Here is a 224,169-nt window from a genome sequence, read left to right as displayed (position 1 = left end):
CGGGCCGGCGTCCGGCCGAGGCCGCCGCGCCGTACGGGAGCGACCTGCGCCTGTACGCGGCCGGCGGCATCCCGACCCTGCACTACGGCCCCGGCGACGTGCGGTTCGCGCACGCCCCCAGGGAACAGGTGGAGCTGGCCGAGCTGCGCGAGGTCACCCGCGCGCTGGCGCTGCTCGCGGTACGCCGCTGCGGCGCCCTCTGAGCGGCGTCCGTCACAGGGACGACTCGACCGGCAGCCCGGCCCCGACCCAGTCCTCGATGCCCTCGACGTACCGGCGGACGTCGGTGTAGCCGAGCGCGGTCAGCCGGTTGGCGACGGCCTTGCTGTTGCCGCAGGCCGGGTTGGAGCAGTAGGTGACGATGGGCGCGTCCTTGTCGGGCAGCAGCTCGGCGGCGCGCTCGGCGACCTCGCTCTCGACCAGGGCGACGGCGCCGGGCAGGTGCTGCTGGGCGTAGTAGGAGCCGCCGAGCGTGTCGAGCACGGTCAGGCCGCCCAGGTTGGCGTGCAGCTCCTCGCGGGTGATGGTCATTGTGGCCTCCGTACGAAATGGACTAAAGTCCGGATGTGTGGATGGCCAGGAAGTTAACGGACCACGGTCCGGTTCGTCAAGTGAGCCGCTGGAGCTGCTGACCGGCAAACCGGTGCGCGAACGTGCCGACGCGGCGCGCAACAGGGAGAAGGTGCTCGCGGCCGCCGCGCGGCTGCTGGCCGAGGAGGGCGTGGAGGCCGTGTCGATGGACGCGGTCGCCGCCGAGGCCGGGGTCGGCAAGGGCACGCTGTTCCGCCGGTTCGGCGACAAGTCGGGCCTGGCGGTGGCGCTGCTCGACGCCCGCGAACGTGACCTGCAACAGCGCGTGTTGTCCGGGCCGCCGCCCGTCGGGCCCGGCGCCCCCGCCGCCGAGCGCCTGACCGCGTTCACGGCCGCCTATCTCGACTACCTCTTCGCCCACCTCGACCTGGTACGCATGTCCGAGACGGCCAGCCCCGGCGCCCGCTACCGCATCGGCGCCTACCGTTTCTGGCACCGCCACGTGGCGATCCTGCTGGCCGAGGCCCGTCCGGACGCCGACGCCGACGTGCTCGCCCACACCCTGCTGGCCGCGATGGGCGCGGAGGCGGCCGGCGTGCTGCGCGAGCAGTACGGCCGCGAGCGCGCCGCCGCGGGCATCACCGCCCTGGCCGCCGCCCTCGCGCACCCGGCCTGACCCGGGCCGGGGTCGTCACGAGCCCGGCTCAGGCCGGGGCCGACACCCGCCGGCGTGCCTCCGGCACGATCATCGGCGTGCCCGTCTGCGGGTCCTGGATGATCTCGCAGCGCAGGTCGAACACCCGCAGGACCAGCTCGGGGGTGACGATCTCGGCCGGCACGCCCTCGGCGACGACCTCGCCGGCCCGCATGACGATCAGGTGCGTGGCGTACCGGCAGGCCTGGTTGAGGTCGTGCAGCACGGCCACCATGGTCCGTCCGGCCTCGTGCAGGTCGGCGCAGAGGTCGAGCACCTCGATCTGGTGGGAGATGTCCAGGAACGTGGTGGGCTCGTCCAGGAGCAGGATCGGCGTCTCCTGCGCCAGCGCCATGGCCAGCCACACCCGCTGCCGCTGCCCGCCGGACAGCTCGTCCACGATCCGGTCGGCCAGTTCGGCGACGTCGGTCGCGCGCATGGCCTCGGCCACGGCCGCCTCGTCGGCCTTCGACCACTGCCGCATGAGCCGCTGATGCGGGTACCGGCCGCGGGCCACCAGGTCGGCCACGCTGATCCCGTCGGGCACGATCGAGCTCTGCGGCAGCAGGCCGAGCCGCCGCGCGACCTCCTTGGACGGCAGCGAGGTGATCACGCTCCCGTCCAGGTGCACGGCGCCCTTCCTGGGCTTGAGCATCCTGGCCAGCGCGCGCAGCAGGGTGGACTTGCCGCACGCGTTCGGGCCGATGATCACGGTGAAGGACTCGTCCGGGATCGCCACGCCGAGGCCGGTGGCCACGACGCGCTGGTCGTAGGCGAGGGTCAGGTCGGTTCCGGTGAGGCGGGCAGCCCCGGGTGACGCGGCCATCAGTGGCGGTCCTTTCGCAGGAGCAGGGCGAGGTACGTGCCGCCGTCGGCGGCGGTCACGACGCCGACGGGAAGCTGCGTCGGCGCGAGCAGCCGCTGGGCGACCAGGTCGGAGGCGGTCAGCAGTACGGCCCCCATGAGCGCCGAGGCGCCCATCGTGACGCCGGGGGAGCGGGTCAGGCGGCGGGCGATCTGCGGGGCGGCCAGCGCGACGAAGACGACGGGCCCGGCCGCCGCTGTGGCCACGCCGGTCAGCAGCACCCCGGCGGTGATCGCGGCGGCCCGTACGGCCTCGACCCTGACGCCCATGGCCTTGGCCGCGTCGTCGCCCATCTCGATCATCCGCATCGGCCGGGCCACCGCCGCGCACACCGGCAGCAGCACGGCCAGCGCCACCGCGACCGGGATCGCGTGGTCCCATCCGCGCCCGCTGAGACTGCCGGTCAGCCAGGCGCCAGCGGTGGCCGCGTCGTTGATGTTCGCCCTGGTCAGCAGGTAGTTGTTGACCGCCAGCAGCAGCGTGTTGGCGCCGATGCCGACCAGCACCAGCCGGTAGCCCTGCACGCCGCGCCGGAAGGCCAGCGCGTAGACCAGGACGGCGGTGACCACGCAGCCGGCCAGCGCGCCGCCCGCGATCGTCATGGCCGACCCGCCCGCGACCACCGCGACGATGCCGCCGGTCGAGGCCCCGGCGGTGAAGCCGATGAAGTCGGGACTGCCCAGGGGGTTCTTGGTGAGGCTCTGGAAGATCGCGCCACCCGCCCCGAACGCCGCCCCGACCAGCAGCCCGGTGACCACCCGCGGAGCCCGCAGCCTGTTCACGATCAGCTCGGCGACCGGCGTGCCCTGGCCGAACAGGGCGTCCAGGATGTCGGGTACGGACACGGTGAACTCGCCGGTCGCGACGGCCGCCACGCCCACCCCGCAGCCGACCGCCAGGAGGGTGGCGCAGACGAGCAGGGACCTGGGCGCGAGCCGTACGGACCAGGGGCCGAGACGTACGGTCACAGCGCCGCCACCCGCCTGCGCCGGGCCAGCAGGATGAAGATCGGCGCGCCGATCACCGCCCACACGATGCCCACCTGCACCTCTCCCGGACGTGCGATCAGCCGTCCGATCACGTCGGCTCCCAGCAGCAGCACCGGCGCGGCCAGCGCCGAGTACGGCAGCACCCACCGCTGGTCGCCGCCCACCAGCGCGCGCACGGCATGCGGCACGACCAGCCCGACGAACCACAGCGGCCCGGCGGCGGCGGTCGCGGCCCCGCACAGCAGCGTGACGGCCACGCCCGTCAGGACGCGCGTCCTGCCGACCGCGACCCCCAGCGAGCGCCCGGCGTCGTCGCCGAGCGAGAGCATGTTGAGCGGCCTGGCCAGCGACAACCCGAGCACCAGCCCCGCCACCATGAACGGCGCCAGCCGCGCCAGCGTGTCCGAGCTCTGCCCGGCCAGCGAGCCGGTCAGCCAGAACCGCATCCGGTCGAAGGTCTGCGCGTCCATGCGCAGGATCGCCGAGGCCACCGCCGTGAAGACCATGCCGAGCGCGACACCGGCCAGCGCGAGGCGTACCGGGCCGGCGCCCGAGCGGCTCTCGGAGGCCAGCGCGTAGACGACGACGGAGGCCAGCGCGGCGCCGCCGAAGGCGAACCAGACGTACACGGCGGGGTCGGAGAGGCCGAACAGGCCCAGCGCGAGCGTGACGCCGAGCGCGGCGCCCTCGTTGATGCCGAGCAGCCCGGGGTCGGCCAGCGGGTTCCTGGTCAGGCTCTGGATGAGCGCCCCCGCCAGGCCCAGCGTCGCGCCGACGCCGATGCCGAGCAGCGTACGCGGGACGCGCAGCTCGCGGATGACGACGTGGTCGCTGGAGCCGTCGGGGGCCGACAGCGCGTCGATCACCGTGGAGAACGGCACCGACCGCGCGCCGAGCGCCACGCTGGCCATCGCCACCAACGCCAGCACCCCCGCGGTCACGACCAGGCCGGTCACCAGCAGGGAGATCGGCCGGCGCGGTCGCGGCCCCTCCGCGGGCGCGGCGGGTCGCCCGGCCGTCCGCCCAGCCGATGGATCAGCCGTCTGCTCAGCCGGGCGCACCCGACCCCCCTCTCGTCGTGGTCAAACTTAGGTAAGGCTAATCTAATGGCCTTGTACGAAGGCAAGCCTAACCTTAGGAGATGGACATGTCGGGACCGGCACTCGCGCGCAGAGGCTTCCTGGCCGCCACGGCAGGGCTCGCGGCGGCCCTGACGCTGTCGGCCTGCGGCGGCGGCACCGAGGCGGCGGGCAGCGGTACGTCCACCGCGCCCGCCGCCTCCGCCGCGGCCGCCCAGAGCTGGACGTTCACCGACGACCGGGACAAGAAGATCGACCTGCCCAAGGCCCCGTCCAGGATCGTCGCCCAGGTCGGCGCCGCTGCCGCGCTGTGGGACTTCGGCGTGCGCCCGGTCGCCGTCTTCGGCCCCCACAAGCTCGCCGACGGATCCAGCGACCCGCAGGTCGGCAATGTCGACATCACCAAGGTCGAGGGCCTCGGCAACGTCTGGGACGAGTTCAACGTCGAGAAGTACATCTCCCTCCAGCCCGAGCTGCTGGTCAGCAGCATGTACGTCAAGGGCGCCCTCTGGTACGTGCCGGAGAAGTCGAAGGAGACCATCGAACAGGTCGCCCCCACCGCCGGCGTCATGCTCACCGGCCGCAGCGCCACCCAGGTGATCGGCAAGTACGAGGAGCTGGCCAAGTCGCTCGGCGCCGACCTCCAGGGTGTGCCGGAGGCCAAGGCCCGCATGGAGGCCGCGACCAAGGAGCTGGCCGCCTTCAAGGACCTGAAGATCCTCATGATGTCCGGCGGCGCCGACGCCATGTGGGTCGTCAACCCGCCCGAGTACCCCGACATCGTGCACCTGACGGAGAACGGCCTCAACGTCGTCAAGCCCTCGAAGGTGGACGACGGCGGCTTCTTCCAGACCCTGAGCTGGGAGAACGCCGACACCTACGACGCCGACGTGATCCTCTACGACACACGCACCCAGTCGCTCAAGCCCGAGGAGATGCTGAAGAAGCCCACCTTCGCCAAGCTCCCCGCGGTCAAGGCGGGCCAGCTCTACCCGTGGCGCGCCGAGGCCCCCTTCAGCTACCAGGGCTACGCGACGTTCCTGGAGGAGCTGGTGTCGAACCTGAAGAAGGCGAAGCCGCTTCAGTAGGCCCCGCGCACCTCGGTGATCTCGGCGAGGGGGAACTCCAGGTAGTCGCCCGCCTCCTCGCACCAGGCGTCGAGGGTGCCGGACCGCAGCTCGCCGTGGCTGATCGTGGCCGTCAGGCCGTCGGCCAGCGTGATGGCCGCCCGTACCCCGCGGTCGACGACGAAGCCGAGCAGCGACTGCTGGGCGGTCGGCAGCCTGGTCGCCATCCGGCCGATGACCGCCCAGGTACGGCCGTGCTTGTCGGTCTCCTCCCGGCCGGCCGCGACCAGGCGGCGGGCGTGCTCGTGCGGGTCGGGCGCGGGCTCGGCGAGCACGTACGGCGCCTGCGGATCGGCGCCGGCCGCGAACTCCGACAACTCGGCCACCTGCCCGCCGGGCAGCAGGATCAGCTTGCCGTGGTGCGGCTCCTCGGCCCTGGCCCGGTGGATGGTGATCTCGCCGGTGTCGGAGACGGGCACGGGGGAGTAGCCGTGCTCGCGCAGCGCGGCCAGCGTGCGTTCGGCCGGGGCCGCGCTGACCAGCACCGTGGGCGCCAGCAGCCGCAGGCCCAGCCGGGCCAGCCGCCGGTGACCGGCGATCTCGGCGAGCAGCCCGGTGTCGCCGGCCTGCACGACGCAGCCGACCGTGGTGACCGTCACCTCGCCGTGGCGGCGCGCGGTGTCGCGGACCAGGTACTCCAGCGGCTGCGGGATCGTGCCGACCGCGGCCAGCTCGTCGAGGAGTTCGTCGGCGTCGTAGCCGTGGTCGAGCGCGCCGCGCAGGCTCTCGGTGGTGAACCGCCACACCGAGGCCGCGCCGCGCGACTCCCGCTCGGCCACCCGGTCGAGCAGCGCCGCCAGCTCGGCCGACGGCGGCCCGGTGACGACCGCGGTCAGGTCGGGGCCGAACAGGGCGCTCCTGCGTACGCTGGCCAGCGCCCTCGTGGACGCCTCGGCCAGCACCGGATCGTGCTCGACCTGCGGCACGGCGTCGTCGTTCTCGTCGCCGGGGCTCGCGCCCAGCCCGGCCAGGGCACGCCCGAGGTCGGTGAGCGCGCCGTTGGCCAGCAGGCCGAGCAGCGTGGCCTCGTCCAGCACGGCCGGCGCGCACTCGGCCAGCAGCGCCTGGTCGAGCAGCGGCGCGTGCCAGTGGACGTTGCGCACCAGGCTGTCGCGGCCGGCCACGGCGGTGCCCGCGGGCAGGTCGGCGAGCGCCGCCAGCACCGCCCTGCGCACCCTGGCCACCGCGCTGCCCGAGGGGTCGTCGCCGAGCACGGTGGCGTACTTGCCGTCGATCTTGCGCAGGGACGAACGTTCCATGCGCCACCAGGCCGACAGCAACACGCGCAGCCGGGCCGAGCCCTCGTCGAGGCGCCAGCGGTCGAACCGCTCGGTGGGGATCATGCCGGCCGACTTCTCGTCCCAGGCCAGCAGCCTGGCCACGGCGCAGACCTCCAGCAGCAGGCGGGTCTCGTCCTCGTCGCAGCCGGTCTCCTTGGCCACCCTGCGGACCTCGCGTACGCCCACGCCGCCGGTCTTGAGCAGCGGCAGCGGCGTCTTGGAGGTGTTGTCGAGCAGGGCCGCGCAGCGCTCCACGACGTGCGGCGCGGCCAGCGTCATCAGGTGGTCGACCTCCTCGGGGTCGACCGGGATCGCCGCCATCTCGGGCGCCTCGGGCTGGAACGGCGGATGGTAGCCGGGGCCGCGCAGGCACAGCGCGACCTCGCGGGAGACCTCGGCGACGTGCCAGCTCGGGCGGAACAGCAGGCCGTGGTCGGCGCACCACTTCTCGGGTGTGCCGTGCATGACGAACCGGCCGCCGTCGACGTCGCGCGAGGGGCCGTCCCAGGCGAAGCGGCCCAGCAGCGCGAGCGTGCCCTCGGGGGCGGTGGCCGTCAGCCGGTCGAGGCGTACGGGGTCGGACAGCACCTCGATGACGCGGGCGATCGTTCGCCGTTTGTTGCCGTGGGAGGGCAGGCCGAGCGAGGCGGCCAGGGCGCGCAGGGCGTCGTTGCTGATCGTCCAGGAGTTGAGGTAGTGCTCAAGCGGCTCGCCCAGGCCGAGCGGGGCCGCCCACCACCGCGCCACGCCCTCGGCCAGATGGATCACGCCGTCGTCGTCGGGCCAGGCCAGCGCATGGTCGCACAGATGGTCGAGCCAGGGGGCCAGCGCCTCGCCCGGTACGCCGAGGAAGGCGGCCAGCCCCTCGGCCGTCGGCCGGCTCATGGTCAGGCCCGCCTCGGCCAGTTGCAGGGCGGGCAGCGGCAACCCGCGCATGGCCTCCATGACGGCGAAGCCGTTGCCCAGGCGCTGGGCCAGCGTGTCCAGCCGCCGCGGCCAGGGCGGCGCGATGGCGTCGGGCCTGTTGGCCAGGATGCGGGCAAGCCTGTTTTCGTCTACTGTTCGCAGCCAGCCGAGCAGGTGATCTTCCATCTGTCAGCACTCTCATGGGGTCGCTTGGGACTCACCGTGAGCCATGACCATCCACGGTAATGCAGAGCACCCCTCGTCAGGAGAGGACTGCCCAGACGATCTTTCCGTGGGGCGCGAGTGCCGACCACCCCCAGCGGAGGCTGAGCGATTCGACGATGTGGAGACCCAGGCCGCCGGTGTCAAGGGGGCCAGGGTATCGCAGCACGGGCACCGAGGTGCCTGGATCGGTGAACGCGCTGGTGACGAGCGACCCCCGGCGTACGAGTGACATGTGGACCGGGCGCTGGCAGCGGGGCTCGTCGAGGCGCAGGCCGTGGCGCAGGGCGTTGGTCGCGAGCTCGGAGACCACGAGTTCCATGTTCTCGACCAGCTCGCCCAGGCCCCAGCCCGAAAGGGTGCCGGTGGTGAAGCTGCGCGCGGAATGGACCGAGGACGCGGTGGGCGGGAGCACGTACGTGGCGCTCGCGGACGGTCCGGTGACCAGGAGATCGCGAGCCGCCTCCGGCCACCAGCCGACGGGCGGCCACCAGTCGAACGTGGTCCACTGGCCGGGCGCCGTGGTGAATTGCACGTGATCATTCTGCGGCAATCTCTCGTGCAGGTGCAAGAGCGAATGCACGTGCAGACATGTCGTGCAGGCGCTACGGTTCTCCCCAAGTGGTCAATATGGGGGAAAGGGGATCTTGTCCGCGGCCCATGATCTTTCGGCCGCTAAGTGACAGACTGTGTCTTCAAGGAAACGACACAAGGAGCAGCACGTGTCCATTGATCCGCCCGGCTCCGGCTCGACCGTTCGGCGCATCATGCTGGGTGCGAGCCTCAGGCGTCTGCGCGAGGCCTGTGGACTCGACCGCGGCCAGGCCGGATTCCACATCCGGGCGTCCGAATCCAAGATCAGCCGCATGGAGCTCGGGCGTGTCGGATTCAAGACACGGGACGTGGAAGACCTGCTCACCCTGTACGGCGTCGTCGACGATGCCGAACGCCGTGCCCTGCTGGAGATGGTCCGCGAGGCCAACACCCCCGGGTGGTGGCACAAGTACTCCGCCGAGCTGCCCTCGTGGTTCACGACGTACGTGGGCCTGGAGGAGGCCGCGAGCGTGATCCGCACTTATGAGGTGCAGTTCGTACCCGGCCTGCTGCAGACGGCCTCGTACGCGCGATCGGTCTTCCAGCTCGGCAACCCCGACGCGAGTCCGGACAAGATCGAGCGCCGCGTGCACATGCGCATGCAGCGCCAGGAGCGCTTCACCCAGAAGGACGGCCCCAAGCTGTGGGCCGTCATCGACGAGGCGGCGCTCAAGCGGACCATCGGCGGGCGAGAGGTCATGTCCGAGCAGCTTCAGCATCTGCTGGAAGTCGCCGCCCTTCCCAACATCACCCTCCAGGTGATGCCCTTCAGGTTCGGCAAGCACGCCGCCGAGGGGGGCGCGTTCAGCATCTTGCGGTTTCCCGAGTCCGACTTGTCGGACGTTGTCTACGTCGAGCAGCTCTGGGGTGCCCTGTACCTGGACAAGCGTGAGGACGTCGACCCGTACCTCACGGCCATGGAGCAACTGTGCGTGGAAAGCACCACGCCAGGGGGCACCGTCGAGCTCATCGGCGGTCTTCTCAGAAAGATGTAGATGAACCACACCTACAACGGCATGCCCGCGGCCGGCCTGACCCAGGTCGCCTGGCGCAAGAGCCGCTACAGCAACTCGCAGGGCAACTGCGTGGAGCTCGCGAAGCTTCCCGACGGTGGGATCGCGGTCCGCAACTCGCGTTTCCCCGACGGCCCTGCTCTCATCTATACCCGGGACGAGATCCGGGCCCTGGTGCTCGGGGCCAAGGACGGCGAGTTCGACGGCCTTCTCGTGTAACAGCCCGTTCACCTCCGGCGCGCTTCCTTAACGGGGGCGCGCCGGAGGCGTAACCGGCGTGGTCCTTCCGCCGGTCAGGATGTGGCACATGCTCGACCAGATGACTCTGTACCCGATCGCCGACGACGTGCTGTTCGCGCCGGGCGGCAAGGTCGTGATCCGCACGTACGGCGTCGCGCCCGCGGGCGCCTCCGTCTCCTACCGCACCTGGGTGACCGGCCTGCGCGACCAGCCGCGCTACTGGCACTGGGGCCACTTCGAGGACGCCGCCTCGGGGCACCGCCGGGTGCTGGAATGGCTCACCGGCAGGGGGCCGCAGCCTTCCCAGGCGGTGGCCTGATCGCTATCCTCGTGCCAAGCAAATGCTTGGTAGAGGAGGCGTGGTGCGGCGCGCGATCCACCTGCTCGAAGAGGTCGACTTCCGGCCGATGAACTCCAGACGCCCGCTGGAGTACCTGACCTGGCTGACCCGCTACAAACGCGAGGACGAGAGCCGCGACGCCCCCGCCCTGACCTCCGGCATGTCCATCAGGTCCCGCGAGATCGACCTCGTCGGCGCCTTCTACGCCGTCGGCATCACCGGACATCCCCAGTTCAAGGCCGTCACGCTGTGGGACTGCCACGGCGGGTGGGACGGCGGCTGGCGGCAGATGATGGGCATCTACCAGGGCGTCGACGAGCGCCTGTTCCTGTCCGACATCGACGACCTGCGCTTCTCCGCCTTCTCCAGGCCGCTCGGCGCCGCGCCGGGCTGCCCGCCGCTCGGCCGGGCGCCCGCCGCCGAGTTCTACCTCTTCGAGAGCGCCCGCGTACGCCCCGGCGCCGCGCTCGACTACCTGGAGGCCGTACGCACCGAGCGCGCCCCCCTGCTGGCCGAGCACGGCCACACCCTGACCGGCCTGTACGAGGTGCTGTTCTGCGACACCGAGGCCGTCACCATGTGGGCCGTCTCCCTGGACGACCACCTCGCCACCCAGCGGGCCCGCGACGCCGCCCTCGGGCTCGACGACGAGGTCCGGCCCGACCCCCGCCTGCTCGACTGGGGCAAACGGGCCCGCCGCTACCTCGAAGGCCCCTGGCGCGAGACGCTGCTCGCGCCGTTTCCCGGCAGCCGTCTGGCGTACGGGCCCCCGCCGGGTTAGCGTCGGCTGCGGAGGCAGCCATGACGGACTCGTACCTCTACGACGGGCCGGGCGAGGCCGACCACCTCGCCGCGTGCCCGGAGTGCAGCGCGGCCCTCGCGCTGGTGGGCCTGCCGGAGACGGCGGCCGAGCCGCCGCCGACGCTGCGCGAAGCGGTGTTGTCGGGAGCCCGCCGCCGGCGCGCGCCCGCGGCGCTCGGCGTGGCGTCCGTGACGGTGCCGTACGCCGAGCAGGTCGCGCTCATGGACGACCTGCTCGCCGAGCTGAGCCTGCCCCAGTGGGACGCGCCGATCGCCCGGCACGGAACCGTCCGCGACCTGGTCGGGCACCTGGCGGCCAACGACGCCACCGTGGCGGCGTTCATGGGCCTGCCCGGCGCGGGGACGGCCAGGGAGCACCGGCGCTGGCGCGACCAGGCCGGCTCGCTGCTCGAACGGGTCTCGCGGGCCGGCGAGGTGCTGCTCGGCGTCGAGGTGGCGCTGGCCGGGGTGCGTCCGGCCCGCGCGCCGCTGCGCCAGGCCATGATCCAGCGCACCTTCGAGACCTGGACGCACGCCGACGACATCAGGGCCGCCACCGGCCGCCCGCCCGCGCCGCCGCGCGACGAGCACGTGCACCTGATCGCCGAGTTCGGCCTGGCACTGCTGCCGCGGGCGCTGAAGGGGGCGCGCCGGGACGTCTCGGTCACCGTCGTGCTGACCGGGCCCGGGGGCGGCACGTGGACCGTCCCGCTCTCGCGCGCCGCCGGCCGGGTCGCCACGCTCGTCTCGGCCGACGCGGTCGGCTTCTGCCGTCTGCTGGCCGGCCGAAGACCGCCGGACACCTTCCCGTACGCGGCCGAAGGCGACCCCGCCCTCGCCCGCGACCTCATCCACGCCGCCGCCACCCTGGGCTGCGACTGATGGGCCCGGCGAGGGAGTGCCGCCGATGAACACCGACGGGGAGATCCGCGCCCGGCTGGTCGCGGGGGAGATCGGGGCGCTCGCCGACGCGTACGACCGCCACGGCGCGTACGTCTACGGGGTCGCCGTACGGGTGACCGGGAGCCGGGCGACCGCCGAGGAGATCACCCAGAACCTGTTCGCCGACCTGTGGGCGCGACCGCAGTCCTACGACCCCGCCCTCGGCTCCCTGCGGGGCTGGCTGGTCAGCCGGGCCCTGCACGAGTCGGCGATGCGCGCCAGGGTCAGCTGACCGGCGAGTTCCAGCTCACCAGCACCGGCTCGGAGTGCTCGAACCCGAGCCGCGAGTAGGTGCCGGTGTCGAGCTTCAGCAGGCGGCCGTCCCGCGCGTCCAGGCGCAGCCAGCGGGCGGCCAGCACACGCAGGAAATGGCCGTGCGCCACCAGCACGACCCGGCCCTCGGCCCGCCTGGCCCGTTCGATCACCCGGTCGGCCCGCGCGGCCACCTGCGCGGCGCTCTCGCCGGGATGCTCGGCGTCACCGGGGATCACGCCGTCACGCCACAGGTACCAGCCGGGCCGGGTCTTCCTGATCTCCGGCGTGGTGATGCCCTCGTAGCCGCCGTAGTCCCACTCCCACAGATCCGGGTCGACCTCGTAGTCCGTCAATCCGGCCAGCTCCGCCGTACGGCGGGCCCGCTGCGCGGGGGAGACCAGCGTCAACCCGAACGTATTGCCCTTGACCAGCGGCGCCAGCGCCCTCGCCTGATCCTCCCCCTCCGACGTCAACGGCAGGTCGGTACGGCCGGTGTGCTTGCCGGCCGTGCTCCATTCGGTGGCTCCGTGCCTCAACAACAACAACTCATCCATGTGCCCCATCATCCGGCAGGTCCGCCAGCTCCTCGACGACGGGGGTGAAGGCGGGCAGGTCACGCTCGTGGTGCAGCACGAAGTAGGTGACGCCGTGCTCGTCGCGCCAGTGGCGCAACTTGTCGGCGATGTCGCGGCGGGTGCCGAGCAGCACCTGCGGTGTGCCGCCCAGCCCGGAGCTGTCGGCGGCGCTCCACGACTCCTCCGGCTTGCGTTCGCCCACCTGGACCACGCTCGTGCCGACCTCCAGCCGGTCGTGGCGGGGGCTGTCGCGCAGCAGCGCCAGCTTGGCGAGGAACGCCGCCGGCCCGGCGTCGAGCGGGTCGGGGCCGCTGCCGTCGGCCCTGACGCGGGTGCCGAGGTTGACGATGTCGGCGTGCTCGGCGGCCAGGCGCAACATGCGGGGGCCGCCGCCGCCCAGCAGGATCGGCGGGTGGGGGCGCTGGACCGGTCGTGGCTGCTGCTCCAGCCCGGCGAGCCGGTAGTGCGCGCCGTCGTACGTCAGCGGGCCGCCGCGCCACAGGCCCTTGATCACCTCCAGGGCCTCGCGCAGCCGGTCGAGGCGGGTCCCGGGCGGGTCCAGGCGCAGCCCGGCGCCCGCGTACTCGCCGGCCATCCAGCCGGTGCCGAGGCCGAGCTCCAGTCGTCCGCCGGACAGGACGTCCAGGGTGGCGGCCTCCTTGGCCAGCACGGCCGGGTGCCGGAAGTCGTTGGCGAACACCAGCGTGCCGACGCGCAGCCGGGTGGTGGCGCACGCCGCCGCCGTTAGCGCCGCGATCGGCGCGAACCTGGGGCCGACCAGGTGGTCGGGGACCAGCAGCACGTCGAAGCCGGCCCCCTCCAGCCGCCTGGCCTTCTCGGCCCACGCCTTGCCGGACTCCGCCTCGCGTATGACCGCGCCGAACCTGAACCGCCGCACGGCATCCTCCTCGCCCGGCATCTTACCAAGCGCTTGCTTGGAGTGGCAGACTGGTCGCCATGGAGATCCCGGTACGCCAGGCGACGGACGACGAGGTGGCGTTCTTCGGCGAGCACGGCTGGGTCCGCCTGGACCGGCTGGTCGATCCCGGCGCGGTGGCCGCGCTGCGCGAACGGGCGCGCGAGCGCCTGCGGGCCCGGAGCCGGGCCAGGGAGACACTGGTCGACCAGGCGTTCGGCCAGTCACGCGACATCGCCGCCGAGGACGCGCTGTTCGGCGCGCTCAGCACCAGCCCGGCCATGGGCCGCAACGCCGTACGGCTGCTGGGCGGGGTGCGGGCCGTGCGCGTGCAGGTCACCAACCTGCTGGTCAAGGAGCCGGGCGAGCACGGCGCCACCGAGTTCCACCAGGACTTCCCGTGGATGCCCATGGACCGCTCGGCCATGCTGACCGTGTGGCTGGCGCTGGCCGACGTGCCCGCCGACATGGGGGCGCTGCGCTTCTACAGCGGCTCCCACCGCTGCGGCCTGCTCGGGCGCAGCTTCACCCGCGCCGGGGACGACCAGCTCAGCCAGCATCCCTGGATCGAACGGCTGGAGTTGTCGCCGCCCCTGGACCTCAAGGCCGGGGACGCGACCGTGCACCACGCGCTCACCGTGCACGGCGCGCCCGCCAACCGCCGCGACGGCGACCGCCTGTCGTTCACCGTCACCTACTTCGACGCCGACGCCCTCTACACCGGGCTGCCGTACCGGCAGACCGACGGGCTCGGGCTGGAGGTCAACCGGCCCTTCGAGCACGAGAGGTTCCCGTGCCTGAGACCGTGAGGGGACCGGTCGCCGACCTCGGGGCGACGCTGATGCACGAGCACGTGTTCGGGCTCAGCCCGGAGATCCTGTGGAACTGGCCGGACGTGCCGGAGGGCTGGGACCTGGACAGGCGGGCGCGGGAGGCGGCGGCCAAGCTCGACGCGCTCAAGGCCGAGGGCGTGGACACCGTCGTCGATCTCACCGTCGTGGGTCTCGGCCGGTACGTCCCCGCCGTCCAGCGGGTGGCCGAGCTGACCGGCGTGAACATCGTGGCCGCCACCGGGCTCTACACCTACGACGCGCTGCCGCCGTACTTCGGCAACCGGGGGCCGGGGTCGCTGTTCGGCGGGCCGGACCGGCTGGCCGAGTTCTTCGTCCGCGACATCGCCGAGGGGATCGGGCGGACCGGCGTGAAGGCGGCCATGCTCAAGTGCGCCTCCGACCACCTGGGGATGACCAAGGGCTGCGAGCGGGTGTTCCGGGCCGTGGCCGAGGCCCACCTGGCCACCGGCGTGCCGATCACCACGCACTCGCACAGCGCGTCCAGGGGTGGGCTGGAGCAGCAGCGGCTGCTCGGCTCGCTCGGCGTGGACCTGGAACGGGTGGTCATCGGGCACGCGGGCGACTCGACGGATCTCGCCTACCTGGAGGAACTGGTGGCGAACGGCTCGTACCTGGGCATGGACCGGTTCGGCATCGAGACGATCAGCCCGTTCGAGGATCGGGTGGCGGTGGTGGCCGCGATGTGCGAACGCGGTCACGCCGGAAAAATGGTGTTAGGTCACGATTCTTACTGTTTTAACGATCGATTTGACTCCGACGTCGTACGGCGGCGGCACCCGAACTACCACCTCCTCCACATCTCCCGCGACGTCGTGCCCGAACTGCGCAGGCGCGGCGTCACCGGCGACCAGCTCCACCAGATGCTCGTCGGCAACCCCCGGAGGATCTTCCGATGACCGAGGACTTCGACGTCGACTCCGACTGGCACGTCGCCGCGCCGTACGACTTCCTGCGCCGGCTGCGCGCCGAGCGGCCGGTGTTCCGCAGCGAGCACCTGGGCGCGTACGGGCTGACCCGCCACGCCGACGTGCGCGCCGCGTACGGCGACCCGGGACGCCTCTCCTCGGAGGGCTCCCTGACGATCTCCCGCAGCCTCACCCCGGAGACCCGCGCCAAGCTGGGCGAGCACGGCTCGTTCCTGTCCAGCTTCGTGGCCAACGTGGACCCGCCCGACCACACCCGCCTGCGCCGCTCGGTCTCCAGGGCCTTCACGCCCCGGGCGGTCGCCGCCATGGAGGAACGCTTCAGGCGGCTGAACGAGGACGTCCTCGACCGGGTCGCCCCCCGGGGCCGGGCCGACTTCGTCGGCGAGATCGGGCACGAGCCGTCGATCAAGCTGACCGCGCGCTTCATCGGCGTGCCCGAGGCCGACGAGGCGTTCGTGCGGGCGCACGTCAAGGACTGGTTCATGTTGTTCCTGTCGCCGCAGCCGCCCGCCCGCCAGCTTGAGCTGGCCGACAGCTTCCTGGCCTACCTCGACTACGTCGACCGCCTGGTGGCCGCCCGCGCCAAGGATCCCCAGGACGACTTCACGTCCCTGATGACCTCGCTGATCGGCGACGAGCTGACCCACCGGGAGGTCGTCGAGCTGATCTCCACGATCCTGCTCGGCGGCAACGACACCGTCCCGAACCAGCTCGGCAACAGCGTCCTGCGGCTGCTGCGCGAGGACGCCTGGCCGGTGCCGCCCGCGCTGGTCCCGGGCGCGGTCGAGGAGTGCATGCGCATCGACGGCGCCTCGCTGGGCTCGTTCCGGCACGCCGTCACGGACGTGTCCCTGCACGGCGTGACGATCCCGGCGGGCTCGCTCGTCCTGCTGTCCACCGACTCCGCCGGGCACGACGAGACCGTCTTCCCCGATCCCGAACGTTTCCGCATCGACCGTCCCAACGCCGCCGACCACCTGGTCTTCGGGTACGGCATCCACTTCTGCGTCGGCGCCGCGCTCGGCCGCCTGCAGTTGCGCACCGCGCTCGACGTACTCGGCCGGCGCCTGCCGGGGCTGCGGCTCGTCCCGGACGCGCCCGTCGCCTACCGCCGGTCGCTCGTGGGACGCGGGCTGAGCGCGCTGGAGGTGGAGTGGTGACGTACGGCACGGCCGCGTCCGGGCGGTCCGACGGGCGGTTCGAGGGACGGCCCGAGGGGCGGTTCGACGGGCGGGTGGCGCTGGTGACGGGGGCGGGGTCCGGGATCGGCGCTGCCTGCGCGGCCCGGCTGGCCGCCGAGGGCGCCTGCGTGGGCGTGCTCGACCTGCGGGCGGCGAGCGCCCGTGCCACGGCCGCCGCCGTCCGGGCCCACGGCGGCACCGCCATGGCACTGACCTGCGACGTATCGGACGAGAAGCAGGTGGAGGAGTCGGTGGCCGAGCTGGTCGCCTCCTTCGGGCGCGTGGACGTGCTGCACTCCAACGCCGCCTGCCTCGACCGCGACGTCTACGGCCGCGACCGCGACCTGGCCGCCATGGACGCGGCCGTCTGGGACCGTACGATGGAGGTCAACCTGCGCGGCGCGATGCTCCTGGTCAAGCACGTGATCCCGGTGATGCCGGACGGGGGCGCGATCGTCCTGACGTCCTCGGTGTCGGGCCTGACCGGGGACGTGGACCACGCCGCGTACGGCACCTCGAAGGCGGCCCTGATCGGCTTCACCCGCTACGTCGCCACGATGTACGGCGCGCGCGGCATCCGCTGCAACGCCGTCGCCCCCGCCCTCGTCATGACCGCCGCCGCCGAGCGCGCCCTCGGCCCGCGGCAACTCGCCGACAAGGCCGCCGAACGCCTCCTGCCCTGGCCGTGCGTCCCCGGCGACGTGGCCGACCTGGTGGCCTTCCTGGCCTCGTCCGAGTCCCGCTGCATCACCGGCCAGACCATCGCCCTCGACAGCGGCACCCTGACCCACCGCCCCGAACACGCCATCCACCGCTCCCGCCCCTGACGGCGCCGCGCGGCCCTTGCGTACGTCTGGGTGTGGGGCGGTGGGGCGCGGGTGGGAGGGGGGATTTAGGGTCGGTGGCAGCAAGCGGACCAAGGGGGATGTATGGAGCCTGTCGCTGTCGGTCTGATCGGGGCGGGGCCCTGGGCGGAGATGGCGCACGCGCCGATGCTGGCCAGAGGCCCCCACACCAGGCTCGCCGGTGTCTGGGCCGGCCGCCCCGAGCAGGCCGCCAGGCTCGGCGCCCCCGTGTACGAGCGCGTCGAGGAGCTGTTCGACGCCTGCGAGGCCGTCGCCTTCTGTGTGCCGCCCGGCGTACAGGCCGAACTGGCCGTCCGCGCCGCCCATGCCGGCAAGGCGCTGCTGCTGGAGAAGCCGCTCGCCGACTCGGTGGCGGGCGCCATGCGGGTGGCCGAGGCCGTCGCGGAGTCGGGCGTGCCCTCGCAGATGATGCTCACCCTGCGCTACGCCACCCCCACCCGCACCTTCCTGGCCCGCTGCGCCGAGATCCAGCCGTTCGGCGGCCACGCCGCCAACATCTCCGGCGCGCTGCTCGGCGACAACCCGTTCGCCACCCCCTGGCGGCTGGAACGCGGCGCGCTGCTCGACGTGGGCCCGCACGTGATCGACCTGCTGGACGCCGCGCTCGGCCGGATCACCGGCGTGCGCGCGCACGGCCACCCGCTCGGCTGGACCGGGCTGCTGCTGGACCACGAGGGCGGCGCGGTCAGTGAGGCGTCCCTGTGCATGGCGGCCGTCGGCGACCTGCCGCCCTCGACCGTCGAGGTGTACGGCCGGACCGGCAACGCCGTCCTGCTGCCCGGCGATGAGGACCCCCTGGAGACGGTGGCGGAGGAGTTCGCGAGGACCGTCCGGCGCGGCGGCGGCCATCCGCTCGACGCGGCGCACGGCCTGCGGCTCCAGGAGATCCTCGCCGAGGCGGAAGCCCAGCTCGCCTCCTGAGGCCCAACTCGCTTTCTGAGGTCTGGCCCCCTTGACGTTGAGGATTTCCGGGGGATTGATAACGTTTGTCCGACGCGCAGTGCTGCAGCGAAGTCCGGTGCGAATCCGGCGCTGTCCCGCAACTGTCATAGCCAGGTCGCCTGCCGCTGCGCCGACGTCATCAACCCTCGTGGAAAAGGGTGATCCGTCGCTCATCGCGGGTCTCTCGGTTCCGACAGTGTGAAAGGACTACTCGTGAGGCCCGTACGCACGGCCTTCGCGGGCGCGCTGCTGGGAACGCTCGTCCTGGCCGGATGTGGCCAGACCGGCGCCAATGTCGCCCCCTCCGAATCCCCCACCCAGACCGCCGCGGCGGCGAGCACCGGGGACTTCCCGGTCACCGTCGAGGCCGGGAACGGCCAGGTCACCCTGGCCAAGAAGCCGGAGCGCATCATCTCGCTCTCGGCCACCCACACCGAGACGCTGTTCGCGATCGGCGCGGGCCCCCAGGTCGTCGCGGTGGACGACCAGTCGAACTACCCGCCCGAGGCCCCCAAGAGCGACCTGTCCGGCTTCAAGCCGAACGTCGAGGCCATCGTCGCCAAGAAGCCCGACCTGGTCATCCTCTCCAACGACCAGGACAAGATCGTGGCCGAGCTGGCCAAGGTGAACGTCCCCGTCCTGCTCGAACCGGCCGCGACCAAGCTGGACGAGGCGTACGAGGAGATCGCCGAGATCGGCGCGGCCACCGGCAACAAGGCCAAGGCCGACGAGGTCGTCTCCGGCATGAAGTCGGCCCTGGACAAACTGGCCGCCGACGCCCCCAAGGACAAGAAGCTCACCTACTACCACGAGCTCGACCAGACGCCGTACGCCGCCACGTCCGGGACGTTCATCGGCCAGGTCTACGCCATGTTCGGCCTGACCAACATCGCCGACAAGGCCCCGGACGCGGCGGGCGGCTACCCCAAGCTGTCGGCCGAGTTCGTCGCCCAGTCCGACCCCGGGCTGATCTTCCTGGCCGACGTCAAGTGTTGTCAGCAGAGCAAGGAGACGCTGGCCAAGCGGCCCGGCTGGAAGAACCTCTCGGCCGTCAAGAACGACCAGGTGATCCAGCTCGACGACGACCTCGCCTCCCGCTGGGGGCCGCGCGTCGTCGACCTGGCCCAGGCGATCGGCGCGGCCGTGGCCAAGGCCGGCGGCGCGGGCTGACGTGACGGGCAAGGCGCAGCCGTCGCGGGCGCGGCCGGTCTGGGTGGCGGGCGCCCTCGTCCTGCTCGCCGTCACGATGGTCGCCGGGCTGCTCGGCGGCGCGGCGGACATCTCGCCGTGGCAGGTGGTCCTCCAGGTGGTGGACTGGCTGCCGTTCGTCTCGGCCGACTCGGGCCTCGCGCCGGTCGAGCAGGGCCTGCTGTACGAGCTGCGCCTGCCCAGAGTGCTCGTCGCCGCGGTCGTGGGCGGGCTGCTGGCCATGGCCGGGGCCGGGTACCAGGGCGTGTTCCGCAACCCGCTGGCCGACCCGTACCTGCTGGGGGCCGCCTCCGGCGCCGGGCTGGCCACGACGCTGGCCATCGTGCTGCTGCCGGGGACGAGCGCGAGCATCCCCGTCGCCGCCTTCGCGGGGGCGGTGGGCGGGGTGTTCCTGGCGTACACGCTGGGCAACGCGGCCGGCCGCTCCGGCGGCGGCACCGCGACGCTGGTGCTGGCCGGGGTCGCGGTCACGTCGTTCCTGACCGCGATCCAGACGTTCGTCCAGCAGCTCAAGGTCGAGCAGCTGGAGCGCATCTACTCCTGGATACTCGGCGACGTCGGCGGCGGGTGGGACCAGCTCACGCTGGTCCTGCCGTACGCCGTGGTCTCGGCCACGCTGCTCCTCCTGCACGGCCGGATGCTGGACGTGCTCAGCGTCGGCGAAGAGGAGGCCGGCAGCCTCGGCGTACGCGCCGGCCGGGTACGCCTGACCGTGCTCGTGGCCGCCTCCCTGGCCACCGCTTCGGCGGTCGCGGTGAGCGGGCTGATCGGGTTCGTCGGCGTGGTCGTGCCGCACGTGGTCCGGCGGCTGGCGGGCGGTTCGTACCGGATCGTGCTGCCGCTGTCGTTGATCGGCGGCGCGGCGTTCCTCGTGCTGGCCGACCTCATCGCCCGTACCGTGATCGCGCCGGCGGAGTTGCCCATCGGCGTCGTGACGATGTTCGTCGGGGCGCCGTTCTTCGTCGGCGTGCTGCGCATGACCCGGCGGGTCGCCACGTGATCGGCGTGCGGGCCCTGTCGGTGCGCCTCGGCGAGCGCGACGTGCTGACCGGCGTCGACCTGCGCGTACGGCGCGGCGAATGGCTGGCGATCATCGGGCCCAACGGCGCGGGCAAGTCCACGCTGCTCAAGACCGTCGTCGGCGCCGTCACCCCGCACCGGGGCGACGTCGTCGTGGACGAGCGGCCCGCCGCCGGGCTCAAGCCCCGCGAGCGCGCCAGGCTGCTGGCCTACGCCCCGCAGGCGCCCGCCCTGCCGCCCGACATGACGGTCTTCGACTACGCGCTGCTGGGGCGCACGCCGTACATCCCCTATCTGGGACGGGAGAGCCGGCACGATCGCGAGGTGACCGCGTCCGTGCTCGACCGGCTGGACCTGACCTCCTTCGCCGGACGCCGCGTCGGCGAGCTGTCCGGCGGCGAGCGCCAGCGCGTCGTGCTGGCCAGGGCGCTGGCCCAGCAGGCCCCCGTGCTGCTGCTCGACGAGCCCACCACCGCGCTCGACCTCGGCCACCAGCAGCAGGTGCTCGAACTCGTCGACCGGCTCAGGCGCGCCGACGGCCTGACCGTCGTCACCACCCTGCACGACCTGACCGTCGCCGGCCTGTACGCCGACTCCCTCATGCTGCTGGCCGACGGCCGCGCCGCCGCCGCGGGCCGTCCCGACCAGGTGCTCACCGAGTCCCTGATCGGACGGCACTTCGACGCCCGTGTCAAGATCGAGCCGGGCCCGGACGGCCGGCCCGTGGTCCACCTGGTACGAGGGGGAACGTGAAACTGACCTATCGCGTGGAGGAGGGCACCCGGTTGGGCTCCCTGCTGTGGGAGTTCGGTCCGGGCTTCCGCATGATCTCCTCGGCCATGCTCGGCGGCGGCATCGGCCCCCGCGAGTGGGTGCTGAACGCCCAGGTGGTCGCCGGTTACGCGCGGATGGACCCGGTCGACCACCTGATCTCGCTGGGCCCGTCCGGACCCGGCGTCGGCATGCTGACCGCCGCCTCGGTCGACCGGTACGTCCGGGCCGCCGACGGGGGAGCCGAGGCCGTGGCCACCGTCGGGCTGCTCGTCCCCACCTGGGCCGCCGCCCCGGAGGGCGCCGCCGACCCCGAGCTCGCCCCCATGAAGGTCGGCACCGTCAACATCGTGACCGTCCTGCCCGTGGCCATGACCGACGCCGCCCTGGTGAACCTGGTCATGACCGTCACGGAGGCCAAGACCCAGGCGCTGCTGGAGGCCGGTTTCCCCGGCACGGGCACGGCCTCGGACGCCGTCTGCGCGGTGGTCCCGGACCACGGGCCCGAGGAGCTCTTCGGCGGCCCGCGCTCGGAGTGGGGAGCCCGCGCGGCCCGCGCCGTCCACGCCGCCGTCCGCCGCGGCGCCGAGGCGTGGCGTCCCGGCGACTACCCGGGCGCCCGTCCCTCCGGCGGGGACGGCCCCGACGGGCTCATCCGGCCGGACTGACCGGCCCCGCGGCCTCGAAGCCGTAGTCCTCGTACGCGCCGCGCGGGGTGACGTGGCCCGACTCCAGGTCGGCCAGGATCGCCGCCGGGTCCCGTTCGGACGGGGGGCCGAGGCCGCCTCCGCCCGTCGTCTCCACGACGAACGCCTCGCCCGCCGCGAACCGTACGTTGTTCACCTTCGAGGCCAGGCGTTCCATCTGCCCGTCCAGATGACGCCGGTGGAAGCCGCCCACCCGGCCGGGCAGGCCGCCGTCCCGGCCCGGGGGCGGCAGGCGGAGGCGGTCGCCGCGGGTGGTGACGTGGCAGTCGGCCAGGAAGCGGTAGACCGTACGCGAGCCGAGCCCGCCCCTGAAGCGGCCGGGGCCGCCGGAGTCGGGGATCGTGCCGATGGACTCCACGATCAGCGGGCAGCGGCTCTCCACCGGCTCGGCCTGCGGCACCGAGTTGCGGCCGATGCCGAAGTGCACGCCCGTCGCGTCGGGACCGTCCAGGCCCGGCCGGGCGCCTACCCCGCCGAAGTCGTAGGACAGATGGATCCAGTACGGCGCCCCCACCGCCGCGATCGAGAACGGCTGCAGGATCCCGCTCGCCGCGATCGCCCGTTCCGGCACCGCGTCACCCAGCGCCTGGAACACGGCCTCCATGGCGGCGTAGATGGGGACGTACCGGCCGCCGCAGGGGTGGGGGGAGCGGGCGTTCAGCAGGGAGCCCTCCGGCAGGACGACCTCGATCGCGCGCAGACAGCCGTCGTTCATCGGGATCGTGGGATCGAGGAAGCAGCGGACCGCGAAGACGGCCGCGGCGAGCGACTGCGACGCCGAGGCGTTGATCGCGGCGGGCACCTGCGGCCCGGTGCCGGTGAAGTCGAGCACGGCCGCGTCGCCGCCGAGCGTCACGGCGACGCGGACGTGGTGGGCCACGCCGGGACGCACGCCGTCGTCGTCGATCGGGTACGACGCCTCGAACCGCCCCCGGGGCAGCTCGGCCAGCGCCGCGCGGGTCCGGGTCTCGGTGTGGTCGAGGTAGTCCTCGACGCCCGCGGCCAGCCCGTCCTCGCCGTGCTCGGCCATCAGGGACTCCAGGCGGGCGGCGGCCACCGCCGTCCCGGCCACCAGCGCCCGTACGTCGCCCATCACCTTGTCGGGTGTACGGCTGTTGGCCCGCAGGATGGCCTCGACGGCCGGTTCGAGTCCGTCCCGGGTTGCCAGGCGGACGGGCGGGAGCTGGAGCCCTTCGAGGAAGACGTCGGTGGCCAGCGGGGCCATGCCGCCGGCCGACAGCCCGCCCAGGTCGGAGACGTGGATCATGGTCGCGGTGAAGTACACCGGGACGCCGCCCGCGAACACCGGCCGGTAGACCAGCAGGTCGTTGGTGTGCACGCCGCCCCGGTAGGCGTCGTTGAGCGCGTACGCCTCGCCGGGCCGCATGGTGTGCGGCGGGAAGTCCTTCAGCAGCTCGGGCAGGGCCACCTTCAGGGCCATGCTGTTCATCAGCGTGGTGGCCATGGACTGCGCGATCAGGCGGCCCCCGGAGTCCAGGACGGCCGCCGAGGCGTCGGAGCCCTCCACGACGAACGTCGACCAGGCCGAGCGCACCACCACGATGCCGGCCTCCTCGGCGGCCACGACCAGCGCGTTCCTGAGCACCTCGGCGGTCAGCGAGTCGTTCACGCGGCGCCGTCCCCGGTCAGGAGCACGGCTCCGGCGGCGCCGGGCGCGGCGTGCCAGCCGGGCGGGACCACGATCGTGGACTCGGCGTCCTCGACGATCGCCGGGCCGCCCACACGATCCAGCGTGGCCCGGGTGTGCACGGGGACGTCGGCGTACCCCCCGGCCTCGGGGAAGTACGCCCTCCTCCGCCCGGGTGTCCCTGCCCGCGCGCCCGTGGCGGGCGGCGGGGTGGCGGGGACGCCGGTCGCGGGGGGGTCGGTGACGCGGACGCGGTAGCTGACCAGCTCGATCTCCCCTTGCTGCGCGATCCCGTACACCTGCGCATATTTCGCGAAGAATCGGGACTCAAGCTCTTCCCGTGACTCCGACCACTCCACCGTCAGCTCGTGCGACTGGCCCCTGAACCGCACGTCCACCGACCGCGCCACCCGCACCTCCGGGACCCCCAGGTCGGCGGCGGCCTCGGCGGCCAGCCCGGCGAAGATCCCCTCCGGGTCGCCCGCGTCCAGCCGCGACAACACCCGGTCCGTCGACAGCGCCCCCGCCAGCAGCCCCGCCGCCGAGGCCACCCCGCAGTACGCCGGCACCACCACCGTCGTGATCCCGAACCGCCGCGCCACCCCGGCCGCGTGCATCGGCCCCGCGCCCCCGAACGCCACCAGCGCGAACCCGCGCGGGTCGATCCCGCGCTGGACCGTCACCACGTGCACCGCCGAGGCCATGGCGGCGCTCACGATCTCGTGCACGGCGTGCGCCGCCGCCTCCCGCGACACCCCGAGCGGCCCGGCGAGCCGGTCCAGGGCCTTGGCCGCGAGCGGCGCGGAGAGCGGGATCGAGGCCGAGGAGAGGTAGCCGAGCACGAGGTTCGCGTCCGTGACGGTGGGGTCGCCGCCGCCGAGCCCGTAGCAGGCGGGGCCGGGGGAGGAGCCCGCCGAGCGCGGGCCCACGCGCAGCGCGCCCGCCGGGTCCAGCCACGCGATGCTGCCCCCGCCCGCGCCGACCTCGGCCAGGTCGATGGCCGGCGTCTTGATCGGCACGCCGGTGCCCGCGCGCCGCCCGCCGAAGCTGCCCTTGCCGCCCACGTGGAACTCGTGGGTGATCTCCGGACGGCCTCCGCGCACCACGCACGCCTTGGCCGTCGTGCCGCCCATGTCGAAGGAGATCACGTCCGGCAGCCCGGTGCCCGCCGCCGCCAGCACCCCGGCGGCCGGTCCCGACTCGATGGCGGCCACGGCGCGTCCGGCGGCCAGCTCGGCCGAGATCACCCCGCCGCCCGACTCCATGACGTGGACGGGGGCGTCGATCCCCATCGCGGCCAGGCATTCGCGCAGGCGCGACAGGTAGGAGGCCATCAGCGGGCCGATGTAGGCCGACATGATGGTCGTGGTGGCGCGCTCGTACTCGCGGATCTCCGGCCAGATCTCGCAGGAGGCCACCACGTGCGGCACGCGTTCGCGCAGGATCGCCGCCGCCTGCCGTTCGTGGGCGGGCTCGGCGTAGGAGTGCAGCAGGCAGACGGCCGCCGAGGTGATGCCGCGCCGGGCGATCTCCGCCGCGGCCCGACGTACCGAGGCGGGGTCGAGGGGGGTCAGGACGTCGCCTCGGGCCGAGACGCGCTCGTCCACCTCGAAGCAGTCGCCGGGCGCGACCGGGGGAGGGGGCGGCGTGAAGCGCAGGTCGTACCGGTCCTCCTCCACGCGGGCGTAGCGGCCGAGCGGTACGACGGCGCGAAAGCCCCGGGTGGTCACGAACGCCACCCGCGCGCCCGTACGTTCGAGCACCGCGTTGGTGGCCAGCGTGGTGGCGTGCACGACGCGGGTGACCCGCGCGGGGTCCACGGATCCGAGCACGCGAGTAACGCCGGTGACTATGCCGGCGATGGGGTCGTCGTGGGTGCTCAAACACTTCGCCACGGCGGCGACGCCGTCCGGGCCGCTCAGGACCACGTCAGTGAAGGTGCCGCCGACATCGACGCCGATCGCGTACCCCATCCCGGTACGTTAAGGCCCCGAGCAAGCGCTTGTCTATGTATCGATCTCTTGACTTACCGCATCTGATTGGGAACCTGGACCTATTCAGTGTTTGGAGCAAAGATGGCGCGCATCACAGCTCTGGCGGGCGGCGTGGCGGCGCTGCTCGTGCTGCTCGCGATCCCCTCGATCCCCGCCGCGGCGCACAACCATCCCAGCGGCATCACCGACCTGGTGACGCCCGCCGTGGTGCGCGTGGAGGCGGTGTCCCACGTCGAGATCACCCTGCTCGACCACATCGGCGAGCTCAAACACGTGGAGCGCTCCTACGACATCCCGTTCGCGTCGGGCACCGGGACGGTCGTCAACCCCGAGGGTGACGTCGTCACGCTCAGACGCAACGCGGTCAACCCCAACGACGTCGCCGTGTACGCCGCCAACAAGATCTTCGCCGAGCACCACAAGGTCAAGATCCCGCTGGACTACGAGAAGCACACGCTCAAGGACGACCAGCTCAACCACCACCTCCAGGAGTGCTACCCGCCGAAGACCAGCACCGCCACCTGCATCATCGACGTCACCACCGACATCACGGTGTTCCCCAACGTCTCGCCGGCCAGCGAGACCGGCCTGAAGTACAAGTGCATCAAGGCCGGCAAGACCCCCGACACCCCCGCCGTGCTGATCCCGCTCACCCCCGCCTCCGGCGGCGTCGGCATGCCCACCGCGCCGCTCGCCGACAAGGTGCCCGATCAGGAGGGCTCGCCGACCAACGTGGCCGGCTTCCTCGGCCGGCCGGGCCCGAACGTCCAGGAGAGCGTGCAGATCGCCCACCTGTCCAAGGGCGGCCAGGCCGGCGCGACCGGCAGGCCGTTCGCCGACCCGGAGAAGAAGGTCGACGAGCCGGTCAAGCTGGGCGCGCTGGCCGACGACGTGCTGGCCGGGGCGCCGGTGATCGGCGACAAGGACGGGCACGTCATCGGCATGCTCATCGGCGGCGGCAAGGAAGCCACCATGCTGGGAGTCAGGGAGATCACCGCCACCCTGGCCGCGGCCAAGGTCGCGCCGCGCAGGGGCGCGATCGACACCGCCTTCGAGGCGGCGCTGACCCGCTACCACACCAAGTACTACACGGAGGCGGCGCCGGGCTTCCAGCGTGTGCTGGAGCTCTATCCCGGCAACGTGGTGGCCGCCAACCTGCTGAAGACGTCGCTGGCCAAGCGCGGCGGGCCCGAGGACCAGGGCACCAAACAGGTGGCGGCGCCCCCGTCGCGGTCCACGCCGTTGTGGCCGTTCCTGCTGGCGGCCGGGGTGTTGTTCCTCGCCGCGGGCGGCGGGGCGTACCTGTTGTGGCGGCGGCGCGCGCCGGAGAAACCGATCGAGCTGCCACAACCCCTTCCGGCGGCCGGGCCGTTCGACGAGGGCGCGAGCCAGACCGTCGTCGTACGGCGCTCGCAGCCGTTCCAGGTGGCCGCCCAGCAGCAGCAGGTGATGACCGCCCCCGACTCCCCGCCGGTCAAGTACTGCACCTCGTGCGGGATGAGGCTCGGCCCGGCCCATCGTTTCTGCGGCTACTGCGGCCATCCCATCGAGACGTGATGCAATTGAACGACAGATCGCTCATCGGCCAGGAGGTGGCCGGGTACTACATCGAGGACATCGTCGGCAAGGGCGGCATGGCCGTCGTCTACCTGGCGCTCGACCCCCGGCTCAGCCGCCGCGTGGCGTTGAAGATCCTCAACCCGGTGCTCTCCGTCGACGACAGGTTCCGGCAGCGGTTCATCCTGGAGTCGAGGACCGTCGCCAGCATCGAGCACCCCAACATCATCCCGATCTACGAGGCCAACGCCGACGCCGACGGCGTCCTGTACATCGCCATGCGCTACGTCGACGGCCTCGACCTGCGCCGGCTCATCTACGACCGGGGGCCGCTGCCGCTCGCCCAGGCCAACCAGATCTTCGCCCAGACGGCCGCCGCGCTCGACGCCGCGCACGCCCACGACCTGATCCACCGCGACGTGAAACCGGCCAACATCCTGCTGGCCGGCGACCACGTCTACCTCACCGACTTCGGCATCACCAAGCACCGCTCGTCGATCTCCGGGCTGACCCAGACCGACCAGTTCATCGGCACGCCGAGGTACATGTCGCCCGAGCAGATCAACAAGGAGCACATCGACGGCCGGTGCGACCAGTACGCGCTGGCCTGCGTGGTCTACGAGGCGCTGAGCGCGCGGCTGCCGTTCCAGCGGGAGAACGACATCGCGCTGCTGTGGGCGCACCTGGCCGAGCACCCCGCGCCGCTGTCGCAGCTACGACCGGAACTGCCGCCGCAGGTGGACGTCGTGATGACGCGGGCGCTGGCCAAGGCGCCCGAGGAGCGCTACGCCACCTGCACCGAGTTCGTGACCGCGCTGCGCGACGCGATCAGCGACCAGGAGGCCGGGCCCGGCGGCGGGCCTTCCTCCGGCCCCCACCTGATCCCGCACGCCGTCCCGCCCACGGGCCCGCACACAGGCCCGCCCACAGGGCCCCGCACCGGGCCTCAGGCGGTCCCTCAGACGGGAGCGCGGCAGATCCCGTACGGAGTGCCCCAGACGGGCCCGCGCGGCCTGGGACAGCCCTCGGGGCCGCACGCGGCACTGGGCCGGCATCCGCAGGGGGCGCCCACCCAGCCCTCGGCGCCGGCCAGACGCCCCGGACGGCTGCCGATCGTGGCCGTCACGCTCGTGGCCGCCGTGGCCGCGCTGGCCCTGGTCGCGATGATCATCTTCAACCACCGCGGCGACACCTGGTCCCGCTACGCCGCCAGCGCCGCCGCGCCGCTCACCTTCGAGTACCCGGGCGACTGGACCGCGCGCACCCACCAGGACCTGTTCGCGCTGGCCTCGCCACACGCCACCGAGTTCGAGTCCCTGTTCGTGGCCGGTCCCGGCGCCGACTGGTCGGCGGTCTCCCAGATCGTCGCCGACGACCCCGACAGCGCCACGGGCGTGTACGTCCAGGTCTCCGACACCCTGGACGCGGGCGGCGACTCCGAGCAGATGAAGAGCAAGATGGACAACCTGCTGCCCGGCCAGGTGGACCTGGGCAAGCCGGTCCAGGACCAGGCGGGCAACAGCCCGGCCACCCGCTTCGACGGCGCGCTGCACGACCCGGCGAGCGGCACCCGCCTCGGTTTCGTCAGCTACGTGATCGACCGGCAGCCCAAGACCATGCTCGTGATGTACTTCTGCGCCAAGAACACCTGCGACGACGCCGTCCAGACGCGCGTGCGGCAGAGCGTGCGGCCCTCGTAGACTTGTAACTGACTTGTGCCCAGCTTGACCTGGGTGTTCAAGCCGGGCATCCGGCGTCTACCCTCCGCGTGTGGGCATTCGAATCGTCATCGCCGACGACCAGGCGATGGTCAGGGCCGGGCTGCGCATGGTCGTCGAGAGCGACCCCGGCATGGAGGTCGTCGGCGAGGCCGGCGACGGGCGCGAGGCCATCGCGGTGGCCCGGCGCACGAGACCGGACATCGTCCTCATGGACATCTCCATGCCCCGGCTCGACGGGCTGGCGGCGGCCAAGGAACTGCTCGACACGCCGTCGCCGCCCAAGGTCATCACGCTGACCACGTTCGACACCGACGAGAACCTCTACGCCGCGCTGCGCGCCGGCACCAGCGGGTTCCTGCTGAAGGTGTCGCCGCCCGAGCAGCTCCTGGAGGCGATCAGGGTGGTGCACGCCGGTGACGCGCTGCTCGACCCGGCCGTGACCAGCCGGGTCATCGCCACCTTCGCCGGGCGCGCCGACCCCACGCCCTCGCCCATGCTGGCCGAGCTGACGCCGCGCGAGCTGGAGGTGCTGCGGCTGCTGGCCCGGGGCCTGACGAACGCCGAGATCGCCAGGGACCTGTACGTCGGCGAGGCCACGGTCAAGACGCACGTGGCCAGAGTGCTGATGAAACTGTGCCTGCGCGACCGGGCCCAGGCGGTCGTCTTCGCCTACGAATCAGGGGTTGTGCGTCCAGGAGCCGCCTGAGGTTTGACGGATAGGGGGGTACCTATGTGTATATTTTCCGTGAAAAGGCGGCAGTAACAGGAGATATTTCATGCCATCGTTCCCCCGGGTGCTGTTCGACGAGGCCCACAGCGAGTCGTGGACCATCCGCCGCGAGGTCGCCGAGACCATCAATCCCGCCCATCCCGACGACAACAGCTACGCGCGCGCCGCCGGCGCGCTGCGCCATCTGGGGCACGAGGTGCTCGCCCACACCGAGGGCGCTCTCACGCGCGAGACGCTGTCCGCTCATGACGTCCTGGTGATCGCCCACCCGTCGGGCGACCGGTGGGAGCGCACCACCGGCCAGGGCAGCCCGGTCTTCGCCGACGCCGAGCTGGACGCGGTCGAGTCGTTCGTGGCCGAGGGCGGCGGGCTCGTGGTGCTGGCCGAGGAGGAGCAGGACAAGTACGGCAACAACCTCGCCGACCTGCTCGCCCGCTTCGGCGTCGGCGTCGGCCACACCACCGTGCGCGACCCGAGGAACGCCCATCGCGAGGTCGCCACCTGGGTGCTCGCCGAGCGCGCCACGGGCGACGGCGTGCTGGCCGGAGTGCAGCGGGCCTGCTTCTACCGCTCCGGCGTGCTGACCGCGCCCGAGCATGGAACGGTCCTGTTCGCCACCTCGGCCACCGCCGACCCGGCGGGCGCGCCGCTGGCCGTCGTGCTGCGGCGCGGCAAGGGCCGGGTCGTCGTGTTCGCCGACTCCGACCTGTTCGGCGACGACTCGATCGAGGACTACGACCACCGCACCCTGTGGGGCAACGTGGTCACCTGGGCCGCCCGCGTCCCCGGCGGCGACGAGGCCGCCGGAACCCGGGACGAGGCCAAGGCCGCCCTGTTCGCCCGGCTCAAGGCGGCCGTGGAGGAGCTGCGGCCGCTGCAGGTCAAGGACGGCTCGGTGCCGGAGGAGAAGGAGCGGGCCAAGGCGCTGGTGGCCGAGATCGGCCGCTGCGTGGGCGAGATTTCGCCCTATTTCGCCCACGACGCCGCGTACCTCCAGGCCGTCCAGGACGACCTGGCCGCGTGGGTCGAGCAGGACCTCGGCGTGCCCGACTTCCTGGACGCCCTGAACCTCTTCCACCCCGACACCCAGCGCGTGGACGGCCTGGAGCACGTCGTCGTGTTCCCCATGTACACCCAGAACGGCAACCTCACCCGCAACATCGAGGCCGTCTGGATCCGGACGATCTGGCCCGACTGGCTGGCCCGGCTGGAGGCGGGCGGCTACGACAACCCGATGTTCGTGCCGATCGCGTTCGAGGACTTCACCTCCGGCTACGAGACCCACTCGGCCGTGCTGTTCCCCGAGACGGTCGCCGTCCGGACGACGCCCGAGCGCTTCACCTGGGGCGGCATCTTCGCCGACCGCGAGTCGGCCAGGTTCCGCCGGGTCTCGGCGGCCGCCGCCGCCACGCTGCGCCTCGACCTGCCGCCGGACGCCGCCCGGCTGCTGGACTCCCAGCAGCTCGCCCAGGACACGTTCGTGTTGTGGGACCTGATCCACGACCGTACGCACAGCCACGGCGACCTGCCGTTCGACCCGTTCATGATCAAGCAGCGGATGCCGTACTGGCTGTACTCGCTGGAGGAGCTGCGCTGCGACCTGACCGCGTTCGGCGAGGCCGTTGAGCTGGAGGGCAAGGGCGTCCCGCACGCCCGGTACGTGCAGCTCGCGATCCTGTTCGACCGGCTGTTCCGGTTCCCGGTCACCGGTGACCGGGTGCGCAACTACGACGGGCTCGGCGGCCAGCTGCTCTTCGCCTACCTGCACCGCAACGACATCGTGCGCTGGACCGACAACCGCCTCACGATCGACTGGCAGCGCGTCGCCGACGGCGTGGCCGACCTGCGGGGCGAGGTCGAGAAGTTGTACCGCGACAGCATCGACCGGTCCAAGCTGGCCCACTGGCTGGCCGCGCACGAGCTGGTCGGCGCGTACGTCCCGCCGGCCCCCGGCTCGGTGTGGGCCAAGGGCGTCCAGGCGCTGCCGGAGGAGCAGAAGGCCAAGGTGGACGCGGTGCTGCCGGACGAGTTCCCGCTCAGCATGTTCTACGAGGCCCTGCGCCGTAAGCTGACGGACGTGGTCGATTCGACTAAGGGGATCCGCGCATGATCATCCTGGTGACGGGGGCCGGCGGCCCCACCGGAGAGGCCGTCTCCGAGCACTTCCGCAAGCAGGGGCACACCGTGATCGGTGTCGACAAGCAGGACGTCGATCTGCTCGACCGGGCGGCCGTACAGGACCTGGCCGCGCGGATCGACGCCGAGCACGGCCGTGTGGACGGTGTGGTCCACCTGGTCGGCGGCTGGCGCGGCTCGCGCACCTTCGCCGAGACCCGCCTGGAGGACTGGGACGACCTGCACGACCTGCTGATCCGTACGCTCCAGCACGTGTCGCTGGCCTTCGAGCCGCTGCTGCGCAAGAGCGACAACGGCCGGTTCGTGATCGTCTCGGCCAAGGCCGCCGAGCGCCCCACCGCGGGCGGCGCGGCCTACGCGGCGGCCAAGGCGGCCTCGGAGGCGTGGACGCTCTCCCTGGCCGACGCGCTGTCGGACACCGACGCGGCGGCGGTCATCCTGGTGGTGAAGGCCCTGGTCAACGACGCGATGCGGGCCGCGAAGCCCGAGGCGAGGTTCGCCGGTTTCACCGACGTCGGCGACCTGGCCGAGGCGATCGCCGGTCTCTACGACCGTCCCGCCGCAGACATCAACGGCACCCGATTGGACCTCACTTCTTGATCCCCCGGCACGACCCCCAGCTCAAGGCGTTCGCCAGCGACAACTACGCCGGCGTGCACCCCGAGATCCTCCAGGCCATCGTCCAGGCCAACGGCGGTCACCAGATCGCCTATGGCGACGACGTCTACACCGAGGCGCTGAGCCAGGTCTTCCAGCGGCACTTCGGCGACTCGGCGCAGGTCTGGCCGGTCTTCAACGGCACGGCGGCGAACGTCGTCTCGCTGCGCTCGATGACCGCCCACTGGGAGGCGGTCATCTGCGCGGAGAGCGCCCACATCCACACCGACGAGGGCGGCGCCCCCGAGGTGGCGGGCGGCATCAAGCTGCTCACCGTGCCCACGCCCGACGGCAAGCTCACCCCCGAGCTGATCGACCGCCAGGCGTGGGGCTTCGGGGACGTGCACCGGGCCCAGCCCAAGGTGGTGTCCATCTCCAACACCACCGAGTGGGGCACCCTCTACACGCCCGAGGAGATCGCGGCGATCTGCGCCCACGCGCACGATCTCGGCCTGCTCGTCCACCTCGACGGTTCGCGCCTGACCAACGCGGCCGCCGCGCTGGACGTCCCCATGCGGGCGCTGACCACCGACGCGGGGGTCGACGTGCTCTCCTTCGGCGGCACCAAGATCGGCCTGCTGTACGGAGAGGCCGTCGTGGTGCTCAACCCGTCGGCGGCCACCGGCGTCGACTACATCCGCAAGACGTTCATGCAGTTGTCGTCCAAGATGCGGTTCGTCTCGGCCCAGTTCGAGGCGCTGCTGTCGGGCGACCTGTGGTTGCGCAACGCGCGGCAGGCCAACGCCATGGGACGGCGGCTGGCCGAGGCCGTGTCGCGCATCCCCGGCGTCACGCTGCCCCGGCCCGTGGAGGCCAACGCGGTCTTCGCGATCCTGCCCAAGGACGTGACCGAGCGGCTGCAGAAACGCTTCCGCTTCTACACCTGGAACGAGGCGACCGGCGAGGTGCGCTGGATGTGCGCCTTCGACACCACCGAGGCGGACGTGGACGCGTTCGCGGCGGCGGTCGCCGAGGAGATGCGGGCCTGACCCCAGGTCAGCGGGCGTGCCGCTCCGCCTGGGTGGCCAGGCGGGCGGCCTGCCAGCCGCCCATCCCGTGCACGGCGGGCCCGGGCGGCGTCGAGGCCGAGCAGAGGAACACCCCCGGCAACGGGGTGCGCCACGGCGCGGGTGACCAGACCGGCCGCCTCAGGAACTGGGCCAGACTGTTGAGCCCGCCGCCGATGTCACCGCCGACCAGGTTGGGGTTGACCGCCTCCAGGTCGGCGGTGGTCATCGTGTGCCTGGCCAGCACCCGGTCACGGAAACCCGGGGCGTGGCGCTCGATCTGGTCCTCGACGGCGTCCGTCATGTCCGCGGTCGAGCCGTTGGGTACGTGGCAGTAGGCCCACAGCGTGTGCCCGCCCCTGGTCGGATCGGCCGCGTACGGCTGCACGGCCAGCACGTACGGGCGCATCGAGTGCCGTCCGGCGGCGACCTCGGCCTCGGCCACGGCGATCTCCTCCAGCGTGCCGCCGAGGTGCACGGTCGCGGCCCGGCCGACCTCCGGGTCACGCCACGGCACCGGCCCGTCGAGCGCCCAGTCCATCTTGAAGACGCCGGGCCCGTAGCGGTAGCGGCTCAGCGCGCGGCGGTACCGGGGAGGCAGGTCGGCCATCGCCAGGAACTGCCGGGGAGTCACGTCGAGCACCACCGTACGGGCGTCGAGCTCGTCGAGCCGCTCCACCCGGTGACCGGTGACCGCCTGGCCGCCCAGCGACCGGAGCTCGGCCACCAGGGCGTCGGCCAGCACCTGGGAGCCGCCTCGTACCAGCGGCCAGCCGACCAGGTGCGCCAGCGCCCCGAGCGCCAGCCCGTAGCCGGCGCTGGTGGGGGAGCGCAGGTCGAGCATCGAGTGCGCGGCCAGCCCGGCGAGCAGCGCCCGGCCCTCCACCGTACGCAGCGCGCCCCGGGCCAGCACCGTGGCCGGCAGCACGGGCCAGGCCCCGAACCTGGCGGCCCGCGCGAACTCGCGCGGCGTGGCCCGCCACGGCCCGAGCGGGCTGAGCAGCAGTTCCATGAGCGGGAACCCGGCCCGCGCCGCCGCCCCGACCGTCGCCTGCCACACCCGGCCGTCCCTGCCCAGCCCCTCGGCCGTACGGGCGGCGTCGCGGTGCAGCAGCACGGCCGGACGGTCGTCGAGCGGATGGGCCAGGGCCACCGGCGGATGGACGAACTCCACCCCTTCGAGGCGGAGCGCCCGGAACGCCGGAGAGGCCAGCGTCATCGCCATCACGGTCGCCCCGAGGTCGTGCACCCGGCCGGGGAGCGTCAGCTCGGCGGAACGCAGCCCGCCGCCGAACCCGGCGCCCGCCTCCAGCAGCAGCACCTCGCGCCCGGCGCGGGCCAGCATGACCGCGGCCATGAGCCCGTTGGGGCCCGATCCCACGACGACGGTCTCGGCCCTTGCGGTGATCACGGCGTCGCGCGGGTCAGGAGGCCAGGATCGACGGGTAGGGCTGCGCGCCGCGCTGCTTGAGCAGGTCGGTCATCAGCTTGATCTCGCCGCTCTGCCCCTGGACGATCTTCTGGGCCATGCTGACCACCTCGTCCCGCTTGGACAGCTTCAGCAGCCCCTCGGCCATCTCCACGCCGCCTTCGTGGTGGCGGATCATGAGCTGGAGGAACAGCACCTCGGCCTGGGCTCCCTGCAGCTCCTTGAGCTTGGCCAGCTCCTGCGGCGAGGCCATGCCCGGCATCGCGCCCGGCGCCGTGGGCGTGGCGCCGTGGCCGTGGCCCGCCATCCACGCCATCGGCCGCTGGTCGGTGGCCTGGTCGAGGTCCCACTGCTGCAACCAGCCCTGGAACATGCCGCGCTGGTTGGACTGCGTGGTGATGATGTCGAAGGCGAGGTTCCTGATCTCTCTCGCCGGGTTCTTGTCGCGGACGACGAACGCCATCTCCACGGCCTGCGCGTGATGCGTGGCCATGTCGCGGGCGAACCCGGCCTCGGGCGAGGAGTCGCCGGGGGTGCCGTCCCTGCCGAACAGCAGGAACGCCGCCGCGACGAGCACCAGCACGGCGCAGACGATCAGAACGGGTTTTCTGGCGGACTTTTCCATGGCCAGTCCAGCGTACCCACCCCCCGCGCAAGCTGTGATCCGACGCTTATGCGCCACTTATTCTCCGCATACGCCCGGAGGGCATAGGGTGACCGGAGTCAGTACGCCGATGGAGGGACGATGACGAAGGAGAAGGCGCAGGCGAGGCGCGAGCATCTGCAGAAGATGCGGGCCGAGCAACAGCGCAAAGCGCGCCGCGCCGCACTGCTCATGTGGGGGACGGGCGGTCTCATCGTCGTGGTCCTCGTCGGCGTGGTCGGCGTCTACCTGGTCAACCAGGCCCGCGTGACCTCTCTCGACGCCGTGACCAGCTACAAGTACGAGGCCGGCCAGCATGTCGCCAAGACGGTGGCGTACAAGGAGAGCCCGCCCGTGGGCGGCGAGCACAACAACTACTGGCAGCAGTGCGCGGTCTACGACAAGCCGATCCACAACGAGCACGCCGTCCACTCGCTGGAGCACGGCGCGGTCTGGATCACCTACCGCGCCGACCTGCCCAAGGCGCAGGTCGACGCGCTGAAGGAAGTGGCGACCTCCACGGGCCAGCAGGACTACATGCTGGTCAGCCCCTACCCCGGGCTGCCCGCGCCGGTGGTCGCCTCCGCGTGGGGCCACCAGCTCAAGCTGCAGGACCCGTCCGACCCGAAGCTGCCGGCCTTCATCAAGAAGTACCAGAACGGCTCCGACACCCCTGAGCCGGGCGCCATCTGCGGCGGCCCGGACGCGATCACCACCACGGCCGACCAGGCCCCGTTGCCGCCCGAGCCGACGGGCAACACGCCGATGGAGACGCTCGCTCCCTCGCCCACCCAGTCCAAGTGATCCCGTAGCACGTCCGAAGGGCCCGGCTCCGGCCGGGCCCTTCGGCGTTCACGTCGTGTTCCGGGCTCAGGCGAGCACCTCCTCCAGCGGCGTCCACTCCAGGTCGTGCGCCTCGGCCACCGGACGGCTGGTCAGGCGTCCCTCGTGGGTGCTCACGCCCGCCGCGAGCGCCGGGTCCGTACGGACCGCCTCCCGCCACCCCTTGGCGGCGACGGCCAGCGCGTACGGCAGCGTCACGTTGGTCAGCGCGAACGTCGAGGTGTGCGGCACCGCCCCCGGCATGTTGGCCACGCAGTAGAAGACCGACTCGTGCACCCGGTACGTCGGCGCGGCGTGCGTGGTCGGCCGGGAGCCCTCGAAGCAGCCGCCCTGGTCGATCGAGATGTCCACCAGCACCGACCCCGGCTTCATCCGCCGGATCAGGTCGTCGGTGACCAGCCTGGGCGCCTTGGCCCCCGGCACCAGGACCGCGCCGATCACCAGGTCGGCCTCCAGCACGGCCTTCTCGATCTCCAGGGTGTTCGACGCGACCGTCTGGCAGTGGCCCTGGTAGATCATGTCGGCCTGGCGGAGCTTGTCGATGTTGCGGTCGAGCAGCAGCACCTCGGCCTGCATGCCGAGCGCGATGGCGGCGGCGTTCATGCCGGACACCCCGGCGCCGATCACGACGACGTTCGCCGCGCGCACCCCGGACACGCCGCCCATGAGCACGCCCCTGCCGCCCTGTGAACGCATCAGGTGGTAGGCGCCCACCTGCGGCGCCAGCCGTCCGGCGACCTCCGACATGGGGGCGAGCAGGGGCAGCGAGCCGTCCCTGTTCTGCACGGTCTCGTACGCGATGGCCGTGACGCCCGAGTCGAGCAGGGCCCTGGTCAGGGCGTTCGAGGCGGCCAGGTGGAGATAGGTGAACAGGACCTGGCCCTTGCGCATCCGGTGGTACTCCTCGGCCACCGGCTCCTTCACCTTCATGATCAGGTCGCCCGCGGCCCACACCTCGTCGGCGTGCGGCACGATGACGGCGCCCGCCGCCGCGTAGTCGTCGTCGGGGATGGCCGAGCCGAGGCCCGCCTCCCGTTCGACGTGGACCTGGTGCCCGTGGCGTACCAGTTCGTGCACGCCCGCCGGGGTGAGTGCGACACGGTATTCGCTGTTCTTGACCTCGCGGGGAACTCCGACCTTCATGGGGTCATCCCTCGTTCGCGTGGAAAGTTGCCGACAACCTGCCTTCTCATTTCCATTCTTCCTCCGATCTCACGGAAAGGTGATGATTCTTCGGCTGATTACCCCGGTTCCGTCCGTCCTCGATAGGCTCACCGGCAGCCCGAACGTGAGGATGGGGTCTCGACGATGGACAAGCCGGTAGAGGCGCCGCCCGCGGAGCCGGGAGAGCCGGAGGAGCCGAAGGCCAGCCGCCTCACCACCGTCGTGCTCACCGTCTCGCTCGTGCTCGTCGTCGCCGTGGCGGGCGTGCTCGGCACGGTCGCCGTCCTGATGACCAAGAGCCCGGACAGCCCGCTGCTCGGCGGCGCGCCGCCGACGCGCCTGGCCGTGCCCATCCACTTCGCGCCGGTCAAGGAGACCAAGACCGCGCCCTGTCCGGGCGACCCGGCCGTGCTCGACGAGGGGCAGACCACCTGTTACCTCCTGGAGGACGGCGTCACGGTCGGTGCCGTGCAGCGGATCGAGCCGGTACGGGAGAGCGACGGGTCGTACTCGGTACGCGTCGCCGTCGCGCCCGCCTTCAAGGACCGGCTCGTCCGGCTCATCGACGAGTTGCAGCCCGCGCAGCGGCAGGTCGCGGTCGTACTGGCGCCCGAGGGCGAGCAGACGCCCAAGACGGTCCTGGCCGCGCCGGTCGTCACGCAGGGCATGGACGGCGACAGCATGAGCATCGCGGGCTTCACCAAGGAGGAGGCCGACGCGCTGGTGACCCGCATGCTCGGCGCGTCCCCGTCGCAGCCCGCCCCGACCGGTCCCGCCCAGTCCGACCCCGCCCAGTCCGATCCCGCCCAGCCGCCGACCCAGCAGCAGCAGCCGCCCGCCACCACGACCCAGCCGGACGGCACGACAACGGGCACCACCGGCACGACGGGCACGACCGGGACCACCGGCACGACCGGGACCACCGGCACGACCGGGACCACCGGGACCACCGGGACCACCAACGGGGTCGCGCGCGTGCCCGACAAGCGCTACGCGAGCTGCAAGGAGGCCCAGGCCGCCGGCGACGGCCCCTACACACGCGGACGGCATGAGGAGTACTCCTGGTATCCCGACCTCGACCAGAACGGCGTGGCCTGCAACAGCGGTGACATCCGCTAACCGAACAAGCTCTCGAGCGCGTTGATCCCGAAGTACGCCAGGAAGATCAACGACACGATCCACAGCAGCCAGGGGATCTCGGCGAACTGCCCCCGGGCCGCCTTGATCAGCGTGTAGGCGATCACCCCGGCCCCCACCCCGTTCGTGATCGAGTACGTGAACGGCATCAGCGCGATCGTCAGGAACGCCGGGATGGCCAGGTCGATGTCGGCCCAGGGCACGTTCTTGGACTGGGTCATCATCAGCGCCCCGACCAGCACCAGCGCGGGCAGCGCGGCCGCCGCCGGCACCACCGCGGCGATCGGCGTGAACAGCAGCGTCAGCCCGAGCAGCGCCCCGGTCACGACACTGGCCAGACCGGTACGCGCCCCCTCGCCGACACCGGCGGCCGACTCGACGAACACGGTGTTGGCCGAGGCGCTGACCGAGCCACCGACCATGCCCGCCACGCCGTCGACGGTCAGGATGCGGCCCAGCCGCGGCACCCGTCCCAGCCGGTCCACCAGGCCGGCCTCGTCGCTGACGCCGATGATCGTGCCCATGGCGTCGAAGAACCCCGACAACACCAGCGTGAACAGCACCACGGTCGCGGTCAGCGCGCCCGCCGTGACGAACCCGCCGAACAGGTCGAACTGCCCCACCAGCCCGAACCTCGGCGCCGAGATCAGCGACTCGGGCATACGCGGCGCGACCACGCCCCACGACTCGGGCTTGATGGGCACCAGCGAGTTGACCACGACGGCCAGGACGGCGGTGACCGCGATGCTGATGAGGATGGCGGCCGGGGTCCTGCGCACGTACAGGACGATCATCAGGAGCAGGCCGAAGCAGAAGAGCGTGACCGGCCAGCCCGTGAGGTGGCCGGTCGCGCCGAGCTGTACGGGCGTGCCGGTGCCCGAGGCGACGAACCCGGCGTCGACCAGGCCGATCAGGGCGATGAACAGGCCGATCCCGACGCTGATCGCGTGCTTGAGCGCCAGCGGGATCGCGTTCATGATCAGGGTGCGCAGGCCGGTCACGGCCAGGATGATGATGACCGCGCCCTCCAGCACGACCAGGCCCATCGCCTGGGCCCAGGTCATGTGCGGCGCGGCCTGGTAGGCGACCACCGCGTTCAGGCCGAGCCCGGCGGCCAGGGCGAAGGGCGCGTTGCCGATGAACGCCATGAGCAGCGTGGAGATCGCGGCCGCCAGCGCGGTCGAGGTGGTCAGCTCGGAGATCGACAGCCGGGCGCCGGTGACGTCCTTCGCGCCGGCCAGGATGATCGGGTTGAGCAGGATGATGTAGGCCATCGCCATGAAAGTGGTCAGGCCGCCGCGGACCTCGCGTCCGACGGTCGTCCCCCGCCCGGTCAGCTCGAAGAGTCTGTCGAGCACCACACGATCCCCCTCGTCATGACCGAGGGGAGTGCGGGTCACCTACCCGGCGGGGGACAAGATCACGCCTTCTCGTGCCGCCCGTGGCCGAGCAGGCCGACGAACTCCTCCAGGCCGATCCGGCCGTCGCCGTCGGTGTCGGCGGATGTGATGAACGCCTCGATCTCGTCCTCCGAGGCGCCGTGCACCCCCAGAGCCTCGTTGGCCTGCCTGATCTCGGCCGCGGTCAGCAGACCGTCGCCGTCGGTGTCGAAGCGACTGAACTCCGCCTCGGCGGCTTCACGACCGCTTGCCATCGGATACCTCCCCGTGATTGGACAAGGCGATATCTTCCGGCCTGATCGGAACGCGAGTCAACCGGAGACCCGTGGCGGCGCGTACGGCGGCGGCGACGGCGGGCGTGGAGGAGAGCGTGGGAGGCTCGCCGGCGCCGCGGAGGCCGTACGGCGCGAACGGATCCGGATTTTCCAGGATTTTCAGCTGCATGGGCGGCATGTCGAGCATGGTGGGAATCAGGTAGTCGGTGAACGACGGGTTCAGCACCCGGCCGTCGCGTACCTGGATCTCCTCCATGAGCGCCAGGCCGAGCCCCTGCGCCGAGCCGCCGTGGATCTGGCCCTCCAGCGCCTGCGGGTTCAGGATCCGGCCCACGTCCTGCACCGCCGCGAGTTCCACGACCTTGACCAGCCCCAGCTCGGTGTCCACGTCCACCACCGCGCGGTGCACGCACAGCGCGAGCTGCGTGTGCGAGTCGCCCTGCCCGCTCACGGGATCCATCGGAAACGTCGGCCGGTGCCGGTACTCGCGGGTCTCCTCGATCGGCCCGAACCTGGCCAGCGCCTCCCGAGGCGGCAACCCCTTGAACCGCTCGCGCACCGCCTCGCAGGCCGCCTTCACCGCGCCGCCCGTCACGTAGGACTGCCGCGAGGCCGACGACGAGCCCGCCGAGCCGACGGAGGTGTCGGCGGTCGCCACGGTCACGTCCTCGATGCCCAGCTCGGTACGCGCGATCTGGCCCTGGACGGTGATCAGCCCCTGGCCCATCTCGGCCGCGGCGGTGTGCACGGTGACGTGCGGCTCGTCGCCCACCAGCTCGGCCCGCACCCTGGCCGTCGAGTAGTCGTCGAAGCCCTCGGAGAAGCAGATGTTCTTGAGGCCGACGCCGTAGCCGACGCCGCGCCGCACCGACTCGCCGTGCGTGGTCTGGGAGACGCCGCCCGGCAGCGCCCGCAGGTCCGCCTCCGTACGAGGGCCGGGCAGCGGCATGGCCTCCAGGTCGCGCAGCATGTCCGCCAGCGGCGCGGGGGAGTCGATCACCTGGCCGGTGGCCAGCGCGGAGCCCTGCGAGACCGCGTTGCGCACCCGGATCTCGACCGGCGACAACCCGCACGCCTCGGCCAGCCGGTCCATCTGCGACTCGTAGGCGTAACACGCCTGCACCGCCCCGAACCCGCGCATCGCACCGCACGGCGGATTGTTGGTGTAGACGCCCACGGCGTCGATCCGCACGTTCGGCACCTCGTACGGCCCCGCCCCCAGCGAGGCCGCGTTGCCCACCACGGCGGGGGAGGAGGAGCAGTACGCGCCGCCGTCCAGCAGGATGTCGGCCTTGACGTAGACCAGGCGGCCGTCGCGCGTCGCGCCGTGCTCGTAGCGCATCCTGGCCGGATGGCGGTGCACGTGCCCGAAGAACGACTCCTCCCGCCCGTACACGATCTTGACGGGGCGGTTCAGGCGCAACGCCAGCATGCACGCGTGCACCTGCATCGACAGGTCCTCGCGGGCGCCGAACGCGCCGCCCACGCCCGACAGCGTCAGCCGTACCTTCTCCGGCGGCAGGCCCAGGCAGGGGGCGAGCTGGTCGCGGTCCACGTGCAGCCATTGGGTGGCGATGAACAGGTCCACGCCGCCGTCCTCGGCCGGCACCGCGAGGCCCGACTCCGGGCCGAGGAACGCCTGGTCCTGCATGCCGACCTCGTACTCGCCGGTGACGACGACCTCCGCCTCGAAGGTGTCCCCCTTGCGCACCGGCTGGCGCCTGACGAACTCCCGCGACTCGCGCGGATCGGTCACCGCCGGGCGCGGCTCGTACTCGACCACGACGGCCGCCGCCGCCCGGCGCGCGGTCTCCGGATGGTCGGCGGCCACCAGCGCCACCTGGCCGCCCTGGTGGCGGACCTGGTCGATGGCCAGCACGGGCTGGTCCTTGTGGTCGAGCCCGTAGAACTTCTCGCCGGGCACGTCCTCGTGCGTCAGCACGGCCAGCACGCCGGGCATCCGCAGCGCCGGGCCCACGTCGATCGAACGGATCCAGGCCGACGGGTGCGGGCTGCGCAGCGTCACGCCCCACACCATGCCGTCGAGCCACAGGTCGGAGGCGTAGGCGAACTCGCCGGTCACCTTCAGCGTCGCGTCCGGTCGCCGCGCGCTCGCGCCGACCCCCGCGGACCTGGTGGAATGGGCGGTCTCCGTCATCCTCCGAGTAGAGCACCGGCCGGGCCCGGCCTCCTATGCCCGTGACGTGAAATCCCGGTCATACCTTGACACACCGGCCTTGTATATTCCTCCAAGTGCGTATCAGTGACCTGCTGGCGATCGAGGAGCTGGGTCTCAGGCTGCTGGCCGGCGACCCCGATCGCGAGTTCGGCAGCGTCTGCGTCACCGACCTGCCCGAGCCGGGGCGCTACCTGTCCGGCGGCGAGCTGGTGCTGACCGGGCTGATGTGGCGCCACACCGCCGCCGACTCCGCCCGCTTCGTGACCGCCCTGGTCGAGGCCGGGGTCTCCGCGCTCGGCGCCGGCGAGGCCCGACTCGGGCACGTGCCGGGCGACCTCGTCGCGGCCTGCCGCCGGGCCGGGCTGCCGCTGGTCGAGGTGCCGGTCGAGGTCTCCTTCCGTACGCTGGCCGAGCTGGTCGCGCCCCGGCTGTCCGGTGACGCGCGCGACGCGCTCGGGCGGCACCGCAGGCTCGTGGCGGCCCTGGCCGAGGGCGCCGACCTGCGCGAGCTGTTCGAGCTGACCGCCGCCGAGCTGGGCGTCACGGGCGCCGTCCTGTCCGCGTCCGGCGAGGTCATCGTCGGTACGGCCGCCCGACCGGCGCGGCTGGCCGAGGCGTACCTGACCGCGTCCCGGCTGCCCGTGCTCGCCGAGGGCGTCACGCTCTTCGCCGTCGGCCGCGGGCACCGGGCGGCCGGCTGGGTCCTCGCCTGCGACGGCGACCTGCTCGGCCGCGCCGACCTCGGCTACGAGCTGGCCGCCTGCGTGGCACTCGAACGAGGCCGCCTGGAGGAGGGCCGCCGGGTCGAGCGCCGCCTGGCCGGGCAGCTCGTCGCCGCCGCCCTCGCCGGGGCCGACGCGGCCGAGCTCAACGCCCGGCTCCGCACGTGCGGCCTCGACGCCGCCGAGCCGTACGCGGTGCTCGACGCCACCGCCGCATCCCACGGCACCTCCCCCGGTGGGGCCGGGGTGCTCGGGGGGCAGGTCGTGGAGGAGCTGCTCGGGCGGGAGACGGTCGCGGCCGTCCGCGGCGAGGGCGCGGTGGCCGTGGTCCCGCTGCGCGGGCGTACCGCCGGCGAGCTGGCCGCGCGGCTGCGCGCCGGGGCCGCCGTACTGGCCGCGCTGCCCGGTACCCGCGTGGCCGTCGGCCTGAGCGGCGCGCTGACCGGCGCCGCCGCGCTCAAGGGCGGCGTGGAGGAGGCCGGGCACGCCAGGAGGCTGGCCGAGGCCCGCGACGGCGGCGTGGTCACCAGCGACGAGATCTACACCCACGCCCTGCTGCTGGCCACGGTCCCGGGCGACGTACGCCGCTCCTTCACCGACCGCCTGCTGTCCCCCCTGCTGTCCTACGACCGCGGCCACCAGTCCGACCTGGTCCGCACCCTCGACGTCTTCCTCGACTGCTCAGGCTCCTGGCACGCCTGCGCCGAACGGCTCCACGTGCACGTCAACACCGTCCGCTACCGCATCCGCCGGATCGAGGAGCTGACCGGCCGCGACCTGTCGGCGATGGCCGACCGCGTCGACTTCTTCCTCGCCCTGCGCGACACCACCCCACCCGCCTGACCTCACCCCTCCGGCCCCGCCGCCCCCATCGCCTCCCGCTCCTCTGCGACACGCTCCAGCCAGGACGCGCTGTCCAGGGCCCGCGCCAGCGACTCCGCCTCGGCCAGGCGTTCCGCCGCCGCCGTCCGCCGCGCCAGCAGCCGGTTGGCCCGGGCGAGCTGGATCAGGCACTGCACCTGCATGAGCTTCGTGCCGCCCGCCACGGCGCGGCCCAGCGCCCGTTCGAGCTGGGCGAGGCCGGCCTCCAGGTCACCGCGGTCGAGCTGGAGGGCGCCGAGCGCGTGACGCATGTGCCCTTCGAGCGCGGCGTCACCGGCCCGCCCGGCCATCGCCGCGGCCTCCTCCAGAGCGGCCGCCGCCTCACCGAGACGTCCCATCTGCCGGTGGGCGTTGCCGATCTGCAGAAGGGCGTACCGCTCGCCGACCTCGGAGGAGATCTCCCTGGCGATCTCCCGCTGGGCCAGCGCGTGTTCGAGGGCCCGGTCGTACCTCTGCGCCTTGGCGTACGTGGCGGCCAGGTTGCCGTGGGCCCGCTGCTCGTCGAAGCGGTCGTTCAGCCGTCTGGCCAGGGTCAGGTGCCGGTCGACGTGCTCCAGCGCCGCGGTGAGGTCGCCCTTGAAGTACTCGCCGACCCCGGCCTGGCTGTGGGCGTGCATGGCGGTCTCGTCATCGGCGAGGCGCTCGGCCACCGACAGCGCCCGGTTCCCGATGGAGATCAGGTCGGCGACCCGGTAGGCCTTCTGCTGGGGCCAGAGCATCGCCAGGCCGAGGGCGGCCCCCGTACGCGCGAGGTCGTCGTCCGGGTCGGCCATGGCCTGCGCCGCGGCGGCCAGCAAGGTGGGCTCCTCCTGCTCGATCCAGGCGTTCGCCTCGTCGGCGTCCCGGAAGGCCCGGCCCGGCTCGGCCACCGGGAGGTGCGTCGGGTGAACCCGGTTGGGGTCCGCGGTGCGGGCGGCCGACCGCAAGCCGGCCGCGTAGTAGCCGAACAGCCGCAGCAGCGGGGCCTTGCGGCCCTCGGCGGGGACCAGCTCCCCGGCGAACACCCGGACGAGGTCGTGCAGCTGGAAGCGACCACGAACGTCCCGTTCGAGAAGGTGGGCGTCGCTGAGGCGGTCCAGCGCGCACCCGGCCTCCCGCTCGACGGCGTGGTCGCTGTGCGTGAGATGGCTCCAGCTCGCCGCCAGTCCCGACCGGACCGCGAGATCGCCCGCCTCCAGCTCGTGCAACCGGGTCCGTTCGTCGGCGAGCCTTCCGGCCAGTTCGCCGACGGTCCAGTCCGGGCGGTCGGCCAGGCGGTTGCACGCAGTCGTCGCCCGCCGTGAAGGACTCCCTGCTGGTCACGAGCACGCTCACGCCCAGCGGCGTGCCGAGGAACGGCCTGATCTGCGTCAGGCCGGCCGCGTCGTCCAGAAGCACCAGCAGCCTTCTGCCGTGCAGTCTGCTCCGCCACATCGCCGCCGCCTCGTCCACGTCGACGGGGATGTCCTCGTTCGAGGTGCCGATGCCGCGCAGCAGCCGTCCGGCGATCTCGTGAGCCGGCAGCGGCGCGACGCCCGGAGTGCCGCCGCGCAGGGCGATGGCGAGCTGCCCGTCCGGGAAGCGGTCCTCGACCGCGTGCCCCACGTGCACGGCGAGCGCCGACTTGCCCACACCCGGCGGCCCCGATACGGCGACGACCGGGTGAGGTGGCCCCGCCTCCGGCGCCAGCAACGATCTCAGCCGGGCGACCTCCTCGGACCGGCCGACGAATCCGATGAGATCGCGCGGCAACTGCCGGGGCACGGAGGTGGTGGCGGATGGGGGCTCCTCGGCGCCGCCGGACAGGACCACCCTGTGCGCCGCGCGCAGGCCCTCGCCGGGCAGGACACCGAGCTCTTCGTCCAGGGTGCGTCTGGCTCTCTCGTAGGCCAGCAGCGCCTCCGCCTGGCGGTCGGCGCCGTGCAGGGCCAGGACGAGCAGTTCGTGAAGGTGCTCCCGCAGTGGATGGCGTCCGACGAGGTCCTGCAGGGCGGTGATGGCCTCGCGCTGCCGGCCGAGACGGAGCAGGGTCTCGGCGCGGGCCTCGGTGGCGCTCAGGAACAGCTGCTCCAGCCGGGAGCGCTCGGCCTCGGCGAACGGGCCGGCCAGGCCGCTCAGGGCCACGCCGCGCCACAGGGACAGTGCCTGCTCCAGCACGCGCAGGGCGTCGTCGCCACGGCCGGGATCGAGGAGGCGCGCCTCCTCCACCAGCTCCGTGAACAGGCAGGAGTCCACCTGGCGGGGCGCGAGCAGCAGCCGGTACCCGCCCGCCTCCCCGACGAGGACCGTCGAACGCCGGCCGGGCTCGCGACCCGGTTCCAGCGCGCGCCGCAGCCCGGCCACGTACGTGTAGACGCTCTGCTCGGCGCTGGGCGGCGCGTCGTCCCCCCACAGCCCTTCCACGAGCCGGCCCTTGGTCACGACGCGGCCCGGGGGAGAGGCGAGCATCGCGACGACCGCGCGCTGCCGGGCGGCGCCGAGGTCGATCTCCGCGTCGCCGAGCACGCCGGTCACCGGGCCGAGCAGGCGGATGCCGATGCCGTCGATCACCCGCGCCTCGCACGGGCCTCGTGCACGGCGGCCTGCTCTTCCCTGGCCTCCGTCTCCCACTCCGCCAGCCCGTCCGCGCCGGCCACCGCCTCGGTGACGTGGGCGAGCGCCAGATCGAGCTTGCCCATGGCCCGGTACGTGCGCGACAGCCCGACCAGGTCGCGCAGCCGTCCCACCCGGTAGCCGGCCCGCTCGATCAGCTCCAGGGCGATGAGGTAGTGGGGCAGGGCGTGCTCCGGCTCGCCCAGATCCAGGTGCACCCGGCCGAGAACCGCGCGCAGCTGCGCCTGGTGCGTCCTGTCGTCCGCCTCCTCGGCCTCGGCCAGGCCCAGGGCCAGGATCTTGCGGGCCTCCTGCGGCCGGCCGAGTGCCTGGTGGGCCTCGCCGATGATGAGCATGGCGTACCGGGCGCCGACCCGGGCGCCGATCAGGTCGGCGATCGCGAGCTGCTGTTCGGCGAAGACGATCGCCTGCTCGTACTGGTCGCCGTTGAAGTACGCGTTGGCGAGGTTGCCCAGCGCGCGCTGCTCGGAGAAGGTGTCGCCGAGCCGCCTGGCGATGGCCAGCCCCGCCCGCAGGTGCTCGACGGCCTCCTCGATCCGCCCCCGCATGCGCAGGGCGTTGGCGAGCAGACCTTGGGCGTGCATCGTGTTCTCCACGTCGCCGAGCCGTTCGCACACGGCCAGGGCCATCGAGCTGAGCTCGATCATCTCCAGCGTCCGGTAGCTGCGCTGGTAGGGCCATTCCAGGGCGAGCGTGAGCGCCACGCCCATCGCCGCGACGTCGTCGTCCTCGGCGGCGAGCGCCTGGCGGGCCGCGGCCGTCAGGACGCCCTCCTCCTCCAGCAGCCAGGCCGTCGCCTCCTCCTGTCCGGCCACCATGTGCACGGCCGACTCGGGAGCGGTGCCGCGCTGGGCGCGGTGCGGATCGAGCACGCCGCTGGCCAGGCGCGTGGAGGCCGCGAAGTACGCGAGCGCGCGCAGCACCGGCTTCTTGGCGTCGCCGGGCCGCTGCTCGCCCGCGAACAGCCGGACGAGGTCGTGGAGCTGGTAGCGGCCCGGCCGGGGGCGGTCGAGCAGGTGCGCGTCGGTCAGCCGTTCGAGGGCCAGGTCGGCGTCCGCGGGGTCGGCGGCGAGCAGCGCCGCGGCCGCCTCGGCGGTGATCTCGGGCACGTGCAGCAGGCCCAGCAGGGACAGCGTGCGGGCGGCCAGCCGGTCGAGGGGGCGGGAGCTGCGTTCGAGTGCGGTGAAACCGGCCGCCAGGCTGGAGCGTACGGCCAGGTCCCCGGCCACGAGCTCGTGCAGGCGCCGCCGTTCGTCGCCCAGCCGGCCGGCCATGGTGGCGACGCTCCAGTCGGGGCGGCCGGCCAGGCGGGCCCCCGCGATGCGCAGCGCCAGGGGCAGGCCCTCGCAGAGCCGTACGAGCTCGGCGGTGTCGCCGGCGCCGGCCCGTACGCGCTCCTCCCCGGCCAGCCCGGCCAGCATCGCGGCCGACTCGGCGGGGGACATCCGGCCGAGTTCGAGCTGGTAGGAGTCCTCCCCCCAGGTCATGGTCTCGCGGCTGGTGACCAGCAGCGCGGTGCCGAAGGGCGTGGACAGCAGCGGGCGGATCTGGGTCAGGTCGGCGGCGTCGTCCAGCAGGACGAGGACCTTGCGGCCGTGCAGGAGGCTGCGCCACATCGCCGCGGCCTCGTCCGGGTCGGCGGGTACGGCGTCGGCCGCCACGCCCAGCCCGCGCAGGAACCGGCCGAGCACGTCGAGCGCGGTCAGCGCGGGCAGCTCAGGCGTCGCGCCGCGGCAGTTGACGAAGAGCTGGCCGTCGGGGAAACGGTCCTGGACCAGGTGGGCGACCTGGGCGGCCAGCGTGGACTTCCCGACGCCCGGCGGCCCTGAGACGATCACCAGCGGGGTCGGCGGGCTTCCGTCGTCCGGGGCCAGCCGCCTGGCCAGCTCGTCCAGCTCGCACGACCGGCCGACGAACCCCGCCAGGTGGCGCGGGAGCTGGTGGGGCACCCCGTCCCCCCGCCACGGCGCAGGCTCGCCGCGCAGCACCAGCTCGTGGCACCTGCGCAGGCCCTCGCCCGGCGCCAGGCCCAGCTCCTCCAGGAGCAGCAGCCGGCCCTCCTCGTAGACCTCCAGCGCCTCGGCCTGGCGGCCCGACCGGTAGAGGGCCAGCATCAGCAGTTCGCGGGTGCGCTCGCGCAGCGGGTGGCGGGCGGCCAGGTCACGCAGGTCCTCGGTGATCTCGTGGTGACGGCCCAGGTGCAGCAGGCTCTCCGAACGCTGCTCCAGGGCCGTCAGCCGTAACAGCTCAAGACGGGAGCGTTCCCGCTCGGCGAACGGGCCGGTCAGGCCGCTCAGCGCGGGGCCGCGCCACAGCGCCAGGGCCTCGTCCAGCAGGCGTACGGCCCGGCGGTCGTCGCCGTCGCCCCGGCGCTCCCGGGCTTCGTCGAGCCGCGTGGCGAAGCACAGGGAGTCGACCTGCGCGGGCCCGACATGTAAGACGTATCCGGCGCCCGTGCCGGATAACCACCGCGACGGGGCGCGCCGCCCGCGGTCGGGCTCGAAGGCGCGGCGCAGGCCGGCGACGTAGGTGTAGACGCTCTGCTCGGCGTTGCGCGGCGGCTCGTCGCCCCACATCCCGTCGACGAGCTGGCTCATGGGTACGGCCAGGGCGGCGGCCGAGGCGAGGATGGCGAGAGTGGCCCGCTGCCGGGCCGGGCCGAGATCGAGGGGCTGGAAGCCGCGTTCGGCGTGAACGTCGCCGAGAAGGCGAATGTAGATGTCGTCGCTCACGCGTCCTCCCCGGTACGGCCCTACGTCCCCCTCACGAAGGCAGCGTAATCAGAATCTTGTGGCGGTAAAGCGGTCAGACGACTGTAGATCGAATGTAGACGGCGTCAGGTAGGCTCTGGCCAGATGTCGGAAGAGGGGGCACATCGACGGGGTGAGGACGTCATGTCCTCGTTATGTGACTTATACCTTTGATGGCTTGGTGCGGTTCAAGTCTCAGAGGTGCGCGATGCACCCCCTCTTGGTGAAGTCAGCCGGTCAGCAGCAGTGCGCCATGTCCTGGCCTGAATAGAGTGCAGACGTGTCGGCGTTCGCCGCCGTAACATTGCCTGCGAGAGTCACCGCTGCGATGAGCACGGTGGCTAGCGCAGACAGGGCAATACGCATGCGCATGGGGGTTCTCCCTCGCCTGTGTGGGGTTGCTCGGACTTCATCATCTCAGGGAGCAACGACTGTGACCACATCTGACCTGGTCGGACTCCGTATCAAGACCGTTCGTCGGCAGCGTGGCCTGTCACAGGCACAGCTGGCGCACCCCGAGTTGTCGGACAGCTACGTCTCCTTGATCGAGAGTGGCAAGCGTACCCCGACACCTGCGGTCCTGGAGCTGCTGGCGCAGAAACTCGACTGTTCGCTGTCCTATCTGATCAACGGCGTGACCGCCGAGCAGATGGAGGACATCGAGCTGGCGCTCGGCTACGCGCGTCTGGCGCTCGAGAACGGTGAGGTCGCCGAGGCCCGCACGCGCTACACCGAGCTGCTGGCGAACAACAACCTGACAGGCTTGACGGCTCTTCGTCAAGACACCGAATTCGGCCTCGCGCTCGCCACTCAGGCCAGCGGCGACCTCGACGGCGCCATCGCCATCCTGCTGCGGCTGCGCGAGGAGGAGCTGTCGACCGAGCGCCGGATCGAGATCGCCATCAACCTGTGCCGCAGCTACCGGGAGAGCGAGCGGCTCACGGAGGCGGTCGAGGTCGCCGAGCGGATACTCAACGCCACGACGCGACCCGTCTGGAACGACCTGCTCGTGGAGCTCGGCGGCAGCCTGCTGGCGGCGTACATGGAGCGCGGCGACCTGCTGCGCGCCCGCCAGTTCGCGGCCGAGCTGCTGAACGCCGCCGACGCCCTCGGCACGCCGCGCTCGATCGTGGCCGCCAACTGGATGGCCTCGAACACGGCGGCCATGACCGGCCACACCGAGGAGGCGCTGTCCTTCTCCGAGCGGGCCATGGCCGTGCAGCTGGAGCACGGGCAGCCGCGCAGCATCGCGATCATGCGCCTCGCGCTCACGCAGAAGCGGCTCAAGGCCCGCCCGCACGAGGCGGCCGCCGCCCGTGACGTGCTGCGCCAGGCCGTCGTCGAGCACGAGCAGACCTCGACCAGCCCCATCGAGCGCGCCCGCGTCCGGATCGAGCTCGGCGTCGCCGAGGCCATGACCGGCAACCTGGACGAGGCCGTCAAGCAGGCCCAGGCGGGCAAGGACCTGCTGCCCTACCCGGGATCGGCCCTCGGCGCCGAGGCCGACCTGCTGCTCAGCAGGGTCTACGGCGGGGTCGGCCGGATGGAGGAGGCCCGCGCCCATGTGGGCCCCGTGCGCGACTGGCTGGCGCCGCTGCCCGACTCCCGGCGTTCGGCGTCCACCTGGTACGCCACCGCCGAGACGATGGACCAGCTGGGCGATTCCGACGGCGCCGTGGACGCCTACCAGCGGGCTCTCGCCTGCGCGGGGCTGTAGCGAGGTCAGGACCGGGCGGTGGCGTCGGTAGCCTTGGTGGTGCCATGAAGAGTTCCCCGCTCGCGGCACTCACCGCGATTCTCGCCGCCCTGTTCGTGCTCGGCACCGCCACCCCGGCGCTGGCCCACGACTCACTCAAGAGCAGCGACCCGGCCAAGGGCGCCGAGGTCGAGGCTCTCGACGAGGTCAGGCTGGAGTTCACCGCCAAGGTGCGCATGCCGTTCGTCATCGTCCGGGGCGCGGGCGAGGCCGTCTTTCAGGAGGGCAAGCCCGAGGTCGACGGCGCGGTCGTGCGGCAGGCGGTCAAGGGGCCGCTGCCGGGCGGGAAGTACACCATCGCCTACCGGGTCGTCTCCTCCGACGGCCACCCGCTCGAGGGGGAGATCCCCTTCACGGTGAAGGCGGCCGCGGCGCCCTCGCCGAGCGCGTCGGCCACCGACCCGGCTTCGGCCGCCCCGGCGACGGCCGCCTCGTCCGATCCTGCGGCCACTCCCGCCGCGGCCGAGGCCGACCTGGCGTCGGCGGCGCGGGTCGGCTTTCCCACGTGGCTGATCATCGGGATCGGGGCGCTGGTCGGCATCGGCATCGGGTTCCTGTTCAGCGCGCGGAAGAAGAAGCCATGAGCAGAACGGCGCGTCTCGCGCTCGCGGGTGGGGCGGCCGCGGTCGTCGCCCTGGTGATCGGCATGATCGCCGGCGGCAGGGCCTTCCCCCGGATCATCCCCGGGCTGCCCGACGCCGGAGCGGTCGTCAGGTGGGGCCTGCCGGTGTCCAAGCTGCTCATGGACGTCACGGGTGTGCTCACCGTCGGCCTGCTGCTGGCGGCGGCGCTGCTGCTGCCCAACGACAAGGGCATGCTCGGCAAGGCGGGCCTGCTCTACGTCAGGTCCGCCTCATGGACCGCGCTCGGGTGGGCCGGATCTGCGTTCCTGGCCATCGTGTTCACCACGGCCGACTCCTGGGGCCGCACTGTGCCCCAGATCCTCAACCGGGAATACCTGACCAGCACCGCCACCCAGACCACCCAGGGTGTGGCGCTCACGCTCGTGGTGCTGTTCGGAGTGGCCATCGCGCTGTTCTCGCGCGGGGCCATCACCGCCGGGGCCGCGGCCGGCCTGCTGGTGTTCGCGCTGGTGACGATGTTGCCGCCGCCGCTGACCGGCCACACCTCCTCCTCGCCCAACCACGACCTGGCCACCTCGGCGGTGTCGCTGCACCTGCTCGCGCTCGCCCTGTGGGTGGGCGGCCTGGTGGTGCTGGCGGTGCACGCGATGCGCGGGCAACCGCAGCTCAACGTGGCCGCCGCCCGGTTCTCCACGATGGCGGTGTGGTGCTTCGTCGCCGTCGGCCTGTCCGGCGTGTTCAGCCTGGTCGCCCGCCTCGGCGCGCTGTCCGACCTCTGGACCACCCAGTACGGCCTGCTGGCCCTGGCCAAGATCGTCGCCTTCGTGCTGCTCGGCTACGTCGGCTACTGGCACCGCCAGCGCACGCTGGTCGACCTGGAGGCGGGCAAGCCCAGGGCGTTCACCCGGCTGGCCGGCGGTGAGACGCTGCTCATGCTGGCCACCGTCGGGCTGGCCGTCGCGCTGTCGCGTACACCGCCGCCCGAGTTCAGCGTGCCCGCCGACCGGGCGTTCGAGCTGCTCGGCTTCCCCGTCCCGCCGGAGCTCACGATCGCGAACGTGTTCTCCCTGTGGTGGTTCGACCTGTTCTTCGGCGCGGTGGCCGCCGTGCTCGCCGGGCTCTACGGCGCCGGCGTCTACCGGCTGATGCGGCGCGGCGACGCCTGGCCGTGGGGGCGCACCGCCGCCTGGTTCATCGGGATCGCGCTGCTGGTGTTCTCCACCCAGAGCGGCCTGGCCCGCTACGCCAAGGTCATGTTCGACGTGCACATGATCGAGCACATGACGCTCTCCATGATCGTGCCGATCTTCCTGGTCCTCGGCGGCCCGGTAACGCTGGCGCTGCGGGCGCTCAAGCCGGCGGCCCGGCGCGGTGACCGGGGCGCGCGGGAGTGGATCACGACGATCCTGCACAGCCGGGCGGTCAAGGTCCTGTCCCACCCGGTCGTGGCGACGGCCATCTTCATCGCCTCGACGTACGCCCTGTACTTCACGCCGCTGTTCGAGTCGGCCATGCAGGAGCACCTCGGGCACATCTGGATGACGCTGCACTTCCTGCTCAGCGGCTCCCTGTTCTTCTGGGTGATCATCGGCGTCGACCCGGGGCCGAGCAGGCTCCCGTACGTCGGGCGGCTGCTGATGCTCTTCGTCACCATGCCCTTCCACGCCTTCTTCGGCATCGCGCTGATGATGACCGGCTCGGTGATCGCCTCCGGCTGGTACGAACAGCTCGGCCGTACGTGGGGCGACAACCTGCTGCAGACCCAGCAGGACGGCGGGGCCATCGCGTGGGGCTTCGGTGAGATCCCCACGCTGCTCGTGCTGCTGGCCATCGCGTTCCAGTGGTACCGCGACGACGAACGGCAGGCCAGGCGCACCGACCGCAAGGCCGAACGCGCCGCCGGCGACACCGAACTCGACTCCTACAACGCCTATCTCGCCCGTCTCAACCGCGCTGACAAGGGCGAGTAGCGGTTCGGCCAGGGCACCCTATCTTCCGACTCCAGGTTTCAGAAGCGCCGGGTAGCCTGTCTCACAGGGGAGAAGGGCATAACCTCATCAGCAGCGTCGGCGAACCTTGAGGGGGGATCGCGCGACGCGGTGCGGGGCGCCGGCGTGGGGACCGGCGCAGGCCCCGGGGTGCCGAGGAAGGCGAGAACCATTGTCGGAAGAGACACGCATGCGCGGGGGGCAGAGCCTGGCCGAGGCGCTCGAAAGCCTTCTGGCGCAGTGGTCGGAGCAGACGGGGATCGCGGTCGAGACGTGGGCGCTGCCCGGGACCGACGTGCCGTCGAGGGTGTCGGGCGGCGTCATGGAGACGATGCGCGAGGCGCTGTCCAACGTCGAGCGGCACAGCCGGGCCAAGACCGTATCGGTCGCCGTGACCACGGGCCCGAGCGGCCTGCGGCTGACGGTCAGCGACGACGGCCAGGGCTTGCCCGACGGGCGCACGGGGCGCGGGATCGCCCGGATGCGGGCCGCCTTCGCCGAGCTCGGCGGCAGCCTGTCGGTCAAGGGTGCGCCCGGCGAGGGCACCACGGTGAGCGGAGTGATCCCCAGGCGACGATGACCGTCCAGGGCCCGCCGCGCCCGGGGTGCCCTGAGGTGAGGCTCAGGGGAGGGTCAGGATCTCGCTGCCGGTCTCGGTGACCATGATCGTGTGCTCGAACTGGGCCGTGCGCTTGCGGTCCTTCGTGACGGCCGTCCACTTGTCGGGCCAGATGTCGTAGTCGATCGTGCCCAGCGTGAGCATCGGCTCGATGGTGAACGTCATGCCCGGCACCAGCTCCACCCGCAGCGACGGGTCGTCGTAGTGGGGCACCATGAGGCCGGAGTGGAAGGTCGTGCCGATGCCGTGGCCGGTGAAGTCGCGTACGACGCCGTAGCCGAAGCGCTTGGCGTACGCCTCGATGACGCGGCCGACCACGTTGAGCTGGCGGCCGGGCGCGACCGCCCTGATGGCCCGCATCATGGCCTCGCGGGTGCGCTCGACCAGCAGGCGCGACTCCTCGTCGACCTCGCCCACCAGGTAGGTGGCGTCGGTGTCGCCGTGGACGCCGCCGATGTAGGCGGTGATGTCGACGTTGACGATGTCGCCGTCGCGCAGCACGGTGTCGTCGGGGATGCCGTGGCAGATGACCTCGTTGATCGACGTGCACAACGACTTGGGATAACCCTTGTAGCCGAGCGTGCTGGGGTAGGCGCCGTGGTCGAGGAGGAACTCGTGGCCGATGCGGTCGAGCTCGTCGGTGGTGACCCCGGGGACGGAGTGCTTGCCGACCTCTTCGAGGGCCTGGGCGGCGATGCGGCCGGCCACCCGCATGCGCTCGATGATCTCGGGGGTCTTCACGTCGGACTCGCCGGTCCTGGGGCGCTTCTTGCCGACGTACTCCGGCCGCTCGATGTGGGCGGGGACCTTTCGCATGGGCGAGACTCGCCCGGGCTGGAGCAGTGTCGTCATGAAACACGAGTCTACGGGGCAGAATTGACCTCGTGAGCGAAGGCCAGTGGTGGTTCTGTCTCAAGCACATGCGGGTCGAGCCCGAGCAGGGCTGCCCCAACAAGGACCGGATGGGTCCCTACACCTCGGAGGAGGAGGCGGCGGGCGCACTGCAGCGCGCCGCCGACCGCAACAAGGCGTGGGACGAGGCCGATCAGGAGGACGAGTGACGCCCCGTCCCGCCTACGGCACGACGGCGTAGGCGCGTACGGGGAAGGTGCCCATGCCCGCGATCATCGGGGGCGCGGCATGGAACCTGAAGCCCTCACTCGGCAGTGCCGCGAGCCCCGTCAGGTGCTCGACCAGCGGGATCCCCGCCCTCAGCAGGATCGTGTGGGCGGGGCGTTCGCCGTGCGGCGGGGTGTCGTCGATGTTGAGCGAGTCGATCCCGACCAGCGCCGCGCCCTGCTCGGCCAGCCACTTCGCCGACTCCGCCGCCAGGTACGGATGGTCGCGCAGATAGGCGTCGGTGCCGAAATGGCGGTCCCAGCCCGTGTGGATCAGCACGGCCCGGCCGCGTACGTCCAGCGTGGCGTCGAGCACCACCTCCCGCCCTCCTGAGGCGGGTACGCGCAGGCCGGGCAGGTCGGCCAGCCTGCTCACCGGCACCTGCGACAGGTCCGGGCCGTCGGCGTAGCGGTGGTGGGGCGTGTCCAGGTAGGTGCCGGTGTTGGCGGCCATCGTGATCGTGCCGATCTCGAACTCGGTGCCCGGGGCGTAGACCTCGCGCGAGTCCTCCCTGCTCAGGTGCGTGCCGAGGACCGGGCCCGGGACGCCGGGATAGGTGATCATGCCGTCGGTGATGCGGTGGCTGAGTTCGACGATCATTTGGCGGCTCCCACCCGGGCGAGTTTGACGAGGGCGATCCCTCCGATGGCGGCCCATACGAGGTTCAGCCCGGTGGAGGGCCAGGCGGCGTTGTAGGCGCTGTTGACCATGAGGCCGAGGGCGCCGAACAGGTTGATGAGCTGGTACGCCACGCCGTCGCCGGACAACCGCGCGGACGAGACCAGGGCGTACCCGGTCAGCAGCAGGGCGGCTCCGGCCCAGCCGACGGCGTCGAGGAGGAGATCCATGGCCGATATTCTCTGGATTTTTGGGCTTAAAGCACAAATAAAGAAAGCTAAAGGTGGACGTAAGCTGACCTGCATGGATATCGACCCTCGTCGTCTGCGTGTCCTGCACGAGGTCGCCCGCCGCGGCGGCGTGATGCGCGCGGCCGAGGCGCTGTACCTGACCCCCTCAGCGGTCTCCCAGCAGCTCGCCCAGCTCGAACGGGAGGTCGGCCTGGCGCTCATCGACCGCTCGCAGCGCCGCGTCTCGCTCGCCCCGGCGGGCCGCGTGCTCGCCGGGTACGCCGAGCGGGTCGAGGAGGAGCTGACCGAGGCCAGGAAAGAGCTGACCAGGTTCACCGAACGCCTGGCCGGACCGGTGCGGATCGCCGCCTTCCCCACAGCCATCAAGCACATGCTGGTGCCCGCGATGCGCGCCCTGGCCGAACGCCATCCGAGGATCACGCCGGTCATCCACGAGGTCTACGGGCAGCCCGCGCTGCAGGAGTTGCGCCTCGGCGCCGTGGACCTGCTCATCACCGAGCAGGACATGAGCCTGCCGGTCCCCGCGCAGCCCTCGCTGACCGTACGGCCGCTGCACGTGGACGAGTTCCGCGTCGTGCTGCCGCCGGACTGGCCCGAGCCGGAGTCGACCGCGGACCTGATGCGCCTGCCGTGGGTGGCCGCCGAGCCGGACCAGGCGTGCGGGCAGGCGCTCGACCGGCTCGCCGGGATCCACGGGGTCGAGCCCCGCAGGACGCACGTCGTCACCGACTTCTCGCCGGTGCTCGCGCTGGTGGCCGCCGGGCACGGGGTGGCGATCGTGCCGTCGCTGGCGCTGCTCGACGTGCCGGAGGGCGAGGTGCGGGTGAGCGACGTACGGGAGGTGGGGGCGCGCCGGCTGGACGCGGTCACGCGGGTGAGCAGGACGCGGTCGGGCGAGCCGGACCCGGTGCAGGCGGTGGTGATCGGCGCGATCGAGGAGGCCACCGAGGGCCTGCGGGCGGCACTCGGCCCCCGCCTCGCCACCCAGCCCTGACCTCCGGACGTTCGGCCACTCGGGGGGCGGTCATTCGGTCAGGTGGGGGCCGCTGACCTTCTCCAGCAGGCGGGCCAGGCGTTCGCGCAGGCCCGGACGCTGCTCGACCTCGCCCGCCGCCGCGCTGACCAGGTGTTGGGCGCCGTCGAAGGTGATCAGCCCGCTCGCCGGCACGGCGATGGCGTCGTGGGCCAGCCCGCTCAGCTCGGAGTCGGCGCCCCCGATCGCCAGGATGGTCGCCCCCGTACGGCGGGCGTCGTCGACGCGCTCCAGCAGCGGGACCGGCGCCGCCTGCTCCGACAACACGAACAGGGTCTCGCCGCGCCCGGCCTGCTCCAGTCGGTCGAGGCCGACGCGCAGGTGGGCCGGGGCGTCGGCGGGCGGCGACCAGCGGACCAGCGTGGGGGTGAGCTGCGGCAGGCCGGAGAACTTCGCCTCGTCGCTTAGGTGGGCGGTGACGTGCCAGGGTTCGTCGTCCGGCGGGCCCACGAGCAGCAGGCCGCCGGGCGAACGGGTGGCCCGCAGGGCCAGGCCCAGCTCGCGGGTGCGGTCGAGCCAGCCCGTCGGGGCCAGGATCTCGCGCAGGAATGCCACCGAACCTGAGTCCATGCCTCCATGGTGCACGAGGAACGGGAACGAAGGAGGCCGATTCGGACGTCCGGCGCCCGGGCCGCCCCGGCCTGCCGTACGCACCGGCGGGGCTGGCATGATCGGGGCTATGACAGATGTGAACGGGCTTTCCATCGCGATCCTCGGCGGCACCGGCGACCAGGGGAAGGGGCTGGCGCGACGGTTCGCGCTGGCCGGGCACACGGTGCTGATCGGGTCGCGCAGCGCGGAGCGGGCGCAGGAGGCGGCCGGGTCGATCGGCTCGGGCGCGCGGGGCGGGGCCAACGCCGACGTGGCGGCCGAGGCCGACGTCGTGATCGTGGCGGTGCCGTACGAGGGGCACAAGGCGCTGCTGGAGTCGTTGCGCGCCGAGCTGGCCGGGAAGATCGTGGTCGACTGCGTCAACCCGCTCGGCTTCGACAAGCAGGGCGCCTACGCGCTGCCGGTGGAGGAGGGCAGCGCCGCCCAGCAGGCGGCCGCGGTGCTGACCGAGAGCCGGGTCGTGGCGGCCTTCCACCACGTGTCGGCCGTGTTGCTGATGGACCCGGCCGTGGAGAAGGTGGACCTCGACGTGCTGGTGCTCGGTGACGACCGCGAGGCCACCGACACCGTGCAGGCGCTGGCCGAGCTGATCCCGGGCGTACGCGGCGTCTACGGCGGCCGGTTGCGCAACGCCCACCAGGTCGAGGCGCTGACCGCGAACCTCATCTCGATCAACCGCCGCTACAAGGCGCACGCCGGCCTGCGCGTCACCGACGTCTAGAGCGTCCGGAGCGTCTAGAGCCAGCCCGCGTCCTCGGCGACGCGGATTGCGTCGATCTTGTTCCGGGCGCCGGTCTTGGTGATCGCCGCCGTGAGGTAGTTGCGCACCGTGCCGGGGGACAGGTGCAGGCGGGCGGCGATCTCCTCGGCCGTCGCGCCCCTGGCCGCCTGCCTGAGCACCGTGGACTCGCGCGGGGTGAGCGGGCTCTCGCCGTACTCCATGGCCGAGGAGACGAGCTCGCTCTCCAGCACGCGCAGTCCGGCCGCGGTACGCCTGATGGCGTCGGCCAGGCGGTCGCCGGGCGCGTCCTTGACCAGGAACGCCTCGATGCCCGCGGCCAGCGCCCGGCGCAGGTGGCCGGGCTGCCCCATGGCCGTGAGCACCAGGATCCGGCAGGACGGGAGCCGTTCGCGCAGCTCGGCGGCGGCGGTGATGCCGTCGGTGACCGGCAGGTCGATGTCCACGACCGCCACGTCGGGCCGGACGTCGAGCGCCACCGGCACGATCTCGTCGCCGCGGGTGACCTCCGCCACGACCTCGATGTCGGTCTCCAGCCGGAGCAGGGCGGTGAGCGCGGCGCGGATCATGTGCATGTCCTCGGCCAGCAGCACCCGGATCACGCCGGCACCTCCATGGTCAGCAGGAAGCCGCCGCCGGCCGGGGCGGCCGAGCAGGTGCCGCCCGCCTGCGAGGCCCGTTCGGCCAGCCCGGTCAGGCCTCCGCCCGGCTCGCCGGACCCGCTCCCCACGCCGTCGTTGGCCACCTCCAGGCGGACCCGGCCCTCCCGCAGCGACGTGGTGATCGTGCAGGTGGTGGCCCTGCTGTGGCGCAGGACGTTGGTGACCGCCTCGCGTACGCCCCAGGCCAGCGCCTCCTCCGCCCGCCGGGACAGGGTCACCTCGGCCAGGTGTGCCTGGCAGCTCACGCCCGACGACTCCAGCAGCGCCGCCGCGCGGTCGGTCTCGCCGGTCAGCGACATCGCGCGGTAGCCGCGGGCCACCTGGCGCACGTCCTGGGCGGCCTCTCTGGCGACGCGTACCAGGTCGCCCACCTCGCCGCGGGCGGAGGCGGGGTCGCGGTCCATGAGACGTCCGGCCAGGTCGCCCTTGAGCGCGATGGCGGTGAGGCTGCGGCCGAGGCCGTCGTGCAGGTCGCGGGAGATGCGCAGGCGTTCCTTGAGCACGGCCGCGTCGGCCAGGTCGGCCCTTGCCTCCTCCAGCTCGGCGGCGACGCGGACGAGCCGGACCAGGACGTAGATCATCGAGCCCGTGATGGGGATGGTGATCACGTAGAACAGGGTGACCACGGCCAGGGGGAAGCCGATCCACGTGTTGGCGCCCTCGTACAACATCATGAGGACGATCAGCGGCACGGCCCAGCGGAGGGAGAGGAACACCAGCAGGGTCCCGGCCAGCAGCGGCGCGGCGATCGCGGACCAGCCGCTCGGCAGCAGGTAGTCGCCCGCGTAGGTGACGACCGCCTGGAGCGGCAGCGTGGCGGGGAACAGCGGCGGACGCCCGCCGCGCAGGGCGGCCCGCATGTTGACGTAGTGGGTGGAGACGACGGCGACCATCACGGCCGTCGCGAGCAGGCCGACGCCCGGGCCTCCCATGAAGTAGAGCAGCCCGATGAGCGAGTAGACGACCGAGACGCCCGTGATGAGCACCCGCGCGAGCCTCTGGGCCGAGGACGAGACCACCACAGCAGCGATTATCGCCGAGTCACGACCGGCGCGGTTCCCAGCGGAACCACAACCTGATCGCGACGACGCCGACGACCGCCCACCCGGCCAGGACGAGCGCGGGCACGACCGCCTCCCCGGTCTTCACCGCGTGCACCACGGCCGAGGTGGGCAGCAGGTCCAGCGCCGTACTCAGCCACGAGGGCAGCGGGATCGGTCCCATCGCGCCCGCCGACACCCCGGCGGCCAGGAAGAGCGGCATGGTGTACGCGCCGGCCAGCTCGCTGCGCGGGATCGCCGCCGTGTACGCGGCCCCGAGCAGCGCCAGCACGGCCGAGCCCGCGGCGGTCATGGCCGCGAACAGCAGCGGGTCGTCCGGCAGCGGCACCCCGGCCGCGAACCGCACGGCCACCGCGCACAACACGATCACGACGAAGGTCTGCGTGGCCGTGCTGGCGATCTGGCCGACGAGGATCTGCGCATCGGTCAGCAGCCCGGCCCGCAGCCGCTTGAGCACGAGCTGGTCGCGGCGGGTGGTCAGGGCCACCGCGATGTTCATGAACGCGGTGAGCGCCAGCAGGATCGCCAGCGCGCTCTGGAACATCGTGGTGGCGAAGGGCACGCCGCCGGAGGTGACGTGCCGCATGAGCGCGGGCATGCCCACGGCCAGGCCGACCGGGGTGATCACCGAGGCGACCAGCATGGCCCTGTCGCGCCAGAACAGGCGGGTGCCGAGACGGTAGGTGGCGGTCAGGCTCATCGGGCGCTCCTGGGCAGGTCGAGGAAGAGGTCTTCGAGGGTCGCGGCGCGGACCTCCAGGCCGGACAGCCGCAGCCCGCGCCCGGCCGCCCAGGTAAGCAGCGTCTGCGCGGCCAGGTCGGGGTCCTCGGCGCGGCAGACGGCGGTGCCGCCCTCCACCGTGACCGGCAGCGGCAGGTCGTCCGCGCCCACCCCGGCGGGCAGCCGGAACGCCACCCGCCCGCCGCGCGCGGCCAGCGTCTCGGCGATCCCGCCCACCGCCACGATCTCGCCCTCGTCCATGATCGCCATGGACGAGGCCAGGCGCTGGGCCTCCTCCAGGTAGTGCGTGGTCAGCAGGATCGTGGTGCCCCTGGCGGCCAGGGCCGAGACGACCTCCCAGGTGTTCGCGCGGGCCTCGGGGTCCATGCCCGCGGTGGGCTCGTCGAGGAACAGCACGTCGGGGCGGCCGAGCAGGGCGAGCGCCAGGTCGAGCCGGCGCTTCTCGCCGCCGGAGAGCTGGCGCACCCTGGTCAGCGCCTTGTCCGACAGGCCGGCCAGGTCGAGGGCCTCGCCGACCGGGCGCGGGGCGGCGGTGAAGTCGCGCCAGACCGCGACGGTCCGGGCGACGGTCAGGTCGGGGAAGAACCCGGCCTCCTGGAGCATGATCCCGACCCGCTGCCGTACGGCCGCCCGGTCGGACCAGGGGTCGAGGCCGGCCACCCGGACGGTCCCGCCGTCCGGCCGCTGGAAGCCGGCCAGCACCTCGACCGTGGTCGTCTTGCCCGCGCCGTTCCTGCCGAGGAGGGCGAAGATGTCGCCCTGCGCCACCTCGAACGAGACGCCCTTCACCGCCGGGTAACTCCCGTAGCTCTTCCTGAGCTCGTTCACCTCAATCATGTGTCCGACTATGACCGGACAGGTCAGGGGCTCGACAGTGAAGAATTCACGACTTCCTGGAGAGCTTCAGCAACGCGTCCGCGACGCCTTCCGGGTCGATGACCTGGTGCAGGTGGAGGCCGGGCAGCCGGGTGACCGGCCAGCCGCGGCCGGCCGCGTCCTGGGCCGCCTGCTCGTACGGGGGCCCGAACCACAGGCACGAGCACCTGACCGCGTCCCAGCCCGCCGGGACGGGCACGGACTGCGTGTAGTAGTCGAGCGGCAACCGCGGCTGCTCGACCGTCACCCGTACGCGGACGGCGGGGTCGGGCAGCATGGCCACCACGTCCTCCTCGTCCCACCAGTCGGTCCAGCGCGGCAGCAAGCCGTCGGGGCCGGCCAGGCCGCGCAGGAACGGCAGGAAGTCCTCCTCGGCGATCCTGACCAGCCCCCGGGCCGGCGGCACGTGCGCGTCGGCGAACACGCAGGCCACCACCCGGTCGCCCAGCCCCTCCTTGATCACCGGCATGAAGAACCCGGCGTTGCTGTGGGCCACCAGCACCAGCGGCCCCTCGGCGGGGGCGGCCTCGCGCACGGCCGCGACCACGCGCGGCCAGTACGGCGCCCCGCCCGCGGCCACGCCGGTCAGGTCGGGGACGACGGCCGCCCGGCCGCGCCGCTCCAGCGACTCGGCCACCGGAGCCCACGTCGAGGGCCCGACGGATGGGCTGTGCACCAGCACGAAGGTCGTTTCCATGGCCCCCACCCTGTCAGACGACGAGCGCGTGCCGGGAGACGGGTTTCCGGCCGCCGTCGTAGGCCGCCCAGGCCGCCGCCAGGTCGCGCACCGCCCGCGACAGCTCCTCCTCGGGGAACAGGAAATGCAGGCGCAGGCGGTCGGCCTGGCCGCCCAGGGGATCGAAGGAGCGGCCCGGCGGCACCGCGACGCCGTGCCGGAGCGCGACCTGGGCGAAGGAGTCGGCGTCGCCGCGCGGGAGGCGTACCCAGATGGTCTGGCCGCCGCGGGCCGGCTCGAACGTCCAGGACGGCAGTCGCGCGCGCAGTTCGGCGCACAGATGGTCGTGCCGCCGCCGCAGGACCCGTACGCGGGCGTCGCGCACCTCGTCAAGGCGGCGCAGCAGCGCGACGGCGGCGAGCTGGCTGAAGACCTCGCCGCCGAGATCGTGCACGGCCCGCAGCCTGGCCAGCCTCGAGACCAGCGGCGCCGCCGCGCGGATCCAGCCCACCCGCAGCCCGCCCCACACCAGCTTGCTCAGCGAGCCGACGGTGACGACCTGCTCGCCAGCGCCGAACGCGGCCACCGGCGCGGGCGTCCCGCCGGAGAAGCACAGCTCGGCGCGGACCTCGTCGTCGATCAGCGGCACGTCGTGCTCGGCGGCCAGGGCGGCCAGCCGCCTGCGGGCCGCGTCGTCCATGATCGCGCCGTCGGGGTTGCGCGCGGTGGGCACGCAGTAGACCAGCGCCGGCCGCTCGCGCACCGCCGGCCGCGCCTGGTCGTGCGTGAGGTCCACGGGCTTGACGACGGCCGCCGCGTGCCGGAACACCTCCAGCGCCCCCGGATAGGTCGGCGACTCGGTCAGCACGGTGTCGCCCGGCGTGACCAGCAGCCCGGCCAGCAGCGTGAGGGCCTGCTGCGCGCCCGTCGTCACCATGATCTGTCCGGCCGTCGTGGGCACGCCGCGCGCGCTGTAGTAGCGGGCCAGCGCCTCCCGCAGCGAGGGCTCGCCCGCCGGCTGGTAACCCAGGTCGCGCAGCTCCGCCACCCGCGCCCCCGCCTCCTGGTACGCCTCGAACAGCGCCTGCGGCGGGTCGTCGGGCGCCGCGCAGGTCAGCAGGCGCACGCCGTCGGGGGCGTGCAGGAGGTGCAACATCAGCGGATTGGCCGCGACGCCGTCGGCGGTCCTGGTGGCGGGCAGGTCGGACGGCGCGACGCGGGTGCCGCTGCCCTGGCGGCGCACCACCCGGCCCTCCTGCTGGAGCAGCTCGTACGCGGCCACCACGGTGCCGCGGCCCACCGCGAGCCGGGCGGCCAGGACCCGGTCGGGCGGCAACTGACTGCCCGGCGGCAGCACGCCGTCGTCCACGAGCGTCCGGAGGCGGGCGGCGAGCAGCAGGTAGAGCGGGCCGCGGCCAGAGGCCCACCGGCCCAGCAGGTCGACGAGGTCGTCGGGATTGGCCCTGTTCATGGACCAATTCTGGCGTATTGGCTCTGCAAGAAGATGCCAAAGCGGGGGATATTTGATGACATGACTGAGTTTCGCCCTGAGACGCGTGCCGTACACCTGCCTCAGCCCGCCGTCGAGGGCAGCCGCCCGCTCGGCATGCCCATCTACCAGAGCGCCGGGTTCGCCTTCGACGACCCGGAGATGATGGGCGCGGCGATGGGCGACCCCGACGGCGCCTTCGTCTACGGCCGCTACACCAACCCCACCGTCCGCGCCCTGGAGACGGCGGTCTCCGGGCTGGAGGGCGGCGCCGCCGCGCTGGCCGCCGCCTCCGGCATGGGCGCGATCAACACCGTCCTGCTCGCCCTGCTCAAGCCCGGCGACCACCTGATCGCCCAGCGTTCCCTGTACGGCGGGACCGCCGCGATGATCAACGAGCTGGCCGGCAGGTTCGGCATGACCGTCACCCACGTGCCCGAGAACGACCCCGACGCGCTGCGCGCCGCCGTACGGCCCGAGACCCGGATCGTCTACCTGGAGACCATCAGCAACCCGATGGCGCTGGTCGCCGACCTGCCGGCCATGTGCGCCACGGCCCGCGAGCTGGGCGTGCTGTCGGTGGTGGACAACACCTTCGCCACCCCCGTGCTGTGCCGCCCCCTGGAACACGGGGCCGACGTCGTCGTGCACTCCACCACCAAGTACCTGTCCGGGCACAGCGACGTGATCGGCGGCATCGCCGTCTTCGCCGACCCGGAGCTGCACGGCAAGGTCTGGCACTTCGCCACCGAGCTGGGGTCGGCGGCCGAGCCGTTCACGTCGTGGCTGACGCTGCGCGGGCTGCAGACGTTGCCGCTGCGCATGGAACGCCACTGCGCCAACGCCGACTTCCTGGCCACCCGGCTCGCCGGGCCGCCCGCCGTGTCGGCCGTGCACTGGCCGGGGCTGCCCTCGCACCCCTCGTACGAGCTGGCGGCCAAGCTGCTGCCCGCCTTCGGCGGCGTGTTCTCCTTCGACCTGGCCGGCGGGCGGGCGGCGGGGGAGGCGTTCATGAAGTCCGTACGGCTGGCGCTGCTGGCCCCCTCGCTCGGCGGAGTGGAGACCCGCGTCATGCACCCCGCCACCACCTCGCACCGCACGCTCGACGCCGAGGAACTGGCCAGGCACGGCGTCGGCGAGGGCATGGTACGCATCGCCGCCGGCATCGAGCATCCCGAGGACCTGTGGGCCGACGTGGCCCAGGCGCTCGGATAGCCTCGGCGTGTGCTCGCCGTCTCCGAGCCGTGACCACCCCTCCGGAGCCTTCACCAAGGGGCTCCGAGCCATGACCAAGGGAGAGCCGTGACCGCCGTCACCTACGACGATGTCCTCGACGCGGCCGTACGGATCTCGGGACACGTGCTGCGCACGCCCGTCCTGGAGATCTCGCCCGGCCTGTTCCTGAAGCTCGAACTGCTGCAACACTCGGGCTCCTTCAAGGTGCGCGGTGCCTTCAACCGCATCCTGTCGGCCGGCACGCTGCCCGCCGCCGGGGTCATCGCGGCCAGCGGCGGCAACCACGGCCTGGCCGTCGCCCACGCCGCCAGGTCGCTCGGGGTGCGGGCCGAGATCTTCGTACCGGAGGTGACGAGCCCGGTGAAGGTGGCCGGGCTCAGGGCGCTCGGCGCGCACACCACCCAGGTCGGGGCCATCTACTCCGAGGCCGCCGAGGCCGCCGCCAAGCGCGCCGCCGAGACGGGGGCGCTGGCCGTGCACGCCTACGACCAGGCCGAGGTGCTGGCCGGGCAGGGCACGACCGGCCTGGAGATCATGGAGCAGACCGGGGGCGTGGACACGATCGTGGTGGCCGTGGGCGGCGGCGGCCTCGCGGCCGGCACCACTCTCGGGGCGCGGGCCGGGGGCGACGCCCCGCGGATCGTGGCGGTGGAGCCCCACGCCATCCCCACGCTGGACGAGGCGCTGCGCGCGGGCCGTCCGGTGCCGGTGCAGGTGGGCGGCGTGGCCGCCGACGCGCTCGGGGCCACGCAGCTCGGCGCGCTGGCGTTCGAGGTGCTGTCGGGTGTGGGGGTGGAGAGCGTACTGGTGGAGGACAAGGCGATCGTCGCGGCCCGGCGCGCGCTGTGGGAGCGGCACCGCCTGGTGGCCGAGCCCGCCGGCGCGGCGGCGTACGCGGCGCTGTTGTCCGGCGTCTACCGGCCGGCCGACGGGGAGCGGGTGGCCGTCGTCGTGTGCGGCTCCAACACCGACCCCGCCACGCTGTCCGGCGCGGCGGGGTGACCAGCCGTAGGCGTGCTCAGCTGTAGGTGTGCTCGGGCGCCGGGAAGGCGCCCGAGCTGACCTCGGCGGCGAAGGCGCGCACCGCGCGGTCCATCTCCGAGGCCAGGTCGAAGTAGCGCTTGACGAACTTGGCCGGGCGCGGCGTCAGCCCCATCATGTCCTGCCACACCAGGACCTGCGCGTCCGTCGCGGGCCCGGCGCCGATGCCGACCGTGGGGATCGCCAGCGACGTGGTCACCCGCTGCGCCAGGTCGGCCGGTACGCACTCCAGCACCACCGCGAACGCCCCCGCCCGCTCCAGATCCTTGGCGTCGGCCATCAGCTCGTCACCCGACTGCCCGCGCCCCTGCACCCGGTAGCCGCCGAGCGCGTTGACCGACTGCGGGGTGAGCCCGAGGTGGGCCATGACCGGCACGCCCGCCGAGACCAGCGCCTCGACCTGCGGCAGCACCCGCCGGCCGCCCTCCAGCTTGACCGCGTGAGCGCCCGCCTCCTTCATGAACCTGGCCGCCGACTCCAGCGCCTGCTGCGGCGACCCCTGGTACGACCCGAACGGCAGGTCGGCCACCACCATCGCCCGCGAGGAACCCCGGACGACGGCCGCGGTGAGCGGGACGAGGTGGTCGAGGGTGACGGGCAGGGTGGAGTCGAAGCCGTAGACGACCATGGCCGCGGAGTCGCCGACCAGCAGGACGGGCACGCCCGCCTGGTCGAACACCCCGGCCGTCATCGCGTCGTAGGCGGTGAGCATGGGCCACCGCTCCCCGCGCTCCTTGGCCGCCGCGAGGTCGCGGACGGTGACCCTGCGCCCTGAAACACCGCCGTACAGCGTGGTCGAAGACATGGACAACCTCCAGAAACGTCTCGAGGCGTCCCAGTGACGTCCCCGGACTCCTTCGATGATGTCATGGAGGGAAATCCAGTGGCGAAACTGTCGGTGCCTCTTGACACAATCGACGCGGAGGTAAACGACACACCATGGCTCTCGACCAATATCGCCGGCTCTTCCGGCTCCCAGGCGTCCGCACCCTGCTCCTGGTGGGGATGCTCGCACGCGTCCCCGCCACCGCGATGGGGATGGCGCTGACCCTGCACGTGGTCTTCGGACTGCGCCTGGGCTACGTCGAGGCCGGCGTGGTCACGATGGCCAGCACGGTCGGCATGGCGATCGGCTCGCCGCTGTCGGGCCGGTTCGTCGACCGCCACGGCGTGCGTCCCGTGCTCGTCGTCACCACGCTGGCCCAGGCGGTGTTCTGGTCGTGCGCGTGGGCGCTGCCGATGCCCGCCCTGGCGGTCGCGGCGGCGGTCGCGGGCCTGCTCAACCTGCCGGTGTTCAGCGTGACCCGGCAGTCGCTGGCCGCGCTGGTGCCGCCGGAGCAGCGGCGTACCGGGTTCACCCTCGACTCGATGCTGGTCGAGCTGTCGTACATGACCGGTCCCGCCCTCGCCGCCGCCGGCATCACCACGCTGGGCAGCACGACGACGCTGATCGTCATCGGCGTCGGCATCACGGCGGCGGGCATCGGCCTGATCGCCTTCAACCCGCCCGTCCGTTCGGCGGTCGAGCTGGAGGAGCCGGTGGTGAAGGTGCCGCGGCGGCAGTGGCTCACCCCGGGGTTCGTCGCGCTGCTCGGCACGACGGCGGCGGCCACGTTCATCCTCACCGCGACCGAGCTCGGGCTGGTCGCCACCATCAACTCCGCGGGCGAGACCGGGTGGGTCGGCGTCGCCGTGGGCATCTGGTGCCTCTACTCGCTGGTCGGCGGCTTCGTCTACGGCGGCCTGTCGCGCGGTTTCTCGCCGCTGGCCCTCATCGCGGGCATGGGCCTGCTGACCATCCCCTTGGGGCTGGCCGGGGCCGACTGGCGCTGGCTGATCCTGGCGCTGCTGCCGGCGGGCCTGCTGTGCGCCCCGGCGCTGTCCTCGACGGTCGACGTGCTCAGCCGCTGGGTGCCGACCGGGGCCAGGGGAGAGGCGATGGGCCTGCACGGCACCGCATTGCTCATCGGCGGCGCGGCGTCCTCGCCCATCGCGGGGGCCATCATCGACGGCGGCGGGCCGACGTGGGCGTTCGTGGTGGCGGGGCTGACCGGGGTGGCCATGGTGGTGGTCGCGCTCCCGTTCTGGCGCAGACGCCCGGCGGCGGTGGCCGTGCCCGTCCCGGCCGAGGAGCAGTCCGCGCCTTCGGCGGCCACGGCGGGCTGAGCCGGGGGCGGTTTCTGACTGCCGGCTGAGGGGCCGGCGTGTGTCCGTGAGGGCCCGTGCGGGCGGCGGATCGGTTTGCCGGTTGTTTCCTCGTGCGCACTTCTCCCGTCAGGTGGAAGTTACGAAACGGGACCGTTGCGTATCGGAATGTCTTGCGATACGGTGTCGTTGCGAAACTCAGACGTATCGAAATTAAGGATGTTTCCATGGACCCGAACGAAGGGCATCCACGGCGCTGGGGGATCCTCGGAGTGCTGGTGTTCAGCCTCCTGGCGGTCGTGCTGGACAACACGATCCTCAACGTGGCGATGAAGACCATCTCCGACCCCCATGTCGGATTGGGCGCGACGCAGAGCCAGCTCGAATGGGCGATCAATTCCTACACGCTGGTGTTCGCCGGTTTGTTGTTCACCTTCGGCGTGATCGGTGACCGTACGGGTCGCAAGCGCATGTTGTTCATCGGCATGGCGCTGTTCGGCCTGGCCTCGCTGGCCAGCGCCTACTCCCAGGACCCGACGCAGCTGATCTTCGCCAGGGCGGCGATGGGCATCGGCGGCGCGGCGATCATGCCGGCCACGCTGGCGATCATCTCCAACGTGTTCCCGCCCGGCGAGCGCGGCAAGGCGATCGGCATCTGGGCCGGTGGCGTGGGGCTCGCGGTGGCGATCGGCCCGATCACCGGCGGCCTGCTGATCGAGCACTTCTGGTGGGGCTCGGTCTTCCTGGTCAACGTGCCGATCGTGGTGATCAGCATGGTGCTCATCGGCGTCTTCGTGCCCGAGTCGCGGGACCCGAAGCCGTCCAAGCTCGACCCGGTGGGCGTGCTGCTGTCGATCATCGGCCTGGTGGCCCTGGTCTACGGCATCATCCGCGGTGGCGACCTGGCCACCCTGGCCGACGCCGAAGTGATCGTCCCGACGGTGGTCGGCGTGCTGGTGCTGGGCGTGTTCGTGTGGTGGGAGCGCCGCATCGACAACCCGGTGTTCGACGTGCGCAACTTCAGCAACGTACGGTTCAGCTCGGCCATCGGCATGATGGGCATCGTCTTCTTCGCGATGATGGGCGGGATGTTCTTCCTGACCTTCTACCTGCAGATCGTGCTGGGCTTCAGCCCGATCCAGGCGGGGGCCCTGATGATCCCGTTCGCCGCCGCGCAGCTCATCTTCGCGCCGCTCAGCCAGCGGGTGCACCAGATCTTCGGCGCCAAGCTGTCGGCCACGGTCAGCATGCTCGTGGTGACGGCGGCCCTGGGCAGCTACGCCCTGATGGACGTGGACACGCCCGTGGTGCTGATCGAGATCATCTTCTTCGTCCAGGGTGCGGCGATGGCCAACATCATGCCGCCCGCGACCACCGCCATCATGGAGGCGCTGCCCAGGGAGAAGGCCGGTGTGGGCTCTGCCATGAGCAACACCGTCCGCCAGGTCTCCGGCGCGCTGGGCGTGGCCGTGCTCGGCTCGGTGTTGTCGAGCAGCTACCGCGGCGAGATCGCCTCGGCGCTGCCGGCGGGCGCGCCGCACGCCGCCGGTGAGTCGATCATGGCGACGATGGGCTTCGCCGGGAGGCTCGGCGAGCAGGGCCAGGCGCTGGTCAAGTCCGCCTTCACCGCCTTCGTCGACGGCATGCACGTCACGGCGATCGTGTCGGCCGTGATCGCCCTGGTGGGCGTCGCGGTGGTGGCCAAGTGGATGCCGGGGAAGGCGCGTCCGGTCCAGCAGGCGGAACAGAAGGAACCAGCGGTAGTGTGAGGCCGCGATGACGATCCAGGATTCAGGGACTGCCCGCCCGGCGGGCCGCCCGCGCAGCGAGAAGGCCGAGAAGGCGATCATCGACGCGACCCTCGACCTGATCGGCGAGGGCATGGGGGTGTCGGAGCTGTCGATCGAGGCCATCGCGTCGCGGGCGGGCGTCGGCAAGACCACGATCTACCGGCGCTGGTCCAACAAGGAGGATCTGGTCGTCGACGCGCTCTCCACGTTGAAGGCGCCGCTTCCGCCGCTGTCCGGCATCTCCGTACGCGACGACCTGATCTCCCTGCTCGACGCGATGCGCAAGGAGGCGGGGCAGGCCCGTACTCGGTGCGTGATGAACATCGCGCTGGGCGAGGCCGATCGTTACCCGCGGCTGATGGAACGCTTCGTGAAGCGGGCCGTCGAGCCGCGCAGGCAGGCGCTGCGCTCGGTGATCGAGCGCGGTGTCGCCAACGGCGAGCTCAGGTCCGACCTGGACGTCGACCTGGCGATGGCGCTGTTCTCGGGCGCCATGATGTGGCACACGAAGTGGGGCCCGGCCGGCGACCTGCCGCTCGACCTGGCCGAACGGGTGGTCGACACGATCCTGCTCGGGCTGGCCGGAGAGCGCGCCACGTCCTGAGACGTCCTGACTCCCACGGAGGCGCGCACCGAGGCGCCTCCGTGAGTCGTCGGCCCCGCGGCGCAGGGGCCGTCCGTACGAGCCTCAGGCGGCCTGTTCAGAAGGTGAGCCTTGTTCTAATCTCGCGCCATGCCCCCCATGCGAAGAATCGCGATCCTCGGCGTGCTCACCTTCGGCCTGCTGTTACCCGGCGGCGCCGCGCTGGCCCACGAGGAACGTCCGGTGACGCTGCCGGACGGGACCGGGACGGTGCCGGCGCTGCGGACGGGCGAACCCGACCTGCTCGTCTGCAAGACCGACAAGGTCGACTTCGAGCGTCGAATCGCGAATTTTCCGGCGGGGCTGCGACAGCGCAATCTCGACCTTTTCGCGAAATGTCAGCAGCAAGGGGTTAGGAACTTACAGGACGCGGTCGATCGCGTTCAGCGGCCGGGGATGACGATCGCCATCCTGCCCGGACTCTACCGGGAGGAGCCCAGCCAGGCCGCCCCCACCGGCGCCTGCGCCAGGCTGCCCGCCCGCTGGTCGAGCTGGGGCTACCAGATCCTCACCTTCGAGCAGCAACAGCAGTGCCCGCACAACCAGAACCTGGTCGCCGTCCTCGGCAAGAAGGACCTCCAGATCGAGGGCACCGGCGCCGGCCCGCTGGACGTCATCGTCGACGCCGAGTACCGCAAGCTCAACGCCATCCGCGCCGACCGCACCGACGGCGTCTACTTCCGCAACTTCACCGCCCAGCGCACCACGTTCAACTCCCTGTACGTGCTGGAGACCGACGGCTTCGTCATCGACCGCGTGCTCACCCGCTGGAACGACGAGTACGGCTTCCTCACCTTCGCCAGTGACCACGGCCTCTACACCGACTGCGAGGCGTACGGGAACGGCGACGGCGGCCTGTACCCCGGCAGCGCCTCCAACCTCAACGACGGCCGCGGCCACGACGTGCCCAGGTATGCCATCGAGATCCGCCGCTGCAAGAGCCACGACAACGCGCTCGGCTACTCGGGCACCGCGGGCGACTCCATGTGGGTGCACGACAACGAGTTCTACGACAACATGGTCGGCGCCACGATGGACAGCCTCTGGCCCGGCCACCCCGGCCTGCCGCAGAACCACGCCAAGTTCGAGAACAACAAGATCTACGACAACAACCGCGACTACTACCGCTACACCCGGGACGGCACCTGCGCCCGCCCCCCGGCCGAGCGCGGTTACGAGCACGGCGTGGTCTGCTCCCAGGTGGGCGTGCCGCCGGGCACGGGCATCCTGGTCGCGGGCGGCAACTACAACGTCTTCAGGAACAACCGCGTCTGGGGGCACCGGCGGGCGGCGTTCCAGCTCTTCGGGGTGCCCGCGTTCATCAGGGGCGAGAACGACCTGGCCAAGCAGGCCGACACCTCGAACCACAACCGCTACGAGGGCAACGTGTTCGGCGTCGGCCCGGCGGGGGAGCGGCGGCCTAACGGCCTGGACGTGTGGTGGGACGGCCAGGGCACGGGCAACTGCTGGCAGGGCGACGCGGGCCGCTCGACGCCTGCCGCGCTGCCCGTCTGCGCCGCCCGCGCGCCGGAGTTGTCCGCCGGGACGAGCCGCGTGCTGGCCGAGCCCGTCAAGCTGGCCAAGCTCTACCTGTGCGCCGACTTCAGCGCGGCAGAGGCGCGGCTGCCCGCCGGTTGCGACTGGTTCGGCGCGTCCGGGCTCGGCAAGGTGGAGGCCCAGCTCGCCCTGGGCGGTTCGGTGGTGCTCGCGCTGTTCGCGGTGCTGTTCTGGCGGCGGTCGGGCGCGACCGTACGGCTCCACAAGGGCGGACGCGAGGCCGGGCCGTCGGCCAACGGGGTGGCCCCGGCGGTGACGTACGTCAGCGCCCGCAGGCACGCGCTCATCGTGGCCGGGGCGCTCGGCGGGCTGGCGGGGCTGACGATGGACGTGGTGGCCGCGGCCGAGGACAGCACGCTGCTCGCGGCCCTCGCACTGCTGCTCATGGCCGACTGGTGGTTGTGCCTGGGCGTGGCGCTGCGGCCGAGGCGGCCGGGCTGCGGCTGGCTCACGATCGTGCTCGGGCTGCTGGCCTGCGTGGACGCCTTCGACCGGGTGGTGTACCCGGTGCCGTTCGTCCCGGTGGGGCCGGGGTGGGTGCGCGGGCTGCTGACCGGGGTGTGGGTGTTGTGCGCGGTGGTCGTGCTGGCGCCGCGGCGCGGCCGTACGGAGGACGCGCCCGCCGCCGGGGCACGGGCGTGAGGAGGGCGGCCTGGGCGGCGGCGGCCGTGCTCCTGGCGGGCTGCGGGCCGCTGTCGGCCACCCATCACGTGCCGGGCGACAGCCACCAGGTGGCCACGTCCGCGCCGGACGGGCAGGCCGTCGCCGTCATCACCGTCGCGGGCGGCCGGGTGAGCCCGCCGTCCGGCTGGCTGGAGGTCGCCCAAGGGCGGCCCGTCAGCATCACGGTCACCAGCGACGTGGCCGACGAACTGCACGTGCACGGCTACGACATCGAGGCCGAACTGCGGCCCGGCGTGCCGGAGACCGTGCGCTTCACGGCGGACCTGACCGGCGTGTTCGAGGTGGAGACGCACCGGAGCCGGCTCGTGCTGACCCAGGTGGCGGTGCGATGACGTACCTGCTCGCGCACGGGGTCGGCGGCCGGAGCGACCTGCCGATCCCGCTGTTCTACGCCTACGCCGGGGCGTTCGCGGCGCTGGTGGCGTCGTTCCTGGCGCTCGGACTGCTCTGGGCGGACTCGCGTTTCCGGGGGGACCGGGCCGGGACGGTGATCGCGCTGCGCCTGCCCGCGCGGCCGGCGCGGGTGCTGACGCTGCTGGTCGCGGGCTACACACTGGGCCTGCTCGCGGTCGGCCCCGAGGAGGGCAACGCCGGGCCGTACCTGGTCTATGTGCTGTTCTGGGTGGGGCTGGTGCCCGCCTCACTGCTGTTCGGGCCGGTGTGGCGGGGGCTGAACCCGTTCCGGCTGCTGCCCGACCGGCCGCGCCGGCCGCTCCCGGCGTGGCTCGGCTACCGGCCCGCCGCGGCGGGCCTGCTCGCCTTCACCTGGATGGAGCTGGTCGCGCCCGAGCCCGCCGCCCCCGCCACGCTGCTGCTCTTCTTCGCCCTGTACGGCGCCGCCCAGCTCGCCGGCACCACCGTGTACGGCCACGCCTGGCTGGAACGCGGCGACCCGTTCGAGGTGTACTCGACCCTGATCGGCCAGCTCTCACCCGTCGGCAGGCGCGCCGACGGCACCCGCGTGCTGCGCAACCCCTTCGACGGCCTGGACGCCGTCGTGCCCGCCCCAGGCCTGGTCGCGACCGTGTGCGTGCTGCTGGGCAGCACCGGCTACGACGGCTTCTCCTCGGCCCCCGCCTGGGTGGACGCCCTCCAGTCGGGCCCGCTGGGCCGCACCGGCCTGGGCACGATCGGCCTGCTGGCCGCAGTCACCGGCGTGGCGCTGTTGTACGCCGCCTGCCTGGGCGCGGCCGGGCTGATCGGCGGCACCCGCGGTCTGGCCCCCCGCTTCGCCCACTCGCTGGTGCCGATCGCGGTCGGCTACCTGGTCGCCCACTACTTCTCGTTGCTGGTCGTCGAGGGCCGGCATGCGGTCGTCCTGGCGCTGGGCCTGGACGCCCGGGTGGACCAGAACGCCGTCTCCCCGGCGACCGTCGCCGTCGTGCAGGTGGCGGCCATCGTGATCGGGCACGTCGTCGGCGTGGTGGCCGCCCACGACCGCTCGGTACGGCTGCTGCCGCCCGCGCGGGCGGTCGCGGGCCAGCTCCCGTTGTTCGTGCTGATGATCTGCTACACGGTCGGCGGGCTGACGCTGCTGTTCGCCGCCTGACCGGCGGGAGCGGCCTCGACCAGGGTGAAGGGCACGGTGGCGGCCACCCGGCCGTTGACGATGACGTCGAGCTCACGCGGCCCCGGCGGCTCGTTGCGGGTGGTGACCGGGCGGAAGGAATGGCTCTTGCGCACCGTGAACGCCGCCCCCCCGGCGGCGGCCTCGCGCCGGCCCAGGTGGAACACGCGGCGCGAGCCCGCCCGGCGCACGGCGTACTTGAGCAGCAGCGGGCCGGGCGCGCCCGCCGTGACCGTGACGGTGAAGGCCAGGCTGCCCCCGACGGGGACCGCGGCCGAGTCGAGGGTGAGGGCGTCGGCCGAGCCGCTGCCCGGCGTGGCGCCCAGCAGTTCGAGCGCCTCGGGGTGCCCTGCGCGCAGCAGCCCGCGCGCCGCGTGGCGTACGACGCGCTCGACGTGCGAGCCGCCGCTCCCGACCCAGCGGGCCAGCAGGGCGAGCGCGGCGTCGGGATGGTCTTTGGCCAGGTCGTTGACGTGGTTGGCGACCGAGCGGCGGACGTATTCGCTCGGGTCGTCGCGCAGCAGGTCGAGCAGGGGCAGAGTGGGGCCGGGCGCCATCAGCCAGCCGACCCGGGTGGCCCAGGGCAGCCGGGGCCGCGAGCCCTCGGAGGCCAGGCGGCGCAGGTGCTCGTCGGGCGACTCCGCCCAGCCGTACATGATCTTGAGGGCGTCGTCGCGGTGGCGGTCGAGGTAGGGGCGCACGGCGAACTCACCCGTCGAGTACGGCGTGATCGCCGCCAACCCCGACATCGCCTCCTCCAGATGACCGAGACCGTGGACGGCGGTGTGGTCGGTGAGCGGCCAGCCGCTCCACAGGTCGAGCTCCCCGCGCGCGGCGCAGGCGCGGGCCAGCTCGGCGGCCCGCGGGTAGGGCAGCGGGAGGGCGTCGTGGAGGGCGGCGGAGACGTGCCTGACCCGGTCCTTCAGCTCCAGCGGGCCGAGCCCGGCCACCGCCCGCTCGGCGAAGCGGGCGCGCGGGAACGCGGGCCGGACGGCGGCCAGGCCGTGGGCCAGCACCGACACGGACCGGGCGTTGATCATGTCTTTGAGCGGTTGTGCCACGGCCACCACCCTGCCAGCCGCCACCGACAATCCGCCCGGCCCGCTCCTCGGGGAAGGGGCCGGGTGGCTCGGCCTGGCCCGTGCCTTGGGGACGGGCGGCTCGGCCTCGGCCGTTGCCTTGGGGACGGGTGGGTCAGCCCGTCGTCTCCCGCCAGCGGTTGGTGATCGGGAGGCGGCGGTCCCGGCCGAAGTTCTTCGGCGTGATCTTGGGGCCCGGCGGGTACAGACGGCGCTTGTACTCGGCCAGGTCGACCAGCCTGATCACGCGCGTGACCAGCGCGGGGTCGTGCCCGGCCGCGATGAGCTCCTGCGAGCCCATGTCCTTCTCCACATAGTCGTCCAGCAGCCGGTCCAGCACCTCGTACGGCGGCAGCGAGTCGGTGTCGCGCTGGTCGGGACGGAGCTCGGCGCTGGGCTCCTTGGTGATCGAGTTCTCCGGGATCGGCCGCTCGGCGGTCATCAGGAAGTCCTCGCGGGTGTGCGCGTTGCGCCACTCGGACAGCGCCCACACCATCGTCTTCGGCACGTCCTTGATCGGCGCGAAGCCGCCGGCGGAGTCGCCGTAGAGGGTGGAGTAGCCGGTCGCCAGCTCGCTCTTGTTGCCGGTGGTCAGCACCAGGTGGCCGTGCTCGTTCGACAGGCCCATGAGGATCATGCCGCGCACCCTGGCCTGGAGGTTCTCGGCGGCCAGGCCGGACAGCCTGATCTCCTTCTCGAACGCCGTGACGATCTCGGTGATCGGCACGATGCCGGAGTTGATGCCCTGCCGGGCCACCAGGTCCTCGGCGTCGGCCAGGGAGTGCTCGGAGGAGTAGCGCGAGGGCATGAGCACGACGTTCACCCGGGAGGGGCCGATCGCGTCGGAGGCGATGGCCGCGGTCAGGGCCGAGTCGATGCCGCCCGACAGGCCCAGGATGACCGACCGGAAGCCGTTCTTGGCCACGTAGTCGCGTACGGCCAGCACGAGGGCCGAGTAGATCTCGGCGTGCGGGTCCAGGCGCTCGGCGATGCCGGCGGGCACCGCCTGATAGGGCTCCACGGGGGCCTGCGACAACACCCGGCGTTCGACGGTGATCGTGGTGCCGTCGCCCGCGTCGTAGGGGAACGTCCCGGGCTCGGCCTCGGAGACCGGCAGGTCCAGGTCCACGACCAGCAGCTCCTCGCGGAACTGGCCGGCCCGCGCGACCAGCTCACCCGAGGCGTCCACGACGATCGAGTCGCCGTCGAAGACCAGCTCGTCCTGGCCGCCGACCTGGTTGACGTAGACGAGCGCGCAGCCGGCCTCGCGCGCCCTGCGGGCGCACAACTCCAGCCGTACGTCGTCCTTCTCCTTCTCGTACGGCGAGGCGTTCGGCACGACCAGCAGCCCGGCGCCCGCCTGGCCGACGACGGCGACGGGGCCCCCGTCCTGCCAGAGGTCCTCGCAGACCGCGATCGCCACGTCCACCCCGTGCAGCCGGACGATCGGCAGCCGGTCGCCGCGCACGAAGTAGCGGTACTCGTCGAATACGCCGTAATTGGGCAGGTGGTGCTTGGCCGTGCGGATGACGACCTCGCCCTTGTGCAGCAGCGCGGCGGCGTCCAGCGGCGCGCCCTTGGGCCGGCCGACCCTGGGCGCCAGCCCGGCGCGGTCGACGTAGCCGACGACCACCGGCAGGTCGCCCAGCCCTTCGCGGTCGAGCCGGCGCGCCACCTCCTCCAGGGTCCTGATGCTGGCGTCCACGAAGGACGTGCGCAGCACCAGGTCCTCGACGGGGTAGCCGGTGAGGAACATCTCGGTGAAGACGACCAGGTGGGCGTCCCGCTCCGCGGCGTCGCGGGTCCACACGACCAGCCGTTCGGCGTTGGCGGCCAGATCGCCGACGGTCGGATTGGTCTGTGCGAGGGCAATGCGCAGTTGTGCCACGTCATTAGCCTAGTACGACCTGATTTTTATCGTCAAAGCGACGAAAAGTGTCCCTTGTCCCCGGGAGTCACCAGTCCGGACTCGTAGGCCGCCATGACGAGCTGCGCCCGGTCGAACAGCCCGAGGTGGTCGAGCAGCGACTTCACCAGCACCGCCACCTCCTCCTCGGGCAGCGCGAGCGTCTGGCCGATCTGCCGGTTCGTCAGCCCGCGCGCGACGAGTTTGAGCACGTCGAGCCGGGCGTCGGAGAGCCCGGCCAGCGCCGGCGGCGAGGCCGGGTCGGTACGGCCGGCGAACGCCGAGATCAGCCGCGTGGTGACCGCCGGGTCGATGAGCGCGTCACCGGCGGCGGCGGCCCTGATCGCGGCCAGGAACTGCTCTGGGGCCGAGGTCTTCAGTACGAAGCCGCTCACGCCCGCGCGCAGCGCCGCGTACAGGTTCTCGTCGCTGCCGAACGTGGTCATCATGACGACCTTGGGCGGGCGTTCCCCGGCCAGGATCCGGCGGGCGGCGGCCAGGCCGTCCAGGTGTGGCATCTGGATGTCGAGCAGGACGACGTCCGGCCGGTGCTCGCGGACGCCCGCGATGGCCTCCTCGCCGTTGGCCGCCTCGCCGGCCAGCGTCACGCCCTCCTCGGCGCCCAGCATGGCCCGCAGCCCGGCCCGTACGAGCGCCTGGTCGTCGGCCACCAGCACCCGCAGCACCTTCTCCCCGGCGGCGCCGGCCGTGGCGCCGGTCGTGACGCCGGTCGTGGTGGTGGCGGACGGCGGGGGCGGCGGCTCCTCCAGCCGCTGGGCCAGCATGTCGGCCTCCAGCCGGCGCAGCCCGGCCGACAGGTCGAGCCCCAGCTCGTCCCGCCACACGGCGCGGGCCCGGCGCAGCGCGGCCAGCGCGTCGCCCTGGCGGCCCATCCGGTACAGGCCGAGGGCCAGCAGCCGCCAGCCCTCCTCGCGCAGGGGGTGGGCCGAGGCGTGCGCCTCCAGGTCGGCCACCAGCGAGGTGGCCCGGCCGAGCACGAGACCCGCGCCGGCGCGCCGCTCGACCGCGATCAGCCGCAGCTCCTCCAGCCTGCCCGCCTCGGTCGCCGCCCAGGTCAGCTCGGCGAACTCGGCCAGCGCCGGCCCGCGCCACAACCCGAGCGCGCTCTCCATGGACGCCCACACCTGCTCCGGCGGGCCCTCCGACTTCACCAGGCTCTCGAACCGCCACGAGTCGACCTGCTCGGTCGCGGCCCGCAGCGCGTAGCCGGGGGCGGCCGAGACCAGCACCTCGGCCTCCTCGCGCGGCGCCCGCCCCGGCTCCAGCGCGCGGCGCAGCCGGGAGACGTAGCCCTGGATGGTGGACAGGGCCTGCGCGGGCGGATCGCCCGGCCACAACTCGTCGATGAGGGTGTGCACGGGCACGGCCCGGCCGCCCGCCACGAGCAGACGGGCGAGCACCGCCCGCTGCCGTTGGCCGCCGAGGTCGAGGGGGACGCCTTCGCTCCAGGCGTGGAACGGTCCCAGTGCGGTGAATGTCAGCATGTCAGGGGTAAGCGTAGAGGGAGAACACGTCAGGGTATATGGCGAATTGTCACAGCGGAAGCTCGGCGTGGACAACCGTGCCACCTCCCGGTCCCGTTCGTACGGCGCAGGTGCCCCCGAGTTCGGCGGCCCGTTCGCGCATCGAGCCCAGCCCGACGCCGGGCCGTACGTCCGGCGGCAGGCCGATCCCGTCGTCGGCGACCGTGACGTACAGGCGGTCGTCGCGGCGCAGCGTCACCGAGATCCGCGTGGCGGCGGCGTGCTTGCGCGCGTTCGTGAGCGCCTCCTGCACGATGCGGTACGCCGCGACCTCGACCGCCGCGGGCAGGCCGGTCAGCTCGCCCGACGCCTCTACCGGCGCGCCGGCCAGCTCCTCGATCGCGCCGGCCAGGCCCAGCTCGTCCAGCGCGGGCGGGCGCAGGCCGTAGACGAGTTGCCTGATGTCGCCGGTCACGGCGTCCATGCCGGCGCGCAGCCCGGCGAGCAGCCGGTCGGCCTGGTCGGGAGCGCTGTGCATGGTCAGGCGGGCGGCGTTGATCGACATGGCCATGCCGCTCAGCGACTGGCCGAGCCCGTCGTGCAGGTCCCGGCGCAGCCGCCGCCGTTCCTCCTCCCGCGCGGTCAGGATGCGCTCGCGCGAGCGCTGCACCGCGGCCGTCAGCCGTACGGCGTGCGCGGCGTCGGCGATGTACGGCGTCAGCGTGGCGATCACCCGCTCGTCGTGGGCCGCGGGGAACCTGCGCCGGTCCGTCGGCCCGATCAGCAGCAGCCCGACCGGCTCGCCGTGCCAGATCAGGGGGACCGTCCTGGCCGCCGTGCCGAGCACGCCGGACGTGGTCACCGCGCCGTCGGCCTCGACCGCCACGCCGGTCACCGACAGGCCCTCGCGCAGTACGTCGAGTGTGGCCAGCAGGCCGTGCACGGGGTCGGTGTGCTGGAGCCGGTGCCGCAGCCGCCGGGCCAGCGTGCCGGGCACGCCGGTGCTGCCGTACAGCAGGCGGTCCACGCCGCGTTGCAGCCCGCGGCGCATCGGCTGGAAGAACGCCCCGGCGAACAGGGCCGCCGGGATCCCGGCGATCCGGTCCACCTCCGACAGGAACACGCTGAGCGCGGCGCTGACGGCCACGTACACGAGGGTGATCACGATGGCCAGGCCGGTGCCGACCAGCGCCCGGCTGATCAGCGTGTCGATGCCGAACAGCCGGTAGCGCAGCACCGCCACGGCGATGGCCGCCGGGATCAGTGGGATGGCCAGCGAGGCCACCCACCAGACGTCCGCGCCGAGCATCCAGGGCACCAGCAGGCCGGGCAGCGCCACCAGCAGCCACAGGAGCTGCCGCCGTTCGACCGCGTCGCCGCGCTTGAAACGGACGACGAGCGAGGCGAAGGCCAGCACCATGCTCGCCGACAGCGTGCCGTGCCCGGCCTCCCGCAGCTCCGGCCGGTCGGCCAGCAGCCCGGCCCAGTCCAGCGCCTGCCCGGCCACGGCCAGCGCCACCACCGTCCGCCAGCGCCGCGACAGGAGCCGGCCCACCGGGTACAGCAGGGGCAGCAGGACGCCGAGGGTGAGCTCGCAGACGTTCCAGGTCAGGTTGACGACCGGCCAGCGCGGGCCGGGCGAGCCGTCGAGCAACTGATGGAGGTTGGCCGACAGGATGTTGGCCGCCGCGCTCACCCCGCCCAGGCACAGCAGCCAGCCGATGACCAGCCGCGGCCTGCTGTGGACCAGGATCGCGCCGAAGACGGGGAAGGCCGTGCCCGCCATGTCCTCGGGCGCGAACGGCAGCGGCGTGTACGGCGACGGCGGCAGCTGCGCGGTCACCCAGATGTCGGCCAGCTCCAGCACGACGGCGAACGTGGCGATCCCGATCGCGACGCGGGGCGTGGCCAGTCTCGTCACCGCCCGGCGCGCCCAGCCTGCGTGGCGCATCCCACCGATTCCTTCCGTGATCGGCAGGAAATTATCGGGAAAATGCCAACATCGGATCAAAATTCTCTCAACGGCGGCGGATTCCGTGGTCCGCCCCGGTCTGCCCCGGTCTGCCCAGGCTCGCCGGGCCCGCCCCCAACCCGGCCCGCGTCAACGCGCCCGGGTCACCGCCGTCTGATCGCCGGGCCGAGTGCCAGCATGCCCGCGGCCGACACCAGCGCCACGCCGCCCACGGTGAACCACAACACGTGCGACCCGCGTTCGAGCAGCGGCCCGCCCAGCAGCGGCGCCAGCATCGCGGCCAGCGACCAGGCGAACCCGAACAACCCCGAGTACCGCCCCCGCAGGTGCTCGGGAGCCAGCGCGGCGACGATCGTGCCGGAGAAGCCCGCGACGATGATCTCGCCCACGGTCCACACGGCGATCGTGACGGCCAGCCAGAACGTGTTCGTGACGAAGGCCGTCATCGCGAACCCGGCCCCCATGATCGCCAGGCCGAGCGCGAACGTGCGGGAGGCGTCCCGGCGGCCGAGCCAGCCGGAGACCAGGGGCTGCACGATGACGATCAGCACCCCGTTCAGCGCCATGGCCAGGCCGAACTGGGCGGGCGTCAGCTTCACCACCGCGGTCATCGCGACCGGCAGCATGGTCATGGTCTGCAGGTAGACCAGCGCGTTGCCGAGCACGACCAGCGTGAAGGCCACCATCAGCCGGTCGCGCAGCACCACGCCGAACCCGCCGCCCGACTCGCGCGCCGGCGGCCTGGTCTCGGGCACCGCCCGCCACACCAGTACGGCGAAGATCACACAGGAGACCGCGTCGATCCAGAACAGCCAGACGAACCCGACCCCGGCCAGCCAGCCGCCGCTCGTCATGCCGACCGCGTACCCGAGGTTGATCGCCCAGAACAGCAACCCGTACGCGCGGGGCCGCTCCGACGGGGACACCAGGTCGGCCACCAGGGCGTTGGACGCCGGCCGGTAGATGTCGATCACCAGGCCGAGCACGAACATGGAGGCGACGATCGCCGGCAGCGAGGTGCTGTAGCCGAGCGCCAGCATGGTGGCGGCGGTGGCGAGCATGCCGCCCGACAGCGTCACCCGGCGGCCCACGCGGTCGGTCAGCACGCCCGCGAGCAGCTGCGACACCAGCGAGCCGGCGCCGTAGACGCCCATGATCAGGCCCACGGTGGTCACCGACATGCCGCGGGCCTGGGTCAGGTAGACGCCGGTGAACGGCATCACCATGGTGCCCAGCCGGTTGACGAGGCTGCCGCTCCACAGGGCCCAGAAGGGGCGCGGCAGGCCGCCGATCTGTGAGCGGAGGAAAGAGGGCTTCTCAACAGTGGTGCTCGACACGGATACAGAGTCGGGCTTCCGTTTTGGAGTCGCCAACGATTTAGCGCACACTAAACCATGGCCGTCACGTGGGTGCTGAAGCCGGAGGACATGGCGCGGATCCGGTTCGCGTTCTCGCCTCTGTGGGAGCTGGTCGCGAGCCTGCGCACCCTCCAGGACCCCGCCAGGCAGTCGCTCCACCTGCCGTGGATCAAGGCCGTCCGGCCCCGGCTGCGTGGCCTCGACCTGGACGAGCTGTTCGCGCTGGTGCCGGCGAGCGGCTACCTGGCCGACTTCATCACGCCGCCGCCGCGCACGCCGCTGCCCGACTTCGCCGCCGAGCTGGACCAGGTCCGGTGCACGCCGCCCGAGCGCGCGGCCGAGGAGGCCGCGAAGATCGCGGGCACCGACCGGACGGTGCTCGACCGGTTCACGGCCGATCCGGCGGCGGGGGTGGCCCGGGTCGCCGACGCGCTGGAGACGTACTGGCGGGAGTGCTTCGCCGAGTTCTGGCCCCGCGTCTACGGGCTGCTCGAACGCGACGTGCTGCGCCGGTCGCGCCAGCTCACCCAGGGCGGGGCCAGCGAACTGTTCGCCGGGCTCGGCCCCGCCGTCGAGTGGACAGGGGAGCGGCTGCTCATCGACCGGCCCTGGTGCGACGCGGGCGGGCTGCACGGCGACGGGCTGGTGCTGGTCCCGAGCGCGTTCTACTGGCCGTCGGTGGCCGTGATGACGGCGCCGTACCAGTCGATGCTCGTCTACCCGGTGCTCGGCGTCGGCACGCTGTGGGAGCAGGGGCCGCCGCCCGCGGCCGGGCTGCTGGCCGCGCTCATCGGGCGCAGCCGGGCGCAGATCCTGCTCGCGCTGGCCGAGCCGAGCACCACCTCGGCGCTGGCCACCCGGATGTCACTCACCCCGGGCGCGGTCAGCCAGCACCTCGGGGTGCTCAGCGACGGCGGGCTGACGGTGGGCCTGCGGCTCGGCAAGCAGGTCGTCTACCGGCGTACGGCCGCGGGCGACATGCTCGCCGCCACCGCCGCCTGACCACTCCCCTTTCCGGCCGGGCCCCTGTTGGAGCTGGGGCCCGCGCCGCGTCCGGGGTCCGCCGTGTCAGGTGTAGCGGGACGTCTCCAGAAGCCAGTCCAGGTGGGCCCGAGGTGCGGCCAGGTAGGCGCAGGCGACCTTGCTGACGTCCCGGGCCGCCTTGGGCGGCAGGTCGTCGAGCGGCAGCAGCCTGGCCGCCCGGTTCATGTCCTGGCAGCGGTCGGCGATCCGGTCGAGCACCCACGCCACGGCCTCGCGCTCGCCCAGCCCGAGCTGACGGATCGCCAGAACGACCAGGTTGTGCACGTCGCCGCGCTCCTTGGGCCGCGAGGCCACGTCGTTGCACCAGGCGGTGACGTCGTTGCAGGCGTCCACCAGCTCCCGCCACGGCTGGCACTCGACCATCCAGGCCGGCACCTCGACCCGCAGGCACGGCTCCACCAGGTCGTACAGGTACGGCCCCACCGTGCCCCTGCGCAGCGCCGGGTACTCCTCCAGCGTCGGCATGCGCCCGGCCGCCCGGTTGTCGGCCTCGGTACGGCACGCGTCGGCCTGGCGACGCAGGTTGACCGCGAAGCGGGCCCGCCACTGGTCGCTCATGCGCGCGCTGGTCACCCGCCACAGGTCGGCGAAGGCCGCCTCCAGCGGATGCCGGGCCGCGCCCTTGAGCATGCCGTGGAAGATGTCCAGCGGGCACGACCCCTCGTCGAGCTCGTCGTCGAGGTGGAACAGCCAGGTCAGCCACTGCGCGAACAGCGCGGCGGCGGCGGCGTCGAACTCGGCGAAGGCGCGCCCGGCCATCCGGTGGAAGCCCACCCCGGCGTCGGCGCGCAGCCCCGTGCGCCTGGCCCAATCGATGACCGCGGCCTCGATCGCGTACACGGCCGGGTGCATCCGGCACGGCGCCGCCATCGCCGGCACCCGCTCGACCAGCGGCAGCAGCGCCAGCGCGGGCGAGCCGCCCTTGCGCGGCAGCGGCAACATCGGCTTCCAGTGCAGGACCGAGCGGAGCGCGGTGCGCACCGTGGCGAACACGGTGGTGCTCACGGCGGTGTTCACAGCGGCCCGTAGAGCCAGTTGCCCGCGGCGTTCGGGTCTGAGCTGCGGTAGAAGTCCTCGGCCGCGATGATCAGCTCCTCGACGGTGAGCGTTCCTCTGCCCTCCCTGTCGAGCCGGTCGAACGCCTCGTCCACGTCGTCGTAGGCGGTGCCGAACGCGCTCAGCATCGTACGGAACTCGCCCGGCCGGATCAGCCCGTCGCCGTCGCCGTCGCAGAGCTGGGCCACCGCCACCGTCGCGGGCCGGAACACCGGCTCGTAGTGCTCGCCGATGACGAACGCGGCCGCCATGCCGTCGCGGAAGTCCGCCCGCGCGATGCCCGCGTCGCCGTCGCGTTCGAGCGTGCCGGCCAGCGTCGACCAGATGCCGTCGAAGCTGCCGACGAGCCGGCTGCCGGTGACCGAGGTGGGGGACTCCCCGAAGCCCACCAGCAGACGGGCGCCCAGCCCCAGCAGGTCCTCCCTCTCCACGACACCGTTGCCGTTCGCGTCGATGTGGTCGAACGCCCGATCGAGCTTGTGATTGAGCAGGTCGATAGCCACCAATGCCTCCCCCGAGACTCACTGCGTGATCACAGTAGATCTGGGCGGCCCCTTTGTCAGTGAGGCTCGCACCGGCACCCCCCGTAACGTGTGCGAAACACGGGCACGGCATCCTGATAGAAGACCCGCACTGTCTTCAACGAGGGGATGCCTTGGACCGCCAGCAGGAGTTCGTGCTCCGCACGCTCGAGGAACGCGACATCCGGTTCATCCGGCTCTGGTTCACCGACGTTCTCGGCTTCCTCAAGTCCGTCGCCATCGCCCCCGCCGAGCTGGAGGGCGCCTTCGCCGAGGGCATCGGGTTCGACGGCTCGGCCATCGAGGGCTTCGCCCGCGTCTACGAGTCCGACATGCTGGCCAAGCCCGATCCCTCGACGTTCCAGATCCTGCCCTGGCGCAGCGAGACGCCGGGCGCGGCGCGCATCTTCTGCGACATCCTCATGCCCGACGGCACCCCGTCGCACGCCGACCCACGCTGGGTGCTCAAGCGCACGCTCGCCAAGTGCGCCGACATGGGCTTCACCTTCTACACCCACCCCGAGATCGAGTTCTTCCTGCTGAAGAACCGTCCCGAGGCCGGTCAGCGGCCCGAGCCGATCGACTCCGGCGGCTACTTCGACCACACGCCCCACAGCTCGGGCCACGACTTCCGGCGCCAGGCGATCATGATGCTGGAGTCGATGGGCATCTCCGTCGAGTTCAGCCACCACGAGGGCGCGCCCGGCCAGCAGGAGATCGACCTGCGCTACGCCGACGCGCTCACCACCGCCGACAACATCATGACGTTCCGGCTGATCATGAAGGAGGTCGCCCTGGAGCAGGGCATCTGGGCCTCGTTCATGCCCAAGCCGTTCACCGAGCACCCGGGCTCGGGCATGCACACGCACATGTCGCTGTTCGAGGGCGACCGCAACGCCTTCCACGAGGCGGGGTCCGACTACCGGCTGTCGAAGATCGGGCGCTCGTTCATCGCGGGCCTGCTCCGGCACGCCGCCGAGATCACCGCCATCACCAACCAGTGGGTCAACTCCTACAAGCGGCTGTGGGGCGGCGCAGAGGCCATCGCGGGTCAGGGCGGCGAGGCGCCCTCGTACGTGTGCTGGGGCCACAACAACCGCTCGGCGCTGGTCCGGGTGCCGATGTACAAGCCGCACAAGGGCGGCTCGACGCGCATCGAGTTCCGCTCGCTCGACTCGGCGTGCAACCCGTACCTGGCCTTCGCGCTGGTGCTGGCCGCCGGGCTCAAGGGCATCGAGGAGAGCTACGAGCTGCCCCCGGCCGCCGAGGACAACGTCTGGACGCTGACCAGCGCCGAACGCCGCGCGCTCGGCATCCAGCCGCTGCCCGGCTCGCTCGACGAGGCCATCGCGGTCATGGAACGCAGCGAACTGGTCGCCGAGACGCTAGGCGAGCACGTCTTCGACTTCTTCCTGCGCAACAAGCGGGCCGAGTGGCGCGAATACCGCCGTACGGTCACCGAGTTCGAGCTGGGCCGCTACCTGCCGGTGTTGTGAGGCCGGGCGGGGAGACCCGCCCGCTTCAGCCCTTGAACTCGCGCACCTCGACCGGCAGCACGCCCACCGCGCGCGCGAGCCGGCGCCCCCACTCCAGCGCGCCGTCCAGGTCGGGCGCCCGGATGACGGTGAACCCGCCGACGTGCTCCTTGCCCTCGGTGTAGGGGCCGTCGGGCTCGAACAGGGTGAGCAGGTACTGGTTCATCGCGGGTCCTCCCTCATGTCCCGTGCGCGCGGCTGTCGACGGCGCTCCCCGCGACGCTCCCTGCGACGCTGTCGAAGACGATGTGCTCCAGCAGGTCGGCCTCGGCGCGGGTGACCACGCGCGCGGTGGCGGCCGGCGCCGGGTCGCCGTCCGCGACCCGGGCCAGCAGGCTCTCCCAGCGGCGGCGGTGGCGGGCGAACGTGCGGGGCGCGACCACCCTGCCCCTGGCGTGCTGCCCGGCGATCGCCGCCTCCGCGGGCGCGTCGAGCAGCAGCAGGTGGAAGCTCGCCCGCTGCCTGCGGGCCAGCCACGCGAACCCCTTCAGCACGTACGTGGCGCAGCCCCGGTTGTGCGCGAGGACCGACTGCCCCCGGATCAGCGCCCGGCGGATGCGGCTCAGATGGGTGGCGAACACCACGGCGCGGCGGACGGGCCTCGGGGCCCAGGCGATGCGGCCGTCCCAGCGCAGGCGGGACTGGCCGGAGTCGATCACCACGACCGCGCCGGCGGCGACGGGCGCGCTCTCGGCGCCGTGGAGGCCGTACAGGCGGCGCAGCAGCGTGGTCTTGCCGGCGCCGGGCAGCCCGGTCAGCACGACCAGCGACCCGGGCGGATAGCGTAACGTCGCCCGCTGCACAGCCCCACCCCGCCCGATCAGGATTCGCTTCGACCCCTGTCGCGCCAGCATAGGGCGCGCGGGCGCACGGCCGGCGCACGGCCGGTGCGCGGAACGGTCCCATGGGATTCACCGGGAATGGGCCCGGGACGGGGAAATCACGGGATAAAGTACTGCCGACGCCTTGATCGGCCTCACCCCGGACACCGCTCTGGGTTGAGGCCGATTTTCGTTGTTCCTCACCCCCGAGTCACCCCCGTGCCATCGACGGCATCGACCCTGGGAGAGGGACGGCCGGGGGCGGTCGGGGAAGTTTCGGCCCCGCCTGTGGCGTTATGGGGGAGTCGGTCGGCGCTCAGGGACCCCCGCCATCGTGCTAAACCGGGAGTCCAGTAAAATCGGCCTGCTCTTTACGATATTTCCGGACTTCTCGCCTTGTGTGGCGATATTGGAGGGTGTGGCATGACGACGGCTGCCCTGCAGACCGTGTTGACCGTTCCCGAGCGTTTCCGGGGCCCGGTGGGAGTCGCCAACGGCGGCTGGATCGCGGGAACCATGGCGGAGGCGCTGAACGGTGGCCGATCAGCGGTCGAGGTCACGCTGCACGCGCCCACGCCCCTGGAGACCGAACTGCGCCTGGAGCACGTCGCCAACAGCGTCTCGCTGTCCGACGCCGAGAAGGTGCTGGTCGAGGCCATCCCCGTGGCCGAGACGCTGGCCGGGCCCGGGTTCGTCCCGTTCACCGACGCCGAGCGCGCCGAGGCCGGGTTCGTCGGCCTGAAGGCCCACCCGTTCGCCGAGTGCTTCGCCTGCGGCCTGCGTGAGCCCGGCGACGGCCTGCGCATCTTCCCCGGCCCGGTGGAGGGCTCCGACCTGGTGGCCGCCGGCTGGCGGGTGCCGTTCACGGTGAGCGGCGAGGACGGCGTGCCCGCCTCGATCGTGGGCGCGGTGCTCGACTGCATCACCGGCTGGGCGCACTTCGGCCCCGGCGAGTCGGCCCTGCTCGGCCGCCTGGTCGTGCAGATCAACGGCCCGGTGCTGCCCGGCGGGCGCTACTCGGTCGTGGCCCGTCCGACCGGCCGCGAGGGCCGCAAGATGTACGGCGAGAGCGGCATCTACGAGGGCGACGGCACGCTGGTCGCCGCCGCCCGAGCCACGTGGATCGCTCCACGCTGACCCACTGCCGAACGGCCCCCTGAGCAGCCGCTCCGGGGGCCGTTCGCATGTCCGCGGGGGCCCGTCAGGACTCCGTGATACGGGCCAGTACGGTCGTCACCGGGTCCTCGTCGAACAGGATCGTGTAGTGGTTGCAGTCCGGCACGACCTCGTCCCGCAGGCCGGGCAGGCGGTCCGCCCAGGGCCGGGCGATCTCGTCGGGGAGCATGCCGGTGTCCTGGTCGAGCAGGCCGCGCGGCGCCCTGAGCAGGTACGTCGGGGCCTTGATCGCGGTCAGCGCGGCCTCGATCTCGGCGGTCCTGAGCCGCATCCAGCGGCCGTCCTCCATCACGGCCTCGCCGACGGCCCGCGAGTGCATCGCGCCCTCGGGGCCGGCCAGGTCGTAGCGCACGTACGCCTCGACGTCCGGGCTCCAGCGGCCGACGAAGGCGGGGTGGGCCTTGAAGAAGTCCACGTACTCCTCCGGCGTGGCGAACGTGCGCCGGAGCCGGGCCAGCGCGGGCCCCAGCGTGGCCTCCAGGGCGGCGTCCGGGTCCACGCCCTCGGGCAGCGGGAGCGGGAGTCCGCCGTCGACCAGCACGACCCGGGCGAAGTCGTGCCGCGCCGCGGCCAGCACGGACACGTACGCGCCCATCGAGTGCCCGGCCAGCACCGCGTCCGGGCCCGCGCCGACGTGCTCGGCGACGCGCAGCACGTCCTCGGCGTGCCTGGGCAGCCCGTACGGGCCGGGCAGCGAGGCGCTGTGCCCCCGGCCGTGCAGGTCCATGGCGACCAGCGACCACCCTTCGGGCAGCCGCCGCCCGACCGCTCCCCAGGCCATCAGCGAGGCGCTGATGCCGTGGACGGCGATGACCGTCCGCGGCCCGTCGCCGAACGTGGCGATCCGCAGCCCGCCCACTTCATCGATTCTCATAACCGGATCCTAGGGACACGGCCCATGGGCGATCGGGGCCACCACCCACGTGACGCGGACAGGTTGGTACGTTCAGTCAAAAAGACGGATAAATTACCCGCTATGCGCATTACCGTGGTCGAGCACGAGGCCGGCGCCGGGCTCGGGTACCTCGCGGACTGGCTGGAGCTGACCTGCGACGTCGTGCGCCCGTACCTGGGCGAGGAGATCCCCGAGCCGGCCGCCGACGGCCTGATCGTGCTCGGCGGCGCGGCGGCCGCCTGGGAGGACGAGCGCAACCCCTGGCAGCCCGCCACCCGCGCCCTGCTGCGCCGCGCCGTGGAGGAGGGCACCCCCACGCTCGGCATCTGCCTCGGCGCGCAGTTGCTCACCCTGGCGCTCGGCGGCGCCGTCGAACGCGGCGGCGCCGGCCTGGAGGTCGGGGCGTGCGAGGTCGTCGCGCTGCCCGCCGCCGCCTCCGACCGCCTGCTGTCCGGCGTGCCGGACACGGCCACCGCCGTCCAGTACCACCAGGACGCCATGACGCGGCTGCCCGAGGGCGCGGTGCCGCTGATGACCGGCGCCCGGTACCCGAACCAGGCCTACCGGGTCGGCGAACGCGCCTGGGCGGTGCAGTTCCACCCCGAGGCCACGCCGGAGATCTTCACGGAGTGGACGGCCGAGTCCGGCCTGGCGGCGGCCGAGGAGCTGAACGCCGGTGTCGAGGCCGCCAGGGACGCCCTCGTCTCCACGTGGCGGCCGGTCGTCCAGGCGTTCGCCGAGGTGGTCAGGGCGGGCTGAGCCCCCACCCCGTCCGTACGGGGTCAGAACCAGCGGTCGTGGACGCGCGGGGCCTTCGTACGGCGGCGGGTGAGCAGGTGGGCCGCGGCGTGCACCCCGCCCACCACCAGCGGCAGCGCCGCCAGCCCGGCCACGCCCGCCCGCCCCGGCGCCGCGACCACCCCCGCCTGCCGCAGCCGCCGCCACGCCCACACCGAGAACGGGATCACCACCACGGGCGCCGTCGCCACCCCCGGCGTGTACCCCCGCGTGGCCGCGGCCTGCGCCAGATGCACGACCCCGTGCAGGCCGAACCCGGCCAGCACCGACTGGAAGACCGGGCTGCGCCCGCCGGTCCGCGCCCCCAGTGCCGACACCCCGGCCATCACCCCGCCCATCAGCCCGATCGCCACGTTCACCTGCGCCTGCGACAACTCGAACCGCTCCCAGGGCACCCCCGGGTACAGCCGCTCCAGCCGCGGCCGGGCCCGGCGCACCCATCCGGCCATCGTCGCCAGCTCCTCCGCGTCGTGCACGACCCACGCCCCCAGCAACCCCCAGGTCACCGCCGCCGACACCCGGCTCATGTCCATCCCCTCCCGCGAAACGCAACGCAACGTCGCGTTGTACTCTACGGCTTCCGAGATGTCACCTGTCAAGATGGGCAGGTGCCCAGGATCGAATCGACCGCCGCCCGGCTCGCCAAGCTCGGCTTCGCCGACGGGGCCAGGGCCGCCCAGTTGCTCGACCGTTCCCCGGCCGATCTCGGCGACCTCCTGGAGTTCCTGGTCGACGTGGCCGATCCCGACCTGGCCCTCGTCTCGCTGACCCGCCTGGCCGAGCGCGAGCCCGCGGTGCTCGGCGCCCTGCGCGCCGACGAACGGCTCAGGACCCGCCTGTTCGCCGTGCTCGGCGTCAGCGCCGCGCTCGGCGAGCACCTGGTGCGCCACCCCGGCCAGGCGGCCCTGCTGGCCGAGGCCGAGCCGGGCGAGGCGCGGGCGGGGCTGCTGCGCGCCGTCGGCGCAGAGCCGGACGAGCCCGAGCCCCGGGCCGCCGGGCCCGACGCGCTGGTGGCGCTGCGGGTGGCCTACCGGGGCCGCCTGATGCACCTGGCCGCCCGCGACCTCACCGGCCAGGCCACGCTGTCGGAGGTCATGGCCGAGCTGTCCGACCTGGCGGGCGCGGCGCTGGAGGCCGCTCTGGCCGTCGCCCGCGCGGAGGTCGACGACTCCGAGGTACGCCTGGCCGTCATCGGCATGGGCAAGTGCGGCGCCAGGGAGCTCAACTACATCAGCGACGTCGACGTGATCTTCGTCGCCGAGCCGCGCGAGGGCGCCGACGAGACCAAGGCGCTGCGCGCGGCGACCCGGCTGGCCCAGGCCATGATGCGGGCCTGCACGACGGCCACCCAGGAAGGCTCGTTGTGGGAGGTCGACGCCGGCCTGCGTCCCGAGGGCCGCTCCGGCCCGCTGGTCCGCACCCTGGCCAGCCATCTGGCCTACTACCGCCGCTGGGCCAAGACCTGGGAGTTCCAGGCGCTGCTCAAGGCCCGGCCGGTGGCGGGCGACCTGGAGCTCGGCGCGGCGTACGTCGAGGCGGTCAACGACCTGGTCTGGACGGCCGCCACCCGCGAGCACTTCGTGGAGGACGTGCAGGCCATGCGCCGCCGCGTCGAGTCGCACGTACGCGCCGAGGGGGAGCGGCAGCTCAAGCTCGGGCCCGGCGGGCTGCGCGACATCGAGTTCGCCGTCCAGCTCCTCCAGCTCGTGCACGGCCGGCTCGACCCGCTGCTGCGCCGCAGGGCCATCCTCGACGCCCTGGCCGCGCTCTCCCGCGGGGGCTACGTGGGCCGCGACGACTCGCGCGGGCTCGCCGAGGCGTACACGTTCCTGCGACAGGTCGAGCACCTGCTGCAGCTCCACCGGCTGCGGCGTACGCACGTGCTGCCCACCGACGAGGCCGACCTGCGCAGGCTCGGCCGCGCGCTCGGCATGCAGCCCGACCCGGTGGGGGAGTTCACCGCCAGGTGGCGGCGGCACGCCATGGAGGCGCGGCGGCTGCACGAGAAGCTGTTCTACCGGCCGCTGCTCCAGGCCGTGGCCCGGCTGCCGGAGTCGGAGGCGCGGCTGTCCACGGCCGCGGCGGCGGCCCGGCTGGAGGCGCTCGGCTACCTCGACCCCAACGGCGCGCTGCGGCACATCGCGGCGCTGTCCACGGGCGTGTCCAGGCGCGCGGCCATCCAGCGCACGCTGCTGCCGGTCATGCTCGGCTGGTTCGCCGACACGCCCGACCCCGACGCGGCGCTGCTCGGCTTCCGCCAGGTCAGCGACAAGCTCGGCAGCACCCCGTGGTACCTGCGGCTGCTGCGCGACGAGACCGCCGTGGCCGCGCGGATGGCGCGCGTGCTCGGCACCGGCCGCTACGCCACCGGCCTGCTCATGCACGCCCCCGACGCGGTCGCCATGCTCGGCTCCGACGAGGAGCTGGCCGTACGCCCGCCCGAGTCGCTGCGCGGCGAGGCGTCGGCCGCGGTGTCCAGGCACGCGGGCGACCCGGAGACGGCGGTGGCGGCCGTGCGGGCGCTGCGCCGCAGGGAGCTGTTCCGCACGGCCGTCGCCGACATCTCGGGGCTCATCGACATCGAGACCGTCGGCACGGCCCTGTCGGCGCTCACGGACGTGACCCTCCAGGCCGCGCTCGACGCCGCGCTCGGCAAGGCGCCCGACGTGACCAGGTTCGCGGTCATCGCCATGGGCCGGCTCGGCGGCATGGAGTGCTCCTACGCCAGCGACGCCGACGTGATGTTCGTGCACTCGCCGCTGCCCGGCGTCGAGGAGCGGGAGGCCACCGACGCCGCCTTCGCGGTGGCCAACGAGCTGCGCCGGCTGCTCTCGCTGCCCGCGCCCGACCCGCCCCTGGTCATCGACCCCGACCTGCGTCCCGAGGGCCGCCAGGGGCCGCTGGTGCGCACGCTGGCCTCCTACCGCGCCTACTACGCCCGCTGGTCCGCGCCGTGGGAGTCGCAGGCGTTGTTGCGCGCCCGCTTCTCCGCCGGTGACCCCTCGCTCGGCGGCGCGTTCACGTCCATGATCGACGAGTTGCGTTACCCGGCCGGCGGGCTGCGCGACGACGCGGTCAGGGAGATCAGGCGGCTCAAGGCGCGTATGGAGGCCGAGCGGCTGCCGCGCGGCGCCGACCCCGCGCTGCACACCAAGCTCGGGCCCGGCGGGCTGTCCGACGTGGAGTGGGTGGCCCAGCTCCTCCAGCTCCGCCACGCGGGCGGCGTACCGGCCCTGCGCACCACCCGTACCGTCGGGGCGTTGCGGGCGGCGGCGGCCGAGGGGTTGCTCGACCCGGCCGACGAGGTCGTGCTGGCCGAGGCGTGGCGCTACGCCTCCCGCGTCCGTGACGCGATCATGCTGGTCAGAGGGCGGCCCGGGGACAGCGTGCCCGCCGACGCGGGCGAACGCGGGCTCATCGCCCGTACGCTCGGCTACCCGCCCGACGGCTCGGAGGACTTCCTCGACGACTACCGCCGCGTCACCCGCCGCGCCAGGCAGGTCGTGGACCGCGTCTTCTACGGGGGTTGATCCGGGCACCCGCCCGGGTGTATCAAGGCGCAGGTGTTATCCGTCTACGTGGACCTGGCCCTCGGCCTGGTGGTGTCGTTCCTGCTGCTCTCACTGCTGGTGAGCGGGATCAACGAGGCGTTCGTACGCCTGCTCGCCATCCGCAGCAAGTTCCTGTGGGCCTACCTCAGGGACACCCTCGACGGCGCCGACGCGCAGGGCAGGTCGTGGTTGCCCGCCAAGGTGCGCGACGTGTTCGCCGCACTGCCGTTCGCCCGCGATCCCCGGCCGGCCCACAGCGACCAGCCCTCGCCCGCCGAGCCCGGGACGCTGCCGATCGGCGAGACCAAGGCGCAGGACGCCATGGTCAAGCTGCTCTACGAGCGCGTCCAGGAGATCGACCATCCGACGAAGGGCCGTACGAGCATCGCGAACATCCCGCCCGGGCGCTTCGCGGTCGCCCTGATGGAGATGGCGGCGGCCGAGCCCGAGGGCGTCGAGGGCTTCCTGGCCAAGCTCAAGGAGATGGGCAGCCCCCTGTACGGCCACCTGCGCGGCGTGTGGGAGACCGCGCAGCGCGACCTCGACCGGTTCAGGGCGGGCGTCGAGACCTGGTTCGACGGCGAGATGCAGCGCCTGTCCATGTTGTACAAGCGCTACGTCAAGTGGGTCGTGGCCGTGCTCGGCATCCTGGTGACGCTGCTGTTCACCATGGACGGCCTGGAGTACGGCAAGACGCTGCTGCGCGACAACGCCTTCCGCGCCTCGGTGACCGCCGTGGCCGGGGCGGGCACCGAGGCGTACGACGAGCTCAAGGCCCGGTGCGCCGGGTCCGACCCCGTGCCGTGCATCACCGAGACGCTCAGCGAGCCCGCCATGGTCCAGATGCTCCAGCACGCGCTGGTCAGCATCGAGATCCCGGCCGAGGGCGACCCGACCCTCCACTGGAACGGCGCCACCTGGTGGGACCGGCTCACCACGCCCAGCCATTGGCCCGGGTTCCTGCTGACGTACGTGGCCCTGCTGTTCGGCGCGTCGTTCTGGTGGGACGTGCTCCGCCGCATCACCGGCATCAGGTCCCGGCGCAAGGACCAGTGAGCGCGGCGGCTCAGGCGCTCATGGCGTACAGGACGTCGCGCAGGGACTCCTCGCGGCCGCGCAGCCAGACCAGGCGCAGGGCCAGCGCGGGCGCCGGGTGGTCGAGTGCGACCAGCGCGCCGGAGTCCAGGTCGGAGCCCAGGGCGAAGTCCGGGAGCAGGGCCTGACCGAGGCCCTGCCTGGCCCACTCGCGGGCGGTGGCGATGCTGGTCAGCTCCCTGCGCGGCACCCCCGGGCCGAACGCCTGGTCGCTCGCCAGCCGGATCGAGCAGCCGGACGGGCTCACCAGCAGCGGCTCCCGTTCGCCGCCCAGCGCCGCGACCAGCAGCAGCGCGACCTCGCCGACGTCCAGGAAGTCCATGCCGGCGGGCGGTGTGAAGCCGAGGCCGCCGATGCGCGGGCCGAGGTCCAGCAGCAGCGCCGCGTCCAGATCGCCGCGGGACACCTGGGCCAGCAGGTCCTGCCGCATCAGGGAGCGTACGTCCACGTCGAGGTCGGGGCGGCGTTCGGACAGGCGGCGGACGACGGCGGGCAGCCGGACGGCGGCCAGCATCTCCAGCGCGCCGAGGCGTACCCGGCGACGGCGGCCGGTGACCGCGCGGCGCACCTCCTCGGCGTGGTCGAGCAGCCCCTGCGCGCGGGTGAACAGGGCGGCGCCGGAGTCGGTCAGCCGCATGCCCTGGGGCGTACGCTCGAACAGCGCCACACCGAGGCTGCCCTCCAGCCTGCGCACCTGCTCCGACACCGACGCGGGAGCCAGGCCGAGCGCGTTCGCCGCGCCGGTGACGGTGCCCGTCCCCGCCACGGCGACGAAGCCCCGCAATTGCCGCAAGTCCATATAAAGCAGCATACGGTTTTGCCGAATGCCCCATGCGGCGGCGCCTGTTGAGGGGGAATGTCGGGTTTCAGCAGGCTGTGGGCATGCGAATGTTCGGCTTCTCCCTCGCCTACTTCCTGGTGATCCTCGACACGACCGTGCTGACGATCGCGCTGCCGGACCTGCGCGCCTCGCTCGGCGGCTCGCTGGCCGGGCAGCAGTGGGCGGTCAACGCCTACACGGTCGCCTTCGCCGCGGCGCTGCTCACCGGCGGCGCGGTGGCCGACCGGTTCGGCGCGGCCCGGGTGTTCAAGGCCGGGGTGGCGGCGTTCGGCGTGCTCTCGCTGCTCAGCGCGGCGGCGCCGGGCCTCGGCGTACTGGTCGCGCTGCGCGCCCTGCTCGGCGTCGCCGCGGCGCTGTGCACGGGCGGCTCGCTCGGCCTGCTCGCCGAGATGTTCCCGGCGCCCGCCGCCCGCGCCCGCGCCACCGGCCTGTGGGCGGCGATCACCGGCTCAGCGCTCGCCGCCGGCCCCCTGCTCGGCGGCCTCCTGGTCGGCTCGTACGGCTGGCGCGCGGTCTTCCTGATCAACGTGCCCGTCGCCCTGGCCAGCCTGCTGATCATGCGCCGCGTCTCCTCGCCGCGCGGCTCCCGGCGGATCGACTGGCAGGTCCAGGCCCTGGCCTGCGTACTGCTCGGCCTGGTCGCCGAGGCCCTGATCGACTCCTCCGTACTCGCCGGGGCGCTGGCCGCGGCCGTCCTGGTGGCCCTGGTCCTGGTGGAGCGCCGCAGCCACGCCCCGGCCCTGCCCGGCGGCCTGCTCACCGCCACCTGGCCCGAACTCCTGGCCGGCACGGTGGCCAACTTCGCCTTCTCCGGCGCCCTGTTCGTGCTCACCCTCCTCCTCCAGGACACCCGCCACCTGTCCCCGGTCGCCGCCGGGCTCGCCTTCCTGCCGCTCACCCTGCCGATGACGGTGAACCCGCTGCTCACCGGCCGGCTGGTCGCCCGCTACGGCCCCCGCCCGCCGATCCTGGGCGGCCTGGCCCTCATCGCGACCGGCCTGGCGGGGGTCGCCCTCACCGACGTGCTCGCGCCGTGGCTGGTGGTCATGGGGTTCGGGTTGTCGTTCGTGTTGCCGGCCCTGATGGCGGGCATGGTGAACGCCGCCCCCGCCGGTACGGCCGGCACCGCGGGCGGCGTGCTGAGCGCCGCGCGCCAGGTCGGCGCCACCCTCGGCGTGGCCGTGCTGGGCGTCGCCGGGCGGCCCCTGCTGGTCGCGGCCGTCCTGACCGCGCTGACGTTCGTCTGCTACGGCCTGGCCGCCGCCCGCGCCCGGCATGGCGCGAGCGGTGGCCAGGCCGCCGCAGTATCGTGATCGGCACCAGCGAGACGACCGGCGAGGTGACAGTGCGTTTCCAGCATTCCGACGACATCTGGCGGGACTTCCCCGCCCTCGTCCCCTTCGCGCTCCACGTGGAGGGCGTCGGCCCCGGCGTGTCCGTCGACGACCAGGTGGCCCGCTACTGCGACCTGGCCGCGCGGCGGGCCGCCCCCGAGAGCGAGCTGCCCGAGATCCAGGCGTGGCGGCGGGCGTTCACCCGGATGGGGCTCAAGCCGACGCAGTACCGGTGCGCGTCGGAGTCGCTGCTGCGCCGCTTCAGGAAGGAGGGCGCGCTGCCGCGGCTGCACCCGCTGATCGACCTGTGCAACGCGGTCTCGATCGCCTTCGCCGTCCCGGTGGCGGTGTTCGACGTCGCGTACGTCTCGGGGCCCCTGGAGGTGCGGTACGCGACGGGCGAGGAGACGTATCTGACCTTCTCCGGCGAGACCGAGCACCCGGCCGCCGAAGAGGTGATCTTCGCCGACGCGGAGGGCCGGGCGCACGCGCGCCGCTGGACGAACCGCCAGAGCGGCCTGTCGGCGGTCCGCGACACGACCGCCGACGTGCTCATCGTGGCCGAGGCGCTGCACGAGAGCGCCCGCGCGGACGTCGAACGCCTCGCCACGGCCCTCTACGACGAGCTGACCGCCCTGTGGCCGGTGTCGCCGAAGTCGGAGATCCTCGCCGCGTCGGCGCCCCGCTTCGACTTCTGACCCGGCTCCTGGCCACAGGGTGGTCTATGCCCTCGGCTCAGCAGGGCGTGAAGTAGACCTTCTGGGTGCCCGACAACGTGCCCCACTCACCGGCGGGCTGGCCGCAGCCGAACCAGCGTTGTCCGACGAGCTGGTCGCCGTTGAAGTAGGCGAAGACGACGAGGAGATCGCCGCCGGGCGGCGGCGGGGGGATGGCGTGAGCGGGGGTCGCACCTAGACTGAGCACGCCGGCGGCCAGCACCGCGGCTAAGACCCCTCGCCTGATCTTCATGAAGGTCCTCCGGATCCGTCGGGCGCGATCGGCGGAAGGCCGGCCGCGCGATCTGGGATCACCGTAACCGCGTTCGGCCAAGCCCGCCAGATCATCCTTCTGCTTCGTGCGGGGGACCGCCGGTGTCCGGCGAGGACGTCCGGGAACCCGGCTTCAGTGCGCTCTCCACGTGGCCGCGATCTCGCTGGTGGACCTGGCGATGACGGGCTTGTCCCGCGGGGCTGCGTCCCACAGTTCGGCGGTGACGCCGAGGCAGTCGATCTCCTGGCCGGCACGATGCGCGCGCCGTCGCCATCGGGGCCGGCCTCGACCAGGCCCGGTGGTGGTCACGCACGGCTGGGGGCGCCGCCGAGATGATCGGTGGCGCCCCCGCGTGGTTGCCGGTCGGGTCGCGATCGTTACGCTACGGAATCACGACGTCACACATCATAATACAGTTCGAACTCGTGCGGGTGCGGGCGCAGGCGGATCGGGTCGACCTCGTTCTCCCGCTTGTACGCCACCCACGTCTCGATCAGGTCGGGCGTGAACACGCCGCCTTCGAGCAGGTAGTCGTGGTCGGCCTCCAGCGCGGCGAGCACCTCGGGCAGCGAGCCCGGCACCTGCGGCACCGAGCGGGCCTCCTCCGGCGGCAGCTCGTAGAGGTCCTTGTCGACCGGCTCCGGCGGCTCGATCTTGTTGCGGATGCCGTCGATGCCGGCCATCAGCATCGCCGAGAACGCGAAGTACGGGTTGCACGACGGGTCGGGCACACGGAACTCGATGCGCTTGGCCTTCGGGTTGGAGCCCGTGATCGGGATGCGCACGCAGGCCGAGCGGTTGCGCTGGGAGTAGACCAGGTTGACCGGGGCCTCGTAGCCCGGGACCAGGCGGTGGTAGGAGTTGACCGTCGGGTTGGTGAAGGCCAGCAGCGACGGCGCGTGGCGCAGCAGGCCGCCGATGTAGTGGCGGGCGGTGTCGGACAGGCCCGCGTAGCCCACCTCGTCGTAGAACAGCGGCGAGCCGTCCTTCCACAACGACTGGTGGCAGTGCATGCCGGAGCCGTTGTCGCCGAACAGCGGCTTGGGCATGAACGTGACGGTGTGGCCGTACTCCAGGGCGGTGCTCTTGATGACGTACTTGTAGAGCATCAGGTTGTCGGCCGTCTTGAGCAGCGTGCCGAACTTGAAGTCGATCTCGGCCTGGCCCGCCGTGCCGACCTCGTGGTGCTGCATCTCGACGTCGATGCCGCACTCGATGAGGTTGCGCACCATCTCCGAGCGCAGGTCGGTGAAGTGGTCCATCGGCGGGACCGGGAAGTAGCCGCCCTTGTAGCGCGGCTTGTAGCCCAGGTTGCCGCCCTCGGTCGCCTTGCCGGTGTTCCAGGCGCCCTCGATGGAGTCGATGTAGTAGTAGCCGGCGTTCTGGCGGGTCTCGAAGCGTACGTCGTCGAAGATGTAGAACTCGGCCTCGGGGCCGAAGTAGGCCGTGTCGGCGATGCCGGTGCCCTTGAGGTACTCCTCGGCCTTGCGCGCCACGTTGCGCGGGTCGCGGCTGTAGGCCTCGCCGGTCAGCGGGTCGTGCACGAAGAAGTTGAGGTTGAGCGTCTTGTGCTGGCGGAACGGGTCGACCACCGCGCTGGACGGGTCAGGCAGCAGCAGCATGTCCGACTCGTGGATCGCCTGGAAACCGCGGATGGACGAACCGTCGAACATGAGCCCGTCGGTGAAGACGTTCGCGCCGAAGTTCTCTACCGGGAAGGTGAAGTGGTGGGTCGTCCCCGGCAGGTCGGTGAACCTGACATCGACGAACTGCACCCCTTCGTCACTGATGAACTTCAGGACGTCGTCGGCGGAGTTGAACACTCTCGAACCTCCCTGAGGGACTGGCCATCATGCCGACGCTAGGCCGAGGCCGTTTCCATACGGTGTCTCGATTGTTTCGCATGTGTTACGCAAGGTCACGTCCCCTGGGCCGTGTCGCAGCCCTCGCCGGAGCGCGGCCGGTCCGCCAGGTCGTAGGGGTCGATGGGCGGGCCCGTCGCCGTGACGGTGCCGGGCGGGTCGTCGGCGTAGACGGGGTGGATGAAACCGTCGTGGGTGTCGCAACTGGCCGGGGTCGGGCTCATCGACCAGTTCACGAACAGGGCCGTCCTGCCGCCGGAGCGGTAGAGCTGCACCTCGCCGGAGAGGTGCGCGACCAGGCGCATGGTGGTGGACGGCGCGCCGGGGCGGCGTACCGCGTAGGCGACCAGGTAGTTCACGTCGATCTTGACGCCGTGCCGCCCGCCCTCGCGGAAGGTGTCCAGGCGGGCGGCGCCGTTGACCTTGATCACGTCGGTGGCCAGGTCGGCGCTGCGCGGGGCGAAGCTGGTGACCATGTAGCGGCTGTCGTAGGGCTTGCCGCCCAGCTCCTCGTAGAACCTCTCGCGCTGCCCGGGGTCGAGCAGCCGGGCGAAGGCCGTGGGGCGGCCCCCCAGAAGCGTCTTGCGGTCGAGGAGGGCCGCCGCCAGCAGCGCGCGGGTACGCTTCAGGCCGCCCGCCACGTCCGCCTTCGACAGGCCGCCCAGCGCCTTCGCCTCGGGCATCACGAAACCCGCTGCGCCGTCGGCGTACTTCTCGGCGGGCGAGCCGGCGAAGGGGTCGGCCGCCGGCACGGGGTCGGCGAGGACCGGCACGCCCTCCAGGCCCGGGTTCGCGCCGAGCAGGTCGGGCCGGTACGTGATCATGATCCCGGCGGCGCCCACGAGCGCGCACAACATGATCAGGACGACCGACGACCGGCCGAGCCGGCGCGGCGCGCGGTCGGCGGGCGGGCGCCCCGGACGTGACCCGCGCGGGCCTGGTCCGCCCGGTCCGCCTGGCGCGCGTTGCCTGGTCGCGCCCTCCTTGGCCGCCTTGGCGGCGGCGGACCGCATCCTGCGGCGCTCGTCCTCTCCTATCTGCGCGACCACCTCGTTGAAGCGCGCGTCAAGGTCATCCCCGTGTGGCATGGCGACCATGATGGCGACGGCAGAGCGCGGTTGGGTCACGATGCCGACCGGCCCGGGGGCCGGATACCGTTGAAGGCATGAGCAGCAACGAGCCCCGGTGGACGCAGACCTGGCTGGGCGGCCTCCGCTCGGCCGGGATCGATCTCGGCTACCCGGGGGAGCGCCTCGGACTGCCCGAGGAGGGCAGCGGATCGGTCGCCGGATGGGGGCGCAGGATCGCCGCCCTGGTGATCGACTGGATGATCTGCACCTGGGTCGTCGTGCAACTGCTGCTCAGGATGAACCCGGCCGAGTCCCCGTGGGCGCCCGTCCTGGTCTTCGCGCTCCAATACCTGCTGCTCGTCGGCTTCATGGGCCAGACGTTCGGCCACCGCCTGGCCGGCATCCGCGTCGCCGCCATGGACGGCGGCGCCCCGCGCCTGCTGCCCGTGCTGGTGCGTACCGTGCTGCTGGGCCTGGCCCTGCCGGCGCTGATCTGGGACCGCGACCACCGCGGCGTGCACGACCGGGTGTCCAACACCGTGGTCGTCCGGATGTGACGAACCCCCGGGCCGGTTCGGGCCGGTGGTTCGGGCCGCTCATGGTGGCGGCGGTGTGCGTGCAGGCGGCCACGTTCGCGGCCCGGCCGATGGTGAGCTACCGGGCCATCGAGATCGGCGCGGGCAACCTCGGCATCGGGCTCATCACCGCCGGGTTCTCGTTGTTGCCGCTCTTCGCGGCCGTCTCCGTCGGCCGCTGGGTGGACGCCTCCGGCGAGCGCGGGGCCGCGCTGCTGGGCGCCGCGCTGATCACCGGCAGCGCCCTGGCGCTGGCCGTGGCCCGTTCCCTGTGGGCGCTGGTGCTGCTCAACGCGCTGTTCGGGCTCGGGCACCTGCTGTCCGTCGTGGCCCAGCAGGCCGTCATCGCCAACCGGGTGGCCGCGGGCGGTCACGACCGCGCCTACGCGCGTTTCACGGTGTTCACCTCGCTCGGCCAGCTCGCCGGACCGGCCGCGGCGGCCCTGGTGGCGGGCGGCACGCTCGCCTCTCGGGGGGAGGCGGCAGGCGTCGGGCCCGCGCTGGTCGTGGCGGCCGGGTTCGGGCTGGTGGCGGGGCTGGCGAGCCTGCCGTCCGCGGGCGGGGGCGCCGTACGGGAGCGGGCCGCGGGCCGGCGTTTCCCGCTGCGGGGCACGCTCGGCCAGGAGGGCATGTGGCAGGCCCTGCTCACCAGCCTGGCCACCGTCTCCACGATCGACCTGGTGCTGGCGTACCTGCCGGCCTGGGGGGAGAGCCGCGGCGCCGGGGTGGTCGCGGTCGGCGCGCTGCTCGCGCTGCGGGCCGCCACCACCATGGCGAGCAGGCTCGCCATGGAACGCCTGGTCCTCCGGTACGGCCGCCGCGCCGTCCTCGTGACCAGCACCGTCGTCGCCGCGGTCACCGTCGCCGCCCTGCCCCTGTGCGGGCCGGCCGCCGCCGTGCCGGTGGTGGCGCTGATGGGGTTCGCGCTGGGGCTGGGCCAGCCGCTGACGTTGTCGTGGGTGGCCGGCCGGGCCAGGGCGGGGGAGCGCGGCACGGCGCTCGCGCTGCGCCTGACCGGCAACCGGCTGGGCCAGGTGCTGGTCCCGGCCCTGGCCGGCGTGGTGGCCGGCGCGACCGGCGTGCTCGGGGTCTTCTCGCTCAGCGCCGCCATGCTCGCCGCCACCGCCGGGCTCCCCGCCCGCGCGCCGATGAGCACTGCGGAGTGAAAAAACCCGTACCGGGTTTGAAAACATACTCGGTACGGTTATTGTGGGTCGCATGATGGCGGGGCTCAGGGAGCGCAAGAAGGAGCAGACCCGGCGGCGCATCGCGGAGACGGCGATGCGGCTGTTCGCCGAGCGCGGCTACGACGCGGTGACGGTCAACGAGATCGCCGAGGCGGCCGGGGTCGCGAAGGTCACGTTGTTCGCGTACTTCCCCAGCAAGGAGTGCCTGGCCCTCGACGGCGTCAAGGACGACACGGCCGCGATCGTGGCGGGGCGCGGGGAAGGGCGCTCGCCGCTCGGCGCGCTGCGCGAGCACTACCGGTCGATGGCCGGCGCGCGGGAGGTGGACGTCGAGGAGTTGCTGACCAGGGTCCGGGTGATCGCGGCCAACCCGGCGCTGCTGGCCGCCGTCCACCAGACCCACGCGGGGGCGCGCCACGAGCTGGCCGCCGCGCTGGCCGAGGCGGCGGGCGTGCCCGCCGAGGACGTGACGGCCCAGCTCATGGCCGGCCAGATCACCGCCGCGATCACCACGCTCCAGGAGTCGTTCTTCCAGCGGCTCGCCGCCGGGGTCCCGCTGGAGGAGGCGGGACGGCTCCTGGCCAGGGACGTCGAAACAGCCTTCGACCTCCTCGAATACGGCTTCTCATCCATAAAAAAGGAAAAATCGTGAAAAAAGGGATCAATTACGATACGGGTTTCCTGAACGGCCCCCAGCTCACCCGGCCGGTGTTCGACCCCGACGTCGTCGCCCGCGAGATGCGGGTGATCGCCGACGAGCTCCACTGCACGGCCGTCCGCGTCTCCGGCGGCGACCCCGGACGGCTGACCGTCGCGGCCGAACGGGCGGCGGCGGCCGGGCTGGAGGTGTGGTTCGCGCCCTTCCCCGTGGACGCCACCCCCGAGGAGGCCGTCGCCCTCTACGCCGACTGCGCCGATCGCGCCGAGGCCCTGCGCCGGACCGGCGCGGAGGTCGTGCTCGTCATCGGCTGCGAGTCCAGCGCCTTCTGCCACGGTTTCATCCCCGGCGCCACCTATGGCGAGCGCCTGGAGGCCATGATGACGGCCGACCTGGCGTGGTGGCAGTCGCTGGCCGAGATCGTGCCGCGTTTCAACGCCTTCCTGGGTGAGGCCGCCGCGGTGGTCAGGCCCAAGTTCGGCGGCCGGCTCACGTACGCGTCGGGCCCTTGGGAGCTGATCGACTGGACGCCCTTCGACATCGTGGGCGTCGACGCCTACCGGGCCGCCTACAACGCCGGCGGCTTCGCCGAGGAACTGCGCGCCCACTTCGCCCACGGCAAGCCGGTCGCCGCCACCGAGTTCGGCACGTGCGCCTACAAGGGCGCGGGGGAGCGGGGCGGGTCGGCGTACGTCGTGCCCGAGGGGGCCGTGCCCGACGAGGGCGAGCAGGTCCGCTACCTGGACGAACTGCTCGACGTCTTCGAGGCCGAGGGCCTGGACGCGGCGTTCTGGTTCACCTTCGCCGGATACAACCGGCGCGGCGCGGCCGACCTCGGCTCCTACGGCGTGGTCAGGATGCTCGACGAGACCCGCTGGGAGCCCAAGGAGGTCTTCGCCGCGCTGGCGGCTAGGTATTCGCGCAGGTGAAGATGGCCGTGCCGGGGATGTGCCGGCCGCGCAGCGGGCTCCAGCCGCCCCACGCCCGCTCGTGCCCCTGCGGCCACTCCGGCTCCAGCAGGCCGGTCAGGGTCAGCCCTGAGGCGGCCAGCAGGCCGATCCAGTCGCCCATCGTGCGGTGGTGCTCGACGTAGGCGGGGACGCCGTCGTCGTCGTGCTCGACGTACGGCGAACGGTCGAAGTAGGACCGGTCGGAGGTGAGCCCGCGCGGGCCCGGGTCGTCGGGGAAGGCCCACCGGATCGGGTGGCTCACCGAGAACACGAACCGGCCGCCGGGCCTGAGCACCCTGCGCACCTCGCGGAAGACCGCCAGCGGATCGGCCACGAACGGCAGCGCCCCGTACGCCGAGCACGCCAGGTCGAAGGCCCCGCTCGCGTACGGCAGCGACTCGGCGTCGGCCTGCGCCACGGGCACGTGCAGGCCGGTGTCGAGGTCGATGCGCCGGGAGTGGCGCAGCTGCCGGTGGGAGATGTCGAACGCGGTCACCCGCGCGCCCTGCGTGACCAGCCACCGCGCGCACTGCGCCGCGCCGCAGCCGATCTCCAGCACACGCCGGCCGCGCACCTCGCCCAGGAGGTGCGCGTCGGCGTCGTCGACGCCCTCGGGACACCAGACGAACCCGGTGTCCCGCAGGAACTCGCCGTGCTCGACCTGGTAGTCGTCGGCGTTGCCGTCCCACCAGTGGCGGTTGGCCCGCGAGGAGACCGACAGCACTAGCGCATCTTCGGGCCGCGCGGCATGCGGGCGCCCTTGGGCATCGGGCCCTTGGGCATCGGCAGGTTCTTCGGCAGCGAGCGCAGCCGGTCCTTGACCTCGTTGACCGAGGGCTTCTTCAGGTTGCGCGGCAGCTTCATGATGTGCCGCTGGAGCTTGCTGATCGGGACCTGGCCCTCGCCGTCGCCGCACTGGATGTCGTAGATCTCGACGCCCAGCACCACGCGCGCGACCCGCTTCTTCTCGGCCGCGAGCATCTTGGCCACCCGGTTGCCGGGCCCCTCGGAGACCAGCACGACCCCCGGGAAGCCGACGACGAGGTGGATCAGGTCCTGGTCACGGTTGACGGCGATGGCCGGGGTGACCTGCCAGTTGCCCCGCATGCCCTGCAACACCGCGGCGGCGGCGCCGGTCTGGCCGTGCAGGATCGAGTACTGGGCCTTCTGGGCGAGCTGGCCGAAGACGACCAGCCCGACGGTGAGCGCGGCCAGGACGCCGATGAACACCGAATACCACAGGTAGTCCGTGACCAGGCCGATCACGACGACCACAGCCAGCGTGCCCACCGCCGAGAGGAAGACGATCGGCATCCCCTTGGGATTGGCCTGCTTGATGATCTGCGCGATCATGCGGAGCTGCTTGATGCGCCCCGGCTTCTCTGGATCCTCGGACTTTGCCATGCTCAGAAGGATACAAACCAACTGGTGCACTATGGAAAATGCGCCTGGCCTTTTCGCTAGATCTTCACCGTGATCGACAGCCTCGGGTCCGCGACGTGGTGCGATGCCCGCAGCGTGTACTCGCCCTCGACCGTACGCCAGCCGTCCTCCCACACCTGGAAGGCGCGTTCGGGCAGGAAGACGGTCGTGATCACGGTCTGCCCCGGCTCGGCCTCGACCACGTCGAACCCGGCCAGCCAGCGCTCGCCGCCCCGGCAGGCGTAGATCTGCACGACCTCGCGGCCGAAGCGGTCGCCGGTGTTGGTCAGCGCCACGGTCACGGTGTCGCCCTCGGCGGCGATCGAGTCGTAGCTCCAGGTCGTGTAGCCGAGCCCGTGGCCGAACCAGAACGCCGGAGCCCGCCCCGAACGCTCCCAGGCCCGGTAACCGATGTGCACGCCCTCGTCGTAGGCCACCACGCCGTCCACGGGCGTCACGTTCACGACGGGCGCGTCCTGGAGGGTCGTGGGCCAGGTGGTGGGCAGGCGGCCGCCGGGCTCGGCCCGGCCGGACAGCACGGCGGCGATCCCCGTCCCGGCCTCCTGCCCGGGGAACCAGGTCAGCAGCACGGCCGCGACCTCCTCCGCCCACGGCATCTCGACCGGCGAGCCCGCGTTGACGACGACCACCGTGCGCGGGTTGGCCGCGGCCACGGCGCGGATCAGCTCGTCCTGGCGGCCGGGCAGCCGGAGGTTCGCGCGGTCGAAGCCCTCGCTCTCCACCTCCGGCGTGGTCGAGGCCACGACCACGGCCACGTCGCTGTCCGCCGCCAGCCGTACGGCCTCGGCGATCAGCTCGTCCGGCCCCGGCATCGGATCGGCGTGCCCCAGCGTGTACGCCACGAACGCCATGCCGCCGAAGGCCCCCGCCGGATGCGTCACGCTCAGCTCGTACGGCTCGCCCGCGGCCATCTCCACCGCGAACCGCCGCTCCGGCGGCGACAGGAACGCGGCCGCCGGGTCGCCGCCCTCCAGCTCGATCGCCTGGTCGAAGACGGTCTCGCCGTTCACCGTGACCGTGAACGGCCCCACCCCGGCCACCGACAGCTCGTGCCGGCCCCCCTTGCCCGGCGTGTACGACGCCCGCAGCCGTACGGCCTTGAGGCGTTCGCCGTCCACGTCCGGCGGGAGCTGCCCGACCCACCGGGCCTCGGCCGCCGCCAGCGGGTGCTCGGCCAGCAGGCCGCCGTCCTCGTCGAGGAACTGCGCCACGGCCGGGCAGGCCAGCGGGGACAGGCGGACCCGCGGGTCGGTGCCGAGGGCGTGGCGCACCTCGACGCCCTCCAGCCCGCGCAGCCCGTCCAGTGGGGAGACCACCCGGTCGGGGAAGACCTGGGCGCTGCCGCCGCCCATGACCCGAGCCTCGCCGGCGGCCGAGCCGATGAGCGCCAGCGTGCGCACGTCCCGCAGGGGCAGCACGCCGTCGTTGGCGAGCAGCGTGAACCCGCGTACGGCCACCTCGCGGGCCAGCGCGACGCCGTCGATCACGCCGGGCTCGGGCCGGTCGCCGCCGCCGAGCGCGCCCGTGCGCCGGGCGAGCCGCAGGATGCGCCGAACCCGGTCGTCGATCACCGACTCGGGCACCCGCCCCTCCCGTACGGCGGCCTCCAGCTTGTCCCCCCACGGTCCGAACGGGCCGGGCATGGCCACGTCGGTGCCGCCCATGGCGGCGGCCTCGGTGCTGCGCACGGCCGTCCAGTCGGACACGACGAACCCGTCGAACCCCCACTCGCCCTTCAGCACGTCGTTGACCAGGCCGGAGTGCTCGGTCATGGTGGTGCCGTTCACCGAGTTGTAGGCCGTCATCAGGCCCCAGGCGCCGGCCCGTACCACCCGTTCGAAGGGCCGCAGGTAGACCTCGCGCAGCGCCTTCTCGCCGACCTCGACGTCGACGGTGAAGCGGTCGGTCTCGAAGTCGTTGGCCACGAAGTGCTTGGGCGTGGTGGCCACGCCGCCCTCCTGCACGCCCTCCACGTACGCCGCGCCGATCTCGCCCGTCAGGTACGGGTCCTCCGAGAAGCACTCGAAGTGCCGGCCGCCGAGCGGGGAGCGGTGCAGGTTGATCGTGGGCGCGAGCAGCACGTGCACGCCCTTGCGCCGGGCCTCCTGGGCCAGCAGCGCCCCGGCCCGCCGGACGAGGTCCACGTCCCAGGTCGCGGCGAGCGCGGTCGCGCTGGGCAGCGCGATCGACGGGTCGGCGGAGGTCCACTGCTCGCCGCGTACGCCGATCGGGCCGTCGCTCATCACGAGCCGGTCGAGGCCGATCTCGGGGACCGGCGGGAGGGACCACATGTCGGCCCCGGTGAGCAGACGGATCTTGGTGGCGAGGTCGAGCCGGTTGATCAGTTCGTCGAGTTCCACGGCAACAGTGTTCATCAGAAAACCGAGTACTCGATAGGTTTGTGACCTTTACGTTGCACAAAACCTGTCAGCGGGCGAAGAACTCCAGCAACTCGGGCACCAGCGCCTCCGCCGTCACGGCGTGGGCCTGCTCCTCCAGCACCCGGTGCCGCGCCCCCGGCACGGCCGCCGCGACCGCCAGGGCCGCCGCCGCCATCCACCCGGGGCTGCGCTCCCCGCTGAGCACGAGCACCGGCCGCGTGATCGCGGCCAGCCGCGCGCCCGGCAGCCGGTTGCCCGGCCCGAGCACGGCCGCCTCGTAGGCCAGCGTGCGCGCCACGCCCTTGAGGTACGGCCAGGACGGATCCGCCCGCATCGCCGCCACGGCCTCGACCGGCACCTGCGCCGCCGCCACCATGAACCGCTCGACCGCCTCCTCCCACTCGCCCGCGTCGACCAGCGCCGCGAGCCGCTCGGCGAAGTCGTCCGGCAGCGGGGGAGCGCTGTCGTCCACGTGGTACGGCGGCTCCCACACCGCCAGCCGGGTGATGCCGAGACCGCTCGCGGCGGCCTCCAGCGCCAGCGCCGCCCCGGACGAGCCGCCGAACACCATGGCCGTACCGCCCGCCGCGCCGATCACCGCCGCCAGGTCCTCGACCTCCCGCTCGACCGCGTACGGGAGGGTGTCGCCGCTGCCGCCCCGGCCCCGGCGGTCGTAGTTGACCACCGTGAACCAGGGCGACAGGGCGGCGGCCACGCCTGCCAGCGCCGGGTGCGCCCGGTCGCCGAACGCGCCGTTGACCAGCACGACCGCCGGCCCGGCCCCGCAGGAGTCGAAGGCCAGCACGGTGCCGTCCGCCGAGGTGACGGCGCCGCTGATCGGGCCGCTCACGCGGGCTGGACCAGGCAGAGCGCCTCCCAGTGGTGGCCGTCGAGGTCGGCGAAGCCGCGCTGGTAGCGGAACCCGCCCTCCTGCGGCGTGCCGGCCGGGGTGGCGCCCAGCGCGAGCGCCTTGTCGACCAGCTCGTCCAGCTGGGCCGGGTTCTCCATGCCGAGCACCAGGATCGCCTCGGTGCTGGTGGTGGCGTCGGAGATCTCCTTGCTCACGTACGTGGCGAACGTGGGCTCGGTGAGCAGCATCACCTGCGTCTGCTCGCTGATGATCACCGAGGCCATGCCCTCGGCCATGCCGAACATCGTGAAGCCGAGCTCGGTGAAGAACTTCTCCGACCGGTCGAGGTCCTTGATCGGGAGGTTGACGAAGAGCTGCATGTCCTGGTCCTTCGCTTCAGAGGGGATTTGCGACACCCTCAGTCTGCTGCGGGCCGCCCCGCGCGTCTTGGATCACAGCGCCAGGGGAGTTGACGTTCAGCGCACGGGATGGGCACGGCGGAACTCGGCGGGCGGCAACCCGTACGCGCGCTTGAACAGCCTGCTGAAGTGGGCCGCGTCGGGCAGCCCCCACCGGGCACCCACCTCGCTCACCGTCAGGTGACGGGCGGCGAGCGGGTCGGCGCGGCAGCGCTCAAGACGCCGGTGCCTGATCCAGGCGGCCACCGTCGTGTTCTCGGACTCGAACAGCCGATGCAGGTAACGCACCGATACGTGATGGGCGGCGGCCACCATGACGGGATCGAGGTCGCCCCACCCCAGACGCTGGTCGATGAAGGCGCGTACGCGCAGCAGCAGCGTACGGCGGCGGGCGTCCTCCGGCACCGCCTCACCCTGCTCGGCGCGTTCGGCCAGGGCCGTGGTGACCAGGTCCATCACCACCGTCGCCAGCCGGGCCGCGCTGGCCGGGGTGTACTCGTCGTGGTCCGTGGCGACCCGGCGCAACAGCGGCACGGCCAGGGCCCCGGCGCCGGAACTCGCCGAGACGGGGACCGCGGTCAGCCGGGCGACGTCGCGGTGGGGCAGGGGCAGCAGCTCGTGCGGGAAGCTGAACACCGCCAGCCGCACGGCCGCGTCGTAGGCCACCTCGTAGGGCCGGGTGAAGTCGTAGATCGCGAACTCGCCCTTGGCCAGGCGGATCTCACGGCCGTCCTGGCGCAGCACCGGCTCGCCCGAGACGGCCAGCACGGCCCGGTAGAGCTCGGGGTTGTCGCGGTGGATCAGCCGCGCCGTACGGTGGACGCTGTGCGGCGTGGTGGTGGCGACCCGGCCCACGCCCACCGGGCCGAGCTGCCCGAGCTCGATCTCGCCCCGCAGCGGCGCGTCGAGGTCGATGCGCAGGTCGGGCGGGCCGAGCGTGTCGCAGACGACGTCGCGCCAGGCGTCGTGCCGGCTGCGGGCGGGCAGGTCGCTCGTGCGGATCACGGTCGCCATCGCCCCTCGTCCCTCCCTCGGCCGCTGCGGCCATGGTAGGGACGCGAGAAGCCCCGGGCAATCCAGGCCCGGGGCTCCTGCTGACGCGGGGGTCAGGCGCTCTGGCGGGCCTCGATGGCCTGCTGGTAGAGCCTGCCCGCGCGGTAGGACGAGCGCACCAGCGGGCCGGACAGCACCCCGGCGAACCCGATCGCCTCGGCTTCGGCCTGCAGCTCGACGAACTCCTCCGGCTTGACCCAGCGCTCCACCGGGTGGTGGCGCGGCGTCGGCCGCAGGTATTGGGTGATCGTCAGCAGGTCGGTGCCCGCGGCGTGGAGGTCGCGCATCGCCTCGACGATCTCCTCGCGCGTCTCGCCCATGCCCAGGATCAGGTTGGACTTGGTGACCAGACCGGCCTCGCGGGCCGTCGTGATCACACCGAGCGAGCGTTCGTAGCGGAAGGCCGGGCGGATGCGCTTGAAGATGCGCGGCACGGTCTCCACGTTGTGGGCGAACACCTCGGGCTTGCTGGAGAAGACCTCCTCCAGCTGCTCGCGGTTGCCGTTGAAGTCGGGCACCAGCAGCTCGACGCCGCAGCCCGGCAGCAGGGAGTGGATCTGGCGCGCGGTCTCGGCGTAGAGCCAGGCGCCGCCGTCGGGCAGGTCGTCGCGGGCCACGCCGGTCACGGTCGCGTAGCGCAGGCCCATCTGCTGGACGGACTCGGCGACCCGGCGCGGCTCGTCACGGTCGTATTCCTTGGGCTTGCCCGTGTCGATCTGGCAGAAGTCGCACCGGCGGGTGCACTGGTCGCCGCCGATGAGGAAGGTCGCCTCGCGGTCTTCCCAGCACTCGTAGATGTTGGGACAGCCCGCCTCTTCACAGACCGTGTGCAGGCCCTCCCGGCGCACGAGCGATTTCAGCTCGGTGTATTCGGGGCCCGTCTTCAGCTTGGTCTTGATCCACGGGGGCTTGCGCTCGATAGGGGTTTCGGCGTTACGCACCTCCAGGCGGAGGAGCTTTCGGCCTTCAGGAGCAACGGTCACCCGTCCAGCTTACGTCCGCCCGCGAGCCGGACCGTTCGAGGGTCAGGTGATGAGGCCGAACCCGCGGATCGCCCGGGTGTAGTGGCGCAGCAGCTCCTCGTCGATCAGCGCGGACGCGGCCGTGCCCAGCAGCTCGGAGTGGGGCGCGGAGGTGAGCACGCCGTCGGCGGTGAGCCGGTGGCGGGCCAGCGCGCCCTGCCGGATCGCGGTGACGCTCTCGCCGCGCAGCGCCGCCGCCTGGATGGGCGCCAGGTAGCCGCCTGCGGCAACGTCCCGCAGCTCGGTCAGCTCGGCCTCGGACACGACCCGCCGCGCGATCGCCTCCCGCCGCTCCTCGGTACGGGGCCGCCCGGCGCGGGCCAGCCCGGTCAGCGCGTACTCGGCGAGCAGCACGGGCCCGCCCAGCACTCGGGCGATCAACCGGCCGAAGATCCCCATCGCCTCGTACGTCGTGCCCGGATGGTCGAGCGCGCTCAGGGACGACCTGGCGATCGTGGTCTGGGCCTCCTCCCTGACCTTCAGCGGCACGTTCGACCCGAGCAGCGCGTCGTGCCAGGCGGCCAGCGTGAACAGGGCGCCATCCACGACCAGCTCCTCGCCGGCCGGCTTCCGGGCGTACGCGGTGGCCAGCAGCGCCACCCGCTGCCGCGGCGGCAGGGCCAGCCACAGCGGCAGCCCGATGACCAGCACCGGGGTCCGCAGCACGCCCACATGGTCGTAGACCGTCTCGGTGGCCAGGTCCCTGACCGCGACCTTGCGCGGCCTCTTGACGCGGGCCCGGTCGGCCACGCGGTCGGCCAGGGTGTACAGCTCACCGGCGGCGGCGCGGTCGAGCACCTCGGCGTCGGCGGGCAGGCGGGCCAGGCGCGGCCGCAGCGCCCAGCCCACGGCCAGGCTCAGGTCGCCGAGCAGCCACCCGATCAGGGAGTCGAGATGCGCCAGCACGGCCCAGGCCCCGAGCGCGAGGAAGGCCAGCGTGAGCAGGTGAACCAGCAGCGCGAGAACAAGAGCGGCTAAACGCTTCACACTCGCGATGGTAGGCCGGAAAGATCCAGGTTTGACCGCTGTCCGATGCCGATTCGGTCACCTGCGCAGCAGGTCCTCCTCATGCAGGTCGTACGGCTCCATGCCCAGCGCCTCGGCCAGCCGCTTCTCGGCGATCGGCACGACCTCCTCGACCACGATCCGGCGGCCGGTCTCCGCCGACAGCGAGGAGACCCCCGCGTCGGTCAGCCCGCACGGCGCGATCCGGTTGAACCACCTGGGGTCGTTGGCGCAGTTGAGGGCGAAGCCGTGCATCGTCACGCCGCGCGCGACGCGGATGCCGACCGCGCCGAGTTGCCGGTCGGGCAGCCCCAGGCTGACGTCGCCCGCCGCCCACACCCCCGGACGCCCCGGCACCCGCCGGCCGGTGACGCCGAAGTCGGCGCACACCTGGATCATCGTCTCCTCCAGGGCGCAGATGTACCGGGTCACGTCGGCCACGCCGACGATCGGGTACGCGACGAGCTGGCCGGGGCCGTGCCAGGAGACCCGGCCGCCCCGGTCGACGTCGACGACGGGCGTGCCGTCTGCGGGGCGGTCGGCGGGCAGGGTGCGCCTGCCCGCGGTGTAGACGGGCGCGTGCTCAAGGATCAGGACCGCGTCGCCCAGCTCGCCGGCGATCCGCTTGGCGTGCATCCAGCGCTGCAGCGACCAGGCCTGCTCGTAGGGGACGTCGACACCGAGGCGGACGACGGCGAGCGCGTGGGGATCGTCCCCGTGGGTGGGGCGCATGAGCCTATTGTGCCGTTCCCTCACCCAGTCAGGGTAATCAGGGGGTCAACAGGCGTGGCTCGATCCTGAACTCCTTGACGCCCGTGGCGCCGTCGTACTCCAGCTTGTACGCGTATGCGGCGGGGTCGACCGTGACCGCCTGGATGAACTCGGTGCCCACGTAGTGGAGGGCGACGCCCTCGTCGGCGGCGTAACCGCCGGGCAGCTCGCCCGAGGCCACCGACTCCTGCAACAGCGGGCGGCGCTGCGGCTCGGCGTTGTAGTGGACCCCGCACGAGTACGGCAGCAGGCCCAGCCCGTCGGCCCACGGCCGCAGCCCGGGGCCGAAGGAGTCGGTGTTGCCGCCCACGTGCCAGCACAGGGCGCCCGCGCTCTGCCCGGCCAGCACCACACCCGCCCGCCAGGCCTCCTCGAAGACCTCGTCGAGGCCGTGCAGCCGCCACAACGCCATCAGGTTGGCCACACTGCCGCCGCTGACGTAGATCATGTCCTGTTCCAGCGCCCAGGACCGCGGATCCTCAACGTTGGGCATGGGGAACACGGTCAAATGGCTCAACTCGACGTCCCAGCTGGAGAACGCGCCGTACATCTTCAGCAGCCAGTCGGAGGAGTCGCCGAGGGCCGTGGCCACCAGACCGAGCTTGGGGCGGTCCTGGCCGGTCAGGTCGAGGCCGTACCGCAGCAGGCCGCTCGCCTCGATGAAGTTGTGGCGCTCGCTCTGACGGAACGACCCGCCCCCGATCGCCAGAATGTGTGACTGTCCTGACCTGCTCATGTCGGATCTCCTGCGTGCTGAAGGACGAACGGCACCCTACAGTACGGCCCTCAGCGCCTCGTCGAGACGCGTATGCGTGAAGCCGTAACCGCTGTCAAGCAGCTTCCGCGGAATCATCCGATGGCTCGGCAGCAGGCCCGCGCGGGCGAATTCCCCCACGCCCATGGACAGGGCGAACGCCGGAACCGGCATGGGCACAGTGCCTTTACGCAGGCATTTACCGAGAGTTCGGGTGAATTCCTCATTGGTGACCGGAGAAGGCGAGCCGAGATTCACCGGCCCTGAGATTTCCCGATTTTTCAGGATATGTAGGGCGGCGGCCACCCAATCGTCCTGGGAGATCCACGACCAGTACTGCCGGCCCGTCCCCAAAGGCGCGCCGAGCCCGATGCGGAAGATCGGCAACATGCGGCCGAGCGCCCCGCCGTGCCGGCTCAGCACCATCGCCGTACGCAGGCGCGCGACCCGGATCCCGGCCTCCCCGGCCCGCTCGGCCTCCCGCTCCCAGCGCTCGCACAACTCGGCCAGGAAACCCTTGCCCCTGCCCTGGCCCTCGTCGATCTCCCGGCTGCCCGTGTCGCCGTAGAAGTCGACCCCGGAGGCCGACAGCAGCACCGCGGGCAGGGCGTCGAGGGCGCGCAGCGCGTCGACGAGCAGCCGGGTGCCCTCCACCCGGCTGCGCACCAGCTCGGTCTTGTAGGCCGCAGTCCAGCGCCGGTCGCCGACCGAGGCCCCGGCCAGGTGGACCACGCCTTCGGCCCCTTCGAGCGCGGCCCGGTCGATCGCCCCCGCCGCCGGGTCCCAGAACGCCTCTCCCGGCCCCGCGGGCTGCCGCCGGACCAGACGGACGACCTCGCGCCCCTCGTCCAGCAGCGCCCCGACCAGCGCCGTGCCGAGCAGGCCGGAGGCCCCGGTCACGATGATCGCCATGGCCCCACAGTACGCCAAAGGCCGGGCGGCCCCCGGAAGGAGCCGCCCGGCCTTTGTCCGCGATGACTACGCGAGCCCGAGCTGGGCCTCGAAGCGGCCCTCCTCCAGGCGACGCTTGATCGTCGTCAGGAAGCGGGCGGCGTCGGCGCCGTCGACCAGGCGGTGGTCGTAGGTCAGCGCCAGGTAGACCATCGACCGCACCGCGATGACCTCGCCCTCGGGCGTGTCGAGCACGACGGGCCGCTTGACGACCGCGCCGGTGCCGAGCATGCCCACCTGCGGCTGGTTGAGGATCGGCGTGTCGAACAGCGCGCCACGGCTGCCGGTGTTGGTCAGCGTGAACGTGCCGCCGGTGATCTCGTCGGGCGTCACCTGGTTGTTACGGGTGCGCTCGGCCAGATCGGTGACCTTGCGGGCGATGCCGGCGAGGTTGAGGTCGCCGGCGTTCTTGACGACCGCCGCGAGCAGGCCGCGCTCGGTGTCGACCGCGATGCCCAGGTTCTCCACGTCGAAGTACGTGACCTCGTTGGTCTCGTTGTTGATCGTGGCGTTGAGCTTCGGGTGCTGCTTGAGCGCCTCGACGGTGGCCATCGCGAAGAACGGGGTGAAGGTCAGCTTCACGCCCTCGCGGCGGAAGAAGTCGTCCTTGGCCCGCGCCCGGAGCTGGGCGATCTTCGTGACGTCGACCTCGACGACCGACGTGAGCTGCGCAGCGGTCTGCAGCGACTCGACCATGCGCTTGGCGATGGTCTGACGCAGCCGCGTCATCTTCTCCGTACGGCCGCGCAGCGTGGTGTCGACCTCGACCGGCTCGGGAGCGGCGGCGACCGGCGCCTGGGCGGCGGCCGGAGCCGGCGCGGCGGCGGGCTGGGCGGCGGGCGCGGCGGCGGCCGGCGCGGCCTGCTCGCGCTGGGACTTGGCGGCCTCCAGCACGTCCTGCTTGCGGATGCGGCCGCCGACGCCGGTGCCGTTGATCGCGTCGAGGTCGACGCCGTGCTCGTTGGCGAGCTTGCGCACCAGCGGCGTCACGTAGGGGCTGTCGCCCGAGGACGGCAGCGGCGTGGGCTCGGCGGCTGGCGTGGTCGCGACCGGCGACGGCTGCGGGGCCGGAGCCGGAGCGGCCTGCTGGGGCGCGGGCTGCGGCGGCGCGGCCTGGGCCGGTGCCGGCTGCGGGATGGAGGAGACCGGGGGCGCCGGAGCCGGGGCGGGCTCGGGCTGCGGCTCGGGCTCCGGAGCGGCCTGCGGGGCCGGGGCGGCGGCGCCGGTGTCGGCGTTCTCGTCGATGATGGCGAGCTCGGCGCCGACCTCGACCGTCTCGTCCTCAGCCACGACGATCTTGGTGAGGACACCCGCGGAAGGCGACGGGATCTCGGTGTCGACCTTGTCGGTCGAGACCTCGAGGAGCGGCTCGTCGGCCTCGACGCGCTCGCCCTCCTTCTTCAGCCAACGGGTTACCGTGCCCTCGGTCACGCTCTCGCCGAGCTGGGGCATCTGTACGGAGACCGGCATCGTTATTCTTCTCTCGCGTTCTGATCTCGAGGGCTGGACTAGTTGTGTACGTGCAACGGCTTGCCGGCCAGGGCCAGCATCGCCTCACCGACTGCCTCGGACTGGGTCGGATGTGCGTGGATGAGCTGGGCGACCTCTGCGGGCAGCGCCTCCCAGTTGTAGATCAGCTGGCCCTCCGTGACGAGCTCGCCGATGCGTCGGCCCACCATGTGGACACCGACGACCGGGCCGTCCTTCTGGGCGATCACCTTCACCGCCCCGGAGGTGCCGAGGATCTGGCTCTTGGGGTTGCCCGCGAGGTCGTAGACCTGCTCGACGATCTCGATGCCGCGCTCGGCCGCCTGCGCCGACGTGATGCCGACCGAGGCGACCTCGGGGTCGGAGTAGGTGATGCGGGGCACGCCGGCGTAGTCGATCGGCGGCGGGTTGAGGCCGGCGATGTGCTCGGCCACCAGGATGCCCTCGGCGAACCCGGCGTGCGCGAGCTGCAGCGTGGGGATCAGGTCGCCGATGGCGTAGACGCCCGGGACCGAGGTGCGGCAGTGGTCGTCGAACACGACCGCGCCGCGCTCGACGGCCACGCCCTGCTCCTCGAAGCCCATGCCGGACGACACCGCGCCCCGGCCGACCGCGACGAGCAGGATCTCGGCGTCGAGGGTCTTGCCGTTGGCCAGGGTGACGACGACACCGGTCTCGGTGGTCTTGGCCGAGTCGAAGAAGACGCCCAGCTCGTACTTGATGCCGCGGCGGCGGAAGGCCCGCTCCAGAAGCTTGGAGCTGGACTCCTCCTCGGTCGGCAGCAGGTGCGGCAGCGCCTCGACGATGGTGACCTCGGCGCCGAAGGAGCGGTAGACGCTGGCCAGCTCGACGCCGATCACCCCGCCGCCCAGGACGATCACCGACGACGGCACGCGGTCCATCCGCAGCGTGTGCTCGCTGGTGATGACCCGCTCGCCGTCGATCTCCAGACCGGGCAGCGTGCGCGGGGCCGAGCCGGTGGCCAGCACGAGGTTGGCGCCCTCGTAGACCTCCTGGCCCACCTGCACGCTGCGCGGGCCCACCAGCCGGCCCTCGCCCTCGACGATCGTCACGCCCGCGCCCTTGAGCAGGCCCTGGACGCCCTTCCAGGCCCGCGTGACGATCTTGTCCTTGAACGCGTGCACGCCCTGGACGTCGATGCCCTCGAAACTCGCCTTGACGCCGAAGGACGCGCTCTCGCGGGTCTCGTCGGCGACCTCCGCCGAGTGCAGCAGGGCCTTCGTGGGGATGCATCCCCTGTGGAGGCAGGTGCCGCCGATCTTGTCCTTCTCGATCAGGACGACCGACTTGCCCAGCTCGGCCGCCCGGAGCGCACAGGCGTAACCGCCGCTGCCGCCACCTAGGACGACGATGTCATAGGCCACAGGAAAGCTCCTTGTCGGGGTGTTCGTGATGCCGTCATCTTTTCATTTGTTTCAGATGCTCGCGTGCCGCTCTGCGAGTCCGATGAGGGTGCGGGTGATCGCGCCGGTGCCCCCCTTGGGGGTGTAGCCGTACGGCTCGCCCTTGTTGAACGCCGGTCCGGCCATGTCGATGTGGGCCCAGCGCACCCCGTCGGGCACGAACTCCTTGAGGAAGATGGCCGCGGTCAGCATGCCGCCGAAGCGCTCGGGGTGGAGGTTCGCGATGTCGGCGACCGGCGAGTCGAGGCCCTTGCGCAGCTCCTCGGGCAGCGGCATGCCCCAGGCGCCCTCGCCCGCGGCGGCCACGGCCTCGACGACCAGCTCCCTGACGGCGTCGTCGTTGGACATGACCCCGGACGTGCGCCAGCCGAGCGCGACGATCTGCGCGCCGGTCAGCGTGGCGATGTCCACGATCAGGTCGGGGGAGTCCTCGGCGGCGCGCGCGATGCCGTCCATGAGCACCAGGCGGCCCTCGGCGTCGGTGTCGAGCACCTCGACCGTCTTGCCGCTGTAGCTGTGGATGACGTCGGAGGGACGCTGGGCGGTGCCGCTCGGCAGGTTCTCGGCCAGGCAGAGGTAGCCGACGACGTTGACCGGCAGGCTGAGCCTGGCGATGCCGATCAGCGCGCCGAGCACCGCGCCCGCGCCGCCCATGTCGGACTTCATCCAGTCCATTGAGGCGGACGGCTTGAGCGACAGGCCGCCGGAGTCGAAGGTGATGCCCTTGCCCACGAACGCCAGCGTCTTGGCGGCGTCGGGGTGGTTGTAGGAGACGCGGACCAGGCGCGGCGGGTTGACCGAGCCCTGGCCGACGCCGATGAGGCCGCCGTAGCCGCCGTCCTTGAGCTGCTTCTCGTCGAGCACCTCGACGGTCAGCCCGGTCTTGGCGCCCTCCTGCTCGGCGATCTCGGCGAACTTGGCCGGCCACAGGTCGGACGGCGGAGTGTTGACCAGGTCGCGGACCAGCGCGACGGACTCGGCCAGCACACCGGCCCGCTCGGCCACGGAGTCGGACTGCCCCGACAGGACCGTGATCTCGGAGACCGGGGCCTTCTGGTCCTCACCCGTACGGTAGCGGGCGAAGCCGTAGGCGCCGAGCAGCGCGCCCAGCGCGACGGCCTCGGCCTGCGCGGCGTCGTCGGCGGGCAGGGCCAGCGCGGCGCGGCCGGTGCCGGCGAGCGACCGGACGGCGGCGCCCGCGGCGCGGCGGAGGGACTCGAGATCCGGCGAGTCGCCCAGGCCGACGGCGACGAGCACCGGGGCCGCGATGGCGCCGAACGTGGGGAGCTTGGCCAGCTCTCCGGGGTTGCCGGAGAAGCCGACGGAGCTGAGGGAGGCGGCGAGGTTGCCGCCGAAGGCCGCGTCAAGGGACTCAGCGCCCGTGAGGCGGGGGCCGTTCTGGCCGGGCCGGAAGCCGACGATCAACGCGTCGGTGTCGACGGAGACTGGGTCTGCTGAGTTCAACCGCACAGTGGTCACGTAAACCGATGCTATCCACGGTTTCTGCGTACTCACAAACAGGGGTTCATCCTACAAATCGCAGGTCGGGCCCGTTATGCGACATGGTGCTAGTGTCATTAGCATCATGCTGCTCGCTCTCGACCTCAACGACGCACGTCCCCTCCATGAACAGGTGGCCGGCGCCATCCGCCGCGCCATCGGAGAGGGCTCCTACGCCCCTGGAGAACGCCTCCCCCCTGCCCGCGACCTGGCCAGGGCGCTCGGCATCAACCCCAACACCGTGCTGCGCGCGCTGCGCGACCTGCGCGACGAGGGGCTGCTGGAGTTCCGGCGGGGGCGCGGGGTCAGCGTCGCGGGCCGGGCCGACGGGCGCGCGCTGCTCGTACAGCGGGCCCGGGAGCTGCTGGAGGAGGCCAAGAAGCACGGCTACCGCCGTGAGGACCTCATCACCATTTTGGAGGATCTGCCATGAACCCCAGAATCGTCGCCGCGATGTGGGGCGCGGTCGTCACCGCGGCCCTGGTCCTGGTCCCGATGGGGCTGCGCGACCGGCTGCCCGATCCGCTGGCCACCCACTGGAACGGGTCGGGGCCCGACGGCATGGCGTCCTTCAACACCCACGTGCTCACCGTCGCGGCGGTGTGGACCGTGGTGTGGGTCGCGATGCTGGCCGCCACCGCGCGCGGCTGGTCGATGCGCCGCAGGAACGGCCGGATGTTCTGGTGGGGCGCGCTGTTCGGCGGCGGCACGCTGGTGCTCGGCACCGAGGTGTCCACGGTGTCGGCCAACCTCGACGTGCCCCACTGGAGCGCCGCCGGCCTGCCCGGCGGCCACGTCGCGCTGGTCGTCCTCGCCTCCGCCGGCGCGGGTGTGCTCGCGGGCTACCTCGGCAGGGGCGGGCCCGACCCGGTCGAGGGCGTGCAGGCGCCCCCGGCCATGCGGCTGCGTCCCGGCCGGCGTACGGTCTGGGTCAGCCACCTGGTCAACCCGTGGCTGGTCGCGCTGGCGGTTACGGCCGCGGCGGTGATCGTCGTGCTGTGCGGGCTGCGCCTGGCCGGGGTCGTCGAGGCGGGGACGATGGCGTCGGTCCTGCCCGGTGCCGTCATCGTGCTGGTCGCGGGGGTGGCGACCTCGACACTGTCCGTACGGGCCGGCGACGACACGGTCGTCATCGGCTTCGGCCCGCGCGGCGTCCTGGCCCGCCGGATCCCGCTGTCGAGGATCGACCGGGCCTGGACGGAGGACCGCCGGCCGAGCGAGGTCGGCGGATGGGGCTTCCGCGGCCTGCCCGGCGCGGCCACCATCATGCTGCGCGGCGGCGAGTGCCTGGTCCTCGCCTACCGGTCCGGCGGCCGGCTGACCATCAGCATCGACGACGCCGAGCGCGGCGCGTCCCTCATCAATGCCCTCGTCGCGGAGCGTGCCCGGTCATGAGAAGACAACTTGCCGTCTACCTCGTCCTCGCCTTCGGCCTGTCCTGGCTGGTGGCGCTGCCCATCTGGCTCGGCGCCGGGCTCGGCTCGCCGGCGGCGAAGGGGCTGGCCGCGGTCATGATGTTCACCCCCACCGCCGGGGTGCTCGGGGTGTGGGCGCTGTCGCGCGCGCCCTGGCGGCGGTGGGCCACCGAGACCGGCCTCACGCTGGGCGAGCGCAAGGGACGCACCGGCCGGTACGTCCTCGCCGCCTGGCTGGGCGTGCCGCTGCTGATCGCCGTCAGCGCCGGGCTCAGCACCGCCGTCGGGCTGTTCCCGCTCGACCTCGACCGGTTCAGCCTGTTCGCCGCGGCGCTGGAGGCGCAGGGCGTGCAGCCGCCCGCGAACCCCGGCCCGGCCCTCTACCTGCAGATCGCCATTGCCGTGCTGGTGGGCCCGGTGCTGAACGCCGTGCCCTCGCTCGGCGAGGAGTGGGGCTGGCGTGGCTGGCTGCTGCCCCGGCTGTCCTCGACGTACGGCGCGTTCGGCGGCCTGGCGCTGTCCGGGGCGATCTGGGGCCTGTGGCACGCCCCGCTCACCCTGCTCGGCTACAACTACCCGAGCATCGGGTCGTGGGCGGCGTTGCAGTTCATCGGCTTCTGCGTGCTGGCCGGCATCGCGATCGGCTGGCTCAGGCTGCGTACGGGCAGCGTGTGGCCCTGCGTCGTCGCGCACGGGTCGCTGAACGCCGTCCTGCCCGCGGTGCTGCTGCTCGGCGACGCCGCGGCCCCGCCCGACACCACGCTGGCCGGGCTCACCGGGCTGATCGGCTGGGTCCCGCTCACCCTGCTCTGCGTGTTCCTCCTCCGGCGCCTGCCGGCCCGCACCCCGGAGCCGGTCGGCTGAACGTCCCGCGTACGGGTCAGGCCGCCAGCGCGGACACCGCGAGGGCGGTCGCCGTACCGGTCTCCACCAGCGCGCCGAGCACGTCGCCGGTGATGCCGCCGAGCCGCCGCCGGGCGTGCCGGAGCAGCAGCAGCGCCGCCACCAGCCCGGCCGCCAGCGCGAACGGCGGGACCCACGTCCCGGTCGCCAGCCCCACCCCGGCCGTCACCACGAGGGCGGCCAGCGTGGTGAGCCAGGCCGCGAGATCGCTCACGGTGCCCGCGACCATCGCCCCCAGCCCTCCGGGACGCGCGGCGGGCACGCTCGCCCGGCAGGCCCAGGTGAGCGCCAGTCGCCCGGCCACGCAGGCGGTCACCAGGGCGGCGTAGCCCGTCCCGGTCAGCGCCGCCGCCTGGACGAGCAGCGTGATGACCAGCGTCATCACCCCGAACGGCCCGATGTCCGACTTTTTCATGATGTCGAGGGCCGCGGCGGCGGGCTTGCCGCTGCCCAGCCCGTCGGCGAGATCGGCGAGCCCGTCCAGGTGCAGCCCGCGGGTGAGCACGGCCAGCAGCCCGAGCGCGAGCGCCGCGCCCAGCAGCGGCGGTCCCGGGAGCAGCAGGGGCAGACCGGCCGCCGCGCCGAGCGCCAGCCCCACCGCGGGAGCCGCCACCATGGCCCGCCCGGCGACCTCCCGGTCCACCCGTTCGACCCGTACGGGAACGGCGCTGAGCGTGCCGATCGCGAAGCGCAACCCATGGGTCAGCTCAGCAAGCCGCATAACGACCGATCCTAGGGCCGACTAATGTGACGGGAATGCACGTGCTTGAACTCGAAGGTGTAGGTGTCCGGGTTGTCGGCAAAACGCTGCTCGACGGCATCGACTGGCAGGTGGCGTACGGCGACCACTGGGTGATCCTCGGCCCCAACGGCGCGGGCAAGACCACCCTGCTCTCGCTGGCGGGGGCGGTGCGGCACCCGAGTGAGGGCACGGTCAGCGTGCTCGGCCACCGGCTCGGCCGGATCGATCTGCGGGAGCTGCGCCGCCACATCGGCCTGGTCGCGGCCAGCCAGCGGCTGATCGACGAGGAGCTGATGGAGCAGGAGGGCGCCACCGCCCACACCGTCGTCCTCACCGGCCACACAGGCACCAGCGTCCCGCTGTGGGACAAGTACGGCGACGCCGAACGCGAGCGCGCCACCCGCCTGCTGGCCGACCTGGGCTGCAAGGACCTGGCCGAACGCCCGTTCCGGGTGTGCTCCCAAGGGGAGCGGGCCCGGGTCAGGGTGGCCAGGGCGCTCATGGCCGAACCGGCCGTGCTGCTGCTCGACGAGCCGTTCGCCGGGCTCGACCTGCCGGCGCGCGAGGACCTCATCACCGCCGTCGAGCACCTGGCCGAGACCCGGCCGGTCCTGACCACGGTGACGGTGACCCACCACCTGGAGGAGGTGCCCGCGACCACCACGCACGCGCTGCTCATGCGCGACGCCCGGGTGCTGGCCGCCGGGCCGGTGTCGGAGGTGCTCACCCCTGACAACCTGTCCGACTGCTTCGGCCGCCCGCTGGCCGTCGACCGCCTCGACGGCCGCTGGTACGCCCGAGCCGTACGCCCGTAGCCCCTGCGGCTCCGGCTCCGGGGTTTCTGGCTTCGAGCTTTGGGCTTCGGGGGCTTCGGTCAGAGCTCCAGCGGGCGTCCCGCGACCACCAGCGCGACGTACTCGGACTCGGCGGCCAGTTGCTCGTTGAGGCGGCCGAGGACGTCCCTGAAGGCCCGTCCGGCGGACGTGGCGGGCACCACGCCCATCCCCACCTCGTCCGAGACCGCCACGAGCGGCACCGGCGTGGCACGCCAGGCCGCGACCAGCTCCGCGCAGCGTGCCGCCACGGGCGCACGGTCGCCCTCCCATGCCCCGCACTCGTCGAACACCGCCGCCACCCACGTGCCCAGCCCGTCGATCAGCAGCGGCGTCCTGGCCGCCCCGATGACCGCCGCCAGGTCCGTCGTCTCGAGCGTGTCCCAATGGGCGGGCCGCCGTTCCCGGTGCGCCCGTACCCGCGCCGACCACTCGCCGTCCGCCGCGCCGTCGCCGCCGGTGGCGACATAGGTGACGTACGGCTCGGCCACCAGCCGCAGCTCGGCCTCGGCCGACTTGCCCGACCTCGCCCCACCGAGCAACAACACCCGCCGCGCCGGCACCTCCCGCCCACCACCCCCGGCAGCCGTCCCATGCGGTACGGCTGCCGCCCTGCGGCCCTCCAGCACCGTCCCGTCCGGTACGGCCTCCGCCCTACCGCCCTCCAGCACCGTCCCGTCCGGTACGGTCACCGCTCCCCAGAGCCGTAGCCGTCTGGCCAACTCCTCCTCCGACCGGACGCGGTGATCCAGCCAGGCGGCCACCACCACGGTCCGGTCGTCGACCAGCCCCGCCCGGCGCAGCTCGCCGAGCCGCTGCGGGCGGTCGAGCAGGTCGAGCACGACCGCGTCGTACCGGGCCGGGCCGCCGGCCGGGGGCTCGCGGCCAGGGGGCAGGCACAACACCGCCCGGCCGTCGGGACACACCATCCCCAGCCCACCGCCGAACGCGCCGGCACCGCTGAACGGGAACCGCGCGACGTCGTCCACGACCAGCTCGAAGGGACGGCGATACCCAGGGGAAAGCCGTACGCACGAGGCACACGGGCACCCCGGCACCGGCCACCCGGCCTCACCAGCGGTCCCGGAGAAAAGAAGCTTCACCGCCCAGAGGCTACCGACCACCAGAGCCCGGGGCCGCTCAGCCATGAGCCGCTCGCCCCCAGAAACGCCTGAACGGGCCCAGCCCCTCCCCACCGGAGGGAGAGGCATCGAATGCAGGCGCACGGGGGCGCTTGGGTCGGGAGCAGACGGCTTGCCGGGCGCGAGGGCTTGCCGGGTGGAGGTCTCTGAGCTGGAGGGGCCTCAGCGAGCGATGGTCGGGGGGCGTTCTCTGCGAGGGGTGCCGGTGCGGCGCCCGGCGGTCGCCCAGGCGGCGGCGCCGAACAGCAGAAGCGCACCCGCACCACCTCCCACCAACAGCACCGGCAACCCACCCGACAAGCCGCCACCATCCGATGCAAGGGTGAGGCGAGCACCGGAGAGGGGGAGAAGAAGTGAGACGGGCGCCCCCACGACGACCCCGGCCGCAACACGGCACGCGCGCAGCATCGATGGACCTCCGAGCTCGGGAGTAGGGTTCCAGTGCGGTCGGAGGGAACGCGCCGGCGAACCCGCGGAAAAGGAGCGTATGGCATGACATGGCGGTGGCGTTATGAAAATGCAAATGGTGGTGAGGTGACCGAACGCCCTTTGCCGCGAGAGGTGTTCCCGAGCCAGGCCGACGCGGAATCCTGGATCGGGGAGAACTGGCGTGACCTGCTCGAAGCCGGAGTCGAGCGGGTGGCGCTGCTCGACGAGGACCGCGTCGAATACACGGGATTGTCATTGCGCCCCGAGTGATTCCGGGAAAAGAAAGAACCCCTTGAGCGCATTGTGGCTCAAGGGGCTTTTCGCGGCCCGCGCTACGGACGGGTGCTCGGGCTGATCGTCTTGGCGGGGTCGCGCTCCACGACCGTGCCGAGGACGTCGTCGATGCGCTTCAGCACCTCGTCCTCCAGCTTGACGCCGGCGGCCTTGACGTTGTCGCGCACCTGCTCTGGGCGGGTGGCGCCGACGATGGCGCTGGAGACGTTCGGGTTCTGCAGCACCCACGCCACGGCGAGCTGGGCCATGGTCAGGCCGAGGTCGGCGGCGATCGGCTTGAGTTCCTGGACGCGGGCGAGCACGTCGTCGTTCATGTAACGCGCGATCATGGCGCTGCCGCTCGCGTCGGTCGCCCGCGAGCCCTGCGGGGGCTGCTGCCCGGGCAGGTACTTGCCGGTGAGCACGCCCTGCGCGATCGGCGACCAGACGATCTGGCCGACGCCCTCGCGCTCGCTCAGCGGCACGATCTCGGCCTCGATGACCCGCCAGAGCATCGAGTACTGGGGCTGGTTCGACACGATCCGGTCGAAGCCCATCTCGTCGGCGATCTTGAGCGCCCTGGCGATCTGGTCGGCCGTCCACTCGCTGACGCCGACGTAGAGCACCTTGCCCTGGCGTACGAGGTCGTCGAACGTCTTGAGCGTCTCCTCCAGCGGCGTCTCGTTGTCGAAGCGGTGGGCCTGGTAGAGGTCGACGTAGTCGGTCTGGAGGCGGCGCAGCGAGCTGTTGATCGACTCGGTGACGTGCTTGCGGGACAGGCCGCGGTCGTTCTGGCCGGGGCCGGTGGGCCAGTAGACCTTGGTGAAGATCTCCAGCGACTCCCTGCGGACGCCCTTCAGCGCCCGGCCGAGCACCTCTTCGGCTTTCGTCCCCGCGTAGACGTCGGCGGTGTCGAAGGTGGTGATGCCCTCGTCGAGCGCCGCCTGCACGCACAGCTTGGCGGCGTCCTCCTCGACCTGGGAGCCGTGGGTGAGCCAGTTGCCGTAGCTGATCTCGCTGACCTTGAGACCGCTACGACCGAGGTGTCGGAATTCCATACGTCCGACCTTAAGGCGTCACATGAACCGATTGGTTTCGGGATAGGGTGCGCGACGTGCTCAAGCTCGTCCGCCAGGCTCTCACCGCGGCCGTCCTGATCGCCCTCGCGGTGCGGTTACGCCGCCGTGCCCGCCTGCCCAGGGCCGAGCCGCCGCCGTCCGTACCCGTGCCCGTCCGGCGGGCCCGCGGCGGGAGGGCGGCCCTGCTGTGGCTGGTCGTCGCCGCGGTCGCGGTCGTCGCGCTGGTGCTCGCCCTGACCCGTACGACGGAGCAGCGCGACGCCCAGGCCCTCGCGCGCGCCGCCACCGAGCAGCAGCAGGCGGCCACGACGAAGACCGAGCCCCTGGAAACGGCACGCGCCACCGCCCAGGCCACGGCCACGACCGCCCAGGCCACGCGCACCGACGCTGCCACGGCCACCCAGGCCACGGCCACCCCGCCCAACTGCGCGCCCAGCCCCCGCCCGATCGACCCCCGCAGGGTCGCCCCCGAGGTCAAGCGGGCCGTGGACGCCCAATGGCGGCGCATCGAACGCTGGCTCAGGACGCACGCCCCCCGCACCTACCGCACGCTGGGCGCCCCGGTCAGGGCGCGCACGATCGCGGTGGCGGAATCGCAGACGGGCCTGGACTTCCCCGACGCCCTGCGCGCCTCCCTGCTGCGCCACAACGGCTCGCGCGGGGCCGGCGTCTTCGGCTTCCGCCCGGGAGCGCGCGCCCACCTCACGGTCCGCGGCATGAGGGACGCCTGGCGCGAGATGTGCGCCCGCGACCAGCCCGGCTCCTGGGACGGCCTGCTGATCCCGTTCCTGTCCTACACCGGCCCCGACGGCGACGTCGCGTACGCCGTCGTGAGCTCGGCCGACGGGACGGTCACCGGGGCGACGGGCAGGCGGCTGAAGTCGTCGTACACGCTGCTGCGGACCGTCGCCGACGCCCTCGAACGGGGCGGGACGATCGACGGCCGGCGCCCGGCGGTCAGCGGCGGCCTCCTGCGCTGGAAGCCGGCGGGCTGACCCGGGACGCACGTCGCGGGGCCACGCCGGGACGCGCACGTGCCCACCACCGGGAACGGTGATGGGCACGCGGAGCGTCGCCGATTAGGTGGTTTCCCGAAAAATCGGGAAACCTGGACTACTTCTTGGGCGGCGCGGGCCGTCCGCCCGGCAGCACCGTGGGCGGCGGGAAACGCAGCTTGCGGATCTGCAGGGCCCGCATGGCCGCGTAGAAGCCGACGCCCTTCACGCTCTCGTTGGGCAGCTTGGCCGCGACCTCCTTCTTCACCTTCCACGCCACGTAGACGGAGGTGAACAGGACGCCGACCATCATGATGGGCCAGCCGACCGCGATCACGATGTTGAGCACCTTGGCCCGGATCTCGATGGGCCACGGCACCCAGGTCGCCAGCAGGATCAGTAGCGAGAACGGCAGGAAGTACTGGCTCGGCAGGCGCCGCGAGTCGACCCAGTCGCGCGCGAACTTGCGCGCCGGACCCTTGTCGCGAACAGGAAGATAACGCTCGTCACCTGCGAGCATGCCCTTGCGGGCCCGGTCGCGCTCGGAGGCCTGCTTGGCCCGCATCTGCCGATAGGCCTCCTTGCGGTCCTTCGGCGCGGAGACCGGCTGGCGTCGTCTGCCCTCGGCATCCCGGCGCTTGGGTGTGGGACGACCTTTACCCTGGGGCTTAGGATCGTCAACGGGGACGGGGGTGTCGTCCACGGAGGTTTGGGATCGGCGTCGCAACACACGTCAACCCTACCTGGACTGCAACTTAGTGACGCCCCCGTGCGTTATGCGTAGGGTAATCCCAAGGCGGCTGCGCTGCATTGGGTGAACACCAGCACGACCTAGAAGGGGACGGCCGACGCGCATGAGCGTGATGAAGAGACTTTCGATGATCTTCAAGTCCAAGGCCAACAAGGCCCTGGACAAGATGGAGGATCCGCGCGAGACGCTTGACTACTCCTATCAGCGGCAGCTCGAGTTGCTGCAGAAGGTGCGTCGAGGGGTGGCCGACGTGGCCACCTCGCGCAAGCGGGTAGAACTGCAGATCAACGGCCTGGAGGCACAGGCCAGGCGCTACGAGGACCAGGGCCGCAAGGCGCTGTCCGTCGGGCGCGAGGACCTCGCGCGTGAGGCCCTGCAGCGGCGGTCCAATCTGCAGGGGCAGATGGCCGACCTCAAGGTCCAGCACGACAACCTGCAGGCCGAGGAGGAGAAGCTGACCACGGCTTCCCAGCGGCTGCAGGCCAAGGTCGACTCCTTCCGTACGAAGAAGGAGACGATCAAGGCGACCTACACCGCCGCCGAGGCGCAGACGCGCATCAACGAGGCGTTCTCCGGCATCTCCGAGGAGATGGGCGACGTCGGCCTGGCGATCCAGCGCGCCGAGGACAAGACGGCGCAGATGCAGGCCCGCGCGGGGGCGATCGACGAGCTGCTGGCCAGCGGCGCACTCGACGACTTCAGCGGCACCCGCGGCGACGACATCCAGGCCGAGCTCGACCGCATGGGCGGCGGCATGGACGTCGAGCTGGAGCTGGCCCGGATGAAGTCCGAGCTGGGCCAGGGCCCGGCGCCCAAGAGCGCCATCGAGCAGGGGCAGCCGCAGCAGCAGGCCCAGCCGCAGCAGGGTCACACCCAGCAGCTGCGTCAGCCCGGGGAGGGCGCATGATCGTCAGAATCATGGGCGAGGGCCAGGTGGAGATCTCGGCGGACGACATCGCGGTGCTCAACGAGCTCGACAGCGAGCTCGAGGCCGCCATCGAGACCGGCGACGAGAGTGCCTTCCGCGTCAAGCTGCACGCGTTGCTCGACAAGGTGCGCCATGTGGGCAAGGCGCTTCCCGACGACAGCCTTGAGCCGTCAGAGCTGATCCTTCCCCCCGCGGACGCCTCGATCGAGGAGGTCCGGGAGATGCTGGGCGACCAAGGCCTCATTCCGGGCTGAGTCCCGTGGGTACGCGGTTCGCGTCCGACAGCGGCCTGACCCGCCGCATGGTCGTGACGATGTTCCTGCTGGGGCTGCTCTACGTGGTGTTCGTCGGCGGGCTGATCGCTCTCGGCGTGCGCGCGCTGACCGTGCTGGTGCTCGCCGGGGGGCTGCTGCTGGTGCAGTACTTCCTGTCCGACCACATCGCGTTGTTCGCGATGCACGGGCGGGAGGTCTCCCCACAGGAGGCCCCCGAGCTCCACGGCCTGATCGACCGGCTGTGCGCGCTGGCCGACATGCCCAAGCCGCGGGTGGCGATCGCCGACTCCGACGTCCCCAACGCCTTCGCCACCGGCCGCAACCAGAAGCGCGCCGTCGTCTGCGTGACGACGGGCATCCTGCGCCGCCTGGAGCCGCAGGAGCTCGAAGGCGTCCTGGCCCACGAGTTGTCGCACGTCGCCCACCGCGACGTCGCCGTCATGACGATCGCCTCGTTCCTGGGGATCGTCGCGGGGCTCATGACCCGGTTCGCCCTCTACGCCGGCTTCGGCGGGCGCAGGGACAACGGCCAGGGCGGCATCCCGGTCGGGCTGATCATCATGCTGGTCTCGATCATCGTGTACGCCGTCAGCTTCCTGCTCACCCGGGCCCTGTCGCGTTACCGCGAGCTGGCCGCCGACCGGGCCGGAGCCCTGCTCACGCAGCGTCCCTCGGCCCTGGCCAGCGCGCTGACCAAGGTCACCGGCGACATGGCGAGGATCCCGACCAGGGATCTGCGCGAGGCGGAGCCGTTCAACGCCTTCTACTTCGCCCCGGCGCTGGCCAAGGGGGAGACGCTGGCGAACCTGTTCTCCACGCATCCGCCGCTGGAACGGCGGCTCGAACTCCTCGCGTCCATCTCCAAGCAGCTCGGAAGGGGCTGAGACCGTATGGGCTGGCTCGACGCGCTGCTGGGCCGGTCCAAGCCGGCCAAGCCCAATCTCGACGCGCTGTTCGCGCTGCCGTCCGCCGCCGTGACGCTCCAGGCCGCGACCGGTCTCGTCCCCACCGGTCTCGGCTCGGTGTCGTTCCGGGCGGCGGAGGGCGGCGCGTTCGCCACGCTGGAACGCGACGTCAAGGCGCTGCTCGGCGAGCGCGTCGAGGAGTCCGACGACGGCTACGGCTACACCTGGCTGCTGGTCCGGCGCTCGCCCGACGACGTCAGTGACCTGGTCACCGAGCTGCACGCGGTCAACTCCTCGCTGGAGTCGGCCGGGTTCGGGCCGTCGTTGTTGTGCTCGCTGGTGTCGTTCGCCGATCCGGACGGCAGGCGGCTGGCCGTCGTCTACCTGTACAAGCGCGGCACGTTCTACCCGTTCGCGCCGCTGCCCGGGCAGCGGCGCGACAACGCGCTCGAACTGCAGGCCAGGGGCGCTCTGGAGGGCGAGCTGCCGCTGGAGTCCGACCTCAGCCGATGGTTCCCGGTATGGGGTGCTCCGGGCCTCTGAACACCCATAGTGGTGTAATCGTCACGTGGAGCGAAGGTTGTTCGTCGCTGCCGCCTCGGTGCTCATCGTGGCGGCGGTGTTGTACAGCGCGTGGATCACCGGGCAGTTCACCACGCCCGCCGTGGACAGGACCGACGGTTACGTCAGCGAGCTGGCCGCCCGCGACCAGCCCTGGACGCGGTTGTTCCGGGTCAGCGACGTGCTGTCGGGGCTGGCCTGCCTCGCCGCCGTGGCCGTGGTGCCGCGGGTGGCGCGCGAGTGGGCCGGCTGGCTGGCGCTGACCGCGTTCGGGCTGCTGACGGTCCTGTCCGGCCTGTTCCCGCTCGACTGCGCCGTGCTCAGCGATCCGTCCTGCCGTGGCGACGGGGCCTCCCAACTGTTCCATCTGGTCGTCGGGGCGCTGGGCGTGGTGGCCCTGCTGGCCGCGATGGCGCTGCTCGCCGCACGCTGGCGCTCGGTGGTGTCATGGACGCTCACCGGCCTGAACGTGGCGGCCACCCTGGTCATGCTGGCCGCCCTGGCCGCCGGACGGTGGGCCGGCCTCGCGCACCGCGTCCAGCTGACGATGATCGCCGTCTGGCTGGTGTACGTGGCGCTCAGGCTGCTCGTCCACGACGGCCACGAGAGCTCCTGCGGCCCTCCGCACGTCGTCGACCAGGGCGCCGGCCCCGGCGTGCTCATCACGGCGGGGCTCGGCGGCGCCTGGTTCCACTGGGACGCCGTGGCCGCGGCGCTGGCCGCCGGTCACCGGGTCGTCCGCTTCGACCGTCCAGGGCTCGGCCTCAGCCCGCCCGCCCCCGACCGGCCCACCCTGTACGGCGAGGTCGCCCGGCTGGCCGCGCTGGCCCCCTCGCACCCGTCCCAGGTCACCCTGGTCGCGCACGGCGCGTCCTGCTGGCACGCCGAGGCGTTCGCCCGGCTGCACCCGTTGTGCGTGGCCAAGCTCGTCCTGGTGGACCCGTGCCCACCGCCCCTGCGCCGCCCGCTCGCGCTCGCGACCGCCCTGGGCGCGTGGCTGCCCGCCCTGGGCGGCACGTGGGGCGCCAACGCGCTGGCCCGCCTGGCCGGGCCCCTGACGCACCGCCTGGTCACGGGTACGGGCGACCCCTTCGGCGTGTATCGCATGGGCAAGGTGCCCGTGGCGGTGGCGGGGGAGTGGCTGGCCCGCCGCGACATGGCCGCCGACCTGCGCCGCATCCGGTACGGGCACCCCTTCCCCGACATCCCGGTCACCGTGATCGCCGCCGGCGCCCGGGACGCCCGCCAGGAGCGGCTGGCCGTCGCCGTCGACGCCGAACTCGTCCTCCTACCCGCCTCCGGGCACCAGGTCGAGCTGGACGATCCGGGCGCGATCGCCGGCGCCGTGTGAGCTTCCCGTAGGCGGGGGCAGGACACGCCCGTAGGATCGAGGCGAACCCAGTCGAGGGGGCAGGCGTGGACATCTCCGTCGTCGGTGAGGGCAGCGTGCAGGCCGCTCCCGACGTCCTGCGGTTGCTGGCGGGCGTCGAGGTGCGCAGGCCGTCGGCCTCCGAGGCGTTCACGGCCGTCAGGGCCGCCGCGGCCCGGCTGGCCGACGCGCTGCGCCAGGCCGGCGTCGCGGCCCACGACGTGCGTACGGTCGAGCTCTCCCTGGGGCCCGAGTACGAGGTCTTCCCGAAGGTGTCGGCCTACCGCGCGGCGCAGGGCGTCGAGGTCGTCGTCAGGGACCTGTCGCGGGCCGACGCCGTCATCGACACGGTGGCGGGCGTGGGCGAGGAGGCCCGGCTCAACGGCGTGGCCTTCGAGCTGTCCGACCCGGCGTCGGTGCTCGGCGAGGCCAGGTCGAGGGCGTTCGCGGACGCCGCGGCCAAGGCATCCCAGTACGCCGGGCTGGCCGGCCGCCCGCTCGGCCCGGTCGTCTCGATCGCCGAGGAGGTCAGGGGCGGCGCCCAGCCGCTGACCACCATGGCCTTCGCGGCGGCCGACAGCGCCCCCTCGGTCAGCCCGGGCCGCCAGACCCTCACGGTCACCGTCCGCGTCGGCTACGACTTCGCCTAGCCGCGGCGAGGGCGGGCGCTCCTCGCCGCGGCCAGGCTCGGCCGGCTACGGGAGGGCCAGCATGCGGTCGAGGGCGACCCTGGCCCAGTGGGCGGTGTCGTCGTCCACCGTGATCCGGTTGACGACGTCGCCCAGGACGAGCGACTCCAGCGCCCACACCAGGTGGGGCAGGTCGATGCGGTTCATGGTGGAGCAGTAGCAGACCGTCCGGTCCAGGAACGAGACGTTCTTGTCGGGGAACATGGTGGCCAGCCGCTTGACCAGGTTCAGCTCGGTGCCGATGGCCCAGCTCGAACCGGCGGGAGCGGCCTGGAGGGTTTTGATGATGTGCTCGGTCGAGCCCACGTGGTCGGCCTTGAGCACCACCTCGTGCCGGCACTCGGGGTGCACGAGCACGTTCACGCCGGGGATGCGGGCGCGTACGTCGTCGACGGACTCGGCCGTGAAGCGGCCGTGCACCGAGCAGTGGCCCTTCCACAGGATCATCCGCGCCCGGTCGAGCTGCTCGCGGGTCAGGCCGCCACCGGGACGGTGCGGGTTCCAGACCACGCAGTCCTCCAGCGACATGCCCATCTCCAGGACCGCCGTGTTGCGCCCGAGGTGCTGGTCGGGCAGGAACAGCACCTTGCGGCCCTGCTCGAACGCCCAGTCCAGCGCCCTCTTGGCGTTGGAGGAGGTGCACACCACGCCGCCGTTGCGGCCGCAGAACGCCTTGATGTCGGCGCTGGAGTTCATGTACGTGACCGGGACCACCTCACCGGCCAGACCGGCGTCCTCAAGGGCCTCCCAGCACTCCTCCACCTGGTCGAACGTGGCCATGTCGGCCATCGAGCACCCGGCGGCCAGGTCGGGCAGCACAACCTTCTGCCCGTCGCCGGTCAGGATGTCGGCGGACTCGGCCATGAAGTGCACGCCGCAGAAGACGATGAACTCCGCCTCGGGACGCGCCGCGGCCTGCTGGGCGAGCTTGAAGGAGTCGCCCGTCACGTCGGCGAACTGGATGACCTCGTCGCGCTGGTAGTGGTGGCCCAGCACGAACAGGCGGTCGCCCAGCGCCTCCTTGGCCTTGCGGGCCCGCTCGACCAGGTCCGGGTCGGACGCCGGCGGCAGCTCGCCGGGGCACTCGACGCCCTTCTCGCTGTGCGGATCGGCGCCCTGCCCGAGGACGAAGAGCGGCAGCCCAGTCTGGGTGGCCATCGCCATACCCCCTTATCGTCGTTTTGACGATACTCACTATGACACACGGACGAATGTGGTTATTCCGGAGGTTGGGGACCCGGGAATGTGTGGCATGGGCCATGTGTTGGTAGCGTCATCAGTAGGACGTCGGAATCAGACAGCCGGGTTAGGGAGTCAGCAGATGACGGTTGAGAGCAGCGAGACCACGACGCAGGGCCTGATCCTGACTGACGCGGCCGCCGCGAAGGTCAAGAGCCTGCTGGAGCAGCAGGGCGAGGAAGGTCTGCAGCTGAGGGTCGCCGTGCAGCCGGGTGGTTGCTCCGGCCTGCGCTACCAGCTCTTCTTCGACGACCGTTCCATGGACGGTGACGTGGTGACGGACTTCGGTGGTGTGAGCGTGGTCACCGACCGCATGAGCGCCCCCTACCTGCTGGGCGCCAGCATCGACTTCGTCGACACGATCGAGAAGCAGGGCTTCACCATCGACAACCCCAACGCCACCGGCTCGTGCGCCTGTGGCGACTCGTTCAACTAAGGGGTCACGGCTTCGGCCTGTGGGGTCCCGCCCGCCTTTGTGCGAGCGGGACCTTCGCGTATTCTCGTGGGGCTCATTGGCCTGCTGACAACGAGGAAGAAGAATCCCGTGCGCATCGCCGTAACCGGCTCCATCGCGACAGACCACTTGATGACGTTCCCAGGAAGCTTCGGCGATCAGCTCATCGCCGAGCAGCTCGACCGGGTGTCGCTCTCGTTCCTGGTCGACGACCTTCAGATCCGTCGCGGCGGCTGCGCGGCCAACATCGCCTTCGGCATGGGCTGCCTCGGCCTCAAGCCGATCCTGGTGGGCGCCGTCGGCAACGACTTCGCCGACTACCGCTCCTGGCTGGAGCGCCACGGCGTCGACTGCGAATCCGTGCACGTCTCCGAGACGCAGCACACCGCGCGTTTCCTGTGCACCACCGACGAGCACCACAACCAGATCGCCTCCTTCTACACCGGGGCGATGGCCGAGGCGCGGCTGATCGAGCTGCAGCCGGTCTCCGCCCGGATCGGCGGGCTCGACCTGGTGCTGATCAGCCCCAACGACCCCGACGCGATGTTGCGCCACACCGACGAGTGCCGCCAGCGCGACATCCCGTTCGCCGCCGACATCTCCCAGCAGCTCGCCCGTATGGAGGACGAGCAGATCAGGCAGCTCGTCGACGGCGCCGCGTACCTGTTCTCCAACGACTACGAGAAGGGGCTCATCGAGCAGAAGACCGGCTGGTCCGACGAGGAGATCCTCGACCGGGTCGGCGTCCGGATCACCACGCTCGGCCCCAAGGGCGCGGTCATCGACCGCAAGGGCGAGCCGTCCGTGCAGGTCGCACCGGCTCCCGAGCGGGGCAAGGCCGACCCCACGGGCGTCGGCGACGCCTTCCGCGCCGGGTTCCTGTCCGGGCTGGCGTGGGGGCTGCCGCTGGAGCGTTGCGGCCAGATCGGCAACCTGACGGCCACGCACGTGCTGGAGCGCGTCGGCGGCCAGGAGTACGAACTGGGGCAGAAGGTCTTCCTGGAGCGCTTCACGGCCGCGTACGGCGCCGAGGCCGCCGCCGAGATCGCCGACCACGTGCGCTGCTACCACCCCTGACAGCCGAACGCCCCGCCGGCCGGAAGGCGTGGCGGGGCGATCTCCCTCACGGTCAGTGCTTGGCGTACACCCGGTGCACGAACTCGGCGAGCTGGTCGTCGGGCAGGTGCTGGGCGAGGTCGGCCTCGCTGATCATGCCGACGATGCGCTCGCCCTCCAGTACGGGCAGCCGCTTGATCTGGTTCTGCTCCATGCGCGTGAGCGCCTCCTGCACGGCGGCGTCCGCCGGCACCCAGACCAGGCCGGTCGCCAGTTCGCCCGCCGTCACCTGCGCGGGGTCGTGACCGGCCGCGACGCACTTCACCACGATGTCGCGGTCGGTGATGATGCCCGTCACGCGGTCGTCGGGCCCGCACACGGGCAGTGCCCCCACGTCGCTGTTGCGCATCATCTGCGCCGCCCGGTCGAGCGTCTCGTGCGCGGCGATGCACTCCGTGCCGGTGCTCATCACGTCGCGGGCGGTCTCGTTCCCCTTGGCCATGGTTTCCCCCGAAAGGTCGATGTCCCCTCAGGGGAGGGCCCTACCCACAAACCGTCAGTAGTTGCGCATCACGTGGATGGCCCAGCCGCCCGAGGGCAGCTCGTAGGAGGCCACGTGGCGGTGGGACTTCAGCCGGCACCAGGCCGGTACGTCGGTGTAGGCGGCCGGATCGTCGGCCAGCACCGCCACCACGGCGTTGAGCGGCACGTGATTGATCTGCTCGGCGAGCATGATGATCGGGATCGGGCACTTCTTGCCGAGCGCGTCGATCGTCAATGCCGGCTGAGTTACCTCGGTCATGCGACTCCTGCGTCGTGCCGGATGCGGTGAACCAGGTCGGGCAGCACGGCCAGGAACCTGTCGACCTCGGCCGCGGAGGTGCCCCTGGGCAGCGACACCCGGACATTCCCATGCGTCAGTACGCCCATCGCTTCGAGAACGTGCGATGGACGAAGCGTACTAGCGGTGCATGAACTTCCGGACGATACGGCGAATCCCGCCTTGTCCAGTTCGGTGAGCAGCACCTCGCCGTCGACGTAGAGGCAGGAGAAGGTGACGATGTGGGGCGCCCGGCCGACCGGGTCGCCGATCACCTCGACGTCCGGCACGATCGCGGGGACGGTCTCCCTGATCCGGGTGACGAGCTCGGACAACCGCGCCTGCTCCTGGGCCGCCTCGGCGCTCATCGCGCGCAGCGCCGCCGCCGCGGCCACGATGCCGGGCACGTTCTCGAAACCCGGCACCCGACGCCGTTCGCGCTCGTCCTCGGGCAGGAACGAGCGGAAACGGGTGCCCTTGCGCACCGCCAGCACGCCCACCCCGGCCGGGCCGCCCCACTTGTGGGCACTGGCCGTCAGCACCGACCAGCCGGGCGGGACCGGCATCCGGCCGGCCGTCTGGGCCGCGTCCACCAGCAGCGGCACCCCGTTGGCCCGGCACGCGGCGGCCGCCTCGGCCACCGGCTGCGCGGTGCCGACCTCGTGGTTGGCGGTCTGCAGGCAGGCCAGCGCGGTGCCGGGCCGCGCCACCGCCGCGGCGAACGCGTCGAGATCGACCCGTCCGCGCAGGTCGACGCCCACGGTCTCGACCGTGCCGCCGTCGCGTTCGTGCACGCCGGCCGCGTGCAGGACGCTGGAGTGCTCGACCGCGCTGGTGACCAGATGACGCCCGACCCTCCGCCTGCCGTGTAGGGTGCCGAGGACGCCGAGATGCACGGCCTGCGTGCCGGACGAGGTGAACGACACCTCGTCGGGTCGCGCGCCGAGCGCCTCGGCCACCTCCGTGCGGGCCTGCTCCAACAGCAGGTGAGCACGGCGGGCCTGGCCGTACAGTCTCGCGGGGTCGGCCCAGCCGACGTCGATCGCCGCCAGCAGCGCCTCGCGTGCCTGAGGGTGGAGCGGCTCGCTCGAGGCCGCGTCGAAATACGCCACGAGACCTATCGTCCCACTTGCGGCACCATCGAGGGGTCGCGCGGTAGGGCGGGACACCTGCACGCTAATGTGTCTGCAATCAGCTGTGCATTTGGAAATACGAGCACCCAAGGGAAAGACTCTTGGGCTTCATCTGTGGGGTAGGCGATCCGTGAGTCCGACTCGCCGTACGACGCGGCGTTCGTTGGCCCGGCGCAGGGTGCCGCGCGCCGCCGCTTTGGCGTTGCTGCTGGCCACTGCTACGGCGTGTGCTAATGACGTTCCCAAGTTCGACTGGTCCAACGGCCTGCTGCCCGAGGGCGTCACCGAGCAGGCCGAGGTCGTTCAGCATTTGTGGAACGGGGCCTGGATCGCCGCACTGGCCACGGGCCTCGTCGTCATCGTTCTGATCGTGTGGGCCGCGATCTTCCACCGCAAGCGCAGGTCGAAGGCGGAACTGCCTCCCCAGGTGCGCTACAACCTGCCGATCGAGATCCTCTACACGGTGATCCCGCTCGTCATGGTGTCGGTGTTCTTCTTCTTCACCGCCCGCGACAGCAAGGCCCTCACGGACGTCGCGGGTGACGCCCCCGTCAAGGTCAAGGTCGAGGCGTACCAGTGGAGCTGGCGCTTCACCACGACCTACAACGGCAAGACGACGCAGCCCGTGCCCGGCATGCCGGTGAGCGACTACCGGGAGGGCCCGCAGTTGGTCCTGCCGACGAACACCAAGGTCGAGTTCGACCTGTCGACGGACGACGTGATCCACTCGTTCTGGGTGCCTGAGTTCCTGTTCAAGCGGGACATCATCCCCGGCATCCCGGAGGGCAACCCCGGACGCAAGTTCGAGATCAAGACCCTCGGCGACGACCGTGTGGGCATCTACGCGGGCCGGTGCGCCGAGCTGTGCGGCGTCGATCACAGCCGGATGTTGTTCAAGGTGAAGCTCGTCAAGCAGGCTGAGTTCGACCAGTACATCGCGACCCAGGCTGGGAGTGCCCAGTGACCGCCATCCAAGAACCACTTCGCGCAGCGGTCCGGCCCGTCACCAAGGGCCAGATCATCGCCAAGTGGCTGTCCTCGACTGATCACAAGATCATCGGGCACATGTACCTGATCACGTCGTTCGCCTTCTTCCTGATCGGCGGCGTCATGGCGCTGATCATGAGGGCCGAGCTGGCGCAGCCCGGGCTGCAGATCACCAGCAACGAGCAGTTCAACCAGCTGTTCACCATGCACGGCACGATCATGCTGCTGATGTTCGCGACGCCGCTGTTCGCCGGCTTCGCCAACGAGCTGATGCCGCTGCAGATCGGCGCCCCCGACGTGGCCTTCCCGCGACTGAACATGGTGAGCTACTGGCTCTACCTGTTCGGCAGCATCATCGCCGTGTCCGGCTTCCTCACGCCGGGCGGCGCGGCCTCCTTCGGCTGGTTCGCCTACACGCCGCTGTCGAGCGCGATCGCCTCGCCCGGCATCGGCGGCGACCTGTGGATCATGGGCCTGGCCCTGTCGGGTCTCGGCACGATCCTCGGCTCGGTGAACTTCATCACGACGATCATCTGCATGCGCGCCCCCGGCATGACCATGTTCCGCATGCCGATCTTCACCTGGAACATCCTGCTGACCAGCATGCTCGTGCTGATGGCCTTCCCCGTGCTGGCCGCGGCGCTGCTGGCCCTGGAGGCCGACCGCAAGCTCGGCACCCACATCTTCGACCCCGCCAACGGCGGGCCGATCCTGTGGCAGCACCTGTTCTGGTTCTTCGGCCATCCGGAGGTCTACATCATCGCGCTGCCGTTCTTCGGCATCGTGACGGAGATCCTGCCGGTCTTCAGCCGCAAGCCGATCTTCGGCTACATCGGCCTGGTGGGCGCGACCATCGCCATCGCCGGTCTGTCCATCACGGTCTGGGCGCACCACATGTTCCCGACCGGGCAGGTGTTGTTGCCGTTCTTCTCGTTCATGACGTTCCTCATCGCGGTTCCGACTGGCGTGAAGTTCTTCAACTGGATCGGCACGATGTGGCGCGGGCATCTGTCGTTCGAGTCGCCGATGTTGTTCTCCGTCGGCTTCCTGATCACGTTCCTGCTCGGTGGCCTGACCGGTGTCATCCTGGCCTCGCCGCCGCTCGACTTCCACATCAGTGACACCTACTTCGTCGTCGCCCACTTCCACTACGTGGTCTTCGGCACGGTCGTGTTCGCCATGTTCGCCGGCTTCTACTTCTGGTGGCCCAAGTTCACCGGCAAGATGCTCGACGACAAGCTCGGCAAGCTGCACTTCTGGCTGCTGTTCATCGGCTTCCACACCACGTTCCTCGTGCAGCACTGGCTCGGCATGGTCGGCTTCCCGCGCCGCTACGCCGACTACAGCGCGGCCGACGGCTTCACCGACCTGAACATGATCTCGTCGGTGGGCGCGTTCATCCTGGGCGCCTCGACGCTGCCGTTCTTCTACAACGTCTGGAAGACCTGGCGTTCGGCGCCGAGGGTCACCGTGGACGACCCGTGGGGTTACGGCGGCTCGCTCGAATGGGCGACCTCCTGCCCGCCGCCGCGGCACAACTTCACCTCGCTGCCGCGCATCCGGTCCGAGCGTCCGGCGTTCGACCTGCACTACCCGCACCTGTCCGCCAAGTCCGCCCAGGAGGTGGAGGCCTGATGAAGGTCCAGGGTTGGCTGTTCCTGCTGTGCGGCCTGTTCTTCGCCGGGGTCGACGTCGGCTACTGGTTCTGGACCAAGTCGGCGACCGGCCACGGTGAGCCCGTGGGCACCACCGCCATGGCGATCTCGGTCGGGTTCGCGTTCATGGTGGGCTACTACCTGATGTTCACCGCGCGGCGCATCGGGGCCCAGCCGGAGGACGACAAGCAGGCCGACATCAGCGACGGCGCCGGCGAGATCGGGTTCTTCAGCCCGAGCAGCTGGTGGCCGCTGTTCCTGTGCCTCGCGGCGGCCTTCGCCTTCGCCGGGTTCGTGATCGGCTTCTGGATGTTCCTGATCGGCGTGTTCCTGATCATCATGGCCATGATCGGGTTCGTGTTCCAGTACTACCGGGGCAACTTCTCGCACTGACAAGCGGCTCGAAGCGGGCGTCCTTCCCATACGGGAGGACGCCCGCTTTTTCGCGTTCTTTACCAGGTCACGGATGTGGTGAATCGATCACTCAGGGTAATAAGGGGGGAGAAGGTTGGATCTTGGGCGAGGGAGTCACTCGTGGGGCGCGTTGCGAATGGATCGGCCGGCCTGCTGGCCCTGGCGCTGCTCACGGCGTGCTCGCTGAGCGGCGCGGCGAACGAGTCGAAGGAACTGCCCGGCGCGGTGCAGCGGCAGCCCCCGGTGGCGGTCACGCCGGTGGACAAGGCCGCGAACGTGGCCACCGACCAGCCCGTGGTGGTCTCCGCCCAGGGCGCCACGCTCAAGAGCGTACGGGTGGACGGCGGCAAGGCGGGCCGGCTGCGCGGCGTCCTGAGCGGCGACGGCACCCGCGCGCGCAGCACGTCCACCGCCCGGCCCGGCGCCGGCTACACCGTCACCGCCGTCACCGTGGACACGGCGGGCAAGCAGAGCGAGACCACCAGCACGTTCACCACGGTCAAGGGCGACAAGACGTTCGACATCCAGTCGATCACCCCGAACCGGGACGACACCGGGCTGACGGTCGGCATCGGCATGCCCGTCATGATCGCCTTCGACAAGCCGGTGAGCGACCGGATCGCCGTCGAGCGCAACCTCACCATCCGCAGCTCCAAGCCGGTGGAGGGGGCCTGGCACTGGTTCGACGACAGCCACGTGGACTTCCGGCCGCAGGAGTACTGGCCGGCGTACACCAAGGTCCGGCTGGAGGCGAAGCTGGCCGGCGTACGCGGCGGCCAGGGCCTGTACGGCAAGCGCGACGTCACCCTCGACTTCAAGATCGGCCGTTCCCAGATCACCAAGGGGACCACCGACGAGCACGTCCTGACGGTCCGCAGGGACGGCAAGCGCATCCGCACCATGCCGATGAGCGCCGGGCAGGGCGGCCAGTGGAAGTACTACACGACCTCGGGCGTGCACCTGGCGATGTCGCGGGAGCCGGTGACCGTCATGACCTCGCCCGGCATCGGCCCCGGCCAGTCCGGCTACTACCAGCTGACCGTCTACAACACCGTGCGCATCTCCAACAGCGGCGAGTACGTGCACAGCGCGCCCTGGTCGGTGGGCTCGCAGGGCAACTCCAACGTCAGCCACGGCTGCGTGAACGTCAGCCCGGAGAACGCGGCCTGGTTCATCAAGAACACGCTGATCGGCGACCCGATCATCATCACCGGATCGCCGCGGAAGCTGGAGCCCACCAACGGGTGGGGTCACTGGCAGGAGAACTGGAAGGAATGGCTCAAGTGGAGCTCGCTGAAGGCGGGCCCGAGCATCACCTTCTGAGCGATCCGAGCACAGGTCACCGCGTACACGGCCCTGAGCTGCCCCTGGACACCCTGAGGGGCCCTGGGGGCACCTCGTACCCATGAAAGACGTGAGCGCGCCTCACGGGCGCGCTCACGGTCACGACGGGCGGTAGGAGCTGCTGACCTCGATCCAGCGGCGGAGCGTGTCGGAGGCCAGGCCCGAGTCGACGGCCTGCGTGGCGCGCTCGTAACCCTTGATCATCGCCGTGTCGAGGTCGTCGCCGGCGCCGTCGAGGGCGACCAGGGCGGCGGCGGTGTTGAGCAGCACCGCGTCGCGCACCGGCCCCTTCTTGCCGCCCAGCAGGTCGTGGACGGCCTGGGCGTTGAACTGCACGTCGCCGCCGCGCAGCGCGCTCGCGTCGGCCCGGGGGATGCCCAGGATCGCGGGGTCGAACGTGGTCTCGGTGGCCGTGCCGTCCCTGACCACCCAGACCGTGGAGGTGCCGGTGATGGTCAGCTCGTCGAGGCCGTCGTCGCCGCGGAACACCAGGGCCGAGACGCCGCGCTCGGCGAAGACGCCGGCGATGACGGGCAGCATGCGGGCGTCGAAGACGCCGATGGCCTGGGCGCTCGGCCGGGCCGGGTTGGTCAGCGGGCCCAGGAAGTTGAAGACCGTGGGGACGCCGATCTCCTTGCGCGCGGGCCCGGCGAACCGCAGCGCGGGGTGGTAGACGGGGGCGAAGCAGAAGGCGATGCCCGCCTCGCGCGCCACCCGCGCGGTCTGCTGCGGCGTCAGGTCGAGCCTGATCCCCATGTGCTCCAGGACGTCGGCGGCCCCGCACAGCGAGGAGGCCGAGCGGTTGCCGTGCTTGACGACCCTGGCGCCCGCGGCGGCGGCCACGATGGCGGCCATCGTGGAGACGTTGACGGTGTGGGCGCGGTCGCCGCCCGTGCCGACGACGTCGAGGACGGGCCCCTCGACGGTCAGGGGGGTGGAGAACTCCAGCATCGTCCGGGCCAGGCCCACCACCTCGGCCACCGTCTCGCCCTTGGCCCGCAGGGCCAGCCCGAAGCCCGCGATCTGGGCGGAGGTGGCGTTGCCCGAGAAGATCTCCCGCATCGCCCAGGCCGTCTCGTCGGCCGTGAGATTCTCGCCAGAAAGGAGAGCGGAGAACAAGGCTGGCCAGGTCGTTCGGGAGTCCATGGGCACCTACTTCGCGTTGAGTCGGGTGGCGGAACGGCGGCGCATCAGGTCGGCCACGGTGTCGGCCAGGACCATGGGCTCCAGGGGCTGCGGGACGACGGCGTCGGCCTTGGACCAGTCGGCCAGCCACCGGTCGTCGCGCCTGGCGATGATCAGGCAGATGGGCGGGCAGTCGTAGACCTCGTCCTTGGCCTGACGGGAGATGCCCATGCCGCCGGCGGGCTGGGTCTCGCCGTCGAGGATCGCCACGTCGATCTCGCCGGAGCCGAGCCACTGGTGCACCTTGGGCTCGGTGGCGCACTCGACGATCTCGACGAGGGGCAGATCGGCCGCCGGTCGCCGGCCGATGGCCTGGCGGACCTCGGCCCGGGTGGTGGCGTCGTCGCTGTAGACGAGGACCCTCATCGTGTCGTCGGTGCTCCCGGAGGACGTCACTTTCGCGCTCACTATCGCTCGAAGCTGTATGGTCACCTGGATCGTACCGGTGCCCCGGCATGCAATCCCAGGCCACCAGGTCTGACAGGCGTTTTGTCCCAATTATCCCAGGTTGATGGCCGGTTTGTTCCTCCTAACGGGGGGTCGTTGGCCGGACCGAACACCGGAGCCGCAATAATGCTGCCCGTGGCGACAGCATCCGCAATAACTTCGACGACGACAGCCCAGTCGTACCGACGGCCGAACCTGGTCAGTGTCGGGACGATCGTGTGGCTGTCCTCTGAGCTCATGTTCTTCGCGGCGCTGTTCGCGATGTACTTCACCATCCGGTCGGTGAGTGAGGGGAAGGGCATCGAGTGGGGCCCTGCCTTCCTTCCTGCAGGCGTTGAGGCAGAAGGCGCTCACCTGAACATCCCGTTCGCGACGGTCAACACGATCATCCTGGTCCTGTCGAGTGTGACGTGCCAGCTGGGCGTGTGGGCCGCAGAGAAGGGGCAGGTCGGCAAGCTCCGCTTCTGGTACATCGTCAGCTTCCTGATGGGCGCGATCTTCGTCGCCGGTCAGCTGTACGAGTACGGCGAGCTGGCGTCAGAGGGCGCGACCCTGTCCGCTAACGCCTACACCTCGGTGTTCTACCTGACGACGGGCTTCCACGGCCTGCACGTGACCGGTGGCCTGATCGCGTTCCTGTTCATGCTGGGACGCACGTACGCCGCGAAGCGCTTTACGCATGAGCAGGCCACCAGCGCGATCGTCGTGTCCTACTACTGGCACTTCGTAGACGTCGTCTGGATCGGTCTTTTCGCGACTATCTACATCATTCGTTAAGGAACGGGATCTCTGTGACTAGGAGCACCGCTTGGCGGCGGCATCCCCTCGCGAGATACGCCGTCCTGATTTTGGCGTTGGCGCTGGTCGGGATGGTATACGCCGCCTTTGTCCAGGCGAGCAAGCCTGCTGACGCGGCGCTGGCTGCAGGCAAGGTCGACGACGTGGCCCAGGGCAAGAGCCTGTTCGTGGCCCACTGCTCCAGCTGCCACGGCATGAACGCGGAGGGCACCAACGTCGCCCCCACGCTCGTGGGTGTAGGCGCCGCGGCGGTCGACTTCCAGATGAGCACCGGCCGCATGCCCGCCGGCAACCCCGGTCCGCAGGCGCCCCGCAAGCCTCTGGCCCACTGGGTCAACGAGGAGAGCACCCGTCAGGTCGCCGCGTTCGTGCAGTCGCTCGGCGGCGGCCCGCAGGTGCCGGGCAAGGAGCAGGTCGACCCGAAGCTCGGCGACGCCGGCAAGGGTGGCGAGCTGTTCCGGGCCAACTGCATCCAGTGCCACAACTGGGCCGGCGCGGGCGGCGCCTTGACGCAGGGCAAGTACGCGCCCAACCTGAACGAGTCGTCACCGACGCAGATCTACGAGGCGATGGTGACCGGCCCCCAGGCGATGCCGGTCTTCAACGACTCGACGATCACGCCTGAAGAGAAGCGCAGCATGATCGCGTACATCACCCAGGTCCGTGAGCAGAAGGACCCCGGAGGGTTCGGTCTCGGCCGCATCGGCCCGGTTACCGAAGGTCTCGTAGCGTTCGTGGCGGGCATCGCCGCCCTTGCCCTCGCCGCCATCTGGATCACCGCGAAGAAGCGACAGAAGTCATGACAGACAACGAGCACGAGATCGAGCAGCCGGACGAACGCGTGCCCAAGCGCGTCATCGGCACTCCCGCGCCGGGCACCTCGATGCTCGGCGCCGCGGAGGTGGAAGAAGCCGCCGACCGCGACGTCCCCGGCGTGACGCTGCAGGACGAGACCAAGGCCCGCAAGGCCGAGAAGATCGTGGCGCTCTGCTTCACGATCACGTTCCTCGCCGCGATCGCCTTCATCATCTCCTACGTGGTGTTCCAGGTCGGCAGCCCAGAGGCGACGGGGACCTCCAACCTCGCGCTCGGCGGCACGCTGACGCTGGCGATCCTCGGCCTCGCGGTCGGCATCGTGATCTGGGTCCGCCAGATCATGCCGAAGTACGCGCTGGTCCAGGAGCGCCACTCGATGGCCTCGGACGAGGATGACCGCGAGGTCGTCGCCGAGACCTTCCTGGAGGGCGCCAACGAGAGCGGCTTCGTCAAGCGCAAGATGTTGCGCCGCACGCTGCTGCTGGCCGCCGCGCCGCTCGGCCTGGTGCCGGTGGTGCTGCTGCGCGACCTCGACAACTCCAAGATGCCCGGCGCGAAGTTCAACAAGCTGCTGCGCCACACCGTCTGGGGTGAGAAGACCAAGGACGGCAAGCCGCTGCGCCTCGTCGTCGAGGGCACCGGCCAGCCGATCCGCGCCGCCGACTTCAACTCGCCCGGCGGCATCCTGTCGGTCGTGCCCGAGGGTTACCAGCACGACCTCAACGCGCTCGCCAAGGCCACGCTGATCCTGATCAAGTTCCGTCCGGAGGAGCTCAAGGGCGGCGTCAAGCAGAACTGGACGCACGACGGCATCGTCGCGTACTCCAAGATCTGCACGCACGTCGGCTGCCCGGCGGCGCTCTACGAGCAGACCACCCACCACATCCTGTGCCCGTGCCACCAGTCGACGTTCGACGCGGCCGACGGCGCGAAGGTCATCTTCGGTCCGGCCGCCCGGCCGCTGCCGCAGCTGCCCATCACCGTCGACAGCGAGGGCTATCTGATCGCCCAGGGTGACTTCAACGTGCCCGTCGGTCCCAGCTACTGGGAGCGCGGCGACGCCGAGGCCGAGGCCAGGGAGAAGGGGGCCCAGGCATGAGCGACCTGAACGCCGTACCGAAGGCCATCTCCGGGCCGTCGACCTTCCTCGACGACCGCCTGGGCGGGGCCAACTTCCTCAAGCGCAACCTGCGCAAGATCTTCCCGGACCACTGGTCGTTCCTGCTGGGCGAGATCGCGCTCTACTCGTTCATCATCCTGCTGCTGACCGGTACGTTCCTGACGCTGTGGTTCAAGCCGAGCATGGGCGAGGTCATCTACGACGGCTCGTACGCGCCGCTCAAGGGCGTCATGATGTCGGAGGCCTACGCGTCGTCGCTGGAGATCAGCTTCGACGTCCGGGGTGGTCTGCTGATGAGGCAGATGCACCACTGGGCTGCCCTCCTCTTCGTGGCCGGCATGACGGTCCACATGCTGCGGGTGTTCTTCACCGGCGCCTACCGCAAGCCGCGCGAGCTCAACTGGATCATCGGCGTCCTGCTGCTGACCCTGGCCGTGGACGAGGGCCTGACCGGCTACTCCCTCCCCGACGACCTGCTCTCCGGCGCCGGTCTGCGGATCACCGAGGGCGTGGCGATCTCGCTGCCGCTGGTGGGCACGTACATCACGTTCTTCCTGTTCGGCGGGGAGTATCCCGGCGGGGACGTCGTCGCCCGGTTCTACTCGCTGCACATCCTGCTCATCCCGGGCATCCTGCTGGCGCTGGTCTCGGCCCACATGGTGCTCATGTGGGTGCAGAAGCACACGCAGATGCCGGGCAAGGGGCGTACCAACAAGAACGTGGTGGGCGCGCCGTTCTACCCGGCCTTCATGGCCAAGGCGGGCGCGTACTTCCTGTTCACGCTCGGTGTGGTGTCAGGGCTCGCGACGTTCGCGCAGATCAACCCGATCTGGCTGTTCGGGCCGTACACACCGGCGGACGTGTCGGCGGGTTCGCAGCCCGACTGGTACATGGGCTTCCTCGAAGGCTCGCTGCGCATCATGCCGCCGTGGGAGTGGAACCTGTTCGGCACGGCCCACGCGGGCACGCTGCCGATGAGCGTGATCATCCCGGCGCTGGTGCCGATGGGCATCATCATGACCGGTCTCGCGCTCTACCCGTTCCTGGAACGGTGGGTGACCGGCGACCACCGCGAGCACCACGTGGCCGACCGGCCGCGCAACAACCCCCACCGCACCTCCATCGGCATCTCGGCGATGACGTTCTACGGGGTGCTGTGGCTGCTCGGCGCGAACGACGAGATCTCCGCCAACTTCCACGTCAGCCTCAACTGGACGACGTACATGGGACGCGTGCTGATCTTCGTCGCACCGGCGCTGGCCTACCTGATCACCTACCGCATGTGCCTCGGCCTGCAGCGCAGCGACGCCGCGGTCATCGGGCACGGTGTCGAGTCGGGTGTCATCAAGCGGCTGCCGCACGGTGAGTTCATCGAGGTGCACACGCCGCCGTCCGAGGACACCGAGGCCCACATGCGCGGCAAGGAGCCGGTGCCGGCCCTGCCCGTGGACGAGGACGCCGCCGGCATCCCGCCCAAGGGCATGCGCGGCCCGCTCGGCAAGCTGCGCGGACGGATGTCCAAGGCGTACGGCGGGGAGAAGATCCCGATCGACGACGGGCACCACGAGGAGCACGGCGAGCACGCCGCCATCGGTTCCGGCGACGACCGGAGCCTCACCCACTAGGGATGCTTCGTGAGATCGGCCCGGACGGGGTTCGCCCCGTCCGGGCCGATCCGCGTTCCGGGGTCCCTTGTTCGAGCAAAGCCGTGGAAACGCCGCGGGCCCGGCCGAGGGACGGCCGGGCCCGGGTACGGACGCGCGTGGGTGGTGCGGGGAAGGGGTCAGTCGCTCTCGGGGAAGCCGATGGAGAAGGCGGCGTCGAGGTCGTGCCTGGAGTAGGTGCGGAAGGCGATGTGGGTCTCGGTGTGCTCGACGCCGTCGACCTTGTTGACCCGCCCGGGGATGACCTCGGCCACCTCCTCGTAACGGGCGACCCTGACCATGGCGAGCAGATCCCATTCGCCGGTGATGGAGTAGACCTCGCTGACCCCGTCGATCTCGGCGATCGTCTGGGCGACCTCCGGGATCCGGTCTACCTCGGCCTTGATGTGGACAATTGCCGTGACCATGCATTAACTGTATCGGGTCACCGCAAAGGTCGCCCCTCTCGGTCGCGCCGCTGATCAAGGCCGCGGTAGGCCAGATCGATGCGGGCCTTGTGGCGGGCGGCGCCGCCCGCGGGCAGCGACCACACGCCGTCGACCTCGACCAGCCGCACGCCCGGCGACTCCAGCCAGCGCAGGATGCACTCGGTCTCCTCGGCGCTGGCCGCGTGGACCGGGCCGGGGCCCGGGATGACGGCCTCGGCCATGGCCTTGAGCGAGGCGACGAACGGCGTCGGATGGGCGCCCTTGGGCATGACACCGGCCGCGGCCAGGCGGCCGTAGCGGACCACGTGGATGTCCCAGCCGCCGTCGAAGGCCGGGCTCGCGGCCACCAGCTCCGGGATGCGGGTGATGGCGCTCAGGCGCTGCATGCGGGCCGCCGCCCGGACGAACGCGGCCAGCCGGTCGCGGTCGACGGAGGCCTCCTCGTAACGCTGCTCGACCGACAGGCGCTCCATCCGGGCCGACACCGCGGTGTAGACGAGGGAGGCGTCGGAGGTCATGGCCCGGCGCGCGCTCTCGACGTGCACGGAGTATTCCTCCGGGCTCTCCTGGCCCGCGCAGGGCGCGCCGCAGCGGCCCATCTCGTGCAGGACGCAGGCCGCCCGGCGGGTCCGCAGGCTGATCGGCTGGGTGCACTGGCGCAGCGGCACCGCCTCGTGCAGGGCGATGCGGGCCTCGTCGGCCAGGCGGGCGCTGCCGAACGGGCCGAGGTAGGTGGCGTCGTCGTCCTTCAGCTCGCGCACGATCGACAGGCGGGGGAAGGGACCGGCGGTGAGCTTGAGCCAGACGACCTTCTCCGGGAAACGCGACCGGCGGTTGTAGCGGGGTTTGGCACCGCCGATCAGCCGCAGCTCCCTGACCTCGGCCTCCAGCCCCGTCGCGCAGACGATGTGGCGGACGCGCTCGGCGATGCCGATCATCTCGCGGATGCGCGGACGGGTCTCGCCGGCCGTGAAGTAGGAGCGCACCCGGTTGCGCAGGTTGGTGCTCTTGCCGATGTAGAGCACCTCGCCGCGGTCGTCCTCGAAGAAGTAGACGCCCGGGGCGTGCGGGACGGACTCGGCCAGGTGGCGCTTGCGCTGCTGCTCGGGCGTCGGGGCGCGGACGAACGACTTCAGCTCCTCCAGGGTGTGCACCTGGAAGGAGCCGGCCCGCTCGATCAGCCCGTGGAGCACGTCAACGGTGGCCCTGGCGTCCTGGAGGGCGCGGTGGCACGGCTCGGTCGGGCTGCGGAAGAACCTGGCCAGCGTGGACAGCTTGGCGTTGGGCGTCTCGTCGCGGGTCAGCACCCGCCGGGCCAGGTCGACGGTGTCGACGACCGGGTTGGGCGGCGGGGGATAGCCGTGGGCGGCGCAGGCGGCCTTGACGAAGCGGGTGTCGAAGCTCGCGTTGTGGGCCACCAGCGTGGCGCCCTTGATGAACTCGAGGAAGCTCGGCAGCACCGCCTCGATGCGGGGAGCGGCCACCACCATGGCGTCGGTGATGCCGGTCAGCACCGAGATGAACGGCGGGATCGGCCCGCCCGGGTCGACCAGCGTGGAGAACTCGCCCAGCACCTCACCCGCCCGCACCTTGACCGCGCCGATCTCGGTGATCGAGTCCTCGGCCGGCGAGCCGCCGGTGGTCTCCAGGTCGAACACGACGAACGTGACGTCGCTCAGCGGGGTGCCGAGCTCGTCGAGGGTGCCTTGAACCGCGTCCACGTTCCAAGACCATAGAGAGGGGGACCGACAGTTACTCCGGCGGACCACGCCGACGGCGGGGAACGGCAGGAGGGGCAGAACGGGAACAACGCTCGAATAACCATCTTTCTTGATCCTTAGTTACCCTTCCCTTTATGTCCGCGGGAAGACTCGCCGGCCGCTACGCCCTGCTGCGCCCTCTCGGCGCCGGCGGCATGGGCAAGGTGTGGCTGGCCAAGGACGAGATGCTTGACCGCGAGGTCGCGGTCAAGGAGCTCACCCTGCCCGAGGGCATGCCGCCCAAGGACCGCGCCGACTCGGTCACCAGGGCCGTACGCGAGGCGCAGGCCACCGCGCGGCTGCGCCATCCCGGCATCGTGGCGCTGCATGACGTCATCGTCGAGCACGACCGGCCGTGGCTGGTCATGGAGCTGCTGCGGGGCCGTACGCTGGCCGACACCGTACGCGAGTTCGGCCCCATGCCCCCCGAGTACGCGGCCCGCGTCGGCGCCGACGTGCTGGAGGCGCTGGAGGCCGCCCACGTCCAGGGGTTGCAGCATCGGGACGTGAAGCCGGGCAACGTGTTCCTGACCGACGGCGGCAGGGTGGTGCTGACCGACTTCGGCATCGCCCGGCAGGAGGGGCAGTCCACGCTCACCGAGCAGGGGCTCATGATCGGCTCGCCCGGGTTCATCGCGCCCGAGCGGCTGGAGGGCGAGCCCGGCGGCCCGGCCAGCGACCTGTGGTCGCTCGGCGCGACCCTGTTCGTCGCCGTGACCGGTGGGAACGCCTACCAGGGCTCGGTCGCCGAACGGGTCAGGGCGACCGTCACACAGCCGGTGCCGGTCGCGCCGGGGCCGCTCGGGCCGCTGCTGGCCGCCATGATGGCCCGCCATCCAACGGCCCGTCCCGCCCTGCGTACCGTCGTGCACGCGCTGCGGCAGGTGGCCGCGGGCGGCCCGCCGCCGGTCCTGCCGACCGGCGAGCACGCGACCGAGCCCCGCCGGATCGGGCGGCGCGGCCGGAAGCCGCTGCTGTGGGCCGCCGCGGGCCTCGTGCTCGTCGTCGCCGCCGCGGCCACCGGCTTCTACCTGCTGCGCGACGACGACGGGACGCCGGCCGCCTTCACTGTGCCGATGGACGTGTGCACCCTGCTCACCCCGCAGGACGTCGGCGGCCTGCTGCGCACCCAGAGCCCGCCCAAGGCCCGGCCCGACTCCGACGAGGTGGGCCCCGAGTGCGGCTGGCCGGCCGCCGGCACCGGCGTGGGCCTTCAGGTGCAGAAGGACTCCGACACCGTCGACCCGTGGTCCATGACCGCCGCCACCGCCGCCACCCTGTTCCAGAACCAGAAGCGCTACTGGGCCAAGTACGACGACATCGACTGGACGTGGCCCGAGATCGGCGTCAAGTCCAGCATGCGTTCCAAGCGCACCCCGCTGCGCGACCTGCCGGGCCTCGGCGAGGAGGCGTTCGCGTTCGAGCTGAAGGGCACGACCGGCCGCGTCCACTCCGCCCACGTCTACTACCGGATCGCCAACCTGGTGGTGGCCGTCGAGTACGCCACCCTGGCCGACAAGCCGACCGACGACGACGTCAGGCAGTCGGCCCTGAAGGCCGCGCGGGCGACCGAACAGGCGTTGCGCCGTGCGGGGTGACCACTACCTGCTGGCCGGGCGCTACCGCCTGGTCGAGCAGCTCGGGCAGGGCGGCGCGGGCACCGTGTGGCGGGCGGTCGACGAGACGCTCAGCCGCGAGGTCGCGGTCAAGCAGGTACGCGTGCCGCCGGGCCTGAGCCCCCACGAGCGGGCCGAGTTCGCCGACCGCGCCATCCACGAGGCCAGGTCGGCCGGACGCCTGCGCGACCCGGCCATCGTGCTCGTGCACGACGTGGTGCTGGAGGGCGACCAGCCGTGGATCATCATGGACCTGGTCACCGGCCGTTCCCTCGACAAGGTGATCAAGGAGAACGGCCCGCTGCCGCCCCCGTACGCGGCCCGCATCGGGCTCCAGGTGTTGTCGGCGCTGGAGGTCGCGCACGCCCACGGCATGCTGCACCAGGACGTCAAGCCGGCCAACATCCTGCTCGACGCCGACGGCTCGGCCATGCTGACCGACTTCGGCATCGCCGCCCCCATGGGCGGCCACGGCGACCGCTACGGCAGCGCCGGCTCGCCCGGCTACATGGCCCCCGAGCGGCTCAACGAGCAGCCCTCGGACCCGTCGGCCGACCTGTGGTCGCTCGGCGCGAGCCTCTACACCGCCGTGGAGGGACGGGCGCCGTTCGAGCGGCAGCTTCCGGCGGCGGTGGCGGCGGCGGTGCTGCTGCACGACCCGCCGTTCCCCGAGCGGGCGGGCCGCGAGTTCGGCGGCCTGCTCATGGCCATGCTGGCCAAGGACCCCGCAGCCCGTCCCACGCCGGCGCAGGTCCGGCAGGTGCTCAGCGGCGCGCCGGTGCGCTCCGGCCCGGTTCCCGGACGCCGCCGCCGGTGGTTCCTGCCCGTGGCGGTCGCGGCGGGCGTCGCGGTGCTGGCCGCGGGCGGCTGGTACGCCGTCGGAGCCCTGGCCGGCACACCGGAGACCGGCCGGTACGCCACCGCCCCCGACCCCTGCGCCCTGCTCGGCGACGCCCAGGCCGCCGAACTCGTCAAGGGCACCCCCGTGCGGAGCGCCACGCGGGCGGGCGAGTGCCAGTGGTTCGCCGGTCAGGACGAACGGCGGCCGCGGCGCATCACCGTCCGCATGTGGATCGAGAAGCCCGACGGGGACCTCGGCGGGCCGCAGGTGGCGCTGCGCCGGTTCACCAGCGAGAAGGACACCAGGAGCGCGGCGGAGGGCACGCAGGCACGCGCCGCCGTCGGCAAGGTGGGCGACGTGACGGGGGTGGGGGAGGCGGCGTTCGTGCAGAGCCGGTTCCAGCTGGCCATGGGCTCCAACGAGGTCGGCCGGTCCGACAGCGTCGTGCTCTTCCGCTCCAGCAACCTGCTCGGCGAGGTGACCTGGAACCGCGAGGACGTGCCGGTCAAGGGGGCGGCCGACAAGGAGACGGTACTGAAGGCCGCCCGGATGGTGTCCGGGGCGTTGCCGAGATGACGTCCGGCAAGCGTTTTGCAAGGGGCGTCACTACCATGTTTCCCCGCAAGTCAGGGCAACCTCAGGAGTCCCAGTGAATCCCGGTAGCGAGTACGAGCCGCCTACCACCCCCCATCCGGTGCCGGGCAGGCGGTTCGAGCCGCAGGGAACGCCGCCCACGGTCCCCTACGGGCCGCCCGCCCAGCAGTGGGGCCCGCCGTCCGGGCCGCCTGCCGGGCCGTCGCGGGGGCGGCCGTCGTGGGTGATGCCCGTGCTCGCCGCGGCCCTCGTCGTGGTCGTGGCCGCGGGCGGCGTCGGGGCGTACCTGCTGCTCTCCGGCAAGAGCCCCGCCGGTACGGCGACCGGGCCGACGTCGTCGGCCGCCTGGTCGGCCGTTCCGGCAGCTGCCGCGGCGGGTCCGGACGTGTGCTCGATGTTGCCCAAGGAGGAGGCCGAACGGCTGGTGCCCGGCGCGACCGTGGCCAAGTCGTCCCGCGACTCCGACTACACGGTCAGCTTCACCTGCAACTGGCAGAACCAGCGCATCTCGTACGGGGAGTTCTGGCGTACCAGGGAGATCGACGTCAGGATCGAGCAGCACAAGGGCGAGGGCGCCAAGACCGGGCGTTCGATGGCCCAGAACGCGTACGAGATCGACTACCGCGGCGCCAAGTACGGCGCGACCGCCAAGCCCTCGCTCGACCCCGACGAGAAGGAGTACGTCTCCCCGGTCAAGGACGTGACCGGCGCGGGCGAGGGCGCGTTCGCGCAGTACACCTGGCGGCGCGCCGGCAAGCTGCTCTGGTACTCCTACGGCCAGGCCCAGGCCCGGGTCGGCGACATGACGATCGAGGTCAAGTTCCAGGCCGGGCAGCAGCGCAAGGACGCCCAGATCCTGTCCAACGAGAGCACCAGGTCCATCACCGAGGAGAACGCGCTGCGCGAGGTCAGCGGCCTGGCCGCGCACTTCGCCAAGGGCGTGGCCGCCTGGCAGGCCCAGCACCCCGGCGTGCTGGCCAAGCCCGACCAGCCCGCCGCCACCCGGACGCCGACCGCCCGCCCGACGCCCTCGCCCACGGAGCTGGCCGCCTTCCCGCCCGCCTGCCAGGCCGTCGCGGAGGCGGCCACCCGCCTGGTCCCGGAGCCGACCACGCGGGCACGCGGCACCGAGGCGGGCAACGACGACCAGACCGAGTGCCGGTGGCTCAACCTCGCCCTGCCCGGCGCGGCCGGGAACGTCAAGATCCGCAGTGTGCTGATCACCACCCACCGCTTCACCAACCGGGCGGGTGCGGTGGACCCGGGTGGGGCCAAGGCGTACTACGCGGGCGAGTACGGCGGCGACAAGAACAGCGCCGGGTCGGTCATCGGCGGCATCACGTGGGGCAAGCTGCTCGACGTCGAAGGAGTGGGCGACCAGGCCTACGGCCAGTACGTGCAGACCAGGCAGGGCGAGGTGTCGGCCTCCAGCGGCACGGTCATGGTCCGTACGGGCGCGCTGGTCGTCAGGGTCGACTACTCCGGCGCCGAGCGGCCCAAGGAAGAGCCGGCCAACTCGCCCAAGGCCCAGCTCATGCCGGAGAAGGAGGCGCAGGCGGGCGCCCTCGCCCTGGCCAGGGCCTACGTGGCCGAACTGGCCAAGCAGCCCGTCGGCAGCTGACCGGCCGGGCGGGGCCCCGGTTCTGACAACGTGTGGTTAATAAGGCTGCAACCCGGCTGCAAGCGCGACAAATAGCGTTATCGGTAAGCAAGCCGCCGGGCCGCGCGATCACGCTTGCCCACCGCAGGGGCATGGGCAAGACCGTGGAAGATCACGCGGCCTGCCGCTTGCCGCGCGGGCCGCCTGCCGGGTAGCCGTTCGAGCCGCTTGCCGGGCCGCCGTGCGGGCCGTTGTCCGGGGCGCCGGTCAGGAACGGCTCCAGGAGCCCCGGGACCGTGTGCGCCGCCAGGTCGAGCCCGTCGCCGCGGCCCACGTCCAGCACCTCGTAGTGGCCCCCGCCCGCCGCCGTGCAGGCCGAGACGGTCAGCAGGCCGGAACGCCGCTGGAAGTACGACTGCCTGAACGTCCAGCCGGTGACACCGGCCCGGTCGAGCGCCACCGTACGACGGACGACCGCGCCGGCGCGCACGACCAGGTGCCGCCCGCCGAGCGCGTGCCCGAGACCCCGATGCCCCTCGGCGGCCAGCCACAACCCCACGGGCAGCGCCAGGACGGGCACCGTCCAGACCCACGCGCGGGGCCACGACGCGGGCAGCAGCCACCAGCCGAGCCCGGCGCACGCCGCCAGCACGACCGCCGTCACCAGCGCCCGCACGACCCGCCGCCGCCGCGCGGCCGGCGGGTGCGCCGTCAGCGGCGGGACGCCCGCGCCCGCGATCGAGGCGGCGACGCGAGCCGCCTCGGCACGGGGGAGCGGCGGCGTGAGCGCGGCGACGTCCTCGGTCTCGTCCTCCTTCTTGGCCAGGCCGGTCGCGACGGCCTTGACGCGCGCGCCGCCGCCCAGCCGGAGCAGCAGCGGCTCGCTGATCTCGACGCCGCGCAGCCGGCGTTCCTCCAGCGTCAGCGAGCGCGTGGTGAGCAGCCCGCGGCGCAGCCTGAGCCGGCCGGGCTCGCGTTCCAGCCGGTAACGGCCCCAGGACTCGGCGAACAGCAGGAACGCCCCGAGCGCGCCCACGGCCGCGTTGAGCGCCAGCAGCAGCGGGACCGCGAGCCAGGGTTGCCCGCTCACCCAGTCCCACAGGCCGGACGCCGTCCGCGTGGTGACGTCCTTGAGCCCGATGGCGTCCAGCGCCTTGTAGGCCGCGCCCAGGACCACCGCGGCTCCCGTGAACGTCCAGACCGACAACGGCGCGTACCGGATCCACGACCAGCGCAGCTCGGCCAGGGGGCCGTCCTCGGGCGCGGGCGCGTCCTGGCGCAGCAGCGTACGGCGCAGCGTCTCGGCCGCGTGCCGGTCCAGGGCGTCCAGCACCAGCTCCGAGCCCTCGGCCGCGTGCTCGCCGGTGCCCACCTTGACCACGGTCAGGCCGAACGCCCGGCGTACCGGATCGGCCCGCAGGTCCACGCTGCGCACCCGATCCAGGGGGATCGAGCGGTGTTGCCGTACGGTCACGCCCGAGCGCAGCTCCAGCCGGTCGTCGGTGAGCCGCCAGGCGGTCGTACGCAGCCGGGCCGTCTCGTAGGCCAGCGCCGCGGCCACGATCAGCACGGCCGCGCCCGCGCAGACGGCGACGATGCCGCCGAGCTCCCAGTCGCGGCCGGTCAGGAAACGCGCCAGCCCGGCCCCCGCGCCCGCCACGAGCGCCAGCGACCTGGCGCCCGCGTTCCACAGGCTCCGGCGGGACAACCGCCGCCAGCCGGTCACGTCGCGTCCCCGGGCGTCGCCTGGGTCCGCGCGGTGAGCCGTTCGGCCAGGTCGGCGGCCAGGTGGTGGTCCAGCGCCGTGATCTTGATCGCCCCGGCGGAGGAGGCGGTGGTCACCGTGACGTCGGCCAGCCCGAACAGCCGCTGCACCGGCCCCCGCGCGGTGTCGACCCGCTGGATCCGCGACATCGGCGCCACCCTCCACGTGTGCGTGAGCCACCCCTGGCGGGTGTAGACCGCCTCGTCGGTGACCTCCCACCGCTGCATCCGGTAGGCCGCCCGCGGCTCGGCCAGCGCCACCAGCAGGCACAGCGCGGCGAACGCCCCCGCCGCCACCCCCAACCCCACCGGACGCTCCGTGAACAGCAGGTACGCCCCCATGGCCGCCACCGCCACCGGCACCAGGAGGAGCAGCCATTGCACCGTCCACCAGGCCACCGCCCGGCGGTCGGGCCGGTTCCGGGGCGGACGCAGCGAGGTCGTGCTCATCGCCCTTCCTTCGCCCGGCCCGCCGAGCCGGCCACCGCGAGCAACGCGAACCCCAGCACCCCCATGACGACGGCCGCGAAGACCTCGTAACCGTCGAGGAACGGCAGCAGGTTGACCACGAGCAGGCCGTGCGCCCATTGCCACCATCCGAACAGGGTGTTCATCAGGCCGCCGATCCCCTGCAGGACCAGCAGCCAGCCGAACACCTCCGCGATCGCTTTCATGCCACAACCCTCGTCCCGCGGGCGGCGGCCCCGCCTCGGCCATCGGTCTGCGGCGACACCGACTTTGGTCGCTGTCGCCCGGTCCTGCCCAGGGCATAACCTCGACGAATGTGAGGGAGCTGCGGGGGGAGGGCGATCCGGCCCTGGAATACCGGTGGGCGTTGCCGTCGACGCTGCTCGGCGACGGCCGCGGGGGCCGGGTGCGGCGTTCGACCCTCGACTGGGTGTCCGACATCATGCTGTTCCTGCTGGCCAGCGGCCTGACGTTCATCAGCATGGAGGAGCTCAGGAACACGCCCGAGCCGCTGATGGCCATCGAGCAGATCGTGGGGGCGCTGGCGTGCGCGGGCGTGTGGCTGCGGAGGCGCTGGCCGGTGGGGTTCGCGCTGGTGACGATCCTGCTGTCGTCCTATCTGGAGCTGGTCGGCGGGGCCTCGCTGGTGGCGCTGTTCACCGTGGCGGTGCACCGGCCGTTCAAGGTGTCGGGGCCGGTCGCGCTGCTCGGCCTCGGCACGCTGGCTCCGTACGTGCTGCTGCGGCCCCAGGAGGACCTGGAGCCGCAGTGGGGGGCGGCGTTCGGGGTGACGATCGTGGTGGCCGTGTACGGCTGGGGGATCGTCATCCGGGCCAGGCGGCAGCTCGTCTGGTCGCTGCGGCAGCGGGCCGAGACCGCCGCCGAGGACGCCAAACGGCTCGAACGCGAGCGCATCGCCCGCGAGATGCACGACGTGCTGGCCCACCGCATCTCGATGCTGAGCCTGCACGCCGGCGCGCTGGAGTTCCGGCCGGACGCGCCCGCCGCGGAGGTCGCCAGGGCGGCGGGGGCGATCAGGAGCAACGCCCACCTGGCGCTCCAGGACCTGCGCGAGGTGATCGGGGTGCTGCGCCACACCCCGCCGGGCGCCGGCGACCCGGTGCCCGACCGGCCGCAGCCCACGCTCGCCGACCTGCCCACGCTGGTCGAGGAGTGCCGCCAGGCGGGCATGGACGTACGCCTCGACCTGAGCGCCGGTGACGGCGCCCCGGCGGCGCTCGGCCGCAACGTCTACCGCATCGTGCAGGAGGCGCTCACCAACGCGCGCAAGCACGCGGACGGCGCGCCGGTGAGCGTGACCGTGGCGGGGGAGCGGGGCGAGGGCGTCTCGGCCGAGGTGCGCAACCCCGTGTGGACGCGGCACGCGCCGCGCATGCCGGGCGCTGGGGCCGGGCTCATCGGGCTGACCGAGCGGGCCGGCCTGGCCGGCGGACGGCTGGAGCACGGTGTGCGGGGCGGCGAGTTCCGGGTCAGCGCCTGGCTGCCGTGGCCGCGGGAGACGGACGGGGACGACAGTTGAGCGACGGAGGGCGGATGGACGCGCCGATCAAGGTGCTGATCGTGGACGACGACGCGATGGTGCGGGCCGGGTTGTCGATGATCCTCGGCGGGGCCGCCGACATCGAGATCGTGGGCGAGGCGGGCGACGGGGCCGAGGTGCCGCCGCGGGTGGCCGAGCACCGGCCCGACGTGGTCCTGATGGACATCCGCATGCCGGGCGTCGACGGGCTCGCCGCGACCGAGGCGCTGCGCCGCACCGCCTCGCCGCCCGAGGTCGTGGTGCTGACCACGTTCCACGCCGACGCCCAGGTCGTACGGGCGCTGCGCGCGGGGGCGGCCGGGTTCCTGCTGAAGGACATCGCGCCCGGCGACCTGGTCGACGCGATCAGGCGGGTGGCCGCGGGGGAGCCGATCCTGTCGCCGGCGGTGACGCGGCAGCTCATCTCGCACGTGTCCGACGGGGGCGGGCGCGACCGTACCGAGCGGGCGCGGGGGTTGCTCGGACGGCTCAGCGAGCGGGAGCGCGAGGTGGCGCTGGCGGTGGGCCAGGGCAGGTCGAACGCCGAGATCGGGCGCGAGTTGTTCATGAGCGTGCCCACGGTCAAGGCGCACGTCTCGCGCATCCTGACCAAGCTCGACCTGAACAACCGGGTGCAGATCGCGTTGCTGGTCTACGACGCTAGCGGGTGAGCAGTTCCTCGATGGCGGCCCGGTGCAGCACCAGGTCGTCGGGGTCGTCCGGCATGGGCTGCTCGCCGAAGTGGATCCTGCGCTGCCACACCCTGGCCATGATGATGCCGTGCCGGAGGGCGGCGTACATTTCATAGAAGTCCATGTCGCGGGGCTCGTAGCCCGTTATTTCGCGATATTTCTGGCAAACGTCGTCGCGGCGCATGAAGTCCGGCATGCCTGGCACGCCCAGCGTGACGGCGAGGTCCTGGAAGAAGCGGTGCAGGAAGATCATCCAGGAGACGTCCAGCTCGCGCGGGCCCACGGCGGCCATCTCCCAGTCGAGCACCGCCACTGGACGGAAATCCTGGTACATCACGTTGCCGATCCGGGCGTCGCCCCAGGTCAGTACGTCGGGACCGGGGTCGTCCGGCCAGTGTGAGCCCAGCCAGTCGAAGGCCCGCTCCAGCACGGGGATCGGCCGCTCCCCGTGCGCCCACCGGTAGTAGGCACGCTGGGCCTCGACGTGGGCGCGCAGGCCGTCCGCGCCGCCGGGGACGACCGGGCCGAGCACCCCGACGTCCTCCGCCGTGAACGGCGTCTCGTGCAGGGCCGCCACGAGCCCGACACTCGCGTCCTGGAGCCGCCGCCGGTCCCCGGGTGCGGCGTCGTGCAGCCACCCCCCGAACGTGTACGGCATGACATCGGGCGGCACCTCGCCCTCGGCCCGTTCCATGACGAAGAACGGCGTCCCGAGCGGCCCGGGGTCGGGCTCGAACCAGAGCGGCCTGGGCGCTGGGATCCCAGCTTTCTCCCTGGCCAGCCGCATGACCTCGAACTGGGCCCGCAGATCGTAGGAGGGGAACACCGGAACGGCTTCCCGCGCAGGTGCGAGCCTGGCCACGCACCGCCTGCCGGCGCCGTCCCACGTGGCGGTGAAGAAGAGCGTCTCGCTGGACATCCCGTTGCCGGAGGGCCGGGACAACTCCGAGACCGTGGCGTCACCGCCCACCCGGCCGCGCAGCCAGCGGGACGCGCGCTCGCGCAGTTCGTCCAGGTCACGGGTTGATGTACGCATCTGTTCCGTCACCACTCACCTCCACGCCCGGCCGCTGCCCCGGCTCAGTCGTATACCCCCTACCAAGCGCTTGTCTAGGTTCAAGGGACCGTTACGGTCAGGTACGGGAGAGCCGTACCCTTGTCTGAAAGGGCATGTCACGAAGGGACAAGTGGGATGAGTTCAGCGGGTGAAGGCCTGTCTCGCCCGCTTCCTGAGCAGGTGCGCCTCAACGTCGTCGACCTGGCGGCGCAGGTGCTCGGGACGATGCCCGCCGTCTCCGTGCCGGCGCCGCTGCGCGGGATCGCCAAGTTCGACCCCCGCAAACGCGCCAAGCTCGGCAGCGCGCCGATCGCCGCGCAGCTGGAGAACGACAAGAAGTTCCGTGAGCTGGTCGCCGAGTCCGTGGCCGCAGGCTGGCCCGAGCTGGTCGCCTCCCTGGCCGAGGGAAACGTGCCGCCCGCCGCCGATCCCGTGCTGGTGGCGGCGGCGGCCTATCTGACCAGGCCGCCGGGCTGGGCGGAGATGATCGAGGCCGCCCGCGCCGACCTTGAGCAGTCCGCCGTGGCCGCCGAGGGCTCCGAGCGCGAGGAGGCGGTGACGCGGCTGCGCGAGCAGCTGGCCGCGCAGAAGACCGCCGCCAAGGAGGAGGCCGACCGGCTGCGCGAGCAGATCAAGGCGGCCCGCGCCGAGAACTCCGACCTGAGACGCAAGCTCCACGAGGCCCGCGAGCGCGCCAAGGCGGCCACCCGCAGGTCCGAGGAGATGGAGCAGGCCGCCGACGACGCCCGCCACGCCGCCTCCACCGCCGGCAACGCGGGCGAGGCCGAGCTGCGGCGGCTGGTCGGGCGGGTGGCCGACGTGGAGAAACAGCTCGAAGCCTCGCGCCGGGCCGCCCGCGAGGGCCGCAGCATCGAGGACGCCCGCATCAGGGTGCTGCTCGACGCGCTCCAGGACGCCTCGGCCGGGCTGCGCAGGGAGCTGGCCCTGCCCACCACGATCAGCAGGCCCGCCGACTCGGTCGCCGCCAGCACCGGCGAGCGGCCCGGGGTGCGCGGCGTGCCCGCGCGGGCGCTGGCCGACGACGACCCGCAGCTCCTCGACCAGCTGCTCGCGCTGCCGCAGGTTCACCTGATCATCGACGGCTACAACGTCACCAAGACCGGCTACGGCACGCTCACCCTCGCCGACCAGCGCAACCGGCTGATGACCGGCCTCGGCGGGCTGGTCGCGCAGACCAGGGTCGAGGTGACGGTGGTCTTCGACGGCGCCGAGCTCAACGCGCCGGTGCAGGTGGTGGCGCCGCGCGGGGTGCGGGTGTTGTTCAGCGCGCCGGGCGAGATCGCCGACGACCTCATCCGCCAGCTCGTCCGGGCCGAGCCGCCCGGACGGGCCATCGCGGTCGTCTCCTCCGACCGTGAGGTGGCCGAGTCCGTACGCCGGATGGGCGCCAGACCGGTTCCGTCTGGTTTGCTGCTGCGCCGGTTGGGCCGCGCATAAGTTACGAATTAGCACCTTTGGTGAGACCCCACTCGCCACTTCTGTACTATTTCGCCCCAGGTGGAATCCCCTGGGAGGCGACGCTGTGAGGGTTGGCCGGGTGGCGGTGGCCGCGGGTCTCGCGATCGGACTGATGACGGTTCCGGCGGGTACGGCACTCGCTGATCCCAAGCCCACGGTCAAGCAGGTCAAGGCGAAGCTCGACAAGCTCAACGACAAGGCCGACAAGGTCGTCGACCGGTACAACACGGCGACGGAGCAGTACAAGAAGGCCAAGAACGCCTACACCAAGCTGAACGACCGCTACAAGCAGAAGCTCCAGACGGTCGCCGAGCTGCGCGCCGAGGTCATCAGGGTGGCGGTGGACGCGTACAAGATGGGCGGGGACGTCACGTCCTGGCCCGGCATGGTCGGCGCCGACAACCCCGACCACCTGCTGTCCGGGCTGGCGATGGCAGGGCAGATCTCGCGCGAGCGGCTGGAGAAGCTGGCCGCCTTCGACCGCGAGAACAAGGGCCTCAAGGACGAGCGCGACAACGCCCAGACCGCGCTGGCGGAGGCGGACGAGGAACGGGACTCGGTCCAGAAGGAACGGGCCGAGGTGCTGAAGCTGATCGGCGAGCAGAAGAAGCTCCTGGACAAGCTGGACGCGTACAACCCCGGCAACCCCAACAGCACGGGCATCAAGTACACCGGGCCCGCCTCGGGCAGCGCGGCCGCCGTCCTGCGCTTCGCCTTCGCCCAGGTCGGCAAGCCCTACATCTACGGCGGCACGGGCCCGCGCGGGTACGACTGCTCGGGCCTGACCCAGGCCGCCTGGCACGCGGCGGGCGTCTCCCTGCCGCGTACGACGTGGCAGCAGTGGGCGTGGGGCGCCGGCCGGAAGGTCGACATCAAGGACCTCCAGCCGGGGGACCTCATCTTCAGCGAGGGCCTCGGTCACGTCAGCATCTACGCGGGCGGCGGCAAGATCGTGCACGCGCCGCAGACGGGCGACGTCGTCAAGGTCGTCCGCCTCGCCGACTACGGCCGCCCGCTCGTCGGCGCCATCCGCCCCTGAGGCCGCCCCTGGGGCCGTCCTCGGGCGTGCCCTTCGGGGCGGCTGACAGCGCTGTCGGTCAGTACGGGACGAAAGGTGCGAACGGGACGAACGGGTCCTGACAACCGGGTGCTCCAGGAAGTGTGAGAAGGGTCACATTTGAATAACGGAACCTCTTCTCCAGCAGGACTTCCGTTCTTTACTCACCCCTTTATCTGATCTTTACAACCTGACTGGGACTTTGCCCAACCTTGACCCTTCCGCGTAGCTTCTGGCGTCGCGGCGAACACGCCATGGTCGCTGTGATCAACAAAAATCCGTCGGTCGCCACCGATATCCCCATTCAGACAAACCCATCAGGCGGCGACCTGCCGAGTCCGTGCAGCCAGGAGGCACGGAGCCGGGGACCCAAAGATCCCGTTATCCCCCGGGATCAGGGGTGAATCGGCGCTTCATCGCGCCGTAGGGCGACTTCCAGGCCCGAATCCGTCAGCTAACCCGGTAGGCGTTCGTGGAAGACACGAGGAGAAATCCTGTCTACCTCCCTGCATAACCCCCGTCTGTCCCGTCTCGCCCTGAAGGGCGTCGCACTCACGATGACCGTGACGGCCGGAGGTGCGGTTCTCCATGCCGTACCGGCCGGGGCGCAGACGGCGAGCGAATCGGCGCTCACGGCGGTGTCCACCACCGCAAGGGCGGCCACCGCCAAGTCGGCGAAGACCACCAGGTCCGCCAGGTCGGCCAAGGCGGCACGAGCCGCCCGGCAGGCGTCGAAGGCCCGCAGGGCAGTCTCCGCCGCCAAGCACCAGATCGGCGACCCGTACCGGTACGGGGCCACGGGTCCTGGTGCGTTCGACTGCTCCGGTCTCGTCCAGTACGCCTGGAAGAAGGCCGGGGTGAGACTCCCTCGCGTGACGAGCAGCCAGTTCGCCCGCATCAGGCACAAGGTCTCCTGGCGCAACCTCAAGCCGGGCGACCTGATGTTCTTCAACGGGCTGGGCCACGTCGGCATGTACGTCGGCCACGGCAAGATGATCCACTCGCCGCGTACCGGCCAGCGGGTGCGCATCGACAAACTGGGCGGATGGCGGAAGTCGTCGTTCGTCGGCGCGGTGCGACCCGGCGCGTGACCACAGGCTCCTGCCCGGACCCTCCCCGGTCCGGGCGGGGGCCTGTCGCGTGTCCGGCCTCCTGGAGGACTCGTGTGCCCGGCGTCCGCGAAGGCCGGGGCGTGCGGTCGGTGGGGGCGGCTAGCATCGGGCCGTGTCCTCGCAGGTGCGTCCGTCCCCTCGCGGCGCGCGGCTGCTCCTGCCCGTCCTGTTGCTGGCGGCGCTGCTGACGGCCGCCGACGTGCCGTACGCCGCCGTCCTGCCCGCCGGGGCGCGCGGGTTGTGGGGCGAGGGAGGTCAGGTGGCCCGAGCCGGGCGTTCCGTGGTCGTCGGGCGGCACGCCGCGCCCGGACTGCTCGCCGACCTGGCCCGCCGTGCCGACCTCGCCGGCCGCCGGGTCTCGGCGGTGCTCGGCCGGCCGGTACGCCCCCTGGTCGTCGTACCGGACTCCGACGCCGAGGCGGCCGGGCTGGCCGGCACGGGACGGCTCGACGGGCTGGCCGCGGTCGCCGACGGCGGCCCGGCGATCGTCGTGCCCGGCTCCTTCGCGCGGCTCACCCCCACCGGACGCGACGTCGTGCTCACCCACGAGCTCACCCACGTCGCCGCGGGCACCGACCGCCTGCCCGTCTGGCTCTACGAGGGCTTCGCCGACTACGTGGCCTACCGCGACGCCGGGCTCCCCGTCAGGACCGCCGCCGCCGAACTGGCCGCCGAGGTGCGGGCCGGACGACTGCCGAGCGAGTTGCCCGGACCTGCGGCTTTCGCTCCGACCGCCGCGGATCCCGGACGGCTCGCGCGGGCGTACCAGGAGGCGTGGCTGGCGTGTCGATTCCTCGCGGACCGGTTCGGTGACGGGACCCTGGTACGGCTCTACCGTGATGCCCGCGTGGCCGGCGTCGATCAGGCGCTCGCATCCGTGGGGCTCACCGCCGCGACACTGGCGGCACGGTGGCGCGAGTACGTACGAGAGCAGCTCGCGTGAAGGGGAGGCAGATGAGCGAGCGGAACGACCCGCCCAGGGAGGCGGACGAGCCCGCCGCGGCGGTCGCCAGAGTGGCCGACGAGCCCGGTACGGCGGTCGAGGCGGGGCACGGCGGAGGTGTGGCCATCAGAGACGACGACGGCGCCACCACCGGCGACAACAGCCCCACCGGCCCACCAAGCTCTGCAAACGGCACCCCGGCCTCATCGGCCCAGGCGGCCTCGGTGGGCGCGGTGGGTTCGGCGGGTTCGGTGGGCTCGGCAAGCTCCGGTCCTGGTGAGCCGTCCGGTCACCCCGACGACGCGGAGGACCCCGACACCCACCCGGCCGCGGCCCCGGACGCCGACGCGGACGCCGACCCGGACGCCGAGGACCCGCGCCACCTCCCGCCCCCCACTCCTGACGACCGCCCCCACGCGGCGGCCACCCCAGGAAAGGACGCCCCGGAAAAGGGCGCCTCAGGGAAGGACACCTCGGGGAAGGGCGCCCAGGGGAAGGACGCTGAGGGGCCGGTCGGGGACGGGAAGTTGGTGGGGGCGGCGGAGCATCTGGTGGAGCGTGAGCGCCGACGCGCCGAGTCCCGCTCCAGGCGGGCGGCCGGCGCCGCCCTGGCCCTGGTCGGCGGCGTGATCCTGGCCGTGGCCGGGTTCACCACCCCCTGGCGGGTCCTGGCCGCCCCCGCACCCGCCGTGGCCCCCGACCCCGCCCGCGACTTCAGCGCCGCCCAGATCGCCAGGTCGCAGGCGTTCGACGCGGCCACCAGCCTGCCTGGCTACCTCTCGCTCGGCCTGACGGTCCTGTTCGCCGGGCTGCTGGTGCTGACGCCGTTCTCGGCGAAGGTGCTGGGTGTGCTGAGGGGCCCGTGGTGGCTGCGGGTGGTGCTCGGCGTGGTGGTGCTCACCGCGATCACCGAAGCGCTCAGGTGGCCGCTCGGCATGTGGTTCGAGACGATCATGCGCGACTACGGCCTGTCCACCCAGGACTGGGCGGGCTGGACCGCCGACCGGCTCAAGAACACCGGCGTCAGCGTGGTGCTGCTGGCGATCATGTTGCTCGCCCTCGTGGCGCTGGCGCGCAAGGTGCGGCGCTGGTGGATCCCGGCCGCCGTGGGCGCGTTCGCGCTCACCGTGGGCGTGTCGTACGTCTACCCGGTGGTGTTCGAGCCGCTGTTCAACGACTTCACCTCCATGCCGCAGGGCACGCTCCGGACGGAGCTGCTGGCCATGGCCGAACGGGACGGCGTCCCGGTCGAGGACGTGCTGGTCGCCGACGCCTCTCGGCGTACCACGGCGCTCAACGCGTACGTGTCGGGCTTCGGCGCCACGCGCCGCATCGTCGTCTACGACACGCTGCTCAAGGCGCCGGAGTCGGAGGTCGAGCTGGTGGTGGCGCACGAGCTGGGCCACGCCAAGCACGCCGACGTGCTCGACGGCACGCTGCTCGGCGGCCTGCTGGCCGGGTTCGGGGCGATCGGCCTGTTCCTGCTGGTCGGCCCGCTGCGGCGGCGTACGGGGATCGCGTCGGTGGCCGACCCGCGCGCGGTCGGCGTGCTCATGGGCGTGATGACCCTGGCCTCGCTGGTCTCCGACCCGGCCCAGAACCTGATCACGCGCCACGTGGAGGCCCGGGCCGACGTGCACGCCCTCGACCTGACCAGGGATCCGGCCACGTTCGTCGCGATGCAGAAGCGCCTGGCGATAACCAACATTTCCGACTTGTCGCCGGATGCGGTGGAATATGTGCTCTATGCCTCCCATCCATCCAGCCCCGAGCGCATCGCCATGGCCCGCTCGTGGGCGAGACTGAACGGCGTCCCCGAACCGTGACCGACGTGGTCATCGTGACGAACGACTTCCCGCCCAGACCGGGCGGCATCCAGTCGTTCGTGCACGGACTCGCGCTCCGCACGCCGGGTGTGGCCGTCTACGCCCCCACCTGGCCGGGCTGCGAGGAGTTCGACCGGCGTCAGCCGTACCGGGTCGTGCGGCACCCGACGCGGCTGATGTTGCCCACCCCGGCCGTCGCCCGCGCGGCGGCCGGGCTGGTGGCCGAGCATCGCGCCACGACCGTGGTCTTCGGCGCGGCCGCGCCGCTCGGCCTGCTCGCCCCCCGCCTGCGGGCGGCGGGCGCGCGGCGCGTCGTGATGCTCACCCACGGCCACGAGGCGTCATGGGCGGGCGCGCCCGGCTTCCGCTCGGTGCTGCGCCGGATCGGCGCGCACGCCGACGTGGTGACCTACCTCGGCGACTACACACGCGAGCGCCTGGCGGCGGCCATCCCCCCGCACAAGCTCGTACGGCTCGCGCCCGGAGTGGACACCGGCCAGTTCCACCCGGACGCGGCCAAGGCGGCGCTCGGCCTCGACGGCCGGCCGGTGGTGGCCTGCGTGTCCAGGCTGGTCCCGCGCAAGGGCCAGGACCAGCTCATCAGGGCCTGGCCCCGGGTGCTGCGCGCGGTGCCGGGCGCGGTGCTGCTGCTCGTCGGCGGCGGGCCGTACCGGGCGCGGCTGGAGCGCTTGGCGGGCGGGCACGAGTCCATCAGGTTCACCGGTACGGTCCCCGCCGCGAGCCTGCCCGGCTACTACGCGGCGGCCGACGTCTTCGCGATGCCCTGCCGTACCCGCTGGAACGGCGTGGACGTGGAGGGCCTCGGGATCGTGTTCCTGGAGGCGTCGGCGACCGGCCTGCCGGTGGTCGCGGGCAACTCCGGCGGCGCGCCGGACGCCGTACGGCCGGGGGAGACCGGGCTCGTCGTGGACGGCGAGGTCGTCGCGGACGTGGCGCAGGCACTCGTCGACCTGCTCGGCGACCCCGGACGCGCCCGCAAGATGGGCACCTGCGGCCGCGACTGGATCACCCGCGAGTGGACGTGGGACCAGGCCGCCGCCCGCTTCCACGCCCTCCTCTGAGCCCGCTCCTACCCCTTGGTCGACCCCAGCGTGAGCCCGGCGACGAACTGCTTGTGCAGGAGCTGGAAGACGATCAGCGTGGGCAGCGCCACCAGCACGGACCCGGCCGCCAGCAGGTTGTAGTCGGTGAAGAACTGGCCGCGCAGGTTGTTCAGCGCGGAGGTCACCGGCAGCTTGTCGCCCGAGGACATCAGCACCAGCGCCCACAGGAAGTCGTTGTACATCCAGGTGAACTGCAGGGTGGACAGCGCCGCCAGCACCGGCCGGCACAGCGGCAGCGTGAGCCGCCAGTAGCGTTTCCACACGCTCGCCCCGTCCACGAGTGCCGCCTCGGTGATCTCCTCCGGGATCGTGCGCATGAAGTTCGCCATCACGAAGACGCAGAAGCCGAACTGGAACGCGACGTGGATGAGGATCAGCCCGAGGTAGGAGTCGTAGAGCGACTGGGAGTCCGACAGCCAGGCGGGCAGCGGGACCAGCGTGTACAGGGTGTAGAGCGGGGTGATGAGCACCTGCGGCGGCAGCAGGTTCCCGGCGGTGAACACGATCAGCAGCACCTTGCGCCCGGGAATGCGCAGCCGCGCGATGGCGAACGCCGTGAACGAGGCCAGGAACAGCGTGACCAGCACGCCCGGGACGACGATGATCAGCGTGTTCAGGTAGTAGTGCGGCAGTTCGGCCTGGCCCCACGCCTTGGCGTAGTAGTCGAACGTGAGGTGCTCGGGCAGCGAGAAGTAGCCGAGCCTCGCCGTCTCCTCGTACGGCCGCAGCGAGGCGTAGACCGACAGGGCCAGCGGCAGGAGCCAGCCCAGCGCCACCAGCGTCAGGAAGGCGTGCAGCAGGATCCGCAGCGGCCGCACGGGCCGGCGCGCGGGCGCCCGCCGGTCCTGGGCCGGGGGAGCGGGGGCGGGCGCGGTGAGCGTCATCGCTCCTCCTTGAACAGCTGCGACAGGTACGTGACGATGAACCCGAGCGAGATCACCAGCAGGATCACGGCGATGGCCGAGCCGAAGCCGATGCGGCTGGCCTCGCCCACGATGTTCTCGGTGACCAGCACCGACAGCAGCTCCAGGCCGTTCCTGCCCTTGTTGATGGCGTAGACGATGTCGAACGCGCGCAGCGCCTCGATCACGGTGATGACCAGCACGATCACGTTGACCGGCCGCAGCGTCGGGAACACCACGCGGAAGAACGTCTGCGACTCGTTGGCCCCGTCGATGGCGGCGGCCTCCTTCAGCGCCGGGTCCACGGCCTTCAGCCCGGCCAGATAGATGATCATGACGTAGCCGACGTGCCGCCAGCCGGCCGCGACCATCACGACCCAGATGTTGATCGACCGGTCGCCCAGCCAGTCCACGGTCAGCCCGGTCACCGCGTTCAGCACGCCGTAGTCGGAGGAGTAGACGAGCTGGGCGATGAAGCCGACCACGGCCAGCGACAACACGACCGGCAGGTACAGGGCGCTCTGGTAGACCCGCGACAGGCGCAGCCGCCGGTCCAGCAGCACCGCGCAGAACAGCCCGAACGGCGTGGCGACCAGCCCCAGGAAGCCCAGCCACAACACGTTGTTGCGCACGGCCGACCAGAACGGCGGATACTCGGTGGCCAGGTCGTGGTAGTTGCGCCCGCCCACCCACTCGATCGGCCCGATGCCGTTCCAGTCGGTGCCGGACAGCGCGGCGGAGGCCAGCGTGGGCCCCCAGATGAGACCCACGTTGACGATGACGGCCATCCCCAGCCCGATGACCAGGATGGTCACGTCGCGGGCGGAGTAGCGACGGGTTTTGACGGTCATCAGCGGAAGATGTTGGCCTTCTGCTTCTCGATGCTCACCAGCAGGGAGTCGATCTCGTCCGGCTTGCCGACGAACGACTGCAGGGACGGGATCATCACGGTGGAGGCGAAGTCGGGGCGGGTGTCGCGGTCGAGGAACTGGGCCAGGTGGGTGGCCTGGGAGACCAGCTCGGCGCCGCGCTTCTGCAGGGCGCTGTAGCCGCTGGTGTCGGCCTTGGAGCTGGACGCGAGCGTGCCGGGGTCGAGCTTGGTGGCCTCGTTCTGGGAGGAGCCCTTGGCCAGGTGCTTGAGCAGCGCCTTGGCGCCGTCCACGTTCCTGGCCTTGGCCGAGATCATGTAGCCGTCGATGGGGGCGTCGATCGAGTCGGTGCCGTAGGCGGGGTTGATCTCGGGGAAGGTGAAGAAGTCGATGTCGTCGCGGTCGGCCTCGGGGAACTGCTGGGCGACGAACATGCCGAGCAGCATCATGCCGGTCTTCTTCTGCGCGAGCGACTGCCCGGCCTCCTGCCACGTACGCCCGAGCGCGGCCGGCTGGTGGTACTCCATCAGTCCCCGCCAGGTGTCGAAGACCTGCTTGACCCGAGGGTCGGTCCACGACTCCTTGCCCGCCATGAGCGAGATGTGGAAGTCGTAGCCGTTCGTACGCATGTTCAGGATGTCGAACGTGCCCATCGCCGGCCAGCCGTCCTTGTCGGCGAACGCGAACGGGATCAGCCCGTCGGCCTTCATCTTCCTGGCCAGCGCGGTGAGCTCGTCCAGGGTCTTGGGGGGCTCGTACCCCTTGGCCTGCCACACGCTCTTGCGGTAGAAGACCGCCCACGGGTAGTAGGTGAACGGCACGAAGTACTGCTTGCCGTCGACGCCGGTCGACTGGTCCTTGAACGCCTGCGTGTAGTCGCCCCCGATCTCCTGCCACACGTCGGAGATGTCGGTCGCGAGCCCCTGCTCGGCGAAGAACTGCATCCGGTAGCCGGCGAACCAGGTGAACACGTCGTCGGGCGTGCCCTTGAGATAGCGGTTGATGTTCTCCTGGAACGTGTTGTGGTCCACCGTGTTGATCTTCGTGGTGGCCTGGGCGAAGCCCTTGAGCACGGTCTCCAGGGACTTCTTGGGGATCTCGTCCGAGGCGTTGGATCCGATCGTGACCGTGCCCAGGCCGTTCGAGGACCTGCCGGGCGCGGTGGAGGTGCTGTCGGACCCGCAGCCGACGAGAACGGCGGGCACGCCGAACGCGGCGGCTCCGAGAAGTAGATGGCGGCGGGAGATCGGCATGCGTTGGTCCATGATGGTTCCTCCTTGCCGGACCCTTCAGATTCCCCCGAGTTCGCTCACACCCATTCATCGAAAAACGAACATCCACGACTGTCAACGCACGATTTCATGACGGTTTCGACGCATTCACCGGGTCGGTGCCATGTCATGATGCGAACGGGATGGTGTCGGAACCTGTTGGGATCTGGTGATGCGATGCTCGCCCCACAGCGTCAGCAGGCGATCCTGGACCTCGTCCGGCAGAACGGCGGCGTCCGGGTCGTGGACCTGGTGCGCACGTTCGGCGTCTCCGACATCACGATCCGGCGCGACCTGGAGACGCTGGCCGACCGGGGCCTGCTGGCCAAGGTGCACGGCGGCGCCACCACCATCGGCTCCACGAACGAGCCCGGCTTCGCCGCGAAGTCCGTCCAGCAGGAGGAGGAGAAGCGGGCCATCGCCGGGCACGCGGCCACACTGGTACGCCCGGGGACGGCCGTGGCCCTGTCGGCCGGCACCACCACCTGGACGCTCGCCCACCACCTGGGCTCGGTCGCCGGCCTGACCATCGTGACGAACTCCGTCCGGATCGCCGACGTCTTCCAGCACGCCGGCCGGCCCGACCAGACGGTCGTGCTCACCGGCGGCGTACGCACCCCCTCGGACGCGCTCGTCGGCCCGGTCGCCGTGGCCGCGATCCGGCAGCTCAACGTGGACCTGCTCTTCCTGGGCGTGCACGGCATGACCGTCCGGGCGGGCTTCACCACCCCGAACATGATGGAGGCCGAGACCGACCGGGCCCTGGTCGAGGCGGCCTCCCGGCTGGTGGTGCTGGCCGACCACACCAAGTGGGGCACGGTGGGCATCAGCACGATCGCCGAACTCGGCGAGGCCGACGTGGTCATCTCCGACACCGGCCTGCCGGGGCCGGCCAGGGACGCGCTGTCGGAGCGTGCGGGCCGGCTCGTCCTGGCGGACACGCGGCCCGTCACCAGATGACGGGCCGCGCCGTGGGCTTCGGCGGCGGGGCCGTCGGCCTCACGCGGCAGCCGCCGAGAGCCGGTCGTACTGCTCGTCGGAGAGCTTGACCGACAGGGCGGCCACGTTCTCCTCCAGGTGCCCGATCGAGGACGTGCCCGGGATCGGGATCACCGTGGGGGAGCGGCGCAGCAGCCAGGCCAGCGACGCCTGGGCCGGGGTGACGCCGATCTCGGCCGCCACCGCCGCCAGCGGCGTGCCGGGCCCGGCGTGGGAGCCCGCCGCGATCGGGAAGAACGGCAGGAACGCGATGCCGTGCGCGGTGGCGTGCTCCACGACGTCCTCGTGCTGCCGGGCGGCCAGGTTGTACAGGTTCTGCACGGCCGCGATCGGCGTGATCTCCGCCGCCTGGCGCAGTTCCTCGGCGCTCACCTCCGACAGGCCGATGTGGCGGACCTTGCCCTCGTCCCTGAGCTGCTTGAGCGCGCCGATCTGGTCGGCGAGCGGGTAGGCGGGGTCGAGGCGGTGGAGCTGCAGCAGGTCGATGCGTTCCACCCGCAGCCGCCGCAGGCTCAGCTCGGCCTGCTGGCGCAGGTAGGCCGGGTGGCCGAGCGGTACCCACTCGGCGGGCGAGGGCCGCAGCACGCCGATCTTGGTGGCCACCGCCACCCCGTCCCCGTACGGGTGCAGCGCCTCGGCGATCAGCTCCTCGCCGGCGCCGAGCGCGTAGGAGTCGGCGGTGTCGAAGAGGTTCACGCCCACCTCGACCGCCCTGCGCAACAGGGCCACGGCCCCCGCCCGGTCCGCCGGGGCCCGCCAGATGGGCGCCTCCAGGGCCGAACGCGCCGGGTCGGGGGCGTCGGCCAGCCGCATGGCCCCGTAGCCGATGCGGCGTACCTCCAGGTCTCCGCCAATGGTGAACGTCTGTACAGTTTCGCGAGGAATTTCTCTCATGGACGTCACGCTAGAAGCTCACATAGATGTGAGATGCAAGCAGGTGTGAGGAGCATCACGTGAAGATCGGCACGCTCTCCGCGGAGACCGGGGTCAGCCCCCGGCTGCTGCGCTACTACGAGGAGCAGGGGCTGCTGACCTCGTACCGGGCCGAGGGCGGCCATCGGCGCTACGACCTGGACGCGCCCGTCGTGGTCCGGCGCATCCGCACGCTGCTCGCCGCCGGCCTGCCGACCAGAGTGATCAAGGACGTGCTCCCGTGCGCCTCCGGCTCCGGCGAGGTGCTGGACGCGTGCACGCTCGACCAGCTCCGCGGCCGGCTCACCGGCCTGGACGAGCAGCTCGCCGAGCTCACGGCCACCCGCCAGGCCCTGTCCGCGATCCTGACCGCCGGCGAGCGCGCCGGCACCCTGGCCGGAGCCGCCGCCTGACATCCGGGGCGCATCCGGGGCCGGGGCAGACGACTGTCACCTTGAGGGGTGATGTCACGCTCCGTGCCTGATGTCTAGAGTTCGACACATGGCGGACCGCCCCCGGATGACCCTGCCGACGATGCTGGTGCTGCGCGTGCTGCTGGCCGACCCGGCCGAACGCCGCTACGGGCTGGAACTGTGCGAGCTCACACGCCAGCACTCCGGCACCGTCTACCCGATCCTGGCCCGGCTGGAGCGCGAGTTCGGCTGGCTCGAACGCCGCGTGGAGTCCCCGGCCGAGCACCTGCCCGAAGGACGCCGCGCCCGCCACTACTACGTGCTGACCGAGGAAGGCGCCGTACGCGCCCGCGCCGCCCTCGACGAGGCCGAGCGCTCCCGTACGGTCCCCAGCCTCCGGACGGCGACGACATGACCGGCCCGCCCACCCCGCCGCCCTGGCTCCGCGCCGGGCTCATGGCCGGATTCACCCCCGGCGAGCGTGACAGGATCCGGCGTGCCCACGAGTTCGCCGCCCGCCGCCACGCCGGTCAGGTACGCAAGAGCGGCGAGCCGTACATCACCCACCCGGTCGCCGTGGCGGAGATCGCCCTCGACGCCGGCCTCGACTGCGACGTCGTCTGCGCCGCCCTGCTGCACGACGTGATCGAGGACACCGGATGCGCGGCCGGGCTGATCCGCGCGGAGTTCGGCGACGAGGTGACGGCCCTGGTGGAGGGCATGACCGCGCTGGAACGCGGGCCCGAGCAGGCGGTTCTCGACGTGGCCGACGACCGCGTCCTCGCGCTGAAGGTGTTCGACCGGCTGCACAACATGCGTACCCTCCAGCCCCTCGACCAGGCGAGGCGGGAGCTGAAGAGCCGGCAGACCCTCGCCGTCGTCGCCCCGGTCGCCGCGCGGCTCGGCCTGCGGGCCGTCGCGGCCGAGCTCGAATCGATCGCCCGCCGCAACCTGCCCGGGGACACGGCCTGTCGCGTGCTCGCCCTCGGCTCGTTGCTCCTGCCCAGGGCCCACAGGGACAGCCACCTGGACGAATGGCTGGGCGAGCTCGACGTGCTGCGGGACCGCCGGGCCCGCGCCCGCTTCGCGTTCGGGCTGGTACGCGCCCTGCCCGCGCTGTCACTGACCCTGCGCCGCCCACCCTCCGGTACGGCGCCCGCCCCGCTGCCGATCGCGCAGCTCCGGGCCACCGGCCGCAGGGTCCTGTGCTGGATCCTGCGCTCGGAGCTGCGTACGTGGACCCCTCTGACGCTGCTGCTGGCCTGGGTGGTGCTGGAGGCCGCGCGGAACAGCCCGGCCGACGCGGTGGTCACCCTCGTCACCGTGCCTCCCGTGCTGCACGCGGGCGTCAGGAGCCTGCGCGCCAGGCTCGGCCCCCCACCGTGAGCACGGCGGACCGGCCGAGCCGCCACCCGGCGGGTCAGTGGCCGTAGAGCTCTTCGATCTCCTTGGCGTAGTCGCGCATCACCAGGTTGCGCTTGACCTTGAGCGTCGGCGTCAGGTGGCCGCTCTCCTCGGTGAGGTCGCCGTCGAGGATCGTGAACTTCTTGATCTGCTCGGCCTTCGACACCGTGCCGTTGGCCCGGTCGACCGCCTGCTGGATCTGCGCCAGGACCGCCGGATCGGTACGCAGCTCGGCCGTGCTCCGGCCGGCGGGCGTCGCCTCGGGGTCGAGCGTGATCAGCGCGCCGACGAACGGACGCCCCTCACCGACGATCATGGCCTGGGAGATCAGCGGGTGGGCGCGCAGCGCGTCCTCCAGCGGGCCGGGGGCCACGTTCTTGCCCGCGGCCGTCACCAGGATCTCCTTCTTGCGGCCGGTGATGCGCAGGTAGCCGTCGGCGTCGAGCTCGCCCACGTCGCCCGTGTGGTACCAGCCTTCGGCGTCGACCGCCTCGGCGGTGGCCGCGTCGTTCTTCCAGTAGCCCTGGAAGACGTTGCGGCCCTTGGCCAGGATCTCGCCGTCGTCGCCGATGCGGATCGTGACGCCGGGCAGCGGCTTGCCGACCGTGCCGATCTTGTTGGCGCCCGGCATGTTGACCGAGACCGGGGCGGAGGTCTCGGTCAGGCCGTAGCCCTCGAAGACCTCGATGCCGACGCCCTTGAAGAAGTGGCCGAGCCGCTCGCCGAGCGCCGAGCCGCCGGAGACCGCGGCCGACAGCCGGCCGCCGGTGGCCGCGCGCAGTTTGCCGTAGACCAGCCGGTCGAACAGCGCGTGGCGCAGCCGCAGCCCGAGCGGCGCGCCGCCCGAGCTCTCGGCCTTGCTCCAGGCCACCGCCACGTCGGCGGCACGGGCGAAGATCTTGCCCTTGCCGCCCGCGAGGGCCTTCTGCTCGGCGCCGTTGTAGACCTTCTCGAACACGCGCGGCACGCCCAGCAGGAACGTGGGCTTGAAGTCCTGGAGATCCGGGGCGACGTTCTTCATGTTCGGGGTGTGGGCCATGATCGCGCCCGACTCGACCAGCACCACCTGGATCATCCGCGCGAAGATGTGCGCGAGCGGCAGGAACAGCAGCGCCGCCGGGTCCTTCGAGCTGAACAGCCGGTCCAGCGGGCCGCGCAGCACGTTGAGCGCGGTGAACAGCAGGTTGTCGTGCGTGATCCGGCAGCCCTTGGGACGGCCGGTGGTGCCCGAGGTGTAGACGACGGTGGCCAGGTCGGCGGAGACGACCTTCTTCCTGCGCTCCTCCACGGCCGAGTCGGGCACGCCGTCGGCCTCCAGCCGCCCCTCGACCCGCCAGATCGCCTTCAGCTCCGGCGCCGCCTCGCGTACGGTCTCCTCGTGCGCGTCGAGCTCGACGAAGGCGGCCTTGGCCTCGCTGTCGGCCAGGATCCAGCGGACCTGCTCCACCGAGGAGGTCTCGTAGATGGGCACGGTGACCCCGCCCACGGTCCAGATGGCGTAGTCGACCAGCGTCCACTCGTAGCGCGTGCGCGACATCAGCGCGACCCGGTCGCCGTGCTCGATCCCGGCCGCGATGAGCCCCCTGGCCACCTCGACCACCTGGTCGCGGAACTCGCCCGCGGTCACGACGGGCCAGCCGCCGTCGGTCTTGCGGCGCATGATCACGGTGCCGGGCTCCCGCTCGGCCCGGTCGAAGACCGTGTCGGGCAGGCTCGCTGAGGCAGGCACATCGACCAGGACGGGGACGCTGTACTCGCGCACGAACTTTCAACTCCTCTTCGGGGACGGCCTGGACGTTACCGCCTTAAGTTACGCACCGGTAGCTTCGTCATGGGAGCGTTATGAAGGGCATTCATCACGCTAGCAGCCGCCCCACCTAGGATTTCCCCATGAGGGTCCACGTGGTGAGTGACGTTCACGGCAGGGCCGACGCGCTGGCCAGGGCGGGTGACGGCGCCGACGCGCTGATCTGCCTGGGCGACCTGATCCTCTTCATCGACTACGACGACCACGCCAACGGCATCTTCGCCGACCTGTTCGGCGAGGAGCGGGCCGCCGAGTTCATCGCCCTGCGCACGGCCAAGCGCTTCGAGGAGGCCAGGGCCATGTCGGCCCGCCTGTGGGCCACGCTCGACGGCGACCCCCGCGAGCACGTCGAACGCAACGTCCGCGCCCAGTACGCCGCCCTCTTCGCCGCCATGCCCACCCCCGCCTACCTCACCTACGGCAACGTCGACCTGCCCCGCCTGTGGCCCGACTACCTCAGGCCCGGCCACCAGGTGCTCGACGGGCAGGTGGTGGAGATCGGCGGCCTGCGCTTCGGGTTCGTCGGCGGCGGCCTCAAGACCCCCTACCGCACCCCGTACGAGATCGGCGACGAGGAATACGCCGCCAAGGTCGAGGCGGTCGGCGAGGTCGACGTGCTGTGCTGCCACATCCCGCCCGCCCTGCCCGAGTTGCTCTACGACGTCGTGGCCCGGCGGTTCGAGCGCGGCAGCGAGGCCACGCTGGCGGCGATCCGGCGTACCCAGCCGCGTTACGCCCTGTTCGGCCACGTGCACCAGCCCCTCCACCGCCGTGCCCGCGTCGGCCGCACCGAGTGCGTGAACGTCGGCCACTTCCGCGGCAGGGGTGAGCCGTTCGTCCTGGAATGGTGAGCAGGGCGGCCGGTGACCGGCGCTCCGCCGCAACGGGCGGTTTCTGCATTACGGTGGTCGCATGGCTGATCGCACCACTTCGAGCACCACCATCGGCGCCGGTCGCGCCGAGGTCATGGCGGTCATCGCCGACTTCCCCGCCTATCCGGAATGGGCAGGTTCGATCAAGAGCGCCGAGGTCGTCACCACGGGCGCCGACGGCCGGGCCGAGCAGGTGCGGTTCGTCCTCGACGCGGGCGTGATCAACGACACCTACACCCTCGCCTACACCTGGGAGGGCGACGAGGGCGTGCGCTGGCAGGTGGTCGAGCCGGGCCGGATGGTGGGCGACCTGCGCGGAAGTTACCAGCTCGCCGAGACGGGCAGAGGCACCGACGTGACGTACGAGCTCACCGTCGACCTCACGGTGCCCATGATCGGCATGATCAAGCGCAAGGCCGAGAAGGTGATCGTGGACACCGCGCTGAAGGGACTGAAGAAGCGCGTCGAGGGCCGTCCCCGGTGAGCCCGCGGGTCCTGCTCTTCACCGGCAAGGGCGGCGTGGGCAAGACCACCGCCGCCGCCGCGACCGCCACGCTGGCCGCCGAGCGCGGGCTCAAGACGCTGATCGTCTCCACCGACACCGCCCACTCGCTGGCCGACGCGCTCGCCGTCGAGCCGGGCGAGATCGCGCCGGGCCTCCACCTCCACCAGGTCGACACGCAGAAGACCCTGGAACGCCACTGGGGTGAGCTGCAGCACTACGCCAGGGGCGTGCTGACCGAGCTGGGCCTCGACGAGATCACCTCCGAGGAGATCACCGTGCTGCCCGGCGCGGAGGAGGTCATCGCCCTGCTGGAGCTGCGCGAGCACGCCCGCCAAGGCGGCTGGGACGTCATCGTGATCGACTGCGCCCCCACGGCCGAGACGCTGCGCCTGCTCGCGCTGCCCGAGGCGCTCGACTGGCACGTCACCCGGCTCATGCCGGTCGGCCGCAAACTGGTCAAGGTCGTCTCCCCGTTCGTGCGCAGCGTCGCCCGGGTCAGCGCGCCGGGCGAGGACGTCATGAGCGCCGCCGAACGTTTCCACCGCGGGCTGATGGAGGTGCGCGAGCTGCTCACCGGCGACAGCGCGTCCGTGCGGCTCGTGCTCACCCCCGAGGCCGTGGTGCTCGCCGAGGCCAGGCGCACCCTCACCTCGCTCAACCTCTACGGCTACCGCGTCGACGCGGTCGTCGCCAACCGTGTCTTCCCCGCCGAGGGCGCCGACGAGTGGCGGGCCACCTGGGTGGAGGCCCAGTCGAGGTTGCTGGCCGAGGCCGAGGAGTCGTTCGCGCCGCTGCCCGTGCACACCATCCCCTACCTGCCCGCCGAGCTGGACGGCCGGCACGCGCTGGCCGAGGTCGGCGCCGCCCTCTACGGCGCGGCCGACCCGTTCGCGGCCCCGGCCGTCGAGCCGCCGCTGCGGCTGAGCGCCGACGAGCTGACGCTCTCGCTGCCGGGCGCCGACCGCGACGACATCGACCTGGCCCGCAAGGGCGACGAACTCATCATCACCGCCGGCCCGTACCGCAGGATCCTGGCGCTGCCCGCGGCGCTGGCCCGCAGGAAGATCGGCTCCGCCGCGCTCCGCGACGGCGTGCTGAGAATACGGTTCAGTGTGGGGAGCGAATCCGCCGCCGAATGAGTTGAGCAGGATGAGCGACCCATACGCAGGGAGGGCCAAGATGACCGAGAACAACGACAGGGATCCGATCGGCACCGTCGCCGACGAGGCGCGCAAGCTGTTCGAGACGATCCAGGGGCGCGCCACGCGCCAGGTCGGCAAGACCGTCTACAACTCCTTCACGGGCGGCGGCGCCCGCAAGGAGAAGGACGTGTGGAGCGAGGCGGTGTCCGAGCCCCACGACGAGTACATCTGCCGCGCCTGTCCGGTGTGCCGGGCGATCGCGGCCCAGCGTGAGTCGGGCTCCGACGTGACCGGACACCTGGTGGCCGCGGGCGGCGAGCTGTTCGCCGCGGTACGCGGGGCGTTCGACGCGCTGAGCAAGCCCGCCCCCCGCGGGCCGCGCGACACCCGCGACCGCGATCGCGGCGACGTGGAACACATAGATCTGGGATAGGGAGACACGCGGCATGCTCACGATCGGTGTCGACATCGGCGGTACCAAGGTCGCCGCGGGCGTGGTCGACGACAACGGAGAGATCGTCGAACACACCCTGAGGCCGACCGCGGCCGACCAGCCCGACGTGGTCGCCGAGACGGTGGCGGACGTCGTCCGTGAGCTGTCCAGGGGCAGGGACGTCGAGGCGGTCGGCGTCGGCGCGGCCGGGTTCGTCGACGAGACCCGCTCGGTCGTGCGCTTCGCCCCCAACCTCGCCTGGCGCGAGGAGCCGCTGCAGAAGAAGATCAGCGACCCGGCCGGGTTGCCCGTCGTGATCGAGAACGACGCCAACGCCATGGCCTGGGGCGAGACCAGGTTCGGCGCCGGACGCGGCCAGTCCCACGTGGTGTGCCTGACCCTCGGCACCGGCATCGGCGGCGGCATCGTCATCGACGGCGCCCTCTACCGCGGCCGCTGGGGCATGGGCGCCGAGCTCGGCCACATGCAGGTCGTGCCCGAGGGCCGGGTGTGCGGCTGCGGCAACATCGGCTGCTGGGAGCAGTACGCCAGCGGCCAGGCCCTGGTCAAGGAGGCCAGGGAGATCGCGGCCAGGCAGCCCGAACGCGCCGAGATCCTGCTCGGCCTGGCCGGCGGCCGGATCGAGGGCGAAGAGGTCACCGAGGCCGCCCGGCTGGGTGACAAGGTCTCGCTGGCCGCCTTCCGCAGCCTGGCCGACTGGCTCGGGCAGGGCATGGCCGACCTGGCCGCCGTGCTCGACCCCGGCTGCTTCATCGTCGGCGGCGGCGTCTCGCGGGCCGCCGACCTGTTCCTCGACGAGGCCCGCGAGGTGTTCGCCAGGCAGCTCACCGGCCACGGCCACCGGCCGCTCGCCGAGATCCGGCTGGCCGAGCTGGGCGCGTCCGCGGGTGTCGTGGGGGCCGCCGACCTGGCCAGACGGCGTTAGCGCGTGCTGGTCAGGGTCGCCTCGTACAACGTGCGGAGCATGCGGGACGACGTGCCCGCGCTGCGCCGGGTGGTCGCCGCGATGCGGGCCGACCTGGTGTGCGTCCAGGAGGCGCCCAGGTTCGCCCGGTGGCGGGCCAGGCGCCGGGCCCTGGCCGAGGCCGGCGGGCTGCGGGTGATCACCCCTGGCCGGGCGGGTGGCGTGTGCGTGCTGGCCGGGCCGCGCGCCCGCGTGCTGGAGGCGCGGCTCCATCGGCTCAAGGCGTTCCCCGGGCTGGAACGCCGGGTGCTCGCCGTCGCCGTCGTCGAGATCGGCGGCACGCGGCTGGCCGTCGGCTCGCTCCACCTCGATCTCCATCACGCCGCCCGGCTGCGGCACGCGGGCGAGGCCATGTCCCACCTGGAACGTACGGCCGCCGCGCACGGCGCCGCGATCGTGGTCGGCGCCGATGTCAACGAGGGGCGGCACCAGCCGGCCTGGCGTTTCCTGGCCGCCCGGCTGTCCGACTGCCACGCCGCCGCGCCCGCCGGCGACGGCCTGACCTTCCCCGCCGCGCGGCTGGCCGAGCGCATCGACGCGGTCTTCGCCGCGCGCGAGGCACACGTCGTGTCCTGCGGGGGAGTGGTGGCCGGGAACGCCGATCTGGCCGGGGCCAGCGACCATCTGCCGGTGCTCGCGGAGTTGCAGGTTGGACTCTGACGGGCGAGTCGCGCGGGCCAACCCGTAGCATTTGTTCATGACCCGTCGCTCTCAGCGGCGTGCGCTCTCTATCCTTCTGGCGACGTCCGTGGCCTTGCCGCAGGTCACGCCCGCCGCGCATGCCGAGCCCCGCCCCGCCGCAGAGGCGTGGCAGAAGTCGACGAGCGCGCGCCTCGACGCGGACGGCTCGCTCTCCGACGTGCTCGCCGTCTCGCCAGGAGACGTGTGGGCCGTCGGCCAGCAGGAGATCTGGGACGTCTGGAAGAACCGCGGCACGATCCGCCACTGGAACGGCTCCGCCTGGAGCGAGGTGAGCGTGCGCGACGCCACCGCCTCGGGCAACCTGCGCGGCCTGGCCGCCGCCGGCGCCTCCGACGTGTGGGCGGTCGGCGACGGCCACGACGGCCTGCCCTACCTGGCCAACGGCGACGTCACCCGCTTCGACCGGGTCCGCCCCCAGGGGCTGCACGCCGGCGACTGGCTGGGCGGCATCGACGCCAAGCCCGGCCGGGTGGTCGCGGTCGGCAGTCGGGAGAAGAACGGGCTCATCCTCACCGGCCAGGGCAACACCTGGACCGTTCAGGAGACCAAGGAGAAGGGCGCGCTCTACGCGGTCTCCTCCGGCTTCGCCGTCGGCGACACCGGCGGCGCGCCGCTGATCATGCACTACACGTCCGGCACGTGGAAGTCGATGTCCGTGCCCGCCGTCCCCGGCGGCTACCTGCGCGACATCCAGGTCGACAGCTCCAAGCGGGCGGTGGCCGTCGGCGGCGTCTACCACGGCCCCGGCGAGATCTCGCCGCTCGTCCTCACCTGGAACGGCAAGCGCTGGCAGCGGCTGACGATCCCCGCCACCGGCGCCCGCCTCTACGGCGTCACCGGCGACGGCAAGGGCCGCTACTGGATGACCGGCTACGACCCGGCGCAGGCGGCCCAGCCGTTCGTGATGCGCTGCGAGAAGGACGCCTGCCAGATCATCCGCGGCGCCGCCGAGAAGGGCCGCAGCAGCGTACGCCTCCAGGCGGCGGCCTACCTGGCCGGCAAGGGCACGCTCTGGGCGGTCGGCCACGCGGTCGACACGGCCGACCGGTACACCGACGTCGTGGAGTCCTTCGCGCCGAGGACCACCACGGCCAAGTCGTAGCGCGCCGCCCCACGGGACGGCGCCGCTCTACTGGGCCGCTCTACAGGACCGCGCCGTCGTCCCAGCCCGAGTCGTTGGGCGGGCCGTCGCCCATGCGCACGACCAGCGCCACGAACCCCCCGATGAACGCCGCCACCGCGGTGAACAGCGCCCAGCCCTCCATCTGCCAGCTCGCCATCGCCGCCACCAGCAGATAGGCCGGCCCGCCGAACAGGGCCACCCACGCGAGCTTGGTCGGCAGGTCGAGCTTGGGCAGCGGAGGCGGGGGCGGCGGCTCGAAGTGCCCCTCGTCCTCGTCTTCGTCGTCCTGGTCGCGCTCGGGCTCGTCCTGGTCGAGCTCGGCCTCCTCGGAGGGTTTGACCACCCTGCGGGTGGGCTCGGCGGGCACGTTCTCGCTGTCCGGCCATGGCTGGTCGGCCGAGTCACGCTCGGCTGTGTCGTTGAAGGACGCGACGATCTGCCGCCAGACCTCGTCCTCGTCACTCTGGGGCGTCACCTAGATGGGCCTCTCCGCAGCGATCGCGACTTCCCCCTGGGTGCGATCAGTCCCTCTGCAAGGGTACCGAGGCATGTGTCCGGATGAAGTCGAGGCTACCGGCAAAGATCCTGTCGGCATCGTTGTCAAGCGTCGCAACATGGTAGCTATCGGTAAGCTCCTCGATCGTGGCCTGCGGGACCTTCTGGCGAATGATCGCCACACTCGTCGGTTTCACCACGTGGTCGTCGCGGCTGTGGAAGACCAGCAGCGGCTGGGTGACCTTCGCCAGGTCGGCCTGCACCAGCGACCACAGCCCCGGCAGCGACGCGGCCGCCTTGACCGGCGTACGGTCGTAGGCCAGCTCGGTCACGCCGGGCTTCTTGACGTCGTTGGCGACGCCGGGCACCGACGGCAGGAACCACTTCAGCAGCGGAGCCAGCCTCATCAGCGGCACGTCGCTGGCGATGGAGGGATTGACCACCATCACGCCTCTGACCGCGTCCCCGTGCACCTCGGCCAGCCGCAGGGCCAGGCAGCCGCCCAGCGACAGGCCCGCCACGAACATCTCCGCGCAGCGGCCCTGGAGGTCGGCGAACGCCTTCTCCACCTCGGCGTACCAGTCCTCCCAGCGGGTGCGGTTCATCTCCTGCCACGTGGTGCCGTGGCCGGGCTGGCGGGGCAGCGACACGCTGACCCCGTGGCCGGCCAGATACTCGGCCCACGGCCGCAGGGACTGCGGCGTGCCGGTGAACCCGTGGCACAGCAGCACACCGACCTGACCCGCTTGGTGGTGGTAGGGCTCCGCGCCTGGCATGAGCGGCATAACAGCTCCTCCACGCAATTTCATCCCGGAACTGCCCGATCGTCGCACGATCCGGGGTGATTGTGCGAGAGCTGGTGTAGTTGCATCTCGCCAGGGATGGGAAGATGACTCTGCTCCATCATGATGTCCTGAGGAAGAGGTGGCCGGGTGTTCTACTGGGTGGTCAAGGCCATCTTGACGCCGTTCCTCCTGACGATCTTCCGTCCCTGGACGGAAGGCGGGGACAACGTGCCCAAGGAGGGGCCCGCGATCCTGGCCGGCAACCACCTCTCCTTCGCCGACCACTTCTTCGGGCCGCTGCAGATCCGCCGCAAGGTGATCTCGCTCGGCAAGGCCGACTACTTCACCGGCACCGGCATCAAGGGCTTCTTCACCCGGCTGTTCTTCAGCGGCGTCGGCACCGTGCCGATCGACCGCTCCGGCGGCAAGGCCAGCGAGGCCGCGCTCCGCACCGGCCTGCGCGTCCTGCGCGAGGGCAACATCCTCGGCATCTACCCCGAGGGCACCCGTTCGCCCGACGGCCGCCTCTACAAGGGCAAGACGGGCGTGGCCCGGCTCGCGCTGGAGTCGCGGGTGCCGGTCATCCCATGGGCCATGGTCAACACGTACGAGATGATGCCGCCCGGCCGGATCTTCCCCAAGCTGGGCATCCGTCCTGGCGTCCGGTTCGGCAAGCCGCTCGACTTCTCCCGCTACTACGGCATGGAGGAAGACCGGCTGGTCCTGCGCGCGGTCACCGACGAGATCATGTACGCCCTGATGGAGCTGTCCGGCCAGGAGTACGTCGACAAGTACGCCGCCAGCGCCAGGGTCGAGATGGAACGTGCCGCGCGGGCCGCGGCCAAGGCTAGCTCCTGAGGGCCTGCTCGCTCTTCGTCATCGCGCTGGTCAGTGAGGCCAGCTCCGCCCGGCTGAGCCGGTCGATCAGGTAGTCGCGCACGACCGCCACGTGCCCCGGCGCGATCCGTTCCAGGCAGCGCGTGCCCGCCTCGGTGAGCACGGCCAGCACCCCGCGCTCGTCGGACGGGCAGGTGGCCCGCTCCACCAGCCCCGCCTTCTCCAACTGCGTGATCTGGTACGTCAGCGCGCTCTTCGACACCACCACGCCCCTGGCCAGCTCGGTCATGCGCATCTGACGGCCGGGGGCCTCCGACAGGCGCGCCAGGATCTCGTACTGCGGGTGTGTCAGCCCCGCGGCGGTCTTGAGCTGCTCCTCGATGCGCCGTTCGAGGAGGTGGGAGGCCGACAGGAAGGCGCGCCAGGCGGCCATCTCCGTCTCGTCGAGCCAGCGGGTGTCCGTCACGTCCCAAGTGTACTTGTTGTTCAGTTTTGAACTACCGGTAGAGTGGTTGTTTAAATCTGAACAACTCCTTGGGGGGTTCCATGATCGACCGGGCGCGTCCCTTCGCCCTGCTGCTCGCCAGGATCGCCATCGGGGCGATCTTCCTGGTGCACGGCTACCAGAAGTTCGCCGACATGGGCATCGCGGGCACCGTCAAGTTCTTCGAGTCCGCGGGCATCCCGCTGGCCGGGCTGGCCGCGCCCGCCGTGGCGGTGCTGGAGGTGGTCGGCGGGCTCGCGCTGATCCTCGGCGTGGCCCTGCCGATCGCGGGCACGCTGCTGGCCCTCGACATGATTGGCGCGGTGGTGTTCGTCCACGCCTCCAACGGGTTCGGCGCGGGGGAGGGGGGCTACGAGTTCGTGCTGGCGCTGGCGGCGGCGAGCCTGGCCGTCGGATTCACCGGCGGCGGCGCCCTGTCCCTCGACCGCGTCCTCAACCGGAGCCGCGACACGGCCACGGCCACCGCCTAGAACCCGTCCCGGCCGCCACCCCTGCCCAGGCCCGCGCGCGGGTCTTGCGCGGGGGTGGCTCGCGCCGGGGTCAGGTCAGGTGGGCGCGGATCTGCCGGATGTGGTCGGGGGTCGTACGGCAGCAGCCGCCGATCAGCGACGCCCCGGCGCGTTCCCACTCCTTGGCGGCCAGGCCGTACTCCACCGGGTCGGACAACCCCAGCCAGCGCCGCCGCTCCGCGTCCCACGTCTCGCCCGAGTTCGGGTAGACCACCACGGGCAGGCCGCCGGACAGGCGGCCGATCAGCCCGGGGATGTGCCGCGGCGCCGTGCAGTTGACGCCCACCGCCACCACCTGCGGATTGCCGGAGAACAACGCGGCGGCCCGGTCGATCGGGGTGCCGTCGCTGATCCGCTCGGCGTCGCGACAGGAGAAGCTCACCCACGCCTTGACCTCCGGCGTGGACGCCAGCAGCCCGGCCAGCGCGCGCGCCTCGGCGTAGGACGGGATGGTCTCGCAGGCCAGCAGGTCGGCGCCGGCCGCGGCCAGGATCTCCCAGCGCGGGCGGTGCCAGGCCAGCAGGCCGTCCTCGTCGAGGTCGTAGTCGCCGGTGTACTCGGCGCCGTTGGCCAGATAGGCGCCATATGGGCCGACCGAGGCCGCCCCCAGGCCGCGGCCCGCCTCGTCGCGGGCCTGCCCGGCCAGCTCGACCGACAGGCTGATCAGCCGCTCGGCCTCGGCCCGGTCGAGCCCGCGCCGCTGGAAGCCGGGGATGGTGGCCTGGTAGCTCGCGGTGGTGGCCACGTCGGCGCCCGCGGCGTAGTAGTCGGCGTGCACCCGCCTGATCAGCTCGGGCTGCTCCAGCAGCAGGCGCGCCGACCAGAGCTCGTCGCGAAGGTCCGCGCCGAGCGACTCCAGATGGGTGGACAGGCCGCCGTCCAGGACGAGTGTGCTCACCCGTCCAGAATAGGAGGCCGCGGGGGATGATGGCGCAGGGGAATGGCGCACCTTTTCCGTGGGGCGCATGAATATCGCGACAAGGATATCGCCGGGCGAGGAATTCAAAATGTTCACGGGTGGGTGCGACGCGTCCAGCACAGGTTTCGCCTCGCGACGCATTCCCCAGCCGACCCGCCTCCAGGCAGGCTGTCGGGACATGCGCTCATTCGTCGGTGTCCCGCATTGTCGCGGCGATTGTGCGGTCGAAATCGGTGGAGAATCCAGGATTTCAGCATTTGAAGGAAAGGGGGCGATGGGGGCGCCCTGACCGGCCGCGTATTCGCCATTCGCCCGTGGGTGGCCGGGAGGTGGACGGCAGTGCGACGCGGTCATCCACGTCGCACTGCCGCACCACCCCGTACGGCCGTCAGGTGCGCTTCCAGAACGGGCCGCGGCGCTTCTCGGGAGCGGGGTCACCGGCCGGAGCGCCCAGGGTGGGATCGCCGGGCGCGACCGGCCCGTCGGCGGGTGTGCCGGTGAGGGTGGTGAGAACCTCGATGGCGTGGGCGTGCAGGGACCGGATGTCCGTGCCGGGGCGTTCGGCCGCTTCCAGGTCGCGGGCCAGCGCCGCCAGCGCCTCGTTCCCGCCCAGGTACGCCGCCAGCGCCGCCAGCCGCGAGCCCAGGTCGGCCAGGTGAAGGGCGTCGGGCACGCGCATCGCCTTGAGCCGTTCCAGCTCGACCGTCAGCTGCGGCCTGACCGTCTCCAGCCCGACGGCCGGACGCGGCGCCGCCGGAGGCGCGAACTTCGGCGAGCCTCCCCGCCGGAACCCGCGACCGGGCGCGGCCGGCGGACCGGCGGAACCCGGCGCGGGCGGCGGGCCGCCGGCCGGTCCCGGGTCGAACGGCGGCGCCGGGAAGGCCGACTCGGGAGCCGGCCCTGACGGCCCGCCCGCCCCGCCGAAGCCCTGGTCGAGGCCCTGGTCGAACGCCGTGGGCGCCGGGGGCGCGATCCGCGGGGCGCTCGCCGGACGTCCCATCGTCATCGCCTGCGCCACGAACCCCCCGGTCATGGACGGGCTCGGCGGCAACTCCCACCCGCTCGGCGGCTCGACCGGCTGGATGACCCGGTGCTCCGGCCCGCCCTCCGCGACCTGCCGGGTGTCGATCGCCACGTACGCCGTGAACCTGCACAGAACGCCGTTCTCCAGCGAGGTACGCACGATCCGCGACTCCAGACCGTGCTCGCCCATGGCGTACCGGTCCTCCAGCTCGCGCAGGTGGGCACGGGCCCAGACCGCCCGTACGGCGGGACTGTCCGCGGTCACGCCGGCCACCCGCTCCTCCCACGGCCCCTCGGCCGACATCCCGCGTACGGTGACGGCCTCGGCGCCCTCGCGGCACCGCCCGTACACACGGAGGGGCACCCCGGGGAAGATCGAGCCGAGATGGGTGACCGTGTCCGGCTCGGTCTCCAGCCCCTTCAGGGACAGGTCCGTGACCAGCGGTGCGCCGATCCTGCGGTGGATCTGCTCCATGGCCGCGTCGAGCCGGTCCTCGGACTCGACCAGCTCGCACCGGCCCGCCCCCAGCCCGGCGAGCCTGCCGAGGAACCCGGCGTTCATCGCCCTGTCGATCCCGACCGTGTGCACCCGCATCGCCGACAGCGCGCCGCCGGTCTGCTCCAGGATCTGGTCCTCGTTGCCCACCTGGCCGTCGGTGACCAGTACCACCACCCGCTCCCTGCCGTCCGGCGCGCCGAGCAGCGTGATGGCGCGGCGCAGCGGTTCGAGCAGTTCGGTGCCGCCGCGCGCGTCGACCCGCGCGAGGTGCTCGACGGCGCGGTACCGGTTGCGGTCCGAGGCCTCCACCAGCCCCTCGAACGCCGCCTCGACCACCGAGTCGAAGGTCAGCACGTTGAAGCGGTCGTGCGCGGTGAGCGTGTCGACGATGCGCGCCGCCGCCCGCCGCGCCGCGACCATCTTCCAGCCGCCCATGCTGCCCGAACGGTCGAGCACCAGCACCACGTCCCGCGGCGTGCGGGCGGCCTGGAGCGCCGGGGGCACGACGGTGAGCGCGAACGTGCCCCGCCCGTCGAACTGCAACGACGAGGACGCCTCGAACGACAGGCGCAGGATGAAGTCGCGGTCGAGGCGTTCGCCGGGACGCAGGCGTACGGTGTGGCCCTCCTCCTCGACCACGTGCAGGCTGGAGGCCAGCTCACGCAGGTCGAGGCCGGAGGCGTCGACGCGGGCCGTGAGCGAGAGGCGTACGGGATTGGGGAAGCCCGGCAGCAGCACCGGCGGCGTGATCCGCGAGGCGTCGGGCACGGCGTCGGTGTCCGGCGCGACGCCCGACCCGGCCGGGGCGCCGTCGAGCGGGGTGCCCGGGATGTAGCGGGGGGCCACCACCAGCGGGAACCGGAACGTCGCCGCGCCGTCCTCGTAGGGGAGCGGCTGGCTCATCGTCAGCCTGACCGAGACCCGTTCACCGGGCAGGATGTTGCCCACCCTGATCGTGAACACGTCGGGCCGGTCCTCCTCGGCGATCGCCGCCCGCCTGCCCTCGCGCAACGCCTGGTCGTAGTCGGCCCTGGCCTGGGCGCGCTCCTTCAGCACCCCCTCGACGACCCGGTCGTCGGCCTCCATCCTGAACCCCGTCACCGCCGCCCGTTCGGGCAGCGGGAAGACGTACGTGGCCTCCAGCGTGACGTCGAACGGGTTGCGGAACCCCTGCTCGACCTCGACCCCCGCGACGAGGCCCGAGATGTCGGCGTGGACGTCCACGCTCTCCAGCGGCAGGTTGCCGCGCTCGGTCAGCAGCGCGCCGAACCCGGAGTCCGGCACCGGCAGGCACCGTGCGGGCTCCAGCGAAGTGATCTTCACAGCAGTCTCCTCTCTACGAGCACCGCGAGCAGCGGTCCCGCCGCCGCCAGCACCGCCTGGACGTCCTCCTCGGACGGAGGGCGCCCCCCGTCCCACAGAACCCGCACCCCGTTCTGGAGCACGACCCCCGCGACCACACCACCGCCCGCCGGCCCGCCCTCCACGTGGCCGTCGCCCAGCGGCCCTTCGCTTGTGGTGGGAGCGGGGCGGCCCGGCCGCTCGGCCCAGAAGCGCGCCCGGGGCGCGTCACCCTCGCCCGGCCGGTGCGGGACGTGGGCGCCGTCGACGCCGGCGGCGGCCTCCAGCGTCGTGTCCGTCGCCCCGGCCAGCGCCGTCTGGATCTGGGCGATCGAGTGGCCGGCCGCCTGCATGCGTTTGACGGCCACCAGTTGCAGCAGGTGCCGCCGGCCGTACCGGGCGATCCTGCCGCGTCGGGTCAGGGGCGGGTCCACGAGGCCGATGGTGGTGTACCACCTGATCAGGCGCTCTCCGGGCACATCGCGGACCCGGCCGTTGACCGGCTGAGCCCCGGCGCGCAGCGCCCGCGCCGCGCGCTCGGCCAGCTCGCCGATGGTCCAGGTGTCGCTCATGCCTTCACAATGACACTGTCACTATTGCACTGTCAATGACGTGAAGATCGGAAGAATCCAGCCCCGAATAGCGTTACAAAAGGGGAAAAGCAGGACTTGAAGGGGAGGAAATACGACATGGCTACGATCACCGGTCCGCTCTCGGGTGATGCCAAGAACACCGTCGCCGAAGCCCTCCAGGGTGCCCTGGTCGATCTGATCGATCTCTCGCTGATCGCCAAGCAGGCGCACTGGAACCTCGTCGGCGCCCATTTCCGCCCGATCCACCTTCAGCTCGACGAGCTGACGGACCTGGCCCGTACCCACATGGACACCATCGCCGAGCGGGCGGTCGCGCTCGGTGTGAACCCCGACGGGCGCTCGGCGACCGTCGCCAAGTCCACGCGACTCCAGCAGCCCGAACGCGGCTGGCTTGAGGACGGCAAGGTCGTGGCGACGATCACCGACATCCTCGACGGCATCAGCAAGCGCATGTACGAGCGCATCCAGGCCACCGACGAGCCCGACCCGGTCAGCCAGGACCTGCTCATCGCGGTGACCCAGGACATCGACAAGCAGCACTGGATGTTCCAGGCCCAGCGCTGACGCGAGGGCGCCGGCGCTGACGCGACGGCATACGAAAGGCCCGGGCGCCACCACGGCGTCCGGGCCTTCGTGTGCCCGCTCCCGGGAAGAAAGATGGGCGATCTTCCGCGCAGTGGGTACGGACTGTCACGCATCGTCCGGGAAGCGTCGACGATCCTGCTCTGGGAGCGAGGGGTTTGCGCAGAGTTTGACGTCGCGAGTCCTTGCCATTCATGTCGGTGCGGTCGACTAGCGTGGCACCTAGAGGGAGGCCCCACGATGTCCCACAAGACTCTCCTCCGCACGGGCCCGCTCTTGCAGGGCGGCATCAGCCCGTACGGGCCGCTCGCGCCGGCGTCCGCCGACGGGCTCGCGCTGCCGCCGGGTTTCACCGGCCGGGTCGTGGCCCGCTCCGGTGACAAGGTGGCCGGGCTCACCTGGCACGCGGCGCCCGACGGCGGCGCCTGTTTCCCCGACGGCGCCGGCTGGATCTACGTGTCCAACTCCGAGCTGCCGCTGCTCGGCGGCGCCTCCGCGCTGCGCTTCCGCCCCGACGGCACGGTCGCCGACGCCTACCGCATCCTGTCCGGCACCGACCTCAACTGCGCGGGCGGTGCCACGCCGTGGCACACCTGGCTGTCGTGCGAGCTCGGCGACCGCGGCCGCGTCTTCGAGTGCGACCCCTACGGCGCCCGCGCCGCCCGCCCCCGCCTGGCCATGGGCCGCTTCCGGCACGAGGCCGCCGCCTGCGACCCCGAGCGGCGCGTGGTCTACATGACCGAGGACGAGCCCGACGGCTGCTTCTACCGCTTCCGTCCCAGCGACTGGGGCGACCTGACGGAGGGCGCGCTGGAGGTGTTGTGCGCGTCGGGCGGCTGGCGTCCGGTGCCGTCCCCGGCCGCGCTGCTCACCGCGGCCCGCCACCAGGTCGAGGACGCCCGCCACTTCGACGGCGGCGACGGTTGCCACTACGCGGGCGGCGTCTGCTACTTCACCACCAAGGGCGACACCGGCCTGTGGGCCTACGACGCCCAGACCTCCACGCTTGAGCGGCTGTGCGAGGGCGTGCGCGCGATCACCGCCGCGCCCTCGGGCGACCTCTACGTGGCCAGGGAGACCACGGAGATCGACGTCATCGCGCCCGACCGGGCGGTCACGCCGTTCCTGCGGCTCGGCGGGCTCGGCGGGCTCGAGCTCACGGGGCTGGCGTTCTCGCCGAGGGGCGACCGGCTCTACTTCTCGGCCAGGCGCGGCCGTACCGAGGGGCACACGTTCGAGGTGAGCGGCCCCTTCCGGCCCTGATCCCGGGGGCAGCCCCCGGGGTCAGGCCAGGTAGCGCACCAGCATGAGCTTCAGCTCGGCCACGAGCTCCGCGCCGTGCTCCGGCGTGGCCGGGCCCAGCATGGGCAGCACCGCCTTCACCATGGCCAGCGCCATCGTCGCGTTGAGCCGTGCCCGCTCCTCCGGCAGGCCGGGCGAACGCCGCCGCAGCAGCGCCGCGATCTGCTCCGCGAGCGCCGCGTGCATGCGCTGCGAGGCCGCCGCGAGCCGGTCGCCCGTCGCCGACCCGTACAGCAGCGACCAGTACGCCGGCGACTCGGCCTTGAACGCCACGCTCTCGTCCACGAACGCGCCCACCAGCACCTCCAGCGGGACGTCCGGGGTCACCGCCGACAGCCGGGCCGCCCAGAACTCCTCCCGGTCGTCGGTGTACCGGGCCACCAGGCCGTCGAGGATCTCCTCCTTGTTCCGGAAGAACTGGTACAGCGAGCCGGGGGAGAGCCCGGCCCGCGCCGCGACCTGGTTGGTCGTCAGCTCCGGGTAGCCGACCTCGGCGATCACCGACTCCGCGGCGTCGAGGATCTCGGCCATCCGCTTCAGGCCGCGTGCCTGCCTGCGGACCGTGCGTTCAGGCATGGGCCACCTCGTTGACAAATGCGAGCATTTACTTGTATTTCTGGGTCCGACAGCGAAACACGAGTAGTTTACCGAGTTTCCATCGGGAGATCCCATGAGAACCTGCCCATCAGGCCCATTAGACCCGTCAGGCCCGGCGCGGGCGGTGCGGGCGTGGCCGTGAACGTCGCCGCCCGGAGCCCGCGCGCCACGGCCGGCGGGCCGCCGCTGCGCCGGCTGGGCCACCTCCTGGTCCGCCGCCGCCGGCTCGTGCTGGCCCTGGCCGCGTTCGTCCTGGTCGTCGCGGGCACACTGGCCGCCGGGACGGTGTCCCGCCTGTCGCTGGCCCGCTTCGAGGCGCCGGGCTCGGAGTCCGACCAGGCGCAGGCCGAGCTCGTACGCCGGTTCGCCACCGGCAGCCCCGACCTGGTCTTCCTGGCCACCGTCAGATCGGGCGCCGTCACGTCCGGGACCGTCGACGACCCCGCGGCCGAGGCGGCGGGCAGGGAGCTCACCGCGCGGATCGGCCGGGCCGAGGGCGTCGGGGAGGCGTCCTCGTACTGGACCAGGGGCAGGCCCGCCACCCTGCGCAGTGCGGACGGCAGGCACGCGCTCGTCGTCGTACGGATCCCCGGCGACGCCGACCACGTGCGGACGCGGGTGTTGCCCGGCCTGGTCCCGCGGATCGTCGGCGAGCAGGGCCCGTTCCAGGTCAGGGCCGGGGGAGGGGAGGAGGTGTTCCGCGAGACCGTGCCGCTGGCCAGGCAGGACTTCGTCCGGGCCGAGCTGGTGATCTTCCCGCTGGCGTTCGTGCTGCTCTGGCTCTACCAGCGGCGCGCGATGGCCGCCCTGGTGCCGATCCTGGCCGGGGTGCTGGCCATGGTGGTCGGCCTGGCCCTGTTGCGGGGCGTGCTGCCGTTCACCGGGATCTCGACGTTCGCCCTCAACCTCACCCTGGCCATGGGCCTCGGGCTCGGCATCGACTACTGCCTGTTCGTCGTCCAGCGTTTCCGCGAGGAGATCCGCGCCGGGCGCGACCGCGCGGCGGCCGTCGCCGGGGCCGTCGAGCACGCCGGAAGGACCGTGTTGTTCAGCGGCCTCACCGTGGCCACCTCGCTGGCCGTGCTGTTCGCGCTGCCCTTCGACTTCCTGCGCTCCTTCGCCTACGCGGGCATCGCGGTCGTCGCCGGCGGCCTGTTCGCGGCGGTGATCGTGCTGCCCGCCGTGCTGGCCGTCGCGGGCGGCACGATGGTGCCCAGGCGGCAGCCGCCCGAGCGGCACACCGGCTTCTGGCACGGCCTGGCCACCCGGGTCATGCGCCGCCCGCTGGTGTCCGGCGGCCTGGCCGCGGCGCTGCTGCTGGTGCTCGCCTCGCCGTTCCTCGGCCTGCGCTTCGGTACGGCCGACGACCGCATCCTGCCGCCGGAGGCGTCCTCCCGGCAGACCCAGGAGGTCATCAGGCGGGCCTTCCCGGCGGAGGAGACCGACGCCATCCAGATCATCTCGAAGGGGGCGACACCGGGCGACGTCCCGGCGTACGCGGTGCGGCTCTCGCGGGTGCCGGGCGTCGCCCAGGTCGACTCCGCGGCCGGCTCGTACGCGGCGGGCCGGCGCGTCGGCGACGGCGACCCGGTCCGCTTCCGCGGCGAGGGCGCGTGGTTGTCGGTCGTGCCGTCCGCCGAGGCGCTGGCGGGCGACCCGGTGCGGCTCGTGGCGGCCGTACGGGCCGTGCCGCCGCCGTTCGAGGTGCTGGTCGGCGGCTACCCGGCCGAGCTGGCCGACTACCGCGCCTCCGTCGTGGACCGCCTGCCGCTGGTGCTCGCGCTCATGCTGGGCGTCACGTTCGCGGTGTTGTTCCTGATGACCCGCAGCCTGGTGCTCCCGCTCAAGGCGACCCTGCTGAACGTCCTCAGCCTCGGCGTCATGTTCGGCGCCGTCGTATGGATCTTCCAGGAGGGCCACCTGTCCGGCCTGCTCGGTTTCACCCCGACCGGCACGCTCGACCCGAGCATCCCGATCCTCATGCTCTGCGTCGCCTACGGCCTGTCGATGGACTACGAGGTCTTCCTGCTGTCCCGGATCAAGGAGGAGTACGACCGGACGGGCGACACCGCGCGGGCCGTCGCCACCGGCCTGCAACGCGGCGCGCCCCTGATCGCCGCGGCGGGCGGCATCCTGGCGCTCACGTTCGCCGCCTACGCCACCGCGCGCGTGGTGTTCGTGCAGATGCTGGGGGTCGGCATGGCGGTGGCGGTGCTGGCGGACGCCACCGTGATCAGGGCGGTGCTGGTGCCGAGCCTGATGCGCCTGGCCGGGCCGCTCAACTGGTGGCCGCGAGGTCGAGCGACCACATCTCCTCGGTGACCTCGGCGCCGTTCTCCGTGCCCTTCTGCGCCGACTCCAGCTCGAACCCGGCCGCCTGGTAGATGCGCCGCGCGCTCACCAGGCAGTCGCGCGTCCACAGCGTGATCCGCCCGTAGCCCCTGTCCCTGGCGTGGCGCAGGCACTCGGCCACCAGGCGCCGCCCGATCCCCAGCCCCCGCGCCGACGGCTCGACCAGCAGCATGCGCAGCTTGGCCGTCGTGTCGTCCTGGTGCACGCAGAACACGCAGCCGGCGCGTTCGCCGTCCGCCTCGGCGATCCAGCCGGCGTCGCGGGCGGGGTCGTAGGCGCCCACGATCCGGGCCACGAGCTGCTCGAAGTCGGTGCCCCATCCGTACTCGGCGCTGTAGAGCGCGCCGTGGCGGTAGGCGACCCAGCCCAGGTCGCCGGTGCGCGGGGGCCTGATCACGTACGAACGGTCAGAGCCCTCCCCGAGCAGCCGCCTGATCGTGGCCATGCTGCCGACCAGCAGCGCCCGGTCCTCCTCGGGCAGGCCGCCGAGCAGGCGCTCGATCTCCTCGGCCGAGCGGCGGTCGAGGCCGGCGAAGGTGGCGGCGCCGGCCGCGGTCAGCCGTACGAGCTGTTTGCGGGCGTCGGCGGCCGACCGCTCGCGGGTGATCAGCCGGTCGCCCTCGAATCGGGTCAGGATCCGGCTCAGGTAGCCCGCGTCCAGGTCGAGCAGGCCGCGCAGCTCCCCGGTCTCCATGCTCTCGGCGTGCGCGAGCTCGAACAACACCCGCACCTCGGTCAGCGAGTAGGGCGAGTCGAGCATGCCCGCCTGGAGGACGCCGATCACTTTCGTATAGAACCGGTTGAAGGCTCTGATCTCAGAAACCCTTGCCTCCGTCAACGAACTCATTGCCACAGTCAACCATAAGAAGGATCCCATTGTGAAGCTGTACATAGGCGGTTACGGTCCCGGCATCTTCACGGTCGGCGGCGAGCTGACCCGCGTGGCCTCGCCGTCGTTCCTGGCCGCGCACCCCACCCTGCCGGTGCTGTACGCCGCCGGCGAGCTGGAGCGCGGCTGGCTCACCGCCTACACCACCCAGGGCGCCCTTTCCCCGCTGGACGAACGGCCCAGCGAGGGCGACAGCCCGTGCCACGTCGCCGTGCACCCCTCGGGCAGCCTGCTGGCCGCGGCCAACTACGGCGACGGCACCGCCAGCCTGCACCGCCTGGACGAGCGGGGCGCCTTCACCGGCGACCCGATCGTCCTGCGGCACGTGGGCTCGGGCCCGGACATCGACCGCCAGGCCGGCCCGCACGCCCACCAGTGCGTCTTCCACGACGACGTGCTGCACGTCGCCGACCTCGGCACCGACGAGATCCGCCGCTACCGCCTGGACGGCGCCCCGCTCGACCCGATCACCCTGGCCCCGGGCAGCGGCCCGCGCCACCTCGCCTTCGACGGCGACCGCCTGTACGTGGCCGGCGAGCTGGACGGCACCGTGACCCTCGTCGAGGGCGAGCGCCGCACCGTCGTCCCCGCCTCCCGCGACAGCGGCCAGAACTTCCCCTCCCACCTCCAGCTCGACGGCGACTTCGTCTACGTCGCCAACCGCGGGCCCAACACGGTCTCGGTGCTGCGCGCCGCCGACCTGTCCCCGGTGGCCGAGGTGCCCTCCGGCGGCGACTGGCCCCGGCACTTCGCCATCACCGGCGACCGCCTGTACGTCGCCAACCAGAACTCCGGCGAGGTCATCGTGTTCACGCTCAAGGACGGCGTGCCGGAACCCGCCGGGCAGGCGTACGAGGTGCCCAGCCCGGCCTGCGTGCTGCCCGTGTGACAGGCCGGGCCCGGTGGCGCAGCCGGGCCCGGAGCCGCAGGTCGTACGGGGGGTCGGCGGGAGTCGCCGGTCGTGTAAGAAGTTGGCCAAGTCACGGCCCGGTCCGGCGCCGGGCCGTGGACGATGGCGGGGTGCGCAAGATCCTGTTGCTTCTCGCCCTGCTGATCGCCGTCCTGCCGGCCGCGGCCTGCGGCGGTCCACCCGTACGCCCCGCGCCGCCCGCGCCGCCCGCGCCGTCCGCGCCCCGGCCCCCGGAGCCCAGCCTGGAGCCCAGCCCGGAGCCGACGGCGGTGGACGCCGCGCAGTCGTGGCGGATCACCACCCGCGGGGCCGACCACGAGATCGAGGGCTACGCCGACCACGTCAGCGTGCTGCCCGGCGAGCGTTTCGGCCTGCGCGTCTCCACCACCGCGCCGCGCTTCACCGCCAGCGCCTTCAGGATGGGCGCGCACCCGGTCAAGGTGTGGGAGTCGTCCCAGGTCAAGGGGGTACGCCAGCCCCCGGCCAGAACCGTGCACGGCACGGTGACCGCCGCCCACTGGAAACCCTCGCTCACCGTGGACACCGGCGGCTGGGCGGAGGGCGCGTACCTGATCAGGCTCGACGCCTCCACCGGCGCCCAGCGGTACGTGCCCGTCACGGTGCGCTCGGCCTCCACCCGGGGCCGCGTGGTGCTGGTGAACGCGGTCACCACCTGGCAGGCGTACAACCTGTGGGGCGGACGCAGCCTGTACCTGGGGCCGGGCGGCTTCGCCGACCGCTCGCGCGCGGTCACCTTCGACCGCCCGTACGACGGGGGCGGCGCCCGCCTGTTCCTCGACTTCGAGCAGTCGGCGCTGGCCGTGGCCGAACGCAGCAAGGTGCCCCTGGCCTACCTCACGAGCCTCGACCTCGGCCCCGGCGTGCTCGACGGCGCCAAGGCGGTGGTCTCGCTCGGCCACGACGAGTACTGGTCGCCCGCCATGCGCACGGCCGTCACCCGCGCCCGGGACAGCGGGACGAACCTCGCCTTCCTCGGCGCGAACGCCATCTACTGGCGCATCGCGATCCAGGGCAGGACGGTCGCCTGCGACAAGGAACGGCTGTGCCCGCTGTGGCGGGACTCCCGCCCGGAGAGCGCCCTGGTGGGTCAGATGTACGACTGCTTCCCGGCCCAGGGCGCCTACACGGTCAGCAGGCCCGGCCACTGGATCTTCGCGGGCACCCGGGGGCGGCGTTTCCCCGGCATGGTCGGCCCGGAGACCGACAAGGTCTCGCGGGGCTCGCCGAAGGGCGTCGAGGTGCTGGCCGACTCGCCCTTCTCGTGCTCGGGACGGACGACGACGTCGCAGAGCACGTACTACACGGCGCCGAGCGGGGCCGGGGTGTTCGCGTCGGGCACGATGCGCTGGGTGTGCGCGATGCGCGGCAAGAAGTGCGGCCACGGCGTCCCCGAGTCGGCGGCCGCCTTCACCCGCCGCGCGACCACGAACGTGCTGACCCGCTTCGCCGCCGGCCCGGCCGCCGAACACTCCGCCGGAGAACACCCGGCCGCCGAACACCCGCCCGCCGAACACCCCGCGCCGGCTCCCCATCGCGCTGCCCGGGATCACGCGGGACCGCCTAGGGGTGCCGCTCGCGCAGGATCTCCTCCAGCCGCTTCTTGATCTCCCGCTCGGCCGGCTCCTTGCGTACGCCGAGGTCGGCGAGGGCCTGCACCACCGGGCCCTCCTCCAGGGAGAGCACGCCGAGCAGCAGGTGCTCGGTGCCGACGTAGTTGTGCCCGAGGCGCAGGGCCTCGCGCAGGGTCAGCTCCAGCGCCTTGGCGCTCTGTGCGGCGAACGGCAGGGTGACCGGCGACTGTCCGCCCCCGGGGCCCATGGCGGCCGTGACGGCCTCCCTGACCGCCTCGGGGGAGGCGCCGAGCGTCGCCATGGTGGCGGCGGCCAGCGCCTCCGGCACGTGCAGCAGCCCGAGCACCAGGTGCCCGACCTCGATGTGGTCGTGTCCCGAGAGCCGCGCCTCCTCCTGCGCCTTGACCACCGCGACCCGCGCCTTGTCGGTGTACCGGGCGTAGTTGCGCAGGTCGTCGGCGAGCGAGCCGCTCTCCTTGGCCACGAACCGCTTCTGCGCGGCCTGCTTGGTGACGCCCATGCTGCGCCCGATCTCCGTCCAGGAGGCGCCGGAGTGGCGGGCGTGGTCCACGAAGTGGCCGATCAGGTGATCGGCCACGTCCCCCAGGTGCTCGCCCAGCGTGACGGCGTCGGAGAGCTGCCCGAGGGGGTCGCCGTCGGGGTGACGGCTCTTGATGGCGGCGATGAGGTCGTCGAGACGTACGGTTGCATCCATGCGTCAACCATAGGTTGACGATTCTCCAGCGTCAACCCTTGGTTGACGGTCGACGCTGGGGACTGGTCGGCCCCGCGTTTCCGCCAGGCGCGTCTGACTGAGCGCCTGAGAGGGGGATGTCAGGCCGTTTCATGCTTAATCCAGATCTGCCGTATGTCTGTGCCGCCGAGACCGCCGGGCCAGAATGGCCCGCATGCCTACGATGCCCGAAGATCACGTTGAGACCGCGAACCCCTCCGCACTCAACGCCTATGACATGATCGCCGAGGGGTACACGGCCGAGAACGAGACGAGCCTCGCGAACGCGTACTACGAGCGGCCCGCGATGCTGGAGCTGGCCGGGGACGTGACCGGAAGGCGGATTCTCGACGCCGGCTGCGGCTCGGGGCCGCTGTTCGCCGCGCTGCGCGATCGAGGCGCCATCGTCACCGGCATCGACGCGAGCGCCGGGATGCTGGAGCAGGCCCGACGCCGGCTGGGCGCCGACGCGGAGCTGCTGGTCGCCGACCTGGCCGGCCCGCTGCCCTTCCCCGACGAGGCGTTCGACGACGTCACCGCGTCCCTGGTGCTGCACTACCTGGAGGACTGGGGGCCGACACTGGCCGAGCTGCGACGCGTGCTGAAGCCTGGCGGCCGACTCCTCGTCTCGGTCGACCATCCCTTCTCCGGCGTCCTCTTTCAGCACATGGCCGGGGAAAAGCCCAACTACTTCGAGACCCGCAGCCGGACCGAAGAATGGACCATGGGTGGGCAGACCGCCCAGTTGAAGTTCTGGAACCGGCCGCTGCACGCGATGACCGACGCCTTCACCGTGGCGGGCTTTCGCATCAGCGTCATCAGCGAACCGCCGTTCGTGCCGGAGGCCCGGGAACTGTTCTCCGAGGAGCTCCGCGGGATCGAGCCCACCCGTACGAGGTTCCTGTGCTTCTTGTTCTTCGTTCTCGAAGCCGGCCAGGCGGGCCGATCTGATCCGCCAAGATCGAATTAGTGGGGTTTCAGCGCCTATCGCCCGGGTTAGATCAAGTCCAGGAGGTGGGTCGGCAGCTTGAGAAGGCGGCGCAGGTCAGCGACCTCCAGCGGCGGCGTCGACGGCCCCGGCCGATGCCCGGTGACAGGCATTTCCAGGAGCCGCATGATCGCCCGTCCGACGAAATCCTCCGCGGCTCGCGTTTGGTCTAGACCACTGAGCGCCCCTCCGGGCACAATGCGAGCTGTCACCGAGCAATGGTTCGTGAACCCCATCGGGAGGAACCCGCCATGCGTATAGGAGTGCTCACCGGAGGCGGAGACTGTCCGGGTCTCAACGCCGTCATCAGGGCCGTGGTGCGTAAGGGGGTGAGCACGTACGGCCATGAGTTCGTGGGGTTCCGCGACGGGTGGCGCGGTCCCCTGGAGGGCGACACCATGCCGCTGGACATCCGGGCCGTACGGGGCATCCTGCCGCGGGGGGGCACCATACTCGGTTCCTCCCGTACCAACCCGATCAAGATCGAGGGCGGCGTCGACCGCATCAAGGAGAACCTCGCCACCACCGGCGTCGACGCGCTGATCGCCATCGGCGGCGAGGACACGCTCGGCGTCGCCAAGCAGCTCTACGACCGCGGCGTCAAGGTCGTGGGCGTGCCGAAGACCATCGACAACGACCTGTCCGGCACCGACTACACCTTCGGCTTCGACACCGCGGTCAACATCGCGATGGAGGCCATCGACCGGCTGCACACCACCGCCGAGTCCCACCACCGCGCGCTGATCTGCGAGGTCATGGGCCGCCACGCGGGCTGGATCGCGCTGCACGCGGGCATGGCGGGCGGCGCGAACGTGATCCTCATCCCCGAGAAGCCCTTCGACATCGACCGGGTCTGCGAGTACGTCGAGTCCCGCTTCCGCACCCGCTACTCGCCGATCATCGTCGTGGCCGAGGGCGCCCACCCCGTCGAGGGCCAGATGGAGCTGCAGACCGGCACCCTCGACGCGTTCGGGCACGTACGGCTCGGCGGCATCGGCGAGATGCTGGCCAAGGAGATCGAGAAGCGCACCGGCAAGGAGGCCCGTACGACCGTGCTCGGCCACATCCAGCGCGGCGGCACCCCGACGGCCTACGACCGGGTGCTGGCCACCAGGTTCGGGCTCCAGGCGATCGACGCCGCGCACGAGGGCGACTTCGGCACGATGGTCGCGCTGCGCGGCACCGACATCGTACGGGTCGGCCTCGACGAGGCGACGGCCGAGCTGAAGACCGTGCCGGCGTCCAGGTATTCGGAGGCCGAGGTGTTCTTCGGCTGAGGTGTCTTTCGGCTGGCTGAAAGCGGCTTGCAAGCGCCCGGCCGTACTTTCTGGGCAGCGGGGTTACCGCTACGAAACCCCCCTCAGGGTACGGCTTGCGGCGCAGCGAGTCGGCGGCCCACTTGGTGCCGCAAGCCGTACCTAGGACATAGATCAACCGCGGGGCGTGCCGAAGAGATCCACCTCCGGCGCGCCCCCGTCGCGTGCGGCCAGACGGGCCCGGAACTCGGCCTCGTGGCGCAACTCCTTCTCCGACGGCGACAGGATGAAGGTGAGCAGCAGGCCCACGGTGATCACGCTGATCCCGACGATCAGCGGCAGCAGGAAGTCGATGGCCTTGGCGCCCGGCACCTGGACCATGCCGGCGTTCAGCTCGACGGACATCGCGTACATGCCGGTGTAGTACATGCCCGAGACGGCCACGCCCATGACCAGCGCCGCGCCGCCGATCCTGAGCACGCCCTCGACCCGCAGCGCGAACCACAGCGCCACCGTCGCGGCGGCCACGGCGATCAGCACGGAGAGCGTCACCATGGCGGCGTCGTAGCGGACGTGGCCCGACAGGTTCATGGCGGCCATGCCCAGGTAGTGCATGCCCGCGATGCCGAGTCCGGTGAGCACGCCGCCGCCCAGCAGGCGGCTCCCGCGCCGCGCGCCGCCGTACGCGGCCAGGAACAGTCCCATCCCGACGACCGCGACGGCGACGACCGCCGAGGCGGCGGTGAGCGGGACGTCGTACCGGATCACCGAGCCGCGCACCGAGAAGCCGAGCATGCCGATGAAGTGCATCGTCCAGATGCCCGTGCCGCCGATCGCGAAGGCCGCTCCCACCAGCCAGAACCGGCTCTCGCCGCCGTCGGTCAGCCGGGCGCGGTCGGTCAGCAGCAGCCCCAGCATCGAGCCGACGCCGGACATGGCGTACGCGAGGACAGGGGTCAGGAGCCCCAAGGAGAAGTGGTCGATCGGCGACATGTCACCATCCATCCCTCGCTCACTGATAGGGAGTATGGGCAAAGCCTCTGACGGGCCGCAACAGCCGCGTCCACGGCTGCAGGAACCTGCAGCGCCGCCTATCTCCGGGGCGCCCGCATCATCTGCTGCTGCTGCTGCCGGGCACGCGCGGCGGCCGGCGGCGCGGGGTAGGCCAAGGGCTGCTGCTGGGCGGTGCGCCGGCGCAGCTCCAGGCGGGCGACCAGCTCGGCGTCCTCGTGCAACTCCTCCGCCGAGGGCGCGAGGATCACCATGAGCAACATGGTCAGCGTGATCAGGCTGATCACGGTCATCAGGGGGACGAGGAAGTCGAGGGCGTCGGCGCCGGTGACCATGCCGGGCTCGGCGTCGACGGTGACGTGCATGGAGTACATGCCGGTGTAGTGCATGCCCGAGACGGCCACGCCCATGACCATCGCGGCGCCGGTGATCCAGACCGGCTTCCTGACCCGCAGCGTGAACCAGAGCGCGACGGTCGCGGCCACGACGGCGATGCCCACGGAGGCGGCCACGATCGTGCGCTCGTAGGAGACGTGGGCGCTCATGTTCATGGCGTACATGCCGAGGTAGTGCATGCTGGCCACGCCGAGCCTGGTGAGCAGGCCGCCGCCGAGCAGCGCCAGGGCCCGGCCGCGGCCGTAGGAGACCAGGAACAGGCCGGTGCCGACCACCACGATGGCCACGGCGGCCGAGGCGATGGTGAGCGGCACGTCGTACTTGATCTGCGTGCCCTCCACCTCGAAGCCCATCATCGCGACGAAGTGCATGACCCAGATGCCGGTGCCGCCGATGGAGATCGCCGCGCCGATCAGCCAGCGCATCCGCGCACCGCCGCGGCTCGCGTGGGCCTGAGCTGTGAGCCGCAGTCCGAGCATCGAACCCAGGCACGACATCAGGTACGCGAGCACCGGGGTGAGCGGTCCGTGGGTGAAATGATTAACAGCGGTCATATATCGACATTCCTTGTGATTAGGGGTTCACGGATTGTGGCATCCGCCCTGTCCCTTTCGCATGGATACCGCAACTATCTGTCAACCGCGATGTCGGAAAACATGAAAAGGACTCATGGGTATCGAGGGCCCGTTCTGGCGCGCGATCGCGGTCTTCCGCGTCGCGTCGCTCGTGTACGCCGCCGTGCTGATGGCCCAGTACCGGGGCTACGAGGAGCCGGTCATCGGCTGGCTGGTGATCGCCGTGATGGCGTTGTGGACGGCCGGGGCCACGTACGCGTACGCGGCCGAGGGGCTGCGCCGGTGGCCGCTGCTGACGATCGACCTGCTGGTGGCCCTGGCCTGCCTGCTGGCCTCGCCGTACGTGGAGGGCGTCCGGCAGGGCGCGGCCGGCACCATGCCGGTGCCCGCCACCTGGGTGGCCGCGCCGGTCCTGGCCTGGGCCGTCCACGGCGGCCGGCGCGCGGGCGCGGTGGCCGCGGGCGTGGTCGCCGCCGCGGACCTGTGGTTGCGCGCGCGTTCCCCGGACGCGCCCGTGATGCTCAACGGAGCCGTCCTGCTGTTCCTGGCGGGCGTGGTGGTCGGGCACGTGGCCCGGCTGGCCAAGGAGGCCGAGGAACGTATGCAGCGCGCGGCCGAGATGGAGGCCGCCCAGCGCGAACGCGACCGGCTGGCCCGCGACATCCACGACTCGGTGCTCCAGGTGCTCGCCCTGGTCCAGCGGCGCGGCCGGCAGATCGGCGGCGAGGCGGCCGAGCTGGGCCGCCTGGCCGGTGAGCAGGAGGCCGCCCTGCGCGAGCTGATCGCCTCCCGGCCCGCCCCGACCGGCTCCACGGACCTGCGCTCCCTGCTCATGCGGCACGGCTCGCCGCTGGTGACGGTCTCCACCCCGGCCACGCCGCTCGTCCTGCCCACGCCGGCCGCCGAGGGCGCCGCGGCCGCCGTCCGGGCCGCCCTGGACAACGTACGGGAGCACTGCGGCGCGGACGCGCGGGCCTGGGTGTTCGCCGAGTCGTGCGACGACGTCGTCATGGTGACCGTACGGGACGAGGGGCCCGGCATCCCCGAGGGCCGCCTGGAACGGGCCGCCGCCGAGGGCCGGCTCGGCGTCGCCCAGTCCATCCGCGGGCGCGTCGCCGACCTGGGCGGAACGGTCACCGTCACCTCCGCGCCGTCCGGGACGGAGATCGAGATCAGCCTCCCATGCGAATAGGGCGGATCAGGGACGCGAACGAGGGGCGGGTGGGCGCGGATAGGGACGCGGACCGGGGGCCGGTGGGCGCGGTTAGAGTGGCGTCATGGTGCGGGTCATGGTCGTGGACGACCACCCCATGTGGCGCGACGGCGTGGCCAGGGATCTGTCCGAGGCCGGCTACGAGGTCGTGGCGGTGGTGGGGGAGGGGCGGCAGGCGATCCGCGCGGCCGCGGCCGTACGCCCCCAGGTCGTGGTGCTGGATCTCCACCTGCCCGACATGTCCGGCGCGGAGGTCGCCGCGGGGCTGGCCGGAGCCGAGCCCGCGCCGAAGGTCCTGGTGTTGTCGGCCAGCGCCGAGCAGGACGACGTGCTGGAGGCGGTCAAGGCCGGCGCGTGCGGATATCTGGTGAAGTCGGCGAGCAGGGAGGAGTTCCTCGACGCCGTCCGGCGCACCGCCGACGGCGACGCGGTCTTCACGCCGGGCCTGGCCGGGCTCGTCCTGGGGGAGTACCGGCGGCTGGCCGCACGCCCGGCGGCGGCGGCCGACGGCGGCCCCCGGCTGACCGAGCGCGAGACGGAGGTGCTCAGGCTGGTCGCCAAGGGCCTGACCTACCGCCAGGTCGCCGACCGCCTGGTGCTCTCGCACCGCACGGTCCAGAACCACGTGCAGAACACTCTGAGCAAGCTCCAGCTGCACAACCGGGTGGAACTGGTCCGATATGCGATCGAGCAGGGCCTCGACGCGGACTAAACTCGATGGGTCGCGGCGTTGCCTTCCTACGGCCGCGCTTTCCCCGTCTTCCCGGAGGTTCCACCATGACGATGTCCGCCCTGGGCGAGCCATGCGTTCTGCTCAAGCTGGGCGAGATCGTTCTCAAGGGCAAGAACCGCGAGCTGTTCGAACGCCGCCTGATCGACAACATCCGCTTCGCGCTCAAGGATCTCGACCTCAAGACGGACGTACGCCGCCGCCACGGCGTCATCGCGATCTTCCTGCCCCAGGGGTCGGGTGTCGAGCGGGCCGACGCCGTGGCTCAGCGGGTCGCCGACGTGCCCGGCCTGGTGTGGATTCACCGCGCCTGGCAGGTGGCCAAAGACCCGGACACCGTGGTCAAGGCCGGTCTCGAACTGATCCGCGACAGTGAGGAGGTCCGGCGCGGCGCGCGCTTCGCGGTGCGCTCCCGCCGCCGCGACAAACGTTTCCCGCTGCGTTCCAACGAGCTCGACCGGCTTGTCGGCGGCGCGATCAACGACGAGTACAACCTGCCCGTCGACCTGAAGAACCCCGAGCTGACCGTCTTCATCGAGGTCGACAGGGACGAGGTGTTCATCTTCACCGGCGGCATCCCCGGCCAGGGCGGCCTGCCGGTCGGCAGCAGCGGCCGGGCGCTGGTGCTCATGTCGGGCGGCATCGACTCGCCGGTGGCGGCCTACCGGATGATGAAGCGCGGCCTGCACGTCGACTTCCTGCACTTCTCCGGCATCCCGTTCACCACCTCCGAGTCGATCTACAAGGCGTACGCGCTGGTCAGGAAGCTCGACCGGTTCCAGGGGCGGTCGCGCCTGTGGGTGGTGCCGTTCGGCAAGGCGCAGCAGTCGATCCGCACCTCCGGCCAGGACCGCCTGGCCGTGATCGCCCAGCGGCGGCTCATGCTGAAGACGGCCGAAGAGGTCGCCCACCGCATCCGCGCCGGCGCGCTGATCACCGGCGACGCGCTCGGCCAGGTCTCCTCCCAGACCCTCGCCAACATCACCGCCCAGGACAATGCGGTCGAGCTGCCGATCCTGCGCCCGCTGGTGGGCTGGGACAAGACCGAGATCATGGCCGAGGCCCGGCGCATCGGCACGCTGGAGATCTCGGAGCTGCCCGACGAGGACTGCTGCTCCCTGCTGGCTCCCAAGCGTGCCGAGACCCGGGCCAAGATCGAGGACCTCAAGCAGATCGAGAAGCGGCTCGACGCCGAGGAGCTGTGCGTCCAGCTCGCCGACTCGATCCAGGAGTACAAGCTGTAGCTCAGGCCGCGTCGACCCTGAACGGGTCGTGCTCGGCCAGCAGCTTGTCCAGCCTGGCCTGGTCCACGCGGTTGGTCACCTCCGACAACTCCTGCCGGTCGCGTACGACCTTGCACAGGTTGACCGTGGAGGTGACCACGTACAGCAGGCCGAGTGCGAGGAACGCCCTGATCCAGCCGGAGGCCGGCAGGTAGATCAGGGCGATCACCACGGACGACACGGAGACGGCGAACGACAGGATCGCCTGGACGTAGAACGCGGTGGTCTGCGTGGGGCGGATGGGCTTGCTCATGGGCCAATCGTGACTCCGCAGGCCAGGCCGCCGCATGGGGTGCCGTACTCAAGTTACTCCTGAGTACGCAAGGCCCCGCCCCAGCCCCGGGCGCGGGGCGTGGGCGGGCCGATGGCAGGATGGCCCAAGACGCGAGATCGGTGAGGGGAGTGATCGTGGAGGAGTCGCGCCTGCCTCCAGGCCAGTACGTCCCGCGCGGCCGACCCGTGATCCACTACGGCAGGGTGCCCTCGTTCAAGCCGGAGAGCTGGGACTTCCGCGTCTTCGGCGCCACGGCCTCCGGCGAGGAGCACTGCCTGACCTGGACGGACTTCGAGCTGCTGCCCAGAGTCACGCGCCTGGCCGACTTCCACTGCGTCACCAAGTTCTCCCTCATGGCCAACGAATGGCGGGGCGTCACCCCGGCCACGATCATGGAGCTGGCGCCGCCCGACCCCGGTGTGCGCCACGTCATGATCTGGGCCGAGTACGGCTACAGCGCCAACCTCCGCATGTCCGACTTCGCCGCCCCCGACACCCTGTTCGCCACCGAACTGGACGAGAAGCCGCTCAGCGCCGACCGCGGCTACCCGCTGCGCATCGTGGTCCCCCACCTGTACGCCTGGAAGAGCGTCAAATGGGTGCGCGGCATCGAATACCTCCTGGAGGACCGGCGCGGTTTCTGGGAGGAGCGCGGCTACCACAACCTGGCCGATCCCTGGCGCGAACAGCGTTACTCCTACCAGGAGGAACCCGGCGAGGGCCCGCCGTAGACTTCACTCAGGGTTTTCACCCGAACACGGTGGGTTATTGGCTACGGTTTCCCGCATGCAGACCACCGCTTGCGTGGCGCTCTCCCTTCTGCTTTTCGCCCTCGGCTACGCCTGCGCCAGGACGCGCCGCCATGCGCTCCCCGAAGGCGACAGGAAGGACAAAGCGGCCTTCACCGCGTTGCACGTCGCGGCGATGGCCGCCCCCGCCCTGAGAGCCGGGCTCGACCGCGAGTCGGCGCGCAAGGCCGTACGCCATCTGCGCACGCTGCTCGGCACCCGCGCCGTCGCGATCACCTCCACCGACGCCGCGCTGGCCTGGGACGGCCCCTGCACCGACGACGTGCTCACCTACGCCCGCACGACGCTGGCCGCCGGGCGCGCGCAGGTGTTCGCCGGGGAGCCGTACGGGGCCGTCGTCGTGCCGCTGACCGTCGACGGCACGGTCGTGGGCACGCTGGCCGCCTTCGACGAGGAAGTCAGCGCGACGCTCGTGCGTACGGTGACCGAGCTGGGCCGCTGGGTGTCGGGGCAGCTGGAGCTCGCCGCCCTGGCCGCCTCCCGCCGCCGGGCGCTTGAGGCCGAGATGCGCGCGCTGCGCGCCCAGATCTCGCCCCACTTCGTCTACAACGCCCTGACCACGATCGCCTCGTTCGTCCGTACGAACCCCAAACGGGCCCGCGACCTGCTGCTCGACTTCGCCGACTTCTCCCGCTACGCCCTGCGCAGGGCCCACGACTTCACCACCCTGGCCGACGAGCTGACCTGCGTCGACCGGTACCTGCTGCTGGAACGGGCCCGCTTCGGCGACAAACTGCGCTTCAGCATGCAGGTCGCGCCCGAGGTGCTGCCGGTGCCGGTGCCGTTCCTGTGCCTGCAACCCCTCGTGGAGAACGCGATCAAGCACGGCATGCGCGGCCGGCGCGGCGGCGGCGAGGTACGGGTCGTGATCCGCGACGCCGGCCCCGAGGCCCACATCACCGTCGAGGACGACGGCACCGGCATGGACCCCGAGTGCGCCAGGCGCATGCTCGACGGTGAGCCGGCCCGCGAGGGCGGCGGCATCGGCCTGGCCAACGTGGACCTGCGCATGCGCCAGATCTACGGCGACGGCTACGGCCTGGTCGTGGAGACCGCGCTCGGCGAGGGCACCAAGGTGCGGCTGCGCGTACCGAAGACACAAATTAGCGCATTGTAGTCGTTTCTTTACGCAGGGCTGGCGTGTCGCTTGTGACCTTTGCTTTCATAGGCCAGCGTGGAGGCCATGCTGAGGGTCCTGGCGGTCGACGACGAAGTGCCCGCTCTTGAGGAGCTGGCCTATCTGTTGCGCCAGGACTCGAGAATCGAACACGTCGCGACCGCGGCCGACGGCGTCACCGCGCTGCAGGACATGGTCCAGATGATCGGCGGCGGCGAGCGGCTCGACGGGATCTTCCTCGACATCAGGATGCCGGGCCTGGGCGGGCTCGACCTCGCCCGGCTGGTCGGCGGCTTCCCCAGTCCGCCGAAGCTGGTGTTCGTCACGGCGCACGAGGAGTGCGCGGTGCAGGCGTTCGAGCTGGAGGCCGTCGACTACCTGCTCAAGCCGGTCCGGGCCGAGCGCCTGTCGGAGGCGGTCAGGAGGCTGGAGGCGGCCTCGGCGCCGCCCGCCGAACCGGCCCAGGACGACGTGATCCCGGTAGAGCTGGGCGGGCGCACCAGGTTCGTGCCGCAGCAGGCCGTCTGGTTCGCCGAGGCCAAGGGCGACTACGTACGCCTGCACACCGTCGACGGCAGCTACCTCGTGCGCATGTCGCTGGCCGCGCTCGAACGCCGCTGGTCGGAGGCCGGGTTCATCCGCGTCCACCGCAGCACGCTGGTCTCGGCGCGGCACGTCAGCGAGCTGCGCTTCGAGGGCGGCCGGGTGACGCTCACCGTCGGCACCGAGACCCTCCAGGTCAGCCGCCGGCACAGCCGCCAGGTCCGCGAGCAACTCGTCCGCCAGCACCGCGGCGTCTTCTCCTGACCTCACCCGCCCGTCCCCGACCAACGGCCCCCTGACGGCCCTGTACGGCCCCCTGCGCCCCCAGGACGCGGGGGCTGGTGCGTTCGGGCGGGCGTGAAGCTGGGCGTGCCGACGTCGTGCCCGGCGGGGCGCCGGGTCTGGTAGCGGTGTCGCTATGGTAAAGATTTCCCAGGTCACGCGGGTACGGACCCGCCATGGGCCGGGCGGACGACGGCCGGCAGGCAGCCGCCGGGCCCCGGGAGGACCCACGAAGCTACCGCTCGTCGCTCACGGAAGACCGCTCGCCGGATGACCGCTCTCCGTATGGCGATGACTACAGACCGTTCGACGCGCTGACCGTAAACAGGGTTTCGCGCACAAGATCGCGACCGTAGTGTTTCCGCATCAGAAGCCACCCGGCGCATCGGGGGGGACGGGCCGCAAGGCCCAAGTAAGGGCCTGATGCGCCGGCTTCACCGGTGACCGCGCAGGTCACCTCGGCTGTCGGGCCCTTGACCGGGGGGTGGGGCCCGCCTGCCGATCAGGTGAGGGGGCGCCTGCGGAGGCCACGGACCCCGGCCCCGCGATCCGGCCTTCGGGGGCGGCCGGATCGCGAGAGCAGGCGCCCCTATCACGATTGACGACCGGGCTTGCTCTTCATCCCCGTTACGGGGGAAAAGCCGGGTCAGTCCTCGTCGCGGAGCTTCTTCAGCAGCTCGATGTCCTCGCGGTGCTTGTCGGCCTTGCCTGGCGTCTCGATGCAGATCGGCACACCCGCCACCGCCGGATGACGCATGAGCTCGGCGAACGGCCGGGCGCCGATGTGGCCCGCGCCGATGTTCTCGTGGCGGTCCTTCTTGGCCCCGCACACGTCTTTGGAGTCGTTGGCGTGGATGAGCTTGAGCCGGCCGGGCGCGATGGCGTGGAGCGCGTCGAACGTCTCCCGCACCCCGCCCTCGGCGGCCAGGTCGTGACCGGCGGCGAAGGCGTGGCAGGTGTCGAGGCAGACGCAGGCCCGCGGGTGCCAGTCGAGCGCGGCGAGATAGGGCTCCAGATCCTGGACGGTCGCGCAGAGCATCGCACCCTGGCCCGCCATCGGCTCCAGCAGCAGGTCGGGGCCGCCGTCGGGGATCTCCTCCAGCAGCGGCAGCAGCGTCTCGCGCACCTGCCGCAGCGCGTCGTCGCGCGACTGGGTGACGGCCGAGCCGGTGTGGACCACGACCCCCTTGGCGCCGGTCTCGACGCCGCGCCGCAGCGTGTGGCGGACGACCGCGATGGAGTTGGCCAGCGTCTCGGGGCTGGGTGAGCCGAAGTTGACCAGGTAGGGCACGTGGATGAAGGCGTCGACGCCGGACTCGGCCAGCTTGGCGTCCTCGGCGGGCTTGCCGTCGTTGAGCGCCCAGCCGCGCGGGTTGGTGACGAACACCTGGACCATCTCGGCGCCGATCTCGGCCATGTACTTCAGACCGCCGGTCGCCAGGCCGCCGGTGACGGACACGTGTCCGCCGATCAGGGATGTGGGGCTCATGATGGCTCCCAGTGTAGGCGCAGCTCAGGGCGGCCCGGCCGGGGCGTGGTTGGAGCATGACACGAAAAGTCCTGGCCATCCCGTTGCGTACTTGGGAGTTCTCACGGATGGACCGGGGAGCAGGCCCCTGTGTGTACTGCTGACATGCCCAACTCGTTGGCCGGGTTCAACCGGCGGCCGCGGGCGGAGGCGGAGGCGGAGCTGCTGGCCTGCTGCGCCTCCCGCGCCTTCGCCGCGGCCGTGGCCGTCCGCAGGCCGTACACCGGCCGCGAACGGCTGGCCGAGACCGCCGAGGCGGCCGTGCGCGCGCTGGAGTGGCCCGACGTGCTGGAGGCGCTGGCCGCCCACCCGAGGATCGGGGAACGCGCGCCCGGGGACGCCAGGGAGTCGCGCTGGTCCCGCCAGGAACAGGCGGGCGCGGGTGAGGGCGGTGCCGGGCTGCGGGAGGCGCTGGCCGACGGGAACCGCGCCTACGAGGAGCGGTTCGGGCATGTCTACCTGGTGTGCGCCACCGGGCTGAGCGGGGCCGAGCTGCTGGCCCGGCTGCGCGCGCGCCTGGGCAACGACGAGGAGACCGAACGCGGCGTCGTCCGCGACGAACTGGCGAAGATCACCCGGCTCCGGCTGGGGAAGCTCATGGAGGAGGAGGGGAGATGAGCTTCTCGACGCACGTCCTGGACGCGGTCACCGGCAGGCCGGCCGCCGGCGTCGGCGTACGGCTGGAGCACGGGGGCCGCGTGCTCGCGCGGGGCAGCACCGACGACGACGGCCGGATCGGGGGCTGGGAGACCGGGGAAGGCGTGCACCGCGTGGTCTTCGACACCGGCGCCTACCTGGCCGACACCTTCTACCCCGAGGTCGTCATCGCCTTCACCGTGTCCGACCCGGAGGCGCACCACCACGTGCCGCTGCTGCTCAGCCCGTACGCGTACTCCACCTACCGAGGGAGCTAGATGACCGTCAAGCTCGGCCCCAACCGCTACGGCAAGGCGGAGACCCGGCTCGTCCGCGTGGTACGCGACGGAACGACCCACCACATCAAGGACATCAACGTCAGCTCCTCCCTGTCGGGCGACATGGAAGAGGCGCACCGGACCGGCAGCAACGCCGCGGTCCTGCCCACCGACACGCAGAAGAACATCGTCTACGCCTTCGCCAGGAAACACGGCGTCGAGGAGATCGAGGACTTCGCCCTCTTACTGGCCCGCCATTACGTCTCCGCGTACCCGTCCATCCACCACGCGCGGGTGGAGATCGAGGAGTACGCCTGGAACCGCATCCCGGGCGGGTCGCGGCACTCGTTCGTACGCGACGGGGGCGAGGTGCGCACCTGCGTCGTGCACCACGACGGGGACGGCCGCACCACCGTGGTGTCGGGGCTGACGGACCTGGTCGTGCTGAACTCGACCGGCTCGGAGTTCCACGGCTACATCGTGGACGAGTACACCACCCTCCAGCCGACGACCGACCGCATCCTGGCGACCGCGGTCACGGCCCGGTGGCGGCACGCCGGGGACGGGGAACGCCCGCCGTACGCGCGGGTGCGCGCATGCCTGCTGGACGCCTTCGCCCAGACGCACAGCCTGTCGTTGCAGCAGACGCTGTACACCATGGGCGAGCGCGTGCTGACGACCTGGCCGCAGGTCTGCGAGGTCAGGTTCGCGCTGCCGAACAAGCACCACTTCCTGGTCGACCTGTCGCCGTTCGGCCTGGACAACGAGAACGAGGTCTTCTACGCCGCCGACCGCCCGTACGGGCTGATCGAGGGCAGTGTGCTGCGTGAGGACGCCCCCGACGCGGGATTCGCCTGGGAGTGAGGACGATGGACTTCTTGCGGCCCACCACGTGGGCTGAGGCGCTGGCCGCCAAGGCGGACCGGCCCGGTGCCCTGCCCGTCCAGGGCGGGACCGACGTGATGGTCGAGATCAACTTCGACGTGCGCAGGCCGGAGGCGCTGCTCGACCTCAACCAGGTGGCCGAGCTGCGCGAATGGGACATGACCGACGGGGGCTGCCGGATCGGGGCCGGGGTGACGTACACGACGGTGGTGAACGAGCTGGGCGGCGTGCTGCCGGGGCTCGCGCAGGCCGCGCGTACGGTCGGCTCGCCGCAGATCCGCAACCGCGGCACGGTCGCCGGGAACCTCGGCGCGGCCTCGCCCGCGGGCGACAGCCACCCGCCGCTGCTGGCGGCGGGTGCGGTCGTCGAGGTCGAGTCGCGCGACCGGGGCACCCGGCTGATCCCCGCGGGCGAGTTCTACCTCGGGGTCAAGCGCAACGCGCTGGAGCCGGACGAGCTGATCAGGGCCGTACGCGTCGATCCGGCCCCCGGCCCCCAGTACTTCTCCAAGGTCGGCACGCGCAACGCCATGGTGATCGCGGTGTGCTCGTTCGCGGTCGCCCTGCACCCGGGCGAGCGGCGGGTCGGCACCGGGATCGGCTCCGCCGCGCCCACACCGCCCCCCCCCCCCGAGGCGGAGGACCTGCTGGCCAGGGAGCTGGACTGGACCGCGCCGCTCGACCCCGCGCTGCTGGCCCGCTTCGGCGAGCTGTGCGCGGCCGCCGCCGCGCCGATCGACGACGTGCGCGGCACCGCCGAATACCGGCTGCACGCCGTCGGCGTGATGGCCCGGCGCACACTCACCTGGGCCTGGAACGACCACCTCACGAGGAGGGCGGCCTGATGCGCCTCACCTTCACCGTCAACGACCGCGACGAGACCGTGGACGACGTCTGGGAGGGCGAGAGCCTGCTGTACGTCCTGCGCGAGCGCGTCGGGCTCCCCGGCTCCAAGAACGCCTGCGAGCAGGGCGAATGCGGCTCGTGCACGGTCTACCTGGACGGCCTGCCGGTCTGCCCGTGCCTGGTCGCCGCCGGGCAGGCCGAGGGGCGGCGGGTGCGTACCGTCGAGGGGCTGGCCGACGGCGACCGGCTCGACCCGGTGCAGGAGGCGTTCGCCGAGTGCGGGGCCGTGCAGTGCGGCTTCTGCACCCCGGGCCTGCTCGTCCAGGCCCACGACCTGATCGACCGCGTGCCCCGGCCCTCCGACGCCGAGATCCGCGAGGCGCTGGCGGGCAACCTGTGCCGCTGCACCGGCTACGAGAAGATCCTCGACGCCGTACGGCTGGCCGCGGCCCGGAAGGCGGCCCGATGACCCCGCCGATGACACTGTTGATCGAGAACGTGCACATCGTGCCCGTCGCCGGGCCCGAGATCCCCTCCGGCCACATCGTCGTCGAGGGCGACCGCATCGCCGCGCTCGGCCCCGGCCCCGCGCCGCTGACCCCTGGCGCCCGGCGCGTGGACGGCTCCGGCTGCCTGGCCACCCCCGGCCTGGTCAACACCCACCACCACCTCTACCAGTGGGCCTCGCAGGGGCTGGCCCAGGACGCCACCCTGTTCGAGTGGCTGGTGGCGCTCTACGACGTGTGGGCCGCCATGGACGCCGAGGTCGTCAGGGGCGCCGCCACGGCCGGGCTCGGCTGGCTGGCGCTGGCGGGCTGCACCACCTCCAGCGACCACCACTACGTCTTCCCCAAGGGCAGGGGAGACCTGTTCGCGGCCGGGATCGAGGCGGCGCGGGAGATCGGCGTACGCTTCCACCCGGCGCGCGGCTCGATGGACCGGGGCAGGTCGCACGGCGGGCTGCCGCCGGACGAGGTGGTCGAGGAGCTCGACGACGTCCTGGCCGCGACGGCCGAGGCGATCGACGCCCACCACGACCCCTCGCCGTCCTCGATGGTGCGGGTGGCGGTCGCGCCGTGCTCGTCGTTCTCGGCCAGCGCCCGGCTGATGACCGAGTCGGCCGCCCTGGCCAGGGCCAGGGGCGTACGCCTGCACACCCACCTGGCCGAGACCCTCGACGAGGACGAGCACTGCGTGGAGCAGTTCGGCATGCGTCCCGTCGACTACATGGACAAGCTGGGCTGGCTGGGCCCGGACGTGTGGCTCGCGCACGCCGTGCACCTCAGCGACGGCGACATCGTCAAGCTCGCCCGCACCGGCACGGGCTCGGCCCACTGCCCCTCCTCCAACGCCCGCCTGGGAGCCGGGATCGCCCGCGTGTCGGAGATGTTGCGCCAGGGCGCGAACGTCGGGCTCGGCGTGGACGGCAGCGCCTCCTCCGAGCTGACGTCGCTCGCCGGGGAGATGCGCCAGGCGCTGCTGTTCCAGCGGGCCAGGTACGGCCCCCGCGCGTTGTCGGCCCGCCAGGCGCTGGAGCTGGCCACCCTCGGCGGCGCGCGCAACCTGGGCCGCGAGGCCGAGCTCGGCTCGCTGGAGCCGGGCAAGCTGGCCGACGTCGTCCTGTGGCGGACCGGCGGGCCCTTCGCCGCCGCCGTGGCCGACCCGGTGTGCGCGCTGGTGTTCGGGCCGCCGCCGCCCGTGGCCCTCGTGCTGGTCGGCGGCCGTACGGTGGTCGAGGACGGCGAGCTGCGGACGACGCCCCACGACGCCGCCGGCCGGGCGGGCGCCGACGCGCACCGCAGGCTGACGCGGCTGGCGGCCGAGCACGGGTTCACGGCGGCCAGGGAGATCCATCACTAGGGTGGGAATGTCCGGAAACGTGGTAGCCAGCACCGAAAGGCGGTCCCGTGTCGCCAGAACTCCCCGACGAGCGGCTGACGCAGCTCAAGAGCACCTTCGCCGAGATCGACTCCGACGGCGACGGCTTCATCAGCGAGACCGAGCTGAAGCGGCACTTCCCGGCCCTGCCCGCCGAGGCACTCGGCGCGCTGAGCCAGGAGGCCGACACCGACCAGGACGGGCGTTACTCCCTGGAGGAGTTCATCCGCGTGGTGTCCTGACGGGCGCGCGCGGGCGGCCTACTGCGCCAGCGCGCGTTCCAGCGGCGTACGGAAGCGCGGCGTGACGCGGACGCCGCCGAGCCAGGAGGCCAGCCCGGCGATCTCCGCCTCGACGGCGGCCACCGCGTCGGAGCCCACGTCGGTGAGCGCCCGCCACACGACCTCGCCGTCGGGCCGCTGCCCCCATCCGCCCACGACCTGCCCGTTCCACCACACGGTCGGCCCGACGTTGCCGCTGCGGTCGAACAGCTCGGCCCGGTGCTCCTTCGGCAGGTACCAGTCGCGGCCCTGCCAGCCCATCGGCGTCGGGTCGAGGGCGGGCAGCAGCGCCGCCCACGGCTCCGGCTCGGGCGTCTCGTCCAGGTCGTCCGGCAGCACGTACGCCAGGCCCTCGTCCAGCTCGACCTCGGCCGCGCCGACGGCGGCCAGCGCGGCGCGTACCTCGCGCAGCGTCCAGCCGGTCCACCACTTGACGTCGGCCTCCGTGCCGGGGCCGAACGCGGCCAGCCAGCGGCGTACCAGCTCGGCCTGGGCCTGCGGGACGGTCAGCTCGGCCATGGGCGGGGCGACGGCCCACAGGTGCTGCGTACTGGTCCACGAGCCGGACGGGCGGCCCCGGCGGACGAGCCGGCCCTCCATGCCCATCAACGTGATCAGCCGCTGCCCGACGCTGTGCACGGCCTCGTACGGCTTGCCCACGGCCACCCGGAACTGCTCGCGCAGCCGCGGCTCCAGCACGCCCAGCCGGGCCGCGGTGGCCGTGCCCTCGCCGGCCAGGACGCGCAGCACCGACGACTCCACCTCCGCCAGCCAGGGTTCGTCCCACCCGCCGGCCCCGGTCAGCTCCTTGACCAGCGCCTTGCGCACCTTCGTGGCGACCGCCAGCGTGGAGGAGTGGTGCACGACGGGGACCAGCGCGGCCGGGACCACGAACACCGTGCGCCGCATCCCGTGCATGCGTACCAGGGTGCGGTCCTCGTACAGGGCCCGCTCGACCGGCGCGGGGCCGGGCGCGGTGAGCCGCGCGCCCGCCGACAGGAACACGGTCGCCGGGTCGGTGGCGTGCAGCACCACCACGGACGCCGTCGCCTCCTCCGGCGTCGCCGCCTTGGCCGCCAGGCTGTGGCGCACACCCAGCCGCCGCCGCCGCTCCCGCTCCGAAATGCGCATGAAACGCCTCCTTAAGGGATCTGAGCCTAATCGGCGGACCAGACACCTCAGAACCGGTCAGCAAGGGTGCACCCTGCGGCAGGACCGGGAGGTCGCCTGATGTGATGATGAGTCACGCCTTCCTGCCCGCTCGCACCGGGCAGGAAGGCGTGTCCGGCCATTGTTCAGCATCTTGTGGGAGTTCGTAGTGGTTAAGCAGGTTCTGGTGGCACCCGACAAGTTCAAGGGCTCGCGCACCGCCGCCGAGGTCGCGGCGCGGGTGGCGGCCGGGCTCGGGGTGCCGGCGGTCGAGCTGCCGGTCGCCGACGGCGGCGACGGCACCGTCGAGGCGGCCGTGGCCTGCGGGTTCGACCGGGTGACCGTGGAGGTCACCGGGCCCACGGGAGAGCGCGTGGCCGCCTCGTACGCCTGGCGGCAGGCGGACGGGACGCCGACGGCGGTGATCGAGCTGGCCGAGGCGTCCGGACTGCGGCGGTTGTCCGCCGGGCCCGCGCCCCTGACGGCCACCTCGTACGGCACCGGAGAGCTGATCGCCGACGCCCTGCGCAGGGGCGCCCGGCGGATCGTCCTGGGACTCGGCGGCAGCGCCGGCACCGACGGGGGAGCGGGCATGGTCCGGGCGCTCGGCGCGCGCCTGCTGGACGGCGACGGCGTCGAGCTGCCGGACGGGGGCGCCGCGCTGCGCGGCCTGGCCCGCATCGACCTGTCCGGGTTCGCCGACGTCAAGGGCGTGGAGTTCGTGGTCGCCGGCGACGTGGACAACCCGCTCCTCGGCCCCCACGGAGCCGCCGCCGTCTACGGCCCGCAGAAGGGCGCCACCCCCGAGGACGTCCGCACGCTGGAGGCCGGCCTGTCCCGGCTGGCCGCCGTCGCCACGCAGACCCACGGCCTGCTCGGCGCCGTCGAGCACGACGACACCCCGAGGGCCATGGGCGTGGCCGGAGCCCCCGGCGCGGGCGCGGCGGGCGGCGTCGGGTTCGCGGCGCTGGCGTTCCTGCACGCCGAGCTGCGGCCCGGCATCGAGTACCTGCTCGACCTGCTCGGCTTCGGCGAGCTCGTCCGGGACGCGCGGCTGGTGATCACGGGGGAGGGGTCGCTCGACGAGCAGTCCCTGCGCGGCAAGGCGCCGGTCGGCGTGGCCCAGGCGGCGGCCAGGGCGGGCGTGCCGGTGGTCGCGGTCTGCGGCCGGCGCACCCTCAGCGACACCCAGCTCAAGGACGCCGGCATCGAGGCCGCGTACGCCCTGACGGACCTGGAGCCCGACCCGGCCCGCTGCATGGCCGAGGCGGGCCCGCTCCTCGAACGCCTGGCCGCCCGCGTGGCGGCCGAACACCTGGCCGACCATCTGGAGGGCAGATGACCGACTACGACCTCGTCGTCCGTTCCCGCCGGGCCGTCACGCCCGAGGGGGAGCGGCCCGTGGCCGTGGCCGTACGGGGCGAGCGCGTCGAGGCCCTGTACGACTACGCCGACCCCCTCGACGCCGCCGAGGACATCGACCTGCGCGACCTGCCCCTGCTGCCCGGCCTGGTGGACACGCACGTCCACGTCAACGAGCCGGGCCGCACGCACTGGGAGGGGTTCGCCTCGGCGACCAGGGCGGCCGCGGCCGGCGGCGTGACCACGATCGTGGACATGCCGCTCAACTCGGTGCCGCCCACGGTCAGCGTGGAGGCGCTGGAGACCAAGCTGCGGGCCGCCCGGGGGCAGTGCCACGTCGACGTCGGCTTCTGGGGCGGCGCGGTCCCCGGCAACCTCAAGGAGCTGCGGCCGCTGCGCGAACGCGGCGTCCACGGCTTCAAGTGCTTCCTGTCGCCGTCCGGGGTCGAGGAGTTCCCGCCGCTCGGCACGGCGGAGCTGCGGGCGGTGCTGACGGAGGTCGCCGGGTTCGACGGGCTCGTCGTCGTGCACGCCGAGGACCCGGAGCTGCTGGCCGAGCCGGGCGGGCCGACGTACCGGGAGTTCCTGGAGTCGCGGCCGGGGGCCGCCGAGCGCAGCGCGGTCGCGCGGGTCGTCGCGCTGGCCGCCGAGACCGGTGCGCGCGTGCACATCCTGCACGTCTCCAGCGCCGAATGCCTCGGCGTGCTGGAGGCGGCCCAGGCGGACGGGGTGGCGGTCACCGCCGAGACCTGCCCGCACTACCTGACGCTGGAGGCCGAGCAGGTGCCCGAGGGGGGCACGGCGTACAAGTGCTGCCCGCCGATCCGGTCGCGGGCCAACCGCGAGCTGCTGTGGGAGGGCCTGGCCAAGGGCGTGCTGAGCTGCGTCGTCTCCGACCACTCGCCCTCGCCCGCCGACCTGAAGGTGCCCGACTTCGCCGCCGCCTGGGGCGGGGTCGCCTCCCTCCAGCTCGGCCTGTCCGCCGTCTGGACGGAGGCCGCCCGGCGCGGCCACGGGCTCGCCGACGTCGTCCGCTGGATGTCGGCCAACCCCGCCGCGATGGCCCGGATCCCCGGCAAGGGCGCGATCCGGCCCGGGTACGACGCCGACCTGGTCGCCTTCGACCCCGACGCCGACAACCCGGTGGACGCCGCCCGCCTCCACCACCGCAACCCGGTCACCCCCTACCACGGCCGGGTGCTCAAGGGCGTGGTCCTGACCACCTGGCTGCGCGGACGTCCCGTGGACGGCGAGCCGCACGGCCGACTCATCCTGGGAGAGCAGTAGATGCCCGGCTTCACCACCTTGCCCGACCTGGCCCTGCGCACCCTCGGCGGCTCGGTCGTGGCGGCCAGCGACGAGTCCTTCGCCGAGAAGGAGAGCCTGATCAGGCCGGGCCGTCCCGGCTTCCGCGCCGAGACGTTCGGCAACAAGGGCCAGGTGTACGACGGCTGGGAGACCCGCCGCCGCCGTACCCCCGGGCACGACTGGGCCCTCGTACGGCTGGGCCTGCCGGGGGCGATCCGCGGGGTGGTGATCGACACGGCCTGGTTCAAGGGCAACTACCCGCCGTACGCCTCGGTCGAGGCCGCCGCCGTGCCCGGCCATCCCTCACCCGCCGAGCTGGCCGCCGCCGACTGGACGGAGATCGTCCCGAGGACCGCGCTCAAGGGCGACGCCGAGCACCACGTCGAGGTCACCGGCGACGACACCCGCTACACCCACGTACGGCTGAACATGTACCCCGACGGCGGCATCGCCCGCCTGCGCGTGCACGGCGAGGTACGCCCCGACCTGTCGGTCTATGACGGCCTGAGCCTCGACCTGGCCGCCCTCCAGAACGGCGGCCTGGTCACCGCCTGCTCCGACGAGTTCTACTCCGCGCCCAACAACGTCATCGCCCCCGGCATGGCCCGCCACCAGGCCGAAGGCTGGGAGACCGCGCGCCGCCGCGACCCCGGCAACGACTGGCTGCTCATCCGCCTGGCGGGCCCCGGCCTGGTACGCCTGGCCGAGATCGACACCACGAACCTGATCTTCAACGCCCCCGGCCACGTCGCGCTCACCGGCCTGACCGGCGAGCACGAGGTCGAGCTGCTGCCGAAGACCCGCCTGCAACCCGACACGCCCCACCGCTTCCGCCTCGCCCACACCGAGCCGGTCACCCACGTACGGGTCGACGTCTACCCGGACGGCGGGCTGGCCAGGGTGCGCCTGCACGGGCACCTGGCCTGAACGCGCGGCGCTACTGCCAGAGCCAGACCGTGGTGCCGGGCGGCCGCTCGCTGTTGGGCAGCGGCCGCTGGTACTGCACCACGCCGCCGTTGCCCAGCCGGTTGACCCGGACGCGGAAACCCTGCGCCTGGAGCTCGGCCTGGGCGTCCTTGACGTTCTTGCCGATGACCGCGGGCACCAGGCGGAACTCCTGGTCGTCGCGGGCCTCGTTGTCGCCCTTGAACCAGTCCCAGAAGTCGGTCTGGCAGCGGGACACCGTGACCATCGCCGGGGTGCCCTTGTCCACCTCGGACTTGGCCTTCGGCGTCTGGGCGATGACCGTGCACGGCTCGGCGTCGTCGTCGACCTCGTTGACCTGCACCTGGAAACCCTGGCCGCCGAGGTAGGCGGCGGCTTCGTCCTTGGGCATGCCGGTCACGTCGGGCATCACCAGGCCGGCGCTCACGAAGATGCCGACCTTGGCTCCCTCCTTGACCTTCTCGCCGGCCTCGGGGGAGGTGCGGATCACCTTGTTGCGCTCGACCTCCATGTTGGGCAGCCGCCTGACGCTGCCCACGGTGAGCCCGGCCTCGGCGATCTTGACGCGGGCCTCGTCGCTGGTCAGGCCCTTCACGCTGGGCACGATCACCCGCTTGGGGCCGAGCGAGGGCACCAGCGTGATCGTCCCGCCGCTCTCCAGCTCGCTCTTGCCCTCGGGGTCGGTACGCAGCACCAGCCCCTCGGCCGTCTTCTCGTCGTACTCGCCCTGGACCTTGCGGATCTTGAAGCCCTTGCCCGTGGCGGCCCGCTCGGCGACCAGCATGTCCTGGCCGACCAGGTCGGGCACCTGCACGTACTTGGTCTGGGAGAAGAACCAGCCGGTCAGCCCGACCGCGACGACCATGACGGCGGCGAGCACGACCAGGAACCAGTTGGGCTTGAACGAACGCTGGGGCGCGGACGACGACGGCGGCGGGGGCGGCGAAGGCACCTCGGCGCGCGGCTGGATCAGCGTGTGGGCCGGCGCGGCCATGGGCATCGACGGCGCGCCCGCGCCGCTCGGGCGCGGCGGGATCGACTGGTTGAACACCGCCGTCATCGCCGGAGGGGTGCTCAGCCGCGGCAACATCCGGTGGGCCTCGACCGCCTGGACGAGCATCGCCGTGGCGTCGGCAGGGCGGTCGTGGGGCTCGCGGGCCGTGGCGTGCGCGACCAGCGTGTCGATCAGCGGCGGCACCTCGGGCACCAGCGCCGACGGCGGCGGCACCGTGTCGTGGACGTGCCGGTAGGCCACCGACATCGGCGTCTCGCCGTCGTAGGGCTGCTGCCCGGTCACGAGCTCGAACAGCATGATGCCCGCGGCGTAGACGTCGCTGCGCACGTCGGCGCCGCCGGTGGTGACCTGTTCGGGCGACATGTAACCGATCGTGCCGATCATCACGCCGGTACGGGTCTGGTTGGTCGCCTCGATGGCCCTGGCCAGACCGAAGTCGACGACCTTGACCCGGCCGTCGTCGGTCATCAGCACGTTCTCGGGCTTCACGTCGCGGTGGACCATGCCGGCCTGGTGGGCCGCGCCGAGGGCGGCGAGCACCGGGATCATGATCTCCAGCGCCTCGCGGGCGGGCAGCCTGCCGCGCTCGCGCAGGATGTCGCGCAGCGTCCGGCCCGGCACGTACTCCATCGACAGGTAGACGACGTCGTTGTCGGTGCCCTGGTCGAAGACGTGCACCACGTTGGGGTGGGACAGACTGGCGACGGACTTGGCCTCGCCGATGAACCGCCGGACGAACGCCGGGTCGTCGGCGAGCGAGCGGTGCATGACCTTCAGCGCGACGGTGCGGTCCAGCCGGACGTCGAGCGCCAGGTAGACGGTCGCCATACCGCCCCGGGCGATCAGGCTCTCGATGCGGTAGCGCCCATCGAGGAGCCGGCCGACCAAGGGGTCCGCAGTCACCTTATCCACCCCCCTGAGTTTACGGGCGTTTTGCCACCCGCAAGGCCCGACCGCCCGAAACCGATGCGGAGACGTGCCCATGCGAGTGGCTCCGACCGGGGGGAAGGGCCCGGCTCGCACCGGGACCCTCCGGGGATCTTACGGGGTAGTCGGCGAGGATGCCTCCGCATAGCGCCGACGCGGGATCCGGCCCGCCTGCCGCGCCGGCCGGCCCGCCACCACGGCCGACCTCATCGCCGCGGCCATGAGGTCGGGCCGCTGCGCCCGGGTGACGGCCGTGGCCAGCAGCACCGCGTCGCAGCCCAGCTCCATCGCCAGGGCGGCGTCGCTGGCCGTGCCGATGCCGGCGTCGAGGATCACCGGGACCGAGGCGGCCTCCACGATGAGCTCGATGTTGTGCGGGTTCCTGATGCCGAGCCCCGACCCGATCGGCGCGCCCAGCGGCATCACGGCCGCGCAGCCCGCCTGCTCCAGCCGCCGCGCCAGCGCCGGGTCGTCGCCGATGTAGGGCAGCACCACGAACCCGTCGGCCACCAGCCGCTCGGCCGCGTCGAACGTCTCGATCGGATCGGGCAGCAGCGTGCGCTCGTCGGAGATGACCTCCAGCTTGACCCAGTCGGTCCCCAGGGCGTCGCGGGCCAGCCGGGCCGTCAGCACGGCCTCGCCGGCGGTGAAGCAGCCCGCGGTGTTGGGCAGCACCTTGATGTCGCGGCGGCGCAGCACGTCGAGGACCGAGCCGCGCGCGCCGGGGTCGAGCCGCCGCATGGCCACGGTGGTCAGCTCGGTGCCCGAGGCGGCCAGCGCCTGGTCGAGCACGTCGAGGGAGGGCGCGCCGCCGGTGCCCATGATGAGCCGGGAGGAGAACTTCTCCCCGGCGATGATCAGCTCATCCACCCTGCACCGCCGTCAGCACCTCGACGCGGTCGCGGTCGCCGAGCGCCGTGGTCTCCCACGTGCTGCGGGTGACCACCTCGTCGTTCACGGCCACGGCCACCCCGGTGGTGGCGGTGGTCAGCGTCCGTACGGCCTGGGCCACGGTCGTGCCGTCGGCCACCTCGTGCGCGGCGCCGTTGATCATCACAATCATGAAATTTCCCGAAATCTCGCGGGCGAGCACAGCGCGGCCAGCTCGCCCTCCTCACTCGTCAGAATCTCCGCGCCCGGCGACAGGCCCGCCGTCACCAGGGCCGCCGTGAGCGGGGCCAGCAGCACCCCGCCCCGGTGATGGCCGGTCGCCAGCACGAGCCCCGGAGCCTCGCCGGCCCCGATGAGCGGCAGGTTGTCGGGGGTGCCCGGCCGCAGCCCGGCGACCACGTCGGCCACCTCCAGCTCGGTGACGCCCGGCACCAGCTCCCTGGCGTCGCGCAGCAGCTCGTGCCGCCCGCCCGCGGTCACCCGGGTGTCGAACCCCAGCTCCTCCTGCGTGGCCCCGAGCACCAGCTCACCGTCTCCCCGGGGGACGAGGTAGACGGGGGCGCCGTGCACCGTCCCGCGTACGCACCGGCCGAGCAGCGGCTGCGGCGAGCGCAGGCGCATGATCTGCCCCTTGACCGGCCGTACGGGCACGCCGGCCAGCTCCCCGCTCCACGCCCCGGCGGCCAGCACCACCCGCTCGGCCGCGAGCTCCCGCGCCGCGACACCGGGGGCGGGATCGAGGCGTACGCCGGTGACGGTCTCGCCGTCGCGCAGCAGCCCGGCCGCCCGCGCCCGCACCAGGGGCACGCCCAGCCGGTCGAGCGCGGCCAGCAGCGCCGCCGTGACGCGGCGCGGGTCGACCCAGGCGTCACCGGGGGCCAGCAGCCCGCCGCGCACCGAGGGGGCCAGCATGGGCTCCAGGCGGCGGCACTCGCGCCCGGTCAGCCGCTCCACCCGCAGCCCCAGCTTGTCCATGAACGCCGCCAGCTCGTCGAGCGCCGCCAGGTCGTCGGCCCCGAAGG

The 224,169-nt window shown here is 72.2% G+C and carries 221 protein-coding genes, 1 pseudogene and 2 riboswitches (2 of these 224 running past the window's edge); of the genes and pseudogenes, 124 read left to right on the top strand and 98 right to left on the bottom strand.

Annotation, left to right across the window (positions count from 1 at the left end):
• A protein-coding gene (locus DMB42_RS05105) for an ArgE/DapE family deacylase (RefSeq protein WP_125631012.1) crosses the window boundary here: on the top strand, nt 1-203 show its 3' portion. Its footprint begins 1,051 nt before the window's first position; 203 of the gene's 1,254 nt are visible here — the last part of the coding sequence; the start codon falls outside the window, past its left edge; its stop codon occupies nt 201-203.
• Nucleotides 204-213: 10 nt separating this feature from the next.
• Here DMB42_RS05105 and DMB42_RS05100 read toward each other — a convergent pair whose 3' ends face one another.
• Entirely contained in the window at nt 214-531 is a 318-nt protein-coding gene (locus DMB42_RS05100; protein WP_125631010.1) for a rhodanese-like domain-containing protein, read from the bottom strand.
• A gap of 112 nt (nt 532-643) precedes the next feature.
• Here DMB42_RS05100 and DMB42_RS05095 point away from each other — a divergent pair, with 112 nt between their 5' ends.
• On the top strand, nt 644-1,207 hold the full coding sequence (locus DMB42_RS05095) for a TetR/AcrR family transcriptional regulator (protein ID WP_260477489.1): 564 nt from the start codon (nt 644-646) through the stop codon (nt 1,205-1,207).
• Nucleotides 1,208-1,235: 28 nt separating this feature from the next.
• Here DMB42_RS05095 and DMB42_RS05090 read toward each other — a convergent pair whose 3' ends face one another.
• From DMB42_RS05090 to DMB42_RS05080, 3 genes are read right to left on the bottom strand one after another with little or no spacing between them, the layout of a single operon-like run.
• Entirely contained in the window at nt 1,236-2,051 is an 816-nt protein-coding gene (locus tag DMB42_RS05090; RefSeq protein ID WP_125631008.1) for an ABC transporter ATP-binding protein, read from the bottom strand.
• A complete protein-coding gene (locus DMB42_RS05085; RefSeq protein WP_125631006.1) occupies nt 2,051-3,058 on the bottom strand; it encodes an iron chelate uptake ABC transporter family permease subunit in 1,008 nt (335 codons plus the stop codon). The genes DMB42_RS05090 and DMB42_RS05085 overlap by 1 nt, the downstream gene beginning before the upstream one ends.
• Nucleotides 3,055-4,035 (bottom strand): iron ABC transporter permease, encoded by a 981-nt coding sequence (locus DMB42_RS05080; RefSeq protein ID WP_260477488.1) that lies wholly within the window; start codon nt 4,033-4,035, stop codon nt 3,055-3,057. Before DMB42_RS05080 ends, DMB42_RS05085 begins: the two co-directional genes overlap by 4 nt.
• A 191-nt stretch (nt 4,036-4,226) precedes the next feature.
• Here DMB42_RS05080 and DMB42_RS05075 point away from each other — a divergent pair, with 191 nt between their 5' ends.
• Complete coding sequence (locus DMB42_RS05075) at nt 4,227-5,246, top strand: ABC transporter substrate-binding protein (protein ID WP_125631002.1); 1,020 nt, start codon at nt 4,227-4,229, stop codon at nt 5,244-5,246.
• On the opposite strand, the gene DMB42_RS05070 is transcribed toward DMB42_RS05075, so the two are convergent.
• On the bottom strand, nt 5,240-7,657 hold the full coding sequence (locus DMB42_RS05070; protein WP_125631000.1) for a helicase-associated domain-containing protein: 2,418 nt from the start codon (nt 7,655-7,657) through the stop codon (nt 5,240-5,242). The genes DMB42_RS05075 and DMB42_RS05070 overlap by 7 nt on opposite strands.
• 76 nt (nt 7,658-7,733) lie before the next feature.
• Nucleotides 7,734-8,228 carry an ATP-binding protein gene (locus DMB42_RS05065; protein ID WP_125630998.1) on the bottom strand — a complete coding sequence of 165 codons (495 nt, stop codon included), beginning with the start codon at nt 8,226-8,228 and terminating at the stop codon, nt 7,734-7,736.
• 232 nt (nt 8,229-8,460) lie between these two features.
• On the opposite strand from DMB42_RS05065, the gene DMB42_RS05060 reads away from it, so the two are divergent.
• The 6 genes from DMB42_RS05060 (at nt 8,461) to DMB42_RS05035 (ending at nt 11,855) form a co-directional block, all read left to right on the top strand.
• Complete coding sequence (locus DMB42_RS05060) at nt 8,461-9,282, top strand: helix-turn-helix transcriptional regulator (RefSeq protein WP_125631253.1); 822 nt, start codon at nt 8,461-8,463, stop codon at nt 9,280-9,282.
• Entirely contained in the window at nt 9,283-9,519 is a 237-nt protein-coding gene (locus DMB42_RS05055; RefSeq protein WP_125630997.1) for a DUF397 domain-containing protein, read from the top strand.
• Nucleotides 9,520-9,607: 88 nt separating this feature from the next.
• Entirely contained in the window at nt 9,608-9,859 is a 252-nt protein-coding gene (locus DMB42_RS05050; protein WP_125630995.1) for a hypothetical protein, read from the top strand.
• Between the two features lie 43 nt (nt 9,860-9,902).
• On the top strand, nt 9,903-10,661 hold the full coding sequence (locus tag DMB42_RS05045) for a hypothetical protein (RefSeq protein WP_185844458.1): 759 nt from the start codon (nt 9,903-9,905) through the stop codon (nt 10,659-10,661).
• Between the two features lie 20 nt (nt 10,662-10,681).
• Nucleotides 10,682-11,563: a maleylpyruvate isomerase family mycothiol-dependent enzyme gene (locus tag DMB42_RS05040; protein WP_125630991.1), complete on the top strand. Its 882-nt coding sequence runs from the start codon at nt 10,682-10,684 to the stop codon at nt 11,561-11,563.
• A 25-nt stretch (nt 11,564-11,588) separates the two neighbouring features.
• The gene (locus tag DMB42_RS05035; protein ID WP_125630989.1) at nt 11,589-11,855 is read left to right on the top strand and encodes a sigma factor; all 267 of its coding nucleotides are present in this window, start codon (nt 11,589-11,591) and stop codon (nt 11,853-11,855) included.
• Here the strand turns inward: DMB42_RS05035 and DMB42_RS05030 are convergent.
• Both DMB42_RS05030 and DMB42_RS05025 read right to left on the bottom strand, forming a co-directional pair.
• Nucleotides 11,848-12,432 (bottom strand): histidine phosphatase family protein, encoded by a 585-nt coding sequence (locus tag DMB42_RS05030; RefSeq protein WP_125630987.1) that lies wholly within the window; start codon nt 12,430-12,432, stop codon nt 11,848-11,850. The two genes, DMB42_RS05035 and DMB42_RS05030, sit on opposite strands and share 8 nt — an antisense overlap.
• Nucleotides 12,425-13,351: a TIGR03621 family F420-dependent LLM class oxidoreductase gene (locus tag DMB42_RS05025; RefSeq protein ID WP_260477487.1), complete on the bottom strand. Its 927-nt coding sequence runs from the start codon at nt 13,349-13,351 to the stop codon at nt 12,425-12,427. Before DMB42_RS05025 ends, DMB42_RS05030 begins: the two co-directional genes overlap by 8 nt.
• 59 nt (nt 13,352-13,410) lie before the next feature.
• Between DMB42_RS05025 and DMB42_RS05020 the strand changes: the two genes are divergently transcribed.
• From DMB42_RS05020 to DMB42_RS04980, 9 genes are all read left to right on the top strand, one after another.
• Nucleotides 13,411-14,178: a phytanoyl-CoA dioxygenase family protein gene (locus DMB42_RS05020; RefSeq protein ID WP_125630983.1), complete on the top strand. Its 768-nt coding sequence runs from the start codon at nt 13,411-13,413 to the stop codon at nt 14,176-14,178.
• On the top strand, nt 14,163-15,119 hold the full coding sequence (locus tag DMB42_RS05015; protein WP_125630980.1) for a phosphotriesterase: 957 nt from the start codon (nt 14,163-14,165) through the stop codon (nt 15,117-15,119). Before DMB42_RS05020 ends, DMB42_RS05015 begins: the two co-directional genes overlap by 16 nt.
• A complete protein-coding gene (locus DMB42_RS05010) occupies nt 15,116-16,309 on the top strand; it encodes a cytochrome P450 (protein ID WP_125630978.1) in 1,194 nt (397 codons plus the stop codon). The genes DMB42_RS05015 and DMB42_RS05010 overlap by 4 nt, the downstream gene beginning before the upstream one ends.
• Nucleotides 16,306-17,157 carry an SDR family NAD(P)-dependent oxidoreductase gene (locus DMB42_RS05005; protein ID WP_125630976.1) on the top strand — a complete coding sequence of 284 codons (852 nt, stop codon included), beginning with the start codon at nt 16,306-16,308 and terminating at the stop codon, nt 17,155-17,157. The genes DMB42_RS05010 and DMB42_RS05005 overlap by 4 nt, the downstream gene beginning before the upstream one ends.
• A gap of 102 nt (nt 17,158-17,259) precedes the next feature.
• Nucleotides 17,260-18,117: a Gfo/Idh/MocA family protein gene (locus DMB42_RS05000; RefSeq protein WP_125630974.1), complete on the top strand. Its 858-nt coding sequence runs from the start codon at nt 17,260-17,262 to the stop codon at nt 18,115-18,117.
• A gap of 60 nt (nt 18,118-18,177) precedes the next feature.
• Nucleotides 18,178-18,280, top strand: a riboswitch (cobalamin riboswitch).
• A 71-nt stretch (nt 18,281-18,351) separates the two neighbouring features.
• Nucleotides 18,352-19,308 (top strand): ABC transporter substrate-binding protein, encoded by a 957-nt coding sequence (locus DMB42_RS04995; protein ID WP_125630972.1) that lies wholly within the window; start codon nt 18,352-18,354, stop codon nt 19,306-19,308.
• 1 nt (nt 19,309) lies between these two features.
• Nucleotides 19,310-20,347 (top strand): iron ABC transporter permease, encoded by a 1,038-nt coding sequence (locus tag DMB42_RS04990; RefSeq protein ID WP_260477486.1) that lies wholly within the window; start codon nt 19,310-19,312, stop codon nt 20,345-20,347.
• A complete protein-coding gene (locus DMB42_RS04985; protein ID WP_125630970.1) occupies nt 20,344-21,120 on the top strand; it encodes an ABC transporter ATP-binding protein in 777 nt (258 codons plus the stop codon). Before DMB42_RS04990 ends, DMB42_RS04985 begins: the two co-directional genes overlap by 4 nt.
• On the top strand, nt 21,117-21,806 hold the full coding sequence (locus tag DMB42_RS04980; protein WP_125630968.1) for an adenosylcobinamide amidohydrolase: 690 nt from the start codon (nt 21,117-21,119) through the stop codon (nt 21,804-21,806). Before DMB42_RS04985 ends, DMB42_RS04980 begins: the two co-directional genes overlap by 4 nt.
• Here the strand turns inward: DMB42_RS04980 and DMB42_RS04975 are convergent.
• Nucleotides 21,790-23,475: a hydantoinase B/oxoprolinase family protein gene (locus tag DMB42_RS04975; RefSeq protein WP_125630966.1), complete on the bottom strand. Its 1,686-nt coding sequence runs from the start codon at nt 23,473-23,475 to the stop codon at nt 21,790-21,792. The two genes, DMB42_RS04980 and DMB42_RS04975, sit on opposite strands and share 17 nt — an antisense overlap.
• Entirely contained in the window at nt 23,472-25,466 is a 1,995-nt protein-coding gene (locus DMB42_RS04970; RefSeq protein ID WP_125630964.1) for a hydantoinase/oxoprolinase family protein, read from the bottom strand. The genes DMB42_RS04975 and DMB42_RS04970 overlap by 4 nt, the downstream gene beginning before the upstream one ends.
• Before the next feature lie 102 nt (nt 25,467-25,568).
• Here DMB42_RS04970 and DMB42_RS04965 point away from each other — a divergent pair, with 102 nt between their 5' ends.
• From DMB42_RS04965 to DMB42_RS04940, 6 genes are all read left to right on the top strand, one after another.
• Complete coding sequence (locus DMB42_RS04965) at nt 25,569-27,044, top strand: zinc ribbon domain-containing protein (RefSeq protein ID WP_125630962.1); 1,476 nt, start codon at nt 25,569-25,571, stop codon at nt 27,042-27,044.
• Nucleotides 27,044-28,744 (top strand): serine/threonine-protein kinase, encoded by a 1,701-nt coding sequence (locus DMB42_RS04960; RefSeq protein ID WP_125631249.1) that lies wholly within the window; start codon nt 27,044-27,046, stop codon nt 28,742-28,744. Before DMB42_RS04965 ends, DMB42_RS04960 begins: the two co-directional genes overlap by 1 nt.
• A 70-nt stretch (nt 28,745-28,814) precedes the next feature.
• Nucleotides 28,815-29,471: a response regulator transcription factor gene (locus DMB42_RS04955; protein WP_125630960.1), complete on the top strand. Its 657-nt coding sequence runs from the start codon at nt 28,815-28,817 to the stop codon at nt 29,469-29,471.
• Nucleotides 29,472-29,541: 70 nt separating this feature from the next.
• Nucleotides 29,542-31,605: a DUF6421 family protein gene (locus DMB42_RS04950; protein WP_125630958.1), complete on the top strand. Its 2,064-nt coding sequence runs from the start codon at nt 29,542-29,544 to the stop codon at nt 31,603-31,605.
• On the top strand, nt 31,602-32,231 hold the full coding sequence (locus tag DMB42_RS04945; protein ID WP_185844457.1) for an SDR family NAD(P)-dependent oxidoreductase: 630 nt from the start codon (nt 31,602-31,604) through the stop codon (nt 32,229-32,231). The genes DMB42_RS04950 and DMB42_RS04945 overlap by 4 nt, the downstream gene beginning before the upstream one ends.
• Nucleotides 32,228-33,277, top strand: a complete 1,050-nt coding sequence (locus DMB42_RS04940) for a low specificity L-threonine aldolase (RefSeq protein WP_125630956.1) — start codon at nt 32,228-32,230, stop codon at nt 33,275-33,277. The genes DMB42_RS04945 and DMB42_RS04940 overlap by 4 nt, the downstream gene beginning before the upstream one ends.
• Before the next feature lie 7 nt (nt 33,278-33,284).
• On the opposite strand, the gene DMB42_RS04935 is transcribed toward DMB42_RS04940, so the two are convergent.
• Complete coding sequence (locus tag DMB42_RS04935) at nt 33,285-34,706, bottom strand: NAD(P)/FAD-dependent oxidoreductase (RefSeq protein ID WP_260477485.1); 1,422 nt, start codon at nt 34,704-34,706, stop codon at nt 33,285-33,287.
• A 13-nt stretch (nt 34,707-34,719) separates the two neighbouring features.
• Nucleotides 34,720-35,349: a DUF305 domain-containing protein gene (locus DMB42_RS04930; RefSeq protein WP_125630954.1), complete on the bottom strand. Its 630-nt coding sequence runs from the start codon at nt 35,347-35,349 to the stop codon at nt 34,720-34,722.
• Between the two features lie 120 nt (nt 35,350-35,469).
• On the opposite strand from DMB42_RS04930, the gene DMB42_RS04925 reads away from it, so the two are divergent.
• The gene (locus DMB42_RS04925) at nt 35,470-36,171 is read left to right on the top strand and encodes a DUF3105 domain-containing protein (RefSeq protein ID WP_125630953.1); all 702 of its coding nucleotides are present in this window, start codon (nt 35,470-35,472) and stop codon (nt 36,169-36,171) included.
• Nucleotides 36,172-36,237: 66 nt separating this feature from the next.
• Here DMB42_RS04925 and ald read toward each other — a convergent pair whose 3' ends face one another.
• Nucleotides 36,238-37,353 carry an alanine dehydrogenase gene (ald, locus tag DMB42_RS04920; protein WP_125630951.1) on the bottom strand — a complete coding sequence of 372 codons (1,116 nt, stop codon included), beginning with the start codon at nt 37,351-37,353 and terminating at the stop codon, nt 36,238-36,240.
• Nucleotides 37,354-37,518: 165 nt separating this feature from the next.
• Here ald and DMB42_RS04915 point away from each other — a divergent pair, with 165 nt between their 5' ends.
• Nucleotides 37,519-38,493 carry an excalibur calcium-binding domain-containing protein gene (locus DMB42_RS04915; protein WP_125630949.1) on the top strand — a complete coding sequence of 325 codons (975 nt, stop codon included), beginning with the start codon at nt 37,519-37,521 and terminating at the stop codon, nt 38,491-38,493.
• On the opposite strand, the gene DMB42_RS04910 is transcribed toward DMB42_RS04915, so the two are convergent.
• From DMB42_RS04910 to DMB42_RS04900, 3 genes are all read right to left on the bottom strand, one after another.
• Complete coding sequence (locus DMB42_RS04910; RefSeq protein ID WP_125630947.1) at nt 38,490-39,869, bottom strand: NCS2 family permease; 1,380 nt, start codon at nt 39,867-39,869, stop codon at nt 38,490-38,492. The two genes, DMB42_RS04915 and DMB42_RS04910, sit on opposite strands and share 4 nt — an antisense overlap.
• Nucleotides 39,870-39,931: 62 nt before the next feature.
• Nucleotides 39,932-40,165, bottom strand: coding sequence for an EF-hand domain-containing protein (locus tag DMB42_RS04905; RefSeq protein ID WP_125630945.1), 234 nt, complete (start codon nt 40,163-40,165; stop codon nt 39,932-39,934).
• The gene (locus DMB42_RS04900; RefSeq protein WP_125630943.1) at nt 40,149-42,344 is read right to left on the bottom strand and encodes a molybdopterin cofactor-binding domain-containing protein; all 2,196 of its coding nucleotides are present in this window, start codon (nt 42,342-42,344) and stop codon (nt 40,149-40,151) included. The genes DMB42_RS04905 and DMB42_RS04900 overlap by 17 nt, the downstream gene beginning before the upstream one ends.
• Nucleotides 42,345-42,439: 95 nt before the next feature.
• Between DMB42_RS04900 and DMB42_RS04895 the strand changes: the two genes are divergently transcribed.
• A complete protein-coding gene (locus tag DMB42_RS04895) occupies nt 42,440-43,930 on the top strand; it encodes a PucR family transcriptional regulator ligand-binding domain-containing protein (protein ID WP_125630941.1) in 1,491 nt (496 codons plus the stop codon).
• Nucleotides 43,931-43,932: 2 nt separating this feature from the next.
• Here the strand turns inward: DMB42_RS04895 and DMB42_RS54775 are convergent, their stop codons facing one another.
• Nucleotides 43,933-45,156, bottom strand: coding sequence for a hypothetical protein (locus tag DMB42_RS54775; protein WP_260477484.1), 1,224 nt, complete (start codon nt 45,154-45,156; stop codon nt 43,933-43,935).
• A gap of 92 nt (nt 45,157-45,248) precedes the next feature.
• Between DMB42_RS54775 and DMB42_RS54770 the strand changes: the two genes are divergently transcribed.
• The gene (locus DMB42_RS54770) at nt 45,249-45,464 is read left to right on the top strand and encodes a hypothetical protein (protein WP_260477483.1); all 216 of its coding nucleotides are present in this window, start codon (nt 45,249-45,251) and stop codon (nt 45,462-45,464) included.
• Between the two features lie 17 nt (nt 45,465-45,481).
• On the opposite strand, the pseudogene DMB42_RS56295 reads toward DMB42_RS54770, so the two are convergent.
• Nucleotides 45,482-46,396 (bottom strand): annotated as a pseudogene (locus DMB42_RS56295) (BTAD domain-containing putative transcriptional regulator); the annotation flags it as partial.
• A gap of 98 nt (nt 46,397-46,494) precedes the next feature.
• Entirely contained in the window at nt 46,495-49,293 is a 2,799-nt protein-coding gene (locus tag DMB42_RS04885; protein WP_125630938.1) for a BTAD domain-containing putative transcriptional regulator, read from the bottom strand.
• Nucleotides 49,294-49,744: 451 nt separating this feature from the next.
• On the opposite strand from DMB42_RS04885, the gene DMB42_RS04880 reads away from it, so the two are divergent.
• The 4 genes from DMB42_RS04880 to DMB42_RS04865 all read left to right on the top strand — a co-directional run bounded on the left by DMB42_RS04880 (nt 49,745) and on the right by DMB42_RS04865 (nt 54,219).
• Nucleotides 49,745-51,028 (top strand): helix-turn-helix domain-containing protein, encoded by a 1,284-nt coding sequence (locus tag DMB42_RS04880; RefSeq protein WP_229824063.1) that lies wholly within the window; start codon nt 49,745-49,747, stop codon nt 51,026-51,028.
• A 44-nt stretch (nt 51,029-51,072) separates the two neighbouring features.
• On the top strand, nt 51,073-51,651 hold the full coding sequence (locus DMB42_RS04875) for a copper resistance CopC family protein (protein WP_125630934.1): 579 nt from the start codon (nt 51,073-51,075) through the stop codon (nt 51,649-51,651).
• Nucleotides 51,648-53,621 (top strand): cytochrome c oxidase assembly protein, encoded by a 1,974-nt coding sequence (locus DMB42_RS04870; protein ID WP_125630932.1) that lies wholly within the window; start codon nt 51,648-51,650, stop codon nt 53,619-53,621. The genes DMB42_RS04875 and DMB42_RS04870 overlap by 4 nt, the downstream gene beginning before the upstream one ends.
• Nucleotides 53,622-53,829: 208 nt before the next feature.
• Complete coding sequence (locus DMB42_RS04865) at nt 53,830-54,219, top strand: sensor histidine kinase (RefSeq protein ID WP_125630930.1); 390 nt, start codon at nt 53,830-53,832, stop codon at nt 54,217-54,219.
• 42 nt (nt 54,220-54,261) lie between these two features.
• On the opposite strand, the gene map is transcribed toward DMB42_RS04865, so the two are convergent.
• The gene (gene map / locus DMB42_RS04860) at nt 54,262-55,110 is read right to left on the bottom strand and encodes a type I methionyl aminopeptidase (RefSeq protein WP_125630928.1); all 849 of its coding nucleotides are present in this window, start codon (nt 55,108-55,110) and stop codon (nt 54,262-54,264) included.
• Nucleotides 55,111-55,142: 32 nt separating this feature from the next.
• Here map and DMB42_RS52965 point away from each other — a divergent pair, with 32 nt between their 5' ends.
• On the top strand, nt 55,143-55,319 hold the full coding sequence (locus tag DMB42_RS52965) for a hypothetical protein (RefSeq protein WP_185844476.1): 177 nt from the start codon (nt 55,143-55,145) through the stop codon (nt 55,317-55,319).
• A 13-nt stretch (nt 55,320-55,332) separates the two neighbouring features.
• Here the strand turns inward: DMB42_RS52965 and DMB42_RS04855 are convergent, their stop codons facing one another.
• A complete protein-coding gene (locus tag DMB42_RS04855) occupies nt 55,333-55,977 on the bottom strand; it encodes a cyclase family protein (RefSeq protein ID WP_125630925.1) in 645 nt (214 codons plus the stop codon).
• A complete protein-coding gene (locus DMB42_RS04850; protein ID WP_125630923.1) occupies nt 55,974-56,225 on the bottom strand; it encodes a hypothetical protein in 252 nt (83 codons plus the stop codon). Before DMB42_RS04850 ends, DMB42_RS04855 begins: the two co-directional genes overlap by 4 nt.
• Nucleotides 56,226-56,298: 73 nt before the next feature.
• On the opposite strand from DMB42_RS04850, the gene DMB42_RS04845 reads away from it, so the two are divergent.
• The gene (locus DMB42_RS04845; protein ID WP_125630921.1) at nt 56,299-57,240 is read left to right on the top strand and encodes a LysR family transcriptional regulator; all 942 of its coding nucleotides are present in this window, start codon (nt 56,299-56,301) and stop codon (nt 57,238-57,240) included.
• A 30-nt stretch (nt 57,241-57,270) separates the two neighbouring features.
• On the opposite strand, the gene DMB42_RS04840 is transcribed toward DMB42_RS04845, so the two are convergent.
• A complete protein-coding gene (locus DMB42_RS04840; RefSeq protein WP_125630920.1) occupies nt 57,271-57,849 on the bottom strand; it encodes a hypothetical protein in 579 nt (192 codons plus the stop codon).
• 109 nt (nt 57,850-57,958) lie between these two features.
• Here DMB42_RS04840 and npdG point away from each other — a divergent pair, with 109 nt between their 5' ends.
• Nucleotides 57,959-58,612: an NADPH-dependent F420 reductase gene (gene npdG, locus DMB42_RS04835; protein WP_221761998.1), complete on the top strand. Its 654-nt coding sequence runs from the start codon at nt 57,959-57,961 to the stop codon at nt 58,610-58,612.
• Nucleotides 58,613-58,626: 14 nt separating this feature from the next.
• Here the strand turns inward: npdG and DMB42_RS04830 are convergent, their stop codons facing one another.
• The 6 genes from DMB42_RS04830 to DMB42_RS04805 are packed head-to-tail and all read right to left on the bottom strand — an operon-like array spanning nt 58,627 to nt 64,117.
• Nucleotides 58,627-59,232: a DNA-binding response regulator gene (locus DMB42_RS04830; protein ID WP_125630916.1), complete on the bottom strand. Its 606-nt coding sequence runs from the start codon at nt 59,230-59,232 to the stop codon at nt 58,627-58,629.
• Entirely contained in the window at nt 59,229-60,314 is a 1,086-nt protein-coding gene (locus tag DMB42_RS04825; protein WP_125630914.1) for a sensor histidine kinase, read from the bottom strand. Before DMB42_RS04825 ends, DMB42_RS04830 begins: the two co-directional genes overlap by 4 nt.
• Before the next feature lie 19 nt (nt 60,315-60,333).
• Complete coding sequence (locus tag DMB42_RS04820; RefSeq protein WP_125630912.1) at nt 60,334-61,053, bottom strand: ABC transporter permease; 720 nt, start codon at nt 61,051-61,053, stop codon at nt 60,334-60,336.
• On the bottom strand, nt 61,050-61,931 hold the full coding sequence (locus tag DMB42_RS04815; RefSeq protein ID WP_125630910.1) for an ABC transporter ATP-binding protein: 882 nt from the start codon (nt 61,929-61,931) through the stop codon (nt 61,050-61,052). Before DMB42_RS04815 ends, DMB42_RS04820 begins: the two co-directional genes overlap by 4 nt.
• 46 nt (nt 61,932-61,977) lie before the next feature.
• Nucleotides 61,978-62,667: an alpha/beta hydrolase gene (locus DMB42_RS04810; RefSeq protein ID WP_125630909.1), complete on the bottom strand. Its 690-nt coding sequence runs from the start codon at nt 62,665-62,667 to the stop codon at nt 61,978-61,980.
• Between the two features lie 13 nt (nt 62,668-62,680).
• Nucleotides 62,681-64,117 (bottom strand): PLP-dependent aminotransferase family protein, encoded by a 1,437-nt coding sequence (locus tag DMB42_RS04805; RefSeq protein ID WP_125630907.1) that lies wholly within the window; start codon nt 64,115-64,117, stop codon nt 62,681-62,683.
• A gap of 60 nt (nt 64,118-64,177) precedes the next feature.
• On the opposite strand from DMB42_RS04805, the gene DMB42_RS04800 reads away from it, so the two are divergent.
• Both DMB42_RS04800 and DMB42_RS04795 read left to right on the top strand, forming a co-directional pair.
• Nucleotides 64,178-65,350: a PLP-dependent aspartate aminotransferase family protein gene (locus DMB42_RS04800; RefSeq protein WP_125630905.1), complete on the top strand. Its 1,173-nt coding sequence runs from the start codon at nt 64,178-64,180 to the stop codon at nt 65,348-65,350.
• Nucleotides 65,351-65,437: 87 nt separating this feature from the next.
• Entirely contained in the window at nt 65,438-66,373 is a 936-nt protein-coding gene (locus tag DMB42_RS04795) for a serine/threonine dehydratase (RefSeq protein WP_125630903.1), read from the top strand.
• A gap of 16 nt (nt 66,374-66,389) precedes the next feature.
• On the opposite strand, the gene panB is transcribed toward DMB42_RS04795, so the two are convergent.
• A complete protein-coding gene (panB, locus tag DMB42_RS04790) occupies nt 66,390-67,217 on the bottom strand; it encodes a 3-methyl-2-oxobutanoate hydroxymethyltransferase (protein WP_125630902.1) in 828 nt (275 codons plus the stop codon).
• A 134-nt stretch (nt 67,218-67,351) separates the two neighbouring features.
• On the opposite strand from panB, the gene DMB42_RS04785 reads away from it, so the two are divergent.
• From DMB42_RS04785 to DMB42_RS04760, 6 genes are all read left to right on the top strand, one after another.
• Nucleotides 67,352-68,578, top strand: coding sequence for an MFS transporter (locus DMB42_RS04785; RefSeq protein ID WP_125630900.1), 1,227 nt, complete (start codon nt 67,352-67,354; stop codon nt 68,576-68,578).
• A gap of 206 nt (nt 68,579-68,784) precedes the next feature.
• Nucleotides 68,785-70,326 (top strand): MFS transporter, encoded by a 1,542-nt coding sequence (locus DMB42_RS04780; protein WP_125630898.1) that lies wholly within the window; start codon nt 68,785-68,787, stop codon nt 70,324-70,326.
• Between the two features lie 7 nt (nt 70,327-70,333).
• On the top strand, nt 70,334-70,951 hold the full coding sequence (locus tag DMB42_RS04775; protein WP_125630896.1) for a TetR/AcrR family transcriptional regulator: 618 nt from the start codon (nt 70,334-70,336) through the stop codon (nt 70,949-70,951).
• Nucleotides 70,952-71,089: 138 nt separating this feature from the next.
• On the top strand, nt 71,090-73,189 hold the full coding sequence (locus DMB42_RS04770) for a right-handed parallel beta-helix repeat-containing protein (protein ID WP_260477482.1): 2,100 nt from the start codon (nt 71,090-71,092) through the stop codon (nt 73,187-73,189).
• The gene (locus DMB42_RS04765; protein WP_125630893.1) at nt 73,186-73,563 is read left to right on the top strand and encodes a hypothetical protein; all 378 of its coding nucleotides are present in this window, start codon (nt 73,186-73,188) and stop codon (nt 73,561-73,563) included. The genes DMB42_RS04770 and DMB42_RS04765 overlap by 4 nt, the downstream gene beginning before the upstream one ends.
• The gene (locus tag DMB42_RS04760) at nt 73,560-74,780 is read left to right on the top strand and encodes a hypothetical protein (protein ID WP_125630891.1); all 1,221 of its coding nucleotides are present in this window, start codon (nt 73,560-73,562) and stop codon (nt 74,778-74,780) included. The genes DMB42_RS04765 and DMB42_RS04760 overlap by 4 nt, the downstream gene beginning before the upstream one ends.
• Here the strand turns inward: DMB42_RS04760 and DMB42_RS52960 are convergent.
• The 5 genes from DMB42_RS52960 to DMB42_RS04735 form a co-directional block, all read right to left on the bottom strand.
• Nucleotides 74,741-75,859 carry a DNA alkylation repair protein gene (locus DMB42_RS52960; RefSeq protein ID WP_185844456.1) on the bottom strand — a complete coding sequence of 373 codons (1,119 nt, stop codon included), beginning with the start codon at nt 75,857-75,859 and terminating at the stop codon, nt 74,741-74,743. The two genes, DMB42_RS04760 and DMB42_RS52960, sit on opposite strands and share 40 nt — an antisense overlap.
• 133 nt (nt 75,860-75,992) lie before the next feature.
• Nucleotides 75,993-77,765: an NAD+ synthase gene (locus DMB42_RS04750; protein WP_125630889.1), complete on the bottom strand. Its 1,773-nt coding sequence runs from the start codon at nt 77,763-77,765 to the stop codon at nt 75,993-75,995.
• A 32-nt stretch (nt 77,766-77,797) separates the two neighbouring features.
• Entirely contained in the window at nt 77,798-79,288 is a 1,491-nt protein-coding gene (locus DMB42_RS55940) for a BTAD domain-containing putative transcriptional regulator (RefSeq protein WP_125630887.1), read from the bottom strand.
• Between the two features lie 49 nt (nt 79,289-79,337).
• Nucleotides 79,338-81,218: a sensor histidine kinase gene (locus DMB42_RS04740; RefSeq protein WP_125630885.1), complete on the bottom strand. Its 1,881-nt coding sequence runs from the start codon at nt 81,216-81,218 to the stop codon at nt 79,338-79,340.
• Nucleotides 81,219-81,382: 164 nt separating this feature from the next.
• The gene (locus DMB42_RS04735; protein WP_125630883.1) at nt 81,383-82,576 is read right to left on the bottom strand and encodes an MFS transporter; all 1,194 of its coding nucleotides are present in this window, start codon (nt 82,574-82,576) and stop codon (nt 81,383-81,385) included.
• A gap of 57 nt (nt 82,577-82,633) precedes the next feature.
• Here DMB42_RS04735 and DMB42_RS04730 point away from each other — a divergent pair, with 57 nt between their 5' ends.
• Nucleotides 82,634-83,599, top strand: a complete 966-nt coding sequence (locus DMB42_RS04730) for a DUF5937 family protein (protein WP_125630881.1) — start codon at nt 82,634-82,636, stop codon at nt 83,597-83,599.
• Between the two features lie 66 nt (nt 83,600-83,665).
• Here DMB42_RS04730 and DMB42_RS04725 read toward each other — a convergent pair whose 3' ends face one another.
• Both DMB42_RS04725 and DMB42_RS04720 read right to left on the bottom strand, forming a co-directional pair.
• Entirely contained in the window at nt 83,666-84,646 is a 981-nt protein-coding gene (locus DMB42_RS04725) for a terpene synthase family protein (RefSeq protein ID WP_260477481.1), read from the bottom strand.
• Between the two features lie 8 nt (nt 84,647-84,654).
• On the bottom strand, nt 84,655-85,200 hold the full coding sequence (locus DMB42_RS04720) for an EF-hand domain-containing protein (protein ID WP_125630879.1): 546 nt from the start codon (nt 85,198-85,200) through the stop codon (nt 84,655-84,657).
• A gap of 152 nt (nt 85,201-85,352) precedes the next feature.
• On the opposite strand from DMB42_RS04720, the gene DMB42_RS04715 reads away from it, so the two are divergent.
• On the top strand, nt 85,353-86,714 hold the full coding sequence (locus DMB42_RS04715; RefSeq protein ID WP_125630877.1) for a glutamine synthetase family protein: 1,362 nt from the start codon (nt 85,353-85,355) through the stop codon (nt 86,712-86,714).
• 25 nt (nt 86,715-86,739) lie between these two features.
• On the opposite strand, the gene DMB42_RS04710 is transcribed toward DMB42_RS04715, so the two are convergent.
• Nucleotides 86,740-86,919 (bottom strand): YciI family protein, encoded by a 180-nt coding sequence (locus tag DMB42_RS04710; RefSeq protein WP_125630875.1) that lies wholly within the window; start codon nt 86,917-86,919, stop codon nt 86,740-86,742.
• Between the two features lie 13 nt (nt 86,920-86,932).
• A complete protein-coding gene (locus DMB42_RS04705) occupies nt 86,933-87,556 on the bottom strand; it encodes an ATP-binding protein (protein ID WP_260477480.1) in 624 nt (207 codons plus the stop codon).
• A 441-nt stretch (nt 87,557-87,997) separates the two neighbouring features.
• Between DMB42_RS04705 and DMB42_RS04700 the strand changes: the two genes are divergently transcribed.
• Nucleotides 87,998-88,711, top strand: a complete 714-nt coding sequence (locus DMB42_RS04700; protein WP_125630871.1) for a PaaI family thioesterase — start codon at nt 87,998-88,000, stop codon at nt 88,709-88,711.
• A 64-nt stretch (nt 88,712-88,775) separates the two neighbouring features.
• Here DMB42_RS04700 and DMB42_RS04695 read toward each other — a convergent pair whose 3' ends face one another.
• On the bottom strand, nt 88,776-89,624 hold the full coding sequence (locus tag DMB42_RS04695) for an alpha/beta fold hydrolase (protein ID WP_125630869.1): 849 nt from the start codon (nt 89,622-89,624) through the stop codon (nt 88,776-88,778).
• Between the two features lie 102 nt (nt 89,625-89,726).
• Between DMB42_RS04695 and DMB42_RS04690 the strand changes: the two genes are divergently transcribed.
• A complete protein-coding gene (locus DMB42_RS04690) occupies nt 89,727-90,404 on the top strand; it encodes a type 1 glutamine amidotransferase (RefSeq protein WP_125630867.1) in 678 nt (225 codons plus the stop codon).
• 23 nt (nt 90,405-90,427) lie between these two features.
• Here the strand turns inward: DMB42_RS04690 and DMB42_RS04685 are convergent, their stop codons facing one another.
• Nucleotides 90,428-90,970, bottom strand: coding sequence for an HXXEE domain-containing protein (locus DMB42_RS04685; RefSeq protein ID WP_185844455.1), 543 nt, complete (start codon nt 90,968-90,970; stop codon nt 90,428-90,430).
• Nucleotides 90,971-91,051: 81 nt separating this feature from the next.
• On the opposite strand from DMB42_RS04685, the gene DMB42_RS04680 reads away from it, so the two are divergent.
• Nucleotides 91,052-93,973 (top strand): bifunctional [glutamine synthetase] adenylyltransferase/[glutamine synthetase]-adenylyl-L-tyrosine phosphorylase, encoded by a 2,922-nt coding sequence (locus DMB42_RS04680; protein WP_125630865.1) that lies wholly within the window; start codon nt 91,052-91,054, stop codon nt 93,971-93,973.
• A gap of 33 nt (nt 93,974-94,006) precedes the next feature.
• Nucleotides 94,007-95,050 (top strand): hypothetical protein, encoded by a 1,044-nt coding sequence (locus tag DMB42_RS04675; RefSeq protein WP_125630863.1) that lies wholly within the window; start codon nt 94,007-94,009, stop codon nt 95,048-95,050.
• A 10-nt stretch (nt 95,051-95,060) separates the two neighbouring features.
• Here the strand turns inward: DMB42_RS04675 and DMB42_RS04670 are convergent, their stop codons facing one another.
• Nucleotides 95,061-95,888, bottom strand: coding sequence for a LysR family transcriptional regulator (locus DMB42_RS04670; protein ID WP_125630862.1), 828 nt, complete (start codon nt 95,886-95,888; stop codon nt 95,061-95,063).
• Between the two features lie 83 nt (nt 95,889-95,971).
• On the opposite strand from DMB42_RS04670, the gene DMB42_RS04665 reads away from it, so the two are divergent.
• Nucleotides 95,972-97,243, top strand: a complete 1,272-nt coding sequence (locus DMB42_RS04665; protein WP_260477479.1) for an MFS transporter — start codon at nt 95,972-95,974, stop codon at nt 97,241-97,243.
• Nucleotides 97,240-97,962, top strand: coding sequence for a B3/4 domain-containing protein (locus DMB42_RS04660; RefSeq protein ID WP_260477478.1), 723 nt, complete (start codon nt 97,240-97,242; stop codon nt 97,960-97,962). Before DMB42_RS04665 ends, DMB42_RS04660 begins: the two co-directional genes overlap by 4 nt.
• A gap of 37 nt (nt 97,963-97,999) precedes the next feature.
• Here the strand turns inward: DMB42_RS04660 and DMB42_RS04655 are convergent, their stop codons facing one another.
• The 3 genes from DMB42_RS04655 to DMB42_RS04645 all read right to left on the bottom strand — a co-directional run bounded on the left by DMB42_RS04655 (nt 98,000) and on the right by DMB42_RS04645 (nt 101,204).
• Nucleotides 98,000-98,233: a hypothetical protein gene (locus tag DMB42_RS04655; protein WP_125630860.1), complete on the bottom strand. Its 234-nt coding sequence runs from the start codon at nt 98,231-98,233 to the stop codon at nt 98,000-98,002.
• Between the two features lie 419 nt (nt 98,234-98,652).
• Entirely contained in the window at nt 98,653-100,077 is a 1,425-nt protein-coding gene (gene glnA, locus DMB42_RS04650; protein WP_125630858.1) for a type I glutamate--ammonia ligase, read from the bottom strand.
• Between the two features lie 95 nt (nt 100,078-100,172).
• Nucleotides 100,173-101,204, bottom strand: a complete 1,032-nt coding sequence (locus DMB42_RS04645) for a hypothetical protein (protein WP_125630856.1) — start codon at nt 101,202-101,204, stop codon at nt 100,173-100,175.
• A 77-nt stretch (nt 101,205-101,281) separates the two neighbouring features.
• Between DMB42_RS04645 and DMB42_RS04640 the strand changes: the two genes are divergently transcribed.
• The 4 genes from DMB42_RS04640 to DMB42_RS04625 are packed head-to-tail and all read left to right on the top strand — an operon-like array spanning nt 101,282 to nt 104,535.
• Entirely contained in the window at nt 101,282-101,743 is a 462-nt protein-coding gene (locus DMB42_RS04640) for an RDD family protein (RefSeq protein ID WP_125630854.1), read from the top strand.
• Nucleotides 101,740-102,927, top strand: a complete 1,188-nt coding sequence (locus DMB42_RS04635; RefSeq protein ID WP_125630852.1) for an MFS transporter — start codon at nt 101,740-101,742, stop codon at nt 102,925-102,927. The genes DMB42_RS04640 and DMB42_RS04635 overlap by 4 nt, the downstream gene beginning before the upstream one ends.
• Before the next feature lie 52 nt (nt 102,928-102,979).
• Entirely contained in the window at nt 102,980-103,600 is a 621-nt protein-coding gene (locus DMB42_RS04630) for a TetR/AcrR family transcriptional regulator (protein ID WP_260477477.1), read from the top strand.
• Entirely contained in the window at nt 103,597-104,535 is a 939-nt protein-coding gene (locus DMB42_RS04625) for a hypothetical protein (RefSeq protein WP_221761995.1), read from the top strand. The genes DMB42_RS04630 and DMB42_RS04625 overlap by 4 nt, the downstream gene beginning before the upstream one ends.
• On the opposite strand, the gene DMB42_RS04620 is transcribed toward DMB42_RS04625, so the two are convergent.
• The 14 genes from DMB42_RS04620 to DMB42_RS04555 form a co-directional block, all read right to left on the bottom strand.
• Nucleotides 104,516-105,280 (bottom strand): class I SAM-dependent methyltransferase, encoded by a 765-nt coding sequence (locus DMB42_RS04620; RefSeq protein WP_125630850.1) that lies wholly within the window; start codon nt 105,278-105,280, stop codon nt 104,516-104,518. The genes DMB42_RS04625 and DMB42_RS04620 overlap by 20 nt on opposite strands.
• Entirely contained in the window at nt 105,280-105,960 is a 681-nt protein-coding gene (locus tag DMB42_RS04615; RefSeq protein ID WP_125630848.1) for a DUF4191 domain-containing protein, read from the bottom strand. Before DMB42_RS04615 ends, DMB42_RS04620 begins: the two co-directional genes overlap by 1 nt.
• Nucleotides 105,961-106,016: 56 nt before the next feature.
• A complete protein-coding gene (locus DMB42_RS04610; protein WP_185844454.1) occupies nt 106,017-108,374 on the bottom strand; it encodes a glycoside hydrolase family 3 C-terminal domain-containing protein in 2,358 nt (785 codons plus the stop codon).
• Nucleotides 108,375-108,426: 52 nt separating this feature from the next.
• The gene (locus tag DMB42_RS04605; protein WP_260477476.1) at nt 108,427-109,230 is read right to left on the bottom strand and encodes an alpha/beta fold hydrolase; all 804 of its coding nucleotides are present in this window, start codon (nt 109,228-109,230) and stop codon (nt 108,427-108,429) included.
• Nucleotides 109,227-109,610, bottom strand: coding sequence for a VOC family protein (locus tag DMB42_RS04600; RefSeq protein ID WP_125630842.1), 384 nt, complete (start codon nt 109,608-109,610; stop codon nt 109,227-109,229). Before DMB42_RS04600 ends, DMB42_RS04605 begins: the two co-directional genes overlap by 4 nt.
• A 96-nt stretch (nt 109,611-109,706) precedes the next feature.
• Nucleotides 109,707-110,663, bottom strand: a complete 957-nt coding sequence (locus tag DMB42_RS04595; protein WP_125630840.1) for a helix-turn-helix domain-containing protein — start codon at nt 110,661-110,663, stop codon at nt 109,707-109,709.
• A 92-nt stretch (nt 110,664-110,755) separates the two neighbouring features.
• Nucleotides 110,756-111,685, bottom strand: coding sequence for a lipoyl synthase (lipA, locus tag DMB42_RS04590; protein ID WP_125630838.1), 930 nt, complete (start codon nt 111,683-111,685; stop codon nt 110,756-110,758).
• A 42-nt stretch (nt 111,686-111,727) separates the two neighbouring features.
• A complete protein-coding gene (locus tag DMB42_RS04585) occupies nt 111,728-112,711 on the bottom strand; it encodes a hypothetical protein (protein ID WP_125630836.1) in 984 nt (327 codons plus the stop codon).
• Between the two features lie 57 nt (nt 112,712-112,768).
• Nucleotides 112,769-113,461 carry a lipoyl(octanoyl) transferase LipB gene (gene lipB / locus DMB42_RS04580; protein WP_125630834.1) on the bottom strand — a complete coding sequence of 231 codons (693 nt, stop codon included), beginning with the start codon at nt 113,459-113,461 and terminating at the stop codon, nt 112,769-112,771.
• A gap of 37 nt (nt 113,462-113,498) precedes the next feature.
• Nucleotides 113,499-114,236, bottom strand: a complete 738-nt coding sequence (locus tag DMB42_RS04575) for a peptidase E (RefSeq protein WP_125630832.1) — start codon at nt 114,234-114,236, stop codon at nt 113,499-113,501.
• A gap of 36 nt (nt 114,237-114,272) precedes the next feature.
• Nucleotides 114,273-115,166: a TIGR01777 family oxidoreductase gene (locus DMB42_RS04570; RefSeq protein ID WP_125630830.1), complete on the bottom strand. Its 894-nt coding sequence runs from the start codon at nt 115,164-115,166 to the stop codon at nt 114,273-114,275.
• A gap of 66 nt (nt 115,167-115,232) precedes the next feature.
• Nucleotides 115,233-116,675, bottom strand: coding sequence for a 2-oxoglutarate dehydrogenase, E2 component, dihydrolipoamide succinyltransferase (gene sucB / locus DMB42_RS04565; RefSeq protein ID WP_125630829.1), 1,443 nt, complete (start codon nt 116,673-116,675; stop codon nt 115,233-115,235).
• Nucleotides 116,676-116,713: 38 nt separating this feature from the next.
• Entirely contained in the window at nt 116,714-118,078 is a 1,365-nt protein-coding gene (lpdA, locus tag DMB42_RS04560) for a dihydrolipoyl dehydrogenase (protein ID WP_125630827.1), read from the bottom strand.
• A 51-nt stretch (nt 118,079-118,129) separates the two neighbouring features.
• The gene (locus tag DMB42_RS04555; RefSeq protein WP_125630825.1) at nt 118,130-119,596 is read right to left on the bottom strand and encodes a leucyl aminopeptidase; all 1,467 of its coding nucleotides are present in this window, start codon (nt 119,594-119,596) and stop codon (nt 118,130-118,132) included.
• A gap of 106 nt (nt 119,597-119,702) precedes the next feature.
• Here DMB42_RS04555 and DMB42_RS04550 point away from each other — a divergent pair, with 106 nt between their 5' ends.
• The 3 genes from DMB42_RS04550 to DMB42_RS04540 are packed head-to-tail and all read left to right on the top strand — an operon-like array spanning nt 119,703 to nt 121,896.
• Entirely contained in the window at nt 119,703-120,050 is a 348-nt protein-coding gene (locus tag DMB42_RS04550) for a GntR family transcriptional regulator (RefSeq protein WP_125630823.1), read from the top strand.
• A complete protein-coding gene (locus DMB42_RS04545) occupies nt 120,047-121,012 on the top strand; it encodes a DUF1648 domain-containing protein (protein WP_125630821.1) in 966 nt (321 codons plus the stop codon). Before DMB42_RS04550 ends, DMB42_RS04545 begins: the two co-directional genes overlap by 4 nt.
• Complete coding sequence (locus DMB42_RS04540; protein WP_125630819.1) at nt 121,009-121,896, top strand: CPBP family intramembrane glutamic endopeptidase; 888 nt, start codon at nt 121,009-121,011, stop codon at nt 121,894-121,896. Before DMB42_RS04545 ends, DMB42_RS04540 begins: the two co-directional genes overlap by 4 nt.
• A 16-nt stretch (nt 121,897-121,912) precedes the next feature.
• Here the strand turns inward: DMB42_RS04540 and DMB42_RS04535 are convergent, their stop codons facing one another.
• Nucleotides 121,913-122,656, bottom strand: coding sequence for an adenosylcobinamide-GDP ribazoletransferase (locus DMB42_RS04535; RefSeq protein WP_125630817.1), 744 nt, complete (start codon nt 122,654-122,656; stop codon nt 121,913-121,915).
• Nucleotides 122,657-122,691: 35 nt separating this feature from the next.
• Here DMB42_RS04535 and DMB42_RS04530 point away from each other — a divergent pair, with 35 nt between their 5' ends.
• Entirely contained in the window at nt 122,692-123,492 is an 801-nt protein-coding gene (locus DMB42_RS04530; protein ID WP_125630815.1) for an ABC transporter ATP-binding protein, read from the top strand.
• A 59-nt stretch (nt 123,493-123,551) separates the two neighbouring features.
• On the opposite strand, the gene DMB42_RS04525 is transcribed toward DMB42_RS04530, so the two are convergent.
• Nucleotides 123,552-124,499, bottom strand: a complete 948-nt coding sequence (locus DMB42_RS04525) for a bifunctional adenosylcobinamide kinase/adenosylcobinamide-phosphate guanylyltransferase (protein ID WP_260477475.1) — start codon at nt 124,497-124,499, stop codon at nt 123,552-123,554.
• Nucleotides 124,500-125,144: 645 nt separating this feature from the next.
• Between DMB42_RS04525 and DMB42_RS04520 the strand changes: the two genes are divergently transcribed.
• Complete coding sequence (locus tag DMB42_RS04520; RefSeq protein ID WP_125630812.1) at nt 125,145-125,351, top strand: hypothetical protein; 207 nt, start codon at nt 125,145-125,147, stop codon at nt 125,349-125,351.
• A gap of 62 nt (nt 125,352-125,413) precedes the next feature.
• Here DMB42_RS04520 and DMB42_RS04515 read toward each other — a convergent pair whose 3' ends face one another.
• On the bottom strand, nt 125,414-126,412 hold the full coding sequence (locus DMB42_RS04515) for an aldo/keto reductase family protein (protein ID WP_125630810.1): 999 nt from the start codon (nt 126,410-126,412) through the stop codon (nt 125,414-125,416).
• 56 nt (nt 126,413-126,468) lie between these two features.
• Here DMB42_RS04515 and DMB42_RS04510 point away from each other — a divergent pair, with 56 nt between their 5' ends.
• Complete coding sequence (locus tag DMB42_RS04510) at nt 126,469-127,428, top strand: hypothetical protein (protein ID WP_125630808.1); 960 nt, start codon at nt 126,469-126,471, stop codon at nt 127,426-127,428.
• Nucleotides 127,429-127,546: 118 nt separating this feature from the next.
• Here the strand turns inward: DMB42_RS04510 and DMB42_RS04505 are convergent, their stop codons facing one another.
• Entirely contained in the window at nt 127,547-128,131 is a 585-nt protein-coding gene (locus DMB42_RS04505; RefSeq protein WP_229824051.1) for a DUF3043 domain-containing protein, read from the bottom strand.
• Nucleotides 128,132-128,306: 175 nt separating this feature from the next.
• Here DMB42_RS04505 and DMB42_RS04500 point away from each other — a divergent pair, with 175 nt between their 5' ends.
• The 6 genes from DMB42_RS04500 to DMB42_RS04475 all read left to right on the top strand — a co-directional run bounded on the left by DMB42_RS04500 (nt 128,307) and on the right by DMB42_RS04475 (nt 132,867).
• Nucleotides 128,307-129,086, top strand: coding sequence for a PspA/IM30 family protein (locus DMB42_RS04500; protein ID WP_396980996.1), 780 nt, complete (start codon nt 128,307-128,309; stop codon nt 129,084-129,086).
• On the top strand, nt 129,083-129,361 hold the full coding sequence (locus tag DMB42_RS04495) for a PspA-associated protein PspAA (protein WP_125630804.1): 279 nt from the start codon (nt 129,083-129,085) through the stop codon (nt 129,359-129,361). Before DMB42_RS04500 ends, DMB42_RS04495 begins: the two co-directional genes overlap by 4 nt.
• A gap of 5 nt (nt 129,362-129,366) precedes the next feature.
• Nucleotides 129,367-130,266: a zinc metalloprotease HtpX gene (htpX, locus tag DMB42_RS04490; protein ID WP_125630803.1), complete on the top strand. Its 900-nt coding sequence runs from the start codon at nt 129,367-129,369 to the stop codon at nt 130,264-130,266.
• Nucleotides 130,267-130,272: 6 nt separating this feature from the next.
• On the top strand, nt 130,273-130,830 hold the full coding sequence (locus tag DMB42_RS04485) for a PspA-associated protein PspAB (protein ID WP_125630801.1): 558 nt from the start codon (nt 130,273-130,275) through the stop codon (nt 130,828-130,830).
• Nucleotides 130,831-130,855: 25 nt separating this feature from the next.
• Nucleotides 130,856-132,199, top strand: coding sequence for an alpha/beta fold hydrolase (locus tag DMB42_RS04480; protein ID WP_125630799.1), 1,344 nt, complete (start codon nt 130,856-130,858; stop codon nt 132,197-132,199).
• Between the two features lie 65 nt (nt 132,200-132,264).
• Entirely contained in the window at nt 132,265-132,867 is a 603-nt protein-coding gene (locus DMB42_RS04475; protein ID WP_125630797.1) for an SIMPL domain-containing protein, read from the top strand.
• Between the two features lie 45 nt (nt 132,868-132,912).
• Here DMB42_RS04475 and nadA read toward each other — a convergent pair whose 3' ends face one another.
• A complete protein-coding gene (gene nadA, locus DMB42_RS04470) occupies nt 132,913-134,070 on the bottom strand; it encodes a quinolinate synthase NadA (RefSeq protein WP_125630795.1) in 1,158 nt (385 codons plus the stop codon).
• Nucleotides 134,071-134,227: 157 nt separating this feature from the next.
• Between nadA and erpA the strand changes: the two genes are divergently transcribed.
• Nucleotides 134,228-134,581 (top strand): iron-sulfur cluster insertion protein ErpA, encoded by a 354-nt coding sequence (gene erpA / locus DMB42_RS04465; RefSeq protein WP_125630793.1) that lies wholly within the window; start codon nt 134,228-134,230, stop codon nt 134,579-134,581.
• 108 nt (nt 134,582-134,689) lie between these two features.
• Entirely contained in the window at nt 134,690-135,676 is a 987-nt protein-coding gene (locus DMB42_RS04460) for a carbohydrate kinase family protein (RefSeq protein WP_125630791.1), read from the top strand.
• A gap of 52 nt (nt 135,677-135,728) precedes the next feature.
• On the opposite strand, the gene DMB42_RS04455 is transcribed toward DMB42_RS04460, so the two are convergent.
• From DMB42_RS04455 to DMB42_RS04445, 3 genes are read right to left on the bottom strand one after another with little or no spacing between them, the layout of a single operon-like run.
• Nucleotides 135,729-136,157, bottom strand: coding sequence for a CBS domain-containing protein (locus DMB42_RS04455; protein WP_125630790.1), 429 nt, complete (start codon nt 136,155-136,157; stop codon nt 135,729-135,731).
• 54 nt (nt 136,158-136,211) lie between these two features.
• Nucleotides 136,212-136,457 carry a sulfurtransferase TusA family protein gene (locus tag DMB42_RS04450; protein WP_125630788.1) on the bottom strand — a complete coding sequence of 82 codons (246 nt, stop codon included), beginning with the start codon at nt 136,455-136,457 and terminating at the stop codon, nt 136,212-136,214.
• A complete protein-coding gene (locus DMB42_RS04445; RefSeq protein WP_125630786.1) occupies nt 136,454-137,587 on the bottom strand; it encodes a cysteine desulfurase family protein in 1,134 nt (377 codons plus the stop codon). Before DMB42_RS04445 ends, DMB42_RS04450 begins: the two co-directional genes overlap by 4 nt.
• A gap of 151 nt (nt 137,588-137,738) precedes the next feature.
• Between DMB42_RS04445 and DMB42_RS04440 the strand changes: the two genes are divergently transcribed.
• The 4 genes from DMB42_RS04440 to DMB42_RS04425 all read left to right on the top strand — a co-directional run bounded on the left by DMB42_RS04440 (nt 137,739) and on the right by DMB42_RS04425 (nt 141,987).
• Nucleotides 137,739-138,572 carry a cytochrome c oxidase subunit II gene (locus DMB42_RS04440; RefSeq protein WP_125630784.1) on the top strand — a complete coding sequence of 278 codons (834 nt, stop codon included), beginning with the start codon at nt 137,739-137,741 and terminating at the stop codon, nt 138,570-138,572.
• On the top strand, nt 138,569-140,230 hold the full coding sequence (ctaD, locus tag DMB42_RS04435; protein ID WP_125630782.1) for a cytochrome c oxidase subunit I: 1,662 nt from the start codon (nt 138,569-138,571) through the stop codon (nt 140,228-140,230). The genes DMB42_RS04440 and ctaD overlap by 4 nt, the downstream gene beginning before the upstream one ends.
• A complete protein-coding gene (locus DMB42_RS04430; RefSeq protein WP_125630780.1) occupies nt 140,230-140,643 on the top strand; it encodes a cytochrome c oxidase subunit 4 in 414 nt (137 codons plus the stop codon). Before ctaD ends, DMB42_RS04430 begins: the two co-directional genes overlap by 1 nt.
• A 141-nt stretch (nt 140,644-140,784) precedes the next feature.
• Nucleotides 140,785-141,987, top strand: a complete 1,203-nt coding sequence (locus tag DMB42_RS04425; protein WP_125630778.1) for an Ig-like domain-containing protein — start codon at nt 140,785-140,787, stop codon at nt 141,985-141,987.
• 120 nt (nt 141,988-142,107) lie between these two features.
• Here the strand turns inward: DMB42_RS04425 and trpD are convergent, their stop codons facing one another.
• Nucleotides 142,108-143,154, bottom strand: a complete 1,047-nt coding sequence (trpD, locus tag DMB42_RS04420) for an anthranilate phosphoribosyltransferase (RefSeq protein WP_125630776.1) — start codon at nt 143,152-143,154, stop codon at nt 142,108-142,110.
• Between the two features lie 6 nt (nt 143,155-143,160).
• A complete protein-coding gene (locus tag DMB42_RS04415) occupies nt 143,161-143,559 on the bottom strand; it encodes a hypothetical protein (protein ID WP_125631229.1) in 399 nt (132 codons plus the stop codon).
• Nucleotides 143,560-143,766: 207 nt separating this feature from the next.
• On the opposite strand from DMB42_RS04415, the gene DMB42_RS04410 reads away from it, so the two are divergent.
• The 4 genes from DMB42_RS04410 to DMB42_RS04395 are packed head-to-tail and all read left to right on the top strand — an operon-like array spanning nt 143,767 to nt 147,999.
• Nucleotides 143,767-144,417 carry a heme-copper oxidase subunit III gene (locus DMB42_RS04410; protein ID WP_125630774.1) on the top strand — a complete coding sequence of 217 codons (651 nt, stop codon included), beginning with the start codon at nt 143,767-143,769 and terminating at the stop codon, nt 144,415-144,417.
• A gap of 14 nt (nt 144,418-144,431) precedes the next feature.
• Nucleotides 144,432-145,241: a c-type cytochrome gene (locus tag DMB42_RS04405; protein ID WP_185844451.1), complete on the top strand. Its 810-nt coding sequence runs from the start codon at nt 144,432-144,434 to the stop codon at nt 145,239-145,241.
• Nucleotides 145,238-146,353: a ubiquinol-cytochrome c reductase iron-sulfur subunit gene (locus DMB42_RS04400; RefSeq protein ID WP_125630771.1), complete on the top strand. Its 1,116-nt coding sequence runs from the start codon at nt 145,238-145,240 to the stop codon at nt 146,351-146,353. Before DMB42_RS04405 ends, DMB42_RS04400 begins: the two co-directional genes overlap by 4 nt.
• On the top strand, nt 146,350-147,999 hold the full coding sequence (locus DMB42_RS04395; RefSeq protein WP_125630769.1) for a ubiquinol-cytochrome c reductase cytochrome b subunit: 1,650 nt from the start codon (nt 146,350-146,352) through the stop codon (nt 147,997-147,999). The genes DMB42_RS04400 and DMB42_RS04395 overlap by 4 nt, the downstream gene beginning before the upstream one ends.
• Before the next feature lie 158 nt (nt 148,000-148,157).
• On the opposite strand, the gene DMB42_RS04390 is transcribed toward DMB42_RS04395, so the two are convergent.
• Together DMB42_RS04390 and DMB42_RS04385 are read right to left on the bottom strand one after the other, a co-directional pair.
• Nucleotides 148,158-148,445 (bottom strand): Lrp/AsnC family transcriptional regulator, encoded by a 288-nt coding sequence (locus DMB42_RS04390; protein WP_125630767.1) that lies wholly within the window; start codon nt 148,443-148,445, stop codon nt 148,158-148,160.
• 17 nt (nt 148,446-148,462) lie between these two features.
• The gene (locus tag DMB42_RS04385) at nt 148,463-150,187 is read right to left on the bottom strand and encodes a DEDD exonuclease domain-containing protein (protein ID WP_125630765.1); all 1,725 of its coding nucleotides are present in this window, start codon (nt 150,185-150,187) and stop codon (nt 148,463-148,465) included.
• A gap of 134 nt (nt 150,188-150,321) precedes the next feature.
• Between DMB42_RS04385 and DMB42_RS04380 the strand changes: the two genes are divergently transcribed.
• From DMB42_RS04380 to DMB42_RS04370, 3 genes are all read left to right on the top strand, one after another.
• The gene (locus tag DMB42_RS04380; protein WP_125630763.1) at nt 150,322-151,824 is read left to right on the top strand and encodes a serine/threonine-protein kinase; all 1,503 of its coding nucleotides are present in this window, start codon (nt 150,322-150,324) and stop codon (nt 151,822-151,824) included.
• The gene (locus DMB42_RS04375) at nt 151,814-153,259 is read left to right on the top strand and encodes a serine/threonine-protein kinase (RefSeq protein WP_125630761.1); all 1,446 of its coding nucleotides are present in this window, start codon (nt 151,814-151,816) and stop codon (nt 153,257-153,259) included. The genes DMB42_RS04380 and DMB42_RS04375 overlap by 11 nt, the downstream gene beginning before the upstream one ends.
• Nucleotides 153,260-153,332: 73 nt before the next feature.
• A complete protein-coding gene (locus DMB42_RS04370) occupies nt 153,333-154,898 on the top strand; it encodes a hypothetical protein (protein ID WP_125630759.1) in 1,566 nt (521 codons plus the stop codon).
• Nucleotides 154,899-155,049: 151 nt separating this feature from the next.
• Here DMB42_RS04370 and DMB42_RS04365 read toward each other — a convergent pair whose 3' ends face one another.
• Genes DMB42_RS04365 through DMB42_RS04355 form a run of 3 tightly spaced genes read right to left on the bottom strand, consistent with a single transcriptional unit; the run spans nt 155,050 to nt 157,315 of the window.
• Nucleotides 155,050-156,603 carry a PH domain-containing protein gene (locus tag DMB42_RS04365; RefSeq protein ID WP_125630757.1) on the bottom strand — a complete coding sequence of 518 codons (1,554 nt, stop codon included), beginning with the start codon at nt 156,601-156,603 and terminating at the stop codon, nt 155,050-155,052.
• Nucleotides 156,600-157,091, bottom strand: a complete 492-nt coding sequence (locus DMB42_RS04360) for a PH domain-containing protein (protein WP_125630755.1) — start codon at nt 157,089-157,091, stop codon at nt 156,600-156,602. Before DMB42_RS04360 ends, DMB42_RS04365 begins: the two co-directional genes overlap by 4 nt.
• The gene (locus DMB42_RS04355; protein ID WP_125630753.1) at nt 157,088-157,315 is read right to left on the bottom strand and encodes a hypothetical protein; all 228 of its coding nucleotides are present in this window, start codon (nt 157,313-157,315) and stop codon (nt 157,088-157,090) included. Before DMB42_RS04355 ends, DMB42_RS04360 begins: the two co-directional genes overlap by 4 nt.
• A gap of 110 nt (nt 157,316-157,425) precedes the next feature.
• Here DMB42_RS04355 and DMB42_RS04350 point away from each other — a divergent pair, with 110 nt between their 5' ends.
• Nucleotides 157,426-158,649, top strand: coding sequence for a sensor histidine kinase (locus DMB42_RS04350; RefSeq protein ID WP_260477474.1), 1,224 nt, complete (start codon nt 157,426-157,428; stop codon nt 158,647-158,649).
• A 14-nt stretch (nt 158,650-158,663) separates the two neighbouring features.
• Nucleotides 158,664-159,320, top strand: a complete 657-nt coding sequence (locus DMB42_RS04345) for a response regulator transcription factor (protein WP_125630751.1) — start codon at nt 158,664-158,666, stop codon at nt 159,318-159,320.
• On the opposite strand, the gene DMB42_RS04340 is transcribed toward DMB42_RS04345, so the two are convergent.
• Entirely contained in the window at nt 159,310-160,377 is a 1,068-nt protein-coding gene (locus DMB42_RS04340) for a phosphotransferase family protein (protein WP_185844450.1), read from the bottom strand. The two genes, DMB42_RS04345 and DMB42_RS04340, sit on opposite strands and share 11 nt — an antisense overlap.
• Nucleotides 160,378-160,533: 156 nt before the next feature.
• On the opposite strand from DMB42_RS04340, the gene DMB42_RS04335 reads away from it, so the two are divergent.
• The 6 genes from DMB42_RS04335 (at nt 160,534) to DMB42_RS04310 (ending at nt 167,897) form a co-directional block, all read left to right on the top strand.
• A complete protein-coding gene (locus DMB42_RS04335; RefSeq protein WP_125630747.1) occupies nt 160,534-161,856 on the top strand; it encodes an NYN domain-containing protein in 1,323 nt (440 codons plus the stop codon).
• A 133-nt stretch (nt 161,857-161,989) separates the two neighbouring features.
• Nucleotides 161,990-162,916, top strand: coding sequence for an NlpC/P60 family protein (locus DMB42_RS04330; RefSeq protein WP_260477472.1), 927 nt, complete (start codon nt 161,990-161,992; stop codon nt 162,914-162,916).
• Between the two features lie 338 nt (nt 162,917-163,254).
• A riboswitch (cyclic di-AMP (ydaO/yuaA leader) is annotated at nt 163,255-163,418 on the top strand.
• A 154-nt stretch (nt 163,419-163,572) separates the two neighbouring features.
• Nucleotides 163,573-164,025, top strand: coding sequence for a C40 family peptidase (locus DMB42_RS04325; protein WP_260477471.1), 453 nt, complete (start codon nt 163,573-163,575; stop codon nt 164,023-164,025).
• A gap of 133 nt (nt 164,026-164,158) precedes the next feature.
• Entirely contained in the window at nt 164,159-164,989 is an 831-nt protein-coding gene (locus DMB42_RS04320; RefSeq protein WP_125630743.1) for a hypothetical protein, read from the top strand.
• Nucleotides 164,990-165,000: 11 nt separating this feature from the next.
• The gene (locus tag DMB42_RS04315; RefSeq protein ID WP_185844449.1) at nt 165,001-166,815 is read left to right on the top strand and encodes a M48 family metallopeptidase; all 1,815 of its coding nucleotides are present in this window, start codon (nt 165,001-165,003) and stop codon (nt 166,813-166,815) included.
• Complete coding sequence (locus tag DMB42_RS04310) at nt 166,812-167,897, top strand: glycosyltransferase family 4 protein (RefSeq protein ID WP_125630741.1); 1,086 nt, start codon at nt 166,812-166,814, stop codon at nt 167,895-167,897. Before DMB42_RS04315 ends, DMB42_RS04310 begins: the two co-directional genes overlap by 4 nt.
• A gap of 8 nt (nt 167,898-167,905) precedes the next feature.
• On the opposite strand, the gene DMB42_RS04305 is transcribed toward DMB42_RS04310, so the two are convergent.
• From DMB42_RS04305 to DMB42_RS04295, 3 genes are read right to left on the bottom strand one after another with little or no spacing between them, the layout of a single operon-like run.
• On the bottom strand, nt 167,906-168,823 hold the full coding sequence (locus DMB42_RS04305; protein ID WP_125630739.1) for a carbohydrate ABC transporter permease: 918 nt from the start codon (nt 168,821-168,823) through the stop codon (nt 167,906-167,908).
• The gene (locus DMB42_RS04300) at nt 168,820-169,692 is read right to left on the bottom strand and encodes a carbohydrate ABC transporter permease (protein WP_125630737.1); all 873 of its coding nucleotides are present in this window, start codon (nt 169,690-169,692) and stop codon (nt 168,820-168,822) included. The genes DMB42_RS04305 and DMB42_RS04300 overlap by 4 nt, the downstream gene beginning before the upstream one ends.
• Nucleotides 169,692-170,975 carry an ABC transporter substrate-binding protein gene (locus tag DMB42_RS04295; RefSeq protein WP_260477470.1) on the bottom strand — a complete coding sequence of 428 codons (1,284 nt, stop codon included), beginning with the start codon at nt 170,973-170,975 and terminating at the stop codon, nt 169,692-169,694. The genes DMB42_RS04300 and DMB42_RS04295 overlap by 1 nt, the downstream gene beginning before the upstream one ends.
• A gap of 183 nt (nt 170,976-171,158) precedes the next feature.
• On the opposite strand from DMB42_RS04295, the gene DMB42_RS04290 reads away from it, so the two are divergent.
• A complete protein-coding gene (locus tag DMB42_RS04290; RefSeq protein ID WP_125630735.1) occupies nt 171,159-171,941 on the top strand; it encodes a DeoR/GlpR family DNA-binding transcription regulator in 783 nt (260 codons plus the stop codon).
• A 39-nt stretch (nt 171,942-171,980) separates the two neighbouring features.
• Here DMB42_RS04290 and DMB42_RS04285 read toward each other — a convergent pair whose 3' ends face one another.
• Nucleotides 171,981-172,874 carry an aldo/keto reductase gene (locus tag DMB42_RS04285; protein WP_125630733.1) on the bottom strand — a complete coding sequence of 298 codons (894 nt, stop codon included), beginning with the start codon at nt 172,872-172,874 and terminating at the stop codon, nt 171,981-171,983.
• A 59-nt stretch (nt 172,875-172,933) separates the two neighbouring features.
• Between DMB42_RS04285 and DMB42_RS04280 the strand changes: the two genes are divergently transcribed.
• The 3 genes from DMB42_RS04280 (at nt 172,934) to DMB42_RS04270 (ending at nt 174,691) form a co-directional block, all read left to right on the top strand.
• Nucleotides 172,934-173,305, top strand: a complete 372-nt coding sequence (locus tag DMB42_RS04280; RefSeq protein ID WP_125630731.1) for a MerR family transcriptional regulator — start codon at nt 172,934-172,936, stop codon at nt 173,303-173,305.
• Nucleotides 173,306-173,393: 88 nt separating this feature from the next.
• A complete protein-coding gene (locus DMB42_RS04275) occupies nt 173,394-173,720 on the top strand; it encodes a PadR family transcriptional regulator (RefSeq protein WP_229824043.1) in 327 nt (108 codons plus the stop codon).
• Nucleotides 173,717-174,691 carry an HD domain-containing protein gene (locus tag DMB42_RS04270; protein ID WP_125630729.1) on the top strand — a complete coding sequence of 325 codons (975 nt, stop codon included), beginning with the start codon at nt 173,717-173,719 and terminating at the stop codon, nt 174,689-174,691. The genes DMB42_RS04275 and DMB42_RS04270 overlap by 4 nt, the downstream gene beginning before the upstream one ends.
• A 34-nt stretch (nt 174,692-174,725) precedes the next feature.
• Here the strand turns inward: DMB42_RS04270 and DMB42_RS04265 are convergent, their stop codons facing one another.
• The gene (locus tag DMB42_RS04265; RefSeq protein ID WP_125630728.1) at nt 174,726-176,471 is read right to left on the bottom strand and encodes a long-chain fatty acid--CoA ligase; all 1,746 of its coding nucleotides are present in this window, start codon (nt 176,469-176,471) and stop codon (nt 174,726-174,728) included.
• 128 nt (nt 176,472-176,599) lie between these two features.
• On the opposite strand from DMB42_RS04265, the gene DMB42_RS04260 reads away from it, so the two are divergent.
• The 7 genes from DMB42_RS04260 to DMB42_RS04230 all read left to right on the top strand — a co-directional run bounded on the left by DMB42_RS04260 (nt 176,600) and on the right by DMB42_RS04230 (nt 182,257).
• Entirely contained in the window at nt 176,600-177,367 is a 768-nt protein-coding gene (locus DMB42_RS04260; RefSeq protein ID WP_125630726.1) for a metallophosphoesterase, read from the top strand.
• A gap of 61 nt (nt 177,368-177,428) precedes the next feature.
• On the top strand, nt 177,429-177,872 hold the full coding sequence (locus DMB42_RS04255; protein ID WP_125630724.1) for an SRPBCC family protein: 444 nt from the start codon (nt 177,429-177,431) through the stop codon (nt 177,870-177,872).
• Nucleotides 177,869-179,032 carry an ArsA family ATPase gene (locus DMB42_RS04250; RefSeq protein WP_125630722.1) on the top strand — a complete coding sequence of 388 codons (1,164 nt, stop codon included), beginning with the start codon at nt 177,869-177,871 and terminating at the stop codon, nt 179,030-179,032. Before DMB42_RS04255 ends, DMB42_RS04250 begins: the two co-directional genes overlap by 4 nt.
• A gap of 40 nt (nt 179,033-179,072) precedes the next feature.
• A complete protein-coding gene (locus tag DMB42_RS04245; protein WP_125630720.1) occupies nt 179,073-179,468 on the top strand; it encodes a hypothetical protein in 396 nt (131 codons plus the stop codon).
• 13 nt (nt 179,469-179,481) lie between these two features.
• Nucleotides 179,482-180,414, top strand: coding sequence for an ROK family glucokinase (locus tag DMB42_RS04240; protein WP_125630718.1), 933 nt, complete (start codon nt 179,482-179,484; stop codon nt 180,412-180,414).
• A 39-nt stretch (nt 180,415-180,453) separates the two neighbouring features.
• Nucleotides 180,454-181,113, top strand: a complete 660-nt coding sequence (locus DMB42_RS04235; RefSeq protein WP_260477469.1) for an endonuclease/exonuclease/phosphatase family protein — start codon at nt 180,454-180,456, stop codon at nt 181,111-181,113.
• Nucleotides 181,114-181,201: 88 nt separating this feature from the next.
• Nucleotides 181,202-182,257 carry a hypothetical protein gene (locus DMB42_RS04230; RefSeq protein WP_260477468.1) on the top strand — a complete coding sequence of 352 codons (1,056 nt, stop codon included), beginning with the start codon at nt 181,202-181,204 and terminating at the stop codon, nt 182,255-182,257.
• 40 nt (nt 182,258-182,297) lie between these two features.
• Here the strand turns inward: DMB42_RS04230 and DMB42_RS52955 are convergent, their stop codons facing one another.
• Both DMB42_RS52955 and DMB42_RS04215 read right to left on the bottom strand, forming a co-directional pair.
• Nucleotides 182,298-182,753: a hypothetical protein gene (locus tag DMB42_RS52955; protein WP_185844448.1), complete on the bottom strand. Its 456-nt coding sequence runs from the start codon at nt 182,751-182,753 to the stop codon at nt 182,298-182,300.
• Between the two features lie 46 nt (nt 182,754-182,799).
• Nucleotides 182,800-183,558 carry a carboxylesterase gene (locus DMB42_RS04215; RefSeq protein ID WP_125630710.1) on the bottom strand — a complete coding sequence of 253 codons (759 nt, stop codon included), beginning with the start codon at nt 183,556-183,558 and terminating at the stop codon, nt 182,800-182,802.
• A gap of 147 nt (nt 183,559-183,705) precedes the next feature.
• Here DMB42_RS04215 and DMB42_RS04210 point away from each other — a divergent pair, with 147 nt between their 5' ends.
• Complete coding sequence (locus tag DMB42_RS04210) at nt 183,706-184,416, top strand: 1-acyl-sn-glycerol-3-phosphate acyltransferase (RefSeq protein ID WP_125630708.1); 711 nt, start codon at nt 183,706-183,708, stop codon at nt 184,414-184,416.
• On the opposite strand, the gene DMB42_RS04205 is transcribed toward DMB42_RS04210, so the two are convergent.
• On the bottom strand, nt 184,406-184,861 hold the full coding sequence (locus DMB42_RS04205; protein ID WP_125630706.1) for a MarR family winged helix-turn-helix transcriptional regulator: 456 nt from the start codon (nt 184,859-184,861) through the stop codon (nt 184,406-184,408). The genes DMB42_RS04210 and DMB42_RS04205 overlap by 11 nt on opposite strands.
• A gap of 80 nt (nt 184,862-184,941) precedes the next feature.
• On the opposite strand from DMB42_RS04205, the gene DMB42_RS04200 reads away from it, so the two are divergent.
• Nucleotides 184,942-185,370, top strand: coding sequence for a DoxX family protein (locus tag DMB42_RS04200; RefSeq protein ID WP_125630704.1), 429 nt, complete (start codon nt 184,942-184,944; stop codon nt 185,368-185,370).
• Nucleotides 185,371-185,440: 70 nt separating this feature from the next.
• On the opposite strand, the gene mmuM is transcribed toward DMB42_RS04200, so the two are convergent.
• The 3 genes from mmuM to DMB42_RS04185 form a co-directional block, all read right to left on the bottom strand.
• On the bottom strand, nt 185,441-186,307 hold the full coding sequence (gene mmuM / locus DMB42_RS04195) for a homocysteine S-methyltransferase (RefSeq protein WP_260477467.1): 867 nt from the start codon (nt 186,305-186,307) through the stop codon (nt 185,441-185,443).
• Between the two features lie 409 nt (nt 186,308-186,716).
• The gene (locus DMB42_RS04190; RefSeq protein WP_125630700.1) at nt 186,717-189,173 is read right to left on the bottom strand and encodes a VIT domain-containing protein; all 2,457 of its coding nucleotides are present in this window, start codon (nt 189,171-189,173) and stop codon (nt 186,717-186,719) included.
• Complete coding sequence (locus tag DMB42_RS04185; RefSeq protein ID WP_125630698.1) at nt 189,170-189,763, bottom strand: helix-turn-helix domain-containing protein; 594 nt, start codon at nt 189,761-189,763, stop codon at nt 189,170-189,172. Before DMB42_RS04185 ends, DMB42_RS04190 begins: the two co-directional genes overlap by 4 nt.
• A gap of 117 nt (nt 189,764-189,880) precedes the next feature.
• On the opposite strand from DMB42_RS04185, the gene DMB42_RS04180 reads away from it, so the two are divergent.
• Together DMB42_RS04180 and DMB42_RS04175 are read left to right on the top strand one after the other, a co-directional pair.
• Complete coding sequence (locus DMB42_RS04180; protein WP_125630696.1) at nt 189,881-190,348, top strand: Dps family protein; 468 nt, start codon at nt 189,881-189,883, stop codon at nt 190,346-190,348.
• Nucleotides 190,349-190,606: 258 nt separating this feature from the next.
• A complete protein-coding gene (locus DMB42_RS04175) occupies nt 190,607-191,629 on the top strand; it encodes an alkaline phosphatase PhoX (protein WP_125630694.1) in 1,023 nt (340 codons plus the stop codon).
• A 21-nt stretch (nt 191,630-191,650) separates the two neighbouring features.
• Here DMB42_RS04175 and DMB42_RS04170 read toward each other — a convergent pair whose 3' ends face one another.
• Entirely contained in the window at nt 191,651-192,244 is a 594-nt protein-coding gene (locus DMB42_RS04170) for a TetR/AcrR family transcriptional regulator (RefSeq protein WP_260477466.1), read from the bottom strand.
• Between the two features lie 153 nt (nt 192,245-192,397).
• On the opposite strand from DMB42_RS04170, the gene DMB42_RS04165 reads away from it, so the two are divergent.
• Nucleotides 192,398-194,587 carry an MMPL family transporter gene (locus DMB42_RS04165; protein ID WP_260477465.1) on the top strand — a complete coding sequence of 730 codons (2,190 nt, stop codon included), beginning with the start codon at nt 192,398-192,400 and terminating at the stop codon, nt 194,585-194,587.
• Here DMB42_RS04165 and DMB42_RS04160 read toward each other — a convergent pair.
• The gene (locus tag DMB42_RS04160) at nt 194,544-195,401 is read right to left on the bottom strand and encodes a helix-turn-helix domain-containing GNAT family N-acetyltransferase (protein ID WP_260477464.1); all 858 of its coding nucleotides are present in this window, start codon (nt 195,399-195,401) and stop codon (nt 194,544-194,546) included. The genes DMB42_RS04165 and DMB42_RS04160 overlap by 44 nt on opposite strands.
• Before the next feature lie 94 nt (nt 195,402-195,495).
• Between DMB42_RS04160 and DMB42_RS04155 the strand changes: the two genes are divergently transcribed.
• Both DMB42_RS04155 and DMB42_RS04150 read left to right on the top strand, forming a co-directional pair.
• Nucleotides 195,496-196,395, top strand: coding sequence for a beta-propeller fold lactonase family protein (locus DMB42_RS04155; RefSeq protein WP_185844447.1), 900 nt, complete (start codon nt 195,496-195,498; stop codon nt 196,393-196,395).
• A 131-nt stretch (nt 196,396-196,526) separates the two neighbouring features.
• Nucleotides 196,527-198,041 carry a N,N-dimethylformamidase beta subunit family domain-containing protein gene (locus tag DMB42_RS04150; RefSeq protein WP_125630685.1) on the top strand — a complete coding sequence of 505 codons (1,515 nt, stop codon included), beginning with the start codon at nt 196,527-196,529 and terminating at the stop codon, nt 198,039-198,041.
• Here DMB42_RS04150 and DMB42_RS04145 read toward each other — a convergent pair.
• A complete protein-coding gene (locus tag DMB42_RS04145) occupies nt 197,998-198,723 on the bottom strand; it encodes a Clp protease N-terminal domain-containing protein (protein WP_125630683.1) in 726 nt (241 codons plus the stop codon). The two genes, DMB42_RS04150 and DMB42_RS04145, sit on opposite strands and share 44 nt — an antisense overlap.
• Nucleotides 198,724-198,907: 184 nt before the next feature.
• Between DMB42_RS04145 and DMB42_RS04140 the strand changes: the two genes are divergently transcribed.
• Nucleotides 198,908-199,711, top strand: coding sequence for a methyltransferase domain-containing protein (locus DMB42_RS04140; protein ID WP_125630681.1), 804 nt, complete (start codon nt 198,908-198,910; stop codon nt 199,709-199,711).
• A gap of 269 nt (nt 199,712-199,980) precedes the next feature.
• The gene (locus DMB42_RS04135; RefSeq protein WP_125630679.1) at nt 199,981-201,006 is read left to right on the top strand and encodes a 6-phosphofructokinase; all 1,026 of its coding nucleotides are present in this window, start codon (nt 199,981-199,983) and stop codon (nt 201,004-201,006) included.
• A gap of 153 nt (nt 201,007-201,159) precedes the next feature.
• On the opposite strand, the gene DMB42_RS04130 is transcribed toward DMB42_RS04135, so the two are convergent.
• Nucleotides 201,160-201,978, bottom strand: a complete 819-nt coding sequence (locus DMB42_RS04130; protein WP_125630677.1) for an MHYT domain-containing protein — start codon at nt 201,976-201,978, stop codon at nt 201,160-201,162.
• A gap of 98 nt (nt 201,979-202,076) precedes the next feature.
• Nucleotides 202,077-202,946 (bottom strand): MHYT domain-containing protein, encoded by an 870-nt coding sequence (locus tag DMB42_RS04125; protein ID WP_125630675.1) that lies wholly within the window; start codon nt 202,944-202,946, stop codon nt 202,077-202,079.
• 115 nt (nt 202,947-203,061) lie between these two features.
• On the opposite strand from DMB42_RS04125, the gene macS reads away from it, so the two are divergent.
• The 3 genes from macS to thiI all read left to right on the top strand — a co-directional run bounded on the left by macS (nt 203,062) and on the right by thiI (nt 206,154).
• The gene (gene macS, locus DMB42_RS04120) at nt 203,062-204,159 is read left to right on the top strand and encodes a MacS family sensor histidine kinase (protein WP_125630673.1); all 1,098 of its coding nucleotides are present in this window, start codon (nt 203,062-203,064) and stop codon (nt 204,157-204,159) included.
• Nucleotides 204,160-204,244: 85 nt separating this feature from the next.
• Nucleotides 204,245-204,892: a response regulator transcription factor gene (locus DMB42_RS04115; RefSeq protein WP_125630671.1), complete on the top strand. Its 648-nt coding sequence runs from the start codon at nt 204,245-204,247 to the stop codon at nt 204,890-204,892.
• Between the two features lie 65 nt (nt 204,893-204,957).
• Nucleotides 204,958-206,154, top strand: coding sequence for a tRNA uracil 4-sulfurtransferase ThiI (gene thiI / locus DMB42_RS04110; protein ID WP_125630669.1), 1,197 nt, complete (start codon nt 204,958-204,960; stop codon nt 206,152-206,154).
• Between the two features lies 1 nt (nt 206,155).
• Here the strand turns inward: thiI and DMB42_RS04105 are convergent, their stop codons facing one another.
• A complete protein-coding gene (locus tag DMB42_RS04105; protein ID WP_125630667.1) occupies nt 206,156-206,446 on the bottom strand; it encodes a YiaA/YiaB family inner membrane protein in 291 nt (96 codons plus the stop codon).
• 155 nt (nt 206,447-206,601) lie between these two features.
• Here DMB42_RS04105 and DMB42_RS04100 point away from each other — a divergent pair, with 155 nt between their 5' ends.
• The 3 genes from DMB42_RS04100 (at nt 206,602) to DMB42_RS04090 (ending at nt 209,200) form a co-directional block, all read left to right on the top strand.
• Nucleotides 206,602-207,198 carry a molybdopterin-dependent oxidoreductase gene (locus DMB42_RS04100; protein WP_260477462.1) on the top strand — a complete coding sequence of 199 codons (597 nt, stop codon included), beginning with the start codon at nt 206,602-206,604 and terminating at the stop codon, nt 207,196-207,198.
• A gap of 55 nt (nt 207,199-207,253) precedes the next feature.
• Nucleotides 207,254-208,393: a sensor histidine kinase gene (locus DMB42_RS04095; protein ID WP_125630663.1), complete on the top strand. Its 1,140-nt coding sequence runs from the start codon at nt 207,254-207,256 to the stop codon at nt 208,391-208,393.
• A 66-nt stretch (nt 208,394-208,459) separates the two neighbouring features.
• Nucleotides 208,460-209,200 (top strand): LytTR family DNA-binding domain-containing protein, encoded by a 741-nt coding sequence (locus DMB42_RS04090; protein WP_125630661.1) that lies wholly within the window; start codon nt 208,460-208,462, stop codon nt 209,198-209,200.
• Nucleotides 209,201-209,864: 664 nt separating this feature from the next.
• Here the strand turns inward: DMB42_RS04090 and DMB42_RS04085 are convergent.
• Nucleotides 209,865-210,707, bottom strand: a complete 843-nt coding sequence (locus DMB42_RS04085; RefSeq protein ID WP_125630659.1) for a deoxyribonuclease IV — start codon at nt 210,705-210,707, stop codon at nt 209,865-209,867.
• A gap of 144 nt (nt 210,708-210,851) precedes the next feature.
• Here DMB42_RS04085 and uraD point away from each other — a divergent pair, with 144 nt between their 5' ends.
• Genes uraD through DMB42_RS04050 form a run of 7 tightly spaced genes read left to right on the top strand, consistent with a single transcriptional unit; the run spans nt 210,852 to nt 215,511 of the window.
• The gene (gene uraD / locus DMB42_RS04080; RefSeq protein WP_125630657.1) at nt 210,852-211,364 is read left to right on the top strand and encodes a 2-oxo-4-hydroxy-4-carboxy-5-ureidoimidazoline decarboxylase; all 513 of its coding nucleotides are present in this window, start codon (nt 210,852-210,854) and stop codon (nt 211,362-211,364) included.
• Entirely contained in the window at nt 211,361-211,660 is a 300-nt protein-coding gene (uraH, locus tag DMB42_RS04075) for a hydroxyisourate hydrolase (RefSeq protein WP_125630655.1), read from the top strand. The genes uraD and uraH overlap by 4 nt, the downstream gene beginning before the upstream one ends.
• Nucleotides 211,661-212,524, top strand: a complete 864-nt coding sequence (gene pucL / locus DMB42_RS04070; RefSeq protein WP_125630653.1) for a factor-independent urate hydroxylase — start codon at nt 211,661-211,663, stop codon at nt 212,522-212,524.
• 5 nt (nt 212,525-212,529) lie between these two features.
• A complete protein-coding gene (locus DMB42_RS04065) occupies nt 212,530-213,390 on the top strand; it encodes a xanthine dehydrogenase family protein subunit M (RefSeq protein WP_125630651.1) in 861 nt (286 codons plus the stop codon).
• Nucleotides 213,390-213,860, top strand: a complete 471-nt coding sequence (locus DMB42_RS04060; protein ID WP_125630649.1) for a (2Fe-2S)-binding protein — start codon at nt 213,390-213,392, stop codon at nt 213,858-213,860. The genes DMB42_RS04065 and DMB42_RS04060 overlap by 1 nt, the downstream gene beginning before the upstream one ends.
• 8 nt (nt 213,861-213,868) lie before the next feature.
• Entirely contained in the window at nt 213,869-215,251 is a 1,383-nt protein-coding gene (locus DMB42_RS04055; RefSeq protein ID WP_125630647.1) for an 8-oxoguanine deaminase, read from the top strand.
• 47 nt (nt 215,252-215,298) lie between these two features.
• Nucleotides 215,299-215,511, top strand: coding sequence for an EF-hand domain-containing protein (locus tag DMB42_RS04050; protein ID WP_125630645.1), 213 nt, complete (start codon nt 215,299-215,301; stop codon nt 215,509-215,511).
• Between the two features lie 18 nt (nt 215,512-215,529).
• On the opposite strand, the gene DMB42_RS04045 is transcribed toward DMB42_RS04050, so the two are convergent.
• Nucleotides 215,530-216,681: a winged helix DNA-binding domain-containing protein gene (locus DMB42_RS04045; protein WP_125630643.1), complete on the bottom strand. Its 1,152-nt coding sequence runs from the start codon at nt 216,679-216,681 to the stop codon at nt 215,530-215,532.
• Between the two features lie 205 nt (nt 216,682-216,886).
• On the opposite strand from DMB42_RS04045, the gene DMB42_RS04040 reads away from it, so the two are divergent.
• The 3 genes from DMB42_RS04040 to alc are packed head-to-tail and all read left to right on the top strand — an operon-like array spanning nt 216,887 to nt 220,296.
• Nucleotides 216,887-218,041, top strand: a complete 1,155-nt coding sequence (locus DMB42_RS04040; protein WP_125630641.1) for a glycerate kinase — start codon at nt 216,887-216,889, stop codon at nt 218,039-218,041.
• A complete protein-coding gene (allB, locus tag DMB42_RS04035; RefSeq protein WP_125630639.1) occupies nt 218,038-219,348 on the top strand; it encodes an allantoinase AllB in 1,311 nt (436 codons plus the stop codon). Before DMB42_RS04040 ends, allB begins: the two co-directional genes overlap by 4 nt.
• Complete coding sequence (alc, locus tag DMB42_RS04030) at nt 219,349-220,296, top strand: allantoicase (protein ID WP_125630637.1); 948 nt, start codon at nt 219,349-219,351, stop codon at nt 220,294-220,296.
• A gap of 10 nt (nt 220,297-220,306) precedes the next feature.
• Here the strand turns inward: alc and pknB are convergent, their stop codons facing one another.
• The 4 genes from pknB to thiO form a co-directional block, all read right to left on the bottom strand.
• Nucleotides 220,307-222,241 (bottom strand): Stk1 family PASTA domain-containing Ser/Thr kinase, encoded by a 1,935-nt coding sequence (gene pknB / locus DMB42_RS04025; RefSeq protein WP_260477461.1) that lies wholly within the window; start codon nt 222,239-222,241, stop codon nt 220,307-220,309.
• Between the two features lie 129 nt (nt 222,242-222,370).
• Nucleotides 222,371-223,078 carry a thiazole synthase gene (locus DMB42_RS04020; RefSeq protein WP_260477502.1) on the bottom strand — a complete coding sequence of 236 codons (708 nt, stop codon included), beginning with the start codon at nt 223,076-223,078 and terminating at the stop codon, nt 222,371-222,373.
• 40 nt (nt 223,079-223,118) lie between these two features.
• Nucleotides 223,119-223,319 (bottom strand): sulfur carrier protein ThiS, encoded by a 201-nt coding sequence (gene thiS / locus DMB42_RS04015; RefSeq protein WP_125630631.1) that lies wholly within the window; start codon nt 223,317-223,319, stop codon nt 223,119-223,121.
• A protein-coding gene (thiO, locus tag DMB42_RS04010) for a glycine oxidase ThiO (RefSeq protein ID WP_125630629.1) crosses the window boundary here: on the bottom strand, nt 223,316-224,169 show its 3' portion. Its footprint extends 325 nt past the window's final position; only the last 854 of its 1,179 coding nucleotides appear in the window; the start codon falls outside the window, past its right edge; its stop codon occupies nt 223,316-223,318. The genes thiS and thiO overlap by 4 nt, the downstream gene beginning before the upstream one ends.

Origin of the sequence: Nonomuraea sp. WAC 01424 (assembly GCF_003947315.1) — a bacterium.
Lineage (GTDB): Bacteria > Actinomycetota > Actinomycetes > Streptosporangiales > Streptosporangiaceae > Nonomuraea > Nonomuraea spiralis.
Note: the sequence above shows the minus strand (reverse complement) of the source record. Positions and strands in the feature narration are given on the sequence as shown.

What these genes read in the sequence shown, in the direction of transcription:
- DMB42_RS05100 (WP_125631010.1), bottom strand. Translation starts at nt 531, where the DNA reads ATGACCATCACCCGCGAGGAGCTGCACGCCAACCTGGGCGGCCTGACC.
- DMB42_RS05090 (WP_125631008.1), bottom strand. Translation starts at nt 2,051, where the DNA reads ATGGCCGCGTCACCCGGGGCTGCCCGCCTCACCGGAACCGACCTGACC.
- DMB42_RS05075 (WP_125631002.1), top strand. Translation starts at nt 4,227, where the DNA reads ATGTCGGGACCGGCACTCGCGCGCAGAGGCTTCCTGGCCGCCACGGCA.
- DMB42_RS05070 (WP_125631000.1), bottom strand. Translation starts at nt 7,657, where the DNA reads ATGGAAGATCACCTGCTCGGCTGGCTGCGAACAGTAGACGAAAACAGG.
- DMB42_RS05060 (WP_125631253.1), top strand. Translation starts at nt 8,461, where the DNA reads ATGCTGGGTGCGAGCCTCAGGCGTCTGCGCGAGGCCTGTGGACTCGAC.
- DMB42_RS05055 (WP_125630997.1), top strand. Translation starts at nt 9,283, where the DNA reads ATGAACCACACCTACAACGGCATGCCCGCGGCCGGCCTGACCCAGGTC.
- DMB42_RS05050 (WP_125630995.1), top strand. Translation starts at nt 9,608, where the DNA reads ATGCTCGACCAGATGACTCTGTACCCGATCGCCGACGACGTGCTGTTC.
- DMB42_RS05040 (WP_125630991.1), top strand. Translation starts at nt 10,682, where the DNA reads ATGACGGACTCGTACCTCTACGACGGGCCGGGCGAGGCCGACCACCTC.
- DMB42_RS05035 (WP_125630989.1), top strand. Translation starts at nt 11,589, where the DNA reads ATGAACACCGACGGGGAGATCCGCGCCCGGCTGGTCGCGGGGGAGATC.
- DMB42_RS05030 (WP_125630987.1), bottom strand. Translation starts at nt 12,432, where the DNA reads ATGGATGAGTTGTTGTTGTTGAGGCACGGAGCCACCGAATGGAGCACG.
- DMB42_RS05020 (WP_125630983.1), top strand. Translation starts at nt 13,411, where the DNA reads ATGGAGATCCCGGTACGCCAGGCGACGGACGACGAGGTGGCGTTCTTC.
- DMB42_RS05010 (WP_125630978.1), top strand. Translation starts at nt 15,116, where the DNA reads ATGACCGAGGACTTCGACGTCGACTCCGACTGGCACGTCGCCGCGCCG.
- DMB42_RS05000 (WP_125630974.1), top strand. Translation starts at nt 17,260, where the DNA reads ATGGAGCCTGTCGCTGTCGGTCTGATCGGGGCGGGGCCCTGGGCGGAG.
- DMB42_RS04970 (WP_125630964.1), bottom strand. Translation starts at nt 25,466, where the DNA reads ATGGGGTACGCGATCGGCGTCGATGTCGGCGGCACCTTCACTGACGTG.
- DMB42_RS04965 (WP_125630962.1), top strand. Translation starts at nt 25,569, where the DNA reads ATGGCGCGCATCACAGCTCTGGCGGGCGGCGTGGCGGCGCTGCTCGTG.
- DMB42_RS04960 (WP_125631249.1), top strand. Translation starts at nt 27,044, where the DNA reads ATGCAATTGAACGACAGATCGCTCATCGGCCAGGAGGTGGCCGGGTAC.
- DMB42_RS04950 (WP_125630958.1), top strand. Translation starts at nt 29,542, where the DNA reads ATGCCATCGTTCCCCCGGGTGCTGTTCGACGAGGCCCACAGCGAGTCG.
- DMB42_RS04945 (WP_185844457.1), top strand. Translation starts at nt 31,602, where the DNA reads ATGATCATCCTGGTGACGGGGGCCGGCGGCCCCACCGGAGAGGCCGTC.
- DMB42_RS04930 (WP_125630954.1), bottom strand. Translation starts at nt 35,349, where the DNA reads ATGGAAAAGTCCGCCAGAAAACCCGTTCTGATCGTCTGCGCCGTGCTG.
- DMB42_RS04925 (WP_125630953.1), top strand. Translation starts at nt 35,470, where the DNA reads ATGACGAAGGAGAAGGCGCAGGCGAGGCGCGAGCATCTGCAGAAGATG.
- ald (WP_125630951.1), bottom strand. Translation starts at nt 37,353, where the DNA reads ATGAAGGTCGGAGTTCCCCGCGAGGTCAAGAACAGCGAATACCGTGTC.
- DMB42_RS04915 (WP_125630949.1), top strand. Translation starts at nt 37,519, where the DNA reads ATGGACAAGCCGGTAGAGGCGCCGCCCGCGGAGCCGGGAGAGCCGGAG.
- DMB42_RS04905 (WP_125630945.1), bottom strand. Translation starts at nt 40,165, where the DNA reads ATGGCAAGCGGTCGTGAAGCCGCCGAGGCGGAGTTCAGTCGCTTCGAC.
- DMB42_RS04900 (WP_125630943.1), bottom strand. Translation starts at nt 42,344, where the DNA reads ATGACGGAGACCGCCCATTCCACCAGGTCCGCGGGGGTCGGCGCGAGC.
- DMB42_RS04875 (WP_125630934.1), top strand. Translation starts at nt 51,073, where the DNA reads ATGAAGAGTTCCCCGCTCGCGGCACTCACCGCGATTCTCGCCGCCCTG.
- DMB42_RS04870 (WP_125630932.1), top strand. Translation starts at nt 51,648, where the DNA reads ATGAGCAGAACGGCGCGTCTCGCGCTCGCGGGTGGGGCGGCCGCGGTC.
- DMB42_RS04865 (WP_125630930.1), top strand. Translation starts at nt 53,830, where the DNA reads ATGCGCGGGGGGCAGAGCCTGGCCGAGGCGCTCGAAAGCCTTCTGGCG.
- map (WP_125630928.1), bottom strand. Translation starts at nt 55,110, where the DNA reads ATGACGACACTGCTCCAGCCCGGGCGAGTCTCGCCCATGCGAAAGGTC.
- DMB42_RS04855 (WP_125630925.1), bottom strand. Translation starts at nt 55,977, where the DNA reads ATGATCGTCGAACTCAGCCACCGCATCACCGACGGCATGATCACCTAT.
- DMB42_RS04850 (WP_125630923.1), bottom strand. Translation starts at nt 56,225, where the DNA reads ATGGATCTCCTCCTCGACGCCGTCGGCTGGGCCGGAGCCGCCCTGCTG.
- DMB42_RS04845 (WP_125630921.1), top strand. Translation starts at nt 56,299, where the DNA reads ATGGATATCGACCCTCGTCGTCTGCGTGTCCTGCACGAGGTCGCCCGC.
- DMB42_RS04840 (WP_125630920.1), bottom strand. Translation starts at nt 57,849, where the DNA reads ATGGACTCAGGTTCGGTGGCATTCCTGCGCGAGATCCTGGCCCCGACG.
- npdG (WP_221761998.1), top strand. Translation starts at nt 57,959, where the DNA reads ATGACAGATGTGAACGGGCTTTCCATCGCGATCCTCGGCGGCACCGGC.
- DMB42_RS04820 (WP_125630912.1), bottom strand. Translation starts at nt 61,053, where the DNA reads ATGAGCCTGACCGCCACCTACCGTCTCGGCACCCGCCTGTTCTGGCGC.
- DMB42_RS04815 (WP_125630910.1), bottom strand. Translation starts at nt 61,931, where the DNA reads ATGATTGAGGTGAACGAGCTCAGGAAGAGCTACGGGAGTTACCCGGCG.
- DMB42_RS04810 (WP_125630909.1), bottom strand. Translation starts at nt 62,667, where the DNA reads ATGGAAACGACCTTCGTGCTGGTGCACAGCCCATCCGTCGGGCCCTCG.
- DMB42_RS04805 (WP_125630907.1), bottom strand. Translation starts at nt 64,117, where the DNA reads ATGAACAGGGCCAATCCCGACGACCTCGTCGACCTGCTGGGCCGGTGG.
- DMB42_RS04800 (WP_125630905.1), top strand. Translation starts at nt 64,178, where the DNA reads ATGACTGAGTTTCGCCCTGAGACGCGTGCCGTACACCTGCCTCAGCCC.
- panB (WP_125630902.1), bottom strand. Translation starts at nt 67,217, where the DNA reads ATGTCTTCGACCACGCTGTACGGCGGTGTTTCAGGGCGCAGGGTCACC.
- DMB42_RS04785 (WP_125630900.1), top strand. Translation starts at nt 67,352, where the DNA reads ATGGCTCTCGACCAATATCGCCGGCTCTTCCGGCTCCCAGGCGTCCGC.
- DMB42_RS04780 (WP_125630898.1), top strand. Translation starts at nt 68,785, where the DNA reads ATGGACCCGAACGAAGGGCATCCACGGCGCTGGGGGATCCTCGGAGTG.
- DMB42_RS04775 (WP_125630896.1), top strand. Translation starts at nt 70,334, where the DNA reads ATGACGATCCAGGATTCAGGGACTGCCCGCCCGGCGGGCCGCCCGCGC.
- DMB42_RS04770 (WP_260477482.1), top strand. Translation starts at nt 71,090, where the DNA reads ATGCGAAGAATCGCGATCCTCGGCGTGCTCACCTTCGGCCTGCTGTTA.
- DMB42_RS04760 (WP_125630891.1), top strand. Translation starts at nt 73,560, where the DNA reads ATGACGTACCTGCTCGCGCACGGGGTCGGCGGCCGGAGCGACCTGCCG.
- DMB42_RS55940 (WP_125630887.1), bottom strand. Translation starts at nt 79,288, where the DNA reads ATGCTGACATTCACCGCACTGGGACCGTTCCACGCCTGGAGCGAAGGC.
- DMB42_RS04740 (WP_125630885.1), bottom strand. Translation starts at nt 81,218, where the DNA reads ATGCGCCACGCAGGCTGGGCGCGCCGGGCGGTGACGAGACTGGCCACG.
- DMB42_RS04730 (WP_125630881.1), top strand. Translation starts at nt 82,634, where the DNA reads ATGGCCGTCACGTGGGTGCTGAAGCCGGAGGACATGGCGCGGATCCGG.
- DMB42_RS04710 (WP_125630875.1), bottom strand. Translation starts at nt 86,919, where the DNA reads ATGAACCAGTACCTGCTCACCCTGTTCGAGCCCGACGGCCCCTACACC.
- DMB42_RS04700 (WP_125630871.1), top strand. Translation starts at nt 87,998, where the DNA reads ATGACGACGGCTGCCCTGCAGACCGTGTTGACCGTTCCCGAGCGTTTC.
- DMB42_RS04695 (WP_125630869.1), bottom strand. Translation starts at nt 89,624, where the DNA reads ATGAGAATCGATGAAGTGGGCGGGCTGCGGATCGCCACGTTCGGCGAC.
- DMB42_RS04690 (WP_125630867.1), top strand. Translation starts at nt 89,727, where the DNA reads ATGCGCATTACCGTGGTCGAGCACGAGGCCGGCGCCGGGCTCGGGTAC.
- DMB42_RS04685 (WP_185844455.1), bottom strand. Translation starts at nt 90,970, where the DNA reads ATGAGCCGGGTGTCGGCGGCGGTGACCTGGGGGTTGCTGGGGGCGTGG.
- DMB42_RS04670 (WP_125630862.1), bottom strand. Translation starts at nt 95,888, where the DNA reads ATGGACTTGCGGCAATTGCGGGGCTTCGTCGCCGTGGCGGGGACGGGC.
- DMB42_RS04665 (WP_260477479.1), top strand. Translation starts at nt 95,972, where the DNA reads ATGCGAATGTTCGGCTTCTCCCTCGCCTACTTCCTGGTGATCCTCGAC.
- DMB42_RS04655 (WP_125630860.1), bottom strand. Translation starts at nt 98,233, where the DNA reads ATGAAGATCAGGCGAGGGGTCTTAGCCGCGGTGCTGGCCGCCGGCGTG.
- DMB42_RS04645 (WP_125630856.1), bottom strand. Translation starts at nt 101,204, where the DNA reads ATGCCACACGGGGATGACCTTGACGCGCGCTTCAACGAGGTGGTCGCG.
- DMB42_RS04640 (WP_125630854.1), top strand. Translation starts at nt 101,282, where the DNA reads ATGAGCAGCAACGAGCCCCGGTGGACGCAGACCTGGCTGGGCGGCCTC.
- DMB42_RS04630 (WP_260477477.1), top strand. Translation starts at nt 102,980, where the DNA reads ATGATGGCGGGGCTCAGGGAGCGCAAGAAGGAGCAGACCCGGCGGCGC.
- DMB42_RS04615 (WP_125630848.1), bottom strand. Translation starts at nt 105,960, where the DNA reads ATGGCAAAGTCCGAGGATCCAGAGAAGCCGGGGCGCATCAAGCAGCTC.
- DMB42_RS04610 (WP_185844454.1), bottom strand. Translation starts at nt 108,374, where the DNA reads ATGAACACTGTTGCCGTGGAACTCGACGAACTGATCAACCGGCTCGAC.
- DMB42_RS04600 (WP_125630842.1), bottom strand. Translation starts at nt 109,610, where the DNA reads ATGCAGCTCTTCGTCAACCTCCCGATCAAGGACCTCGACCGGTCGGAG.
- DMB42_RS04595 (WP_125630840.1), bottom strand. Translation starts at nt 110,663, where the DNA reads ATGGCGACCGTGATCCGCACGAGCGACCTGCCCGCCCGCAGCCGGCAC.
- lipB (WP_125630834.1), bottom strand. Translation starts at nt 113,461, where the DNA reads ATGCGCCCCACCCACGGGGACGATCCCCACGCGCTCGCCGTCGTCCGC.
- DMB42_RS04575 (WP_125630832.1), bottom strand. Translation starts at nt 114,236, where the DNA reads ATGAGCAGGTCAGGACAGTCACACATTCTGGCGATCGGGGGCGGGTCG.
- DMB42_RS04570 (WP_125630830.1), bottom strand. Translation starts at nt 115,166, where the DNA reads ATGGCGATCATCGTGACCGGGGCCTCCGGCCTGCTCGGCACGGCGCTG.
- sucB (WP_125630829.1), bottom strand. Translation starts at nt 116,675, where the DNA reads ATGCCGGTCTCCGTACAGATGCCCCAGCTCGGCGAGAGCGTGACCGAG.
- DMB42_RS04550 (WP_125630823.1), top strand. Translation starts at nt 119,703, where the DNA reads ATGCTGCTCGCTCTCGACCTCAACGACGCACGTCCCCTCCATGAACAG.
- DMB42_RS04545 (WP_125630821.1), top strand. Translation starts at nt 120,047, where the DNA reads ATGAACCCCAGAATCGTCGCCGCGATGTGGGGCGCGGTCGTCACCGCG.
- DMB42_RS04540 (WP_125630819.1), top strand. Translation starts at nt 121,009, where the DNA reads ATGAGAAGACAACTTGCCGTCTACCTCGTCCTCGCCTTCGGCCTGTCC.
- DMB42_RS04535 (WP_125630817.1), bottom strand. Translation starts at nt 122,656, where the DNA reads ATGCGGCTTGCTGAGCTGACCCATGGGTTGCGCTTCGCGATCGGCACG.
- DMB42_RS04530 (WP_125630815.1), top strand. Translation starts at nt 122,692, where the DNA reads ATGCACGTGCTTGAACTCGAAGGTGTAGGTGTCCGGGTTGTCGGCAAA.
- DMB42_RS04520 (WP_125630812.1), top strand. Translation starts at nt 125,145, where the DNA reads ATGACATGGCGGTGGCGTTATGAAAATGCAAATGGTGGTGAGGTGACC.
- DMB42_RS04515 (WP_125630810.1), bottom strand. Translation starts at nt 126,412, where the DNA reads ATGGAATTCCGACACCTCGGTCGTAGCGGTCTCAAGGTCAGCGAGATC.
- DMB42_RS04500 (WP_396980996.1), top strand. Translation starts at nt 128,307, where the DNA reads ATGATCTTCAAGTCCAAGGCCAACAAGGCCCTGGACAAGATGGAGGAT.
- DMB42_RS04495 (WP_125630804.1), top strand. Translation starts at nt 129,083, where the DNA reads ATGATCGTCAGAATCATGGGCGAGGGCCAGGTGGAGATCTCGGCGGAC.
- DMB42_RS04485 (WP_125630801.1), top strand. Translation starts at nt 130,273, where the DNA reads ATGGGCTGGCTCGACGCGCTGCTGGGCCGGTCCAAGCCGGCCAAGCCC.
- nadA (WP_125630795.1), bottom strand. Translation starts at nt 134,070, where the DNA reads ATGGCGATGGCCACCCAGACTGGGCTGCCGCTCTTCGTCCTCGGGCAG.
- erpA (WP_125630793.1), top strand. Translation starts at nt 134,228, where the DNA reads ATGACGGTTGAGAGCAGCGAGACCACGACGCAGGGCCTGATCCTGACT.
- DMB42_RS04455 (WP_125630790.1), bottom strand. Translation starts at nt 136,157, where the DNA reads ATGGCCAAGGGGAACGAGACCGCCCGCGACGTGATGAGCACCGGCACG.
- DMB42_RS04450 (WP_125630788.1), bottom strand. Translation starts at nt 136,457, where the DNA reads ATGACCGAGGTAACTCAGCCGGCATTGACGATCGACGCGCTCGGCAAG.
- DMB42_RS04430 (WP_125630780.1), top strand. Translation starts at nt 140,230, where the DNA reads ATGAAGGTCCAGGGTTGGCTGTTCCTGCTGTGCGGCCTGTTCTTCGCC.
- trpD (WP_125630776.1), bottom strand. Translation starts at nt 143,154, where the DNA reads ATGGACTCCCGAACGACCTGGCCAGCCTTGTTCTCCGCTCTCCTTTCT.
- DMB42_RS04415 (WP_125631229.1), bottom strand. Translation starts at nt 143,559, where the DNA reads ATGAGGGTCCTCGTCTACAGCGACGACGCCACCACCCGGGCCGAGGTC.
- DMB42_RS04410 (WP_125630774.1), top strand. Translation starts at nt 143,767, where the DNA reads ATGCTGCCCGTGGCGACAGCATCCGCAATAACTTCGACGACGACAGCC.
- DMB42_RS04400 (WP_125630771.1), top strand. Translation starts at nt 145,238, where the DNA reads ATGACAGACAACGAGCACGAGATCGAGCAGCCGGACGAACGCGTGCCC.
- DMB42_RS04395 (WP_125630769.1), top strand. Translation starts at nt 146,350, where the DNA reads ATGAGCGACCTGAACGCCGTACCGAAGGCCATCTCCGGGCCGTCGACC.
- DMB42_RS04390 (WP_125630767.1), bottom strand. Translation starts at nt 148,445, where the DNA reads ATGGTCACGGCAATTGTCCACATCAAGGCCGAGGTAGACCGGATCCCG.
- DMB42_RS04380 (WP_125630763.1), top strand. Translation starts at nt 150,322, where the DNA reads ATGTCCGCGGGAAGACTCGCCGGCCGCTACGCCCTGCTGCGCCCTCTC.
- DMB42_RS04360 (WP_125630755.1), bottom strand. Translation starts at nt 157,091, where the DNA reads ATGAGCACGACCTCGCTGCGTCCGCCCCGGAACCGGCCCGACCGCCGG.
- DMB42_RS04355 (WP_125630753.1), bottom strand. Translation starts at nt 157,315, where the DNA reads ATGAAAGCGATCGCGGAGGTGTTCGGCTGGCTGCTGGTCCTGCAGGGG.
- DMB42_RS04345 (WP_125630751.1), top strand. Translation starts at nt 158,664, where the DNA reads ATGGACGCGCCGATCAAGGTGCTGATCGTGGACGACGACGCGATGGTG.
- DMB42_RS04340 (WP_185844450.1), bottom strand. Translation starts at nt 160,377, where the DNA reads ATGCGTACATCAACCCGTGACCTGGACGAACTGCGCGAGCGCGCGTCC.
- DMB42_RS04335 (WP_125630747.1), top strand. Translation starts at nt 160,534, where the DNA reads ATGAGTTCAGCGGGTGAAGGCCTGTCTCGCCCGCTTCCTGAGCAGGTG.
- DMB42_RS04330 (WP_260477472.1), top strand. Translation starts at nt 161,990, where the DNA reads ATGACGGTTCCGGCGGGTACGGCACTCGCTGATCCCAAGCCCACGGTC.
- DMB42_RS04315 (WP_185844449.1), top strand. Translation starts at nt 165,001, where the DNA reads ATGAGCGAGCGGAACGACCCGCCCAGGGAGGCGGACGAGCCCGCCGCG.
- DMB42_RS04305 (WP_125630739.1), bottom strand. Translation starts at nt 168,823, where the DNA reads ATGACGCTCACCGCGCCCGCCCCCGCTCCCCCGGCCCAGGACCGGCGG.
- DMB42_RS04300 (WP_125630737.1), bottom strand. Translation starts at nt 169,692, where the DNA reads ATGACCGTCAAAACCCGTCGCTACTCCGCCCGCGACGTGACCATCCTG.
- DMB42_RS04295 (WP_260477470.1), bottom strand. Translation starts at nt 170,975, where the DNA reads ATGGACCAACGCATGCCGATCTCCCGCCGCCATCTACTTCTCGGAGCC.
- DMB42_RS04290 (WP_125630735.1), top strand. Translation starts at nt 171,159, where the DNA reads ATGCTCGCCCCACAGCGTCAGCAGGCGATCCTGGACCTCGTCCGGCAG.
- DMB42_RS04285 (WP_125630733.1), bottom strand. Translation starts at nt 172,874, where the DNA reads ATGAGAGAAATTCCTCGCGAAACTGTACAGACGTTCACCATTGGCGGA.
- DMB42_RS04275 (WP_229824043.1), top strand. Translation starts at nt 173,394, where the DNA reads ATGGCGGACCGCCCCCGGATGACCCTGCCGACGATGCTGGTGCTGCGC.
- DMB42_RS04270 (WP_125630729.1), top strand. Translation starts at nt 173,717, where the DNA reads ATGACCGGCCCGCCCACCCCGCCGCCCTGGCTCCGCGCCGGGCTCATG.
- DMB42_RS04260 (WP_125630726.1), top strand. Translation starts at nt 176,600, where the DNA reads ATGAGGGTCCACGTGGTGAGTGACGTTCACGGCAGGGCCGACGCGCTG.
- DMB42_RS04255 (WP_125630724.1), top strand. Translation starts at nt 177,429, where the DNA reads ATGGCTGATCGCACCACTTCGAGCACCACCATCGGCGCCGGTCGCGCC.
- DMB42_RS04245 (WP_125630720.1), top strand. Translation starts at nt 179,073, where the DNA reads ATGACCGAGAACAACGACAGGGATCCGATCGGCACCGTCGCCGACGAG.
- DMB42_RS04240 (WP_125630718.1), top strand. Translation starts at nt 179,482, where the DNA reads ATGCTCACGATCGGTGTCGACATCGGCGGTACCAAGGTCGCCGCGGGC.
- DMB42_RS04235 (WP_260477469.1), top strand. Translation starts at nt 180,454, where the DNA reads ATGCGGGACGACGTGCCCGCGCTGCGCCGGGTGGTCGCCGCGATGCGG.
- DMB42_RS04215 (WP_125630710.1), bottom strand. Translation starts at nt 183,558, where the DNA reads ATGCCGCTCATGCCAGGCGCGGAGCCCTACCACCACCAAGCGGGTCAG.
- DMB42_RS04200 (WP_125630704.1), top strand. Translation starts at nt 184,942, where the DNA reads ATGATCGACCGGGCGCGTCCCTTCGCCCTGCTGCTCGCCAGGATCGCC.
- DMB42_RS04185 (WP_125630698.1), bottom strand. Translation starts at nt 189,763, where the DNA reads ATGAGCGACACCTGGACCATCGGCGAGCTGGCCGAGCGCGCGGCGCGG.
- DMB42_RS04180 (WP_125630696.1), top strand. Translation starts at nt 189,881, where the DNA reads ATGGCTACGATCACCGGTCCGCTCTCGGGTGATGCCAAGAACACCGTC.
- DMB42_RS04175 (WP_125630694.1), top strand. Translation starts at nt 190,607, where the DNA reads ATGTCCCACAAGACTCTCCTCCGCACGGGCCCGCTCTTGCAGGGCGGC.
- DMB42_RS04170 (WP_260477466.1), bottom strand. Translation starts at nt 192,244, where the DNA reads ATGCCTGAACGCACGGTCCGCAGGCAGGCACGCGGCCTGAAGCGGATG.
- DMB42_RS04145 (WP_125630683.1), bottom strand. Translation starts at nt 198,723, where the DNA reads ATGGATGCAACCGTACGTCTCGACGACCTCATCGCCGCCATCAAGAGC.
- DMB42_RS04140 (WP_125630681.1), top strand. Translation starts at nt 198,908, where the DNA reads ATGGCCCGCATGCCTACGATGCCCGAAGATCACGTTGAGACCGCGAAC.
- DMB42_RS04135 (WP_125630679.1), top strand. Translation starts at nt 199,981, where the DNA reads ATGCGTATAGGAGTGCTCACCGGAGGCGGAGACTGTCCGGGTCTCAAC.
- DMB42_RS04130 (WP_125630677.1), bottom strand. Translation starts at nt 201,978, where the DNA reads ATGTCGCCGATCGACCACTTCTCCTTGGGGCTCCTGACCCCTGTCCTC.
- DMB42_RS04125 (WP_125630675.1), bottom strand. Translation starts at nt 202,946, where the DNA reads ATGACCGCTGTTAATCATTTCACCCACGGACCGCTCACCCCGGTGCTC.
- macS (WP_125630673.1), top strand. Translation starts at nt 203,062, where the DNA reads ATGGGTATCGAGGGCCCGTTCTGGCGCGCGATCGCGGTCTTCCGCGTC.
- DMB42_RS04115 (WP_125630671.1), top strand. Translation starts at nt 204,245, where the DNA reads ATGGTGCGGGTCATGGTCGTGGACGACCACCCCATGTGGCGCGACGGC.
- thiI (WP_125630669.1), top strand. Translation starts at nt 204,958, where the DNA reads ATGACGATGTCCGCCCTGGGCGAGCCATGCGTTCTGCTCAAGCTGGGC.
- DMB42_RS04105 (WP_125630667.1), bottom strand. Translation starts at nt 206,446, where the DNA reads ATGAGCAAGCCCATCCGCCCCACGCAGACCACCGCGTTCTACGTCCAG.
- DMB42_RS04095 (WP_125630663.1), top strand. Translation starts at nt 207,254, where the DNA reads ATGCAGACCACCGCTTGCGTGGCGCTCTCCCTTCTGCTTTTCGCCCTC.
- DMB42_RS04090 (WP_125630661.1), top strand. Translation starts at nt 208,460, where the DNA reads ATGCTGAGGGTCCTGGCGGTCGACGACGAAGTGCCCGCTCTTGAGGAG.
- DMB42_RS04085 (WP_125630659.1), bottom strand. Translation starts at nt 210,707, where the DNA reads ATGAGCCCCACATCCCTGATCGGCGGACACGTGTCCGTCACCGGCGGC.
- uraD (WP_125630657.1), top strand. Translation starts at nt 210,852, where the DNA reads ATGCCCAACTCGTTGGCCGGGTTCAACCGGCGGCCGCGGGCGGAGGCG.
- uraH (WP_125630655.1), top strand. Translation starts at nt 211,361, where the DNA reads ATGAGCTTCTCGACGCACGTCCTGGACGCGGTCACCGGCAGGCCGGCC.
- pucL (WP_125630653.1), top strand. Translation starts at nt 211,661, where the DNA reads ATGACCGTCAAGCTCGGCCCCAACCGCTACGGCAAGGCGGAGACCCGG.
- DMB42_RS04065 (WP_125630651.1), top strand. Translation starts at nt 212,530, where the DNA reads ATGGACTTCTTGCGGCCCACCACGTGGGCTGAGGCGCTGGCCGCCAAG.
- DMB42_RS04060 (WP_125630649.1), top strand. Translation starts at nt 213,390, where the DNA reads ATGCGCCTCACCTTCACCGTCAACGACCGCGACGAGACCGTGGACGAC.
- DMB42_RS04055 (WP_125630647.1), top strand. Translation starts at nt 213,869, where the DNA reads ATGACACTGTTGATCGAGAACGTGCACATCGTGCCCGTCGCCGGGCCC.
- DMB42_RS04045 (WP_125630643.1), bottom strand. Translation starts at nt 216,681, where the DNA reads ATGCGCATTTCGGAGCGGGAGCGGCGGCGGCGGCTGGGTGTGCGCCAC.
- allB (WP_125630639.1), top strand. Translation starts at nt 218,038, where the DNA reads ATGACCGACTACGACCTCGTCGTCCGTTCCCGCCGGGCCGTCACGCCC.
- alc (WP_125630637.1), top strand. Translation starts at nt 219,349, where the DNA reads ATGCCCGGCTTCACCACCTTGCCCGACCTGGCCCTGCGCACCCTCGGC.
- DMB42_RS04020 (WP_260477502.1), bottom strand. Translation starts at nt 223,078, where the DNA reads ATGGGCACCGGCGGCGCGCCCTCCCTCGACGTGCTCGACCAGGCGCTG.
- thiS (WP_125630631.1), bottom strand. Translation starts at nt 223,319, where the DNA reads ATGATTGTGATGATCAACGGCGCCGCGCACGAGGTGGCCGACGGCACG.